Annotated in this window: 216 protein-coding genes and 8 tRNA genes (2 of these 224 running past the window's edge); 114 read left to right on the top strand and 110 right to left on the bottom strand. The window is 65.7% G+C overall.

All coding sequences use genetic code 11. The annotated features are described in order from the left end of the window. Both ndk and BM175_RS04455 read left to right on the top strand, forming a co-directional pair. A protein-coding gene (gene ndk, locus BM175_RS04460) for a nucleoside-diphosphate kinase (protein WP_055884259.1) crosses the window boundary here: on the top strand, positions 1-10 show its final stretch. Its footprint begins 413 nt before the window's first position; the window shows 10 of its 423 coding nt (coding positions 414-423); its start codon lies beyond the left edge, outside the window; its stop codon occupies positions 8-10. Between the two features lie 230 nt (positions 11-240). Further along, entirely contained in the window at positions 241-975 is a 735-nt protein-coding gene (locus BM175_RS04455) for a P-loop NTPase family protein (protein WP_090959829.1), read from the top strand. A gap of 3 nt (positions 976-978) precedes the next feature. Here the strand turns inward: BM175_RS04455 and BM175_RS04450 are convergent, their stop codons facing one another. The 4 genes from BM175_RS04450 to uvrC form a co-directional block, all read right to left on the bottom strand. Further along, positions 979-1,440 carry a molybdenum cofactor biosynthesis protein MoaE gene (locus tag BM175_RS04450; protein ID WP_090959827.1) on the bottom strand — a complete coding sequence of 154 codons (462 nt, stop codon included), beginning with the start codon at positions 1,438-1,440 and terminating at the stop codon, positions 979-981. Between the two features lies 1 nt (position 1,441). Next, entirely contained in the window at positions 1,442-1,693 is a 252-nt protein-coding gene (gene moaD / locus BM175_RS04445) for a molybdopterin converting factor subunit 1 (RefSeq protein WP_090959825.1), read from the bottom strand. A gap of 38 nt (positions 1,694-1,731) precedes the next feature. Continuing rightward, a complete protein-coding gene (gene pgsA, locus BM175_RS04440; protein WP_090959822.1) occupies positions 1,732-2,313 on the bottom strand; it encodes a CDP-diacylglycerol--glycerol-3-phosphate 3-phosphatidyltransferase in 582 nt (193 codons plus the stop codon). Positions 2,314-2,440: 127 nt separating this feature from the next. Next, complete coding sequence (uvrC, locus tag BM175_RS04435; protein ID WP_090959820.1) at positions 2,441-4,498, bottom strand: excinuclease ABC subunit UvrC; 2,058 nt, start codon at positions 4,496-4,498, stop codon at positions 2,441-2,443. A gap of 376 nt (positions 4,499-4,874) precedes the next feature. Here uvrC and BM175_RS04430 point away from each other — a divergent pair, with 376 nt between their 5' ends. Continuing rightward, positions 4,875-5,528, top strand: coding sequence for an outer membrane protein (locus BM175_RS04430; RefSeq protein WP_090959818.1), 654 nt, complete (start codon positions 4,875-4,877; stop codon positions 5,526-5,528). 70 nt (positions 5,529-5,598) lie between these two features. On the opposite strand, the gene BM175_RS04425 is transcribed toward BM175_RS04430, so the two are convergent. From BM175_RS04425 to BM175_RS04415, 3 genes are all read right to left on the bottom strand, one after another. Beyond that, entirely contained in the window at positions 5,599-6,195 is a 597-nt protein-coding gene (locus BM175_RS04425) for a glutathione S-transferase family protein (protein WP_090959816.1), read from the bottom strand. Between the two features lie 17 nt (positions 6,196-6,212). Beyond that, positions 6,213-6,659, bottom strand: a complete 447-nt coding sequence (locus BM175_RS04420; RefSeq protein WP_210283988.1) for a hypothetical protein — start codon at positions 6,657-6,659, stop codon at positions 6,213-6,215. A 75-nt stretch (positions 6,660-6,734) separates the two neighbouring features. Further along, a complete protein-coding gene (locus BM175_RS04415; protein ID WP_090959811.1) occupies positions 6,735-7,577 on the bottom strand; it encodes a 23S rRNA (adenine(2030)-N(6))-methyltransferase RlmJ in 843 nt (280 codons plus the stop codon). A gap of 124 nt (positions 7,578-7,701) precedes the next feature. Here BM175_RS04415 and BM175_RS04410 point away from each other — a divergent pair, with 124 nt between their 5' ends. Both BM175_RS04410 and BM175_RS04405 read left to right on the top strand, forming a co-directional pair. Continuing rightward, entirely contained in the window at positions 7,702-8,814 is a 1,113-nt protein-coding gene (locus BM175_RS04410; RefSeq protein WP_090959809.1) for an alkene reductase, read from the top strand. A 121-nt stretch (positions 8,815-8,935) separates the two neighbouring features. Beyond that, a complete protein-coding gene (locus BM175_RS04405; protein ID WP_090960214.1) occupies positions 8,936-11,041 on the top strand; it encodes a molybdopterin-containing oxidoreductase family protein in 2,106 nt (701 codons plus the stop codon). Positions 11,042-11,095: 54 nt separating this feature from the next. Here the strand turns inward: BM175_RS04405 and purN are convergent, their stop codons facing one another. Genes purN through BM175_RS04390 form a run of 3 tightly spaced genes read right to left on the bottom strand, consistent with a single transcriptional unit; the run spans position 11,096 to position 13,365 of the window. Next, on the bottom strand, positions 11,096-11,785 hold the full coding sequence (purN, locus tag BM175_RS04400) for a phosphoribosylglycinamide formyltransferase (protein ID WP_090959807.1): 690 nt from the start codon (positions 11,783-11,785) through the stop codon (positions 11,096-11,098). Further along, positions 11,782-12,855 (bottom strand): phosphoribosylformylglycinamidine cyclo-ligase, encoded by a 1,074-nt coding sequence (gene purM / locus BM175_RS04395; RefSeq protein WP_090959805.1) that lies wholly within the window; start codon positions 12,853-12,855, stop codon positions 11,782-11,784. The genes purN and purM overlap by 4 nt, the downstream gene beginning before the upstream one ends. Positions 12,856-12,894: 39 nt before the next feature. Continuing rightward, positions 12,895-13,365: a GFA family protein gene (locus tag BM175_RS04390; RefSeq protein ID WP_090959803.1), complete on the bottom strand. Its 471-nt coding sequence runs from the start codon at positions 13,363-13,365 to the stop codon at positions 12,895-12,897. 116 nt (positions 13,366-13,481) lie between these two features. On the opposite strand from BM175_RS04390, the gene BM175_RS04385 reads away from it, so the two are divergent. The 4 genes from BM175_RS04385 to ppx all read left to right on the top strand — a co-directional run bounded on the left by BM175_RS04385 (position 13,482) and on the right by ppx (position 19,277). After that, a complete protein-coding gene (locus BM175_RS04385) occupies positions 13,482-14,654 on the top strand; it encodes an AI-2E family transporter (protein ID WP_090959801.1) in 1,173 nt (390 codons plus the stop codon). 52 nt (positions 14,655-14,706) lie between these two features. Beyond that, entirely contained in the window at positions 14,707-15,342 is a 636-nt protein-coding gene (locus BM175_RS04380; protein ID WP_244545857.1) for an HdaA/DnaA family protein, read from the top strand. A 232-nt stretch (positions 15,343-15,574) separates the two neighbouring features. Then, a complete protein-coding gene (locus BM175_RS04375; protein WP_090960211.1) occupies positions 15,575-17,770 on the top strand; it encodes an RNA degradosome polyphosphate kinase in 2,196 nt (731 codons plus the stop codon). Positions 17,771-17,789: 19 nt separating this feature from the next. Next, complete coding sequence (gene ppx / locus BM175_RS04370) at positions 17,790-19,277, top strand: exopolyphosphatase (RefSeq protein WP_090959798.1); 1,488 nt, start codon at positions 17,790-17,792, stop codon at positions 19,275-19,277. Positions 19,278-19,332: 55 nt separating this feature from the next. Here ppx and rnd read toward each other — a convergent pair whose 3' ends face one another. Then, complete coding sequence (gene rnd / locus BM175_RS04365) at positions 19,333-20,484, bottom strand: ribonuclease D (protein ID WP_090959797.1); 1,152 nt, start codon at positions 20,482-20,484, stop codon at positions 19,333-19,335. Between the two features lie 220 nt (positions 20,485-20,704). On the opposite strand from rnd, the gene aspS reads away from it, so the two are divergent. Then, positions 20,705-22,495, top strand: coding sequence for an aspartate--tRNA ligase (gene aspS / locus BM175_RS04360; RefSeq protein ID WP_090959795.1), 1,791 nt, complete (start codon positions 20,705-20,707; stop codon positions 22,493-22,495). A gap of 47 nt (positions 22,496-22,542) precedes the next feature. Here aspS and BM175_RS04355 read toward each other — a convergent pair whose 3' ends face one another. Together BM175_RS04355 and BM175_RS04350 are read right to left on the bottom strand one after the other, a co-directional pair. Continuing rightward, complete coding sequence (locus tag BM175_RS04355) at positions 22,543-23,058, bottom strand: 2'-5' RNA ligase family protein (RefSeq protein WP_244545855.1); 516 nt, start codon at positions 23,056-23,058, stop codon at positions 22,543-22,545. Positions 23,059-23,074: 16 nt separating this feature from the next. Next, the gene (locus tag BM175_RS04350) at positions 23,075-24,253 is read right to left on the bottom strand and encodes a hypothetical protein (protein WP_090959793.1); all 1,179 of its coding nucleotides are present in this window, start codon (positions 24,251-24,253) and stop codon (positions 23,075-23,077) included. 185 nt (positions 24,254-24,438) lie between these two features. Between BM175_RS04350 and parC the strand changes: the two genes are divergently transcribed. Next, positions 24,439-26,688, top strand: a complete 2,250-nt coding sequence (parC, locus tag BM175_RS04345; RefSeq protein WP_090959791.1) for a DNA topoisomerase IV subunit A — start codon at positions 24,439-24,441, stop codon at positions 26,686-26,688. Positions 26,689-26,738: 50 nt separating this feature from the next. Here the strand turns inward: parC and BM175_RS04340 are convergent, their stop codons facing one another. From BM175_RS04340 to hemB, 3 genes are all read right to left on the bottom strand, one after another. Next, positions 26,739-27,494, bottom strand: coding sequence for an arginyltransferase (locus tag BM175_RS04340; RefSeq protein WP_090959789.1), 756 nt, complete (start codon positions 27,492-27,494; stop codon positions 26,739-26,741). Positions 27,495-27,621: 127 nt separating this feature from the next. Beyond that, positions 27,622-28,089: an RDD family protein gene (locus BM175_RS04335; protein WP_090959787.1), complete on the bottom strand. Its 468-nt coding sequence runs from the start codon at positions 28,087-28,089 to the stop codon at positions 27,622-27,624. 80 nt (positions 28,090-28,169) lie between these two features. Next, positions 28,170-29,192, bottom strand: a complete 1,023-nt coding sequence (hemB, locus tag BM175_RS04330) for a porphobilinogen synthase (RefSeq protein ID WP_090959785.1) — start codon at positions 29,190-29,192, stop codon at positions 28,170-28,172. Between the two features lie 238 nt (positions 29,193-29,430). On the opposite strand from hemB, the gene BM175_RS04325 reads away from it, so the two are divergent. The 9 genes from BM175_RS04325 (at position 29,431) to nusB (ending at position 36,897) form a co-directional block, all read left to right on the top strand. Continuing rightward, positions 29,431-29,859 carry a DUF6163 family protein gene (locus BM175_RS04325; RefSeq protein WP_090959783.1) on the top strand — a complete coding sequence of 143 codons (429 nt, stop codon included), beginning with the start codon at positions 29,431-29,433 and terminating at the stop codon, positions 29,857-29,859. Positions 29,860-30,036: 177 nt separating this feature from the next. Next, a complete protein-coding gene (gene ldtR / locus BM175_RS04320) occupies positions 30,037-30,549 on the top strand; it encodes a transcriptional regulator LdtR (RefSeq protein ID WP_055885014.1) in 513 nt (170 codons plus the stop codon). Between the two features lie 289 nt (positions 30,550-30,838). Next, positions 30,839-32,167 carry a L,D-transpeptidase family protein gene (locus BM175_RS04315; RefSeq protein WP_090959781.1) on the top strand — a complete coding sequence of 443 codons (1,329 nt, stop codon included), beginning with the start codon at positions 30,839-30,841 and terminating at the stop codon, positions 32,165-32,167. 146 nt (positions 32,168-32,313) lie between these two features. Further along, a complete protein-coding gene (gene glyA, locus BM175_RS04310) occupies positions 32,314-33,633 on the top strand; it encodes a serine hydroxymethyltransferase (RefSeq protein ID WP_090959779.1) in 1,320 nt (439 codons plus the stop codon). 9 nt (positions 33,634-33,642) lie between these two features. Continuing rightward, the gene (nrdR, locus tag BM175_RS04305; protein WP_090959777.1) at positions 33,643-34,122 is read left to right on the top strand and encodes a transcriptional regulator NrdR; all 480 of its coding nucleotides are present in this window, start codon (positions 33,643-33,645) and stop codon (positions 34,120-34,122) included. Then, positions 34,115-35,284 carry a bifunctional diaminohydroxyphosphoribosylaminopyrimidine deaminase/5-amino-6-(5-phosphoribosylamino)uracil reductase RibD gene (gene ribD / locus BM175_RS04300; RefSeq protein ID WP_244545854.1) on the top strand — a complete coding sequence of 390 codons (1,170 nt, stop codon included), beginning with the start codon at positions 34,115-34,117 and terminating at the stop codon, positions 35,282-35,284. Before nrdR ends, ribD begins: the two co-directional genes overlap by 8 nt. Continuing rightward, positions 35,230-35,844, top strand: a complete 615-nt coding sequence (locus BM175_RS04295; RefSeq protein WP_090959774.1) for a riboflavin synthase — start codon at positions 35,230-35,232, stop codon at positions 35,842-35,844. The genes ribD and BM175_RS04295 overlap by 55 nt, the downstream gene beginning before the upstream one ends. 104 nt (positions 35,845-35,948) lie before the next feature. Beyond that, a complete protein-coding gene (locus tag BM175_RS04290) occupies positions 35,949-36,395 on the top strand; it encodes a 6,7-dimethyl-8-ribityllumazine synthase (protein ID WP_090959771.1) in 447 nt (148 codons plus the stop codon). A gap of 1 nt (position 36,396) precedes the next feature. Further along, positions 36,397-36,897, top strand: coding sequence for a transcription antitermination factor NusB (nusB, locus tag BM175_RS04285; RefSeq protein WP_090959768.1), 501 nt, complete (start codon positions 36,397-36,399; stop codon positions 36,895-36,897). Positions 36,898-36,968: 71 nt separating this feature from the next. Here nusB and BM175_RS04280 read toward each other — a convergent pair whose 3' ends face one another. After that, the gene (locus tag BM175_RS04280) at positions 36,969-37,442 is read right to left on the bottom strand and encodes an outer membrane protein assembly factor BamE (RefSeq protein WP_175526765.1); all 474 of its coding nucleotides are present in this window, start codon (positions 37,440-37,442) and stop codon (positions 36,969-36,971) included. A 208-nt stretch (positions 37,443-37,650) separates the two neighbouring features. On the opposite strand from BM175_RS04280, the gene BM175_RS04275 reads away from it, so the two are divergent. The 7 genes from BM175_RS04275 to BM175_RS04245 all read left to right on the top strand — a co-directional run bounded on the left by BM175_RS04275 (position 37,651) and on the right by BM175_RS04245 (position 42,017). Further along, positions 37,651-38,199, top strand: coding sequence for a ubiquinol-cytochrome C chaperone family protein (locus BM175_RS04275; RefSeq protein WP_175526751.1), 549 nt, complete (start codon positions 37,651-37,653; stop codon positions 38,197-38,199). Continuing rightward, positions 38,196-38,756, top strand: a complete 561-nt coding sequence (locus BM175_RS04270) for a YceD family protein (RefSeq protein ID WP_090959758.1) — start codon at positions 38,196-38,198, stop codon at positions 38,754-38,756. The genes BM175_RS04275 and BM175_RS04270 overlap by 4 nt, the downstream gene beginning before the upstream one ends. 92 nt (positions 38,757-38,848) lie before the next feature. Next, on the top strand, positions 38,849-39,895 hold the full coding sequence (gene plsX / locus BM175_RS04265) for a phosphate acyltransferase PlsX (protein WP_244545875.1): 1,047 nt from the start codon (positions 38,849-38,851) through the stop codon (positions 39,893-39,895). 2 nt (positions 39,896-39,897) lie between these two features. Beyond that, positions 39,898-40,863, top strand: a complete 966-nt coding sequence (locus tag BM175_RS04260; protein WP_090960202.1) for a beta-ketoacyl-ACP synthase III — start codon at positions 39,898-39,900, stop codon at positions 40,861-40,863. Between the two features lie 106 nt (positions 40,864-40,969). Further along, positions 40,970-41,311, top strand: a complete 342-nt coding sequence (locus tag BM175_RS04255; RefSeq protein ID WP_090959752.1) for an integration host factor subunit alpha — start codon at positions 40,970-40,972, stop codon at positions 41,309-41,311. A 13-nt stretch (positions 41,312-41,324) separates the two neighbouring features. Continuing rightward, positions 41,325-41,879 carry a MerR family transcriptional regulator gene (locus tag BM175_RS04250; protein ID WP_090959749.1) on the top strand — a complete coding sequence of 185 codons (555 nt, stop codon included), beginning with the start codon at positions 41,325-41,327 and terminating at the stop codon, positions 41,877-41,879. A gap of 61 nt (positions 41,880-41,940) precedes the next feature. Next, a tRNA-Pro gene (locus tag BM175_RS04245) sits at positions 41,941-42,017 on the top strand. Positions 42,018-42,057: 40 nt separating this feature from the next. Here BM175_RS04245 and BM175_RS04240 read toward each other — a convergent pair. Beyond that, on the bottom strand, positions 42,058-43,005 hold the full coding sequence (locus tag BM175_RS04240) for a GGDEF domain-containing protein (RefSeq protein WP_244545853.1): 948 nt from the start codon (positions 43,003-43,005) through the stop codon (positions 42,058-42,060). Between the two features lie 372 nt (positions 43,006-43,377). Here BM175_RS04240 and BM175_RS04235 point away from each other — a divergent pair, with 372 nt between their 5' ends. Together BM175_RS04235 and BM175_RS04230 are read left to right on the top strand one after the other, a co-directional pair. Then, entirely contained in the window at positions 43,378-44,916 is a 1,539-nt protein-coding gene (locus BM175_RS04235) for a UxaA family hydrolase (protein ID WP_090960199.1), read from the top strand. Between the two features lie 5 nt (positions 44,917-44,921). Further along, a complete protein-coding gene (locus tag BM175_RS04230) occupies positions 44,922-45,908 on the top strand; it encodes a GntR family transcriptional regulator (protein WP_090959743.1) in 987 nt (328 codons plus the stop codon). Here the strand turns inward: BM175_RS04230 and BM175_RS04225 are convergent. Next, positions 45,893-46,522: a cysteine hydrolase family protein gene (locus tag BM175_RS04225; RefSeq protein ID WP_090959740.1), complete on the bottom strand. Its 630-nt coding sequence runs from the start codon at positions 46,520-46,522 to the stop codon at positions 45,893-45,895. The two genes, BM175_RS04230 and BM175_RS04225, sit on opposite strands and share 16 nt — an antisense overlap. Before the next feature lie 174 nt (positions 46,523-46,696). On the opposite strand from BM175_RS04225, the gene BM175_RS04220 reads away from it, so the two are divergent. Next, complete coding sequence (locus tag BM175_RS04220; RefSeq protein WP_090959737.1) at positions 46,697-48,787, top strand: NAD(+) synthase; 2,091 nt, start codon at positions 46,697-46,699, stop codon at positions 48,785-48,787. A 61-nt stretch (positions 48,788-48,848) separates the two neighbouring features. Here BM175_RS04220 and BM175_RS04215 read toward each other — a convergent pair. Both BM175_RS04215 and BM175_RS04210 read right to left on the bottom strand, forming a co-directional pair. Next, positions 48,849-48,923 (bottom strand) — tRNA-Val (locus BM175_RS04215). A gap of 82 nt (positions 48,924-49,005) precedes the next feature. Then, entirely contained in the window at positions 49,006-49,761 is a 756-nt protein-coding gene (locus BM175_RS04210) for an HAD hydrolase-like protein (RefSeq protein WP_090959733.1), read from the bottom strand. A gap of 224 nt (positions 49,762-49,985) precedes the next feature. Here BM175_RS04210 and rpiA point away from each other — a divergent pair, with 224 nt between their 5' ends. The 5 genes from rpiA (at position 49,986) to BM175_RS04185 (ending at position 54,951) form a co-directional block, all read left to right on the top strand. Beyond that, entirely contained in the window at positions 49,986-50,681 is a 696-nt protein-coding gene (gene rpiA, locus BM175_RS04205; RefSeq protein ID WP_090959730.1) for a ribose-5-phosphate isomerase RpiA, read from the top strand. Positions 50,682-50,775: 94 nt separating this feature from the next. After that, entirely contained in the window at positions 50,776-51,303 is a 528-nt protein-coding gene (locus BM175_RS04200; RefSeq protein WP_055884374.1) for a DUF2059 domain-containing protein, read from the top strand. Between the two features lie 77 nt (positions 51,304-51,380). Continuing rightward, positions 51,381-52,781 (top strand): glutathione-disulfide reductase, encoded by a 1,401-nt coding sequence (gor, locus tag BM175_RS04195; RefSeq protein ID WP_090959728.1) that lies wholly within the window; start codon positions 51,381-51,383, stop codon positions 52,779-52,781. Next, the gene (locus BM175_RS04190; protein ID WP_090959726.1) at positions 52,774-53,427 is read left to right on the top strand and encodes a gamma-glutamylcyclotransferase family protein; all 654 of its coding nucleotides are present in this window, start codon (positions 52,774-52,776) and stop codon (positions 53,425-53,427) included. Before gor ends, BM175_RS04190 begins: the two co-directional genes overlap by 8 nt. A 144-nt stretch (positions 53,428-53,571) precedes the next feature. Then, positions 53,572-54,951, top strand: coding sequence for a class II 3-deoxy-7-phosphoheptulonate synthase (locus BM175_RS04185; RefSeq protein WP_090959723.1), 1,380 nt, complete (start codon positions 53,572-53,574; stop codon positions 54,949-54,951). Positions 54,952-55,033: 82 nt separating this feature from the next. On the opposite strand, the gene BM175_RS04180 is transcribed toward BM175_RS04185, so the two are convergent. Beyond that, positions 55,034-55,702 carry a DedA family protein gene (locus BM175_RS04180; RefSeq protein ID WP_090959721.1) on the bottom strand — a complete coding sequence of 223 codons (669 nt, stop codon included), beginning with the start codon at positions 55,700-55,702 and terminating at the stop codon, positions 55,034-55,036. A 215-nt stretch (positions 55,703-55,917) separates the two neighbouring features. Here BM175_RS04180 and BM175_RS04175 point away from each other — a divergent pair, with 215 nt between their 5' ends. Together BM175_RS04175 and gltX are read left to right on the top strand one after the other, a co-directional pair. Continuing rightward, positions 55,918-56,226 (top strand): hypothetical protein, encoded by a 309-nt coding sequence (locus BM175_RS04175; protein ID WP_090959718.1) that lies wholly within the window; start codon positions 55,918-55,920, stop codon positions 56,224-56,226. 36 nt (positions 56,227-56,262) lie between these two features. Further along, positions 56,263-57,636, top strand: coding sequence for a glutamate--tRNA ligase (gene gltX / locus BM175_RS04170; protein WP_090959715.1), 1,374 nt, complete (start codon positions 56,263-56,265; stop codon positions 57,634-57,636). A 24-nt stretch (positions 57,637-57,660) separates the two neighbouring features. Here gltX and BM175_RS04165 read toward each other — a convergent pair whose 3' ends face one another. After that, positions 57,661-59,979 carry an NADP-dependent malic enzyme gene (locus tag BM175_RS04165; RefSeq protein ID WP_090959712.1) on the bottom strand — a complete coding sequence of 773 codons (2,319 nt, stop codon included), beginning with the start codon at positions 59,977-59,979 and terminating at the stop codon, positions 57,661-57,663. Positions 59,980-60,163: 184 nt separating this feature from the next. Here BM175_RS04165 and BM175_RS04160 point away from each other — a divergent pair, with 184 nt between their 5' ends. After that, the gene (locus tag BM175_RS04160; RefSeq protein WP_090959709.1) at positions 60,164-61,000 is read left to right on the top strand and encodes a UDP-2,3-diacylglucosamine diphosphatase; all 837 of its coding nucleotides are present in this window, start codon (positions 60,164-60,166) and stop codon (positions 60,998-61,000) included. Positions 61,001-61,007: 7 nt separating this feature from the next. Here the strand turns inward: BM175_RS04160 and dgcA are convergent, their stop codons facing one another. Beyond that, on the bottom strand, positions 61,008-61,997 hold the full coding sequence (gene dgcA / locus BM175_RS04155) for an N-acetyl-D-Glu racemase DgcA (RefSeq protein WP_090959706.1): 990 nt from the start codon (positions 61,995-61,997) through the stop codon (positions 61,008-61,010). A gap of 131 nt (positions 61,998-62,128) precedes the next feature. Between dgcA and BM175_RS04150 the strand changes: the two genes are divergently transcribed. From BM175_RS04150 to BM175_RS04140, 3 genes are read left to right on the top strand one after another with little or no spacing between them, the layout of a single operon-like run. Continuing rightward, entirely contained in the window at positions 62,129-63,319 is a 1,191-nt protein-coding gene (locus tag BM175_RS04150) for an ABC transporter permease (protein ID WP_090959704.1), read from the top strand. Then, on the top strand, positions 63,300-64,130 hold the full coding sequence (locus tag BM175_RS04145; RefSeq protein ID WP_090959701.1) for an ABC transporter ATP-binding protein: 831 nt from the start codon (positions 63,300-63,302) through the stop codon (positions 64,128-64,130). Before BM175_RS04150 ends, BM175_RS04145 begins: the two co-directional genes overlap by 20 nt. Then, on the top strand, positions 64,130-65,797 hold the full coding sequence (locus tag BM175_RS04140) for an MlaD family protein (protein WP_090959698.1): 1,668 nt from the start codon (positions 64,130-64,132) through the stop codon (positions 65,795-65,797). Before BM175_RS04145 ends, BM175_RS04140 begins: the two co-directional genes overlap by 1 nt. Before the next feature lie 61 nt (positions 65,798-65,858). Here the strand turns inward: BM175_RS04140 and BM175_RS23020 are convergent, their stop codons facing one another. Beyond that, positions 65,859-66,164: a hypothetical protein gene (locus tag BM175_RS23020; RefSeq protein ID WP_244545882.1), complete on the bottom strand. Its 306-nt coding sequence runs from the start codon at positions 66,162-66,164 to the stop codon at positions 65,859-65,861. On the opposite strand from BM175_RS23020, the gene BM175_RS04135 reads away from it, so the two are divergent. After that, on the top strand, positions 66,088-66,534 hold the full coding sequence (locus BM175_RS04135) for an ABC-type transport auxiliary lipoprotein family protein (protein WP_244545874.1): 447 nt from the start codon (positions 66,088-66,090) through the stop codon (positions 66,532-66,534). The two genes, BM175_RS23020 and BM175_RS04135, sit on opposite strands and share 77 nt — an antisense overlap. A gap of 826 nt (positions 66,535-67,360) precedes the next feature. Here BM175_RS04135 and BM175_RS04130 read toward each other — a convergent pair. Then, on the bottom strand, positions 67,361-74,371 hold the full coding sequence (locus BM175_RS04130; RefSeq protein ID WP_090959693.1) for an apolipoprotein A-IV repeat region-like domain-containing protein: 7,011 nt from the start codon (positions 74,369-74,371) through the stop codon (positions 67,361-67,363). Positions 74,372-74,873: 502 nt separating this feature from the next. On the opposite strand from BM175_RS04130, the gene BM175_RS04125 reads away from it, so the two are divergent. Next, entirely contained in the window at positions 74,874-75,194 is a 321-nt protein-coding gene (locus tag BM175_RS04125) for a 2Fe-2S iron-sulfur cluster-binding protein (RefSeq protein WP_090959690.1), read from the top strand. Between the two features lie 17 nt (positions 75,195-75,211). Here BM175_RS04125 and BM175_RS04120 read toward each other — a convergent pair whose 3' ends face one another. Continuing rightward, a complete protein-coding gene (locus BM175_RS04120; RefSeq protein WP_175526750.1) occupies positions 75,212-75,772 on the bottom strand; it encodes a DUF922 domain-containing protein in 561 nt (186 codons plus the stop codon). A 155-nt stretch (positions 75,773-75,927) separates the two neighbouring features. Here BM175_RS04120 and folP point away from each other — a divergent pair, with 155 nt between their 5' ends. Together folP and folK are read left to right on the top strand one after the other, a co-directional pair. Continuing rightward, positions 75,928-76,788 carry a dihydropteroate synthase gene (gene folP / locus BM175_RS04115; protein WP_090959683.1) on the top strand — a complete coding sequence of 287 codons (861 nt, stop codon included), beginning with the start codon at positions 75,928-75,930 and terminating at the stop codon, positions 76,786-76,788. After that, complete coding sequence (folK, locus tag BM175_RS04110) at positions 76,785-77,288, top strand: 2-amino-4-hydroxy-6-hydroxymethyldihydropteridine diphosphokinase (RefSeq protein ID WP_090959680.1); 504 nt, start codon at positions 76,785-76,787, stop codon at positions 77,286-77,288. Before folP ends, folK begins: the two co-directional genes overlap by 4 nt. Positions 77,289-77,291: 3 nt before the next feature. On the opposite strand, the gene BM175_RS04105 is transcribed toward folK, so the two are convergent. From BM175_RS04105 to BM175_RS04090, 4 genes are all read right to left on the bottom strand, one after another. Then, the gene (locus BM175_RS04105) at positions 77,292-77,825 is read right to left on the bottom strand and encodes a hypothetical protein (RefSeq protein ID WP_090959678.1); all 534 of its coding nucleotides are present in this window, start codon (positions 77,823-77,825) and stop codon (positions 77,292-77,294) included. A gap of 92 nt (positions 77,826-77,917) precedes the next feature. Next, complete coding sequence (locus BM175_RS04100) at positions 77,918-78,961, bottom strand: YcjF family protein (RefSeq protein ID WP_090959675.1); 1,044 nt, start codon at positions 78,959-78,961, stop codon at positions 77,918-77,920. Continuing rightward, positions 78,958-80,415 carry a YcjX family GTP-binding protein gene (locus BM175_RS04095; protein WP_090959672.1) on the bottom strand — a complete coding sequence of 486 codons (1,458 nt, stop codon included), beginning with the start codon at positions 80,413-80,415 and terminating at the stop codon, positions 78,958-78,960. The genes BM175_RS04100 and BM175_RS04095 overlap by 4 nt, the downstream gene beginning before the upstream one ends. Before the next feature lie 80 nt (positions 80,416-80,495). Next, entirely contained in the window at positions 80,496-80,987 is a 492-nt protein-coding gene (locus BM175_RS04090) for a SixA phosphatase family protein (protein WP_175526749.1), read from the bottom strand. Positions 80,988-81,268: 281 nt separating this feature from the next. On the opposite strand from BM175_RS04090, the gene dksA reads away from it, so the two are divergent. Further along, the gene (gene dksA, locus BM175_RS04085; RefSeq protein ID WP_090959666.1) at positions 81,269-81,685 is read left to right on the top strand and encodes an RNA polymerase-binding protein DksA; all 417 of its coding nucleotides are present in this window, start codon (positions 81,269-81,271) and stop codon (positions 81,683-81,685) included. A 74-nt stretch (positions 81,686-81,759) separates the two neighbouring features. Here dksA and BM175_RS04080 read toward each other — a convergent pair whose 3' ends face one another. After that, positions 81,760-83,496, bottom strand: a complete 1,737-nt coding sequence (locus tag BM175_RS04080; protein WP_090959663.1) for a flagellar biosynthetic protein FliO — start codon at positions 83,494-83,496, stop codon at positions 81,760-81,762. A gap of 281 nt (positions 83,497-83,777) precedes the next feature. Here BM175_RS04080 and cckA point away from each other — a divergent pair, with 281 nt between their 5' ends. Continuing rightward, entirely contained in the window at positions 83,778-86,294 is a 2,517-nt protein-coding gene (gene cckA, locus BM175_RS04075; protein WP_090960196.1) for a cell cycle histidine kinase CckA, read from the top strand. Between the two features lie 4 nt (positions 86,295-86,298). On the opposite strand, the gene BM175_RS04070 is transcribed toward cckA, so the two are convergent. Then, on the bottom strand, positions 86,299-87,210 hold the full coding sequence (locus BM175_RS04070; protein WP_090959660.1) for a pseudouridine-5'-phosphate glycosidase: 912 nt from the start codon (positions 87,208-87,210) through the stop codon (positions 86,299-86,301). A gap of 12 nt (positions 87,211-87,222) precedes the next feature. Beyond that, positions 87,223-88,191, bottom strand: coding sequence for a carbohydrate kinase family protein (locus tag BM175_RS04065; RefSeq protein ID WP_090959657.1), 969 nt, complete (start codon positions 88,189-88,191; stop codon positions 87,223-87,225). 148 nt (positions 88,192-88,339) lie between these two features. On the opposite strand from BM175_RS04065, the gene recA reads away from it, so the two are divergent. After that, positions 88,340-89,413 (top strand): recombinase RecA, encoded by a 1,074-nt coding sequence (gene recA / locus BM175_RS04060; protein WP_090959655.1) that lies wholly within the window; start codon positions 88,340-88,342, stop codon positions 89,411-89,413. Positions 89,414-89,469: 56 nt separating this feature from the next. Here the strand turns inward: recA and BM175_RS04055 are convergent, their stop codons facing one another. The 14 genes from BM175_RS04055 to phnG all read right to left on the bottom strand — a co-directional run bounded on the left by BM175_RS04055 (position 89,470) and on the right by phnG (position 100,973). Further along, complete coding sequence (locus tag BM175_RS04055; protein WP_090959652.1) at positions 89,470-90,513, bottom strand: zinc-dependent alcohol dehydrogenase family protein; 1,044 nt, start codon at positions 90,511-90,513, stop codon at positions 89,470-89,472. Between the two features lie 75 nt (positions 90,514-90,588). Next, complete coding sequence (phnN, locus tag BM175_RS04050) at positions 90,589-91,182, bottom strand: phosphonate metabolism protein/1,5-bisphosphokinase (PRPP-forming) PhnN (protein ID WP_244545852.1); 594 nt, start codon at positions 91,180-91,182, stop codon at positions 90,589-90,591. Next, positions 91,175-92,323: an alpha-D-ribose 1-methylphosphonate 5-triphosphate diphosphatase gene (locus BM175_RS04045; RefSeq protein ID WP_090959649.1), complete on the bottom strand. Its 1,149-nt coding sequence runs from the start codon at positions 92,321-92,323 to the stop codon at positions 91,175-91,177. The genes phnN and BM175_RS04045 overlap by 8 nt, the downstream gene beginning before the upstream one ends. Continuing rightward, positions 92,320-92,997 (bottom strand): DUF1045 domain-containing protein, encoded by a 678-nt coding sequence (locus BM175_RS04040; protein WP_090959646.1) that lies wholly within the window; start codon positions 92,995-92,997, stop codon positions 92,320-92,322. Before BM175_RS04040 ends, BM175_RS04045 begins: the two co-directional genes overlap by 4 nt. Further along, entirely contained in the window at positions 92,997-93,809 is an 813-nt protein-coding gene (gene phnE / locus BM175_RS04035) for a phosphonate ABC transporter, permease protein PhnE (protein ID WP_090959644.1), read from the bottom strand. The genes BM175_RS04040 and phnE overlap by 1 nt, the downstream gene beginning before the upstream one ends. Positions 93,810-93,879: 70 nt before the next feature. Beyond that, positions 93,880-94,872: a phosphonate ABC transporter substrate-binding protein gene (phnD, locus tag BM175_RS04030; protein WP_090959641.1), complete on the bottom strand. Its 993-nt coding sequence runs from the start codon at positions 94,870-94,872 to the stop codon at positions 93,880-93,882. 25 nt (positions 94,873-94,897) lie between these two features. Then, positions 94,898-95,746, bottom strand: a complete 849-nt coding sequence (gene phnC / locus BM175_RS04025) for a phosphonate ABC transporter ATP-binding protein (protein ID WP_090959638.1) — start codon at positions 95,744-95,746, stop codon at positions 94,898-94,900. 32 nt (positions 95,747-95,778) lie between these two features. Continuing rightward, positions 95,779-96,441 (bottom strand): LbetaH domain-containing protein, encoded by a 663-nt coding sequence (locus BM175_RS04020; protein ID WP_090959635.1) that lies wholly within the window; start codon positions 96,439-96,441, stop codon positions 95,779-95,781. After that, complete coding sequence (gene phnL, locus BM175_RS04015) at positions 96,441-97,154, bottom strand: phosphonate C-P lyase system protein PhnL (protein ID WP_090959632.1); 714 nt, start codon at positions 97,152-97,154, stop codon at positions 96,441-96,443. The genes BM175_RS04020 and phnL overlap by 1 nt, the downstream gene beginning before the upstream one ends. 2 nt (positions 97,155-97,156) lie before the next feature. Next, positions 97,157-97,936, bottom strand: a complete 780-nt coding sequence (phnK, locus tag BM175_RS04010) for a phosphonate C-P lyase system protein PhnK (protein WP_090959629.1) — start codon at positions 97,934-97,936, stop codon at positions 97,157-97,159. Further along, a complete protein-coding gene (locus BM175_RS04005; protein ID WP_090959626.1) occupies positions 97,933-98,808 on the bottom strand; it encodes an alpha-D-ribose 1-methylphosphonate 5-phosphate C-P-lyase PhnJ in 876 nt (291 codons plus the stop codon). Before BM175_RS04005 ends, phnK begins: the two co-directional genes overlap by 4 nt. Continuing rightward, positions 98,805-99,884: a carbon-phosphorus lyase complex subunit gene (locus BM175_RS04000; RefSeq protein WP_090959623.1), complete on the bottom strand. Its 1,080-nt coding sequence runs from the start codon at positions 99,882-99,884 to the stop codon at positions 98,805-98,807. Before BM175_RS04000 ends, BM175_RS04005 begins: the two co-directional genes overlap by 4 nt. Before the next feature lies 1 nt (position 99,885). Further along, the gene (gene phnH / locus BM175_RS03995; RefSeq protein ID WP_090960192.1) at positions 99,886-100,491 is read right to left on the bottom strand and encodes a phosphonate C-P lyase system protein PhnH; all 606 of its coding nucleotides are present in this window, start codon (positions 100,489-100,491) and stop codon (positions 99,886-99,888) included. 5 nt (positions 100,492-100,496) lie between these two features. Then, positions 100,497-100,973, bottom strand: coding sequence for a phosphonate C-P lyase system protein PhnG (phnG, locus tag BM175_RS03990; RefSeq protein WP_090959620.1), 477 nt, complete (start codon positions 100,971-100,973; stop codon positions 100,497-100,499). 121 nt (positions 100,974-101,094) lie between these two features. Between phnG and phnF the strand changes: the two genes are divergently transcribed. Together phnF and alaS are read left to right on the top strand one after the other, a co-directional pair. After that, positions 101,095-101,814 carry a phosphonate metabolism transcriptional regulator PhnF gene (phnF, locus tag BM175_RS03985; protein WP_090960186.1) on the top strand — a complete coding sequence of 240 codons (720 nt, stop codon included), beginning with the start codon at positions 101,095-101,097 and terminating at the stop codon, positions 101,812-101,814. Between the two features lie 149 nt (positions 101,815-101,963). Next, the gene (alaS, locus tag BM175_RS03980) at positions 101,964-104,618 is read left to right on the top strand and encodes an alanine--tRNA ligase (protein ID WP_090959617.1); all 2,655 of its coding nucleotides are present in this window, start codon (positions 101,964-101,966) and stop codon (positions 104,616-104,618) included. Between the two features lie 64 nt (positions 104,619-104,682). Here the strand turns inward: alaS and BM175_RS03975 are convergent, their stop codons facing one another. Both BM175_RS03975 and BM175_RS03970 read right to left on the bottom strand, forming a co-directional pair. Then, the gene (locus BM175_RS03975) at positions 104,683-105,048 is read right to left on the bottom strand and encodes a hypothetical protein (protein ID WP_090959615.1); all 366 of its coding nucleotides are present in this window, start codon (positions 105,046-105,048) and stop codon (positions 104,683-104,685) included. A gap of 405 nt (positions 105,049-105,453) precedes the next feature. After that, positions 105,454-106,665 (bottom strand): NADP-dependent isocitrate dehydrogenase, encoded by a 1,212-nt coding sequence (locus tag BM175_RS03970; protein WP_090959612.1) that lies wholly within the window; start codon positions 106,663-106,665, stop codon positions 105,454-105,456. Positions 106,666-106,860: 195 nt separating this feature from the next. On the opposite strand from BM175_RS03970, the gene BM175_RS03965 reads away from it, so the two are divergent. Both BM175_RS03965 and murI read left to right on the top strand, forming a co-directional pair. Continuing rightward, the gene (locus tag BM175_RS03965; RefSeq protein WP_090959609.1) at positions 106,861-107,634 is read left to right on the top strand and encodes an RNA methyltransferase; all 774 of its coding nucleotides are present in this window, start codon (positions 106,861-106,863) and stop codon (positions 107,632-107,634) included. Then, positions 107,631-108,413: a glutamate racemase gene (murI, locus tag BM175_RS03960; RefSeq protein ID WP_090959606.1), complete on the top strand. Its 783-nt coding sequence runs from the start codon at positions 107,631-107,633 to the stop codon at positions 108,411-108,413. Before BM175_RS03965 ends, murI begins: the two co-directional genes overlap by 4 nt. A 5-nt stretch (positions 108,414-108,418) precedes the next feature. On the opposite strand, the gene BM175_RS03955 is transcribed toward murI, so the two are convergent. Further along, complete coding sequence (locus tag BM175_RS03955; RefSeq protein WP_090959604.1) at positions 108,419-108,922, bottom strand: hypothetical protein; 504 nt, start codon at positions 108,920-108,922, stop codon at positions 108,419-108,421. 121 nt (positions 108,923-109,043) lie between these two features. Here BM175_RS03955 and BM175_RS03950 point away from each other — a divergent pair, with 121 nt between their 5' ends. The 4 genes from BM175_RS03950 to BM175_RS03935 all read left to right on the top strand — a co-directional run bounded on the left by BM175_RS03950 (position 109,044) and on the right by BM175_RS03935 (position 111,837). Beyond that, the gene (locus tag BM175_RS03950; protein WP_090959601.1) at positions 109,044-109,202 is read left to right on the top strand and encodes a YqaE/Pmp3 family membrane protein; all 159 of its coding nucleotides are present in this window, start codon (positions 109,044-109,046) and stop codon (positions 109,200-109,202) included. A gap of 210 nt (positions 109,203-109,412) precedes the next feature. Further along, complete coding sequence (rpsD, locus tag BM175_RS03945; RefSeq protein ID WP_090959598.1) at positions 109,413-110,030, top strand: 30S ribosomal protein S4; 618 nt, start codon at positions 109,413-109,415, stop codon at positions 110,028-110,030. 101 nt (positions 110,031-110,131) lie between these two features. Next, positions 110,132-111,013, top strand: coding sequence for a tRNA 2-thiocytidine(32) synthetase TtcA (ttcA, locus tag BM175_RS03940; protein ID WP_090959595.1), 882 nt, complete (start codon positions 110,132-110,134; stop codon positions 111,011-111,013). After that, complete coding sequence (locus tag BM175_RS03935; protein ID WP_090959593.1) at positions 111,010-111,837, top strand: inositol monophosphatase family protein; 828 nt, start codon at positions 111,010-111,012, stop codon at positions 111,835-111,837. The genes ttcA and BM175_RS03935 overlap by 4 nt, the downstream gene beginning before the upstream one ends. Positions 111,838-111,853: 16 nt before the next feature. Here the strand turns inward: BM175_RS03935 and BM175_RS03930 are convergent, their stop codons facing one another. The 9 genes from BM175_RS03930 to purC form a co-directional block, all read right to left on the bottom strand. Beyond that, positions 111,854-113,209, bottom strand: a complete 1,356-nt coding sequence (locus BM175_RS03930) for a multidrug effflux MFS transporter (protein WP_281411761.1) — start codon at positions 113,207-113,209, stop codon at positions 111,854-111,856. A 61-nt stretch (positions 113,210-113,270) separates the two neighbouring features. Continuing rightward, positions 113,271-113,615: a Grx4 family monothiol glutaredoxin gene (grxD, locus tag BM175_RS03925; RefSeq protein ID WP_090959587.1), complete on the bottom strand. Its 345-nt coding sequence runs from the start codon at positions 113,613-113,615 to the stop codon at positions 113,271-113,273. Between the two features lie 103 nt (positions 113,616-113,718). Next, on the bottom strand, positions 113,719-113,952 hold the full coding sequence (locus tag BM175_RS03920) for a BolA/IbaG family iron-sulfur metabolism protein (RefSeq protein ID WP_090959585.1): 234 nt from the start codon (positions 113,950-113,952) through the stop codon (positions 113,719-113,721). A gap of 99 nt (positions 113,953-114,051) precedes the next feature. Continuing rightward, entirely contained in the window at positions 114,052-116,268 is a 2,217-nt protein-coding gene (gene purL, locus BM175_RS03915; RefSeq protein ID WP_090959582.1) for a phosphoribosylformylglycinamidine synthase subunit PurL, read from the bottom strand. Between the two features lie 69 nt (positions 116,269-116,337). Further along, positions 116,338-116,742, bottom strand: a complete 405-nt coding sequence (locus BM175_RS03910) for a hypothetical protein (protein ID WP_090959577.1) — start codon at positions 116,740-116,742, stop codon at positions 116,338-116,340. Beyond that, positions 116,735-117,148 carry a hypothetical protein gene (locus BM175_RS03905; RefSeq protein ID WP_244545851.1) on the bottom strand — a complete coding sequence of 138 codons (414 nt, stop codon included), beginning with the start codon at positions 117,146-117,148 and terminating at the stop codon, positions 116,735-116,737. Before BM175_RS03905 ends, BM175_RS03910 begins: the two co-directional genes overlap by 8 nt. Continuing rightward, on the bottom strand, positions 117,145-117,828 hold the full coding sequence (gene purQ / locus BM175_RS03900; RefSeq protein ID WP_090959574.1) for a phosphoribosylformylglycinamidine synthase subunit PurQ: 684 nt from the start codon (positions 117,826-117,828) through the stop codon (positions 117,145-117,147). The genes BM175_RS03905 and purQ overlap by 4 nt, the downstream gene beginning before the upstream one ends. 11 nt (positions 117,829-117,839) lie before the next feature. After that, positions 117,840-118,082, bottom strand: a complete 243-nt coding sequence (purS, locus tag BM175_RS03895; RefSeq protein ID WP_090959571.1) for a phosphoribosylformylglycinamidine synthase subunit PurS — start codon at positions 118,080-118,082, stop codon at positions 117,840-117,842. Positions 118,083-118,149: 67 nt separating this feature from the next. Continuing rightward, positions 118,150-118,914 carry a phosphoribosylaminoimidazolesuccinocarboxamide synthase gene (gene purC / locus BM175_RS03890; RefSeq protein ID WP_055884531.1) on the bottom strand — a complete coding sequence of 255 codons (765 nt, stop codon included), beginning with the start codon at positions 118,912-118,914 and terminating at the stop codon, positions 118,150-118,152. A gap of 211 nt (positions 118,915-119,125) precedes the next feature. Between purC and BM175_RS03885 the strand changes: the two genes are divergently transcribed. Both BM175_RS03885 and BM175_RS03880 read left to right on the top strand, forming a co-directional pair. After that, positions 119,126-119,443, top strand: a complete 318-nt coding sequence (locus BM175_RS03885; RefSeq protein WP_090959568.1) for a DUF1476 domain-containing protein — start codon at positions 119,126-119,128, stop codon at positions 119,441-119,443. After that, positions 119,443-120,204 carry an HpcH/HpaI aldolase family protein gene (locus BM175_RS03880; protein WP_175526748.1) on the top strand — a complete coding sequence of 254 codons (762 nt, stop codon included), beginning with the start codon at positions 119,443-119,445 and terminating at the stop codon, positions 120,202-120,204. The genes BM175_RS03885 and BM175_RS03880 overlap by 1 nt, the downstream gene beginning before the upstream one ends. Before the next feature lie 4 nt (positions 120,205-120,208). Here BM175_RS03880 and BM175_RS03875 read toward each other — a convergent pair whose 3' ends face one another. Beyond that, positions 120,209-120,757: an RBBP9/YdeN family alpha/beta hydrolase gene (locus BM175_RS03875; RefSeq protein WP_090959562.1), complete on the bottom strand. Its 549-nt coding sequence runs from the start codon at positions 120,755-120,757 to the stop codon at positions 120,209-120,211. 44 nt (positions 120,758-120,801) lie between these two features. After that, positions 120,802-122,247, bottom strand: a complete 1,446-nt coding sequence (cls, locus tag BM175_RS03870; protein WP_090959559.1) for a cardiolipin synthase — start codon at positions 122,245-122,247, stop codon at positions 120,802-120,804. Positions 122,248-122,434: 187 nt separating this feature from the next. Between cls and BM175_RS03865 the strand changes: the two genes are divergently transcribed. Beyond that, positions 122,435-123,250: an endonuclease/exonuclease/phosphatase family protein gene (locus tag BM175_RS03865; RefSeq protein WP_090959556.1), complete on the top strand. Its 816-nt coding sequence runs from the start codon at positions 122,435-122,437 to the stop codon at positions 123,248-123,250. Between the two features lie 6 nt (positions 123,251-123,256). Here the strand turns inward: BM175_RS03865 and purB are convergent, their stop codons facing one another. From purB to BM175_RS03850, 3 genes are all read right to left on the bottom strand, one after another. Next, positions 123,257-124,564 (bottom strand): adenylosuccinate lyase, encoded by a 1,308-nt coding sequence (gene purB, locus BM175_RS03860; protein ID WP_090959552.1) that lies wholly within the window; start codon positions 124,562-124,564, stop codon positions 123,257-123,259. Between the two features lie 85 nt (positions 124,565-124,649). Then, the gene (locus BM175_RS03855) at positions 124,650-125,654 is read right to left on the bottom strand and encodes a P1 family peptidase (RefSeq protein ID WP_175526763.1); all 1,005 of its coding nucleotides are present in this window, start codon (positions 125,652-125,654) and stop codon (positions 124,650-124,652) included. A gap of 14 nt (positions 125,655-125,668) precedes the next feature. Beyond that, positions 125,669-126,736, bottom strand: a complete 1,068-nt coding sequence (locus BM175_RS03850) for an ABC transporter substrate-binding protein (protein WP_175526747.1) — start codon at positions 126,734-126,736, stop codon at positions 125,669-125,671. Positions 126,737-126,897: 161 nt separating this feature from the next. Here BM175_RS03850 and BM175_RS03845 point away from each other — a divergent pair, with 161 nt between their 5' ends. Further along, positions 126,898-128,109, top strand: a complete 1,212-nt coding sequence (locus BM175_RS03845) for an ABC transporter substrate-binding protein (protein ID WP_090959543.1) — start codon at positions 126,898-126,900, stop codon at positions 128,107-128,109. 62 nt (positions 128,110-128,171) lie between these two features. On the opposite strand, the gene BM175_RS03840 is transcribed toward BM175_RS03845, so the two are convergent. The 5 genes from BM175_RS03840 to BM175_RS03820 all read right to left on the bottom strand — a co-directional run bounded on the left by BM175_RS03840 (position 128,172) and on the right by BM175_RS03820 (position 132,400). Next, entirely contained in the window at positions 128,172-128,513 is a 342-nt protein-coding gene (locus BM175_RS03840) for a DUF3140 domain-containing protein (RefSeq protein WP_090959541.1), read from the bottom strand. Positions 128,514-128,580: 67 nt separating this feature from the next. Next, positions 128,581-129,861, bottom strand: a complete 1,281-nt coding sequence (locus BM175_RS03835; protein ID WP_090959538.1) for a branched-chain amino acid ABC transporter permease — start codon at positions 129,859-129,861, stop codon at positions 128,581-128,583. Beyond that, positions 129,861-130,853, bottom strand: coding sequence for a branched-chain amino acid ABC transporter permease (locus BM175_RS03830; protein WP_090959535.1), 993 nt, complete (start codon positions 130,851-130,853; stop codon positions 129,861-129,863). The genes BM175_RS03835 and BM175_RS03830 overlap by 1 nt, the downstream gene beginning before the upstream one ends. A 42-nt stretch (positions 130,854-130,895) precedes the next feature. After that, complete coding sequence (locus BM175_RS03825) at positions 130,896-131,600, bottom strand: ABC transporter ATP-binding protein (RefSeq protein WP_090959532.1); 705 nt, start codon at positions 131,598-131,600, stop codon at positions 130,896-130,898. Then, positions 131,597-132,400: an ABC transporter ATP-binding protein gene (locus tag BM175_RS03820; protein WP_090959529.1), complete on the bottom strand. Its 804-nt coding sequence runs from the start codon at positions 132,398-132,400 to the stop codon at positions 131,597-131,599. Before BM175_RS03820 ends, BM175_RS03825 begins: the two co-directional genes overlap by 4 nt. A 222-nt stretch (positions 132,401-132,622) precedes the next feature. Here BM175_RS03820 and BM175_RS03815 point away from each other — a divergent pair, with 222 nt between their 5' ends. The 7 genes from BM175_RS03815 to BM175_RS03785 all read left to right on the top strand — a co-directional run bounded on the left by BM175_RS03815 (position 132,623) and on the right by BM175_RS03785 (position 138,396). Beyond that, positions 132,623-133,138 (top strand): flavin reductase, encoded by a 516-nt coding sequence (locus tag BM175_RS03815; RefSeq protein WP_342029185.1) that lies wholly within the window; start codon positions 132,623-132,625, stop codon positions 133,136-133,138. Between the two features lie 63 nt (positions 133,139-133,201). Then, positions 133,202-134,113 (top strand): AAA family ATPase, encoded by a 912-nt coding sequence (locus BM175_RS03810; RefSeq protein ID WP_090959527.1) that lies wholly within the window; start codon positions 133,202-133,204, stop codon positions 134,111-134,113. A gap of 242 nt (positions 134,114-134,355) precedes the next feature. Then, complete coding sequence (locus BM175_RS03805; protein ID WP_342029184.1) at positions 134,356-135,321, top strand: vWA domain-containing protein; 966 nt, start codon at positions 134,356-134,358, stop codon at positions 135,319-135,321. A gap of 10 nt (positions 135,322-135,331) precedes the next feature. Then, complete coding sequence (locus BM175_RS03800) at positions 135,332-135,652, top strand: XdhC family protein (protein WP_090959521.1); 321 nt, start codon at positions 135,332-135,334, stop codon at positions 135,650-135,652. After that, entirely contained in the window at positions 135,652-136,356 is a 705-nt protein-coding gene (locus BM175_RS03795) for an XdhC family protein (RefSeq protein ID WP_090959518.1), read from the top strand. Before BM175_RS03800 ends, BM175_RS03795 begins: the two co-directional genes overlap by 1 nt. Next, a complete protein-coding gene (locus BM175_RS03790) occupies positions 136,353-137,966 on the top strand; it encodes an NTP transferase domain-containing protein (RefSeq protein ID WP_090959514.1) in 1,614 nt (537 codons plus the stop codon). The genes BM175_RS03795 and BM175_RS03790 overlap by 4 nt, the downstream gene beginning before the upstream one ends. A gap of 145 nt (positions 137,967-138,111) precedes the next feature. Next, entirely contained in the window at positions 138,112-138,396 is a 285-nt protein-coding gene (locus BM175_RS03785) for an usg protein (RefSeq protein WP_090959511.1), read from the top strand. A gap of 4 nt (positions 138,397-138,400) precedes the next feature. On the opposite strand, the gene radC is transcribed toward BM175_RS03785, so the two are convergent. The 3 genes from radC to phaC all read right to left on the bottom strand — a co-directional run bounded on the left by radC (position 138,401) and on the right by phaC (position 141,931). Continuing rightward, entirely contained in the window at positions 138,401-139,162 is a 762-nt protein-coding gene (radC, locus tag BM175_RS03780) for a RadC family protein (RefSeq protein WP_090959509.1), read from the bottom strand. 7 nt (positions 139,163-139,169) lie between these two features. Continuing rightward, positions 139,170-140,021 (bottom strand): type I methionyl aminopeptidase, encoded by an 852-nt coding sequence (map, locus tag BM175_RS03775; protein WP_090959506.1) that lies wholly within the window; start codon positions 140,019-140,021, stop codon positions 139,170-139,172. Between the two features lie 86 nt (positions 140,022-140,107). Then, positions 140,108-141,931 (bottom strand): class I poly(R)-hydroxyalkanoic acid synthase, encoded by a 1,824-nt coding sequence (gene phaC / locus BM175_RS03770; protein WP_090959502.1) that lies wholly within the window; start codon positions 141,929-141,931, stop codon positions 140,108-140,110. A 173-nt stretch (positions 141,932-142,104) separates the two neighbouring features. Between phaC and BM175_RS03765 the strand changes: the two genes are divergently transcribed. The 5 genes from BM175_RS03765 (at position 142,105) to recJ (ending at position 148,087) form a co-directional block, all read left to right on the top strand. Beyond that, complete coding sequence (locus tag BM175_RS03765) at positions 142,105-142,518, top strand: hypothetical protein (RefSeq protein ID WP_090959499.1); 414 nt, start codon at positions 142,105-142,107, stop codon at positions 142,516-142,518. A gap of 125 nt (positions 142,519-142,643) precedes the next feature. After that, positions 142,644-143,858, top strand: coding sequence for an LL-diaminopimelate aminotransferase (locus BM175_RS03760; RefSeq protein ID WP_090959496.1), 1,215 nt, complete (start codon positions 142,644-142,646; stop codon positions 143,856-143,858). Positions 143,859-143,908: 50 nt separating this feature from the next. Beyond that, positions 143,909-145,213 carry a homoserine dehydrogenase gene (locus tag BM175_RS03755; protein ID WP_090959493.1) on the top strand — a complete coding sequence of 435 codons (1,305 nt, stop codon included), beginning with the start codon at positions 143,909-143,911 and terminating at the stop codon, positions 145,211-145,213. A gap of 70 nt (positions 145,214-145,283) precedes the next feature. After that, the gene (gene glpX / locus BM175_RS03750; RefSeq protein WP_090959490.1) at positions 145,284-146,273 is read left to right on the top strand and encodes a class II fructose-bisphosphatase; all 990 of its coding nucleotides are present in this window, start codon (positions 145,284-145,286) and stop codon (positions 146,271-146,273) included. 17 nt (positions 146,274-146,290) lie between these two features. After that, positions 146,291-148,087 (top strand): single-stranded-DNA-specific exonuclease RecJ, encoded by a 1,797-nt coding sequence (gene recJ / locus BM175_RS03745; RefSeq protein WP_090959487.1) that lies wholly within the window; start codon positions 146,291-146,293, stop codon positions 148,085-148,087. A gap of 72 nt (positions 148,088-148,159) precedes the next feature. Here the strand turns inward: recJ and BM175_RS03740 are convergent. The 3 genes from BM175_RS03740 to gloA form a co-directional block, all read right to left on the bottom strand. Further along, positions 148,160-148,234, bottom strand: a tRNA-Glu gene (locus BM175_RS03740). Positions 148,235-148,351: 117 nt separating this feature from the next. Then, a complete protein-coding gene (locus tag BM175_RS03735) occupies positions 148,352-149,434 on the bottom strand; it encodes a YcbK family protein (RefSeq protein WP_139224563.1) in 1,083 nt (360 codons plus the stop codon). 198 nt (positions 149,435-149,632) lie between these two features. After that, positions 149,633-150,073 carry a lactoylglutathione lyase gene (gloA, locus tag BM175_RS03730; RefSeq protein WP_090959482.1) on the bottom strand — a complete coding sequence of 147 codons (441 nt, stop codon included), beginning with the start codon at positions 150,071-150,073 and terminating at the stop codon, positions 149,633-149,635. A gap of 327 nt (positions 150,074-150,400) precedes the next feature. On the opposite strand from gloA, the gene BM175_RS03725 reads away from it, so the two are divergent. The 6 genes from BM175_RS03725 to BM175_RS03700 all read left to right on the top strand — a co-directional run bounded on the left by BM175_RS03725 (position 150,401) and on the right by BM175_RS03700 (position 153,432). Next, positions 150,401-150,976 carry a cold-shock protein gene (locus BM175_RS03725; protein ID WP_090960178.1) on the top strand — a complete coding sequence of 192 codons (576 nt, stop codon included), beginning with the start codon at positions 150,401-150,403 and terminating at the stop codon, positions 150,974-150,976. Continuing rightward, on the top strand, positions 150,976-151,434 hold the full coding sequence (locus BM175_RS03720) for a DUF192 domain-containing protein (RefSeq protein ID WP_090959479.1): 459 nt from the start codon (positions 150,976-150,978) through the stop codon (positions 151,432-151,434). Before BM175_RS03725 ends, BM175_RS03720 begins: the two co-directional genes overlap by 1 nt. A gap of 85 nt (positions 151,435-151,519) precedes the next feature. Beyond that, a tRNA-Pro gene (locus BM175_RS03715) sits at positions 151,520-151,596 on the top strand. A gap of 44 nt (positions 151,597-151,640) precedes the next feature. Then, positions 151,641-151,946, top strand: a complete 306-nt coding sequence (locus BM175_RS03710) for an ETC complex I subunit (RefSeq protein WP_055884617.1) — start codon at positions 151,641-151,643, stop codon at positions 151,944-151,946. Positions 151,947-151,962: 16 nt separating this feature from the next. Beyond that, positions 151,963-152,038: transfer RNA gene (locus tag BM175_RS03705), tRNA-Arg, on the top strand. Positions 152,039-152,385: 347 nt separating this feature from the next. After that, positions 152,386-153,432 carry an ROK family protein gene (locus BM175_RS03700; RefSeq protein ID WP_090959476.1) on the top strand — a complete coding sequence of 349 codons (1,047 nt, stop codon included), beginning with the start codon at positions 152,386-152,388 and terminating at the stop codon, positions 153,430-153,432. 33 nt (positions 153,433-153,465) lie between these two features. Here the strand turns inward: BM175_RS03700 and BM175_RS03695 are convergent, their stop codons facing one another. Both BM175_RS03695 and BM175_RS03690 read right to left on the bottom strand, forming a co-directional pair. Further along, entirely contained in the window at positions 153,466-154,596 is a 1,131-nt protein-coding gene (locus tag BM175_RS03695; protein WP_090959474.1) for an FAD-binding oxidoreductase, read from the bottom strand. Next, positions 154,593-155,849, bottom strand: a complete 1,257-nt coding sequence (locus tag BM175_RS03690) for an aromatic ring-hydroxylating oxygenase subunit alpha (protein ID WP_090959471.1) — start codon at positions 155,847-155,849, stop codon at positions 154,593-154,595. The genes BM175_RS03695 and BM175_RS03690 overlap by 4 nt, the downstream gene beginning before the upstream one ends. Positions 155,850-155,982: 133 nt before the next feature. Here BM175_RS03690 and BM175_RS03685 point away from each other — a divergent pair, with 133 nt between their 5' ends. Then, entirely contained in the window at positions 155,983-156,945 is a 963-nt protein-coding gene (locus tag BM175_RS03685; protein WP_280141071.1) for a GlxA family transcriptional regulator, read from the top strand. 3 nt (positions 156,946-156,948) lie between these two features. On the opposite strand, the gene BM175_RS03680 is transcribed toward BM175_RS03685, so the two are convergent. From BM175_RS03680 to BM175_RS03630, 11 genes are all read right to left on the bottom strand, one after another. Then, entirely contained in the window at positions 156,949-157,455 is a 507-nt protein-coding gene (locus BM175_RS03680) for a prolyl-tRNA synthetase associated domain-containing protein (protein ID WP_175526746.1), read from the bottom strand. 139 nt (positions 157,456-157,594) lie between these two features. Then, complete coding sequence (locus BM175_RS03675) at positions 157,595-158,674, bottom strand: quaternary amine ABC transporter ATP-binding protein (RefSeq protein ID WP_090959466.1); 1,080 nt, start codon at positions 158,672-158,674, stop codon at positions 157,595-157,597. Next, entirely contained in the window at positions 158,667-159,554 is an 888-nt protein-coding gene (locus BM175_RS03670; RefSeq protein ID WP_090959462.1) for an ABC transporter permease, read from the bottom strand. The genes BM175_RS03675 and BM175_RS03670 overlap by 8 nt, the downstream gene beginning before the upstream one ends. Before the next feature lie 86 nt (positions 159,555-159,640). Then, positions 159,641-160,648, bottom strand: a complete 1,008-nt coding sequence (locus BM175_RS03665) for an ABC transporter substrate-binding protein (RefSeq protein ID WP_090959459.1) — start codon at positions 160,646-160,648, stop codon at positions 159,641-159,643. Positions 160,649-161,107: 459 nt separating this feature from the next. Beyond that, positions 161,108-162,292, bottom strand: a complete 1,185-nt coding sequence (fdhA, locus tag BM175_RS03660; RefSeq protein WP_090959455.1) for a formaldehyde dehydrogenase, glutathione-independent — start codon at positions 162,290-162,292, stop codon at positions 161,108-161,110. A gap of 36 nt (positions 162,293-162,328) precedes the next feature. After that, positions 162,329-163,714 carry an L-serine ammonia-lyase gene (locus BM175_RS03655; RefSeq protein ID WP_090959451.1) on the bottom strand — a complete coding sequence of 462 codons (1,386 nt, stop codon included), beginning with the start codon at positions 163,712-163,714 and terminating at the stop codon, positions 162,329-162,331. Between the two features lie 113 nt (positions 163,715-163,827). Next, entirely contained in the window at positions 163,828-164,391 is a 564-nt protein-coding gene (locus BM175_RS03650; protein ID WP_090959449.1) for a sarcosine oxidase subunit gamma, read from the bottom strand. 13 nt (positions 164,392-164,404) lie between these two features. Continuing rightward, positions 164,405-167,398, bottom strand: a complete 2,994-nt coding sequence (locus tag BM175_RS03645) for a sarcosine oxidase subunit alpha (protein WP_090959446.1) — start codon at positions 167,396-167,398, stop codon at positions 164,405-164,407. Then, positions 167,395-167,697: a sarcosine oxidase subunit delta gene (locus BM175_RS03640; protein WP_090959443.1), complete on the bottom strand. Its 303-nt coding sequence runs from the start codon at positions 167,695-167,697 to the stop codon at positions 167,395-167,397. The genes BM175_RS03645 and BM175_RS03640 overlap by 4 nt, the downstream gene beginning before the upstream one ends. Positions 167,698-167,712: 15 nt before the next feature. Next, positions 167,713-168,966 (bottom strand): sarcosine oxidase subunit beta family protein, encoded by a 1,254-nt coding sequence (locus BM175_RS03635; protein ID WP_090959440.1) that lies wholly within the window; start codon positions 168,964-168,966, stop codon positions 167,713-167,715. A 165-nt stretch (positions 168,967-169,131) separates the two neighbouring features. Next, the gene (locus BM175_RS03630; protein WP_090959437.1) at positions 169,132-170,193 is read right to left on the bottom strand and encodes a GlxA family transcriptional regulator; all 1,062 of its coding nucleotides are present in this window, start codon (positions 170,191-170,193) and stop codon (positions 169,132-169,134) included. A 185-nt stretch (positions 170,194-170,378) separates the two neighbouring features. Between BM175_RS03630 and purU the strand changes: the two genes are divergently transcribed. Beyond that, complete coding sequence (gene purU / locus BM175_RS03625) at positions 170,379-171,236, top strand: formyltetrahydrofolate deformylase (RefSeq protein WP_090959434.1); 858 nt, start codon at positions 170,379-170,381, stop codon at positions 171,234-171,236. Positions 171,237-171,299: 63 nt separating this feature from the next. Next, positions 171,300-173,861 carry a GcvT family protein gene (locus tag BM175_RS03620; RefSeq protein WP_090959431.1) on the top strand — a complete coding sequence of 854 codons (2,562 nt, stop codon included), beginning with the start codon at positions 171,300-171,302 and terminating at the stop codon, positions 173,859-173,861. Positions 173,862-174,055: 194 nt separating this feature from the next. Here the strand turns inward: BM175_RS03620 and mnhG are convergent, their stop codons facing one another. The 7 genes from mnhG to mbhE are packed head-to-tail and all read right to left on the bottom strand — an operon-like array spanning position 174,056 to position 179,695. Next, positions 174,056-174,448: a monovalent cation/H(+) antiporter subunit G gene (gene mnhG, locus BM175_RS03615; protein WP_175526745.1), complete on the bottom strand. Its 393-nt coding sequence runs from the start codon at positions 174,446-174,448 to the stop codon at positions 174,056-174,058. Beyond that, entirely contained in the window at positions 174,445-174,735 is a 291-nt protein-coding gene (locus BM175_RS03610) for an MrpF/PhaF family protein (RefSeq protein ID WP_090959429.1), read from the bottom strand. Before BM175_RS03610 ends, mnhG begins: the two co-directional genes overlap by 4 nt. Continuing rightward, positions 174,732-175,073, bottom strand: coding sequence for a Na+/H+ antiporter subunit E (locus tag BM175_RS03605; RefSeq protein WP_090959426.1), 342 nt, complete (start codon positions 175,071-175,073; stop codon positions 174,732-174,734). Before BM175_RS03605 ends, BM175_RS03610 begins: the two co-directional genes overlap by 4 nt. Next, on the bottom strand, positions 175,070-176,596 hold the full coding sequence (locus BM175_RS03600; RefSeq protein ID WP_090959424.1) for a proton-conducting transporter transmembrane domain-containing protein: 1,527 nt from the start codon (positions 176,594-176,596) through the stop codon (positions 175,070-175,072). Before BM175_RS03600 ends, BM175_RS03605 begins: the two co-directional genes overlap by 4 nt. Beyond that, a complete protein-coding gene (locus BM175_RS03595) occupies positions 176,593-176,976 on the bottom strand; it encodes an NADH-quinone oxidoreductase subunit K (protein WP_090959421.1) in 384 nt (127 codons plus the stop codon). The genes BM175_RS03600 and BM175_RS03595 overlap by 4 nt, the downstream gene beginning before the upstream one ends. Further along, positions 176,973-177,383, bottom strand: a complete 411-nt coding sequence (locus tag BM175_RS03590) for an MnhB domain-containing protein (protein ID WP_090959418.1) — start codon at positions 177,381-177,383, stop codon at positions 176,973-176,975. Before BM175_RS03590 ends, BM175_RS03595 begins: the two co-directional genes overlap by 4 nt. Next, positions 177,380-179,695, bottom strand: coding sequence for a hydrogen gas-evolving membrane-bound hydrogenase subunit E (gene mbhE, locus BM175_RS03585; protein WP_210185766.1), 2,316 nt, complete (start codon positions 179,693-179,695; stop codon positions 177,380-177,382). Before mbhE ends, BM175_RS03590 begins: the two co-directional genes overlap by 4 nt. A gap of 660 nt (positions 179,696-180,355) precedes the next feature. Here mbhE and BM175_RS03580 point away from each other — a divergent pair. After that, the gene (locus BM175_RS03580; protein WP_342029183.1) at positions 180,356-180,808 is read left to right on the top strand and encodes a YqaA family protein; all 453 of its coding nucleotides are present in this window, start codon (positions 180,356-180,358) and stop codon (positions 180,806-180,808) included. A 163-nt stretch (positions 180,809-180,971) separates the two neighbouring features. After that, positions 180,972-181,466 carry a phosphatase PAP2 family protein gene (locus tag BM175_RS03575; protein WP_090959415.1) on the top strand — a complete coding sequence of 165 codons (495 nt, stop codon included), beginning with the start codon at positions 180,972-180,974 and terminating at the stop codon, positions 181,464-181,466. A gap of 508 nt (positions 181,467-181,974) precedes the next feature. On the opposite strand, the gene BM175_RS03570 is transcribed toward BM175_RS03575, so the two are convergent. Further along, a tRNA-Val gene (locus BM175_RS03570) sits at positions 181,975-182,050 on the bottom strand. Between the two features lie 280 nt (positions 182,051-182,330). On the opposite strand from BM175_RS03570, the gene BM175_RS03565 reads away from it, so the two are divergent. From BM175_RS03565 to dnaE, 23 genes are all read left to right on the top strand, one after another. Next, a tRNA-Asp gene (locus BM175_RS03565) sits at positions 182,331-182,407 on the top strand. A 48-nt stretch (positions 182,408-182,455) separates the two neighbouring features. Further along, positions 182,456-182,532: transfer RNA gene (locus BM175_RS03560), tRNA-Asp, on the top strand. Positions 182,533-182,829: 297 nt separating this feature from the next. After that, positions 182,830-183,195, top strand: a complete 366-nt coding sequence (locus BM175_RS03555; RefSeq protein ID WP_090959412.1) for an NADH-quinone oxidoreductase subunit A — start codon at positions 182,830-182,832, stop codon at positions 183,193-183,195. Next, positions 183,186-183,743: a NuoB/complex I 20 kDa subunit family protein gene (locus BM175_RS03550; protein WP_425285256.1), complete on the top strand. Its 558-nt coding sequence runs from the start codon at positions 183,186-183,188 to the stop codon at positions 183,741-183,743. The genes BM175_RS03555 and BM175_RS03550 overlap by 10 nt, the downstream gene beginning before the upstream one ends. A 7-nt stretch (positions 183,744-183,750) precedes the next feature. Beyond that, positions 183,751-184,344: an NADH-quinone oxidoreductase subunit C gene (locus BM175_RS03545; protein ID WP_090959406.1), complete on the top strand. Its 594-nt coding sequence runs from the start codon at positions 183,751-183,753 to the stop codon at positions 184,342-184,344. A gap of 177 nt (positions 184,345-184,521) precedes the next feature. Further along, on the top strand, positions 184,522-185,712 hold the full coding sequence (locus BM175_RS03540; protein ID WP_090959403.1) for an NADH-quinone oxidoreductase subunit D: 1,191 nt from the start codon (positions 184,522-184,524) through the stop codon (positions 185,710-185,712). Between the two features lie 166 nt (positions 185,713-185,878). After that, positions 185,879-187,069, top strand: a complete 1,191-nt coding sequence (nuoE, locus tag BM175_RS03535) for an NADH-quinone oxidoreductase subunit NuoE (protein WP_090959401.1) — start codon at positions 185,879-185,881, stop codon at positions 187,067-187,069. Between the two features lie 14 nt (positions 187,070-187,083). Beyond that, positions 187,084-188,391: an NADH-quinone oxidoreductase subunit NuoF gene (nuoF, locus tag BM175_RS03530; protein WP_090959398.1), complete on the top strand. Its 1,308-nt coding sequence runs from the start codon at positions 187,084-187,086 to the stop codon at positions 188,389-188,391. A 189-nt stretch (positions 188,392-188,580) separates the two neighbouring features. After that, positions 188,581-190,656 carry an NADH-quinone oxidoreductase subunit NuoG gene (gene nuoG / locus BM175_RS03525; RefSeq protein ID WP_090959395.1) on the top strand — a complete coding sequence of 692 codons (2,076 nt, stop codon included), beginning with the start codon at positions 188,581-188,583 and terminating at the stop codon, positions 190,654-190,656. 15 nt (positions 190,657-190,671) lie between these two features. Beyond that, the gene (gene nuoH, locus BM175_RS03520) at positions 190,672-191,760 is read left to right on the top strand and encodes an NADH-quinone oxidoreductase subunit NuoH (protein WP_090959392.1); all 1,089 of its coding nucleotides are present in this window, start codon (positions 190,672-190,674) and stop codon (positions 191,758-191,760) included. Between the two features lie 70 nt (positions 191,761-191,830). After that, complete coding sequence (gene nuoI, locus BM175_RS03515) at positions 191,831-192,322, top strand: NADH-quinone oxidoreductase subunit NuoI (RefSeq protein WP_090959390.1); 492 nt, start codon at positions 191,831-191,833, stop codon at positions 192,320-192,322. Between the two features lie 114 nt (positions 192,323-192,436). Then, complete coding sequence (locus BM175_RS03510) at positions 192,437-193,054, top strand: NADH-quinone oxidoreductase subunit J (protein ID WP_090959388.1); 618 nt, start codon at positions 192,437-192,439, stop codon at positions 193,052-193,054. A 22-nt stretch (positions 193,055-193,076) separates the two neighbouring features. Beyond that, positions 193,077-193,385, top strand: a complete 309-nt coding sequence (gene nuoK / locus BM175_RS03505) for an NADH-quinone oxidoreductase subunit NuoK (protein ID WP_055884692.1) — start codon at positions 193,077-193,079, stop codon at positions 193,383-193,385. Between the two features lie 10 nt (positions 193,386-193,395). Then, entirely contained in the window at positions 193,396-195,375 is a 1,980-nt protein-coding gene (gene nuoL, locus BM175_RS03500) for an NADH-quinone oxidoreductase subunit L (protein WP_090959385.1), read from the top strand. Beyond that, entirely contained in the window at positions 195,375-196,886 is a 1,512-nt protein-coding gene (locus tag BM175_RS03495) for an NADH-quinone oxidoreductase subunit M (protein WP_090959382.1), read from the top strand. Before nuoL ends, BM175_RS03495 begins: the two co-directional genes overlap by 1 nt. Positions 196,887-196,906: 20 nt before the next feature. Continuing rightward, positions 196,907-198,352 (top strand): NADH-quinone oxidoreductase subunit NuoN, encoded by a 1,446-nt coding sequence (nuoN, locus tag BM175_RS03490; RefSeq protein ID WP_090959380.1) that lies wholly within the window; start codon positions 196,907-196,909, stop codon positions 198,350-198,352. A gap of 7 nt (positions 198,353-198,359) precedes the next feature. Continuing rightward, entirely contained in the window at positions 198,360-199,130 is a 771-nt protein-coding gene (locus BM175_RS03485; RefSeq protein ID WP_090959378.1) for a biotin--[acetyl-CoA-carboxylase] ligase, read from the top strand. An 89-nt stretch (positions 199,131-199,219) separates the two neighbouring features. Continuing rightward, complete coding sequence (locus tag BM175_RS03480; protein WP_090960166.1) at positions 199,220-200,887, top strand: ribonuclease J; 1,668 nt, start codon at positions 199,220-199,222, stop codon at positions 200,885-200,887. 94 nt (positions 200,888-200,981) lie between these two features. Then, a complete protein-coding gene (locus BM175_RS03475; RefSeq protein WP_090959375.1) occupies positions 200,982-201,248 on the top strand; it encodes a DUF1467 family protein in 267 nt (88 codons plus the stop codon). 399 nt (positions 201,249-201,647) lie between these two features. Continuing rightward, positions 201,648-202,970 (top strand): proline--tRNA ligase, encoded by a 1,323-nt coding sequence (gene proS / locus BM175_RS03470; RefSeq protein WP_090959372.1) that lies wholly within the window; start codon positions 201,648-201,650, stop codon positions 202,968-202,970. A gap of 80 nt (positions 202,971-203,050) precedes the next feature. Then, entirely contained in the window at positions 203,051-204,283 is a 1,233-nt protein-coding gene (locus tag BM175_RS03465) for a lipoprotein-releasing ABC transporter permease subunit (protein WP_090960163.1), read from the top strand. After that, entirely contained in the window at positions 204,280-204,972 is a 693-nt protein-coding gene (locus BM175_RS03460; RefSeq protein WP_090959369.1) for an ABC transporter ATP-binding protein, read from the top strand. Before BM175_RS03465 ends, BM175_RS03460 begins: the two co-directional genes overlap by 4 nt. 712 nt (positions 204,973-205,684) lie before the next feature. Beyond that, positions 205,685-209,284, top strand: coding sequence for a DNA polymerase III subunit alpha (gene dnaE, locus BM175_RS03455; RefSeq protein ID WP_090959365.1), 3,600 nt, complete (start codon positions 205,685-205,687; stop codon positions 209,282-209,284). A gap of 8 nt (positions 209,285-209,292) precedes the next feature. Here the strand turns inward: dnaE and BM175_RS03450 are convergent, their stop codons facing one another. Both BM175_RS03450 and BM175_RS03445 read right to left on the bottom strand, forming a co-directional pair. Continuing rightward, a complete protein-coding gene (locus BM175_RS03450) occupies positions 209,293-209,952 on the bottom strand; it encodes a hypothetical protein (protein ID WP_244545849.1) in 660 nt (219 codons plus the stop codon). Then, positions 209,949-210,236, bottom strand: coding sequence for a DUF3572 domain-containing protein (locus tag BM175_RS03445; RefSeq protein ID WP_090959364.1), 288 nt, complete (start codon positions 210,234-210,236; stop codon positions 209,949-209,951). The genes BM175_RS03450 and BM175_RS03445 overlap by 4 nt, the downstream gene beginning before the upstream one ends. A gap of 140 nt (positions 210,237-210,376) precedes the next feature. Between BM175_RS03445 and BM175_RS03440 the strand changes: the two genes are divergently transcribed. After that, a complete protein-coding gene (locus BM175_RS03440) occupies positions 210,377-210,748 on the top strand; it encodes a response regulator (protein WP_090960157.1) in 372 nt (123 codons plus the stop codon). 390 nt (positions 210,749-211,138) lie between these two features. On the opposite strand, the gene rpmG is transcribed toward BM175_RS03440, so the two are convergent. The 10 genes from rpmG to BM175_RS03390 form a co-directional block, all read right to left on the bottom strand. Then, on the bottom strand, positions 211,139-211,306 hold the full coding sequence (gene rpmG, locus BM175_RS03435) for a 50S ribosomal protein L33 (protein ID WP_090959361.1): 168 nt from the start codon (positions 211,304-211,306) through the stop codon (positions 211,139-211,141). Positions 211,307-211,498: 192 nt separating this feature from the next. Then, entirely contained in the window at positions 211,499-212,686 is a 1,188-nt protein-coding gene (locus tag BM175_RS03430; RefSeq protein WP_090959359.1) for an MFS transporter, read from the bottom strand. Further along, positions 212,683-213,381 carry an NUDIX hydrolase gene (locus BM175_RS03425; RefSeq protein ID WP_090959356.1) on the bottom strand — a complete coding sequence of 233 codons (699 nt, stop codon included), beginning with the start codon at positions 213,379-213,381 and terminating at the stop codon, positions 212,683-212,685. The genes BM175_RS03430 and BM175_RS03425 overlap by 4 nt, the downstream gene beginning before the upstream one ends. Continuing rightward, positions 213,378-213,788 (bottom strand): DUF983 domain-containing protein, encoded by a 411-nt coding sequence (locus tag BM175_RS03420; RefSeq protein WP_090959354.1) that lies wholly within the window; start codon positions 213,786-213,788, stop codon positions 213,378-213,380. The genes BM175_RS03425 and BM175_RS03420 overlap by 4 nt, the downstream gene beginning before the upstream one ends. Then, complete coding sequence (gene rnr / locus BM175_RS03415; protein WP_090959351.1) at positions 213,785-216,058, bottom strand: ribonuclease R; 2,274 nt, start codon at positions 216,056-216,058, stop codon at positions 213,785-213,787. The genes BM175_RS03420 and rnr overlap by 4 nt, the downstream gene beginning before the upstream one ends. Positions 216,059-216,063: 5 nt before the next feature. Next, entirely contained in the window at positions 216,064-218,781 is a 2,718-nt protein-coding gene (gene topA, locus BM175_RS03410) for a type I DNA topoisomerase (protein WP_090959348.1), read from the bottom strand. 124 nt (positions 218,782-218,905) lie between these two features. Then, the gene (gene dprA / locus BM175_RS03405) at positions 218,906-220,039 is read right to left on the bottom strand and encodes a DNA-processing protein DprA (RefSeq protein WP_090959345.1); all 1,134 of its coding nucleotides are present in this window, start codon (positions 220,037-220,039) and stop codon (positions 218,906-218,908) included. Continuing rightward, the gene (gene plsY / locus BM175_RS03400; protein ID WP_090959342.1) at positions 220,036-220,644 is read right to left on the bottom strand and encodes a glycerol-3-phosphate 1-O-acyltransferase PlsY; all 609 of its coding nucleotides are present in this window, start codon (positions 220,642-220,644) and stop codon (positions 220,036-220,038) included. Before plsY ends, dprA begins: the two co-directional genes overlap by 4 nt. Before the next feature lie 4 nt (positions 220,645-220,648). Beyond that, positions 220,649-221,968, bottom strand: a complete 1,320-nt coding sequence (locus BM175_RS03395) for a dihydroorotase (RefSeq protein WP_244545848.1) — start codon at positions 221,966-221,968, stop codon at positions 220,649-220,651. Then, entirely contained in the window at positions 221,965-222,918 is a 954-nt protein-coding gene (locus BM175_RS03390) for an aspartate carbamoyltransferase catalytic subunit (RefSeq protein WP_090959337.1), read from the bottom strand. Before BM175_RS03390 ends, BM175_RS03395 begins: the two co-directional genes overlap by 4 nt. Before the next feature lie 159 nt (positions 222,919-223,077). Between BM175_RS03390 and BM175_RS03385 the strand changes: the two genes are divergently transcribed. Both BM175_RS03385 and BM175_RS03380 read left to right on the top strand, forming a co-directional pair. Beyond that, positions 223,078-223,590, top strand: coding sequence for a hypothetical protein (locus BM175_RS03385; protein ID WP_090959334.1), 513 nt, complete (start codon positions 223,078-223,080; stop codon positions 223,588-223,590). Further along, positions 223,590-223,910, top strand: a complete 321-nt coding sequence (locus BM175_RS03380; RefSeq protein ID WP_090959331.1) for a DUF6105 family protein — start codon at positions 223,590-223,592, stop codon at positions 223,908-223,910. Before BM175_RS03385 ends, BM175_RS03380 begins: the two co-directional genes overlap by 1 nt. On the opposite strand, the gene ruvX is transcribed toward BM175_RS03380, so the two are convergent. Continuing rightward, positions 223,859-224,341 (bottom strand): Holliday junction resolvase RuvX, encoded by a 483-nt coding sequence (gene ruvX / locus BM175_RS03375; RefSeq protein WP_090959328.1) that lies wholly within the window; start codon positions 224,339-224,341, stop codon positions 223,859-223,861. The two genes, BM175_RS03380 and ruvX, sit on opposite strands and share 52 nt — an antisense overlap. Before the next feature lie 68 nt (positions 224,342-224,409). On the opposite strand from ruvX, the gene BM175_RS03370 reads away from it, so the two are divergent. The 5 genes from BM175_RS03370 to gatB all read left to right on the top strand — a co-directional run. Further along, positions 224,410-225,111 carry a metal-dependent hydrolase gene (locus tag BM175_RS03370; RefSeq protein ID WP_090959325.1) on the top strand — a complete coding sequence of 234 codons (702 nt, stop codon included), beginning with the start codon at positions 224,410-224,412 and terminating at the stop codon, positions 225,109-225,111. Positions 225,112-225,199: 88 nt separating this feature from the next. Beyond that, positions 225,200-225,487, top strand: a complete 288-nt coding sequence (gatC, locus tag BM175_RS03365; RefSeq protein WP_090959322.1) for an Asp-tRNA(Asn)/Glu-tRNA(Gln) amidotransferase subunit GatC — start codon at positions 225,200-225,202, stop codon at positions 225,485-225,487. Continuing rightward, positions 225,484-226,011 carry a GNAT family N-acetyltransferase gene (locus tag BM175_RS03360; protein WP_090959320.1) on the top strand — a complete coding sequence of 176 codons (528 nt, stop codon included), beginning with the start codon at positions 225,484-225,486 and terminating at the stop codon, positions 226,009-226,011. The genes gatC and BM175_RS03360 overlap by 4 nt, the downstream gene beginning before the upstream one ends. Continuing rightward, positions 226,008-227,489: an Asp-tRNA(Asn)/Glu-tRNA(Gln) amidotransferase subunit GatA gene (gene gatA, locus BM175_RS03355; RefSeq protein ID WP_090959317.1), complete on the top strand. Its 1,482-nt coding sequence runs from the start codon at positions 226,008-226,010 to the stop codon at positions 227,487-227,489. The genes BM175_RS03360 and gatA overlap by 4 nt, the downstream gene beginning before the upstream one ends. Before the next feature lie 81 nt (positions 227,490-227,570). After that, a protein-coding gene (gene gatB / locus BM175_RS03350) for an Asp-tRNA(Asn)/Glu-tRNA(Gln) amidotransferase subunit GatB (protein ID WP_090959315.1) crosses the window boundary here: on the top strand, positions 227,571-227,634 show its 5' portion. 1,436 nt of this gene lie beyond the right edge of the window; only the first 64 of its 1,500 coding nucleotides appear in the window; the start codon lies at positions 227,571-227,573; the stop codon falls past the right edge of the window.

Raw genomic sequence — 227,634 nt, 5'->3', positions numbered from 1 at the left:
CGTCGGCTGAACTGAAGCGTAGAAGACGTGACACGGGGCGGCGGATCGTAAGGTCCGCCGCCCTTTTTGTTGCCAGCTCGCACCACTGCGGAAAGAGCAAGTCTCTCAGCGAACGGAACGGCTTGCGACCGAATGTGACGTGTCGATGAATGGGAGCTCGCAGGCGCGGATGGACGGTGCGATTCAGGACGCCGGGCATGGCCGGCATCGGCCGCAGCGCCACAGTGGGAGAGACGGCGCATGGCGGTCATCGCCATCGGAAGCGTTCGCAGCGGCGGCACTTCGACGCTTGCCCTGACGCTCGCCGGCGCGATCGCCGACGCTGGCGGATCGGTCCTTCTGATCGACGCCGCGCGAAACCCGGACCTCGTCCGCTGGTCCCACCGCCCGGGGTGCCCCGACCTCATCTCCGTGGCTCGGCCGACCAACGATGAAGGGTTGCGGGAGCTGACGCATCTCGGTCGACGCGAGGGGCGTACCGTCGTCATTGATGCCGGGTTCAAGCGCGATCGCCTTCGGGCCGCCTTCGAAATTGCATGGATGTCGCTCATCCCGGTTCGATTCTCTCCGCTGTCCGTCGCGGCGGCAGTCGAGACGGATCGCCTGATCGATGGGATCAACCGTCGCCGCTCCGGCGGGAGGGCCTTCGTCGCGACGGCCATCACCCGAATTTCGAGCCGCATCGCGCGCACGCTCGAAAAGGAACTCTGTGAAAGCCGCACGGTCCGGCTCCCTGCCGGGCTGTCTCTGCGCGCCGCCTTCGAGGCTCCGTTTCTCGTCGGCGGCACGGTGCACAGCTTGAGCAACAGTGACGCGCCGGGGCTCGACCGTGCCCGCGCGGAGGCTGAAAGCCTCCTTTTCGAACTCGATCTCTACGGTCTGCGGCGCCCGGCCTGTCCGCTCGCGGCGCCTTCGCTCGTGGCGAACATGGACGAGTTGCCCGACGAGCGGACCACCGCCCTCGCTTCGGCCTGACCGCTACAGGCGGTGCCAGCGATCCGCAGCGGCGTCGTCGGTGTCCTTTGCCTCGACCCAGCCTCCGGCCGTGCCGTCGACGAGATGCTCGCGCTTCCAGAATGGAGCCATGGACTTCATGTAGTCCATAAGGAACGAGGCCGCCTCGAAGGCGGCGTGCCGATGCTCCGATGCGCAAGCGACGAAGACGATCTCCTCGCCGGGCGCGATCATCCCGTAACGATGCACGCAGTGGACGCCGAGCAGCGGCCAGCGCCGGGCGGCCTCGTCGGCCATCTCGCGGATCGCCCGCTCCGCCATGCCGGGATAGTGCTCGATCTCGAGCGCCGACAGTCGCCCGCCTTCGTCGCGGCAGTAGCCTGCGAAGGTCACGACCGCACCGGCACGGCCGCCGGGGGAGGCGAGGCGGGCCTCGGCGCCGAAATCGATCCGGTCAGACGTGACGGCGATGCTGACGTCGCTCACGTCAGCCGCCCGTCATCGGCGGGAAGATCGCGATTTCCTTGCAGTTGCCGATGGGCTGGGAGTGGGGCACGTGCTCATGGTCGATTGCCACGCGCACCATCTGAGGTGCCTGCAGCGCGGCGTCGTAGTTGTCGCCGCGACCCTTCAGCCAATGCAGGAGATCCTGCACGGTGACGACACCGGCGGGCAGCACCACCTCTTCCTCACCGACGCCGATCCGCTCGCGGACCCAGGCGAAATAAACGAGCTTCATGACGGGCCTCCCGATCTGCCGGCGGCTCTTCGGCGCCGTTACACGTCGATATGGCGCAGACCGGCGCGGAAGTAATCGTAGCCCGTATAAAGCGTGATGATCGCGGCGATCCACAGAAGAACGATGCCCGCCTGTGTCACATGGGGCACGATTTGATCGCCCGCGGGACCCGCAAGAAGAAAGGATATCGCGACCATCTGGGTCGCGGTCTTCCACTTGGCGAGGCGCGTTACGGGAACCGACACCTTCAGCTCGGCGAGGTATTCGCGCAGGCCCGAAACCAGGATCTCGCGGCACAGGATCACGATCGCGGCCCAGATCGTCCAGCCGGCGATCGTGCCGTCGGCGGCGAGAAGGAGGAGGGCGGCGGCCACAAGCAGCTTGTCGGCGATCGGGTCGAGCATCCGCCCGATCGTGGACGTCTGCTGCCACGCGCGCGCCAGATAGCCGTCGAGCCAGTCCGTCACGCTGGCGGCAACGAAAAGCCCGAGCGCCGACCAGCGTGCGGCGTCCGAGCCATGCAGGCGGCCTTCCACGAAGAAGCACAGCACTACGAGTGGAACGGCGGCGATCCGGGCGTAGGTCAGGATGTTGGGGAGACTGTACGCCTGGGATGCCATGGGTTCGGTCCGTTTGGAGGGACGAGTCGGCCGAGGGTTGCGCGCGTTCGATGAAGGCTGTTCAAACGCGGCATGACGCCCCCGTCAACATCGTGCGGGGAAAAAGGACCGGTCAGGGCCCGATGCGTCACTGGCGCTCGTGAAAATGGTCGTAGATCGTCCGCGCCATCGCGGCCGAAATGCCCTCGACCTTGAGAAGATCGTCGAAGGCGGCGCGCGACACCGCCTTGGCCGTGCCGAAATGGTGGAGGAGCGCCCGCTTGCGCGAGGGGCCGATCCCGCCGATCTCGTCCAGCGGGTTCTTGGTCAGTTCCTTCTTCCGCTTGGCGCGATGTGTGCCGATGGCGAACCGGTGCGCCTCGTCGCGCAGTCGCTGCAGGAAGTAGAGGACCGGGTCGCGCGGTGGCAGCGAGAAGGGCTCACGCCCCTGAACGATGAACCGTTCGCGGCCGGCGTCGCGGTCGACACCCTTGGCGACGCCGATCGTGGTCACCTTGTCGGCGATGCCGAGGTCCGACAGGATGGTTCGCACGGCTGAGATCTGGCCCTTGCCTCCGTCGATCAGGACGAGGTCTGGCCAAGCCGGCATATCGGCCGTATCGACCGGCTCGTCGGGTTCCGCAGCCGGGGCGGGCTGCGGCCCGGCATCCCCATGCTCCTTCAGGAGGCGGGAGAAGCGACGCGTCATCACCTCGCGCATCATCCCGAAGTCGTCACCCGGCGTAATGTCCGCGCCGCGGATGTTGAACTTGCGATACTGGTTCTTCGCGAACCCCTGTGGCCCGGCGACGATCATCGCGCCGACGGCATTGGTCCCCATGATATGGGAGTTGTCGAAGACCTCGATGCGGCGTGGGATCTCGGCGAGCCCGAAGGTTTCCTTCAGCCCCGCCAGCAGGCGTGCCTGGGACGAGGTTTCGGCCAGCCGCCGCCCGAGGGCTTCGCGCGCATTGCTCGTCGCGTGGTCGACGAGGTCCTTCTTCTCGCCGCGCTTCGGCACCGCGATTTCGACGCGCCGCTCCGCCTTGGCGCCTAGCGCGCCGGCCAAGAGCTCGCGGTCCTCCACGTCGACCGGCAGCAGGATCAGCGAAGCGGGCGGCTTGTCGTCGTAGAATTGGGCGAGGAAGGCGCCGAGCACCTCGCCGGGTTCGAGCGACGGATCGGCCTTCGGGAAATAGGCGCGGTTGCCCCAGTTCTGGCCGGTGCGGAAGAAGAAGACCTGAATGCAGGTCAGGCCGCCTTCCTGATGGATGGCGAAGACGTCCGCTTCCTCGACGCCATGAGGGTTGATCCCCTGGTGCGACTGGATGTGCGACAGCGCCGACAGGCGGTCGCGATAGACCGCCGCGCGCTCGAAATCGAGGTCGTTCGACGCCTCCTGCATCGCCTTGGCGATCGACTGCTTCACCTGACCCGAACGCCCGGACAGGAAGCCCTTGGCCTCGTCGACGAGCTCGCGGTAGCCATCCAGCGAGATCTCGCCGGTGCAGGGCCCGGAGCACCGCTTGATCTGGTAGAGAAGGCACGGACGGGTGCGCGTCTCGAAGACGCTGTCGGTACAGGTTCGCAGCAGGAAGGCGCGCTGCAGCGAGGCGACTGTGCGGCCGACGGCGCCGCCGGACGCGAAGGGCCCGAAGAAGCTGCCCTTTCGCGAGCGCGCCCCGCGATGCTTGAAGATCGCCGGCGCCTTGTGATCGTCGGTGACGAGAATGTAGGGAAACGACTTGTCGTCCCGCATCAGGACGTTGAAGCGAGGTCGCAGCCGCTTGATGAGGTTGGCTTCGAGAAGGAGCGCTTCCGTCTCCGTCCGCGTCGTGACGAACTCCATGTGCCGCGTCGCGCGGATCATGCGCATGATGCGGTTGTTATGGCCGGCGAGGCGTGTGTAGCTCGCGACCCGCTTCTTCAGCGACTTCGCCTTGCCGACGTAGAGGACCTCGTTCGCCTCGTCGAACATCCGGTAGACGCCCGGACTGTTCGGCAGACGCTTCTGGAACTCCGAAATCAGTTCGGCGCCGGTCAGCGTTTGGTCGACGTCGCGACCGCCGTCCGCCCATTCGATCGACGCGACCAGCGAGGCGACAGCGCTCGTATCGACGTCGGCCCCCGCCTCGATCGTCTCGTTCGCAAAATCCTCGTCGGTGTCGAAGTCGTCGTCGATCTCGGGTGTCAGTTCGTCAGCCATGTCGTCTTCGCCGGGAAAGCGGGGTTGGATGCCTCGGCCCTGCCGGACGAGCCGGCGACGCCTGCGCCGGAACGGAGCTGCCCGGCGGGCCGCGTCCTGCGCTTTGCTTCCCCTTATATGATTCACCATGTCCGCGCTTTGCAGGGGTAATCCGGCACGAGAAAGGCGGAATCCCCGATAGAGCGCCCCTAGAAAAAGGCGAGTGTCACCGCCGTGCAATTGGCGAGCGCCTCCGATGACGATTACATGATGAGCAACGAAAGCTGGCCTGCCTCCTGAAGCAACGGTTGGCTGGCGTCGGAACGCCGGACCATCGAAGGCGTTGGGGTCGCAAGAGTTTTCTGAAGGGCAGCAGCGCCTTTCGCGGAGTTGGACCATGAAGGTGTTTCGCACCTTGGCCTTGAGTGGATTGATGTTGACGCCGATGGCGAACGCCATCGCGGCCGACGCGGTCGTGGCCGAGCCCGCGCCGCTGATCGCGCCGGAGGCATCGGTCTACACGTGGTCCGGTCCCTATGCCGGCGGCTTCGTCGGCTACAACTTCGCCAACATGGACCAGACGGGCGGCGCCAAGTTCGACGGCGAGGGCGTGGTCGGCGGTGTCTATGCGGGCTACTCGCTGCAGACCGGCAGCCTCGTCTACGGCGCGGAAGCCGATGTCGGTGCGTCGGACTTGTCGGCCGGCGGCTTCAACGTCGCGACGGGCGTCCCGATCTCCGCCGACTCGACCGCCTTCGGCTCGCTGCGCGCTACCATCGGCGTCGCCTACGACCCGATCATGCTGTTTGCGACCGGCGGTGTCGCCGTCGCCAACAAGGAACTGTCGCTCGGCAACGTGTCCGACGACCAGACCCATGTCGGCTACACGGTGGGTGCCGGCGTTCAGGCGAAGGTGACGGACAACGTCACCTCCCGCGTCGAGTACCGGTATTCCGACTTCGAGGCGAAGGACTACGATCTCGGCAACGTCACCGTCTCGTCCGGCTTCGACGAGCACTCGATCCGTGCGGGCCTCGCCCTTAAGTTCTGACTTCGCAAGTCGCGGCAATCAAAAGGGCGGTCGTGCCAGGCACGCCGCCTTTTTGCGTTGTCGTGCCGGTTCAGGCGACGGGCTTGAGCGCCGCGAGATCCGGATGGCTTTCGAAGAAGCGGTCGAGCCATGCGGCGAGGGCCGGGTGGCGGCCATTCAGCTCTTCGGGAAAGCGCAGCTGGACCCAGGCGAGGTCCGATGCGACGGCAAGATGCGCCAGCGTCGGCGTCTCGGGCAGTCCCTCGACCTCGTGCTCAAGCGCATCCAGCGCGCGATGGGCCCTACGCCACTGCTTGTCCATCCAGGGCTCGTACCACATGGGCTCGGGCCGGTAGCGCTTCTCGTAGAGCGCGGCCATCGCCGCCTCGGTCATGCCGTCGGCCAGAGCCTCGACCCGCTTCGTCGCGGCCCAGGCGTCGGGCGCCTGCGGAATGATCGGGTTGCCGGCGAGGCGGTCCAGATACTCGCAAATGACCCGGCTGTCGTAGAGCGTCGATCCGTCGTCGAGGATCAGCGCCGGAATCTTGCCGATTGGATTGGACTGGGTGAGCTCGACACCCTCGTCAGCGGTGTTCGTCGGAACGAGCTCGATGTCGAGGTCGCAGAGATGCGCGGCCATGCGCACCTTGGAGGAATAGGGCGAGGGCTTCGAGTAGAGGAGGCGCATGGCGAGGCTCGGCCCTTTCAGAAACGGCGCAGCGATTCGCAGTTGGCACCGTAGATCTTCCAGGGGTCGAGGCCGAGCACGCAGCCTTCGGCCCGCCAGCTGAGGCCCGCGTAGCCCATGGGATACTCGATGACGTAGTAGACGGTGCGGTGTTCGCCGCTGGAGATCAGCGCGGTTCCCTGGCAGTAGCGCCGCTCGATTTCCCTGTGGCCGCCCCTCGGCTGATAGGCCTTCTCGAAGAGGCCGCTGAACTCGACCACCGCAAGCGAGGCCGGAATCGTGTTGGGCGCGCCATACTCGAACTGGTCTTCCACCTGCGCCATGACGCGGGCGTCATCGCAGGCCGGCACCTTGGCGGTGGTGACGATCATGGCCGGGGCGGTCTCGACATAGTCGGCGGCGACTGCAGGGCCGGCAATGGAGGCCGCGATCAGGGCGGAGACGGCGGCGAGGCAGGGGCGCATGCGTCGGATCCTTGCGATGGCTAGGAATGCTTCGGCCGGCGAAGCATCGTCAGATGCGGTTATATTGCACCCGGATCATTCGGCGACCAGCGCAATGATGCCACAATTGCCGCGATGCGCGACGCCGAGGACGGGGACGAGCGCATGGAGGATGTCGCGGGCCTCCGCCCCGAAGGTGAAGGGCGGATTGACGACGGCAAATCCCGTGCCGACAAGCCGCTCGTCCGCGCTGAAGGGTTCGCGGAAGAAGTCGGCGGTCACGATGTTGCGCATTCCGCTGTCGCGCAGCGCTGCGTGGAAGGCCTCGTACTGTGCCCGTCGCTTGATCGGATACCAGATCGCATAGGTCCCGCCGGGCCACCGCCGCCACGCGTCGCCGACGCGGGCGACGATCCGCTCGAATTCGCCGACCTCCTCGAACGGGGGGTCGATAAGCACAAGCCCGCGCTTCTCCTTCGGCGGCAGGTGGGCGCCGAGCGCCAGCCAGCCGTCGAGCTCGATCGTCTTTACCTGCACGTCGCCGGCGAAGGTCTCGGCGAGGGCCTTCGCATCGACCGGGTGCAGTTCGTAGGCCGAGAGGCGGTCCTGCCGGCGCAGAAGGTGCCGCGCGATCCACGGGCTGCCGGGATAGCTCTGCGGTCCGAGTTCCGCGCCCGCCGCTTCGACGGCTTCGCGGTAGGGAGCAAGCAGCGCGTGGTGCCAGACGTCCGACCGCCGCACGGCCTCGATACCGGCTTCGGCCTCACCGGTTCTCAGCGCCTCGTCGGCGTCGAGGTCGTATCTGCCGCGTCCGGCATGTGTATCCATCACGCGGAAGGGTTTGTCCTTGCGCTTCAGGTACTCGATCAGCCGAGACAGCAGGGCGTGCTTCACGACATCCGCGAAGTTTCCGGCGTGAAAGGCATGCCGATAGTTCAATGTCCGACGCTCCGTGAACGCAGCATTCGCAAAGAGGGGGATGCTGCAGCGCGAACCCGCGCCCATATGGGGCGTTGGTAGCGCGAAACGCGGCGCGCCGCGAACCCAGAATGAGGACAGACCCATGGCCGACAAGAAGTTCTTCCAGCCGTTCGACCTCGGACCGCTTCACCTCACGAACCGGGCCGTCATGGCGCCGCTGACCCGCAGCCGCGCCACGAGCGACGGCGTACCCAAGGACATGCATGTCGAATACTACCGCCAGCGCGCCGGCGCCGGCCTCATCATCACGGAAGCCACCAACATCTCCGAGGAAGGGCGGGGCTACGCCTGGACGCCCGGCATCTTCAACGACCAGCAGGTCACGGCCTGGAAGAAGGTGACGGACGCCGTCCATGCCGAGGGCGGCAAGATCGTGCTGCAACTCTGGCATGTCGGCCGGATCTCGCATCCGGACCTCCAGCCTGGCAACCAGCCCCCGGTCGCCCCCTCGGCCGTGAAGCCGAGCGGCAAGGCCTTCACCGAGGAGGGCTTCAAGGACCACGAGACGCCGCGCGCGCTGGACGAAAGCGAACTGCCGCGCGTAATCGAGGACTACGTCAAGGCGACGCGCAACGCGCGCGCGGCCGGCTTCGACGGCGTCGAGGTCCATTCGGCGAACGGGTACCTTCTCGACCAGTTCCTGCGTGACGGCACCAACACGCGCACCGACCGCTACGGGGGCTCGATCGAGAACCGCATGCGCTTCCCGCTCGAGGTGCTCGACGCGGTGATTGCGGCCTGGGACCATGACCATGTCGGCGTCCGCATCTCGCCGGTGACGGTGATGGGCGGCTCCAGCGAGAGCGACCAGCAGGGCCTGTTCAACGCCTATGTCGAGGAGCTGAACAAGCGCAAGCCGCTCTACCTTCACGTGATCGAGGGCCAGACCGGCGGCGACCGGAACAAGGACAATTTCGACTACGCGGCGCTTCGCCAGCGTTTCGATGGCGTCTACATGGGCAACAACAACTACGACCCGCAGTTCGCGATCGAGCAGATCGAGAAGGGCGAGATCGATCTAGCTTGCTTCGGCAAGCTCTTCATCTCGAACCCCGACCTCGTGACCCGCATCGAGGTCGGCGCACCGCTCAACGAGTGGGACAACGACACGTTCTACGGCGGCGACGAGCACGGCTACACCGACTATCCCGCCCTCTCGCCGGAAGAGCGGGCGCGCTACGCGCAGGCCGCCTGATCAACTGTCGCGAAAGGTCGGGCCGGGTGCCCGGCCTTTTCGGTTTCGATCAACGGGCTGCATCGATCGCATTGCGAAAAAGAATGGTCGAGGGCCCGTCGGCTCGATTATGGTCGCGCCCATGAACCAGCACGTCCAGACCCGTAAGGGCTACACCGCCTGCCCGCACGACTGCCCGTCGACCTGTGCGCTCGAAGTCGAGATCATCGATGAGCGCACGATCGGCCGCGTGCGCGGCGCCGAGGACAACAGCTACACCGCGGGCGTGATCTGCGCCAAGGTCGCCCGCTATGCCGAGCGCGTGCACCATCCCGATCGCCTGCTGAAGCCGCTGCAGCTCGTGGGCGCCAAGGGGGCGGGCGGCTGGCGCGAGATCGGCTGGGACGATGCGCTCGACCTTGTCGCCGAAAAGTTCCTGCAGGCGGAAGCGCGTTACGGTTCCGAGGCGGTCTGGCCCTACTACTATGCGGGAACGATGGGGCTGGTGCAGCGCGACGGTATCAACCGGCTGCGACACGCCAAGCGCTATTCCGGCGAGTTCGACACGATCTGCACCAACACGGCCTGGACCGGCTTCGTCGCCGGAACGGGGAAGCTGGCCGGCGTCGATCCTCGCGAGATGGCGAAGTCCGACTGCGTCGTGATCTGGGGCACCAACGCGGTCGCGACGCAGGTCAACGTCATGACCCACGCGGTGCGCGCGCGAAAAGAGCGCGGCGCGCCGATCGTCGTGATCGACATCTACGACAATCCGACGATGAAGCAGGCGGACATCGCCCTGAAGCTTCGGCCCGGCACGGACGGCGCGCTCGCCTGCGCGCTCATTCACATCGCCTTCCGGGACGGGACGGCGGATCGCGCCTATCTCGATCGCTATGGCGACGATCCCACGGGGCTCGAGGCGCATCTTGCCAGCCGCACGCCGGAATGGGCGAGCAGGATCACGGGGCTGACGGTCGCCGAGATCGAAGGCTTCGCGGCCCTCATCGGGCGCACGCCCCGCACGTTCTTCCGCCTCGGCTACGGCTTCTCGCGCCAGCGCAACGGGGCCGTTGCCATGCACGCCGCGCTGTCGGTGCCGACCGTCTACGGCCACTGGCAGCACGAGGGCGGCGGCGCCTTCCACAACAACGGCGCCCTCTGGCGCTTCGACAAGGCGCTGATCGAGGGGCTCGGCGATCTCGACCATTCGATCCGCCATCTCGACCAGTCTCGGATCGGCGCGGTCCTGACCGGCGATGCCGGGGCCCTCGCGGGCGGCCCGCCGGTGACGGCGATGCTCGTGCAGAACACCAACCCCGCCAATGTCGCGCCCGAGCAGCGAGACGTCGTACGCGGCTTGATGCGCGAGGATCTCTTCGTCGCGGTCCATGAGCAGTTCATGACGGACACGGCGAAGCTCGCCGATCTCGTGCTGCCTGCCGCGACCTCGATGGAATATGACGACATCTACCGGGGCGGCGGGCAGAGCCACATCCTGTTCGGACCCAAGCTCATCGAGCATCCCGACACGGTGCGAACCAATCATTTCGTCATCGAGGAACTGGCCAAGCGGCTTGGCGTGGCCGATAGGCCGGGCTTCGGGATGACCGAGCGCGAGTTGATCGACGATCTCCTGATCCGCAGCGGCTACGACGGCCTCGAGTCGCTCGAGCGCGATCGCTGGCTGGACGTGCAGCCGGACTTCGCGACGGCGCATTACCTCGACGGGTTCGCGGCGCCTGGCGGCAAGTTCCGCTTCCGCGTCGATTGGGCTGGCCTCGTGGCGCCGAACCGGCCGCCGCCGTCGATGGGCCTGCTCGGCCCCGTCGAACGGCTTCCGAGCTTCCCCGACCATGCCGACCTGATCGAGGATATCGACGCGGAGCATCCCTACCGGCTGGCGACCCCGCCCGCACGGCAGTTCCTCAATTCGTCCTTCGCCGAGACGGAAGGATCCCGTAAGCGCGAGGGGCGGCCGGAATTGCGGATGCACCCGGACGATGCCGCGCGTGAAGGTGTAACCGACGGTCAGCGGGTCGAAATCGGCAACAGGCGAGGCGAGATCGTTTTGCCGGTCAAGATCGACACGGGCGCCAAGCCCGGCGTTCTGATCCACGAAGGTCTGTGGCCGAACGGCGCGTTCGAGCGCGGCGAGGGGATCAACGTCCTGACCGGGGCCGACCCGGCGGCGCCGTTCGGCGGCGCGGCCTTCCACGACAACAAGGTCTGGATGCGCCCGGCTTGATGGAGGGGCCGCGGCGACCGCGGCCAATCCAGCTCTCTGTCCGGTGGTCGAGCGTCAGGACTCGCGGCCGTCGGGTGCGACGAGCACCGTCGGTGTTGCCGGGCGCGGCGTCCCGCCGCGCGACTCCGCAATGACCGCACGTCCGCCGTCCTGGCGCACGGTGCCGTCGGCGACGAGGCGAAGCGCGTGCGGATAGAGGCGGTGTTCGGCCCGCAGCAGCCGGTTGGCGAGGTTGTCGGGCGTGTCGCCGCGCTCCACCGTAATCGCGGCCTGCGCGATGATCGGTCCTTCGTCCATGTCGTCGGTCACGAAGTGCACCGTGCATCCGTGGATGCGCATGCCCGCCTCCAGCACGCGCTCGTGCGTGTGCAGCCCCGGAAACAGCGGCAGGAGTGACGGGTGGATGTTGATCATCCGCCCGGCGTAGTGTCCGACGAAGAGCGGCGTCAGCAGCCGCATGTAGCCCGCCAGACAGATGATGTCTGGGCGGTAGGCATCGAGCCGTTCGATCAGTGCCCGTTCGTGGGCCGCTCGATCGAGGAAGAGTCGCTGGTCGACCCCCTCGGCCGGAATGCCGTACCGCGCCGCGGTGGCGAGGCCGCCGGCGTCCGGCTTGTTCGAGAGAACCGCGACGATCTCGGCCGGGTAGGACGGGTCCATGGCCGCGCCGATCAGCGCGCTCATGTTGGAGCCACGTCCCGAGATCAGGACGGCGACCCGCTTGCGGGCGTCTTCCTCGCTCACAGCGCGAGCTGCCCGTTGAAGGTGACCGCCGCCTCGGCCTCGCGCGGAAGGATGCGGCCGAGCGGGACCACCGTCTCGCCCTTGCTCTGGAGGATCGCGGCCACGGCCGCGGCTTCCGCCTCGCTCACCACGACGATCATGCCGACGCCGCAGTTGAAGGTGCGCAGCATCTCGGCCTCGGCGATGCCGCCCTCGCTGGCCAGCCACGAGAAGACGGGAGGCACCGGAACGGCGTGAAGGTCGAGATCGGCGCGCAGATGCTCCGGCAGCACGCGCGGAATGTTCTCCGGGAAGCCGCCGCCCGTGATGTGGGCCAGCGCTTTGATGCCGTCGCCCTCGCGGATCGCGGCGAGCAGCGGCTTCACATAGATACGCGTCGGAGCGATCAGGACTTCGGCGAGGCTGCGGCCCTCGGCTTCGAAGGGAGCCGGGGCGTCGTAACGCGCACCGGCCTTCTCCACCACGCGGCGCACCAGCGAATAACCGTTGGAATGGACGCCTGACGATACGAGCCCGAGGATCACGTCGCCGGACGCGAGTTCGCCGCTCGGCAGGAGGCGCCCGCGCTCGGCGGCACCCACCGCGAAGCCCGCCAGATCATAATCCTTCTCGGCATAGAGGCCCGGCATTTCGGCTGTCTCGCCGCCGATCAGCGCGCAGCCCGCTTGGCGACAGCCCTCGGCGATGCCGGCTACGATCGCCTCGCCCTGCGCCGGGTCGAGCTTCCCGGTCGCGAAATAGTCGAGGAAGAACAGCGGCTCGGCGCCCTGCACCACGAGATCGTTGACGCACATCGCCACGAGGTCGATGCCGATCGTGTCGTGCAGACCGGTGTCGATCGCGATCTTGAGCTTGGTGCCGACGCCGTCGTTGGCGGCCACCAGCACCGGGTCGGTGAAACCGGCTGCCTTCAGATCGAACAATCCGCCGAAGCCGCCGATCTCGCCGTCGGCACCGGGACGTCGGGTCGAGCGCACCAGAGGTTTGATGCGTTGCACCAGTTCGTTGCCCGCGTCGATGTCGACGCCGGCTTCGGCATAGGTCAAACCGGTCTTGGGATCAGCGGTCATGGCAGGGCCCTCTTTGGGTCGCGAGTTCGCATGATCGGACTATGCGGGCAAGACGCCACGACCCTCGATCGTCGAGTTTTGAGCGGCGTAAGACGCGAGAATCGATGGAAAAGCGTCGGGCTGCGGAAACTTCTCGAAACTGAAGGTTGCAGGCATGCGAACCCACGGCAATTTTTCGGCCGTGCAGGTTTCCATGAACGGGTCGAGCAGAAGCGAGGCGCCCAGCATCGGTGAGCGGACGTTGACGAAATCGTCCATGCCCTCGGGGCGGGTGAAGGTCCATGTCAGGCAGTGCGCGCAGAAATGGTGCTTGGAGCCGCCATGCAGTCCGCCGATGGCGGTCTCTCCGGCGGAGACAGCGAAGCTTGCGGCCGGAAACAGGGCCGAGAGAGAGAAGGCGCTCGCCGTCATTTTCTGGCAGCCCGTGCAATGGCAGGCCATCGTAACCAGCGGCTTCCCGTGAACGCGAATTCGCAGCTGGCCACACCGACAAGCCCCATGGGTTTCCATTCCAGCCGTGACCTCCGACTCCCGCTCCGACCCTTGACCGGTTCCGGCGGGCCTGCCTATCTCGATTTCGTTCGCGCGCGCCCGAAATATCCCGCACGTGCGAACGGAGGAATGACATGGTCCGCGATCGTAGCCGACTTCTCAAGCGTCAGGTCCTGTTTTGGAGCCTCGCCGCAGTCGGGGTGGTCCTGTTTCTCTGGCTGTTCCGCGGCATCCTTCTGCCCTTCGTGCTGGGCATGGTGATGGCCTACTTCCTCGATCCCATCGCCGACTGGCTGGTGCGGCGGGGCATGTCGCGGCTGGCCGCCAGCATCGTCATCCTCGTCACGTTCGTGATCCTCATCGCCCTGGTCCTGCTCGTGCTCGTCCCGGTCATCGGTGGCCAGATCGCAGGCTTCGTCGCCCGCCTGCCGCAGTATCTCGGCCGTCTCCAGGAACTGGCCGACGACCTCCGGCAGGGGCCGCTGTCGCGTTTCATCGAGAACGACCAGCAGTCGGTGCAGCAGGATTTCCAGGTGCTGGTCCGTCAGCTATCGGGCTTCGTCACCTCCTTCGTCTCGTCGCTGTGGACATCCAGCCTTGCGGTCGTGAACTTCCTGTCGCTCTTCGTCGTCACGCCGGTCGTGGCCTTCTATCTCCTCCTCGACTGGGATCGGATGATCGACAAGACTGACGCGCTGGTCCCGCGCCAGCACGTTGCGACGGTCCGGCGCCTGGCGCGGGAGATCGATCGGTCTGTTGCGGGCTTCGTCCGCGGTCAGGGCAGCGTCTGCCTTATTCTCGGAACCTACTATGCGGTCGGCCTGACGCTCGTCGGGCTCAACTTCGGCCTTCTCATCGGCTTCTTCGCCGGTGTGATCTCGTTCGTTCCCTATGTCGGCTCGGCCGTAGGTCTCGTGATCGCGCTCGGCGTCGCGCTCGTCCAGTTCTCGCCGGACTGGATCTGGGTGGCGGCAGCCGCGGGCGTTTTCTTCTCCGGCCAGTTCATGGAGGGCAACATCCTTCAGCCGAAGCTCGTCGGTGCGTCCGTCGGGCTGCATCCGGTCTGGCTGATGTTCGCGCTGTTCGCCTTCGGCGCGATCTTCGGCTTCGTCGGCCTCCTGATCGCCGTGCCGGCCGCCGCAGCGGTCGGCGTGCTCGTCCGCTTCGCGCTGCAGAAGTACCTCGAGAGCGAGATGTATTTCGGCCGCGAGCTGGCAGCGACCCCGCAGCCGATCCAGATCGAGGGCGACGGGCTCAACGCCGCCCTGCGCAGCCAGTTCGACCCGCGCGGCGGCAAGGGCGACTGAGCGGATGCGCAGGCCCCAGCAGCTGCCGCTGGACCTTCCGGCGCGCTCCTCCATGGCGCGCGACGATCTAGTGGTCGGGTCGGCCAACGCACTCGCAGTGGAGGCGATCGACCGTTGGCCCGACTGGTCGCACCCAATTGTCATGATCTCGGGACCCCCCGGTTCGGGCAAGACTCATCTCGCCTCGGCTTGGTGCGAGCTGTCCGGCGCCACCGTTTGGCCGGACGATGCATTTGATCCGGCCGCAGCGCGCGGATCCTTCGCTGCTCTGGTCGAGGATATCGATCGCGCGAACTTTGACGAACCGGCGCTGTTTGCGCTCCTGAATGCCGCGCGGCTCGGCGGCGGCACCGTCCTCCTAACCTCGCGCTTGCCGGCAGGCGCGCTCGACATGAAGCTTCCCGATCTCCGCTCGCGTCTCCGGGCCGCAACCGCGGTCGAGCTGCGCGCGCCGGACGAATCCCTGCTCGTAGGGGTGGTCATGAAGGTTGCCGCAGACCGGCAGATCGAACTCGACCCGCGCGTCGTGGAGTTCGCGCTGCCCCGGATGGAGCGCTCGTTCGAGGCGGCGTCCGACTTCGTACGTCGGCTCGATCAGGCGTCGCTCGCCGGCAAGCTTCGGATCGGGCGCACGTTGGCGCAGCGAGTCCTCGAAGAAATGGCATTGGAAACGAATCGAGCGTCATGAAACAGTCGCGCGACCCCGCTAAGCGACCGTGACCCCCGTGCGTTCCGAACCGACAGAGCATCCGATGAGCGAGACCAGCGCGACCGATCAGTCCAAGCCCAGCCGCCCGGCGACCCGTCGCAGGAGCCCGGCGCGCGATGCGGTGCGCGCCAACGGCGGGACGGAGGCGGTGTCTGATGCGGCGACACAGGTTGAGGTCGAAAGCGACGAGCCGGAGCCGGATCAGCCCCTGATGGAAGCCGTCGGTATCCTGCCGGCGCCCGTTCCTCCCGTTCAGGTCTCGACCGTCGAAGAGCTTCCCGCCGATCGCTACGTCAACCGCGAGGTATCCTGGCTCCAGTTCAATCGCCGAGTCCTCGAAGAGTCGCAGAATCTCAACCATCCGCTGCTCGAGCGCGTACGCTTCCTGTCGATCTCGGCCGGAAATCTCGACGAGTTCTTCATGGTGCGCGTCGCCGGGCTCGCGGGGCAGGTGCGCGCCAGCCTGTCGGTTCGCAGCGACGACGGCCTCCTGCCGCAGGAGCAGCTGGACCGCGTTCTTACGGAGGTCGGCCAGCTTCAGGAGGAGCAGCAGGCTTCGCTCGCCGAGCTGGTGAAGGCGCTGCGCGCCGAGAACATCCTGATCGTCGGCGCGGGCGAACTGAAGAAGGACGACCGCGTCTGGCTGGAGCGCCATTTCGACGAGGCGATCTTCCCGGTCCTGACGCCGCTGTCGGTTGATCCGGCGCACCCGTTCCCGTTCATCCCGAACCTCGGGTTCTCGATGGCGCTGTCACTCATTCGCGAGCGCGATTCGCAGACGATGAACGCGCTCCTGCGCCTGCCGACGGCGCTTCAGCGCTTCGTCGAGATGCCGCTGACGGACGCTGGCGTCGCGCGCTTCGTGCCGCTGGAAAGCGTGGTCGCGCTGTTCATCTCGAAGCTCTTCCCGGGATACCGGGTGCGCGGGCAGGGCACGTTCCGCATTATCCGCGACTCGGACATCGAGGTCGAGGAAGAGGCTGAAGACCTCGTCCGCACGTTCGAGAGCGCGCTCAAGCGCCGTCGCCGCGGATCGGTGATCCGGATCGAGTTCGACCACGTAATGCCGGAAGGGCTGCGGAACTTCGTCGCCAGCGAACTCAACGTTTCCGAATCGCGCGTCTCGATCATGGACGGCATGCTGGCGCTCGATGCGGTGTCCCAGATCGTCAAGCTGCCGCGGGACGACCTGAAGTTCTCGCCCTACATCCCGCGCTTTCCCGAACGAATTCGCGAGCACAACGGCGATTGCTTCGCGGCCATCCGCGAGAAGGACATCGTCGTCCACCACCCCTACGAATCGTTCGACGTGGTCGTGCAGTTCCTGCGGCAGGCTGCGTTCGACCCCAACGTCGTCGCGATCAAGCAGACGCTCTACCGGACCTCGAACGACTCACCGATCGTGCGCGCGCTGATCGACGCGGCGGAAGCCGGCAAGTCGGTCACGGCGCTGGTCGAGCTGAAGGCGCGCTTCGACGAGGAAGCGAACATCAAGTGGGCGCGCGATCTCGAGCGCGCGGGCGTTCAGGTTGTCTTCGGCTTCATCGAGAAGAAGACCCACTCCAAGCTCTCGCTGGTCGTGCGCCGCGAGGAGGGGAAGATCGTGTCCTTCTGCCATATCGGCACGGGCAACTATCACCCGATCACGGCCAAGATCTACACGGACCTGTCGTACTTCACGGCCGATCCGGACATCGCCCATGATGTCTCGCTGATCTTCAACTACATCACCGGCTATGCCGAGCCGACGGACCTGCGCAAGATCGCGATTTCGCCGCTCAATTTGCGCAAGCGCATCCTGCAGATGATCGACGAGGAGATCGCGCACGAGAAGGCGGGCCGTCAGGGCCAGATCTGGTTCAAGATGAACTCGCTCGTCGATCCGCAGATCATCGACGCGCTCTACCGTGCCAGCCAGGCGGGCGTTGAGATTGATCTCGTGGTGCGCGGCATCTGCTGCCTGAAGCCGCGCGTGCCCGGCCTATCGGACAATATCCGCGTCAAGTCGATCGTCGGCCGCTTCCTCGAGCATAGCCGCATCTTCTGCTTCGGCGCCGGCCATGGCTTGCCTTCGGAAAAGGCGATCGTCTACATGGGTTCCGCCGACATGATGCCCCGAAATCTGGATCGGCGGGTAGAAACGCTGGTGCCTATCACGACGCCCACCGTCCACAGCCAGGTCCTCTCGCAGATCATGCTGGCCAACATCCTGGACAACCAGCAGAGTTGGTCGGTTCTCTCCGATGGAACCTCGCGGCGGATCGCTCCGTCTGAGGGTGAGCAGCCGTTCAACGCCCAACGCTATTTCATGACCAATCCAAGCCTGTCGGGACGCGGAAAGGCCCTGAAGACGAATGCTCCCAAGCTCATCGCGAGACAACGTGCGGAGCATTCCCGCTACGACTGACGAAGCGGCACATGGGCGGATGCCCGGCCGCGTACCGGTCGCCGTCGTGGACATCGGTTCCAACTCGGTGCGCCTCGTGGTCTATGAGGGCAACAGCCGCGCCCCCACCATGCTCTTCAACGAGAAGGTGCTGAGCGGCCTCGGTCGCGGCCTCGCCGCGACCAACCGCCTCGACGACAAGGCCGTCGCCAGCGCCATCGCGGCGCTGACACGCTTCCGGGCTCTGTGCGACCAATTCCGTGTCGGCGAGATCCATCCGATCGCGACCGCGGCAGCGCGCGAGGCGACCAACGGTCCCGATTTCGTGCGGGCGGCGGAAGCCGCGATCGGCTGCCCGATCACCATTCTTTCGGGCGCCGACGAGGCGAAGTACGCGGCCGAGGGCGTGATCGCCGGGTTTCACGCGCCCAACGGCATCACCGGGGACCTCGGCGGCGGCAGCCTTGAGATCGTCGATGTCGCGGATGGCCGAATTGGAAATGGCGTCACCATGCCGCTCGGTGGCCTGCGGCTGCAGGACATGTCGAGCGGCGATCTCGCCAAGGCGCGTCAGATCGCCGACAGCCACATGATCGCGACGGGCTTCGCCCCGATCGCGGCAGGGCGCCCGTTCTATGCTGTCGGCGGCACGTGGCGAAACCTGATGAAGCTTCACATGGAGCAGACGGGCTATCCGATCCACGTCATGCACGGCTACGCCGTCAAGGCGGCCGATCTTGGCGAGTTCCTGACCGCTGTCGTGAAGAATGACCCGGAAAAGTTGCCGGGTATCGCCGCGATCTCGCGCAACCGTCGCTCGCTGCTGGCCTTCGGGGCCGTCGCGCTGCAGGCGGTCATTCAGACGCTGAAGCCCTCCGAGATCATCATGTCCGCCTATGGCGTGCGCGAGGGCTATCTCCACGAACGGCTGAGCGACGAGGAGAAGGCGAAGGACCCGCTTCTGGAAGCCGCGCACGAGCTGTCGTTCCTGCGTTCGCGCTCGGCACGTCACAACGAGGAGCTGATCGACTGGTCGACTCGCACGTTCACCGCGCTCGGCATCGCCGAGTCGGTGGCTGAGCAGCGGCTGAGGAAAGCGGCCTGTCTCCTGACCGACATCGCCTGGCGCGCGCACCCCGACTATCGCGGGACGCAGGCCTACTCGCTGGTGCTGAACGCCGCGTTCCCGGCGGTCGATCATCCGGGCCGAGCCTATCTCAGCCTTGCGAACTATTACCGCTACGAGGGCGAGTTCGACCCCGTTGACGTTCAGCGGCTGAGCAGCATCGTCGACGCGCGGATGATCCACCTTGCGAGGGTTTTTGCGGGCCTCGTCCGCGTCACCTATCTCCTGACCGCGGCAATGCCGGGTGTTCTGGAGCGTCTGCGGTGGGCTCAAGATCCGCGAGGCGGCTTCACGCTGGTCGTGCCGAAAGATCTCGCTGGCCTGATCGGCGAGCGCCCCGAAGCCCGGCTCCAGGCGTTCGCCCGCATCGTTGAGCGCACCTTGCGGATGGAAGCGCGCTGACGCCGAGGGCGTCAGCAGCAACCACCGGTCGGACCCATTGGCTCGGCCGTAACGGTTAGAGCTTCACCACCTCGACCCGCCGATTGCGGTAGACGAGGGCGGACTGGCCTTCGAGAAGCTCCAGCGCGCGGTTTCCGAACAACTCACGGCGCCAGCCCTCGAGCGCCGGCACATCGGCGTCCGCACCCTTGACGGCCAATTTCTCCAGATCGTCGCCGGAAGCAATCAGACGGCCGGCGACGCCGCGCTCGTCGACGACGATCTTGAGGAGCACGCGAAGGAACTCGACCGCCGAAGCCGTTCCTTCCGGCTGGTTAGGTGGGCGAGGGATGGCCGGAAGTTCGTTCTTCGGGATCGCCAGCGCACGGCCGACGGCGGCGAGAATCTCGCGCCCCGCACTAGACCGCTCGAACCCTTTCGAAACGGTCCGCAAGCGCGAGAGAGCCGTCTCGTCGCGCGGCTGCTGCTGGGCGATCTCGTAGACGGCGTCATCTTTAAGAATACGCGAACGCGGTTGATCGCGCTGGCGTGCTTCCCGCTCACGCCACGCAGCGACCTCTTTCAGAACAGCCAGTTCGATCGGCTTCCTCACGCGAAGCTTCAATCGCTTCCACGCATCGTCCGGGTGAATGTCGTAGGTTGCGGAATCAGTGAGGACCGACATTTCGTCGGCAAGCCACGACTCGCGCCCCTCCACTGCCAGCGCCGCCTTCAGGAAGCGATAGGCGTCGCGGAGGTAGGTCACGTCCGCCAGCGCGTATTCGAGTTGGTCCTTCGACAGAGGGCGACGGCGCCAGTCGGTGAAGCGCGACGTCTTGTCGATCCGCCCCTTCGACGTTCTCGCCACCAACTGGTCGTAAGCGATCGACTCGCCGAAGCCGCACACCATGGCAGCGACCTGCGTATCGAATAGCGGGACGGGAATCAGGCCGCCGAGCTTGTGGATGATTTCGACATCCTGCCGAGCGGCGTGAAAGACCTTGATGACCCTGTCATCGGCCATCAGCGCGAAGAAGGGCGCAAGGTCGATGCCGTCCGCCAGCGGATCGACCAGCACGGCGAGATCGTCCGAGGCCATCTGAATGAGGCAGAGCTCCGGCCAGAAGGTCGTCTCACGGATGAATTCGGTGTCGACCGTGACGAACTCGGCGCGGGACAGGGTGTTGCACGCCTCTTGCAGCGCGGCGGTCGTGGTAATGGGCTCCATCCCTTCTTATAGGCCGACTTGCGCTGGCTGGGCACCGGCTGACCCGGCGAGCGATGCCTTTCCACCATTTTCCTCGCGCGCTGCTGCGCCACGAAGCGCGGATTTCCCAAGATTCTTGACAGGATGGCACCTGCATGCGCTTGTCCCCGCGAATTTCGGGTGGGGGGCGGACGTCCCGTCCCCACCCCTGACCCGCCGGATCAGCCGAGAGAAGACCGCCATGCATCGCTACCGTTCCCATACCTGCGCTCAGCTTCGCCCCGAGCATGTCGGGAACACGGTACGCCTGTCGGGTTGGGCGCATCGCATCCGAGACCACGGCGGCCTGCTCTTCATCGACCTTCGCGATCACTACGGCTTGACGCAGATCGTGGTCGATCCGGAGTCGCCAGCCTTCAAGACGGCCGAGACGGTGCGCGGCGAATGGGTCATCCGCATCGACGGCGAGGTGAAGGCGCGCACGCCTGAGACCGTCAACGCCAAGCTGCCGACGGGCGAGGTCGAGGTCTTTGCGCGTGAGATCGAGGTGCTGGGGCCGGCCAAGGAGCTTCCGCTCCCGGTCTTCGGCGAGCCGGAATACCCGGAGGACGTGCGCCTTCGCTACCGGTTCCTAGACCTTCGCCGCGAGACGCTTCACCGCAACATCATGCGCCGCACGCAGGTTGTCGCCTCGATGCGCCGCCGCATGAACGAGATCGGCTTCAACGAATTCCAGACGCCGATCCTGACGGCCTCGAGCCCGGAGGGCGCGCGCGACTTCCTTGTGCCGTCGCGCCTGCACAACGGCATGTTCTACGCGTTGCCGCAGGCGCCGCAGCAGTACAAGCAACTGCTGATGATGTCGGGCTTCGACCGCTATTTCCAGATCGCGCCGTGCTTCCGCGACGAGGACCCCCGCGCGGACCGCTTCTACGGCGAATTCTATCAGCTCGATCTCGAAATGAGCTTCGTCGAGCAGGAAGACATCTTCCAGACGATGGAGCCGGTGATCCGCGGGATCTTCGAGGAGTTCGCTGACGGCAAGCCCGTCTCGCAGACCTTCCGCCGCATCCCCTACGCCGAGTCGATCCGGCGCTACGGTTCCGACAAGCCCGACCTGCGCAACCCGATCGAGATGCAGGCGGTGACCGAGCATTTCGCAGGCTCGGGCTTCAAGGTCTTCGCGAGGATGATCGCATCGGATCCGGCCGTCGAGGTCTGGGCGATCCCGGCGAAGACCGGCGGCAGCCGCGCTTTCTGCGACCGCATGAACGCCTGGGCGCAGGGCGAGGGGCAGCCCGGCCTCGGCTACATCTTCTGGCGCGAGGAAGACGGCAAACTCGGCGGCGCCGGGCCGCTTGCCAAGAACATCGGCGAGGAGCGCACCGAAGCCGTTCGCACCCAGCTTGGCCTCGAGGCTGGCGACGCCTGCTTCTTCGTCGCCGGACGCCCGGAGAAGTTCTACGCCTTCGCCGGCTCGGCGCGCACGCGCGTCGGCGAGGAATTGAACCTCGTCGACCGTGAGCGGTTCGAGCTCGCCTGGATCATCGACTTCCCGTTCTACGAGTGGGACGAGGACAACAAGAAGGTAGACTTCGCCCACAACCCGTTCTCGATGCCGCAGGGCGGCATGGAGGCGCTGCAGAGGCAGGAGCCGCTGTCGATCAAGGCGTTCCAGTACGACATCGTCTGCAACGGCTTCGAGATCGCGTCCGGCGGCATCCGCAACCAGCTGCCCGAGGTCATGGTCAAGGCCTTCGAAATCGCGGGCTACAGCCAAGCCGATGTCGAGGAGCGTTTTGGCGGTCTCTACCGCGCGTTCCAGTACGGCGCGCCGCCGCATGGCGGCATGGCGGCGGGCGTCGACCGCATCGTCATGCTCCTTTGCGGCGCGAAGAACCTGCGCGAGATCGCGCTGTTCCCGATGAACCAGCAGGCGCACGACCTCCTCATGGGCGCGCCGGCCGAGGCGAGCCCCGCGCAGCTTCGCGAGCTTGGTATTCGTCCGATCCCGCAGCCGCCGAAGGGCTGAGCCGAAAACCGTTGGAGACAACGAGGAGGGCGCTGCGGCGCCCTTTTCTATGGCCGCCGCTCGAAGCCGTATTCGCCCGCAAGCTCCCACGGCCCCCCGCGATAATGCCAGAGGAGGAGTCCCGTGCCCTCCGCCTCGAACGGCGAGAACGCAGCCTTCAGGTCTGCACAGAGCGCCTTGGCCTCTCGCGCCGGAGCCTTGTTCTGGATCGTCACATGCGGCGAGAACCCCGAGGCATCCTGACGCGAAAGGTCGTCCGCCCAGCGCTCGGCGAGCTGCGCGCGCACAACTTTCAGAGCGTCGCAGCGGATCTCGTAGGCCGATCCATAGCCGAGGAAGCGGATACCCTCCGCGACCAGCTGCAGCGGCTGCGTTTCCGCGGCCAGCGCGGCCAGATCGCGATGGATCGTCGGCAGACGCTCGCCGGGAAGCTTGTGGAAGAGTGTGAGATGCGCGGGCAGCATGTTGCGCGCAGGCGGGAAGTACCGCCGGCGCATGGCGTCGAAACGCTCGAAGCTCGCCGCGTCGAACCGCAGCGTCAGGATCAACGGGTCTACGTCCACGCCGATCTGGCCGCCGTCAATTGCCGGAGCGAACCGAAAGGTTGAGGACCTGCGGCAGGGTCTGGGGCGCGCCCATCGCGGCCCCGAGAATCTGCGTCGCCGGCACCGGTGCCGCCGGGGCGATCGAGATGCGCAGCGACTGCGGGTTTTCGAGGAAGTCCTTCACCGCGCCGCTGACCTGCGCCTGGAAATCCGGGTTCTGAATGTAGGCCAGCGCCAGCGGCAACGACCCGACGAGACCCGACACCATCTGCTCGCGCGTCTGGTTGTTCTGTTTGGCGTAGTACTCTAGGAGGCGGTTTGTCAGCGAGTTGTCGGTGAAGGACAGTTCGGCCGACTGGAGATAGAGCTGCGAGATCAGCCCGATCACGGCCATGCCGCTCGCCTCGTTCTGCCCGCCGCTCGACTGCATCTGCTGGCTGAGCTGGCTCAGAGACTGGATGAAGCTCGGCGTGTAACCTGTGATCGTATAGGCAAAATTTAACGTCCCGGCATTATCGACCGCGATCTGCAGCGGGTCGAGGGTCAAGGCGCCGGACTGCGGGTTCCACGAGCCGTTTCCGGTCATGGTCCCCACAAGCTTCTGGTAGCCGAGATCGGCCATCACGGCGGATCCGCCTTCGCCGCCCGTCGCCAGCGTATCGACGGTAAACCGCTGAACGCCGAACGTGCCGCTGTAGGCGGTGCCGTTGCCGCCGCCGGTGCGCAACTCGACGCCATCCACACCAAGCACCTGACGGCCTTCATGCTCAGCCGTCACGTTCGCAACGGCCATGCGATCGAAGAATACCGGCGAGGCGGCGGTCCCGCTGTTCGCCGGAGGGATCTGCATGCCCTCGATCACGATGCCGGATGCACGGGTGCGAGTCGGTCCTTCCGTGCGGTCGATGTCGGCCGGGGCGACGCGCTCGACCCGCCAACCCTCGGGTGTCGAACCGGTGACACCCTGGAACCGGAGATCGCCGAGCGGAAGCGGGCTGTCGCCCGGCGCGCCCCCGTGCAGATTCGCAGCGGTGAGGATGACGTCGTTCCCGTCGCTGGTGGCGCTCGAATAGTCCAGAACCACCTGCTGGCTGGCCATCGCCGCCTTGACGCGTTCCGCGAATGCCTGGGCGTCCGCCGCCAGCGACGACGTCGTGCTCGCGAGGACGAGCGCGAAGCCCGCGAGGATATGGCGGGACGGGAGGACGCGCATGAGAACACCTTTCTGACGGTGACGAGACCGAAGCCGATTCGACCGCACCGACCGAACCCGTAGAGAACGCCGCTAATATGGCTGTTTCCGCTGAGGAGGAAAGGGAGCGGACAGTCGACTGACGGGAATGATCGCGCTTTGTTCTCCTCTTGTTCCATTTGGCAGTTTCGGCTATGGCCGAGGCCATGGGCAAGCCAGTGGACACCCCGCCGAGCAGCGGCGACATTGAACCGATCGACCTCAAGGCAGCGCTCGAGGAGCGCTACCTCGCCTATGCCTTGTCCACGATCATGGGACGTGCGCTGCCGGACGTGCGCGACGGGTTGAAGCCGGTGCATCGACGCATCGTCCACGCGATGCGCGTGCTCAAGCTCGATCCGGGCCAAGGCTATAAGAAGTGCGCCCGCATCGTCGGCGACGTGATGGGCAAGTTTCATCCGCACGGCGACGCCTCGATCTACGACGCGCTGGTGCGGCTCGCGCAGGACTTTTCGATCCGTTATCCGCTGATCGACGGCCAGGGCAACTTCGGCAATGTCGACGGCGATAGCGCGGCGGCCATGCGCTACACCGAAGCGCGGATGACCGATGTCGCCACGCTGATCCTGCGCGGCATCGATGAGAACGCCGTGGACTTCCGTCCGACCTACAACGAAGAGGATCAGGAGCCGGTCGTCCTGCCGGGCGCATTCCCCAACCTTTTGACCAACGGTTCGTCAGGGATCGCCGTCGGCATGGCGACCTCCATTCCGCCCCACAACGCGGCGGAGATCTGCGATGCCGCGCTGAAGCTGATCGAGCAGCCCGATGCCGACGTCGATACGCTCCTGAAGTTCGTGCAGGGCCCCGACTTCCCGACCGGCGGCATCGTGGTCGACGGACGCGAGACGATCCGCGAAGCCTACGCCACAGGGCGTGGTTCCTTCCGCGTTCGCGCGCGTTGGGAGCGGGAGGAGCAGGGTCGCGGCGGCTACGTCGTGGTGGTCACGGAGATTCCCTATCAGGTGCAGAAGTCCCGGCTGATCGAGAAGATCGCGGACCTTCTGACCGCCAAGCGCCTGCCGTTGCTCGCCGACATCCGCGACGAATCGGCGGAGGACGTGCGCATCGTCCTCGAGCCCAAGGCCCGGACGGTGGACCCGGTGCTCCTCATGGAGTCGCTGTTCCGCCTGACCGATCTGGAATCACGCATCCCGCTGAACATGAACGTCCTGTCAGGCGGCAAGGTCCCGAGGGTCCTGTCCCTACGCGAGGTGCTGGTCGAGTGGCTGGCGCATCAGCGCGAAGTGCTGGTCCGGCGTTCGCAGTACCGTCTTGACCAGATCGAGCGGCGGCTGGAGATCCTCGGCGGCTACATCATCGCCTTCCTCAACCTCGACGAGGTGATCCGGATCATCCGCGAGGAGGACGAGCCGAAGGCCGTCCTGATGGCGACGTTCCAGCTGTCGGACGTTCAAGCGGAAGCCATTTTGAACATGCGCCTACGCTCGCTGCGCAAGCTCGAGGAGTTCGAGCTGAAGCGTGAGTTCGATTCGCTCAGCGAAGAGCGCGACGCGAAGCAGGCCTTGCTTGGCTCCACGGAACTGCAGTGGTCGACGGTCGCGGGCGAGGTGCGCGAGGTTCGGGAGGCCTTCTCGAAGAAGACCAAGCTCGGCAAACGCCGCACGACCTTCGCAGACGCCCCGGAACATTCATCCGACGATATCGCCGTCGCCCTGATCGAGAAGGAGCCGGTGACGATCGTCCTGTCGCAGAAGGGCTTTCTTCGAGCCATGCGTGGGCATCTCACCGATCTGTCCGGTCTGACCTTCCGCGAAGGCGACGGGCTGAAGCTCGCGTTCCCTGCTCTCACGACCGACAAGCTGGTGTTCCTGTCGACCAACGGTCGTGCGTTCACGCTCGGCGCCGACAAGCTGCCGGGCGGACGCGGACACGGCGACCCGATCCGGCTTGCGATCGAACTCGAGGACGATCAGGACATCGCGATGGGTTTCGTGCCCGATCCGGCGGCCAAGCGCCTCGTCGCGTCGAGCGACGGCAACGGCTTCATCGTGTCCGAGGGCGAGCTCCTATCGTCCACCCGCAAGGGCAAGCAGATCCTGAATGTCGCGGGCGCGGTGCGCCTCCTGCGGGCTGAACGGATCAATGGCGGCGATGCCGTCGCGGCGGTCGGCGACAACCGCAAGATGCTCGTCTTCCCGCTCGCGCAGGTGCCCGAGATGGTCCGTGGCAAGGGCGTCCGGCTGCAGCGCTTCAAGGACGGCGGGCTGCTCGACATCAAGGTGTTCAAGCTGGCCGAGGGGCTGACCTGGACCGATCCGGCTGGTCGCGTCTTCATGCGGTCGGACGCGGAGCTGATGGAATGGCGCGGCGATCGGGCCCAAGCCGGTCGACTGGTGCCGAAGGGCTTTCCCAAGAGTGGTCGCTTCGGCTGACTGGTCTCGCGGCGGCTGGACTGGCTTGAGCGCCTGGCGCGAGGCGGCGACTACGCTTCGGGCGAGGCGTAGCGCTCCCAGCCCTTCGCCATCAAATGCTCCTGCGGCTGATACCGGATCTTGTACTGCATCTTCCGAGAGCCCTCGACCCAGTAGCCGAGATAGAGATAGGGGAGCCCGAGTTCCTTCGTCCGACGGATATGATCGAGGATCATGAACGTTCCGAGGCTGCGATCGACATCGTCTGGCCGGTAGAACGAATAGACCATCGACATGCCGTCAGCCATCACGTCGCTGAGCGCGACGGCCATCAGGCCCTCGTCCGAACGCCCCGTGATCCGGTAATCCGGCCCCTTGCGACGATACTGGATCAGCCGCGTATCGACCTGGCTGTCCTCGATCATCATCGCGTAGTCCATCGCGCTCATCTCGGCCATGCCGCCGCTCGCATGACGAGCTTCGAGATAGCGACGGAACAGGGCGAACTGCTCGGACGTAGGCTCGGCTGCCGCCATGTGGCCGAAGAGGTCGGCATTCGTCTGAAGGACGCGCCGCATCGACCGCGTCGGCTCGAACTCGTCCACGAGAATCCGCACGGAGACGCAGGCGCGGCAGCGCTCGCAGGCGGGGCGGTAGGCGATATTCTGGCTTCGGCGAAAGCCGCCTTGTGTCAGAAGGTCGAGCAGCGCCGGAGCCCGTGCGCCTGCAAGATGGGTGAAAACCTTGCGCTCGAACTGCCCGTCGAGATAGGGGCAGGGTGAGGGCGCCGTCAGGAAGAATTGCGGGCTCTGGGGATGAGCAGTCATGCGGTCGGCGCCTCGGCTCGCGCGCGGTTCCGATCCGCGCGCGCCACTTCAATGTGATGGTCGCAGTCTCGCTTGGGAAGCTCTCCTGACGACCACGACCAAAAAATCCGCGGAGACCGCTGCCGCGTCAGCGTCGGCGAACGACCACGGTTCCGAGCAGGAGATCCTGGATCAGCTGCTTGCGCGCGGTGAACAGGCCGACGAGCACGATGAAGCCCGAGGTCAGCGCGCCGGCGACCCAAAACAGCACGGAATGGGCGACACCCAGGCCCGGATCGGTCGGTCGCCCGTCGAGGCGCTCCAGCCGAATGCCGAAGAGGCGCATGCCGGGGGTGGCCTGCGACCGACCGCCGAGCGTGAAGGCGACGTAGGGCAGCGCGACCAGCGGGAACAACGCGCCGTAGAGCATCCAGCCGAGACCGAACGTCAGGATCCCGAGGACGCCGATGATCAACGTGACGGGAATGCAGAGAAGCAGGACGATCGTGTAGTCGACGAGGAAGGCCAGGATGCGGCGCGACCGTACGCCCTCGTAAGCGCGCGGCTCGTCGAGCCAGGTCGTCGGAGCGCCATTGAGAACCGTTGCATCGACCATCGCGTCATCGTCTCCTGTCCCGCCGGAACAGCCGGCGCGTCGAGGACATGGTGTCGCGGTCGCGGCTTCGCAATCCCGGTTCAGCCCTTATGGATCGCCTCCGCCACGCGGGGTGCGAAGTAGGTGAGGATGCCGGCGGCGCCGGCGCGCTTGAACGCGCGCAGCGATTCGAACATCGCCTTCTCGCCGTCGATCCAGCCGTTCTGGGCCGCCGCCATGATCGTCGCGTACTCGCCGGACGTCTGGTAGGCGAACGTCGGCATACGGAACTCGTCGACGAGGCGGGCGAGGATGTCGAGATAGGGAAGACCCGGCTTCACCATGATCATGTCCGCGCCTTCGGCGATGTCTTGAGCTGCTTCGCGAAGGGCTTCCAGCGCGTTGCCCATGTCCATCTGGTAGGTGCGCTTGTCGCCGCGCAGGGCGCCGGCCGAGCCGACGGCATCGCGGAAGGGTCCGTAGAACGCGGAGGCGTATTTTGCGGCGTAGGACATGATCATCGTGTCCCCGAAACCGTCCGCGTCGAGCGCTTCGCGGATGCAGGCGACGCGGCCGTCCATCATGTCGGACGGCCCGATGATGTCGCATCCGGCGCGCGCCTGAACCAGCGCCTGGCGGCAGAGAAGGTCCACCGTCTCGTCGTTGACGATCACACCGTCGCGCACGATCCCGTCATGCCCGTGGCTCGTGTAGGGATCGAGCGCGACGTCGCAGAGGATGCCGATCTCCGGCACGGCGTCCTTGATCGCGCGTGTCGCGCGGCAGACGAGATTGCTCTCGTTCAGCGCCTCCGAGCCGGTCTCGTCACGCAGCGACGGATCGGTGAAGGGGAACAGGGCGACGACCGGGATGCCGAGGTCGGCAGCCCGACGCGCCGCCTCGACGCATCCTGCGACGGAGCGGCGCGAGACGCCGGGCATCGAGGCGACGGGATGCGCGTCGCCATCGCCTTCGCGCACGAAGATCGGCCAGATCAGGTCGTCGACGCGCACGTCCGTCTCGCGGACGAGCCGCCGGGTCCAGTCGTTCTGTCGCAGACGCCGCAGGCGCGTGCCGCCGGTGGCCCGGTCGATACGGGTGCTCGTCGCGGTGCGCTCGCCCATGATGCAGTTCCTTCGTCTCGATCTCGGCGCTGGTATGCCCCCGGCGCAAGCCCTTGTTCAACCCCCGTCGATCCTGCCGCGAAACCCTCGCAATTGACGGCGAAGGGCGAGGTGCATAGCCTTTGTCCCTCGCGCGGCATCCTTTGAAGGTCCTCCGCGCGCCTCAGTCAGGACCCTGCATGACCCCTTCGATCCCGGCGTTCGCGCCCTGCCGCACCGGCGACCCGTTGCGGCATCCATGACGCTGGAAATCTTCGAACGGGACCGCGACGAGACGCTCAACCGCACGCTGATCGTCTGGCTGTGCCGCATCGCCGGCCTTGCGATGTTCGGCATGGGCCTCGTCTACTGGATCCGTCTGATCGGCGTCTTCGACGGGCCGCTCTGGCGGTTCGATCTGATGCCGGTCTGGTGGCGCATCGCCTGTCCGTCGCTGGCTGTCCTTTATCCTGTGGCCGGCACCGGGCTGTGGCTCGCGACGTCGTGGGGCGGCGTGATCTGGATTCTCGTCGCCGCCTGCGAGGGCGTGATGCGGCTGGGCTTCCCGCATCTCTTCGGCACCGACCCGCTGCTGCTCGGCGGTCATGCCTTCGGGCTCGCGCTCCTCGCGGCGCTTCGGATCGTCGGCGCGGTGGAGCGTCACCGGCGCCTGCGCGGCGATCGGTGAGGCCGAAACGGTTCCAATTCGGGTCGTGCTGTTCACTTCGCGTTCAGCACGAAAGCGCTTCGAATGTTTAAACTCCGCGTTAAGCCTGCGTTTTAAAACGAATTTTAGACGCAGCCCCTAAGTTGCAGGACAAGACGAGGTCATGAAGAACCTCGGGAAGCAACAGTGGGATCGATCATGAAGAATACGGTCGCCAAGCGCCCTGCAGAGCTTGTGAAGGAAGACAAGCCCGAGCTGAAGATGCTGTACCTCGAGACGTTGCAACTGGTGGAGCGTCTGCACCGCCGCCTGCTGGACGTCATCAAGGATGAGTTCGACCGCGCCGGTCGAACCGATATCAACGCGGTCCAGGCGCTGCTCCTGTTCAACATCGGCGACTCGGTGCTGACGGCCGGCGAGCTTCGCACCCGTGGTTTCTATCTCGGCTCCAACGTCTCCTACAACCTCAAGAAGCTCGTTGAGCTCGGCTTCATCGATCACCAGCGCTCCCGTGTCGATCGCCGCGCCGTCCGCGTCTCCCTGACGAAGTCGGGCATCGAGGTCGCCGAGATCGTCGCCGAACTCTACGACCGGCACATCGGCTCGATCGATAAGGTCGGCGGGCTCGACGAGGGCGAATTCCAGAAGCTCAACAAGTCTCTCCAGCGCCTCGATCGCTTCTGGAACGATTCGATCATGTATCGCCTGTAAGCCCATCCCCATCGGCTGATCGCGCGTCCTCCAGTGCGCGGTCCTCCCAAGCCCTGCGAGCGTCGTTCCGCTCGTGGGGCTTTTTGCAACACAGCATCCAAAAGTCGCGGCGCCTTGCCAACTGAGGTACGCGCGATCCCCCTTTTTGCCGCATTCCAATGGCCTTTCGAGCCTTCACGCGACGGGCGCACGCGTCCACTCGCTTCCGTGATTGCCCGTTACGCTTTGGTTTACCAAGCCGCCCCTATGTTGCGGCGCAAGTGGGCAAGACTTGCCAAGGGGTTCGAGAATGACTGAGGGCGCAGACAACCGTTCGATCCGCATGAGCCGCCGGCGCTTCGTGGCGGGTGCGGCGACCATGCTGGGGGCAGGGGCTTTCGCCGGCTCCGCGCGCGCGCAATCGGCGCTGGAAGGCGTCCTCGCGGCGCCGAACCGCGGCGGCTGGAACGATCAGTTCGACACGCGTCAGGCCAGCGTGCGCAATGTCGCCTCGAACCAGCCGGTCTTCTCGCCGAACACGCTGCAGGCGATGCAGCAGGCTGTCGGCCAGTACCAGCAGATCGCGATGGCCGGCGGCTGGCAGCGCGTGCCGGACAGCGGCAAGCTGGAACTCGGCGTGCAGAACGCGGCCGTTCCCTATCTGCGCGAACGTCTCGTCGCTTCGGGCGATCTCGACCGCTCCGCCGGTGCGTCGCAGGCCTTCGACACCTATGTCGACGCCGCGGTGAAGCGCTTCCAGGCCCGCCACGGCCTGCCGGCCGACGGCGCCGTTGGCGAATACACCTTCAAGGCGCTCAACGTGCCGGCGGACGTGCGTCTGGCGCAGCTCAACACTAACATCCAGCGCCTGTCGGCAATCCAGCTCGATCCGGGTCGCTTCGTGATGGTCAACATCCCCGCGGCCTCGATCGAGGCTGTGGAGAACGGCCGCGTCGTGCAGCGTCACACGGCGGTCGTCGGCAAGATCGACCGTCAGACGCCGATCCTCGACTCGAAGATCACCAACCTCAACCTCAACCCGTACTGGCACGCGCCGGCGTCGATCGTCCGCAAGGACATCATCCCGCTGATGCAGAAGGACCCGACCTATCTGCAGCGCAACGACATCATCATCTACGCGGCGGACGGCAGCGTCGTGCCGCCGGAGACGATCAACTGGCAGACGGACGAGGCGGTCAAATATCTATTCCGCCAGAATCCGGGCCGGATGAACGCGATGTCGTCGGTGAAGATCAACTTCCCGAACCCGTACTCGGTCTACATGCACGACACGCCGCAGCAGAGCGTCTTCTCGCAGCTTATGCGCTTCGAGTCGTCCGGCTGCGTTCGCGTCCAGAACGTGCGCGACCTGATCGTCTGGCTGGCCCGCGACACGCCGGGTTGGGACCGCGCCGCGATCGAGAAGACGATCGCTGCCCGCACGCGTCAGGACGTGAACTTCACGAACCCGGTGCCGCTGCACTTCACCTACCTAACGGCCTGGGCAACCGACCCGACCGTGGTGCAGTTCCGCGACGACATCTACGCTCGCGACGGTGCGGATCAGCTCGTCATGACCGATGCGCGCCCGACGGCCTATGCTCAGGGCGAGCAGGCCTACGCCGACCTGCCGTACTGATCGGCGCGGACTGATTTCGAAAGGGCCCGGCGGCGACGCCGGGCCCTTTCCCGTTTCGTTCCCGTCTGTGGCGCCTCGGGCGGGAACGTGTTAAGGCGCCGCCCAATCGCGGCCCCGAGCGCCGCCGACGCGAGGAGAAACCGGTCATGTCGCATGCTCACGTTCTCGACACGACGACCGCTCATAGTGGCTTCTTCACCGACGGCATCGCCGCCGTCGACGCCGACCTCTTCGGCGCGATGCGCGACGAGCTGCATCGTCAGCAGCACGAGATCGAACTGATCGCCTCCGAGAACATCGTCTCGCGCGCCGTTCTCGAAGCGCAGGGCTCGGTCCTCACCAACAAGTACGCCGAGGGCTATCCCGGCCGCCGCTACTACGGCGGCTGCGAGTTCGTCGACGTCGTCGAGCAACTGGCGATCGACCGCGCCAAGGCGCTCTTCGGTTGCGGTTTCGCGAACGTCCAGCCGAACTCCGGCAGCCAGGCCAACCAGGGCGTTCTTCTCGCCCTGACGAAGCCCGGCGCGACGATCCTCGGCATGAGCCTCGATGCGGGCGGACATCTGACGCACGGTGCCAAGCCCAACCTGTCCGGCCGCTGGTTCAATGCCGTGCAGTACGGCCTCGACCTGTCGACGGGCCTCATCGACTACGACGCGGTGGAGCGTCTGGCGCATGAGCACAAGCCGGAAATCATCGTGGCCGGCGGCTCGGCCTATTCGCGCATCATCGACTTCGCGCGCTTCCGCGCGATCGCCGATGCGGTCGGAGCCTATCTCTGGGTCGACATGGCGCACTTCGCCGGTCTGGTGGCGGGTGGCCAGCACCCGAGCCCGTTCCCGCACGCTCACGTCGCGACCTCGACGACGCACAAGACCCTGCGCGGCCCCCGCGGCGGCCTGATCCTCACCAACGATGAGGACATCGCCAAGAAGATCAACTCGGCGATCTTCCCGGGCCTGCAGGGCGGGCCGCTGATGCACGTCATCGCCGGCAAGGCCGTGGCCTTCGGCGAGGCGCTGCAGCCGGGCTACCGTTCCTACATCAAGGCGGTCGCCGACAACGCCAAGGTTCTGGCCGAGACGCTTCGCGAAGGCGGCCTCGACATCGTCTCGGGGGGCACCGACACGCACCTGATGCTGGTCGACCTGCGCCCGAAGATGCTGACCGGCAAGGCGACCGAGATCGCGCTCGGCCGCGCCGGCATCACCTGCAACAAGAACGGCGTGCCGAACGACCCGGAGAAGCCGGCGATCACCTCGGGCATCCGCGTCGGCACCCCGGCGGCCACGACCCGCGGTTTCGGCACGGAAGAGTTCCGTCAGGTCGGACGTCTGATCGTCGAGGTTCTCGACGGCCTGAAGTCCTCGAACTCCGACGAGGGCAACGCCGCCACCGAAGCGCGCGTGAAGGAGAAGGTGCTGGAACTCACCGGTCGCTTCCCGATCTACGCCAATCTCGGCTGATCCAGCCGCATGCGTTGCCCCTACTGCGGGTCGCCGGACAGCCAGGTGAAGGATTCGCGCCCCGCCGAGGACGGCGGGGCCATCCGTCGGCGCCGGATCTGTCCGGACTGCAGCGGGCGATTCACGACCTTCGAACGCGTGCAGCTTCGCGACCTGATGGTGGTCAAGAAGTCCGGGCGTCGCGTTCCCTTCGAGCGCGACAAGCTCGCCCGATCCATCCACACCGCGCTGCGCAAGCGGCCGGTGGAGGAAGAGAGGGTCGAGCGGATGATCTCTGGGATCGTGCGCCAGCTAGAATCGACGGGTGAATCCGACATTCCCTCCGAGGCCATTGGACGGTTGGTGATGGAAGCCCTGCGCGGTTTCGACGACGTCGCCTTCGTTCGCTTCGCCTCGGTCTATCGCGACTTCCGCGAAGCGCGCGACTTCGAGTCCATCATCAGCGAACTGACCGCAGCGCCTGAAACTCAGACCGAAGACCGTGGCTGATTCGACGGACCGGCAGCATGCCGACGACGAACGCTTCATGGCCGTCGCTCGTCGGCTATCGCTGCGCCATGTCGGCCTGACGGCCGAAAACCCGTCGGTCGGCGCCTTACTCGTTCAGGGATCTGGCGCGACGGCGCGCGTCGTCGGCCGCGGTGTTACCGCCTGGGGTGGGCGACCCCACGCCGAGAGGGTGGCGCTGGCCGATGCGGGGGCCGATGCGCGTGGTTCGACGGCCTACGTGACGCTCGAGCCCTGCGCGCATCACGGGCGCACGAGCCCGTGTGCCGATTCACTCGTCGAGGCCGGCGTCTCCCGCGTCGTGGTGGGCGCGCCCGATCCCGATCCTCGGGTCAACGGGCGCGGCGTCGAGATCCTGCGGGCTGCGGGCATCGAGGTGCGCTGCCTGAGCGGCGAGGGGGTGGTGACTCGTCCGTTCGAGGGGTTTCTCCAGCGCCTCCGCTTCGGGCGTCCGTTCGTGACGCTCAAGATGGCGGTCTCGCGCGACGGGTTCGTCGGACGATTGGGCGGCGAGCGGATCGGCATCAGCGGGCGGATCGCCAATCGACAGGTTCACCTCCTGCGGGCGAACTCCGACGCCATCATGGTTGGCGTCGGCACGGCCGTGGCCGACGATCCACTCCTGACCTGTCGCCTGCCGGGCCTTTCCGGACGATCGCCGATCCGGATCGTCGTCGATCCGCAGCTTCGGCTGCCGCTCGACGCCCAGCTCGTCACGACGGCCCGCTCCGTTCCGACGCTCATCGCCTCGACGCGAAATCCTGACGGTGCGGAAGCGGTGCCCTATCGCCGTGCTGGCTGTCGGCTGCTTCGTCTGTCCGGCTACGATCGGGATGACCTGCGTCGACTCCTCCACGCGATGCCCTCCGCGGGCGTGCAGACACTGATGGTCGAGGGGGGTCCGGTGCTGGCCGCTGCGTTCCTCGAGGCCGAACTCGTGGACCGGATCGTCGTCATCCGCTCGCCGGTCGAGATCAGGTCCAGTGGGGTCGCGGCGCCGGACGGCGTTCTTGCCCCGAACAATTTCCGTCTTGCCCGACGCGAGCGGTTCGGCGACGACGACTGGAGCGAATGGGAAAGGATCGAGCCATGTTCACCGGAATCGTCTCCGACGTTGGACGCGTTGCCAGCGTCCAACCTTTGAGCGCAGGTCGCCGGTTTCGGATCGAGACCGTTTACGATCCGGCGACGATCCTGATCGGCGCCTCCATCGCCTGTTCCGGCGTCTGCCTCACCGTAACCCGCCTGCCGGAGCAGAACGCCAACGCGGCGTGGTTCGAGGTCGAGGCCTGGGAAGAGGCGTTGCGGCTCACGACCGCCGGGCAGTGGGTGGAGGGAAGCCGCATCAATCTGGAACGTGCGCTGAAGCTCGGCGACGAACTCGGCGGGCATCTCGTGTCCGGCCATGTCGACGGGCAGGCGCGCATCGTCTCGCGCAAGGACGAGGGCGAGGCCGTCCGCTTCACGCTCGAGGCGCCGCCGGAACTGTCCCGTTACATCGCCCCGAAGGGGTCTGTCTGCCTCGACGGAACGTCGCTGACGGTCAACGGCGTTTCGAGCCACCAGTTCGACGTTCTCCTCATCCGCCACTCGCTGGAGGTGACGACATGGGGCGAAAAGGGCGAGGGGGACCACGTGAACCTTGAGGTCGATCAGATTGCACGCTATGCGGAGCGTCTGTTCGGGCCCGGACAGGCCGAGTAATTCGGAAGGCCGACCGCGCCCACTCGTTCCCGTTCGTTGGCTTCGCATGACCCGGCGCTCCGCGCGTCGCTGAATCGCGTGCCGTCCCGTTTTGGAAAGCTGTCATGTCCGCTCCGCATCTGCTCATCATCGAGGCCCGGTTCTACGATCACGTCGCGGACCATCAGTTGGCAGGGGCGAAGGCACATCTCGATGCGGCAGGTGCCACCTACGACGTCGTGACCGTTCCCGGCGCGCTGGAAATTCCGGCGGTGGTCGGATTTGCGCTCAGCGGTGCCGACGAGGGCGCGACCGAGTACGACGGGTTCATCGCGCTAGGTTGCGTGATCCGCGGCGAGACCTATCATTTCGACATCGTGGCCAACGAGTCCTGCCGGGCGCTGATGGACCTTTCGGTTCACGAAGGTCTGGCGATCGGCAACGGGATCCTGACGGTCGAGAACGAGGAACAGGCGCTGGAGCGGGCGATGCCGGATCGCAAGAACAAGGGCGGCGACGCAGCCGCCGCCGCGCTGGCCATGATCGCCGTCCGCAAGCGTCTCGGAGCCTGACATGGCCGACGCAGCCCTCCGCAACTTCCGCCCCGCCAACAAGCGCGGCGCAGCCCGCCTTGCAGCCGTTCAGGCTCTCTACCAGATGGACGTCGGCGGCACCGGCCTTCTTGAGACGGTCGCGGAATACGAGGCGTTCCGTCTCGGACAGGAGGTCGACGGCGACACCTATCGCGAAGCCGACGCCGCGTGGTTTCGCGACATCGTCTCCGGCGTCGTCCGCGGACAGACCTTCATCGACCCGCTCATCCACTCGTCGCTGACGACGGACTGGCCGCTGGCTCGCCTCGACACCACGCTGCGCGCCATCCTGCGCGCGGGCACCTACGAGGTCACGGCCCGCAAGGACGTGCCCGTCGCGGTGATCGTCAGCGAGTATGTCGATATCGCAAAGGCATTCTACGACGAGGACGAGTCGCGTCTCGTGAACGCTGTGCTCGATCGGGTCGCCCGCCGTTCGCGCGGCGAGGGGCGCGGCCAGGATCCCAAGGAAGCGGACTGACGACGTCATGGCGTCGGCTTCCACCGCGCATAAAAAAGGCCGGCAATGCCGGCCTTTTTTCGTGAGATCGGTCAGCGCCCGGCTGAGACGCCACCGGAGCGACCCATGCCGCCCATCGTATCGAGGATGTTGCCGGAGCCCGGACCTTCGTCGGAGAGGATCGAGCCGAGGAAGCTGGAGTCGCGGCCACCGGTTGGCGTCGTGCGCGAAATGAAGTCGAAAACCTTGCCGTCCTGGAGGCCGTAGTTGGCAATCTGACGCACGGTGTTGTCGGGTCCGAAATAGACCGCCAGGATACGCTGCTCGACAAGGCGCGGCTTCATGAAAGCCACGGGGCGCACGCGCTTCTGCGAGATGTAGTAGAACACCTCGTTGTCGAACGTCGCGGTGGTCGACGGAGAGCCGAGTGCCAGGAGAACCTGATCGCGGCTTGAGCCGACCGGAACCTGCGCCAGCGCCTGCTCGTCGACGATGTAACCCTGGTTGTAGACTTCCGCCGTCTGGCAGCCAGCCAGAACGATCATGGCGCCGACGCTGGTCGCCATGACCACGCGGCGCAACGGACGATGGATCTCGATCACGCGGATGCTACTCCTCCCGAGGGAATCGGTTTTGCGTTCCGTAGGTGCGGATTGGTCGGAAAGTGAGGCACCGCCGCCGCCCTGAAGGTTGCGACTTGGTAAAGCAACCTGCCAACCGTTGCAATCCAGCCGCATGCGTGCGAACCGGGCATCCGAAACAGGGGAAAACGACGTGGGAATTCTGGCCCGTTTCCGACGGGATCGCCTCAACCGGCAGATCGTCGACCAGCTTTGGGATCAGGTCGTCGCCGCCGCGCGCGATCCGGTCCGTTTCACCGAAGGCGGGCTGCCCGATACGCTGGAAGGCCGTTTCGAGGCCTTGTCGTTGGAGATGATCGCGGTTCTGAATCGATTGTCCGGCCAGCCGGACCTCAAGGCCCTATCCCAGGACCTGGTGGACCGGTTCATGACCGACATCGACCATTCCATGCGCGAGGTCGGCATCAGCTACCTTGCTGTCCCGAAGCGCATGCGCAAGTTCGCCGCTCGCTTCTACACCCGCGTTCGCGACTGCCAGCCGGCGATGGCTGAAGGCGACGAGGAACGCCTCGCCGACGCGCTGGCGCGGACCGTCCTCGCGGAAGCCGTCGGCGGCCGCCCAGATGCGGCCGCAGCTCTGGCGCACCATATGATCCGGCAGCAGGCCCGCTACGTCGCGCTCGCCAACGAACAGATCCTGGCGGGGAGCCTCCTCGAGCCGCCGGAGACGGAGACCCTATGAAGAAGGCCGATCCGAAGGCGCCCTTGAGCCTCGTCGTCCATGTCGCTCGCCTTCCGCAGGCGGGAATGCCGCTGCGCCTCGATACGACTGCCGACGAACGGGCCGGCGTCGCCGAGCGGCTAGGCATTCTGGCCGTGAACGATCTCGCCGCGGACCTTCTCGTCCGCCGCTGGAAGCGCGATGGCGTGATGGTGGAAGGGCGGATCAAGGGATCGCTGGACCAGGCCTGCGTCGTGACGCTCGATCCCGTCCGCGAGATCGTCGACGAGGCGGTCGATCTCATCTTCGTTCCCGAGACCTCGAAGCTCGCCCGCATCGAGCCGGAAGGCGACGGCGAGTTGCATCTCGACCCCGAGGGCGCCGACATTCCCGAAACATTCCGCGGCGACACGATCGATCTCGGGCCCTTCATCGAAGAGCTTGTCGGCCTGTCGCTCGACCCCTATCCAAGAGCGCCCGGCGTCGAATTCTCCGAGCTCGACACGGACCCCGATCCGTCCGGCGGCAAGGTTTCGCCCTTCGCCGCTCTCGGACGCCTGAAGCCGGCGGGCGGCTGACGGCAAGGGCCGCGCCGGTCCGGGCATCGCATCGATCTGAAGGCAGGTACTCTTTGTTGTCGAAAAGCACCATTACGATCGCCCTGGACGCGATGGGCGGCGACCACGGTCCCGCCGTCGTGCTGGCGGGGGCGCAGACGGCGCTGGAGCGTCACCCCGACATGCGCTTCGTGCTGTTCGGGCAGGAAGACGCCGTGCGCCCGGTGCTCGATGGCCTGCCGAAGCTGCGCGAACGGTCGACCTTTCACCATTGCGATGTTTCGATCCGCATGGACGACAAGCCGTCACAGGCGCTTCGGCAGGGGCGCTACAAGTCGTCCATGTGGAAGGCGATCGAGGCGGTGAAGACCGGCGAGGCTGATGTGGCGGTCTCGGCCGGCAACACCGGCGCCCTGATGGCGATGGCGAAGTTCTGCCTTCGCACCATGGCCAACATCGAACGCCCGGCGATCGCCGCCATCTGGCCGACGCTTCGCGGCGAGAGCATCGTTCTCGACGTCGGCGCGACGATTGGGGCCGACTCGCAGCAGCTGATCGACTTCTCGGTGATGGGCGCGGCCATGTCGCGCGCCCTGTTCCAGATCGACCGGCCGACGGTCGGCCTCCTCAACATCGGCGTCGAAGAGGTGAAGGGTCAGGAGGACATTCGCGAAGCGGGTCGCCTGATGAAGGAGACGCCGATCGACGGCCTCGACTATCGCGGCTTCGTCGAAGGCACGGATCTCGGCAAGGGCACCGTCGACGTGGTCGTCACCGAAGGCTTCACCGGGAACATCGCGCTGAAGACCGCCGAGGGCACCGCCCGCCAGATCGGCTCGTATCTCAAAGCAGCGATGACGCGCACGTGGATGGCCAAACTCGGCTATCTCCTCGCCAAGAGCGCCTTCGACCGGCTGCGCGATAAGATGGACCCGCGTAAGGTCAACGGCGGCGTGTTCCTGGGGCTGAACGGCGTGGTGATCAAGAGCCATGGCGGTTCGGACGCCGAAGGCACGGCAGCCGCGATCGACGTCGCCTACGCCATGGCCGCCAACGGTTTGCTCGCGAAGATCGAGAGCGATCTCGGTCGAGTGTATGCGAACGAGGTTTCGGTGCCGCTCGAAGGCGAAGCGGCCGGTTCGGAAGAGGTCGCGCCATGACCATGTTTCGCTCGGTCGTCCGCGGCACCGGCTCGGCGTTGCCCCGCCAAGTCGTGACCAACCAGGACCTCGAGACGCGCGTCGAGACGAGCGACGAGTGGATCCAGCAGCGGACCGGCATCAAGCAGCGCTACATTGCGGGCGAGGGCGAGACTACGGTCTCGCTCGGCGAGGCGGCGGCGCGCAAGGCGCTGGAGGCTGCGGGCCTCGTGCCCGACGACATCGACCTCGTGATCCTGGCCACCGCGACGCCCGACAACACGTTCCCCGCGTCCTCGACGCAGGTGCAGCGCCGCCTCGGCATCACCAAAGGATTCGCGTTCGACGTCCAAGCTGTCTGCAGTGGCTTCGTCTACGCGATGACGACGGCCGACCTCTATCTGAAGGCCGGCATGGCGCGCCGGGCCCTCGTGATCGGAGCGGAAACGTTCAGCCGAATCGTCGACTGGTCGGATCGAACGACATGCGTCCTCTTCGGAGACGGAGCCGGCGCGGTCGTCCTCGAACGGGAAGAGGGTGAGGCAAGCGATCCGGGCGTTCTGATCGCGCGGCTGCGGGCGGATGGATCGCACGGCGACAAGCTGTTCGTGGACGGTGGCCCATCCTCGACCGGTACGATCGGGCATCTTCGGATGGAAGGCCGCGAGGTCTTCAAGCACGCCGTGGGCATGATCACCGACGTCGTCGAGGATTCGCTTCAGGCCCTTTCCCTTTCTGCGGCCGAGATCGACTGGTTCGTGCCGCATCAGGCGAACCGACGCATCATCGAGGCTTCGGCGAAGAAGCTCGGGATTCCGATCGAGAAGGTCGTGATCACGGTCGATCGCCACGGCAACACGTCGGCCGCCTCGATTCCGCTGGCGATCGACGTCGCGGTGCGCGACGGGCGGATTTCGACCGGCGACATCGTGCTTCTCGAGGCGATGGGTGGTGGCTTTACCTGGGGCGCCGTCGTCGTTCGCTGGTAACGGGCGCGCTTGATTCACCCTTTCTTTTCGGTATTTTCCGAGGCCTAGCCGAAGCGCGTCGTCGCTCGGGGCGGGGGTTCCGGTTCGGTTTCAGCAGGGGTTTTGCATGGGAGACAGGACGGTGACGCGGGCCGATCTCGCCGAGGCGGTTTTCCGCAAGATCGGTCTTTCCCGGTCCGAGTCGGCCTATCTGGTCGAGTCGATCCTGGAGGAGATCTGCACGACGATCGCTCGCGGGGAGGCGGTCAAGATTTCGTCGTTCGGCTCATTCCTCGTTCGGGCCAAGAACGAGCGCGTCGGGCGTAATCCGAAGACCGGCGAAGAGGTTCCGATCTCGCCGCGACGTGTGGCTGTGTTCAAGCCGTCGAACGTCATGAAGGACCGCATTCTCGAAGCCCACGAGGCGCGCGGACCGGACGTAGAACCGGCACTGAAGGCTGCGGAATGAAGGCCGTCGGCGGTTGAGCGGCGAGAAGAGCGCGGACGCGTTCCGCACCATAAGCGAAGCGGCGGAGGAGCTCGATCTACCGCCCCATGTCCTGCGCTTCTGGGAGACGCGGTTTCCGCAGATCAAGCCGATGAAGCGGGGCGGCGGACGCCGCTATTATCGACCGGACGATGTCGAGCTTCTGAAGGGCATTCGCTATCTCCTGTACGTTCGCGGCTTCACGATCCGGGGTGTCCAGCGCATCCTGAAGGAAAGCGGGCATCGCGCCGTGATGGCGATCGGTGCCGGCGATCTCTCCGGGCTCGAACGTCTTCAGTCCGGCAAGGGTCAGCGCGTCGAGCCCGAAGCCGCAGCCGAAATCGAAGAGGTCGACGAGCTGCCCGCTGACGAGATCGATCATCCGGTTCCCGAACAGCGGCGCGGACCGTTGTCGAATCTTCTGCGGCGCGACCGTGAAGGGGCAGGCCATGCGGGCGGCAACGCCCTGTCGCGCGACGGCGTCGATCGCCTCAATGGCGTGATTCTCGAGCTTCTGGAACTGAAACGGCTGCTCGATCAGGTTCGTTGACCGGCTGGGACGCGCGTTCGCGCTTGCATCCGCCGTGCGCATTGATTAGGGAAGCTCGTGTCGGAGCGTAGCGCAGCCTGGTAGCGCACCTGAATGGGGTTCAGGGGGTCGGAGGTTCGAATCCTCTCGCTCCGACCACTAACCGGACAACCGATTACCTTCCGAAGCCGCTTCGCTGCTAAGCGACCCGGACCTGATTCCGGCCGTTCGTCTTGGCGACGTAGAGCGCCTTGTCCGCACGATCCACGGCAGCAGGAATGTCCGGGCCGCCGAGGGCGATCGCGACACCGACGCTGACGGATATCTCGATCTGGGCGCCGTTCCAGTCGATCGGTTGTGCACCGATGGATCGCCGCAAGCGCTCGGCGAAAACGGCTGTCTCGGCGCGTCCCGCACCGGGAAGCACCAGTACGAACTCCTCACCGCCGAACCGTGCGATGTGGGCACCGAACGGAAGAAGGAGTTCTGCGCGTCGTGCGAAGGTTCCGAGCACATGGTCACCTGCCGTGTGGCCGTGCCCGTCGTTGACCCGCTTGAAGTGATCGAGGTCCACGACCACGACGCCGGCGGGTCCCGTCACATGCTGCGTCTGCGCCACCAGTCCCGCCCGATTGAGAACTTGCGTCAGCGGATCCCGCAGGGCCTGCCGGGCGAGCGCAAGGTTCGCTCGGTCCGCTTCGAGCGCCAGAATCGCGGTCGTCAGCAGAATCGAGGACACATGGTCGACGACGAAGATCAGAATGACCGGCACGTTGGGCGGCAAAATTGCTGGCGACAACAACGGCAGACAGAGTGCGATGGAGATCGCCAGGAGCGACAGGCCGATGACCTTGCGGATCGGGGAGCGTCCGCGTGACATCGATAGCACGTAGACGGCCATCGCAGCCTCGTGAATGGCATAGGCGATGGTGCTGCCGGTGTTGACGGCCTCCTCGTCGAAGGTGGCAAGGTCAAGCAGCACGTGCGTTGCGACCGGCACGACCGCCATGACCATCATGAAGGTTGTCATCGCGCTGCGCTGATCGAAGAGGCGCAAGCCGACCCAGAACAGCATGCCTGCGGTCGACCACCCGAGCGGTGACCAGACGCTGCCATACCGGCCGAAGTCGACGAAGCCGATCGACATGCTGGCGCAGAGGAGGAAGCTCAGACCGAACAGGAGGTGATGGAGCCGTTCGCGATGCAGGAGCCAGCAGCTGACGAACACGACGCCGCACGTCAGGAAGACGACGGAGTCCGTGAACTGCAGGGTCGGAATCGAAAGGCTCATGAGAGTCGGCCTGTTGCGGTTCGCCGACAGTGGATGCCCGGAATGAAGGGTTCCCTTCGATGCGCTCTCTATTCGCCGGCATCGTGAACCAGTGCCTCCGTACGCCGCGCGCGAGCCAATCGTCTCCAAGGCGATGCGCGGGCAGAGACATCAAACCGATTGACTTCGAGCCTCCGGCCCGAAATGATCATTGCCGACAATATCCATTCCATTGTTCGGAAGCTTGCCATGTCGGACGTGCTCGACGTCTCGCCTACCATCCGTCTCAATGCGGACGACAACGTCGTCGTGGCTCGGCGGACCATCGCAGTGGGCGAGCGCGTGGGCGTCGGAAGCATCGTCGCCCGGGCCGACATTCCGAGCGGGCACAAGGTCGCGGTTCAGGCGGTCGCGCAAGGAGGCCGGGTTCTGAAATACGGGCAGGTGATCGGGTATGCGACGGCGCCGATCCTGCCGGGCGACCATGTGCACCTTCAGAACCTCGGAATGCTGGACAGCGAGGTCCATCACGAGTTCGCCGCCGATGCCCGGCCGACGCCGCTTCTGCCCGAGAGCGAGCGGCGGACCTTCCTGGGATACTCCAGAGCCGACGGTCAGGCAGGGACGCGCAACTACATCGGCATCGTCTCGTCGGTGAACTGCTCGGCCACCGTATCGCGCGCCATCGCCGACCATTTCAACCGCAAGGGCGGCCTCGACGGCTTCCCGAACGTCGATGGCGTCGTGGCGCTGACGCACGGTCAAGGCTGCGCGCTGAACCTCAAGACCGAGGGATACACCTACCTCGCGCGCACCCTCAGCGGCTACGCGCGCAATCCGAACTTCGGCGGCATCCTGATGATCGGTCTCGGCTGCGAGACCAACCAGATTTCCTTCATCACCGAGAAGTACGGGCTGGAGGAGGGGCCGCTGATGCGGACCATGACGATCCAGCAGCTCGGCGGCACGCGGCGCACCGTCGAGGAAGCGAGCACGATCATCAACGAGATGCTCCCGGTCATCAACGCGGTCGAGCGCACCGAGCAGCCCGTCTCCAAGCTGAAGCTGGCGCTCGAATGCGGCGGCTCGGACGGTTATTCCGGCATCTCGGCAAACCCCGCGCTCGGCTACGCGTCCGACCTCCTGGTTCGCCACGGAGGGACGGCGTGCCTTGCCGAAACGCCCGAGATCTATGGCGCCGAGCATCTGCTGACACGCCGCGCGGCGACGCCGGCGGTGGCGCAGAAGCTGATGGACCGCATCGATTGGTGGCGCGACTATACCGCGCGCCACGGGGCCGAACTGAACAACAATCCCTCGCATGGCAACAAGGCGGGCGGCCTGACGACGATCCTCGAAAAGTCGCTCGGCGCCGTGGCGAAGGGCGGTTCGATGCCACTCGAGGCCGTCTATGAATACGCCGAGCCGATCGACCGGACGGGCTTCGTTTTCATGGATACGCCAGGCTACGATCCCGTCGCGGTGACCGGACAGATTGCGGGCGGCTGCAACATGCTCGTCTTCACCACCGGCCGGGGGTCGGTGTCGGGCTGGAAGCCGGTGCCGACCATCAAGGTGGCCACGAACAACGCCATGTACGAGCATATGAGCGACGACATGGACATCAACTGCGGCGGGATCGTCACTGGCGAGGAGACGATCGAGGAGTCCGGCACGCGGATGTTCGAGACCATTCTGGCCGTGGCGTCCGGCAAGCGGACGCAGAGCGAGATCTACGATTACGGCGACAACGAATTCGTCCCCTGGCAGCTCGGCGCGATCACCTGACGCCGGTGGAGCCGGCCGAGTCAGGCGCCCGGCGCCCGACCTACGAGCGGATCGCCGAGATACTGCGTGCAGCACTGGAGGCGGAGCGCGTGCCGCAGGGAACCGTGCTGTCGGAGGTTCCGCTGGCACGGCTGTTTGGCGCGGGTCGCTCCCCCGTGCGTCAGGCGCTCGGGCGCCTCGAGGCGGACGGGCTCGTGAGCCGCTTCGACGGCCGCGGATTCCTCGTCGGGCAGGAAGCACCGAGCCGGGTCGAGGTCACGCCCTCGATGCTTGGTCTATGCGCGGACACGATCGGCCTCGTGCACGCGCGCCCGGCCGACGCTCTCTATTACGGCGTCGAGCGCGAGTTGATCCTGCGCTCGCTTCGCGGCCCCTCGCGCGTCAACGAACTGGCCCTCTCGCGTCATTTGCAGATCGGGCGGTCGGTTGCCCACGACATTCTGCTTCGGGCGCAGGCGGCGGGCATCCTCGAAAAGGGCGATAACTCCCGCTGGGTGATCCGCGAACTCGGCGCCGAGCGGATCGAGCAGTTCTACGAACTGCGGATGCTCCTCGAACCCGCGGCTATCGCACAGGCCGCTGGGCGCATCCCTGACGCGACCCTTGCCGAGATCGAGGAGCGGCATCGCATGGCCGCCGCCGCATGGACCTCGACCGAAGCCGCAACGCTCGATCAACTCGAAACCGATCTGCACGTGACCTGCCTCGGCTACGCCGCCAATCCGGAGATCACGGAGGCACTGCGGCGCAGCCGGACGGTGCTTTTGTCCGGCAAGCACGTCCAGCGCGCCATCGGCCCGACGGCGACCGTCGATCGCTTCGTGGACGAGCATCTCTCGGTGATCGAATGTCTGCGCCGGGGCGAAGGCGCACCAGCGGCCGTCGAGATGAAGCGCCACCTCGTTCTGGCGCGCGACAAGGCGCTCGATCGCCTTCACGCATTCCAGGCGATGCCCGGAGCCGACGTCCGGGCCAGCTATATCGAAGGTTGAATGCCGGTCCATTCGGCGATGGTGGTCTCAGTCAGGACCGTCTCGATCTGCTGGCCGTAGCGCCGACGATAGACCGCCAGCATCGCATCGTGCATCTCGTCCGACGAGGAGCAGAGCGCATCGATGACGACGATCACGCGGTATCCGCGATCGACGCCGCCAAGCACCGTGCCGAGAACGCAGACATCGGTTTCGCCGCCTGAAACGATCAGCGTATCGACGTTCCACGCCTGAAGCCTCCGGTCGAGATCCGGCTCACACCATGGTGAGTAGACGGTCTTGTCGATGATTTCCGCTGGCGGGTGAAACCGCGCGAGCGCGGGGAGAAGGTCGACCATCTCGGCGCCCATCCGCTCGACCGTCATGGATTGCCAGCTTTGGTAATAGCGCCGCCACGTGCCTTCGCCCTGTCCCGGCCTGTCCACCGGAATGAAGCGCGTGAAGATGGTCCGGTCCGGCGCTGCCTCGCAGAGAGCCACGACCCGCGGCAGGACACGCTCCATCCATGGGGTGCGCCACTCCGTGTCCTCCGCGAACATGCGCTGCATGTCGACGCAGAGATGCACGCAGTTCGGCCCGATCGGTCCGTGTCGAAGCTTGAGATCATCGGTCATGGTGCAGTCCTTCTTCTGGGAAGGACGCGCGCCGCAACCCCGCAGTTCCCGGCGAAACAGGGAGGCGGCTAAGGGGAGGCGACCTCTGGAACGCGGCCTGCGAATCGGACTTAACCTCTCTGCCGAGGCCGACACCCACTGGTCGCGCCTGAACATCGGAGCTTGCCCGTGGCCATGTCGCCGACCCAACCCGAAGAGCGAGCGCGGCGCTTCGCGTCGCTGCACACGCACGGCTTCGTGCGCGTCGCGGTCTCGACGCCGCGCGTCCACGTGGCGGACCCGGCCGCCAACGCGGACGCGATCCTGGCGGAGGCTCGGCGTGCGGCAGGCGAGGGCGTCGATCTTCTCGTCTATCCGGAGCTCTCCCTATCGGCCTACGCGATCGACGATCTCCATCTTCAGGACGCCTTGCTCGATCGCGTCGAGGAGGCGCTCGGGCGCATTCGGGACGAGACCGCCGACCTCCCGTCCGTTCTCCTCGTCGGGGCTCCGATCCGACGCAACGGGCGGCTCTACAACTGCGCGGTCGCTCTCTCGCGCGGGCGCATCCTTGGCGTCGTGCCGAAGATTTTCCTGCCGAATTATCGCGAGTACTACGAGAAGCGCTGGTTCGCATCCGGCCATGGGATCGTCGGCGAAGACCTGACGATCGCCGGCGACGTGGTCCCGTTCGGGACGGATCTCCTGTTCCAGGCCGAGGACCTCCGCGACTTCATCTTCCACATCGAGATCTGCGAGGACTACTGGGCTCCGAACCCGCCCTCGATCCGGGGCGCGCTGGCCGGAGCGCTTCTCCTCTGCAACCTCTCGGCGTCACCGATCGTTGTCGGCAAATCGGCGGATCGACACGTCCTGACGTCCGCACACGCGATGCGCTGCATGGCGGCCTACATGTACTCGGCGGCCGGTGCGGGCGAGAGCACCAACGACCTGTCTTGGGACGGGCAGGCGGTCATCTACGAACTCGGCGATCTCCTCGTCGAATCGGAGCGCTTCGCCCGCGAGCCGCAACTGACGGTCGCGGACGTCGATCTGCAGCGCTTGCGGCTCGAGCGCATGCGCACGCCGACGTTCAACGATGCAGCGGCGTTCGAGGGGCATCCCGAGCAGGAATTCCGGCGCATCCGCTTCGAGCACCGGCCGAGCTTTAAAGAGCTTGGCCTCCGTCGCCCGTTGCGGCGCTTTCCCTACGTGCCGAACGCTCAAGATCGGCTGGATGCGGACTGCTACGAAGCCTTCAACATCCAGGTGCACGGGCTGGTGAAACGCTTCGAATCGACGCCCGGCGACCGCATGGTCATCGGTGTATCCGGCGGGCTCGATTCCACCCATGCGCTAATCGTGGCCGCCAAGGCCTGCGACTGGCTCGGGCTTCCGCGCACCGCGATCCTCGGCTTCACGATGCCTGGCTTTGCGACGGGCGACGACACAAAGGCCAACGCCTGGACGCTGATGCGAGCGCTCGGCATCGAAGCCGCCGAGATCGACATCAAGCCGACCGCCCGCCAGATGCTCGGCGACATGGGACATGCCTTTTCGAAGGGGGAGCCTGTCTACGACATCACGTTCGAGAACGTGCAGGCGGGCCTTCGCACCGATTTCCTGTTTCGTCTCGCCAACCAGCGCAGCGGCTTCGTGATTGGGACGGGCGACCTGTCGGAGCTGGCGCTCGGCTGGTGCACCTACGGCGTCGGCGACCAGATGAGCCACTACAACGTCAACGCCGGGGTGCCGAAGACGCTGATCCAGTACCTGATCCGCTGGACGGTCGCGAGCGGCCAGTTCGACGAGGCGACGGGCCGGGTGCTGACGGCGATTCTCTCGACCGAAATCTCGCCGGAACTCGTGCCGGCCGACGCGTCGGGTGCGATCCAGAGCACACAGGCCAAGATCGGCCCCTACGAGCTCAACGACTTCTTCCTGTTCCATACGATGCGCTACGGCCAACCGCCCGCCAAGGTCGCGTTCCTCGCCTGGCATGCCTGGCGCGACGCGTCGGCTGGGCGCTGGCCTGCGAACTTTCCGGACGCCGGGAAGAACGCCTACGACCTCCCGACGATTCGTCGCTGGCTGGAGAAGTTCCTGATCCGATTCTTCCAGACGGCGCAGTTCAAGCGGACGGCGATGCCGAACGGCCCGAAGGTTTCCGCAGGTGGCAGCCTGTCTCCGCGTGGAGACTGGCGCGCACCGTCCGACGCCGTCCCGCATGCCTGGACGGCCGATCTGGCGGCGATCCCGACACAAGAGCCCGACTGGAACTCGTGAACGCGAAAAGGGCCGGTCAAACCCGGCCCATCGTCATCGGCGCGTCATGTTCGTTCGGAAATGGTGGGCGATACTGGGATTGAACCAGTGACCCCTGCAGTGTGAATGCAGTGCTCTCCCGCTGAGCTAATCGCCCGTCGCCCCGGGCGTTGCCGGCTGCGAACGAGACTGCCTATAGTCGCCCGAGCCGGGCTCGTCAATCCGCCAAACGTGGTCGATCAGCGGATCAACCGGTCGACCAGCGCGACGTCGATCTCGTCGAAATGCGAGACGACCGCCGTCGCCTTCTCCCGTGCGATCCGGTCGGCGTCATAGCCGAAGCCGAGGAGAATGGAGGGCAGGCCGAGCCGCTTGGCCGCCTCGATATCCGTATCCGTGTCGCCGATCATGACGGCACAGTCGATCCGGCCGCCGGCCAGCGCGATCGTGCCGGACAGGTGGACCGGATCGGGCTTGCGGGCCATGAACGTGTCGGCGCCGCAGATGGCGGCGAACCGGTCCGCGAGGCGAAGTTCGCGCAGCAGCCGGATGGCCAGCGCCTCGGTCTTGTTGGTGCACACCGCGAGCGTCGCACCGGCGTCGGCCATGCGATCGAGCGTTGCGAGAGCACCCGGAAAGAGCGTCGAGGACACGGCGATATGGTCGCCGTAGTAGGCGAGGAACCGCGCGGTCTGCTCGGTGAGTTCGGCATCGCCCAGCGGCCGGTCGGCCCGCATGTACGCGGCCGTCAACATCGCCTTGGCACCGTGGCCGGCCTGCGGCCTAACGCTATCCAGCGTCGTCGCGGAAAGACCGGCCGAAGCGAGGCAGTGATTCAGTGCACCGGTCAGATCGGGCGCCGTGTCGACCAACGTGCCGTCGAGGTCGAACACGACGGTCGCACCGTCCAGCGCCCGCTCGTGCTTCGCCAGAGTTCTGCGTGCCGGCGGGCCGGTGACCGGGCGGGCGAGGGGAACGGAACGGACAACACTCATCGTTACGGACTTTGGGGACCTTCGGTGATCGGTCAAGCGAGCCAACGCTCCGGAGCGACATCGGACCCGCAGATCGACGGATTTGCTGACGCTCTGAAACATTGGGGTCACAGGTTAAGCCTGTATTCACCAACAAAGAGTTGCATCGCCTCCGCGCCGTTCGGCTTTGACCTCGCGCGGCTATCGGTTAGAGCCGACCGATGCAGACGATCAGGAAGGCAGTCATGGACGCGGCATCGTTGAAGGAGAAGGTCGGGCAGGCGGCTGCGGCCGAGGTCGAGACCGGGATGCGCCTCGGCATCGGCACGGGCTCCACGGCGGAGGCCTTCGTGCGCGCGCTCGCCGTCCGCGTGAAGGAGGGGCTGAGGATCGTCGGAGTGCCGACGTCCGAGCGAACCGCGGCGCTGTGCCGCGACCTTGGCATTCCCCTTGCAACGCTCGAAGAGATCCCCGAACTCGACCTGACGATCGACGGCGCGGACGAGATGGACCCTCAGCTTCGCCTCGTGAAAGGCGGTGGCGGCGCGCTCCTTCGCGAGAAGATCGTTGCGGCCGCCTCGGCCCGGATGCTGGTCATCGCCGACGCTTCGAAGAAGGTGGAGACGCTCGGCGCCTTTCCGCTACCCGTCGAGGTCAACGGCTTCGGCATCGTCGCCTCGCTGATCGCGATCGAAAAGGCCGGGCAGCTTCTCGGACTGACCGGCGACCTATCGCTTCGCAAGGTCGGCGAAAGCCCCTTCGTCACGGACGGGGGACACCTCATCGTGGACGCATCTTTTGGCCGTATTCCCGATCCAGAAGCGCTTTCGGCCGCCCTTCATGCGATTCCGGGCGTGGTTGAGCATGGGCTGTTCCTGGGGCTGGCGAGCGCGGCGATCCTGGCTGGACCGGACGGGATCGAACACGTCGCGCCGCGCTGACGGACCCTCGCGAAAGCCTGGCAGGGCTTGCGGCGCAATTCAGAGTTTGGCACTTGGGCCGCAATAGCCCCATCGAGATCAATGGAGTGGGAACTTGAAGCTTCCTAGCGAAACACTGCGTCGCGGACTGTGCGTGTCCGTCGCGCTGCTCGGCCTGTCCGTGGCTCCGGCCTTCGCGCAGGACGCCAGCCCGTCGCACATCGCGGCTGCGCGTCAGGCTGTGGACGCTCTCGACACCACCGAGCAGTTCGACCAGATCCTCCTGAACGCGGCGACGCAGATCAAGGCGGAGCTGATCGTCAACAATCCGAACCTCCAGTCCGAGATCTCGAACATGGTCGACGACGAGGCGCTGAAGCTCGCCCCTCGTCGCGGCGACCTCGAGAACGAGATCGCGCGCATCTATGCCAAGCTCTTCACCGAGCAGGAGCTGCGCGAGATCGCCGAGTTCTATCAGGGAGAAGCCGGAAAGAAGCTCTTGGCGCAGGGCCCGACGGCCTCGCGCGAGATGATGTCGGCGGCCGACGTCTGGGCGAGCGGCATCGTGCGCGATCTGCGCAACGCCTCGATCAATGGCGCGGCCAAGCTCGCCCCGCCGGCGCAGGCCACCTCGACGCAGTGACGGGTCTCGCCGTAGCTCTATAATCGAATGCAAGGGGCGGCCTCGAGCCGCCCTTTTCCATGGAAACAGGAGCGATCATGGCGTCTAGCGGATACGATTTCGATCTTTTCGTGATCGGTGGAGGATCCGGTGGCGTCCGGGCCGCCCGGAAGACGGCAGCACTCGGCCAAAAGGTCGCGATCGCGGAAGAATATCGCTTCGGTGGCACCTGCGTCATCCGCGGCTGCGTTCCCAAGAAGCTGATGGTTTATGCCTCGCACTTCGCCGAGGACTTCGAGGACGCCAAGGGCTTCGGCTGGACCCTCGGTGAGCCGAGCTTCGACTGGTCCGAACTCATCGCCGCCAAGGACCGGGAGATCGAGCGCCTCGAGGCGATCTACGCCCGCAACGTCGAGAATGCCGGCGCGGAGATCCTGAAGTCTCGGGCCGTTCTCGAAAGCCCGCATGAGATCCGGCTTCTCGCCACCGACAAGGTCGTCACCGCCGAACGCATCGTTCTGGCTGCGGGCGGTCGCGCCAATCCCTTCCCGGGCCTTCCCGGCGCCGAGCACTGCATCACCTCGAACGAGGCGTTTCATTTGAAGCGCCTGCCCGAGAAGATCGTGATCCTCGGAGGTGGCTACATCGCCATCGAGTTCGCTCACATCTTCAATGGCCTCGGGTCCGAAGTGACCTTGGTCTATCGCGGCCAGAGAGTGCTGCAGGGCTTCGACGACGACCTGCGCGACGCGCTACAGGCGTCGATGGTCGCCAAGGGCATCCGCGTCCTGACCGAGGATACGATCGTGCAGGTCGACCAGAAGGCGGACGGCCGCTTTCAGGCCCACCTCAAGGGCGGCGGGCTTTTGGACGCGGACGAGGTGATGCTTGCGGTTGGGCGCATGCCGAACACGATCGATCTTGGCTGCGAAAAGGCCGGTGTCGAGCTCGACGAGAAGGGCGCGGTGAAGGTCGACGACTACTCGAAGACGACGGCCGACAATATCTGGGCGCTGGGCGACATCACCAATCGTGTCCAGCTGACGCCGGTGGCGATCCACGAGGCCATGTGCTTCGTCGACACCGTCTATCGCGATCGACCGACGAAGCCCGATCTCGACGACATTCCGACCGCCGTCTTCTCGCAGCCAGAGATCGGCACGGTCGGTCTGACCGAGGCGGAAGCGGCCAAGGCGTTCGACGAGGTGGAGGTCTACCGCACGACGTTCCGCCCGATGCGAAACACGGTGTCGGGCCGGCAGGACCGGACGCTGATGAAGCTTCTCGTCGACAGCGCGTCGCGCCGGGTCGTCGGGGCGCATCTCTTCGGTCCGGATTCGGCCGAGACGGTGCAGATCCTCGGCGTCTGCGTGAAGGGCCGCCTGACCAAGGATGTCTTCGACCGCACGATGGCGTTGCATCCGAGTGCAGCCGAAGAACTGGTGACTCTCTACGAGCCGAGCTATCGGCTTCGAAGCGGGCAGCGCGTCGATGGGTGAGCTGCCGCTCGGCGGCTCCGTTCATCCCGACGATCCGAACCTTGCTGCGCTCGCCGCGGAGGGGCGGATCGTCGCCTACTTCGGCTATGGCTCGCTGGTGAACCGGGCCACCCTGCGCACGAAATTTCTCGGCATCCGCCGGGCGAGCGTGACGGGCTGGCGACGCTTCTGGATGCCGCGCCGGACGCCCGAAGCGGCGCTTCTGTCCGTTCGTCCCACCGAGGGTTTCGAGACGCAGGGCGTCGTCGTCTACGACCTCGCCGACCATCTGCCCGCCGTGGACGAGCGCGAAGCTGGTTACATCAGGCGCGTCGTGATGCCCTTGCATGTCACGATCGAGGATGCGCCCGCACCCGACGTGCCGCTGTTCATCTACGAGGCATCGCCGGTGGAACCGGACGCGGCGGATGTCGGCGCCTTTATCCTGCAGTCCTATCTCGACGCGGTGTTGCAGGGTTTTCTCTCGCTCTACGGCGAGACCGGCGTCCGCCGGTTCGTCACGGAAACCGAAGGCTTCGCGACCCGGATCGTGGCCGACCGCGCGGCCCCGCGCTATCCGCGATCCGTCGTTCTCTCCGCCGGCGAAGCGGATCTGTTCGATCGTCTCGTGTGCGATCGGGGTGCACGGATCGTCGGCCCCGGTTGAACGGTCAACGTCAACCCTTTGGTGACAAACGGCCGGGTTCGTGTCAGTAAGCCGCCACCGATCGCTCCGGGTGCCTTCGTGCCCGCGAACATTCTGCCCGAACGAGAAACAAGAACCGGGCGCACGATCGGCTGAGGAGATGTCATGGCCAAGGATTGGACCCCGTCGAGCTGGCGCGCAAAGCCCATCGAGCAGGTGCCGGCGTATCCCGACCTCGCGGCGCTCGGGGAAACCGAGAAGCGTCTGGCCTCCTTTCCGCCGCTCGTCTTTGCAGGCGAGGCGCGCAAGCTGAAGAAGGCGCTGGCCGAAGTCGCCGAAGGGCGTTCCTTCCTGCTTCAGGGCGGCGACTGCGCCGAAAGCTTCGCCGAGCACGGCGCGGACAACATCCGCGACTTCTTCCGCGCGTTCCTCCAGATGGCCGTCGTGCTCACCTTCGCGGCGTCCTCGCCTGTGGTGAAGGTCGGCCGGATCGCCGGTCAGTTCGCCAAGCCCCGTTCGTCCGGCAACGAGACGAAGGGCGGCGTGACGCTGCCGTCCTACCGAGGCGACATCATTAACGGCATCGACTTCGACGAGGCCTCGCGCATCCCGTCGCCCGAGCGGCAGGAGATGGCGTACCGGCAGTCCGCCGCGACGCTGAACCTCCTGCGTGCCTTCGCGCAGGGTGGCTACGCCAACCTCGACAACGTCCATCAGTGGATGCTCGGCTTCGTGTCGGGCAGCCCGCAGGCGGAGCGCTATGGCCAACTCGCGGACCGCATCTCCGAGACGATGAACTTCATGCGCGCGATCGGCATCAATTCCGAGAGCCATCCATCGCTGCGCGAGACCGACTTCTTCACCAGTCACGAGGCCCTGCTTCTCGGCTACGAAGAGGCGCTGACGCGCGTCGATTCGACGAGCGGCGAGTGGTACGCGACCTCGGGCCACATGATCTGGATCGGCGATCGCACGCGTCAGCCGGACAACGCGCATGTCGAGTACTGCCGCGGCATCAAGAACCCGATCGGCCTGAAATGCGGCCCGTCGCTGTCGGCGGACGAACTCATCCGCCTCATCGACATCCTGAACCCGCAGAACGAGGCGGGGCGCCTGACGCTGATCACGCGCTTCGGCCACGACAAAGTCACCGACCATCTGCCGCGCCTCATCCGCGCCGTGCAGAAGGAAGGCCGCAAGGTCGTCTGGTCGTGCGATCCGATGCACGGCAACACGATCACGGTGAACGACTACAAGACGCGACCGTTCGATCGCATCCTGTCCGAGGTCGAGGCCTTCTTCGACGTGCACCGTGCCGAGGGAACGCATGCCGGCGGCATCCATATCGAGATGACCGGCAAGGACGTGACTGAGTGCACCGGCGGCGCGCGTCCGGTTCTCGCGGAGGATCTGTCGGATCGCTACCACACGCATTGCGACCCGCGCCTCAACGCCAACCAGGCGCTGGAACTCGCCTTCCTGACCGCCGAGCGGATCAAGAAGGAGCAGGAAGCCTACCGGCCGCCGCAGGCCGTCGGCTTCTGAGACGGGTCGAGACGATTGCGCAATGAAAAGGGCCGGATGTGAAAGCATCCGGCCCTTTTCGATTGGAGGAGTCAGCGGCGTCTCAGTCCTTCGCCTTGCGATCGCCGGAGCCCGAAATGCGGGAGGCGACCGGCTCGAGGGTCTCGCCGGCCCCGTCCTCGCGGCCGCGCGAAAGGATCTTGTCGCGGATCACCGAGCCACCCTGCTGCCAGGCGAAGAAGAGCCCCAGCAGCACGAACAGGACGGCGAGACCGATCATCACCCCGTGCTCCATCTGTTCCAGCCACTGGAAGACCGAAGTGATGGAGTATCCGAAGACATAGCCGATCGTTGTGAACAGGCCGGCCCAGATGCCGGCGCCAATGAAGTTGAGCACGAGGAAGCGCGGGATCGTGATGGACGACAGGCCGAGCGCGATCAGCCCGGGCATCCGAAGCCCGTAGACATAGCGGTTCACGATCACGAAATAGGCCTGATACCGGTCGACGAGGCGCAGGGCCTTGGCGAACTTCGGCTTCTTCTTCCAGCGCACGACCCAGCGGCTGTCGGAAAAGTAGCGCGAGAACAGGAACACCGCGAGATCGCCGCAGAACGACCCGATGAAGGCAAGCGTGGCCATCAGTTCGATTGGATACGACCCGCGATAGGCGAGGAAACCGCCGATGATGGCGAAGACCTCACCTTCGAAGAACGTCCCGGCGAACACGATGCCGGGACCGAACCGGTCGATCAGAGAGAGGATTTCGTACACGCGGTCTCCGCAGGCGTCTTCGTCGTGCGAGGCATCTCCCTCGCGTCCTATGTCGGGCGGAATGCGCGATTTGCAATTGCGAGGCAAGCGTCAGACGCGCATCTCTCCGTTGCGTGAGGCGTTGTGACCTGCGGTCGCGGGCCTGCGTTGGCGGTCTTCGACACTCCCCGTGGTAATCGTGGGGTATGGGCCGGAAAGGACAGGGAACGATCTGCATGGAAACACCGGCCCCCACCGATCTTCTGGCGGCCGCCTTCGCGGTCGGCGTGCTGTTTCTCGTTCGATTCATGCTGGCGCTGCGTCGCATTCGTCTCGAACTCGGCGCCCGGTGGCCGAGCGAACCGCAAGCTTGGCGAGGCGCTACGCGTCCGCTGGCGTTCGGCGAAGCGATGGAGCCGGACCGGCGGCATGCCATGCGGCAGCTCGGCGTCGGGATGGTCTGCCTCGCGCTGGCCGCGATTCTCGCTCTGTGGCTCGGCGGTGCCGCGCTCTTCGGTTGGCCGGTTCCGTTCGCGTCCGCATGATTGCAACGGGAACGCGCGACGTTTATCGCGGAAGGCATGACCGTCTTCGTCCGTTTCGCCCCGTCCCCGACGGGCTATCTCCATATCGGCAACCTGCGTCCGGCCCTCTTCAACTGGCTGTTCGCGCAGCGTCGCGGCGGCCGTTTCCTCCTGCGATACGATGATACCGATCGCGAGCGCTCCAAGACCGAATATGCCGAGGCCATCGCAGAGGACCTGGCATGGATCGGTATTCGCCCCGATGCGGTGGCCCGGCAGTCCGATCGCCTGTCGCACTATGATGCAGCGGCCGATCTCCTGCGTGACAGCGGCGCTCTCTACCCGTGTTACGAGACGGCCGAGGAACTCGAGCGCATGCGCAAGCGGCGCATGGGGCGCGGGTTGCCGCCGGTCTACGGTCGCGAGGCGCTGCGGCTGACGGCCGAGGATCGCTTGAGGCTCGAAGCCGAGGGCCTGCGGCCCCACTGGCGCTTTCGGTTGCCGAACTTCGCCAGCGACCCGCTGAAGCCGGAGCGGACGGACGTCCACTGGGACGACGTCGTTCGCGGCCGCCAGACCGTCGATCTCGCTTCGCTGTCCGATCCGGTGCTGATCCGCGAGGACGGAACCTACCTCTACACGTTCTGCTCGGTGGTCGACGACGGCGAGATGGGGATCACCCATGTCCTGCGGGGTGACGACCATGTCACCAACACGGGCGTTCAGATCGCGATCTTCGAGGCGCTCGGTCATGCCGTGCCCGCCTTCGGGCATTTCAACCTGCTGACCACGATCGACGGCGAGGGGCTCTCAAAGCGCACGGGCGCCCTGTCGCTTCGGTCGCTCCGCGACGACGGACTGGAGCCGATGGCTGTCGCGTCGCTCGCGGTGCTGACCGGCCTGTCTGGCTCGATCGAGGCGATGTCGGACCTGACGGCTCTGGAGGCGCGCCTCGATTTCAATCACGTGTCGGCGTCGAGTTCGAAGTTCGACCCCGCCGAACTCCACCGCCTGAACGCCGAACTCGTCCACGCAATGCCTTATGCGGCAGTTTCGGATCGCTTGCGCGACCTCGGCGTGCCGGATGATCGGGCCGAGGAGTTCTGGATGGCGGTCCGTCGGAATTGCGAGCGCGTGCGAGACGCCGAGGCGTGGCGGGACATCGTGTTCGGTGCCGCGATCGAGAAGCCCCCTCTCAAGGAGGACGATCTGGCGTTCGCGCGCGAAGCCTTCGACCTCCTGCCTGAATGTCCGTGGGATGCCGGAACGTGGAAGCTGTGGACGGAGCGCTTGAAGGCGGCAACCGGCCGCAAGGGCCGCGCCTTGTTCATGCCGCTTCGACTGGCCCTGACCGGGCTGGAACACGGTCCGGAGCTCGCCGATCTCCTACCGTTGATCGGCCCCGAGCGGGCTGCTGGCCGGCGTCCCTGACGGACGCCGGCTGAAGGAGCGTCTTCAGCCCTTCGCTTCCTCGTCGCGCTGCAGCGCCTCGGCCACGGCGATCGCGGCCATATTGACGACGCCGCGCGAGGTGACGGACGGCGTCAGGATATGGGCCGGCTTGGCGGTACCCAGCAGGATCGGCCCGACATGCAGCGCATCGGTCATGGTCTTCACGACGTTCATCGTGATGTTGGCCGCGTCAAGCGTCGGGAACAGCAGGAGGTTGGCGTCCTCGGTCAGCGTCGAGTTCGGCATGACGCGCTGGCGCAGTTCACGCGAGAGCGCCGTATCGCCGTGCATCTCGCCGTCGATCTCGAGATCCGGCATCTGCTCGCGCACGAGAGCGAGAGCGGCGCGTAGCTTGCGGGCGTCGGCCGTGTCGGCCGTACCGAAGTTCGAGTGCGACAGGAGCGCGGCGCGCGGCTTGATGCGGAAGTGCTCGATCATTCGCGCCGAGAGTTGCGCGATCTCGGCAAGGTTTTCGGCCGTCGGGCTGTCCTGCACGTAGGTGTCGGCGAAAAAGGTCGTGGCGTTCTGCGAGATCAGGAGGCTCAGCCCCGATAGACGACCGACGCCCGGCGCCACGCCGATGATCTGCCGGATATCCCGGATCTGGCGCGAGAACCGACCGGCGAGACCGCAGATCAGGATATCGGCGTCGCCGCGCGAGACCGAGACCGCACCGATCACGGTCGTGTTGGTGCGCACCAGCGCGCGCGCCGTGTCCGGATTCACGCCCCGGCGGCCGACCTTCGAGAAGTAGTGGTCGACATAGTCGCGGTAGCGCGGATCGTCCTCTGGGTTCACGACCTCGAAGTCCTGGTGCGGCCGGATGCGCAGTCCGAACCGCTGCAGACGCGTTTCGATGACGCTCGGGCGCCCGATCAAGATGGGCCGGCAGACCTTGTCCTCGAGGAGCACCTGCGCCGCCCGAAGCACGCGCTCGTCCTCTCCGTCGGAGAAGATCACCCGCTTTTCGGAATTGCGGGCGAAGGCGAAGATCGGCTTCATCACGAGGCCGGAGCGATAGACGAAGCGGTTGAGGCGATCGAGATAGGCGTCCCAGTCCGCGATCGGACGCAGCGCGACGCCGGTCGTCTCGGCCGCGCGAGCCACCGCCGGGGCGATCTTCAGGATCAGTCGAGGATCGAAGGGCGAGGGGATCAGGTATTCCGGGCCGAAGACCGGGGTCTCGGAGCCGTAGGCCTTGGCCGCGACTTCCGACACTTCCTCGCGAGCGAGCGCCGCGATCGCGTCGACCGCGGCGATCTTCATCTCCTCGTTGATCGAGGTCGCGCTGCAGTCCAGCGCGCCCCGGAAGATGTAAGGGAAGCAGAGGACGTTGTTCACCTGGTTCGGAAAGTCCGAGCGCCCGGTGCAGATCATCGCATCCTTGCGGACGGCCCGCGCGAGGTCGGGCATGATCTCCGGCGTCGGGTTGGCCAACGCCATGATCAGCGGCTTCTCGGCCATCGATTCGAGAAGCTCGGGCTTGAGGACGCCGCCGGCCGACAGGCCGAGGAAGATATCGGCGCCTGCGATCACGTCGGCGAGCGTGCGCGCCTCGGTGTTCTTCGCATAGACCGCCATCCAGCGGTCCATGCCCTTCTCGCGGCCTTCGTAGACGACGCCTTCCTTGTCGGTGCAGATGATGTTCTCGACCTTCGCGCCGAGCGACACGAGGAGGTTGAGGCAGGCGAGCGCAGCCGCTCCCGCGCCTGAGGTCACGATCCGCACGTCCTCGATGCGCTTGCCCGCCAGGAGCAGCGCATTGCGCACCGCCGCCGAGACGATGATCGCCGTGCCGTGCTGGTCGTCGTGGAAGACGGGGATGCCCATCTTGGCACGAAGCTGTTCCTCGACCTCGAAGCACTCCGGCGCCTTGATGTCCTCGAGGTTGATGCCGCCGAAGGTCGGCTCCAGCGCCGAGACCACGTCAACCATGCGATCGATGCTGGTTGCGTCGATCTCGATGTCGAAGACATCGATGTCGGCGAACTTCTTGAATAGGACGGCCTTGCCCTCCATCACCGGCTTAGAGGCGAGGGGGCCGATATTGCCGAGGCCCAGCACCGCCGAACCGTTGGACACCACGGCCACGAGATTGGACCGGCTGGTGTAGTCGGCGGCCACCGACGGATCGTCCGCGATCGCAAGGCAGGGCGCGGCGACGCCCGGCGAATAGGCGAGCGCGAGATCGCGCTGGTTGCCGAGCGGCTTGGTGGCGTGGACGCCGAGCTTACCGGGCTTGGGATGGCGGTGGTAGAAGAGCGCCTGCTCGTCCAGATCCCGCTTGGCGGAGGTGTTTCTGGTTTCGTCGGCGCTCGACATGCTTGGCTCTCCAGTCGTTCGAATCGCGCCGACGCGCTGAGGCATGTCGGCAACGATGGGCTTCGATCGACTAATGCCAGCCGGGCAGGTGGTAAACAACCTTCGACCCGAAGCCCTGCCGTCACATGGATGCAATGCAAACCGGCGATTTTGCCCGCATTGGCAATCGAAGGGGCCGAAGCCCATGACGCCGACGAGTCAGCCGCGCACGCACCGGCACTTCCGCACCCTCTTCATCTCCGACGTCCATCTCGGGTCCAAGGCGGCGCAGGCCGAGCAGCTCCTCGCCTTTCTTGCGGTCCACGACGCCGAGAAGATCTATCTGGTCGGCGACATCGTCGACGGCTGGCGCCTGAAGCGGGCGTGGCACTGGCCGCAGTCGCACAACGACGTCGTGCAGGCGTTCCTGCGCAAGGCGCGCAAGGGCACGCAGATCGTCTACATCCCCGGCAACCACGACGAGTTTCTGCGCGGCTTTCCCGGCCAGCACTTCGGCGGCATCGAGGTGCGCCTCACCGACGTCCACGAGACGGCGGACGGCCGCAAGCTCCTCGTGATGCACGGTGACGAGTTCGATGTCGTGGTCCGCAACGCGCGGCTCATCGCCTATCTCGGCGACTGGGCCTACGACGCGGCGATCGCCATCAACCTCGTCTTCAACCGGTTTCGCCGCCGCTTCGGCTTCGGCTACTGGTCGTTCTCCTCCTGGGCGAAGCTGAAGGTGAAGAACGCCGTATCCTTCATCGGCGCCTTCGAGACGTTGCTCGCGGCGGAGGCCGATCGCATGGGCTGCGAGGGCGTGGTGTGCGGGCACATCCATCACCCGCAGATCGCGGAGCGTTCGGGCATCCTCTACGTCAACAGCGGCGACTGGGTCGAAAGCTGCTCCGCCATCGCCGAGCGGAACGATGGGACGCTCGAGCTCCTGACCTGGACCGGCACGCAGATGCCGGTCCCCCAGATCGTGGAGAAACCTGTGTTGGAGGATGCCCGCGCGCTGGAGCCAGCCCGCGCCGCCTGACGCGCGGCTAGCCCCAAAGCGCCGCTTGGGGGACGCCGACGGTCGAGCCCTCGTAGCGCAGGCCGTCCGGCCGGTCCTCGGCCAGAAGCAGCGGTCCGTCGAGATCGCAGAGTTCGACCTCCTGCGCCAAGAGAACGGCGGGCGCCATGCCGAGCGACGAGCCGACCATGCAACCGGCCATCACTCCGAATCCGAGCCGCCGCGCCTCGGCCAGGAACCGCATTCCTTCGGTGAGGCCACCGGTCTTGTCGAGCTTGAGATTCACGTAGTCGTAGCGTCCGACGAGCGCGGCGAGGTCGTCGCTACCGTGCACCGACTCGTCGGCACACACCGGCACCGGACGCGGCATCCGCGTGAGGATCTCGTCCTGACCGGCCGGCAAGGGTTGCTCCACGACGAACGCTCCGATCGATGCAGCGACGAGCATATGGTCGCGGATGGTCTCGGGCCGCCAACCTTCGTTCGCGTCGATGATGAGACGCGCCGCCGGCGACGCCGCGCGGACGGCACGCATACGCTCAGCGTCGCTGTCCGGTCCGCCGACCTTGACTTTCAGGACGGTTCGGTTCGCGACGGCAGCGGTGGCCCGGTGCATCTCGTTGGGCGTGTCGAGCGAGATGGTGAAGGCGGTATCGATCGGATGCGGCGTCCCGATGCCGAGGAGCTGCGCTACGCTGGTCCCGGCCGACTTGGCCTCGAAATCCCAGAGCGCGCAATCCACCGCGTTGCGGGCCGCGCCCGCCGGCAGCAGCGACTGAAGCGCCACGCGATCCGCACCCGCCTCCAGCGCTTCGCGCACGCCCTCGATGGCGGCACACACCGTTTCGACGTTCTCGCCATAACGCGCATAGGGGACGCACTCGCCGCGACCGCGAAAGCCGCCGGCCTCGAACGTGCAGGTGACCACCGCGGCTTCGGTTTTCGAGCCGCGCGCGATGGTGAAGCGTCGCGCCAGCGGGAAGCGGTCCACTGTGACCGAAAGACGACGCATCGGCATATTTCCTTCGCAAAACTTAACGGGCATTGCATCGCACACGACGCAAGCTAACTCTGGCGTTAAGACCTTAAGCCGGCCGAGCGGTGTTACGGCCTTTTCCTATACCGCCATCCCACGACCCGAGCGATCGCATGCTGGATACTCCGCACCCCGAAGGGGCTCCGAAGAAGGAAGGTCGCCCCGACGGCGCCTCGCCTTCGCTCGAGGCGGAGAAGGGCAAGGGCGGCGTCGTCCTCCATTTCTCTGGCGACTGGCTGGCTCGTACCATCGGTCATGTTGAAAGCGTCGTCGACGAGACGCGCAAGGCCGACCTCGGCAAGTCCGTAACCTTCGACCTATCGTCGGTCGGGCGCCTCGACACGTCGGGCGCGCTTCTGATGGAGCGTCTGCAGCGGGCCCTCGCCGAGAAGGGTGCCGAGGTGCGCTCCGAGGGGTTGGGCGACGCGGAGACGAAGCTGTTCGGCGCGGTGCGCAAGGCGATGGACACGCCTCGACCGGAGACCAAGACAAAGAAGACCTCGGCCATCGCGGATTTCTTCGCCGCGATCGGCGCCAACGTCTTTGCGGTCGGCCGCGAGACGATGATGGGCCTTAACATCGTCGGCGCGTCGCTCTACGGCGCCGGTCGGCGCATCACCGGCAAGCAGAGCTGGCGGCCCGCGGCCATCGTCAGCCAGATGGACCGCATGGGCGTGCGCGCCGTGCCCATCATCGCCCTGATGAGCTTCCTGATCGGCGCTGTCATCGCGCAGCAGGGCGCCTTCCAGCTTCGCAACTTCGGCGCCGAAATCTTCGTCGTCGATCTCGTCGGCATCCTGCAGCTGCGCGAGATCGGCGTACTTCTGACCGCGATCATGATCGCCGGTCGTTCGGGCAGCGCCATCACCGCCGAGATTGGCTCGATGCGCATGCGCGAAGAGGTCGACGCGTTGCAGGTGATCGGCCTCAACCCGATCGGCGTCCTCGTCTTTCCGCGCCTCGTGGCCCTGACGATCGTCCTGCCGCTCCTCGCCTTCATCGCCGACATCGCCGGCCTCCTCGGCGCCATCGTCGTCACCTGGATCTATTCCGGCATAACGCCCGATGCCTTCATCACGCGCATGCGCAGCGCGATCGACATCGGCACCGTCTTCGCCGGCCTGATCAAGGCGCCGTTCATGGCGATCGTGATCGGCGTCGTCGCCTCGCTCGAAGGGCTCAAGGTCGGCGGCAGCGCCGAAAGCCTCGGCCGCCACGTCACGGCTTCGGTCGTGAAATCCATCTTCCTGGTCATCCTTCTGGATGCCGTATTCGCGATCTTCTATGCCGCCATCGGATACTGACACCACGCCTCGCAACCGGGACGACGACGTCATCATCCGCGCCAAGGATGTGACGGTCCGCTTCGGCTCGAAGACGATTCTGGACGGCCTGTCGCTCGACGTGCGTCGCGGCGAGATCCTCGGCTTCGTCGGTGCTTCGGGCACCGGCAAGTCCGTGCTCCTGCGCACCATTCTCGGCCTCAACGCCAAGCAGTCGGGCACGATCGAGGTGTTCGGCGTCGACTACGAGCGCGCCGACGAAGCCGCGCGGCTGAGCGTCGAGCAGCGCTGGGGCGTCTTGTTTCAGCAGGGCGCCCTGTTCTCGTCGCTGACGGTGCTGGAGAATATCCAGGTTCCGATGCGCGAGTATCTCGACATCTCGCCCAAGCTCATGGACGAGTTGGCACGGCTGAAGATCGATCTCGTCGGTCTGGCCGCCGACGCCGCCGACAAGTACCCGTCCGAGCTCTCCGGCGGCATGATCAAGCGCGCTGCGCTGGCCCGCGCTCTCGCGCTCGACCCCGACATCGTCTTCCTCGACGAGCCGACATCGGGCCTCGATCCGATCGGCGCCGCCGACTTCGACGAGCTCATCATGACGCTTCGCGACACGCTCGGGCTGACGGTCTACATGGTGACGCACGACCTCGACAGCCTGTTCCAGGCCTGCGACCGGATCGCGGTGCTCGGCAAGAAGAAGGTCCTTGTGGAAGGGCCGCTCCAGACCATGCTGGATTTCGAGGACGACTGGGTGAAGTCGTACTTTCACGGCAAGCGGGCGCGATACGTCGTGCCCAAGGACGAGAATCCGTATTTCAGCGGGAACGAGTGATGGAAACCAGAGCCAACTACATCCTCGTCGGTGTGTTCACCGTCGCGGTGCTCCTGGCAAGCTTCGGCTTCGTCTACTGGTCCGCGAACGTGTCTGACCGCGACTCCCGCGTCCCGCTACTCGTGCGCATCGAAGGCTCCGTCTCCGGTCTTAGCCAGGGCAGCCAGGTCCTGTTTAACGGCCTCGCAGTCGGTTCGGTCACCAACCTGCGCATCGATCCGAACAATCCGCGCGTCGTCATCGCGACGACGCAGATCGATCGCACGACGCCGGTCACCACCTCGACCACCGCGACGATCGGCTTCCAGGGCCTCACCGGTATCGGGTTCATCGGACTTACGGGCGGTAACGTCAACGACCGCAACATCATCCAGTCGGCGCTGGAGCAGGGCGCGACGCCGGTCATCACCGCCAACCCGTCGGATGTGACCGACATCCTCGCCACCGCGCGCGACATCGCCGACCGCGCCAACAACATTCTCGGCCAGTTCGAGGACATCGTGCAGGCGATCGGTCCTGCCGTGCGCACGACGGCCGACAACGTCGCGCAGACGTCGACCAACGTCCGCACGTTCACCGACAGCCTCGCCGCCAACGCCGACCAGATCGACGACTTCCTGGCGAGTCTCGCCGACCTTTCGCGCAGCGCCAACAACGTCGCGGTGCAGCTTCCCGACCTCATGAGCCGCGCCAGCAACTTTATCGGCGCGCTCGACGTCGCGGCCGTCAACCAGTCGATCCAGAACGTCGCGGCGATTTCGCAGTCGCTGCGCGATCAGACCGGAAACTTCACGCGGGCGATCGAGTCCGTCTCCTCGGCGGTCGCCGGCTTTGGCTCGGTGGGCGACACGATCACCCAGAATCTTCCGAGCGTTCAGGCATTCCTCCAGCGGCTCGGCCCGATCTCCGAGACCGCGACGAGCGTGGCGACGCGCCTCGACTCGACGCTCGCCGACGTCTCTCAGATCACCGCAGCCGTCAATCCGGATCAGGTGCGCTCGACGATCAACAGCGTCTCCGGCTTCACCGATGCGCTCAACGCCCAGTCCGGCCGCGTCGGTTCGGTCGTCGCTGGCGCCGACACGATGCTGCAGACCCTGAACGGTGCGCTGGAGGGTCTGAACGGTACCCGCGCCCGGATCGACACGCTTCTGTCGGCCGTAAGCGCCTCGACCATCAACCAGGCCGTCAACAACGTTTCGTCCGCGACCAACAACATCGCGGCGGCGGCAGACTCGGTGCGCGGCGTTGCCGACAACATCAATTCGCGCCGCCAGGACATCAACGACATCATCACGAACGTCGAGGACACGAGCGCCGCGCTGAAGGTCGCCTCGAACCAGGTTCAGACGCTCATCAATTCGGTGAACGGCCTCGTGAACAGCCCGGACGGGCAGGGCCTGACCGCGGAGGCGAGGGCAACGCTGCAGAGCGTGCGCGCGACGGCCGAGACGATCCAGCGTTCGGTCGGACCGATCGCGGCGAATCTGCAGAATTTCACCGGGCAGGGACTGCAGGACGCACGCAACCTCATCCGCGAGACGACGCAGGCGGTGTCGCGGATCGAGCGGGCCATCCTCGATCTCGCGAACAATCCGAGCCGCGTCATCTATGGCGGCGACGGATCGGGCGAGGTCCGCCAGTTCGACGGTCGCGTCCGGCGATAGGCGAGCTTCCTCGGCGGGCCGGGTGGCCAGCCGGCAACATACGTCGCGCGAAGCGCTGCCGTCAGGCACTTCGCCACTTTGAAACCCGCGGGAAGCGCGCCAGCTTCGGCTTTCCGTCAGTAAATGCGTCGAGGATCGAAATGGCACGAAACGCTGCGGCAAGATGGTCCGGCCTCATGGTGGCAGCGCTCGCGCTCTCGTCTTGCGCGTCCTTGAAGACCCCGCCCGCCACTTTCGAACTCTCGCCTCCCGGCCCGGCCTCGGTCGGGTCCGCTTCGACGCGGTCGCAAATCCTCCTGCCGGAGCCCACCGCAACCCAGACGTTGGACAGCCAGCGGATCGTCGTGAAGCCGACACCGCAGACCATCGAGAACCTCGCCGACAGTCAGTGGAGCGACCGCCTTCCGCGTCTCGTTCAGCTGCGCCTACTGCAGGCCTTCCAGAACACGGGCCGCATCGGCGCAGCCGGCGTGCCGGGACAGGGCCTCGCGATCGATTATCAGGTCGTCACCGAGCTTCGGCGTTTCGAGATCGCTTTCGAGCCCGGGGCCACGGCCGTCGTCGAGATTTCCGTGAAAGCCTTGAACGACCGAACGGGCGTCGTTCGGGGCACTCGTATCTTCCGCGCCGACGTGCCGGTCGCAAACGGCCAGCCCTCGGGCTACGTGTCCGCGCTGGATCAGGCTTTCGGCTCCGTGGCGGACGAGATCGTGGCATGGATGATCCGGCTCGTCTGAGCACGCTCTCCCAGCGAATTCATCAGCTTTGAACAGCCCGCTTCGGCGGGCTTTTCTTTGGCCTTCGCTCGCGCACACTCTGTCCGCGAAGGCTCATGCTATAGCCGAACCTGCCGACGGCTGTTTTGAAGGTTTGGTAAGAATTCGTCGGCCAGTTTAAACTGCGGACGTTCGCCGAACGCTCGCCTTTGCCTCGCACGTGGATGAAGATCGGGAGGCAGCGCTGACCACTAGCGTCTCGCAAACAAAACCGACCACACTCTGGAATGAGCCTGCGTTGTATCGGCGCTCGTTCGACCGGGTCGGATAGCCCGAGGGTCTGATGACGGATTTTCTCAAGGCATAACGAGGATGCGATGTCGTCGCATCGTGCGCGACGAGTGTGGACCCTGCAGAGCGAAAGCGCTCGTCCGCGCGACGGGAGTGGGAGGAGCAGGGCGGCCAGTCAAGGCATTCGGACATGTTCCTAGTCTTTCGTGTCCGGTCGGCACCGGCGCCAACGTGCGGTGGAATTAGCCTCCTGACCGTAGCGGTGTCATGTTCCATAGAAGGCAGGACTGCGAATGCCTTTCTACGGATATGGACACCGCAATCGTGGTCGAAGTGGCTGCTGATTTCGAACGATTGCTCTCCACGCTCCGCTTGAAGTCTCAGTCCAGACGACCGGAACGGAGAAGCCCCGTCAGCGCTCTCTCGCGTCCTGTGGCACGGACCGCGTGCAGTCGATGACGTCAGGGCGGGTTGCATGGGGCGCTTGGCATCACAAGAAAGGGCGGCACCCTTAGCTGCCGCCCTTTCTCAGTTCGAAGGTTTCTCTAGCATCCGGTCAGTCAAAGCGGCCCGAAGCGTGCGCCAGCATCGTGTAGACCTTGCCCGTATCGGACGTCAGGTAGGACTTGCTGCGTGTGTTGTCCGGGTCGCGTCGCGAGGCGTCCTGAAGCAGCGACTCGAAGTCCGCGATGTAGCGGTCGACCGCATGACGGAAATCCGCGTCGCGCTGGTACTTGCGACGGATTTCGTCGAACGTCTGCTGCCCCTTCATCGTGTAGAGACGACGAGTGAAGACGTTGCGCTCGCCGTTGCGGTAGCGGTCCCACAGTTCGACCGACACGTTGTGATCGATCGCACGGGCGATATCTACCGACAGCGAGTTCAAGGAGTCGACCACGTGCGCCTGGCTGCGCTCGGTGCGCGCCGCTTCTGAGGGAGCGGCCGGAGCCGATGCAGGCTCCACACCCTCGTCCTCATCCTGGGAGGCGCGACGCAGGAGATCGGACACCCAGCCGCCATCACTTTCACCAGCCGCCGGACGGGCTGCAGGCGTGGCGATCGGAGCGGGGACCTGCGCTGGTGCAGCCGGGCGAAGCGGCGAGAACTCGCCCGTCCGTCCCGTCTGGACCGGGTTTGCCGAAGGCTGCTGCGTCAGCATGCGCGAGGCGTCGGCATTGCCACGCACGTCATAGGCCAGGTTGCCGCTGACGGCCGGCGGTGCCACGCGACGCTCGCTCTCGCTGCTCGAGCCGGCCGAGCGAGAACCGCGGTCGTCGGTCGAGGGCTTGCGCACGTCCATCGCACGGCCGGAGGTCGAAACGATGTCACTGAGTTCGCGCAGGGCGCGGATCTGGTCCGACACCGCCCGGCGCATCGCCCGGGTGCTCTCGCGAGTCTCCTCCGGCAGCTCGAAGACGCCGCGGCGGATTTCCGTACGCGCCGTTTCCAGCTCGCGACGCATGTCGCCAGCTGCGCGGCGCATTTCCGATGTCGCACCCGCGAACTTCTCGGACGCCTCCTCGATCACCGAGCGCATCGCCTCGCGGATCTGCTCGGCGGCAGCCTGCGAACGGCGTTCGGTCTCCTCCAGCTGCTGCTCGGCGTCGCCGAGGCTCGACCCAAGTTCGCCATTGACCGTCGCAGCCACGGCGCGGGCGCGCTCCTCGGCCTGCGTGAAGAGACGATCCACGACGCCCTCGAACGCGTTCAGCGTCTCGGAGATGGTGCGCGAGCGGTCGGCCAACGTTCCGGCCAGCAGCGTCAGGCCCTCGTGACGCTCTTCGAGCGTCGACTGAAGGTTGGTCTGCGTCTCGTCGAGCAGACGTGCTGCGTCGGAGAGAAGGCGCCCGTGCTCGGCGAACTTCTCGGTCATACCGCCGATCTGCATAAAGGCGGACGACGTGACACCGTCCATCCGGGCGATCGATTGCTCCAGGCGGTCGGACGAGGACGTGATCTCGTCCTCGACACGCAGCGCCTCGGTCCGGAAGCGATCGCGGGTATCGATGAGCGAGGTCTCCACGCGGCCGATCGAGCCGCTGGCGTCCTCCAGCATCGTGCGAAGCGTCTCGTTGCTGTTGTCGAGCCGATCGAGAAGCTGCGTGACCTCCTGGCCGAGCTGACCCTGAATACCGGACACACGGGTTGCGGCCTCTTCCGAACGCTGGTCGAGCGCGGCAATCAGCTCGGACGACGAACGGCTGAGGCGCTGAACGCGCTCCTCCGTCCGCTGCACGAAATCGGCAACCACGGCCGCATTCTCGGCGCGCAGCCGCTCCGCCACCTGGTCGGATGTGCCTTCCAGGGCGGCAATCGCCGCGGTTCCCGTCTGAGACAGCGCATCGACGATGGGCTGGGTGCGTGTCTCGATCAGGGTGGCAAGCTCGGCGTTGCGATCGGTCAGGATTTGCGACAGGGCGCGGGTGCGCTCCGCCATCCGTTCCGCCACACGATCCGAGCTCTGCGTCAGCTCGCGCTCGGACGACGAGACGCGATCGGCGATCTCCGCGCCGAATCCCGTCGTCACCTCGGCGATCTGATCGCGGGCGCGCTCGGCCTCCAGACGGAGGGCGGTTGCCGCCGCAGACAGGCCGAGCACGACCTGCGAGCCTTCGGCGCTCAGCGCCGTACGCGCCTGCTCGGCCTCGCGAAGGATCTCGCCCGAGACGTTGGCCGTCTCGTCGCGGATGTTGGCGGCAACCGACAGGATGTCGTTACGGATCGTCTCCGACGTGCCGTCGATCTCGGCCCGCAGGTCCATGATCGAACGCGACAGGCTTTCGTTGAGCCCACCGGACGTGTTGGAGAGGAGGGTGGCGAGGCGATCCCACAAGGTCGCCAGTTCTCCGACGAAGCCGTCGGCCCGCTCTCCCAGCATCGTGACGCTGCGACCCGTCTCGTCCCGGATGAGCGTCGAGGCGCCGCGAACGCGTTCGGCGAAGCTTTCGGCATCCGAAAGGAACCGTTGCCGGGCGCTTTCGGCCTGCTCGGTCATCGAGAGGACCACGGCGTCGATTTCGCCCACGACGCGCGCGGCATCGGCGGCGAAACGCTCACGAACGTCGCCGGAGCTCGCCTCGAAGCGGTCGGTCGCACCGGTGAGTTCGGCGACCAGCTGACCCGCCGTCTCGCCGATCCGCTCGCGGACGCGATCGGTCTCGCCGCGCATGGCCTCGACCACCCGCGCGACCTCGCCGGTGATGCGACCCGCATCGTCCAGCAGGTTACGGCGCGACTGCTCGCCGGCTTCCCGCAGATGGGCGCTCGCATCGGTGAACTCGGCGCCGATCGCAGCGGTCTGCTCGGCAACCTCTCGGCGCAGCACGTCCGACTGCTCGCGAACCTGAACGGCCGCTGCAGCAACTTCCTCGCGGATCTGCGCGGCGTCGGTCGCGAACTGCTGGCGCGTCCGATCGCCGATGAGGCGGAGACGGTCCGATGCTTCCGAGATATCGCCGGAGAGGGACTGCGCCTGGTCCTGAACGATCTGGCGCGCCGACTCGGCGTCCTGCCGCAGGCGGTCGGCCATCGCCTCCAGCCCACCTGCGAACTCGTTGGCGACCTCCGAAAGTCGCTCACGCGCCGCCTCGGCTTCGCTGCGCATGGCGAGCGAGGCTCCGCCGATCTGCGTGGTGAAAGCGTCGCCTTCGAGGGCGAGCGCCTCGCGCAGTTCCTCGGCGTCGGCACGCATGCGCCCGGCGACGTCGCTGACCTGACGGCCGAGTTGCTGAGCCTCTGCGGCGAAGCGCTCTTGCGCCTCCTGGCCAATGCGGCGGATCGAGTCGGCGGAAAGCACAATGCCCTCGGCGATCTGCGCGCTCTGGCCGGTCAGCTCCTCGCGAGCCGTCTGGCTGGTCTCCTGAACCGATTGGACGACGGCGCGGATGCGCTCCTCGAACCGGCCGGCCTCGGCGACGAACTCGGCCTGTGCCTCGGCAGAGGACGACCGGAAGGTCGAGCCGAGCTCGCCGATGATGATGGCGATCTTCTGGGTCTCGGTTTCCAGACCGGCGCGGGCACGGTCGGCCTCCTCGCCCATTTTGGCGGACGCGGCGACGATGGACTCTCGCAGGGTGTCGGCGATCATTGCCGTGCGACCCGAGAGTGTGCGTTCGACATTGCCGAGGCCGCGCTCGAGGCTGGCATTGATGGCGTTCGTCCGCTCGTCGACCGCGGCCGCGAGGCTGACGGTGCCTGCGGCGAGTGCGGCGACGATCTCTTCGCGCTTGGTCTCCAGCGCGGTGGTGACGTTGCCCGCGCTCTGCTCAAGAACGCGGCGCACGTCGTCCGCCCGGTCGCCGAGCGTGGCGGCCAGAGATCCCGCAACGTCCTCGATGGCGGACGTGAGGTTGTCGCGACGCTCGTCCATCGCGGTGGCGAGGAAGCCGTCGGATTCCACGAGCGCCTGACGCAGGGCCGTGATGCGGGTCTCCAACGTGGAGAGGATAGCCGCGTTGCCGCTGTCGAGCGTGGCGGCGATACGGGTGGTCCGCTCATCGAGGTCGGAAATCAGCGAGCTCTCCGAGGCGTCGACCATCTGGCGCATGGAGACGACGCGATCGTCGAGGCCATCGAGAATGGCGCCGCGCGCGTTCTCGACCGCTTCGCGGAGCGTCGCGCCACGACCGTCGAGACCCTGAATCAGGAGCGACAGGGCGTTCTCGACAGCCGAGAGCACCGTGCCGGCATTCTGGTCGATATCGCGGGCGAAGCGGTCAGTGCGCTCGTCCAGGCTTTCGGTGAGACCGGCATGCGAGGTGTCGACCGCATCCGAAAGCTCGCGGACCCGGACGGCGAGATCGTTGACGACGCGCTCGACGGACTGCTCGAAGCTCGCCTCGATGCCGGCCGTGCGCGTTTCCAGATTGGCGAGGAATTCCTGCCGGCGGTCGTCGCCCATCATCAACGCCGCTTCCAGGCGCCCGATGACGTCGTCGCCGACCCGCGAGGTATAAAGGTCGAGCGAGGTCGACAGCCGCTCGCCGCTGTCGCGCATGAAGGCCTCGCTGGCGGTGATGCGGTCCGCAAGCCCGGTGGTCAAGGCCTCGTTCCGCTCGTCGAAGTCGGTGACGAAGCGCTCCGTGCGATCGGCAAGCATGCGGTCGAGGGAAGCCAGACGCGTCTCGAATTCGTTCGACAGGAGCTGGGTGCGCTGGTCGAGCGCCACTTCGATCGCCGATCCGCGCTCGGCAAGAAGCGCGTTCATGCGGTCGAGGCGGGTCTGGAAGCGATCGTCCGCCTGCGAGTCGGCCGCGACGAGAGCAGCTTCAAGCCGTCCGGCCCGCTCTTCCACGCCGGAGACCAGGCGGCCTTCGGCGCCGCCGATGATCGCCTCCATACGGGCGACGTTGCTCTCGATGGAGTGCGTGAGGGCGGTCCCGCGCTCTTCGAACTGGGCGATCAGCGCCTGCTGCGCGAAAGCGAGCGACGTGTCGATGTCGGCCGCGCGATCGCTGAGAACGGCCCCGAGCGAGCCGATCTGCGCGTCGAAGGTCGAGCGCAAATGATCGGAATGCTGGTTGAAGCTGGCGTCGATGCCCTGACGAGCGCTGTCTGCGGCAGCGGTAAGATTCTCCCGGCCACTGTCGATCGCCTGACGGATTTCGTCGGCGCGCTCGGCCACGGTCCGCGCGAAGCTACCGGAGGATTCGGAAAGGGTGACGGCGAGGCGGTCTGCCGTGCGGTCGATCGCAAGGGCCTGACCCTCGATCGTCTGCACGAGCTGCGCACCCTTGCCAGAAAGAGCCGCTTCCAGCTGAGCGAGACGTTCGTCGAAGCGGCTGAGAACATTGTCGTTGCGCGAGCCGAGGAGGGTGGTCGCGTTCTGGATCCGGCTGTCGAAGGCCTCGTCGAGACGCGCCAGAAGACGCTCGGTCTCGGTCGTCAGGTTGGCGAGCCGTTGGTCCAGGCTACCGGCCAGCGAAGCGATCAGCGCTTCGTTCTCGCCGATCAGACGCGAGGAACGCTCGTCGAGCGTTTCGGCGAGGCGTCGGTCGAAGGTCTCCGAGCCGGTTGCAAGATTCTCGGTACGCTCCGCCAACTGGCGCAGCACGGTATCGTTCGACTGGCGAAGGCGCTCACCCGCTTCCTCGCCGATCGAGGAGACGCGTTGCACCAGTTCGTCGGATCGCGCCTGCAGTTCCTCGGCCTGCGCTCGCAGCGACCGGGCGAGTTCCTCGCCGGTCTGAGCCAGCCGACGCGTCGTCTCCTCTGCGGTTTCGCCGATCCGCAGGATCACCGTCGTGCTGCTGCCGGTCAGTTCGCTTTCGATCTCGCGGCTGCGCGTATCGAACATCGCCGTCAGCGCCTGGCTGCGTTCCTCATAGGCCTGCGACAGGGCGGCACCGCGCTCGTCGAGGAGCGAATGGAACCGCTGCGTCGCGTCCTCGACCTGGCGGATGATCCGGGTGGAGGCCGTGTCGACGTCGCCGATCAGGCGATCGTGCGAACCGACCACCGACGAGCGAAGGTTCTCGGCATGCGTCAGCATCGCCTCGCGCTCCGACGACAGGTCGGTCACCAGCGAGCGGATCTTCACCTCGTTGTCGGCGTAGGCCCGTTCGAGCGAAGACACTTCGTTGTGGACGATGCCCTCCAGCTCGCCCATGCGCGAAAGCGCGCGCTCGACGCCTTCGCCGAGAGCGGCCACTTCACGACGAATGGCATTGCCGACGCTCGCCACCTTTTCGGAAGCAATGCTTTCAGGTTCCGCCAGCCGAAGAGCGACCTCGGCAAGCGAGCGGCTCATGAGGCGCAGATCCTGCGAACGCCGCACCATCACGGCGAATGCCATGATGAGAAGGGCAGGCAGGACCACGGCAGAAGCCGCCAAGGCCAGCGTGACGGCCTCGGGGGCGGACGACGTGCCGGAATTGATGAAAGCGGCGGCGGCCGCACCAGCCAGGAGAACCCAAGCGGCGGCGACGACGCCGCCGATGACCACCGTGCGGCGCGATGAACGGCGGGTCAGCAGCGCATCGGCGCGCACGGCGGCGGATCGCTGCTCGTCATTGGCGACAGCGGCCTTGAAGTCGCGGGTGCGCGACGCACGAACGGGCTCGGGGGCGACGCTCGGCTCCGGGCGCCGAGCCGCAGGTTCCGCACGAGGAGGGGGAGCATCCTGACGCGCTGTGCTGGCTGTTCCTGCCGCGATCGCGGCCGCCACCGGCGGCACGGCGCTTCCGAGGCGATCGGCCGCCGCAGGCGGGTCGACGCGGTCGAGATCGCCAAGCGACGCGATCAGTTCCTCTTCGGCGATCTGGAAGTCCGGCTCGGGCGGAACCTCCCCGTCGGCCTTCAGCGGATCGGTTTGCGCAACTGGCTCGGCGATCGATTCCTCACGGAGGGCGCTCGTCGCTTCCTCCACGGAGCGATCGAATTCATTGAGGGCGAACTCGATGTTGATCTCGGACGGGGCGAGCGTATCGCTCTCGACATGGCCTTCGGCCGTCCCGCTCACCTGAGGCTGATCGGGATCGGCACCCAGGAAATCCGTGTCCTGAAGCGCCGCCTCCAGCTCGGTGACTGCTTCGTCCGATAGCTGTTCAGCCGTCTTGATCTTCGACATGACCCGCCGCCCCGTACTCGTTTACTCGCGGGGTGGCCGCCGACGCGCCGCCCTGTCGCGCGCCCCGAACCATCCCGCCATCGGAAGGCCGCCACCAGAACACGGATGGCGGGCCTTTTACATTCGACCAAATTAGAGGCGCGGAGGGCGGAAGGAAACCCGCAATTCCGGGCTTTGATACAAGTTTAAACATTTGGTTAACGCCGATTTCGAAATGCAGCTTTCGGCGGTATCGATCCCTTGACTGCGATCCGAGGGCGCTGCGCTTGCCGCGGGCTTGCGTTGACGTCGCGTCCAGCGAGGTTTCCGGCTTCGAATCGTCAGTTGGTCTGCTTTCGTCGCACCAACCCGCGGCGTCCGCTTGTCGCGTTGCGTCGATCGTCGAAGCCGGTCACCATACGTCGGCTTGTGCGGACATGGTTGTTGATAACCGAACGCTTCGACGCCTTGCGGTCGTCCGGGCGACCATTGACGGCCGCCCGCAGTCGTTCTACCCGCGGGCATGACCGCGATCAGCTTCATCACGCCCGACGGAACCCGCTACGATATCGATGCTGCCGACGGGGCGAGCGTCATGCAGGCGGCGATCCGAAACGATGTGCCCGGCATCGATGCCGATTGTGGCGGAGCCTGCGCCTGCGCGACCTGCCATGTCTATGTCGACGAGGCTCGCCTCGTGGAGATTCCGCCAATGGAAGCGATGGAGGAAGACATGCTGGACTTCGCACTCGACGTACGCCCGAACTCGCGCCTGTCCTGCCAGATCCGGGTCAAGCCGGACCTCGACGGACTGACGCTGACGGTTCCTGCACGTCAGGCGTAAGCCGAAGCCCTGCCTTTTCAAGGCGCCGCGCGTTTCGTGGCCGCCGCGAGCTTCGCATTGAGACGGGAGTCCACGACGCGCGTCTCCGCACGATCAAACCCGTTCTGTTCCTTGGCATGGGCCATCTGCATCTGCTGCGAGAGATGCGCGGCCTTCACCTCCAGACGGGCACAACTCGGCTCGGGGGGCAGGGCCAAGAGTTCCCGGTTCATCAGGTCGAGCCAGTTCTTGGCGATCGTGGAGTGTTTCGCCTCGTGTTCCGCGATGTCCCGCTGCAGCACCTTCCACATCGTCCGCGTCCTCGCGTCGGCGCCACGCGGTGCGTTCCAGCGCGGGAGGGTGGTCACGAGATCGAGGCGGAGGTTGGTGCGGGCAATGCGGCAGCCGGTCTTCTGAATGTCGAACTGCAGGTCGCGGGTGAAGGTGACCTTCGTGGCCCCCGCGTGACGCTCGCCGCCGCCCAGAAGCGGACCGTTTGTTCCGAGCGCCCTGTCCAGCTCGGCAAACGTCGCTCCGCGCACCATGAAATACGTGGTGCGCTCGGTGATCTCGGCGGCATGGGCCGAGCCGGTGAACATGCATCCGGCCGCAAGGCTGGAGATCAGAAGTCGCCGCATCGTCGCTGGCCTCGACCCTTGAAACACCTGACCCCTACGCTACGCGGGTTCGAAAGAGATACAAGGGACGATTGCGGAAATATTGCGGTCGTCAGTAACGGGCTTGGGAAATACGGATGAGATCGGGCGAACCCGTGACACTGGAGCGCATCTGGCGAACGGCCCACGGCCGGACGATCCGTCTCGGGCGGCGATCGACCATCATGGGCATCCTCAACGTCACCCCGGACAGCTTTTCCGACGGCGGTCGCTTCGACGGCAGCACCGAGCGGGCGGTCGAGGCCGCGCTCGCAATGATCGCAGAGGGCGCCGACATCATCGACATCGGCGGCGAGTCAACCCGGCCGGGCGCCGCACCCGTCGAGGCGGCGGAAGAGCAGGACCGGGTCCTGCCGGTCATTCGCGCGCTACGGGCTCACAGCGACGTGGCGATCTCCATCGATACCTACCGCGCCGAGACCGCGGCCCTTGCGGTCAAGGCCGGCGCATCGATCGTCAACGACGTCTGGGGCGCGCAACGCGAGCCGGAGATCGCGCAAGTCGCGGCCCGAACCGGGGCAGGCCTATGCCTGATGCACACGGGGCGAGAGCGCGAGAAACTGCCTGACGTCATCGAGGATCAGCGGTCGTTTCTCCGGCGCTCCGTCGGGATCTCGCGCGACGCGGGCGTCAGCGAGGACCAGATCGTCCTCGATCCCGGGTTCGGTTTCGCGAAGGATGCGAGGGAGAACTTCGAACTGATGATGCGGCTGGGCGAACTTGCCCCCCTCGGCTACCCGATCCTCGCCGGCACCTCGCGCAAGCGCTTCGTGCGGAGCGTTCTCGACCGGGACAGCGGGGACGTCGACGTGGCCACGGCCGCGACGAGCGTTCTGATGCGGGAGCGGGGCGTCTCGATCTTCCGGGTCCATGCCGTCGGCCCGACACGAGACGCGCTGGCGCTGGTCGACGCCGCGCTTCGGGAGCGAGGGCAATGATCACCGCCTATCTCGGGCTTGGCGGGAATATCGGGGACCCCGTCCACTCAATGGCGCTGGCGCTGCGTGCCCTCGACCGCGATCTCTGCACGAGCGTGGTCGCCGTATCGTCGGTCTATGAAACTCCGCCTTGGGGGCCGATCGTGCAGCCCACATTCCTGAATGCCTGCGCGAGTGTCGAAACCAGCCTCTCGGCGGATGGCCTGCTGTCGCTCTGCCTGGCTGTAGAAACCGAGCTTCATCGCGATCGCAGCGTGCGCTGGGGTCCGCGGACGGTCGACCTCGATATCCTGGACTTCGGTGGTGTCAGCATGCGGAGCGAGACACTGACGCTGCCGCATCCACGCATGGGTGAGCGAGCCTTCGTACTTGTCCCGCTCGTCGAGATCGCGCCACAGTTAATTCTGGATGGCGTGACGATCGTCGAGCGGCTGAAGACGCTCGATACGACGGGTATCGAACGTCGGCCGACGGAGCCGGACTGGTGGCGGACCGCCTGACGCTCAGTCCGCCAACGCGGCGCGCTTCACGCTCTCGTCGCGCTTCAGCGTCATGCCGATGACGGGAACGAGCTCGCCCGCGACCTGCACCGAGATCGTGATCATCAGCTTGTTCTTGTCCTCGAGCCGGGCGACCATAGCGCCCTTCAACTGCTTGCGGTCGAGACCCACGACGACCTTGTTTCCCGACACGTCGCCCGAAACGATGTCGAGGCCCTTGCCGCCCGAGCCATCGAGGAACGTGCCCTTGTAGGACGAGCCGCCTTTGGTGAAGGTCGCGTTCATCGGCTGAGAGAACATGCCGACGCGGCAGGCCCCGTCGAGCGACATGCCGACGGCCTTTTCGGGCTGGAGACCCGACAGGTCGCACACGAACTTCGTGCCCTTGTACTTGCCGGCGACGATTTCGCCCGGGCCCGACCAGCGCCCGAAAACCGAGTTGAAGAAGGCTTCGTCGACATCGGCCGCGCGCGCCGGCATCGCGCCTGCAAGAGCGATCGAGAGAAGCGACAATCCGGCGATGACGGGACGGAACATGGGGAGCCTTCGGAGCGGCAAGGACATGGGCCTATCTATCGCCGGGAACGGTTAACCGAACCTTTCGCGAGCGACAAGCCGCAGCACTCGGGTCACGGCTTCTCGCCGCCCATAGGCTTGAGTTCATTGAGGAAGTCGCCGATCCTCGGGCGTTGGACGCTGAGGAAGGGAAGGGGTCGGCAGAGGTCCATGGCGGCGATGCCGATCCGGGCGGTCAGAAGGCCGTTGACGAGGCCCTCGCCGAGCTTCGCGGACAGTCGCGCCGCCAGCCCATGGCCTACGACCTGCCCCACGATCCCGTCGCCGACCGCGATCGACCCGGTGACAGCCAGATGCGCCAGAACGTCGCGCACCAGCCGAACGAGCCCGATAGCGCCCGGTCGGGCGCCGTAGAGCGACGATACCGAGCGGATCAGGCGCACAGTTTCGAAGAGGACGAAGGCGAGGTCCATGAAGGCGCGCGGACTGACCGCCGTCACAACGGACACCCGTTTGGACGAAGCGAGCACAAGCGCACGCGCGCGGGCATCCAGCGGCAGGAGGAGTTCGCGTTCGGCGAGCGTGATCAGGTTCCGACCGTCGATGACGTCGTCGCGCGAGGCATGGAGGCGCTCGCGACCTGCGGCCGTCTCCGGTCTCGCCGACACGAGCTTTGTCAGCTTGGCGACGACGGCCTGGGCGTCCTTTGCGGAGTCGGTTTCGAAGGCCCGGCGCCCCTCGCTGCGCTCACGCTCCACGTCGTTGAGCCGCATGATGCCGAGGGCTTCGCGACCGACGACACCGAGCAACCCCACCAGCAGCAGCACGGCAAGACCGAGAGCCGTCCAGCCGAGCCAGTCCGAGCGCTGGAAGAGATCGCGCACGAAGCTATCGATCGCCAGCCCGAAGGCCAGCGATGCAAGCGCACCGAGCGCGCCCATGGCGAGCTTGCCGAACGAGAACGTGCGGCGGCGGCGGGTCGCCGGTTCCGCGTCCAGCCGCGCGGCGGCTTCAGCCTCGAGCGCTTCGTCGGGTTCGATCTGCACGCGGGCGAGGTCGGAAATGCTGCGAGGCGCTCGCGCCGTTGCGATAGGGGGCTGCGGCAGCGGTGGATCGACCGGGAAAGCCGATGGGCGGCGGGACGGTGTGTCGCTCATGCCAGACGGTCTCCCATCAGGAACTGAAGGGCGCGGTCGAGGCGGATCTGCGGCAGGGAGAGCGTCGCCCCTTCGGCGGTGCGCTCCAGCCTCGGCGGACGAAAGCGGACGAAGGTCAGGGGATCGAGCGCACCGATGCCGTCCTCCCGCGCGCGCAGGATGCGCGAGGGGTCCTCCGGCAGATCGCCCGGGAAGACCGCCGTTTCGGTTCGGCCGTCGAAGCGTTGCCCGGCGATCTCTTCGTCTTCGATCGGGGTGCCAACGATGACCGGCAGCGTCTCGCCTTTGTCCGAAACCGTGGCCTCGTGGGTCGCGCGCACCGCAGCCATCGCGGCGACATCGGTCTGGGCGCCCGATAGTTTCGCACGCTCGACTGCCCCGTCCACCAGCCGCCTGACGATGTTTTCGAGGCGCTGGTGGCTGGTGCGGTGCAGGTGGTCGGCCTTGGTTGCGGCCACAAGAATACGATCGATCCGCGGTGTGAGCAGCGATCCGAGCCAGGACGCGCGGCCCGGCCGGAAGCAGGCGAGGATGTCGCTGAGGGCGGTCTCCAGATCCTGAACCGCTTCCGGTCCCGCGTTGATCGCCTGCAGCGCGTCGATCAGGATGATCTGGCGGTCGAGGCGCGCGAAGTGGTCGCGAAAGAATGGTCGGACGACGACGGTCTTGTAGGCCTCGTACCGACGCGCGTGGATCGCCCCGTAGCTGCCCTTCGGATAGACGCGCCCCGGTTCGACCGGCAAAGGCGCGAACGTGAGGGCGGGCGATCCCTCGAGATCGCCCGGCATCAGGAAGCGTCCCGGCGGCAGGGTCGAAAGGGCCGTGCGATCCTGCCGACAGGCCCTCAGGTAGTCAGCGAAGGTCGAACTGAGCCGCTGGCTCGTGGTCTCGTCGGCGACCGCTTCGAGGTCGATCGTTGCCAGCACGTCGAGAAACGGTTGTGCCATCCTCTCCCGCGACGGCAGGCGCGCTCGCTCCAGCGATTCCGCGGAAAAGGTGGCGAAGTCCTTCTCGAGAAGTGGAAGGTCGAGCAGCCATTCGCCGGGATAATCGACGATGTCGATCGACAGCTTTCCCGGTGACAGGAAGCGCATCCAGCCTGAGGCGGACTCGTATTCGACCGTCAGGCGCAGTTGCGAGATCGCTCGTGTCGATTGCGGCCAGACCCGGTCCTCCAGAATAGCGCGCAGGTGCTCTTCGTACTGGAAGCGCGGCACGGCATCGTCCGGTTGCTCCTCGAGATAGGCACGCGAGATGCGCCCGGAGCTCTGGGCTTCGAACACCGGCAGGCGACCGCCATGCAGGAGATTGTGGACCAGAGCCGTAATGAAGACCGTCTTCCCGGCGCGTGAAAGCCCGGCGACGCCAAGCCGCAGCGTGGGATGGAACAGCCCGGCTCCCCGATCCGCGATGTTTTCGAAGACAATACGCGCTTCGTCGGCAATGGAGGGCATGGTCAACCGATCGGGTTCGGGATCTGCGAACAGGAGACGCTGATATAGTCGGCGCTCGCCACCCTCGACAGGTCGGATCGCTAAGGCTTGAGCAACACGCGCAGACGTCCGCGCTGGCTGGTCCCGGCGTTCAGATCGATCGTGAGCCAGTTCGAGGTGCCGACACCGGACCGAAGCAGTCGCTGCGAAGTCTCGTCGCCCTCGCAAAGGTGAAGCGCGAGATCCTCGATCGTCGGATTGTGCCCCACGAGCAGCAGTTCGCCGGGTCCCGCGAACGCGTCGATCTCGCCGACATATGCAGCGCGGCCGAGCGCATAGAGCTCGTCGCTGAAGCGGACCGGCACGTCCTGCGGCAGCGCCCTTCGAAAAAGGTCCAGCGTCTGCCGCGCACGCACCGCTGTGGAACAGACCACCATTCCAACACGCGATCCGATCGCATGCGCCTCTTCCGCCATGCGTACGGCATCGGCGCGACCCCGGTCGTCGAGAACGCGCTGGTGGTCCCGTTGTCCGGGGACCGCCCATGAGGAGTGAGCGTGGCGCAGAATGTGGACCGTGCGTTCAGACGTCATGTTCCCTCGATAGGACAAGCCGGAGCGAAGGTCGAGAATCGCTAGGTGGCACATGAGACCGTCTGCAACCGCTGCGCGTAGCTCCATCACGGAAGCCCGCTTGGCGCCGGGCTGGTCCGGGGCTGATGCCGAGCACGGCGATCGACTTGTCGCGTCACAAATTCGCTGCGATTTTCGCAGTTTAGCCTTCGAGGAAGCAAAGGCTGCAGGGCGTGTTGGCAACTTGTCCGGTTCTCGAACGGTCGCTATAAGCCCGCGCAAGGTGCAGATGGAGGATCCGCATGAGTGAAACCCTTCCGTTGGGAACCGGCTTGCCGGAAGACGGGCCCTTCATGAACGACCGCCAGAAGGAGTACTTCCGCAAGAAGCTTCTGGGCTGGAAGGCGGATATCCTTCGCGAGTCGCGCGAGACGCTGGAAGCCTTGGCGAGCGAGAACGCGAACCTCGCGGACGCTGCAGACCGCGCTTCGTCGGAAACCGACCGAGCGATCGAATTGCGCGCCCGCGATCGCCAGCGCAAGCTGATCGCTAAGATCGACGCCGCGATCGAGCGCATCGACGACGGAACCTACGGCTACTGCGAAGAGACCGGCGAGCCGATCAGCCTTCGTCGCCTGGACGCCCGCCCGATCGCCACATTGTCGCTGGAGGCGCAGGAACGGCACGAGCGGCGCGAGAAGGTCTATCGCGACGAGTAAGTGCGACGCGCTTACGATCCTGATCCCCCAAAAAAGGGCCGCTTCTGCGGCCCTTTTTCGCGCTTGCCTTTGGCTTATCGGCGTTCCGAGACGTCGATCGTGAAGTCGTGGAGCAGGCGCTCCATCTCCTCTTCCAACGTCAGCGGCCGTTCCGCGCGCTCGTCAGCCGAAGACGGCATCTCGTCGTCTGCCGACGAAGGAGTGACTGCAATGGGAGCCGCCGCAACCGGGGCTGCCGCATAGACGGGCGGCGCAGCGGGCTGCGGCGGCGTCGGCGTCCGCTGAGGCTGCACCGGGGGGGACGACGGTTCGGCAGCCTGCGGCGTTCGCCGATCCTGGATCGTGGACGCGAAGCTTCGAACCGACAGCGGTGCGGGCGTGGCTGTCTCGGGCTCTGCCGTCGGCCCGGCAAACCCGACCTCCGCGTCCGCATTGGCGTCGGCACGAGGCGCGACCGGCGCGGAAGGCCAACGCACCGGGATGCGCTCCGGCAGCGGCGGTACCGGAGCTTCATTACGGGTCTCGATGGCATCGTTGCGCGACGTCTCGCCGTCCCGATTGCCAGCCGTTTGATGAGGCCCCGAACTCGCCGGGGTCGTGGACCAGAACGACCGCGCCGGAGCGACTTCGGGTTCGTTGCGAACCGGTGGTACGACCGGCGTTGCGCGCGACGGCTGGGGCAGGGTGGGCGTCGCCATCGATCGGGGGGGCGTCGCGGGAGGCTGCAGTGCGGCTTGCGGCTGCGGCGGCAAGACCGGCGGACGCGGGGCGCTCGCGCCGGAAGGAGAAGCAGGCGCAGTCGTCGAAGGGGCGATCGGCGGGACGATCGCGGCAGGCTGGACCGGCGGTCGCGGCATGGGAGCCGGCGGGATCGGCGATTGACGCGGCGGCTCGTAGGTCGGGCTGGCCGGGATCGGACGTTCCACCAACGGTTGCGCGGGCTCGGCCCTGCGCTCCAGCGGCTCGACGAATGTCGTGATCGGGACGCTCGGTGATGGCGGAGCGGTGAACGGCGGCTGGGACGGCATATCGGTTGCGCGACGCGTAGGCGTCGTCGGCTCGAGCGGTAGATCGTGCTTGGGGGGGCGCGTGGCGGGAAGCTGCTCGTTGGCGCGTACCGGCGGCGCGACCGGCGGCACGATCGCTTGGGGAGGCGGAGCGACCGGAGCGGCGGGCTTTGCCGGAGCCATTGCCGGCTCAACGAGCGGTTCCGATTCGGGCAATGCCACTGGTGTGGGCGTCGGCTCAGCAGCGCGCGGTTCCATCGGGCGCTGCCGCTCGGAAGCGGGGACCGGATTGCGAACAGCGGGCTGCACACGCTGCTCGGGCGGAGCCGTTACGGGCGTTTCCGCAACGGGCGCTAGAGCGGGATGCTCTCCGGGATCCTGTCCGTCGTTCGGAGTGGGCTGAACCGTCGGCCGCGGGGAGCGCCGATGCGGCAACGGCGGCTGCGGAGGAGCAACGCGCTGCTCGGGCTCGGCGAAACCGGGCTCCTGGCGGACGCGTCGCTGCTGGCCGCGGACGATCCCCGGCTCGACCACGAGATCGTTCTGCCCGCCGATCAGGATGAGATGCTCGACGTCGTCACGCCGCACCAGCACGAGCTTGCGCTTGGGATCCACCGGCGCCATGTCGAGAACAGCCAGCCGTGGTGCGCGCGAGCGCCCTCCAATGCCGCCGCTGCCTGCAAACACGCGCTTTGCCAGCCCGATCAGCACGAGCGCCAGGAGCACCACCAGCGCGGCCGCCAGAATCACCGTCATGATCGGGGCCAGGCTTTCGCCAACGATGCTCGCGAGCCACTCACGCATTTACCATATCCTCCTAGGCCTTCGTATGCGATGAAACCCCATGGTTACACCGGACGACGCCTTGCCTGCCATGTAGAGTTCCGCCGGCCGGGCTCCAGCGCCGGGTCAGCTTCGGAACATAGTGCCGTGCCATCATGTCGAGAGATTGCGACTGGCGCAAATTCGACAGATTCTCGTGCCCGTGCCGTCCCGCATTAATCTGTTCGGCTTTGCCTCGGAAGGGTCGATCGATCGCATATGGAACATCTGCTGTGGACCAGACGCCCGCTTCCGCCACGCATATGAGCGATAAGCCGCTGATCGACGGACGGACCGATCCGAGCGGTGTCCGCCGTCTTCTGTTCCTCGCAGGCTTCGTGTTCGTCTTCGCAGCCACACTGGCGCTGCTCGGCCACTCCTATGGCGCGCTCGCGCTCCTCGTGATGTTCGGCATCCTCGCCATGTGCGGTATTGCCGCCGTGTTCGGCCTTGCACTTGGCTTCCTGCACGTCGGGCCCCGCGTCGCCGATGCCGACATCGCGCGCGATGCCCTGAACTCGCTGCCGGTCGGCATGCTCGTCACCGATCGCAAGGGCCGCATCGTCTATGCCAACAGCGCCTATGGCGAGGCGACCGGTGCCGCGGGCGCTTCGTCCGTGCGTAGCTTGGAGCGTCTGCTCTCGCGCGAGGCGGAGGCTTCGGAGGCGATCTACCGGCTGGCAAACCTCGCGCGCGAGAACAAGTCCGGGCAGGAGGAATTTCGGCTGACCCGACGCCTCGGCAGCGCCGGGCCGTCGTCGCCGCACTGGTATCGCGCTTCGGTCGGCCCGTTCGGCGACGCGGCGGCCGGTTTGCAGCTGTGGCAGATCGCCGACATCACGCCGGAGCGCGAAGAGCAGGAGTCGTTCTTCAAGAACCTGCAGCACGCGATCGACTACCTCGATCACGCGCCGGCGGGTTTCTTCGCAGCCGACGAGCAGGGCCGGATCGCCTACATCAATGCAACGCTCGCCGACTGGCTGTCGCTGGACCTCGCAACCTTCAAACCCTATTCGCGCTCGATCCAGGATTATCTCGGCGAGGGTGCGGCCGGCTTCCTCCGGCGGGCGGGCGACCAGCGGACGCCCGGAAGCGTCGAAAGCTTCGATCTCGACCTCGTGACGTCCGCCGGCCAGCGACTGCCGGTCCGCCTCCTGCGCAATGCGACCCGGACCGCCGACGGCGCGCCGGGTCTCACCCGCACGCTCGTCCTCGACCGCGCCCCGCGGGGCGACGACGAGAACGCGCTGCGCGCTGCCGAAATCCGCTTCACCCGTTTCTTCAACTCGTCGCCCATGGCGATTGCGGCGATGGATGCGAACGGGCGCGTCACCCGCGCGAACGCCGCGTTCGCCAACCTTTTCGGCGACGAGGCCGCCATGGCGCGCGGCGCCGTCTCGGAATGCCTGCGTGAGGAGAACCGCGAAGCGCTGCGCCAGGCCGTGTCGGCGGCGATGCGCGGGCAGGCGGGCATTCCGTCGCTAGACGTCGACCTTATGAGCGAGCCGACCCGCTCGGCCCGCCTCTATCTCAGCGCCAATGCCGACGTCAGCGACGGGTCGGGCGAGGTGGCGATCCTCTACGGCGTCGACATCACGCAGCAGCGCACGCTGGAGGACCAGTTCGCCAAGTCGCAGCGGATGCAGGCGATCGGCAATCTCGCCGGCGGCATCGCGCACGACTTCAACAACGTCCTGACCATCATCACCGCGTCGGTCGATTTCCTGCTTCTCAACCACAGGACCGGCGATCCCTCGTTCCAGGACCTCCTGCTGATCAAGCAGAGCGCCAACCGCGCCGCCTCGCTGGTTCGCCAGCTCCTGGCCTACTCCCGTCGCCAGACCATGCGTCCCAAGATGCTGAATCTGACAGACGTGATCGCCGACATGCACCTTCTCCTGAAGCGCATTTCCGGTGATCTGGTGAAGCTGGAGCGGCAGCACGCGCGCGATCTCTGGCCTGTCATGGCGGATATCGGCCAGTTCGAGCAGGTCGTCACCAACCTCGTGCAGAACGCGCGCGACGCCATGTCGACGAACGGTCGCGTCATCATCTCGACGCGCAACGTTCCGGCCGAAGAGGCTGCGCAGTTCGGCTACAGCGAACTCGGCGAGGGCGACTACGTGCTGATGGAAGTGTCGGACACCGGATCGGGCATGCCCGCCGACGTCGCCGAGCGCATCTTCGAGCCGTTCTTCACGACGAAGGAGATCGGAAAGGGGACGGGCCTCGGCCTGTCGATGGTCTACGGCATCGTCAAGCAGTCCGGCGGATCGATCTTCGTCGAGACGAAGCCCGGCGAAGGTACGACCTTCCGCATCTTCCTGCCGCGGCACATTCCGGCTGAGGTCCCTGCCGCCAAGGGTGAGTTGCCGTCTCCTGCGGCCTCCAACGCCAAGCAGGACCTGTCCGGCACCGCCTCGATCCTCCTGGTCGAGGACGAGGACAATGTGCGCGCCGGCAATGTTCGTGCCCTCAAGATGCGCGGCTACGAGGTTCACGAAGCGTCGAGCGGTCTCGAGGCGCTCGACGTGATGGAGGAGATCGGCGGAAAGGTCGACCTTGTGGTGTCCGACGTCGTCATGCCGGAAATGGATGGCCCGACCCTTCTGCGCGAGATGCGCAAGCAGCGGCCGGACCTGAAGTTCATCTTCGTCTCGGGTTATGCCGAGGACGCATTCGCCAAAAACCTGCCCGAAGGGGAGAAGTTCGGCTTCCTGCCGAAACCCTTCTCTCTCCGTGAGTTGGCCGTGGCGGTGAAGGAAGCGCTGGAAGAATAGGCGGTCAGGCGCAGGCGCTCGCGACGGCGATCCGGGCTGCCAGCCGCGCGTTCGAGCGGACGAGTTCGATGTTGGCCTCCAGCGAGCGACCGCCGCTGAGTTCGAAGATCCGTTGAAGAAGGAACGGCGTCACCGCCTTGCCGCGAACGCCTGCCGCCTCCGCATCCCGCAGGGCCTTCTCAATCCAATCGCCCACCGTCTCGCGGTCGATCTCCAGTTCGGGTGACAGCGGATTGGCGATGAGCATTCCGCCGTCGAGGCCGATCGCCTCGCGGGCGGATTGGAAGGCGGCGATCTCCTCGGGCGTATCGAGGCGAAGCGGGGCGGGAATGCCGGAGCCGCGAGACCAGAAGGACGGGAGTTCGTCGACCCCGAACCCGACGACGGGAACGCCTTTGGTTTCCAGCACTTCGAACGTCTTGTGAAGGTCGAGTATTGCCTTCGCGCCGGCGCAGATGACGATGACTTGCGTTCGAGCCAGTTCGTCGAGATCGGCCGAGATGTCCAAGCTCGTCTCGGCGCCGCGATGAACGCCGCCGATCCCGCCGGTAGCGAAGGTACGGATTCCGGCCAGCGCAGCCGCGATCATCGTCGCCGCCACGGTGGTCGATCCCGTGCGCCCGGTCGCCATGGCAAAGGCGAGATCCGCACGCGACAGCTTCATGGCGCCGGCGGTCTGCGCGAGCCTCATGAGTTCATCGTCCGACAGCCCGATCCGCAGGACACCATCGAGGACGACGATGGTCGCAGGCTCGGCGCCCTCGTCGCGGATCAACGCCTCGACGCCGCGTGCCATCTCGACATTCTGCGGCCACGGCATGCCGTGGGTGATGATGGTCGACTCCAGTGCGACCACGGGCCGCCCCGCATCGAGAGCCGCCTGGACAGCCGGGGAACATTGAAAGGTTTGGGCCACAGGGAGCCTCCGTCAGATCTGCAGGAATTGGGGTGGGGGAAGCGATGCCGCGATTGCCGCGGCAGCCTCTGCCGAACTGCCATCGAGGCCGGTGCTGATCCGCAGCGATGCCGCCGCAAGACCGAGGCGTACGGCATCTAGGAATGGACGATCATCGAGCCAGGCGCCGAATGCCACGCCGGCCAACGTGTCACCTGCACCGACCACATCGGTTACAGCCGCGACCATCGGGGGTGCCTGCCGCAACGCGACGTCCGCGTCGACGACCAGGACCGACCTGGGGCCGTCGGTCACGATAGCCCGCTCAAGCCCTCCGTTCCGGATCGACCGGACGAGGTCGGCATCACCGACGTCCGAGTGCAATGACAAGAGCGTCGCGATCTCCACGCGCGAGGCGAAGAGGACGGAGAGCTTCGGAAGGATTGTCGGCAGGCGCGTTATCTTGGCCGGGGAGACGGCGATCGCGCCGAGTCTTCGAGGCCGAAGCGAAGCGAGCTGCTCTAGCGCCGCAGGCGGGAGATTGGCGTCGACAAGAACGCCATCCGCTTCGGCGATTCGATCGAGGAGATGCCGACGTGACAGAACGCGCGGTGTGAGACGATCGTAGATCTCCATATCTGCAACGCCGCCGACCAGATCGCCACCGGCATCGACAAGGGCTGTGTAGGTGGCGGAGCGGCGGTCGAGCCACGCGATGCGGCCGTCGACGACATCGAAGCGATCGAGCTCCGCACCGACCCGTTCCGCCACATCGTCGCCGCCGCAAGCGCTGACGAGGGTCGCCGCACTCCCGAATAGCTTCAGCGCGAGAGCCGCATTGAACGCAGCGCCGCCAAGACGCTCGACGACGCGGCCAGGATTCGAGAACCCCAGCCGGAACGGGGTGCTGGAAACCGCGATGCGATCGAGGTGAGCTGCTCCCAACAGGAGGACCGAAGGCGGTTTGCGGTGGCCCGTATCTGTCAACGCTTCGTCAACCATTGGACGCGTTTGCGAAACAGCGAATCACTGGCGATTTGCGAGAACAAATCGGGATCATCGCTTGCGAAACGAGAACAAAAAGAGTACATGGAGAACCACGGTAACGACGTTGCACCCCACCATCGCTCATGGAATAAGGTCCTGCCCCATGGCCCAGAATTCACTCCGTCTCGTTGAGGATACATCGGTGGACAAAACAAAGGCGCTCGACGCAGCCCTGTCGCAGATCGAGCGGGCCTTCGGCAAGGGCTCGATCATGCGGCTCGGTGCCACCGAGAAGCTCGACATCGAGACGATCTCGACCGGCTCGCTGGGACTCGACATCGCGCTCGGCGTCGGCGGTCTTCCGAAGGGTCGTATCGTCGAGATCTACGGCCCCGAGTCGTCGGGCAAGACGACGCTGGCGCTCCACACGGTCGCCGAGGCCCAGAAGGGCGGCGGCGTCTGCGCCTTTGTCGACGCGGAACACGCGCTCGATCCGGTCTATGCCCGCAAGCTCGGCGTCGATCTCGACAGCCTCCTGATCTCGCAGCCGGACACGGGCGAGCAGGCGCTGGAGATCGTCGACACGCTGGTCCGCTCCGGTGCGATCGACGTGCTCGTGGTCGATTCGGTCGCCGCGCTGACCCCGCGCGCCGAGATCGAGGGCGAGATGGGCGACTCGTTGCCCGGCATGCAGGCTCGCCTGATGAGCCAAGCGCTGCGCAAGCTGACGGGCTCGATCTCGCGCTCGAAGTGCATGGTCATCTTCATTAACCAGATCCGCATGAAGATCGGCGTGATGTTCGGCTCGCCGGAGACGACGACGGGCGGCAACGCCTTGAAGTTCTACGCTTCGGTGCGCCTCGACATCCGCCGCATCGGTTCGATCAAGGAGCGCGAAGAGGTCACGGGCAACCAGACCCGCGTCAAGGTGGTTAAGAACAAGCTCGCACCGCCGTTCAAGCAGGTCGAGTTCGACATCATGTACGGCGAGGGCGTGTCGAAGGTCGGCGAGCTGGTCGACCTCGGCGTGAAGTCCGGGATCGTCGAGAAGTCGGGCGCCTGGTTCTCCTACAACTCGCAGCGCCTCGGTCAGGGCCGCGAGAACTCCAAGCAGTTCCTGCGCGACAATCCGGCGGTGGCCACCGAGATCGAGAGCGCGATCCGTCAGAACGCGGGACTGATCGCCGAGCAGCTGCTGCAGAACGGCGGTCCGGATCCGAACGACGACGCCGAGTGATCGGGACGAGAGAGGGCGCCGCAAGGCGCCCTTTTCGTTTCCGCTTCAGGAACGGTTCAGATCTTCGGATCGATCATGGCGATGCCGTCCGGAGCGCTCCGTCCCATCGCGACGAGGGCGGGAACCGCCGCTTCCAGCGACAGCGTTTCGCCGATCAGCCGATCGGGACGCAGGGAGCCCGCGAGGATCATCTCCAGCATCGCGTCGTACCGCCATGACTGCATGCCGTGGCTGCCGTAGATTTCCAGCTCGTGGGCGATGACCTGCGCCATGGGGATTGACGCCTTCGCGTTGTCCGCAAGCATCAGGCCGACCTGCACGTGACGGCCCCGGCGACGGAGATTGGCGATGGAGTTGAAGCAGGTCTCGGGATGCCCCAGCGCGTCTAGCGAGACATGCGCGCCGCCCCCGGTGATGTCGCGGACGGCCTCGACGACGGCGGGAACTTCGCGAGAGTTGACGGTTGCAGTCGCGCCCATCTTCCGCGCCAGTTCGAGCTTGTGGTCGGCAACGTCGATCGCCACGACGCGCGCGCCGAGCGCCGAGGCGATCATGACGGCCGACAGTCCCACACCGCCTGCGCCATGCACCGCAACCCACTCGCCGCCGCGCACACGCCCCTGATCGACTACGGCGCGAAAGGAGGTGGCGAAGCGGCAGCCGAGGCTGGCGGCCGTCCGGAAGTCCATGCTCTCCGGCAGGCGCACCAGATTGTTGTCCGCCCGCTCGATCGCCACGAACTCGGCAAACGAACCCCAATGCGTGAAGCCGGGCTGGAACTGCGCCTCGCAGACTTGCTGGTGCCCGGCATAGCATTCCCGGCAGTGCCCGCATGCCGCGATGAAGGGGACGGTGACGCGCTCGCCCGGCCTGAAACCTCGCACGTCCCGCCCGACGGCGGCGACGACGCCAGCGAACTCGTGTCCGGGCACGTGCGGCAGGCGAATGTCGGCATCGTGCCCCATCCAGCCATGCCAGTCGCTGCGGCAGAGACCCGTGGCCATGACCTCGATCACCACGCCGTCCGGGGCCGGGGTCGGATCGGGAACCTGCCGGATGTCCGGTTCGGTCCCGAACGTCTCGAAGATCATGGCTTTCATGGTGCGGCGCTCCGTCTGGCGGGAGCATCCTCCACCGCAACGGCGTCGCAACGTCAAGACGACTGCCGCGGGCCGTCAGTCGGGATGCCGGATGGATGCCACGAGGCCGCGCAGATGGTCCCGCAAGATCTTTGCGTTCGGGCCCGGCGGCCCGCTGTTGTCGATCCTTAGCGCGCTTTCGCAGCGGGCCGGAATGTCGAGGCCGACTTGGCGGGCGAGCCGTCGTTCGATCTCGTCGGCGCTCTCCCGGCCGCGCGCGGCGATGCGTTCGACGAGGACGGCGCGAGGGGCGGTGATCTCGACCACTGCGATCCGCCCGAAGCGAGCGACGGCATCCGCGAGGGACCGACGGGAGAGGTTCGCCACCACGATCCGACCGGACCGGACGCGGTCCTCGATCGCAAGTGGCAGTCCGTAGGCGAGGCCATGGGCCCGCCAGGTCAGACAGAAGCCGCCGGCAGCCTCGACGTTTGCAAACGCGTCCGCGTCGAGGCTCTCATGATCCTCGGTCTCGCCGTCCTGTGGCCGGGTGATCGTGCGCCGTGCCAGTTCGATGCGGGGCTCGTCGGTCAGACCCTCGAACGCAAGACGGATCAACGTGTCCTTGCCGGCACCGCTCGGGCCGACCACGGCCACAAGGAGCCCTTGCGGCCTTCGATCGTCACGCAACGCGCCGTCCCTCGCGCCAGACGCTCCGCACCACAGGCGGCTTGGCGGCACCCGTTTGCGCGCGCACGCGCACGAGATCGGCGCGCAGGCCGACGGCGATCTCGCCACGGTCGTCGAGGCTGGCCACGCGCGCAGGTGTCCGCGTGACCATCGCAGTCGCCGCGGGCAGCCCGATCGATCCCGCCAGCACGAAGGTCGCCTGGATGAGGCTGAACGGCACGTAGTCAGACGACAGGACGTCGAGGACTCCAATCTCGACGAGGTCCTTCGCCGACACGTTGCCTGAATGCGAGCCGCCACGCACGACGTTGGGCGCCCCCATCAAGACCGACAGCCCCGAATCGCGCGACAGGCGTGCCGCCTCAAGTGTTGTCGGGAACTCGGCCAGCGCGATGCCCAGCTCGCGGCTTTCCTCGACATGCGCAGCCGTGGCGTCGTCGTGGCTGGCGAGCGTGATGCCGGCGTCGCGGCAGAGCCCCGCGATTTGGCGCCGGTTGCCCGGCGAGTTCGCTTCCGACTCTGCCACGCGCCGTGCACAGAACGCGTCGAACACGGCATCCGTCATCCGCATCTTGCCCTGATAGTAGGTGCGATAGGTCTGGATATCGACGAATTGGCGCTGGCCGGGCGCGTGGTCCATCAGTGAGGCGAGGCGCACGCGCTCGTTACCGATCATGGTCTCGAAGGCCGGCACGACGTCGGGCGCAGAGACCTCGCATCGCAGATGGATGAAGTGCTCGGCGCGCAGCCGGTCGTCGTGCGTCGCCTCGAGGATCGCGTCGGCCATCGCCGACATGTCGGTGGAGCCGAGCGCGGCATCCTCGTCCATGCCGACTCGAAGGGCGTCGAACACGGTGGTGATGCCGGAGGCCGAAACCTGCGCGTCATGCGCCTGCAGCGCGGCGTCGATGTTCCAGCGCACCTTCGGGCGGGGGAGGTAGTGGCCTTCCAGATGGTCGGTGTGAAGCTCGACGAGGCCGGGCAGAAGGTAGTCGCCCTCCATGTCCGTCCCAACATTAGACGTGCCGGCCGAGATGTCGGCAATCCGTCCGTCGCGAACGAGGATGCTGCCCTCGATCACCTCGTCGGCCAGGACGATTCGGGCGTTGTGGAAGACCTCTTCGGTCGCTGGACTGCTCATGTCGGGCTCGTTGCGGTGTCGGAAGACAGGGAGTGGAGGGCGTGGACGCGGAACGGCTCGCCGGGGCGCGGTTCGACGAACAGCGCAAGCCCGTCGACCGCCAACGGCCGCCCGACCGGGGGCGCGAAGCGTTCCTGAAGTCGTGCCTCGACCGCTGCCGCATCCTCATCTGCGACGGGGCCGGTCAGGGTCATGTGGAAACGGAATTCGTCGAAGACATAAGGGTAGCCCCAGCGATCGAGGTGCTGGCGCTGCCGTACGGTGAGCCGGTCCGGCGCGCGGCGAGCCAGTTCGGCCGCGTCGAGCGGCGCTCGAAAGCGCTCGAATTCTCGCACGGTCTCGTCGGCCAACGCGTGAAGGGCTGGCTCGCGCGCGCCGGGTACCAGCGCGAAAAAGCGTCCGATGCGTCGAAGCTCCAGTTGCGCGATCTCGGCCCGGCGGTGCCGACGGCAGAAGTCGGCGAGCGCCTCGTCGAGCTCATCCAGCGTCCGACCCTCGGCGAGCCGAAACGGCGGCTTCATCGTGGCGTGGAACCCGTAACGGGCGGGCTCTGCGACGAGCGGCGCGGGCTCGGGAGCGGGGCCGTCCGAGAAGGCATCGCGGCCGAGCCATGCGGCGGCAAGGCGGGTCAGAGGCGCGTCGCGCGGCGGCGTGAAGTAGATGGCTGCGCGCATCAGATGACGCGCTTTCGAAGGCTCTGCGAGATGATGTCCATGACCGTGACCGTTGCGACCACGATGATGAGGATGGCCGACGCCTGCGGATAATAGAAGCCGCGGATCGCCTCGAACAGCACCTGTCCGATCCCGCCGGCCCCGATTACGCCGAGCACGGTGGCCGCGCGCACGTTGGACTCGAGACGGTAGAGCGAGAACGAGATCCACAGCGGAAGAACCTGCGGGATAACGCCGTAGACGATCTCCTGCAGACGCGAGGCGCCGGTGGTGCGGATCGCCTCGACGGGCCGTGGATCGATCGCCTCGACGGCTTCCGAGAAGAGCTTGGCGAGAATGCCGGTCGTATGGATGAAGAGCGCCATGACGCCGGCGAACGGCCCGAGGCCGACGGCCACGACGAAGAGCACCGCGAAGACGACTTCGTGGATCGCACGGAAGAGGTCCATCAGACGCCGCGCGGGCTGATGCACCCACCACGGCGAGACGTTGGCGGCCGAAAGGATGCCGAAGGGGATCGACAGGAGGACGGACAGGAACGTTCCCCAGACCGCGATCTGCACCGTCACGATCATTTCCGAGAGGTAGTAGCGCCAGTCCGCGAAGTTCGGCGACAGAAAGCCCTTCGCGTATTCGGCCATGTTGGCGGAATCGGTGAAGAGGTAGGTCCAGCGCCCCATGTCGGCCGGGCCCCAACTCCAGACGAGAAGGAGCGCCAATCCCAGCCAGACGGCAAGGCTGCCGAGCGAGCGCTTCGGCGCGCCATCAGTTGCCGTGGCGGCCGCGGCCTCTACAGTGGGAGCGTTCGTCATCTCGGTGTCTCCTCGACGGACGGTTCACCGCCGCGCATCCGGCGCGGCGGTGGACGTTTCAAATCCGGCTTCAGCCCTGCGGCGCCGCGGCGAGCTTCGCCTCGTAGCCGGCCTTCTTGTCCTCCAGCTCCTTCAGCTTGGCAGCCTTGGCACCGGCGGAGAGCGAGGCGTCGCTGCGGGTCGCGGCCATCGCCTTCGACACTTCCATCACGCGGACCGGCAGGAGCTGGTCGTCGCTCGAGGCGCGGAACGGCGACCAGGTCAGACCGGCGAGCGTCTTCAGCTCTTCGGCCTTATCGCCCTTGGTGCGGTCGGTGCCGTAGTTCAGCACGAACGTGCGAAGCTTTTCCTTGGTCTCGGCGGAGAGGTCCTTCGACCAGACGAGCGGGTCGGACGAGATCAGCGGCGACTTCCAGATGATCTTGACCTTCTGGAAGGCGGCCGGCTGGTTCTTCTCGATCAGCGCGAGGTTCTCGGTGTTGTTGGTCGCGGCGTCGAGCTGGCCGTTGGCCACGCCCATCGCGTTGGTCTCGTGATTGGCGTTGGTCACCGTCTTGAAGCAGGACTTCGGGTCGATGTTCCGGGCGCCGAACACGAAGGTCATCGGCACGAGGTAGCCCGAGGTCGAGTTCGGATCGCCGAGGCCGAAGTTCAGCGTCTTGTCGCACTTGAGGAGGTCGTCGACGCTGTTCAGCGGGGAATCCTTCGGCGCAAGGATCAAGCCGTAGTAGCCGGGCTCGCCGCTGACCGGCACGGACTGGGCGAAGACTTCGCCCTTGGCGCGGTCTACCGCTTCCATCGCCGACTTGTTGCCGAACCAGCCCATCTGGACCTTGCCGAAGCGCATGCCCTCGATCACGCCGGCATAGTCGGTGGCGAAGAAGGGTTCGATCTCGAGACCGGTTTCCTTCTTCATGTCGTCGAGGAACGGCTGCCACTTCGTGCGCAGGTTCTGCTGCGACTCGGTCGAGATGATGCCGAAGTTGATGGTCTCGGCGATGGCCGAGCCAGCGAAAGTCGAGGCGAGCGCGAGCGCCGCCAGACCCTTGAGGATCGCGTTCATTGTCGTCTCCGATGGTTGGATGGGTTCAGGCGGCCTCGAAGGCTCCGAGCCGCTTGGTAACCGCCGGCTCGGGCCGGTGGTCGGGATGCGCTGCCGGGGCTTCCGGCAGGACGAATTCTTCCGAAGCTGCGCCGTAGAGCTCGGACAGGAAGGCGTTGGTCAGCGCCGAGGACGGACCGTCGAAAACGATCTGGCCGTCCCGCATGGCGATCGTGCGCGGGAAATAGCGGCGCGCGTACTCGACCTGATGAAGCGACACGAGGACCGTGATGCCGTCGGTGCGGTTAATGTCGGACAGGATGTCCATCACCCGGCGGGCCGATGCCGGATCGAGCGAAGCGATCGGCTCGTCGGCGATCAGGATGCGCGACTTCTGGACCAGTGTCCGGGCGATCGCCGCACGCTGCTGCTGGCCGCCGGAAAGCGTCGAGGCGCGCTGGCGCCAGACCTTCTCGATGCCGACGCGGGCGAGGGCGCTTCTGGCTTCCGACTTCTCGCTCGCGCTGAAGACGCCGAACGTGCCGCGCCAGCGCGGGATGCGCCCGAGCTTGCCGACGAGAACGTTGGTGAGGACCGACAGGCGCGAGACGAGGTTGAACTGCTGGAAGAGGATCGACACGTCGCGACGCATCGTGCGCGCGCCCGGCAGTCGGCGCCCACCCGCCTGTGTCGGCACGTTGAAGATCGAGACCCGGCTGTCCCCGCCGTCACCGAACTCCAGCCCGGCGATATGGCGGATCAGCGTCGACTTCCCGGACCCGGAGGCGCCGATCAGACAGACCATTTCCCCCGAACCGATGGAGAGGTCGATGCCCGAGAGGGCTTGCGTCGTTCCGAAGCGTTTCGACAGGCGAGACACGGAGATCGCGGTCATGGCGGTCGTCCTTCCGGTTTTCGCGGACAGTGTCAGGAAGCGATGCGGTTCGCGTGACGGGCCGATGAAGGTTCCGTGACGCCTTCGTAGCGGTCGAGAAAGGCACTCGCGTCGAGGGTGCGGAAGTCTTCGAGCGCCGCATGCAGCGTGTCGTGCGGCCAGTCCCACCAGCCGAGCGCGTCCATCCGCTCGCCGACGCCGGGACCGAACCGGTCTCGGATCGGACGGGACGGCACGCCGCCGACGATCGTGTACGGCGCGACGTCACGCGTCACTACGGCGCCGGAGCCCACCACTGCGCCGTTGCCGATCGTGATGCCCGGCAGCACGGTCACGCCATGGCCGATCCAGACGTCGTGACCGATATTCACGGTGTTCTCGCGCCGGGCCTCGAAGAAGTCCGCCTCGTCCTCGGCGCCTTCGAAATAGTCGCCGGCGCGGTAGGTGAAGTGGTGCAGCGTGGCGCGCCAGACCGGGTGGTTCGTCGCATTGATGCGCACCGAGGCCGCGATGTTGACGAACTTGCCGATGCGGGCGGCGAAGATCCGGCAGTCCTGCATGACGTAGGAATAGTCGCCGAGGACCGTCTCGGTCAGGACGGACCGCGCCTCGACCTCGGTGTATCGGCCGAAGGAGGTGGTCTCGGTCTCGGCCGTCGGATGGATATACGGCGTCCGCTCGCTGAGCTTGGGCATCACGCGGCCTTCCGGGCTGAAAAAGCTGAGACGTCGAGGATGCGGGTGGCGACGGCCGCGCGCACGGGCTCGTCGTGGAAGATGCCGAGGATGGCGACACCGTCGGCGAGCTTTTCGCGGATCATCGCCACCACGACATCACGGTTGGCGGCGTCGAGCGACGCGGTCGGTTCGTCGAGAAGCAGGATCGGGTGATCGGTCAGGAAACCGCGGGCGATATTCACGCGCTGCTTCTCGCCGCCGGAGAAGGTCGCGGGCGGCAGGTCGAAGAGTGCGTCGGGCAGATTTAATCGGCGCAGCATGGCGGCCGCACGCTGGCTCGCGGCCTCGCGCGGCACGCCGAGCCGAACCAAGGGGTCTGCCACGACCTCAAGAGCGGACGCGCGAGGCACCGCGCGCAGGAACTGGCTGACATAGCCGATCGAGCGCTCGCGAAGGCGCAGCACGGTACGCGGGTCCCCGGCGCCGAGATCTCGCATCTGCCCATCGACCGCGTCGCGGACGAGGATCGATCCGCGATCCACCGCGTAGTTGCCGTAGATCATGCGCAGGATCGAGCTCTTGCCGACGCCCGACGGACCGCCCAGCACGACGCATTCGCCGGGATGGAGCTCGAACCGGACGTTCTCGACGACGGGCAGCGTCAGCCCGCCGAGCAGGTGCATGGTGAAGGACTTGGCGACGCCCTCGACGGACAGGAGCGGAGCGGTCACGGTCAGGACTCCGGGATCGAGGCGACGAGAAGCTGGGTATACGGGTGGTGCGGATCGTCCAGCACCCGGTCGGTCAGGCCTTCCTCGACGACGCGGCCTTCCTTCATCACAATCATCCGCTGCGACAGGAGCCGCGCCACGGCGAGGTCGTGAGTCACGATGATGACGGACAGGCCAAGGTCGGCGACGAGGCCGCGCAAGAGATCGAGCACGCGCGCCTGAACCGACACGTCCAGCCCGCCAGTCGGCTCGTCCATGAAGACTAGGCGCGGGTGCGTGACGAGGTTGCGGGCGATCTGAAGACGCTGGCGCATGCCCCCGGAAAACTCGGTCGGCCGATCGTCGATGCGGCTTCCGGCGATCTCGACGCGTCCGAGCCAATCCTGCGCCGTCTCGCGCAACGTCCCATAGTGACGCTGGCCGACCGCCATCAATCGCTCGCCGACATTCGCCCCGGCGGAGACACGCATGCGCAGCCCGTCAGCGGGGTTCTGGTGTACGAAGCCCCAGTCGGTCCGCATCAGGAGCCGCCGTTCGGCTTCGGTGAGGGTCGCGAGGTTGCGGGTCACACCGTCCCGCATGGCATAGGAGACGCTGCCGGCGGTCGGCTCGAGGCGCGCGGAGATGCACGACAGGAGAGTGGTCTTGCCGGAGCCGGACTCGCCGACGATGGCGAGCACTTCGCCGGGCCAGAGATCGAACGAGACGCCGATGCAGCCGACGCGCGATCCGTAGCGCTTTTCAAGGTCGCGGACCTGGAGGAGAGGTGTTTCCATGGTCATTCCGCGGCCTCCCCGAGCGCGAGACCGGTTTCGCCGGCTTCGCGCTGCGTCTCGCAGTGATCGGTGTCAGAGCAGACGAACATGCGTCCGCCCCGGTCGTCGGTGAGGACCTCATCGAGATAGACGCCGGTCGAGCCGCACAGGGCGCACGGCGTGCGGAAACTCTGGACGCGGAACGGATGGTCCTCGAAGTCGAGGCTGACGACCTCGGTGTAGGGAGGCAGCGCGTAGATGCGCTTCTCGCGGCCCGCCCCGAAGAGCTGGAGTGCCGGCGAGCGGTTCATCTTCGGATTGTCGAACTTCGGGATCGGCGAGGGGTCCATGACGTAGCGACCCTCGATCTTCACCGGATAGGCGTAGGTGGTCGCAATATGGCCGTGCCGCGCGATGTCCTCGTAGAGCTTGACGTGCATCAGCCCGTATTCCTCGAGCGCGTGCATCGTCCGTGTTTCGGTCTCGCGCGGTTCGAGGAAGCGCAGGGGCTCGGGGATCGGCACCTGATAGACGAGGATCTGTCCGGCCCGGAGCGGCACCTCGGGGATGCGGTGGCGGGTCTGGATGATCGTGGCTTGCGCCGTCTTCGTCGTCGTGGCGACGCGCGCGACGGACTGGAAGAATGCCCGGATCGACACCGCGTTGGTCGTATCGTCGGCGCCCTGGTCGATGACCTTCAGAACGTCGTCCGGACCGATCACCGCTGCGGTGACCTGCACGCCGCCCGTCCCCCAGCCGTAGGGCATCGGCATCTCGCGACTGGCGAAAGGAACCTGATAGCCGGGGATCGCGATCCCCTTGAGGAGCGCGCGCCGGATCATGCGCTTGGTCGCCTCGTCGAGATAGGCGAAGTTGATTTCGGGAAGCTCGGTGCTCATTCGGCTGCCTCCTGACGGGCGTCGCGCTCGGCGTTGAGCTGACGCACGAGGTCGAGTTCGGCCTGGAAATCGACGTAGTGGGGCAGCTTGAGGTGCTCGACGAAGCCGGTCGCGGCGACGTTGTCGCAGTGCTCGAGCACGAACTCCTCGTCCTGCGCCGGGCTGCGCCGCTCCTCGCCGTACTCGTCCGCGCGCAGCGCGCGGTCGACGAGGCTCATCGCCATCGCCTTTCGCTCCGACTGCCCGAACACGAGGCCGTAGCCGCGCGAGAAGCGGGCAGGCTCGTCGGGACCACCGGTGAACTGTGCCACCATCTGACATTCCGTGACGCGAACGCGCCCGATGGTGATGGCGAAGCCGAGTTCGGGGAGCTCGACCTCGACTTCCACCAGCCCGATTCGGATTTCGCCGACGAAGGGATGGGTGCGCCCGTAGCCGCGCTGCGTCGAATACCCGAGCGCCAGGAGGAAACCCTCGTCGCCGCGCGCCAGCGCCTGCAGCCGCAGGTCGCGTCCGGCCGGAAAATCGAGCGGATCGCGCGTGATGTCGCCGGGCTCGCCGCCGGGTTCGCCATCGTCCTCCATCAGGCCTTCCGCGCCGAGGAGATCGGTCACGCGGGGCGCGACGGCGGTCGGTGCGGCGCGGCGCTCCGGCTCCGCGACGTCTTCGTCGCGCGCCATCGCCGGGTCGAGCAGACGGTGGGTGTAGTCGAAGGTCGGACCGAGAAGCTGGCCGCCGGGAAGGTCCTTGTAGGTCGCCGAAATGCGTCGCTCCAGCCGCATCGCGCCGGTGTCGAGCGGCTCGGCGGCGCGGAAGCGGGAAAGAGTTGTCCGGAACGCCCGCAGGAGGAAGATCGCCTCGATGAGGTCGCCCCGGGATTGGCGGATGGCTAGCGCCGCGAGGTCGGGATCGTAGAGCGAGCCTTCCGCCATTACGCGGTCGACACCGAGCGCAAGCTGCGACGCGATCTGCTCGATCGTCAGGGCCGGCACGCTCCGGTCTCCGCGGCGACGGTCGGCGAGCAGCCGGTGCGCCTTCTGGATGGCGGCTTCACCGCCTTTGACGGCTACGTACATCTCAAGCCTCCTCGACGCAGGTCGTGCGCGGGAGCACGAGGCAGTGCGCGCCGGCAGCCAGAACGAGGTCGTGCCCCCGGGGGAACAGTGCGCGATTGGCCGCGCGGGCGGCGATAAAGCCGGCGGGCAGGCCGAGTGGGGCGATGCGGCGCGTCGTCTCGATGCCGGGGCCGGACAAAGTCAGTGACGCTCCGCCTTCTAGCGCCTCGACCGGCAGGATCAGGGTCGCGGAGCGGTCGGGATAGACGTCGGTGCCGAGCGGATAGCGCTCCCACCGCTTGGGATCCGACATTGGCGACAGAACCGCGAACGCGGCATCGGCCGGATCGGCCAGCACGGCCGCGCCGGTCTGGAAGGCGATCCACGCCAAAGTTTCGGCAGCGTCGTCGGTTTCGAGGAAGACGGGCGCGTCCGCGTCGGCGAGCGTCGCCAGAAGCGTCGCGATCGCGGGCGACAGGGGGCTCGGCGCGGAAACGAAGCCGCCGAGGTCGATCGTCGTGCCGGGCTCCGCGAAGGCGCCCATGATCCGTCGGAACGCAGCCTGCGATCCGAGGACCGGATCGTTGAAGCCGCCGGAGACGGCGGTTGTGGAAAGCGCAGCGGACATGACGATCAATCCTCGCCTCGGGCGACGGTGAAGAAATCGACGCGGGTGGCTTCCGTCTCCTCGGCGCGGCGCTCCAGCGCCTCGGCATCGGCGGCGAGCGCCGGTGTCACGATCTCGGTCTCGATCCGGTCGCGCCAGGCATCGGTCTGCCAGAGGGCGTCGAGGTGAGCGGCAATGCGGGCAGTCTCGGTATCACGCCCGAGGATCATCGCGTGCCCAACCTCGCCGGTCGCGAGCCGCACCGTGGCGCGGCAGACGCTGGCCTCTCCGAGATTGAATGCCGCACCACCGCCGCCGGCGCGTCCGCGCAGCATGACGAGGCCGACCTCCGGCCCGCGAACAGGCAGGGCCGGCGGCACCTCCTTCGCGAAACCAGCAAAGCGATCCTTCAGGAAGCTTCGCGGTGCGAGCGCCAGCGCGTTTATGGCGCGCTTGCGGGCATCCTCAGTTCGCATGTGCGAGGGGGTGGCGGTTTGAGGCATCAAGTACGACCCGCTTCCAGTTGTCTATTTGTCTAGACTACCGATCTGAACGGGGAAGGTATAGCGCCTCGATGGTGACACCTCTATGACGGCGGCGCGCGGTCAAACGGAGCCCGACGGAATGAACGATGCGGACGAGGGGGTGACGCGCTGGCGACGCGTGGCGGACCGCATTCGCGCCAGCATCGCCGACGGTTCGGTCTCCAATCAACTTCCACCCGAAACGGAACTTGCCGAGCGGTATGCGGTCAACCGGCACACTGTTCGTCGGGCCATCCAGTCGCTGGCGGCCGAAGGGCTTCTTCGGTCGGAGCGGGGGCGCGGCACCTTCGTCAACGCATCTGCTCCGCGTCTTGCCTACCCGGTCGGCCTGCGAACGCGCTTCTCCGAGAACGTCACGGCGCAGGGTCAGCGGCCTGCCGGACGTCTGATCCGATCCGAAACGGTGCGCGCGGATCAGGCGCTGGCCGCCTTGCTGAACTGCCCGCTCGGCGCGGCGCTGGCCCGGCTCGACACGCTGTCCGTCGCCAGCGGCCTGCCGCTCTCGGTCTCGACCGGGTATTTCCCGGCGGATCGCTTTCCCAACATCGTGCGCGACTATGCCGAGACCGGATCGATCACCGAGGCTCTCAGGCGGCACGGATTGCCGGACTACCGTCGGCTTGAGACCCGAATCACGGCCGAGCGCGTGCATCCGGTGGATGCCGAGCATCTTGACCTGCCCCCCGACAGCATCGTCCTCGTCTCCAGCGCCGTCGACGTCGATGCCGAGGATCGCCCGGTGCAGGCGATGCGCTCGCGCTTTCCTGCCGACCGGATGGAACTCGTGTTCCGTCTCTGATCGTCAGCAGATTGCCGGAACTCGGCGTCGCTTGCGCGTTGCCCGTAGGCCGTCGCGCGCGAGCATGGACAGGGTTTCGGCCCCTCGCTAAAAGGCTGGCGCTGCGGCGTTCCTGCGCCGCGATCCTATCCAAGCCTTGAAGGTTTTCCATGAGCGGCGTGAACGAGATCCGGTCGACGTTCCTCCAGTACTTCGCGAAGAACGGGCACGAACCGGTCGCGTCCTCGCCGCTGGTCCCTCGCAACGATCCGACCCTGATGTTCACGAACGCCGGCATGGTGCAGTTCAAGAACGTCTTCACGGGTCTCGAGAAGCGCCCGTACACGCGCGCCACGACCGCCCAGAAGGTCGTGCGGGCTGGCGGCAAGCACAACGATCTCGACAATGTCGGCTACACCGCCCGGCACCACACCTTCTTCGAGATGCTCGGCAACTTCTCCTTCGGCGACTATTTCAAGGAGGAGGCGATCAGCCTCGCCTGGAATCTCGTCACCAAGGAGTTCGCGCTCGACAAGTCGCGCCTCCTCGTCACCGTCTATTCCGAGGACGACGAGGCGGCGAAGCTGTGGAAGTCGATCGCCGGCTTCTCCGATGATCGCATCATCCGCATTCCGACCTCCGACAACTTCTGGACCATGGGCGAGACCGGGCCCTGCGGCCCCTGCTCGGAAATCTTCTACGACCAGGGCGAGAGCGTCTGGGGCGGACCGCCGGGCTCGGCGGAGGAGGACGGCGACCGCTTCCTCGAGTTCTGGAACCTCGTCTTCATGCAGTTCGAGCAGGTCTCGCCGGGCGAGCGCCTGAACCTGCCGAGGCCGTCGATCGACACCGGCATGGGCCTCGAGCGCATGGCCGCGATCCTCCAGGGCGTCACCTCGAACTACGAGACCGACCTCTTCCGTCGACTGATCGCAGCGGTCGAGGAAGCCATCGGGTCGCGCGCCGAAGGCGATGCGCTCGCCTCGCATCGCGTCATTGCCGACCATCTGCGCGCCACGGCCTTCCTGATCGCCGACGGCGTGTTGCCGTCGAACGAGGGTCGCGGCTATGTCCTGCGTCGCATCATGCGCCGCGCCATGCGCCACGCGAAGCTGCTCGGCGCGCGCGAGCCGGTGATCTACAAGGTCCTGCCGACATTGGTGGCCGAGATGGGCCGCGCCTATCCGGAACTCACCCGCGCCGAGGCCCTCATCTCCGAGACGCTGAAGCTCGAGGAGAAGCGTTTCCTCGTCACCCTCGACCGCGGCCTGTCGCTGCTGAACGACGCGTCGGGCTCGCTGGGCCAGGGCGACATGCTCGACGGCGAGACGGCCTTCAAGCTCTACGACACCTATGGCTTCCCGCTCGACCTGACGCAGGACGCGCTGCGCGCTCGCGGCGTCGGCGTCGATCTCGACGCCTTCAACTCCGCCATGCAGCGCCAGAAGGCCGAGGCGCGGGCCAGCTGGGCCGGCTCCGGCGAAGCCGCGGCGGAAACGATCTGGTTCTCGATCCGCGAGCGCGAGGGCGCCACCGAGTTCCTTGGCTACGACACCGAGACCGCCGAAGCCCAGGTCCGCGCGATCGTGCAAGGCGGCAAGGAAGTCGAGAGCGCTGCGGCAGGCGAGGAGGTTGCGGTCGTCCTCAATCAGACGCCGTTCTACGCCGAGTCCGGCGGTCAGGTCGGCGACACCGGCTTTATGAAGGGCGAGGGCGTTCGCTTCGCGGTGACCGACACCCAGAAGGTGGCCGACGGCCTCTTCATCCATCGCGGCAAGGTCGTCGAGGGCACGCTGAAGGTCGGTGCACCGCTGGGGCTCGTCGTCGATCACGAGCGCCGCACCCGTATCCGCGCCAATCATTCGGCGACTCATCTGCTGCACGAAGGCCTGCGCGAAGTGCTCGGCACGCACGTCGCACAGAAGGGCTCGATGGTCTCGCCCGACCGCCTTCGATTCGACTTCTCGCATCCCAAGCCCGTCGAAGCGGACGAACTCGCTCGTATCGAGGCGCTCGCCAACGACGTGATCCGTGAGAACACGCCGGTCGAGACACGGCTGATGGCGGTCGACGACGCGATCGCGCTGGGCGCGATGGCGCTGTTCGGCGAGAAGTACGGCGACGAGGTCCGCGTCGTGTCCATGGGTGGGGCCAAGGACGGCAGCACGAAGGCGGCCTACTCGATCGAGCTCTGCGGCGGCACCCATGCACGGGCGACGGGCGACATCGGCCTCGTCCATGTCGTCTCCGAGAGCGCGGTGGGCGCCGGCGTGCGCCGCGTCGAAGCGCTGACTGGCGCGGCGGCGCGAGATTACTTCCTGGAGCAGGATGCGCGCGTCCGCCGGATCGCCGCCTCGCTGAAGGTTGGCCCAGCCGAGATCGCAGATCGCATCGACTTGCTGGTCGAGGAGCGTCGGCGCCTGGAGCGCGAACTGACCGAGGCGAAGAAGAAGCTGGCGCTGGCCGGCGACGGTTCGTCGTCGTCGTCCGCCCCGAAGGACATCGGCGGCATCTCGTTCATTGGACGCGTGCTGGACGGTATCGCCGCAAAGGACCTGAAGGGGATGGTGGACGATGCGAAGGCCGCCCTCGGCTCCGGCGTCGTCGCCTTCGTGAGCGTCACGGACGGCAAGGCGAGCGTCGTCGTCGGTGTCACGGCCGATCTCACCGAGCGCGTCAGCGCAGTCGATCTGGTCCGTGCCGCTTCGGAGGCGATGGGAGGCAAGGGCGGCGGCGGCCGTCCTGACATGGCGCAGGCCGGAGGTCCGGATGCGGACAAGGCCGACGAGGCGATCGCGGCCATTGAAGCCAGGCTTGCAGCCTGACCGGCGACCCGCCGGCCAACATCTCGAACAAAAAGGGCGCCTCTCGGCGCCCTTTTCATTTTCGTCAGCCGTTGTAGCTCGGGAACGAAGCGATCTCGGCGGCCGAGGTCGTCAGCGTCAGACGGTTGCCGTCCGGTGAGAAGCGGTCGATCGGGATTACCTTGGAGCCGGTGAAGCCGGTGGTCGTGCCCTTGAAGTCGACCACAAGGGCAACAGGGGTGTTGGCATCCGTGCCCAGAACCGCCTCGACTTCGCCAAGCTCGACGCCGTCACCGCTCTTCAGCACCTTGGCGCCTTCGACAGCGTCGACCGACTTGTTCCAAGGCGTGAGCATGACGTTCTCGTTCACCTCGACGGCGGCCTGCTGGGCCTGAACGGCGGCGCCGGAGAGAAGGAGAACGCTGGTGGCGGCGAGAATCATGCGATGCATTTGATGCACTCCTTGATGATGGATGCACGCCTAACGACAGCATTTCGAATGCGGTTCCGCGATTTTATCGCGTTCGATGGGAGCGGAGTTTGCTTCTTCGAGTTTTTGTCACAGTTTGGTCACGACGTCGGCGCGGGCGCGTGAAAGCGATGTCCTCATCCTCAGGGAGGTTGGGAAGGTCCACCGTCAATCATCTGCCAGACCGCCCGATTTTTGCCGGAGGTTCGCCCCGTTTTCTAAGGTCGATTTTTTCGCTAAGCGGGGCAGTCTGATGGTCTTCTGGATTGCCGACAGAAACCGATCTTCAAGAGATTCGTCTAAGCGAGGCCGTAGACCGCTCGCTGGCGCATGAAAAAAGCCAGCGCGTTAGACGCGCCGGCTCCATTCAGAAAGTCATTCGGCCGCTCAGGCCATCGCCTTGCGCAGGTTCTCGTCGATCTTGTCGAGAAAGCCGGTGGTCGAGAGCCAAGGCTGATCCGGACCGATGAGGAGAGCGAGATCCTTGGTCATGTGGCCGGCCTCGACCGTGTCGATGCAGACCTTCTCCAGCGTGTCGGCGAAGCGCTTCAACTCGGCGTTGTCGTCGAGCTTGGCGCGATGCGCGAGGCCGCGCGTCCAGGCGAAGATCGAAGCGATCGAATTGGTCGACGTCTCCTGACCCTTCTGGTGCTGGCGGTAGTGGCGCGTCACCGTGCCGTGCGCGGCTTCCGCCTCGACCGTCTTGCCGTCCGGCGTCATCAGCACCGAGGTCATCAGGCCGAGCGAGCCGAAGCCCTGCGCCACGATGTCGGACTGGACGTCTCCGTCGTAGTTCTTGCACGCCCAGACGTAGCCGCCCGACCACTTCAGCGCGGAGGCGACCATGTCGTCGATGAGGCGGTGCTCGTAGGTCAGCTTGCGGCTTTCGAACTCAGCCTTGAACTCGGCGTCGAAGACCTCCTGGAAGATGTCCTTGAAGCGGCCGTCATAGGCCTTGAGGATCGTGTTCTTGGTCGAAAGGTACACGGGGTAGCCGCGCAGCAGGCCGTAGTTGAACGAGGCGCGGGCGAACTCGCGGATGGAATCGTCGAGGTTGTACATTGCCATCGCGACGCCGGCAGAGGGTGCCTGATAGACCTCGTGCTCGATCGTCTGGCCGTCCTCGCCGACGAACTTGATCGACAGCGTGCCCTTGCCGGGGAACTTGAAGTCGGTCGCGCGGTACTGGTCGCCGAAGGCGTGGCGGCCGACGATGATCGGCTGCGTCCAGCCCGGCACGAGGCGCGGCACGTTCTTCATGATGATCGGCTCGCGGAAGATCACGCCGCCAAGGATGTTGCGGATCGTGCCGTTGGGCGACTTCCACATCTTCTTCAGCTTGAACTCCTCGACGCGCTGCTCGTCGGGGGTGATCGTGGCGCACTTCACGCCGACGCCGTGCTTCTTGATCGCGTTGGCGGAGTCAATCGTCACCTGGTCGCCGGTCGCATCGCGGTTCTCGACCGACAGGTCGTAGTACTCGAGGTCGATGTCGAGGTAGGGGTGGATCAGCTTGTCCTTGATGTACTGCCAGATGATCCGGGTCATCTCGTCGCCGTCGAGCTCCACGACCGGATTCTGGACCTTGATCTTCGCCATCGCTGTCTTCCCCTTACGACGCGCCCGGCCGGAGGGGACGGGCGCTTTCGAACGATGGGGGCTGGTGCGCCCCCGGCACGGTGCTCGGGCCTATAGCATCGCCCCCCTGCCGCGCAAAGCCGCGCCGGCCTTTGCGCCGCCCGCTTCGTTCGGATAATCGTGCCGGCCAACACGGATCAGCGAGGACGGGCGCACTTGGCCGGCACCAACAGAAGCGACGAGAACCGGACCGGCGGACCGGCGATCATCCTCGTCGAACCCCAGCTCGGCGAGAACATCGGCATGGTGGCGCGCGCGATGGCCAATTTCGGCCTGGACGATCTGCGCCTCGTCAACCCGCGCGACGGTTGGCCGAACGAGAAAGCGAGGGCGAGCGCCTCGCGCGCCGACCACGTGATTGACGCGGTGCAGCTGTTCGATACCGTCGAGGCCGCCGCGGCCGACCTCGCCTACCTCCTCGCCACCACCGCCCGTCCGCGCTACTCGATCAAGCCGGTTCGCGGGCCGGAGGAGGCCGGCGGCGAACTGCGCGCGCGGATCACGGCCGGGCAGGGCGCGGGTATCCTCTTCGGGCGCGAGCGCTTCGGTCTCTCCAACGAGGAGGTCGATCTTGCCGACGAGATCGTGACCTTCCCGGTCAACCCGGCCTTCGCCTCGCTGAACATCGCGCAGGCTGTACTTCTGATGAGCTACGAGTGGATGAAGTCCGGTCTCGGCGAGGGTGCCGCGCCGCGCTTTCAGGCGCCCAATGTCGTGCCCGCCGCCAAGGAAGACCTCTACCGCCTCTTCGACCATCTGGAGGGCGCGCTCGACACGACAAACTTCTTCTTCCCGCCGGAGAAGCGGGAATCGATGGTCCACAATCTGCGGATCATGCTGACGCGGGCCGGGTTCTCGGATGCCGAGGTGCGGATGCTGCGCGGCGTGCTGCGCGCTTTCGAATACCGAATCGAGAAGGATCAGCCGTGAACGACAAGCCGGTCCTTCTCTTCGATTCCGGGATCGGCGGGCTGACGGTGCTGCGCGAGGCGCGCGTCCTGATGCCCGAGCGTCGCTTCATCTACGTCGCCGACGACGCGGCCTTTCCCTACGGCGACTGGGAAGAGGAGGCCCTGCGGTCCCGTATCGTCGGCCTGTTCGGCGATCTTCTCGCCGAGCACGACCCGGCGCTTTGCATGATCCCCTGCAACACGGCCTCGACGCTGGTGCTGGGCGACCTTCGGGCGGCCTTCCCGCACATGCAGTTCGTCGGCACCGTGCCGGCGATCAAGCCGGCGGCCGAACGCACGCAGTCCGGGCTCGTCTCGGTCCTGGCGACGCCCGGTACCGTGGAGCGCCAGTACACGCGCGATCTCATCACGCAATGGGCCACGAAGTGCGAGGTCAATCTCGTCGGCAGCGTACGGCTTGCCGCGCTGGCGGAAACCTACATGCGGCACGGCTTCGTCGAGGAGGAGGCTGTCGCGGCCGAGATCGCGCCGTGCTTCGTGGAGCGCGCTGGTCGGCGCACCGACATCGTGGTGCTCGCCTGCACGCATTATCCGTTCCTCGCCAACCGCATGCGCAAGACGGCGCCATGGCCGGTGGACTGGCTCGATCCGGCCGAGGCGATCGCACGTCGTGCCCTGTCGCTTCTTCCCGCACCGTCGGGCAACGTTCCGACCGGTCCCGACCGGGCCTTCTTTACCCAAGGCCTGCCGGACGCGGCGACGCGCTCGCTGATCCGGGGCTTCGGGCTCGCGGCCTGAGCGTATCAGCCGCGGCGAAGCGTGATGTCGGAGGTCCGGCGGGGTGTCCCGTCGACATCGTCGGTGACCACCAGCGAGAACGTGCCGCCGCCGGTGTTTCGGATGGTCATCGTCGCGGTCCGGTCGCCGTGAACGGTCACCGGATAGGTCAGGGTGAACGTTAGCGTGTCGCCTTGCAGGCGACCGTTGGTCAGGCGGGAGATGCCCTTCGTCGATCCCGTGTAGGATCCGGCGAAGCGTCCGCTGGCCGGATCGAAGCGGATGTCGGCGCCGATCTCGCGACGCACGATAACGGCGGCCCGGCAGGTCCCAGCGATCCGCAGCCGGTTTTCCGAGACCTGTGATCCCTCCACCCGGCAGGTGACGCGACGCGGCGAGGTATCTTGCTCCCGCTGGACGCTTCCGGTTCCTCGGAACGATCCGTCGAACCGTTCGAGAAAACCCGGATCGGCGGCAGCAGCGGTCGGAAAGGCCAACGTAGCGATGGCGAGGAGGTGAGCGATCCGCATCGAGTATCTCCGTCTAGCGCGCGTGAATGTGATCTTCGTATCGAACGCGGGAGGCTCGCGAACGGAACGGTTGCAGCGCATCATCGTTCGTTAGGCGGACGCGAAACCAACGGACCGATCCATGGACCTCATCAAGATCATCTTCGCCATCCTGCTACCGCCGCTCGGCGTCTTCATGGAGGTCGGCCTCGGCAAGCACTTCTGGATCAACATCATCCTGACCCTTCTCGGCTACATTCCGGGTATCGTGCACGCGATCTGGGTGATCGCCCGCAGGTGACCGTCACGGCTTGACTTATCTTCGCCCGGCCAATAGGGACTGCGCATCGGCGGATCGAAAGGTCCGCCGGTTTCATTTTTACGTGTCCCGTGGACTCACCGTGCGCTTCGTTCGGTAGTCCTGTCGGTCCCGCCCTAAAAGGCAGGACAAAGGAGGGCGCGTTTCCTGGCGTTGCGGATGGTCCGTGCGCCTCATCCTTTGGGAAATGCGATGTCAAAGCGCGAGTCTTCCAAGTACAAAATCGATCGCCGCATGGGCGAGAACATCTGGGGACGTCCGAAGTCCCCGGTGAACCGCCGCCAGTACGGCCCGGGCCAGCACGGCCAGCGCCGCAAGGGCAAGATGTCCGACTTCGGCACGCAGCTCCGTGCGAAGCAGAAGCTCAAGGGCTACTACGGCGACATCTCCGAGAAGCAGTTCCGCAAGACCTACGAGGAAGCCGCCCGTCGTCGTGGCGACACCTCGGAGAATCTGGTCGGCCTGCTCGAGTCGCGCCTCGACGCGATCGTCTACCGCGCGAAGTTCGTGCCGACGATCTGGGCCGCCCGCCAGTTCGTCAACCACGGCCACGTCAACGTCAACGGCGTGCGCACCAACATCGGTTCGTACCGCTGCAAGGCCGGCGACGTGATCGAGGTTCGCCAGAAGTCGAAGCAGCTGACCGTCCTTATCGAGGCGACCCAGCTCGCCGAGCGCGACGTGCCGGACTACATCGAGGCGGATCACTCCAAGATGGTCGCGACCTTCCAGCGCGTTCCGGGCCTCGGCGATGTGCCGTACCCGGTCGTGATGGAGCCGAACCTGGTCGTCGAGTTCTACTCGCGCTGATCGGTTCGTCGAAAGCTATCGAATGCGAAGGCCGCCTCCGGGCGGCCTTTTGTTTTGGGGCCGCCCTTGTTAATCGAGGCTCGAAGCGAGGACATGGCCCGATGCTGGACGACGTTCCGAACCAGCCCAACAACGAGACGGCTGACGAAGCCGACACCGGTGGTGCGCATCCGCTGTTTCGGAATACGCCCGACGCGGTCTCCTTCAAGAAGCTGCGCAAGCGCCTGCTGCGCGACATGCGCGAGACGATCGAGGCCCATGCCATGGCGCGGCCCGGCGCACGCTGGCTGGTCGCGATCTCTGGCGGCAAGGACTCCTATTCGCTCCTCGCCCTGCTGCTCGACCTGAAATGGCGGGGCCTCCTGCCGGTCGAGCTTCTCGCCTGCAACCTCGACCAGGGCCAGCCGAATTTTCCGAAGCACGTCCTGCCGGACTGGCTCACCGCAAACGGCATCGCTCATCGCATCGAGTATCGCGACACCTACTCGATCGTGAAGGAAAAGGTGCCGACGGGCGGGACCTACTGTTCGCTCTGCTCGCGCCTGCGCAGGGGCAACCTATATCGCATCGCGCGGGAGGAAGGCTGCGAGGCGCTGGTGCTCGGGCATCATCGCGACGATAGTCTCGAGACCTTCTTCCTCAACATGTTCCATGGCGGCAAGCTCTCCGCCATGCCGGCCAAACTTCTGAACGACGAGGGAGACCTCCTCGTCCTGCGCCCCCTGATCCGCTCGGCCGAAGACGACCTCGCCCGCTTCGCGAGCGCCATGCGCTTTCCCATCATTCCCTGCGACCTCTGCGGCAGCCAGGACGGGCTGCAGCGCAACGCTATGAAGGCGTTCCTGTCGGACATGGAAGCGCGCTTTCCCGGCCGCCGCGAGACGATCGGCCGGGCGCTCGCCAACGTGCGTCCGAGCCATCTCCTCGACTCCACGCTCTTCGACTTCGCCAACCTCCAGCCCCGAACGGACGAGACACCGTGACCTTCGACATCGACACGCTCGCCACCATCCTGCGCGACGCCGCCAAGGCGGAAGTCATGCCGCGCTTCCGGCGCCTGGACGAGGGGGACATCCGCGAGAAGACGTCCGCGATCGACCTCGTGACAGAAGCCGACGAGAGCGCCGAGCGCTTCATCAAGGCGGCCTGTAGCGGCGCCTTTCCCGACGCGCTGTTCGTGGGGGAGGAGAGCGTCGCGGCCGATCCGGCGCTCCTGCGGAAGATCGGCGACGCGGACTTGTCCATCATCGTCGACCCGATCGACGGCACGGCCAATTTCGCGATGGGCGTGCCGCTGTTCGGCGTCATGGCTGCGGTCGTCTCGAAGGGCCAGACGATCGGCGGTATCATCTACGATCCGCTCGGCGACGACTTCATGATCGCCGAGCGCGGTGCCGGATCGTTCCTCGTTCGCCCGAACGGTGAGCGCCAGCGCCTGCAGGTCGCAGCACCCGCTCCGGTCGAGGAACTGTTCGGCGTGGCCTCATCGAGCTTCCTGCCGCGAGAAGAGCGCCGCCAGCTCCTGCAGCGCATGGCCGAGATCCGGGTCTTCGCGAACTACCGCACGGCCGCCCACGAGTACCGCCTCGCGGCGTCCGGCCACGTCCACTTCCAGTTCTATCTGAAGCTCATGCCGTGGGATCACCTCGCCGGGTCGCTGCTGATCGAGGAAGCCGGCGGCTACGTGCGCAAACTCGACGGCTCGCCCTACCTGCCGACCGACGTCGACGGTGGCCTTCTGACCGCCCCGGACGCGGCGACCTGGAAGGCGGTGCGCGAGCTCGTCGGCCCCGAGATCACCGCCTGAACCGTTTGGCGGCGGCCTACTCGGCCGCCGCCGGCTCCACGACCCGCGGGCCGCCATCACGCGGGCTCGGCCGCTCGTTGAAGAGCTTTCCGTTCTCCGCGATCAGCGCGCAGCCGAAGGCTCCGAGCGACAGGACGACGTAGCCGATCAAAAGCGGGATCAGCGTTCCGTCGTACATATAGCCGACGATCCCGCCGAGCACGCCGCCGCCGAAGGTCTGCATGAAACCGAGTACGGACGAGGCCGTGCCGGCCACGTGGCCGAGAGGATCCATCGCCAGCGCGTTGAAGTTCGTGCCGATGAAGCCGAACATGCAGAGCGAGAGGATCGTCATCGGCAGATAGACGGAGAAGGGCGGCACGCCGCCGTTCAGAAGCGCGATCACGAGGTGCAGGACGTTCAGCGCCAGGAACACGCACATCGCGCCGTGTGACAGATGCCGCATGCCGAACCGCTCGACGAGGCGCGAGTTCCAGAACGACGCGAAGGCCATGAAGATTGCGCCGGCCGAGAAGTAGAGCGTGAACTCGGGACCCATGCCGTAGATCGAGACGTAGATCTGTTCCGCCTGGTTGATGAAGGCGAAGAGGACGCCGAAGGTCAGCGCGGTGGAGAGCGTGTAGGCGAAGGCCGTGCGGTTGGTTACGACGACCCGGAACGCCTGCCCGACGCGCGCGATTGTCAACGGCAAGCGGTCCTCGGGATGCTGCGTCTCGGGCAGGCGGAAGTAGGTCCAGAGCGTCACGAACGCGCCGAACGCCGCGACCGCGATGAAGATCTCATGCCAGTCCCCCACAAAGAGGACGAGCTGGCCGAGGTTCGGCGCGATCACCGGGATCGCCATGAAAATCATCATCACGAGAGACATGACGCTTGCCATGCGCGCGCCGCCGAAGCAGTCGCGCACCACCGACACCGCGATGACGCGCGTTGCGGCCGCGCCGATGCCCTGGATCGCACGCAGCGCCAGCAGCATCGCGAAACTCGTCGAGAAGATCGCGGTGACCGACGCGAGGACGTAGACGCACAGCCCGAAGAGCAGGACCGGCCGTCGCCCGAAGCGATCCGACAGCGTGCCGTAGAAGATCTGCGAGATGCCGAAGCCCATCACATAGGATGTGATGACGAACTGCGCGTGGTTCGGGTTCGCGAGTTCCAGCGTCTGCGTGATGTTGGTGAGCGCCGGAATGAAGATGTCGATGGCCGCCGCGTTCAGCGCCATGATGCAGGCGATCAGGGTCACGAGTTCCCAATAGGGGATCCCGCGCACGGTCTTAGGCGCGCTCGACATGAGGTCCGGTCTTTCGTTGGTCGCGTTCGTTCTAAGCCGACCGGTACAAAAAGCAAGGTCGACTGACGAACGCTGCGGCAGGTCCGCAAACGAAAAAGGCCCGCTCGGGTGAGCGGGCCCTGTCACAGTCAGAAGTTGGCGGTCACGACGCCGTTGCCGGGGCGTTCAGGGCAATGCCTTTGTCGCCCATGAAATCCTGCAATTCGCCCGCCTGGAACATCTCGCGGAGAATGTCGCAGCCGCCGACGAACTCGCCCTTTACGTAGACCTGCGGAATGGTCGGCCAGCCGCCGTATTCCTTGATACCGTTGCGAAGCTCGTCGGAGCTCAGGACATTGACGCCCTTGTAGGGCACGCCGAGGTAGTTGAGGATCTGGACGACCTGACCGGAAAAGCCGCACTGCGGGAAGTCCGGCGTGCCCTTCATGAAGACGATCACGTCGTTCGTCTTCACCTCGTTGTCGATCCAGTCGATGATGCCGGCCATGGCCAAATCCCGTGATGTCGAGCCCGCCGATGGACGGGCAATGGTGCGTTCCCGATCACATACGATGTCCAGGTCGCGCTTTAAAGGTCACCTGCGACGGTCGCTACTTCGGAGGGCTCGTCTGCAGCGCAAGAGCATGGAGGACGCCGCCCATGTTTCCCTGCAGCGCCCTGTAGACCATCTGGTGCTGCTGGACGCGCGACTTGCCGCGAAACGATTCCGCCACGACCTCGGCAGCGTAATGGTCACCGTCGCCCGCAAGGTCGCGGATCGTGACCGTCGCGTCCGGAATGGCGTCCTTGATCATCGCCTCGATGTCGTGCGCGTTCATGGGCATGCGGTAATCTCCTGCCGGCGACGACGATCGGAAGGCGTTGTCGCAACGCCGAGGATAGGGCGAAGGCCGGGTCTGATCAATCGAACCCGGCCGCTCGTGTCAGGCCGCAGCAGCTTCCACGGGGAGGGTGCCCGACATGAAGTTGGGGAACCAGCTCTCGTGCGCCACCGTGAGGTCGGAGACCGCGACCGACAGGACGCCGTCTACCTCGAGCGACGTGCCTCCGATGGTTCCGAGGCGACGATGGGGCAGGGAACCCAACTCGGCTGCAACAGCCTCCGCCGCTTCAGCCGGTACGGCGACGACGTAGCGCGCCTGATCCTCGCCGAAGAGCAGCGCATGACGCGCGCCCTCGCCGACGGAGACCTTGACGCCGATGTTCGACGCGATGGCCATTTCGGCGAGCGCAACCGCAAGGCCGCCGTCGGAGAGATCGTGGCAGGCGCTGACACGTCCCGAGCGGATGAGGGCGCGGACCGCATCGCCGTGACGCCGCTCTGCCTCGAGATCGACTACCGGCGCGCCACCCTCCTCGCGACCTGCGATCTCGCGCAGGAAGATGGAGGAGCCGAGATGCGTCCCATCCTGTCCGACGAGGAAGAGGACGTCGCCATCCTTCCAGCCGCCGATGGTCGCGGTCTTGGTGCGGTCGTCGATCAGGCCGACGCCGCCGATCGTGGGCGTTGGCAAAATCGCCTGGCCCAGCGTCTCGTTGTAGAGCGAGACGTTGCCCGACACGATCGGGAAGCCGAGCGCTTCGCAAGCCGCGCCGATGCCCTGGATCGCCTTCACGAGCTGGCCCATGATCTCAGGCTTCTCGGGATTGCCGAAGTTGAGATTGTCGGTCGCCGCCAAGGGCTCGGCGCCGACGGCCGTGAGGTTGCGCCAGCACTCGGCAACGGCCTGCGCGCCGCCCTGGTAGGGATCGGCCTCGCAATAGCGCGGCGTCACGTCGGACGAGAAGGCAAGCGCCTTCGTCGGGTGACCGTCGACCCGCACGACGCCGGCATCACCGCCGGGACGCTGCATCGAATTGCCCTGAATCAGCGTGTCGTACTGCTCGAAGACCCAGCGGCGCGAAGCGATGTCGGGCGAACCCATGATCTGGAGAAGCGCGGCACCATAGTCCTTCGGCTCGGACACATCGGATGCCGAGACCGGCGCGGCCGGCTTCGGCTCGACCCATGGGCGGTCGTATTCCGGGGCCTCGTCCCCGAGTTCCTTGATCGGGAGGTTGGCAACCTCCTTGCCGTCGAACAGGATGCGGAAGCGCAGGTCGTCGGTGGTCTTGCCGACGACCGCGAAGTCTAGGCCCCATTTCACGAAGATGGCCTCGGCCTCCTCGTGCTTCTCCGGACGCAGCACCATGAGCATGCGCTCCTGGCTTTCCGACAGCATCATCTCGTAAGGCGTCATGCGCGCCTCGCGCACCGGCACCTTGTTGAGGTCGAGTTCGATGCCGAGGTCGCCCTTGGCACCCATCTCGACGGCGGAGCAGGTCAGGCCCGCCGCGCCCATGTCCTGGATCGCGATGACGGCGCCGGTCTGCATGAGTTCGAGGCAGGCTTCCAGCAAGCATTTCTCGGTGAACGGGTCGCCCACCTGAACGGTCGGGCGCTTTTCCTCGATCGTGTCGTCGAACTCCGCCGAGGCCATCGTCGCGCCGCCAACGCCGTCACGACCGGTCTTCGCGCCCAGATAGACCACCGGCAGACCGACGCCCTCGGCCTTGGACAGGAAGATCGCGTTGGACTTCGCGAGGCCCGCAGCGAACGCATTGACGAGGCAGTTGCCGTTGTAGCGCGGGTGGAAGTTCACCTCGCCACCGACCGTCGGCACGCCGAAGGAATTGCCGTAGCCGCCGACGCCCGCGACGACGCCCGATACGAGGTGTCGCGTCTTCGGGTGGTCCGGCGCGCCGAAGCGAAGCGCGTTCATCGCGGCGATCGGCCGGGCGCCCATGGTGAAGACGTCGCGCAGAATGCCCCCGACGCCCGTCGCTGCGCCCTGATACGGCTCGATGTAGGAGGGGTGGTTGTGGCTCTCCATCTTGAAGACAACGCAGTCGCCGTCGCCGATATCGACGACGCCGGCGTTCTCGCCCGGTCCCTGAATGACCCGCTCGCCCTTCGTCGGCAGCGTGCGCAGCCAGCGCTTCGACGACTTGTAGGAGCAGTGCTCGTTCCACATCGCCGAGAAGATGCCGAGCTCGGTGATCGTCGGCTCCCGCCCGATCAGGTCGAGAGTCCGCTGGTACTCGTCCGGCTTGAGGCCGTGGCCGGCGATGAGCTCCGGGGTGATCTGGATGTCGGCCATGGAGACTCCGAAACCGTCTTCAGGAATGGCGAATAGCCTTCGCCGCCTATCGGGCGGGAAAGCTGCGTGTCATCTGGCCGGTACCCAATCCGACCGGTTGCGGCAAGGGCCGACATCGGCACTGGCGCGCAGGATCGTCGCGTCGTCCTCGACCTGGCTGACCGCGCCTTCGATCCGGCGCTGCAGGATCAGCAGCGTGTGGTCGAGGCGACCGTCCCGCATCGGCGCGCGCAGGCAGATGGCGTAGCCGGACGCCGCAACGCCTGTCACGAAGCCGCGTGTCCGCTCGAACGGCTGGCGGCGGTAGATGGCCGACCCTGTTTCGCGGATGTAGCGAATTTCCGCAGCGTTCGGGGCGGGACCTGAAGTCTCGGCGAAGGGCGCTGCATCGGTGCGACAACCGCCGAGAACGGTCGACGCCAGGACGAGCAGGCCGAAGCCCACGGTCCGGAAGGCGGCCAGCGGTTCAGGCATTGCAGGCGGTCGAGCCTGCACGCCAGCGGGCGAGGTCGCCTTCCAGTCGTGTGCGCAGCGAAGTATCGAGAAGCGGCCCGTAGGTCTCGACCTCGGTCGATCCCGCCGCGCCTTCGACCACAAGCAGCGGACGGGCCTCGAGACGGCCGCGCGGCACGAGAAGGAAGCGCGGACGTCCGGAGAAGGACGAGAGCTCCGGGGCGATGCTGTAGCTCGCGAAGGCCGGGTCTTTCGACTTGAACCAGCAGCGGTTGGCGGTCAGCGTCAGCCGCTCCATCCGATCGAGGCCGGTATCCGCACGTCGCGGCGCCGGCTTCTCGGGCGCCGGAGCGCGGGACGCACACCCCGCCGCGATCAAAAGCGCAGTTAGAGCGAGGCTCAGAGTCGAGACGCGCGCGACGTTCAAGCCGCGAGGCCCCGTCCGAGAAGCCCAAGCGCCCCTTCGAACAACGGTCGCCCATCGCTGCCCCCGTGCTCGGGCTCGATCAGGTTTTCCGGGTGGGGCATCATGCCGAGGACGTTGCCACGATCGTTGACGATACCGGCGATGTCGTTGATGGCGCCGTTCGGGTTGGTGCCTTCCGCATAGCGGAACACGACCTGACCTTCGCCCTCGACGCGATCGAGCGTCGAAGCATCGGCGAAGTAGTTGCCGTCGTGATGGGCGACCGGGCAGCGGATGACCTGATCTTGTGCATAGCCAGCGGTGAAGCGCGTGCCAGCGTTCGTTACCTTGAGCTTCACCTCGCGGCACACGAACTTCAAGGTCGTGTTGCGCATCAGCGCGCCCGGAAGCAGCCCTGCCTCGCAGAGGATCTGAAACCCGTTGCAAACGCCGAGTACGGGCACGCCCGCCGACGCCTTCTCGGCCACCGCCCTCATCACCGGCGAGCGCGCGGCGATGGCGCCGCAGCGCAGATAATCGCCATACGAGAACCCGCCGGGAACGACGATCAGATCGACGTCGGGAATGACGGTCTCGGTCTGCCAGACGGTGACGGGCGCCTGACCGGAGATCTTCGTCAGCGCCGCGATCATGTCGCGATCGCGGTTAAGACCCGGCAGGAGGACGACAGCGGACTTCATGGACTGATCCCTCAGGCGAGCTCGATCGCGTAGTTCTCGATCACCGTGTTGGCGAGGAGCTTCTCGCACATGGCCTTGAGATCCGCCTCCGCCTTCGTGCGGTCCGCGCTGTCGACCTGGACGTCGAAGACCTTGCCCTGGCGGACGCCGGACACGCCGTCGAAGCCGAGCGTGCCGAGAGCCCCCTCGATCGCCTTGCCCTGGGGATCCAGGACGCCGTTCTTGAGGGTGACGACGATGCGCGCCTTGATCACGTTGTCTGCCTGCCTTGCGAATGAACCAATCGGAGAGCCGGAGCCGGCTGCGACACGGGACGCCGTGCTACTTGACCAACACCGGCCCGGAAGGGCGGGGCGGCTCGTTCTCGTTCATGATGCCGAGACGGCGCGCAACTTCCTGGTAGGCCTCGACGAGGCCGCCCATGTCGCGGCGGAAGCGGTCCTTGTCGAGCTTGTCCTGGGTCTGGACGTCCCAGAGGCGGCACGAGTCGGGCGAAATCTCGTCGGCCACGATAATGCGCATCATGTCGCCCTCGAACAGGCGGCCGGTCTCGATCTTGAAATCCACAAGCTGGATGCCGACGCCGAGGAAGAGGCCGGACAGGAAGTCGTTGACGCGGATGGCGAGCGCCATGATGTCATCGATTTCCTGCGGCGTCGCCCAGCCGAAGGCCGTGATATGCTCTTCCGACACCATCGGGTCGTCGAGCTGGTCCGCCTTGTAGTAGAACTCGATGATCGAACGGGGCAGCACGGTGCCCTCCTCGATGCCGAGGCGCTTGGCGAGCGAACCCGCCGCCACGTTGCGCACCACGACCTCGAGCGGAATGATCTCGACTTCCTTGATCAGCTGCTCACGCATGTTAAGCCGGCGGATGAAGTGCGTCGGGATGCCGATCCGGTTCAGATGGCTAAAAATGTATTCGGAAATGCGATTGTTGAGGACGCCCTTGCCGTCGACGACCTCGTGCTTCTTCTTGTTGAAGGCGGTCGCATCGTCCTTGAAGAACTGAACCAGCGTGCCAGGTTCCGGGCCTTCATAGAGAATCTTGCCCTTGCCTTCGTAGATACGGCGGCGACGTGTCATGGATGATGCCTGATCGCGTAAGGGGCGAGTCGAACGGCGACCCGCGAAAACCATATGTCTCCCGCGGGTGAATAGACCAAACGCCCCGCCTAAACAATCGCAAACCAGACATGCGTCCCTTGCGGGACGCGCCGGAGCTTCGCTGGACAAGCCCGAGCAGGCCGCTAGCATTCCCGCAGACACGCTACGCAGCCAGCGAAAGGATACGGGAATGTCGCTGAACGACCGGGGTCACGATCACGAGGGCCGCTACGCGCACGACGAGGAGCGCAAGTTCCGGATCGAAGCGCGCGCCACGAAGCTTTTGGGTCTCTGGGCCGCCGGCAAGCTCGGAAAGACCGGCACTGACGGTGAAGCCTACGCGGCGCAACTCGTCAATCTCGACCTCGGCGCCGCGGGACCGCAGGACGTGTTCGCCAGGATCCGGGCCGACTTCGACGCCGCCGGGGTCCAGCAGTCCGACCACCAGATCGAGCGCCATCGCACCGAATGCCTGGAAGAGGCCGAAAAGCAGGTCGCGGCATCCTGATGCCGATCGGAAGCCTGAAGACGCTCCTCGACAGGCCGGAGCCCGCTTTGTGCGGCTGGTCCAGCCTTGCCAATCCGGTCGTTCACGAAATCCTTCTGCGCAGTTTCGATGCCCTGATCCTCGACGGCCAGCACGGGCTTCAGGATATGGCGGATTTGCGCGAGGGATGCACACGTGCCGCCCTTCTCGGGAAGCCCTCGATCGTGCGCGTCGCGCCCGGCGACCTCGCGCTTGCCGGGCGAATGGCCGATCTCGGCGCATCGGCCGTCATCCTGCCGATGGTCGATAGCGCTTCGGAAGCCGAAGCCTTCGCGAAGGCCCTCCGCTACATGCCCGGCGGCACGCGATCATTCGGGCCGACGCGAGCGGCGGACCTCTTCGGACTGACGCCGCGCGACTACTTCGCTGCAGCCGACGAGGCGGTCCTGTCGTTTGCGATGATCGAGACGGCCGGGGCGATAGCCGACCTCGATGCGATCCTCGCCGTTCCGGAACTCGGAGGCGTCTTCCTTGGACCTTCGGATCTCTCGATCGCGATCGGCAACGGCGCGCTCGATCCGAAGGGTACGGCGACCGATGCAGCGGTGGCCGACGTGACCCGGCGGGCACGCGCCGCCGGCAAGGCAGTGGCGATCTATGCGCTGGATGCCGACGACGCCCGGCGCTACGCCGGGATGGGATGCCAGCTCATCGGCATTTCCTCCGATGTTGCCATCCTCAAGGCAGGATGCGAGCGGCTGAACACGGAGTTCCGTCGCTGATGCTTCACCTCGGCTGGGGCGCCGGCAGGCGGGCGAGGAACTTGCCGAAGGTCAGAAGACCTTCCGGCCAGGGACCGTGCCCGCTGGCCTCGTCCAGCCGCCCCGACTCGCCCGCATCCACGAAGAGGGAACCCCAAGCCGCTGCCACATCCTCGACCGCGTCAAAGCTATGATCGGGTTCGCCCCGGCTTGCGACGACAACGGAAGGGAACGGCAGCGGATCGCGCGAATAGGCGGAGAAGCCGTGCGCGCCGTCGCCGAGGTCGAGCGGCGCCACGAAGAATGCGCCGGCAACCGGCTTCGACAGGTGCGGCACCGCTTCGACGGCCGCGGCGACCCCCAGACCGTGAGCCACAAGGATCAAGGGGCGTGTAGCCTCATCCACGGCCTTCATGACATCGGCGGTCCATCGCACGGCGTCAGCCTGTTCGGCGGCGGGCGGAGCAACACGGCGCGCCGTGGAAAGCTTCGATTCCCAGCGGGACTGCCAGTGCTGCTCTGTGGCACCGTTGAGACCGGGGATGATCAGGATATCGACGTCGGAAACTCGCATCGCCCGCAGATGCGAAGGGGGCGCCGGCTTGTCAAGCAGCGCAACTAGAGCAGCGGACTGATCAGGCGGGTGACGTTCTCGCCGAGCTGGACGAAGAACCCTCGCTTGTTCCATTCCTCCAGATGAAGCTTGCGGCTCTTCGTTCGGTAGTCGTCCTCGATCGCGCGCAGATCGCGTACCGTATCCTCGCTGTAGGTGATCAGCGTCACCTCCGAATTCAGCTCGAAGGATCGGCGGTCCATGTTGGCCGAGCCGATGATCGCGATGTCGTCGTCGATCGACAGATGCTTGGCGTGCAGGAAACGCTCGCGGTAGAGCATCACCTCGACGCCGGCTTCCAGCAACTCGTCGTAGTAGGACTGCTGGGCGTGATCGATCAGGAAGCTGTTGGTCGTCGACGTCACGAAGAGCGTAACCCGCACGCCCTTGGCGACCGCCGTGCGCATCGCCAGCAACAACGGCTCGTTGGGAATGAAGTACGGTGTCGCCAGGACCACGCGCTGGTGTGCGCTGTAGATCAGATCTGTGAAGAGGATGTCGACGCCGGCTTCCGGGTAGTCCGGCCCCGACGGAAGAACCTGCGCGGTCGCCGTCCGCTCCGCCGAAGGCGGCTGGAGCGCTGGCATCAGCTCGGGCGAGCCGATGTCCTCGGCCGTTTCGAGGTACCAGTCACCGATGAAGATCGCCTGCAATTCCAAGACGACCGGGCCTTCCACGCGTGCCATCAGTTCGCGGTAGAAGGTCTTCGGCTCGTACTCGATGCGGTGCATGTTCTGCGAGCCGACCCACCCCACCTTGCCGTCCACCACGACGATCTTGCGATGGTTGCGCAGGTCCATGCGCGTCGCCTGATTCCAGAACCGAAGCGGCAGGATCAAACGTAGCTCGACGCCGGTGTTCTTCAGCCGTTTTGCGATCGCCTTGCGATCGCGCGACGAACCGACCGCGTCGATCAGGAGGCGACATTTCACGCCACGCTTGGCGGCCCGCTGCAGCGCGCTCAGCACCTTGTTGCCGGCCTGATCGTTCTGCAGGATGTAGACCATCACATGCGCATGGTGCCGCGCGGCATCGATATCGGCGGCGATGCGGTCGACCACGCGATTGTAGTCTGCATCCAGCACGATCCGGTTGTCGGCAAGACAAGGGAAGCGACCGATCCGGTGAACAAGGTGCGCCGTCATCCGGTGCTGCGGTCGCAGCGTGCGCATTCCGCCCGTGCCCTCCAGCGTCATGTGGGCGATCGCGCGGCGGATGATGTCGGGCACGTTCTTCAGACGGTCCTGACGCCACTTCGGATGGCGGGCATTGCCGACCGCAAGATACACAACCAGCGCCGCCCACGGCAGGAAGAAGAAAAGGAGAAGCCAAGCCTGCGCCGCCACCGGGCTGCGGCGGAACGGGATGTAGATCACGGCACCGATCAGGATGGCCCAACTCATGAAGGTGAGGGCCATCGGCAAGACTGTGCCGTCGACGAATTCGATCATACGTGTCTCGACCTCGATCGTCGTGCCGTCGGCTGCGCCTTGCGCGGGTTCCTACCCGGCGATATGGGCGAAGCCGGGCACCGGGCGAGACGCCCGGGAAACATTCGTTTGCCGGAACGCCTCGATCCCTCCGACGTTGGAAGGCGAGGCCGCTGGCGAGGGGTGTTCCGTACGGAACGGTGAGGGCATGTTGCGGATCGTCTACGCCAACCTCGGTTACAGCCGCGACATCGACGGCTCCCTGAAGCACCATGTCCGCCGGGCGCATCACCACGTCTTCACGACCCGAAGCGTGCAACTGCGAAGCCTCGGGCTCGTTCGCGAGCGGCTTCGAGAACTGAAGCCGGACCTTTCCTGCTTCGCCGAGGTCGACAAGGGCTCGCTCAACAACGGCTTTTTCGACCAGGTCGGCGCCTTGGCCGAGGCGCATCACACGACCGTGCGGATCGACAACAAGTATGGCGCCGGGCGGCACTTCCGACGCCTGTCGGTCTCGCGCGGCAAGTCGAACGCGTTCCTCGCGTCGCGACCGCTGACCTACACGGCGCGCTATCTGTCGTCAGGCAAGAAGCGGCTGGTCTACGACATCGAGATTTCGGGCATTCGGATCCTGATGGCGCATCTTTCGCTGCGCTATCATGTCCGATGTCTGCAGATGGCCGAACTCTCGCGCTGGGTAAAGGAGCGCGAGGTCCCAACCGTGGTGATCGGCGACTTCAACCTCTTTCGCGGCGTGGACGAGTTGCGACCGCTCCTCGCCGATGGACGGCTGGTGCACGCCAACGCACATTCGGGCCCAACCTTTCGGCTCGGGCCCTATCGCGCTGCGCTCGACATCTGCCTCCTGACGAAGGATCTCGAGGACCGCTGCAAGATCGCGATCCTCGACCAGCCATATTCGGACCACCAGATGATCCAGCTGGATATCGAAGGCGCAGACGAGGAGGGCACAGGACCGCTGAACACACCCGTCCTCGTCGCCGCCGACGCCGAAGCCGCCTGAGCGCGATCAGGCCTTGCCGAACACGCGGCGGAAGATCGTGTCGACGTGCTTGGTGTGGTAGCCGATGTCGAACTTCTCGCGGATCTCTGCTTCCGACAAAGCGGCCGTGACCTCGGCGTCGCCGAGGAGCTCGGTCAGGAAGTCGGCGCCGTGCTCCCACACCTTCATCGCGTTGCGCTGGACGAGACGATAGGCGTCCTCGCGGCTGACGCCGGCCTGCGTGAGAGCGAGCAGCACGCGCTGCGAATGGACGAGACCCTTGAACTGGTTGAGGTTGCGGTCCATCCGCTCGGGATAAACCAGCAGCTTGTCGATCACGCCGGTGAGGCGTGCCAACGCGAAGTCGAGCGTCACCGTGGCGTCCGGGCCGATGTAGCGCTCGACGGAGGAATGCGAGATGTCGCGCTCGTGCCAGAGAGCGACGTTCTCCATCGCCGGCATGGCAAAGGAGCGGACCATCCGGGCGAGGCCCGTCAGGTTCTCGGTGAGGACCGGGTTGCGCTTGTGCGGCATCGCCGACGAGCCCTTCTGCCCCGGCGAGAAATATTCTTCGGCTTCCAGCACCTCGGTCCGCTGAAGGTGGCGGATTTCCGTGGCGAGCCTCTCGATGGAGGAGGCGATGACGCCGAGCGTCGCGAAGTACATGGCGTGGCGATCGCGCGGAATGACCTGCGTCGACACCGGCTCCGGCTTCAGCCCAAGCGCCTTCGCCACATGCTCCTCGACGCGCGGATCGATGTTGGCGAAGGTGCCGACCGCACCTGAGATCGCACAGGTCGCCACCTCTTCGCGCGCCGCGCGGAGGCGGTCACGGCAGCGGTCGAACTCGGCATAGGCGAGGGCGAGCTTGACACCGAACGTCGTCGGTTCGGCATGGATGCCGTGGCTGCGGCCAATGGTGACCGTGTCCTTGTGCTCGAAGGCGCGACGCTTCAGAGCTTCAAGCAGCGCGTCCATGTCCGCGAGGAGAATGTCCGTCGCCCGCACGAGCTGAACGTTGAAGCACGTGTCCAGCACGTCCGACGAGGTCATGCCCTGATGGATGAAGCGGGAATCGGGGCCGACGAACTCGGCAAGATGCGTCAGGAAGGCGATGACGTCGTGCTTGGTGACGCGCTCGATCTCGTCGATCTTGTCGACGTCGAACTGCGCCGCGCCGCCCTTCTCCCAGATCGTCTTCGCCGCCTCCTTCGGGATCACGCCGATCTCGGCCAGCGCATCGCAGGCATGGGCCTCGATCTCGAACCAGATCCGGAACTTGGTCTCCTGCGACCAGACGGAGACCATCTCGGGGCGGGAATAGCGGGGGATCATCGGCGGGCCTTTCTGGCGGACGGCAAACGGGGGCTCGGCCGCGCTGTAACAGACGCGCCGCCGCGCCTCAATCGAACCCCGCGTCTCAGGCCGGCAAGTCGTACCAGCAGCGCTTGAGGTCGCCGGGTGCGGAACGGGCGGCATGGACCCCGCGGGCGACCGCGCGCGCGATCGCGCTGGTTGCGGCGGCCGCGAGTTCCACGCGTTCGGCGCCTTCCGGCCGCCAGCCGCTGCCGCCCGTCGCAGCAGCGAACACCAGGTCGCCATCGAAGTCGGTGTGGGCCGGCCAGAGCGAGCGCGCGAAGCCATCATGCGCGGCGACCGCGAGGCGGCGAGCCGCCCCCTTGTCGAGAACCGCGTCGGTGGCCACCACCGCGATCGTGGTGGCGCCACCCGGTCGAGGGTCGAGCTTCGTGACCGGCGCCCCCAAGAGGACTGGAAGAGGGACGGGCAGCCCGATGCCGCCGAACTCGCCATCGATCTCGAACGGCGCGGCATGGAAGTGCCGGCCGGAGCCGACCAGCGGCGAGCCGAGCGCGTTCACCGCCACGAGTGCCGCGACCGTCGCGCCCGACCGAAGCCTGACGGAGGCCGATCCGAGGCCCCCCTTGACCACCGCCGTCGTTGCGCCGGTTCCCGCGCCGACGCTTCCCAGTTCGAACCGTTCGCTCGCAGCAGACGCCGCCTCGAAGCCCAGTTCGCGGTACGGCGAGTGAAGGCCCCAGTCTTTTGCACCACCATTGGCGAGATCGAACAGGATCGCCGCCGGGACGATGGGGACGCGGTGGCCGGCGGCCAGGAAACCTCGACCGACGGAGCGCAGGTAGGCCTGTACGCCGGACGCGGCATCGAGACCGAAGGCGGAGCCGCCGGACAGGACGAGAGCGTCGATACCGGGAACGAGCTTGTCGGGCGCGAGCAGATCTGTCTCGCGTGTGCCGGGCGCCCCGCCGAGAATCTCCACGGCCGCGACGCACGGCGCATCGAAAAGGATCGCCGTCGAGCCGCTCTTCAGCTTTTCATCCTGTGCGTTTCCGACGCGCACCCCTGCGATATCGGTCAGGAGGTTGCGCGGACCCGTCTGCCAGATGGCGGCCATTCAGCTCAACCCTCAGCTTCCGGCACGAAGCGTTGCCCGTCCCAGCGATAGGCGCGGAAGGGCGCCACATCGGCTGCGCCTTCGCCATCGAAGCGCACGAGACCGGCGGTGGTGATGAACGTCTCGTAGCTCAGGAGGTCGACCACGCTGCGACTTTCGGCTCGAGCCCGCGTCGCAGCCTGGATGGCGATCTCGGCGCCGATTCGCGCGATCCGCGCATAGCCCTCGTCTTCCGGGGGCGTTTCGGACGGCACCCAGTCGACATCGAAGCCGCTGGCGAGCGCCACGACACCGGCGGGTAGCGCCACGGCGCCTTCGGCATCGATCAGGGATTCGCCCCCTGCCGCCTCGAGCGTCGACCCGATCTCCGCCGAGTCACGCAAGATCACTGCCGTATCGCTGCGTGCCCCGAGAAACAGGACACGGGTCACCCCGCTTTGCTGAAGACGACGGGCGACGGGGAACTGTTTTTCCTCCGCTGGTCGGTAGCTTTCCGTTACGGCTGCACGCAGGCCATCGGCCTCCAGCGCCTGACGCACCTTGTCGGCGAGATCGCGCGATTGCGGTGAACCGTCTTCGACGATTCCGAACGCCGTGTCGGACCATCTTTCGCGCACGAACCCGGCGAGCGCCCGCGCCTCCGCACCTGCTGCCGGCGCAAGTCGCCAGACGAGGGCACCGTCCTGCTGCCGTTGTCGCTGGATGCGCGCCGCCCGCACACCGACGTCGAGAGCCGGGATCGCCGCCGCGGTCAGTTTCGGCAGGGCCGCCTCGAGTGCGACGGTGCAGAGGAAGCCGACCGCTGCCGCGGCCCGTGCAGCGATCAACGCATCCGCCGCTTCGCGGCCGCCATCTGCCGAGCAGAACGTGTCGACCGATACGGTCGTTGCTCCGTTTTCCTCCGCGGCGCGCTTGGCACCCGCTTCGATCTGGCGGCCCAGAATCTCGCTCGGGCCGCTGAGGGGGGCCGCGATGCCGATCACGAGCGTGTCACCGGATTGCGCCCGAACCGACGCTATCGGCACGGTTGCGAGGAGAGCGGCAAGGGTAAGGGCGCGGACGGCATGTGGCATGCCTTCTTCTAGCGCCTTCCGGGACCGGGAGCGAGGTGGCTTCGCTTGACCCTTCGCGCACGCGCCGCTTAAGTCGCCGCGGGCCGCCGAAACCGGCGCGCAACGGGAGATCGGACCCGGCATCGAGGCCGATGGTCCCAAACTGTTTCGGGAGTTCAAGCATGATCGGCGGACGCAAAGCCATTCTGGGCCTGACGGCTTCTCTTCTCGCGCTCGGCGTTTCCGCCGCGTGGGCGCAGGATGCCGGGATCAAGGTCGGCCTAATCGGCGGCATCACCGGCCCGATCGAGAGCCTCATGCCGCCGATCGCCAATGCAGCGAAGCTCGCGGTCGCGCAGGTCAACGAAGCCAGCGGCATCGGCAAGAGCGGCGCGAAGGTCGAAATGGTGATCGGCGACGACGGCTGCGTCGATGCCGCGCGCGCGTCGGACGCCGCCGACCGTCAGGTAAATTCCGAGAAGGTGGCGGGCATCGTCGGCGCCATGTGCTCCGGCGCGACGATCGCCGCCGCCAACGCCGCGGCGATCCCAGGCGGCGTCGTGATGGTGTCTCCCGCCTCGACCTCGCCGGCGGTGACCGATCTCAACGACAACGACCTCGTGTTCCGCACCGCGCCGTCCGACGCTTACCAGGGCGAAGTGCTGGCGCGCGTCGTCAAGAAGAACGGCATCGACAACGTCGCGATCACCTACGTCAACAACGACTACGGAACCGGTTTCGCGCAGGCCTTCCAGAAGGCCTTCGAGGCGGACGGCGGCACGGTGACGGTCTCGCAGGCACACGAGGACGGCAAGGCCGACTACCGTGCCGAGATCGGCTCGCTCGCGTCGTCGGGCGCCGATGCGCTGGTGGTGCTCGCCTATGTCGACGGCTCGGGCGGGCGCATCGTGGCGCAGGCGCGCGAAACGGGCGACTTCTCGACCTTCGTCGGCGGCGACGGCATGGTCGGCGGCAACCTGACCAACGTCACCGGAGGTGACGAGAAGCTGATCCTGACGCGTCCGGGCGGCACGGCGGCGCTGGGCGCCGAGCAGTTCGCGACCGCGGCCAAGGCTGCAAACATTGATCCCGCCGCGACCTACACTTCGACGTCCTACGACGCTGCCTTCGCGCTGCTCTTGGCGCTGGAAAAGACGGGCGGCTCGCGCGAGGGCCTGAGCCAAGCGCTGCGCGACGTGGCTTCGGCGCCTGGCGAGGTGATCCTGCCGGGCGAGTGGACGAAGGCGAAGCAGTTGATCGAGGCCGGCACCGACATCAACTACGAGGGTGCGTCAGGCGCACTCGAGTTCGACGCCAAGGGCGACGTTCCCGGCTCATACGACGAGGTCACCGTCAAGGACGGCAAGATCGTGGTCGTCGGGCCCGCGATGTAAGCCGAGCGAGCGCACTCGAAACGACGAAGCCCCAGAGTTCGCGCTCCGGGGCTTTTTTCGTGTCAGTGCTTCTTCATGGGGTCGTGTCCCCAATTCATCAGCGAGTACCGCCAGGGGGTGTCCTCGATCTCGCCCTTCGGCTTCTGCTTCATGTGCCGCTTGATGTAGCCGACGACCTTCTGCATGTGCTCGTACTCGGCGTCGGTGAGATCTGACTTCTTCATGCCCTTGATCTCGATGATCTCGCGGCCGGACTTGTGTCCAACGGACTCCCCCTTGCCGCCGGATTTGGCTCCGACGTCCTTGGACTCGTCCGTCTCCAGCCACGTTTCGAGCTGCTTCGGCGTCATGTTCACGAGGTCCTTGAACTCTGCATAGACCTCGGCTCGCTTGTCGTCGTCCATTGGTGCGCTCCCGCTGTGGTTGCGCGCCCAACGACTCCTTCCTGTGGACGGTTCCTGCGAAAACCGTTCAGTCGGTCAGACGCCGTTCCGGCAGCACGCCGCGGGGCGCGAAGCGCAGGACCAGCGTGATCGTAAGGCCGATCACGAACACGCGCATCTGCAACGCACGCGAATCGAGGTCTGCGGGGGCGACCCATCCGAAGAGGCTTTGGCCCCAGTCGCGCGCCAGCGAGAAGAGCGTCAGCGCAGCCGGTTCTGACATCGTCCACACGATGTAGACAAAAACTGCACCGAAGATCGCACCGCGATTGTTTCCGGCGCCTCCCAGGATCACCATCACCCAGATCAGGAACGTGTGGTTCAGGTCGACGAAGCCCGAAGGATCGAAGATCGAGGTGAAATGGACGAGGATCGCTCCACCAAGGCCCATCAGCATGGCGCCGAGGACGAAGATCTCGAGCCGGCGCCCGTCCACGTTCTTGCCCATCGAGGCCGCGGCCGCCTCGTTGTCGCGGATGGCACGCATCATGCGGCCCCACGGCGCTCGGTAAGCGCGCTCCATCAGGAGGTAGACAACGAGGAGGATCACGGCGGTGACGGCGAGATACAGGCTCCGGCCCCAGAGGAAGCCGACCTCCGCCGGCGTGGATACCGGCCACGGCAGCGGCGAGACGGTGAGGGTGCCGCGCGTCAGCCAATCGGCGTTCCGCAGGAAGGTCTTGATGATCTGCGCGATTCCGAGCGTGGCGATGGCGAGATAGTCGGCTCGCAGTCCGAGGCAGATCTTGCCGATGACATAGGCGATCGCGCCTGCCACGACGCCAGCCGCGACCCAACCGACGCCGACCGGCAGACCGAAGCCGCCGATGAAGCCTGCCTCGGCCTCGATAGCGGTGGTCGCCGGATCGAACTTCGCGGTGACCAGCATGAAGGCGATCGCACTGGAGATCACGGTGAGGGCGGTGACGAGTCCCTGCGGCAGACCTAGCCGGCGTGTCTGCGATATGAGCCCCACGACGACAACTGCGCCGACCAGCCACACGAGAGCTTCACCCAGCATCGGCGCTCCGCGCGACGCCCAGAACGCTTCGTTGACCGGGAAGGTCATCAGCACGGAGGCGAAAGCACCAGCCACGATGAAGCCCATGATGCCGACGTTGAAGAGGCCGGCGTAACCCCATTGAATGTTCAGCCCAATCGCGATGATCGCATAGGCCGCGGCTTCGACAAGCATGCGGGTCGCATAGGCCGAACCCTGAAGCCAGAAGACGAGCGCGACCAGCGCACAGAGCGCCAGGATCAGGACGAGTTCGCGGTTGCGGTTCGAGGAGACGGATCCGCCGCGCATCAGAACACCCGCCCCTTGAAGATACCAGTCGGCCGGTAGATCAACACAACGATCAGGATGAAGAACGGCACCACGAGACGATATTCGGTCGGCACGAAGGCGAGGTTTGCGGGAATTTCGAGCCCTGCGGGCAGCAGTCCCTGGAAGGGGCGTAGCAGCACCGACAGATTGAACACGGACAGCGTCTCAGCGAAGCCGATGAGATAGCCTCCGGCGATGGCACCGTAGGGTTGGCCGATGCCGCCGACGATCGTCGCGGCGAAAATCGGCAGCAGGATGTTGTAGGCGAGGTCCGGCTTCAGCTGCACGTCCATCGCGAGCATCGTACCGGCGATGGCGGCCAGGGAACCGCCGATGACCCACGTCGCCTTGACCACTGTATCCAGCGGAATGCCGGTCACGCGGGCGAGGTCCGGATTGTCAGATACGGCGCGCATCGCCTTGCCCAACCGCGAACGCGTGAGGAAGACGTGCAGAGCCACGACGGACACGACGGTCAGGACGATCAGCGCCAGCTGCGGCTCGGTGATGACGATCGGTCGACCACCCGTCGGAATGCGGAAAATCTGCTTGGGTGCATCCAGATACATATCGCGCGAGCCCGTGCCGGCGAAGAGGCGGATCAACCCTTGCAGCATCAGCGTCACGCCGATCGACGCCATCACCATCACGACGGGCCGTGCGCCGCGCTCGCGCAACGGCTTGTAGAACGCCTTGTCGAGCCCGATCGCAAAGACCGACGTCAGCAGCATCACGACCGGCAGGAGTAAAAGTACCAACGGGACGGGCAACGATATGCCGAAGGCGGCACACAGGCTGGCCAGCATAAAGGCGAAAAAGGCAGCCGCCGTCATCATGTCGCCGTGGGCGAAATGGGCGAAGCGCAGGATGCCGAAGATCAGCGTCACGCCGACGGCGCCGAGGGCGTAGATGGAGCCGATGATCAGCCCGCCCATCAGGCCACGGTTGATGAAGAAAACTAGCTCGTCCAACGGATTGTCTCGAAGAGTTCGATCAAGGGGCGAGGCGTCGGCTCAGCCGCCCAGGAAGGATTTTGCGACATCCGGATCGGCCAGAAGAGCCGCGCCGGTGTCGGTGAAGCGGTTGCGCCCGCCAGCCAGCACGAACCCCTTGTGGGCGATCCCGAGTGCCTGCTTGGCGTTCTGCTCGACCATCGCGACGGTGACGCCTGAGGCATTGACCACGAGGATGCGGTCGAAGATTTCGCTCATGTAGCGGGGCGAGAGGCCAGCCGTCGGCTCGTCCAGAAGGATCAGCTTCGGGTCGATCATCAGAGCGCGTCCCACCGCCACCATCTGGCGCTGGCCGCCCGAGAGTTCGCCCGCCGGCTGCCGGCGTTTGTCCTTGAGCGGTGGAAAAATGTCGTAGACGCGATCGAGCAACCCCGACACGTCGTCGCGCCGGACATAGGCCCCCATTTCGAGGTTCTCGTGGACGCTCAGCGTCTTGAAGACGTTGTGCTCCTGCGGCACGAACGCCATGCGCAGGGCGCTGAGGCTGTCGGTCGGGCGATTGGTGATCTCCTGCCCATCGAACATGACCCGGCCTGACGAGACGCGCAGCAGTCCAAAGATCGCCTTCAGCGTCGTCGACTTGCCGGCCCCGTTCGGTCCGACGATGACGCCGATCTCGCCGGCTTCGAGCTCGAGGTTCACCCCGTTCAGGATCATCGCCTCGCCGTAGCCGGCGACGACGTTCTCGACCTTCAGGAGGCTCATGCGCTCGCTCCCACGCCCGTGGTCGCATGGCCGGTGGGGGAGCCTCCGAAATAGGCCTCGACCACGGCTTCGTCCGCCTGGATCTCGGCCAACGTTCCGGTCCGCATGACTTCGCCCGCGGCCATGACGATCACCGGGTCGCAAAGACGGCCGATCAGGTCCATATCGTGCTCGATCACGAAGAAGGTGTAGCCGCGTTCGCGGTTGAGGCGCTCGATGTTGGCCGCGATGTCATTGAGAAGCGTGCGGTTTACCCCCGCCGCGATCTCGTCGAGAAGTACGATCTTGGCATCCACCATCATCGTGCGGGCAAGCTCGACGAGCTTCTTCTGGCCGCCGGAAAGGTTGCCTGCAAGCTCGTGCGCGACATGGCCGATCTTGAGGAAGTCGATCACGTCTTGCGCCCGTTCGCGCACCTGCACCTCGAACTCGCGGACCGTCCGGCCTCGGAACCAGGCTTCCAGAAGGTTCTCGCCGGGCTGGCCGCCGGGCACCATCATCAGGTTCTCGATGACGCTCAGATGCGAGAACTCGTGGGCGATCTGGAACGTGCGCAGGAGCCCGCGGTCGAAGAGCTGATGCGGTTTCAGGCCCTGGATCTCGCGCCCTTCGAACAGGATCTGTCCGGACGAGGGCGCCAGATTGCCGGCGACCATGTTGAACAGCGTCGACTTTCCCGCGCCGTTCGGCCCGATCAGTCCGGTGATGCCGCCCTGTTCCACCGTCAGCGAACAGCGGTTCACTGCGGTGAAGCCGCCGAACCGGCGCGTTACGTCCCTGACCTCGAGGATCGGCGCCATGTCGGCTTCCTATCGCATTGAAACATTTCCCGAAGCGGCGCACGAACGCGGCGCCGCGGGAGCGGGCACGTCCTGAAGGCTTGCAGCTGCGATGTCAAACGCGTTGACGTTCGCGTCGCTCACGAACTCGAAAACTTTCAGGGCCTATGGTGCGCACCGTCGGCCTGCGCCCCATGTTGAGAGGGCGTCTCGCAAACGACGTGACAGCCCGAAGGACGAATCTTGCTTCTGACCAACGCCGAAATCGACCGGACGGCTTTCCGCGAGGCGATGAGCCATTTCGCCGCCGCGGTAAGCCTCGTGACGACGGACGGTCCGGCCGGACGGCGCGGCGTGACGGTCACCTCGGTCTGCTCGGTTTCCGACGATCCCGCAACGCTTCTTGTCTGCCTCAACCGATCCAGCGCGGCCAACGCCCGGTTCGCCGAGAACGGTGTCTTCGCGGTCAATGTCCTTGCCGATCGCAGCGAGACGGTGGCGCGCGCCTTTGCAGGCGAGGGCAAGCTCGACCTCGATAAGCGGTTCGCGTCGGGGCGCTGGACGACCATCGAGACCGGTGCGCCGATTCTCGAGGATTCGATCGTATCCTTCGACTGCCGCATCCTCGAAAGCCGGACGGTCGCGACCCATCAGGTGACGATCGGTCAGGTCGTCGGGCTGTCGGTCCCGAGAGCGGGGCACAGCTTGCTGTACCGTGCGCGGCGATATCATGCGCTGCAGCACCTCGACCCGGAATGACATGGTTGTGACGCGGGGCGTTCGGCCTATCTTGTTGAGACCCACGCCAGCGGACATCATGCGTTGACCCAAGTCCCCCGCAGCATCGACGAGACGGAGACCCTCCTTTCCGAAGGGGGCTACGTCGCCGACCGCTCGCTCGCCACCGTCCTGTTCCTGGCACTGCGCATGCGGCGTCCGCTCTTTCTCGAAGGGGAAGCCGGGGTCGGCAAGACGGAGATCGCCAAGGTCCTGGCGGATCGGCTGGGACGTCCCCTGATCCGGCTCCAGTGTTACGAAGGTCTCGACGTCTCCACCGCGCTCTACGAGTGGAATCATGCCGCGCAGATGATCGAGATCCGCCTGCGCGAGGCAAGTGGCGACACGGCGCGCGATGCGATGCGCTCCGACATCTTCTCCGAACGGTTCCTGATCCGTCGCCCGGTGCTGCAGGCTTTGGAAGGCGACCCCGGACGCGCGCCGGTTCTCCTCATCGACGAACTCGACCGGGCCGACGAGGCGTTCGAGGCGTTCCTCCTGGAAGTCCTGTCGGACTTTCAGGTGACGATCCCGGAACTCGGCACGATCCGCGCCACACAGATTCCGATCGTCATCGTGACGACCAATCGTACCCGCGAGATCCACGACGCCCTCAAGCGCCGCTGCCTCTATCACTGGCTCGACTACCCCGACGCCGCGCGCGAGCTCGAGATCGTGCGCCGCAAGGTGCCGACGGCGCGCGCCGACTTGAGCGCCGAACTCGTCGCCTTCGTTCAGCGCCTGAGGGGTGAGGACCTGTTCAAGGCGCCCGGCGTTGCCGAAACGCTCGATTGGGCGACGGCCCTGACCGAACTCGATGCCGTCGCGCTCGACCCCGAACTGATCACCGATACGTTGGGCGTCCTGCTGAAGTACCAGGACGACATCGCGCGGATCGGCCAAAGCGAGGCGGACGAGATGCTGAGGGCCATTCGCAGGGAGCACGCTTCCGCATGATCGCGGGAGGGCACCTCGCCGAAAACGTCACGCACTTTTCACGCGCGCTGCGACGGGCGGGACTGCGTGTCGGTCCGGCCGATACGCTTGCCGCGATCGAGGCCATCCGCGCCGGGGGTATCGGATCGCGCGACGATTTCTACTGGACGCTGCACGCCGTCCTCGTAGCTCGCCGCGAAGACACGCCGGTCTTCGACGAGGCGTTCCGACTGTTCTGGCGTTCACGACAACTGGTCGAGCGCATGCTGGCGATGTTCTCGGCAAAGACACCTGCGAAGGCGGAGCCGCCCCCGGCGAAGGCCGGTGCCCGGCGGGTATCCGACGCGCTGGAAGGCCGCGCCGATGCCCGCCGCGTTGAGGAACGTCCGACGCTCGATGTCGATGCGCGGCTCACGGTCTCGGCGGATGAGGTTTTTCGGGCCAAGGACTTCGCTCAGATGAGTGCGGCGGAGCTCGCGGAGGCGAAGGCGGCGATCCGCCGCCTAGTCTCGCCCGACGACCGAGTCGTCTCGCGCCTCTTTCGCTCGGACGGCCACGGGCGACGTTTCGATGCACGGCGCACGCTGCGGGCCTCGATCCGCTCCGGTGGCGATCTCATTCTGCCGCGGTTCGATCGCCCGCGTACCGTGCTGCCCCCGCTGGTGGTGATCGCCGACATTTCGGGTTCCATGAGCCAGTACAGCCGCGTGATGCTGCATTTCATGCATGCGATGTCGGCGGAGCGTCGGGTTCGAGCCTTTCTGTTCGGCACGCGGCTGACCCCCATCACGCGACAACTCGCCCGCAAGGATCCCGATGAGGCCGTTGCCGCGTGCAGCAATCTGGTGCGGGACTGGTCGGGAGGGACGCGCATCGGCGCGGCGCTCGAAGAGTTCAATCGACGCTGGTCGCGCCGCGTCCTGTCCGGTGGCGCGATCGTTCTGTTGGTGACGGACGGTCTCGAGCGGGACGACATGCAGCGGCTTGCCCGTGAGGTGGATCGCCTTCATCGCTCGTGCAGGCGGTTGATCTGGCTCAATCCCTTGCTGCGGTTCGATGGATTCTCGGCCCGCGCTCGCGGCGTTCGTGCCTTGCTGCCGCATGTCGACGAGTTCCGGTCCGCCCATTCGCTGGATTCCCTCGCCGATCTTTGCGTTGCGCTCTCTCGCACGCGGGCGGGTCGCGATATGGAGCCGCGCACCTGGCTGAAAGCCGGCGAGGCCGCTTGAGGAACGCGAAATGAGCGACGCAACGGATATCCTGGCTACCGCCGAACGCTGGGCCTCCGAGGGGAGACGTGCGGCTTTGGCGACCGTGGTCGAGACGTGGGGCTCGGCGCCGCGACCGGTCGGCAGCCACCTCGTCATCGACGAGGACGGCGGGTTCGAGGGCTCCGTGTCGGGCGGTTGCGTCGAAGGTGCGGTGATCTCCGAGGCTCTGGACGTGATCGCCAGCGGAGAGCCGAAGATGCTCGAGTTTGGTGTCGCCGACGAGACCGCCTGGCGCGTCGGCCTGTCCTGCGGCGGCCGTATTCGTGTCTATGTCGAGCGCGTGGGCTAATGCGAGCGGATCTTCTCCGGGCGTTGAACGCCGAGCGACGGGCACGCCGCGGATGTCTCGTCCTGACCGATCTGGCCACCGGTTCCCAGCGACTGGTGCGTGAGGGTGATGCAGAGACGCAAGGCGAGGCTGTGCAGCGAGCGCTCCGCGCTGGACGCTCAGGCATTCTCGAGGGAACGAAGACGTTTCTGAATGTCTATCTGCCGCCGCCACGGATCGTGGTTGTCGGCGCGGTCCACATCAGCCAGGCGCTGGCTCCGATGGCGTCGATCGCCGGTTTCGACATTTCGATCATAGACCCGCGCACGGCCTTTGCGACACCGGAGCGGTTTCCCGGCGTCCCGTTGCATGCGAAATGGCCGGAAGATGCGCTGAAGGAACGGCCACTCGATGCCTATACAGCGCTTGTCGCGGTCACGCACGATCCGAAGATCGATGACCATCCGCTGATCGAGGCTCTTGAAGTCGGCTGCTTCTATGTCGGGGCATTGGGCAGTCGAAAGACCCATGTGCGTCGGATCGAGCGACTTTTGTCGGCCGGCGTGCCGCAGCATCGGATCGGCCGGATCGAGGCGCCGGTCGGCGTCGATATCGGCGCATCGACGCCAGCAGAAATTGCTGTCGCGGTTCTGGCATCGGTGATTGCGGCTTTCCGCGGTCGTAAGATGCACGCGGAACGTTGGGGCGAGGCGGGAGGCGCATGAAGTTCGGCCCTGTGCCGACGGCCGAGGCTCGAGGTGGCCTCTTGGCGCACGCCCTGACCGTCGACGGACGCCGGCTCGCAAAGGGTCACGCGCTTTCCGGCGACGACCTGCGGCAACTTCAGGACCAAGGCGTCAGCGAGGTCGTCGTCGCCCGGCTGGACCCGGACGATGTGACGGAAGACGATGCCGCTGCCAGGATCGCCCTCGCGCTGGCTGCCGACGGCATATCCGTCGCGCCGCCTGGGACCGGTCGAGCCAATCTTCACGCGGAGGCATCGGGAGTCTTCCTGCCGGACCGATCGCTGATCGATGCCGTCAACCGCATCCATCCAGGCATCACCGTGGCGACCCTTGCGGAGTATACATCGGTCGAAGCTCATCGCATGCTCGCGACGGTCAAGATCATACCGCTCGCGGTACCGGGAGCCGCCGTCGCGGAGGCGGAACGGGTTCTGTCCGGCGGGACGGCGCTTCGATTGAAGCGGTACAGAGCTCGCGGCGTCGGGCTCGTCCAGACCGAACTGCCGACGATCAAGGCCACCACGCTCGACAAGACCCGGCGTATCCTAGAGGGACGGCTCTCTCCGTCGGGTTCGATATTGCTTCGCGAAGTCCGATGCCCGCATGACGCCGGCGAACTCGCGCGCCGATTGAGCGACGCGACGGCAGACGAGGAACTGACGATCGTCTTCGGCGCATCCGCCGTGATCGACGAGGCCGATGTGGTGCCGGACGCGATCCGGCGGGCCGGGGGTGAGGTCCGACATCTCGGTATGCCGGTAGACCCCGGCAACCTTCTGCTTCTCGGCCAGATCGGACCGCGTATCGTGTTGGGTGCACCCGGCTGCGCACGAAGCCCCATCGAGAACGGTTTCGATTGGGTTCTCACTCGTCTCATGGCGGATCTTCAGGTGGGGCGCGAGGAGATCGTCGGCCTTGGCGTCGGGGGGCTACTGATGGAAATCGCGACGAGACCGCAAGCCCGTGAAGACGTCGTCTCGGTCCGAGCGTCGACGCCGCGAGTCCATGCGCTCGTGCTGGCCGCCGGGCGCTCCAGCCGAATGGGCGGGCCCAACAAGCTCCTGGCGCGGTTCGGAGGCGAGCCGCTGGTCCGGCGGACTGTCGAGACCGCGCTCGCCAGCCGTGCATGCGCTGTCACGGTGGTGACGGGCCACATGGCCGACGAGATCGGCGCGGCCCTCGAAGGTACGAGCGCCAGAATAGTGCACAACGAGGACTTTGCCGCCGGACTGTCCACGTCATTGCGGCGTGGTTTCGCGGTAGCGAGCCAGGACTCAGACGGTGTCCTGGTGCTCCTGGCTGATCAGCCGCTGCTGACGAGCGCCGATCTCGATCGGATGATCGAGGCGTTTCGCCCCGCGGGGATCGGCTCCATCGTTCTCGCGACCGACGACGGCCGCAGGGCCAATCCCGTGATCCTTTCATCGATCTTCGCGAATGCCATCTCGACCATCGAAGGCGATGTCGGCGCACGCGCCATAGTTCAGTCGAGCGGCGAGCTCGTTCGCGAGGTCGAACTCGGACGAGCGGCGTCGCTGGACGTCGATACGCCGGATGTGATGCGAGAGGCGGGCGGGGTCTGGGATTAGCGGAAGGCTGCACGGATTCGTTGCACCACCGGAACACGATGGCTTTTGCGGCAGAAGAGCTGACCCGGTTAGGACTTCGTTAAACATGCGGGCGCAGCCTTGAGACCGAGGGCCGCTTCCTCGGCCCGATGCAGAAGGAGCCGACATGCCTGCCGCACGTACGCCCGATCCGCAGTTCCTGAAGATGCTGTCCGGCTACGGCCTGACGTTCGCGGAAATCCTCTACCGCATGCCGGATCACCCGGCCTTCCTCCAGACCTTCTCCTGGCAGTTCGACGACATCGCGCCGGACTATCCGCGCCTCCGACGCTTCCTCGACCATTGGGAGCGCGACGTGGAGGCGAAGATCCACTCTGTCCGCGTGATGCACCAGGGCCTGATCCAGCCGCTCGAAATCAAGCTCGTGTGCGAGGTCGGCTACCTCAACTGACGCGTCAGATGAGACTTTCGGCGCGGAAGCTGAAATGGCCGTTTCGGCCGATGATGACGTGATCGTGTATCTTGATGCCGAGTGCTTCGGCGACGTCGACCAGCGTCTTCGTCATGTCGATATCGGCGCGCGACGGACTGGGATCGCCGGACGGGTGGTTGTGAACGAGCACCAGCGCGCTCGCCGACAGGGCGAGGGCTCGTCCCATCACTTCGCGCGGGTAGACCGGCGTGTGGTTCACCGTGCCGACCTGCTGCACCTCGTCGGCGATGAGAGCGTTCTTCCGATCGAGGAACAGGATGCGGAACTGCTCGCGGGTCTCGTGCGCCATCACGGCGTGGCAGTAGTCCAAGACCGCCGACCAAGACGACAGCATCTCGCGCCCACGGATCGAAGCGCGAAATGCCCTTTGATTGACCGCGGTCACGATCCGGAGATCGAGTGCCGTGGCAGCGCCGATCCCGTCGATCTCCGTGAGCAGATCTGCGGGCGCGTTCAATACGTCGGAGAGCGTCCCGAAGCGCTTCAGAAGAGCCTTCGCGATCGGCTTGGTGTCGCGGCGGGGGATGAAGCGGAACAGCAGGAGTTCGAGAAGTTCGTAGTCGGCCAGCGCGTCGGGCCCGGCCGACGTAAAGCGCTCGCGCAACCGGTCGCGATGCCCGTCGTGATCCTTCGCAGCCGCGCGCGGCTTCGGGAGGGGCACTTCGACAGCAGCGGTCCAGTCGGGCTGCGGCGCTTCCTTCAGGCCGTCGTCCCCCTGCGCCATGATCCGTTCAGGCCTCGGCTTCGGCCCAAGCCGAAGCGGGAGAGCCCGGCATGTCGTGCCCGTTGAGAGACCTCGTGAAGACTTCGCATCCGGTCTCGGTCACCCCCACGGTATGCTCGTATTGCGCCGAGAGCGAGCGGTCGCGCGTGACCGCAGTCCAGCCGTCGGCAAGTACCTTCACATGCGGGCGTCCGAGATTGATCATCGGCTCGATGGTGAAGATCATGCCGGGTCGCATCTCGACGCCTTCGCCGCGACGCCCGTAGTGCAGGATATTCGGCGCGTCGTGGAAGAGGCGGCCGATCCCGTGACCGCAGAAATCCCTCACAACCGAGCAGCGCTCGCCCTCGGCGTAGGCCTGGATCGCGGCGCCGATGTCGCCGACGTGGTTGCCGGGCTTCACCGCCTCGATCCCGATCAGGAGCGAGCGATAGGTGATTTCGCACAGCCGCTCGGCGGCGCGCTTGATCTGACCGACGGGATACATGCGCGACGTGTCGCCGTAGTAGCCGTCGAGAATCAGCGTCACGTCGATGTTGACGATGTCACCTTCGCGCAGCGGCTTGTCGTTGGGAATGCCGTGGCAGACGACGTGGTTTATCGAGGTGCAGACGTTCTTGGTGTAGCCGCGATAATTGAGCTGCGCCGGCAGCGCACCGTGATCGCGAGTGAACTCGAAGACGAACCGGTCGATCTCGTTGGTCGTGATCCCCGGCTTCACGATCTCGGCCAGCTGATCCAGCACCTCTGACGAGAGCCGGCTGACGCGGCGCATCCCCTCGAAGGCCTCCGCGTCGTAGAGCCGGATGGAGCCGGTGTTGCGGAGAGGATTGGCTTCGGCTTCGAGGTAGACTGTCATGATTGCAGCGATGCGTGCCCGCGACGGGAGAGAAAGAGCTTGTGCGTGATGTCGCACCGATGGCGCATCGCTTCAAGTCCGGCGGGTCACTGGCGGACGTATCGCCCCGGCGCGTCCTCGATCACCGGCAAGCCGTTGGCGCCGGGTTCGCGGGCCGGCACCCGTTCGTTCGATTGCGCCTCAAGCCACGCCTGCCAATGCGGCCACCACGACCCCTTCGTCTCTCGGGCCTGACGCCACCAGTCGTCGAAGGACAGGTCGCGCGACGGCGAGGGTCCGACCCAGAACTGATATTTGTTCTTGGCAGGCGGATTGACGACGCCCGCGATATGGCCCGAGCCGGACACGACATAGGTGACCGGTGCACCGAGAGCCTGGCTGCCCTCGTAGACGCTGAGCGCCGGCGCGATGTGGTCTTCTTTGGTGGCGAGGTTGTAAACGGGCAGGGTGATCGACGACAGGTCGAGCCTGACCCCGCCGATCTCCATCATGCCGCGCGACAGCCGATTCTCCAGATAGCAGTTGCGCAGGTAAAAGAGGTGGTTGGCCTTCGCCATGCGTGTGGCGTCGGCGTTCCAGAACAGGAGATCGAAGGGCAGGGGTTCCTTGCCCTTCAGGTAGTTGTTGACGAAGTACGGCCAGATCAGGTCGCCGGATCGGAGAAGGTTGAAGGCCGTCGCCATCTGGGAGCCGTCGAGATAGCCCTTCTCCATCGTGCGCTCGATCTCGGCGAGCTGGCCTTCGTCGACGAAGACTTTCAGATCGCCCGAGTGCTTGAAGTCGATCTGGGTCGTCAGGAACGTGACCGAGGCGATCCGGTCGTCTCCGCGGGCCTTCAAGTAGGGAAGCGAGGCGGCCAGCAGCGTCCCGCCGACGCAGTAGCCGACCATGTTGACCTCGCGCTCGCCGGTCGCCTGCTCGACCGTGTCGAGCCCGAAGGCGATGCCTTCGTCGATGTAGTCCTTCCAGCTCCGGTCGGCGTGCGCTTCGGTCGGGTTAACCCAGGAGATGACGAAGACCGTGTGCCCCTGCTCGACCATCCAGCGGATGAACGATTTCTCCGGGTTGAGATCGAGGATGTAGAACCGGTTGATCCAGGGCGGCGAGATCAGAATCGGTCGCCGGAAAACGGCTTCCGTCTGCGGCGCGTACTGAAGGATCTGGCAGACCTCATTCTCGGCAACGACCTTGCCGGGCGTCATCGCGAGGTTCTCGCCGACCGCGAATTTCGTCGGATCGGACTGGCGTAGCTTGAGCTGGCCTTTCCCCGTCATCATGTCCTCGGCGAACATGCGCATGCCGCGCACGAGATTCTCGCCGTTCTGCTCGACCGTCTCGCGGTAGAGCTCGGGGTTGGTGAGAACGAAATTGGAGGGCGAAATCGCGTTGGCGATCTGCCTCACATAGAATGCAGCCTTCTGGCGCGTGTGCGGGTCAAGCCCATCGGACCGTTCGACCAGCATGTTCGCCCAGTCCGACGTGATGACATAGGCTTCCTTAAGGAAGCCGAAGAAGAGGTTTCGGCTCCAGTCCTCGTGGGTGAATCGCTTGTCCGGCCGACCCGCCAGCGCTTCAGCCGGCGGTGCGCCGGAAGCCTTGCGGATCGAATCCGCCCACAGCACCATGAAACGCATCATCAGTGCGCTCTGCGCCTCCAGCGAGCGCGCAGGGTCGGTCAGCCAATACTCGCCGACGCGCGACAGCGTCGCGACCATGTCGGAGTAGCTGAGCGGTCCATCCTTGATCTCGCCGCGCTCGCGCGGCTCGACCCAAGCCGACGCGGCCTTGCCGACCTGCTCCAGCATTCTTGCCATGTTGCGCGCGAACGCTTCGGGATCCCGCACCGCGTAATCCGAGAAGGAGGGCATCTCCCCGGCGGGGCCGCCGCTCGTGGATGTCGATTCCGCCATGGCCGGTCCTCCTTGATCCTCCCTTAAAGCATTATGTCGCCGCCACGACAGCGGCGTGAAGCGTCTTGCGCCGGACTTTCGTCGCCGCGCCGCAACATCGGGATGCGCGGCAACGCGCCATTCCCAAGCCGGAATCCTTCGGTTAAGAAGGTCGCGTTCGGGGGAAGGCCTTCATGATCTTGGGTGTGCGAGCGGTGCGATCGACGGTGACGAGCCTCCTGCTCGTGCTGAGCCTGTCCGCCTGCCAGTCGTTCCTACCGCGCGATGAGGCCCCGGTGACCCTTCCGCCGCTCGCGGCGGCGCCCGGCGTGTCATCGTCCGGCCAGAAGCTCGACGAGAACGGCTATCCGATCATCGGCCGCATGCCGCGCGCGGCAAAGCCGCAGGCGACGGACGAAGCGGTGCAGCGGACCGAGCAGCGCTACGCCAACGCGGGCGCGCGAGCGCCGGGCAATTCCGAGGCCTCCTACCGTCGCGACGTGTCGGAACTCGAAGCGATCGCTGCCAGTCAACGGGCGGAAGCGGACAGGGTGCTGGCGACGAGCGCGGCGCCGGCGGACGCGGCAGCCAGCAGCCGGGCGCAGTAGAGCGCCGCCGACCGCCAGACGCGGTCGATGCGCCCGGCACCAGCGGACGCTCAGCGAATGAGCCCGTTCGGCTGCCGGTTCATGCCGCCAGCCCATTTCATGCGTCCAGCCGAAGGCCCGCATCCATGAGCGAAGAATACCACAAGATCCGCCGCCTCCCGCCCTACGTCTTCGAGGAGGTCAACAAGAAGAAGGCGGCCGCGCGCGCCCGAGGCGTCGACATCATCGACCTCGGCATGGGCAATCCCGACCTGCCGACGCCGAAGTTCGTCGTCGACAAGCTGTGCGAGGCGATCCGCGACCCGCGCACGCACCGCTATTCCGCCTCGAAGGGCATCGCGGGCCTTCGCCGCGCGCAGGCCGCCTATTACGAGCGGCGTTTCGGGGTGAAGCTGAACCCGGACACTCAGGTCGTCGCGACGCTGGGCTCGAAGGAAGGCTTCGCCAACATGGCGCAGGCGATCACGGCGCCGGGCGACGTCGTTCTCTGCCCGAACCCGACCTATCCGATCCACGCCTTCGGCTTCCTGATGACGGGCGGCGCGATCCGCTCGATCCCAGCCAAGCCCGACGAGGACTTTCTGCGGGCGATCGATCGCGCCGTGCGGCACTCGATCCCCAAGCCGATCGCGATCATCCTCAACTACCCGTCGAACCCGACGGCCTACGAGGCGGACCTCGACTTCTACGCCGAGGTCGTGAAGTTCGCGAAGGAAAACGAGATCGTCATCCTGTCGGATCTCGCCTATTCCGAAATCTTCTTCGACGGTGCGCCACCGCCCTCCGTGCTGCAGGTTCCGGGCGCGATGGACGTGACGGTCGAGTTCACCTCGATGTCGAAGACGTTCTCCATGCCGGGATGGCGTGTCGGCTTCGCGGTCGGCAACGAGCGGCTGATCTCGGCTTTGGCGCGCGTAAAGTCTTATCTCGACTACGGCGCCTTCACGCCGATTCAGGTGGCGGCGACCGCGGCACTCAACGCGGGCGACGCCGCGATCGAAGAGGTGCGTTCCGTCTATCGCCATCGCCGCGACGTGCTCGTCGAATCGTTCGGGCGCGCGCATTTCGAGGTGCCACCTCCGTCCTCGACCATGTTCGCCTGGGCGCCGATACCGGAGCGCTTCCGCTACATGGGCTCGCTGGAGTTCTCGAAGCTCCTGATCGAGAAGGCCGATGTCGCGGTCGCGCCGGGTATCGGCTTCGGCGAATACGGCGACGACTACGTGCGCATCGCTCTCGTTGAGAACGAGCATCGCATCCGTCAGGCGGCGCGCAACATTCGCCGCTTCCTTGCGTCGGGCAACGATCCCGTTCAAAAGGCGGCATCTGCGGACGCTTGAGGTCGATCGGCCCAGCGTCACACTCCGACGATCAAGGTTCAAGGATAGCCATGGATAGCCCGCTGCGGATCGGCTTGGCCGGATTGGGAACGGTGGGCGCTTCGCTCGCTCGCCTTCTGTCGACCCGGGCGCAGACCTATGCGCTGCGGGCGGGGCGGCCGATCAAGATTGTCGCCGTGTCGGCCCGCGATCGCTCGCGCGACCGCGGGGTCGACTTGTCCGCGATGGCCTGGTTCGACGATCCGGTAGAGCTGGCTTCGAAGGCCGAGATCGATCTCTTCGTCGAACTGGTCGGCGGATCGGAAGGGGCGGCGCTCGCCAGCGTCAAGGCGGCGCTGAACCGGGGTATCCCGGTCGTCACGGCCAACAAGGCGCTGCTTGCGCACCACGGTGTCGAACTCGCCAAGCTCGGCCAGAAGAAGAACGCGACGATCTTCTTCGAGGCGGCGGCGGCGGGGGGCATCCCGATCATCAAGACGATGCGCGAGGCGCTGCGCGGCAACGCCGTTCACCGCGTCTACGGCATCCTCAACGGCACCTGCAACTACATGCTGACTCGCATGGAGAAGGAGGGCATCGCCTTCGACGACTGCCTCGCCGACGCGCAGCGGCTCGGCTATGCGGAAGCCGATCCCACCTTCGACATCGGCGGCTTCGATGCCGCGCACAAGCTCGCGCTTCTGACCTCGCTGGCCTTCGGCTGCGAGATCGACCTCGACTCGATCTTCATCGAGGGCATCTCGTCGGTGACGAATGCCGATATCGAGGCCGCGGCGGAGCTCGGCTATCGCATCAAGCTCCTGGCGGTCGCGCAGCGCACCGACAGCGGGATCGAGCAGCGCGTCCATCCGACGATGATCCCGGCGCATTCGGCGCTGGCGCAGGTCGACGGCGTGACCAACGCGGTTGCCGTTGATACCGACCTTCTCGGTTCGATCCTGCTCGTCGGCCCGGGCGCCGGCGGCAACGCGACGGCGTCTGCTGTCCTGTCCGACGTCCTCGATATGGCGAAGGGCGTTCGCTTGCCGACCTTCGCGGTCGATGCCAAACAACTCGCGCCCTACAAGCGCGCCCGCATGCGCGCCCACGAGGGCGGCTATTACATCCGTCTCAGCGTGCTCGATCGCGTCGGAGCCTTCGCTTCGATCGCGCGGCGGATGGCCGAGAACGACATCTCGCTGGAGTCGATCGTCCAGCGCAAACGGGACGGCCAGGACGCGATCGATACGGCGCCGGTGATCCTCATCACCCACGAGACCACCGAGGCGGCTGTGAAGAAGGCGCTGGACGCGGTGTCAAAGGACGGGCACCTCAAGGAAGCGCCTCGGATGATCCGGATCGAGGCGCTCGACTAACCCGAGCAAGGATGGCCTTCGGTGCTGCGTATGCGCGGCGACCGTCGGTAGAGGATGGCGACAGAGCACGATGGCCAGCGACGTTTCGAAGCTCTCCGATCCGCTAGACCGGGTCCTGTCGGTCGAGATCGCCCGCGTCACCGAGCGGGCGGCCGTCGCGGCAGCGATGCTTCGCGGTCGAGGTGACGAGCGAGCGGCGGACCAGGCGGCCGTGGATGCGATGCGCCGCGAACTGCAGGCGATGGCCATCGATGGTACGGTGGTGGTCGGCGAGGGCGAGCGCGACGACGCGCCCATGCTCTACGTGGGCGAACGCCTCGGGCTGGGAGGACCGGAAGTGGATCTCGCGCTCGATCCGCTGGAGGGTACGACGATCTGCGCCAAGAGCCTGCCGAACGCGCTGACGGTGATCGCGGTCGCGGCGCGCGGCTCGCTGCTGGTGGTGCCGGACGTCTACATGGAAAAGATCGCGATCGGACCGGGTTACGCCGAAGGGATCGTTGGTCTCGACCGGACCCCGCGCCAGAATATCGAGGCGCTTGCCCGCGCAAAGGGCGTTCCCGTGGATCGCATCACCGCCTGCATCCTCGATCGTCCGCGCCATGCCAAACTGATCGAGGATATCCGCGCCACCGGCGCCGCGATCCGTCTGATCGGCGACGGCGACGTGGCAGGAGTGATCCACACGACGGACCCGGAGAGCACCGGCATCGACATCTACATGGGCATCGGCGGCGCGCCGGAGGGCGTCCTGGCGGCGGCGGCGATCCGGTGTACGGGAGGCCAGATCCAGGGCCGCTTGCAACTGAACACGGGCGAGAAACGCAATCGTGCGGACAAGCTCGGCCTGACCGACCCCGAGCGCATCTACAAGCTGTCGGACATGGTGCGCGGCGAGGTGATCTTCGCGGCCTCGGGTGTCACCGACGGTAACCTTCTCGATGGTGTGCGATTCTACGCTAGTCGGACGGTGACGCATTCGCTCGTCATGGATTCGCGCAACGGCACGTTGCGTGACATGCGTACCCGCCATCTCACGTCGACCGCTTCCGATAGCTGACGCATCGTCGACCCTGAATGCCTGACTTGAAACGGACCTTCCTCGGCGTCGAACGTTCCGTCGGCGCTCGCCGCTGGATCCACGCACTCGATCCCCGCGCGGAAGCGGCGTCCGCACGCATGGCACAGCTCTCGGGAATGCCGGATCTCGTGGCTCGTATCCTGGCAGCGCGAGGCGTCGCACCCGAAGCGGCTGCGGAATTCCTAACGCCCACGATCCGCGACCTGATGCCCGATCCCTCGACAGTCACCGCGATGGATACGGCGGCCGCACGCATTGCCGATGCGGTCGAGCGGAGGGAGAACGTTGCGGTTTTCGGAGACTACGATGTGGACGGCGCCGCGTCCGCCGCGCTGGTGCAGCGCTACTTCGCGCATTTCGGCCTGCGCTGCGACATCCGCATTCCCGACCGCATCACGGAAGGCTACGGCCCGAACGCCAAGGCCCTGCGGGATCTGGCCGATGCGGGCGCGACCTTGATCATTACCGTCGACTGCGGATCGACGAACCTCGACGCCCTGTCGGCCGCCGCCGGCGACGGGACCGACGTCGTAGTGCTCGACCACCATCAGGTTGGTGTGGATCTTCCGCCGGCGGTGGCTATCGTCAATCCGAACCGTCAGGACGACTTGTCGGGACAGGGGCATCTTTGCGCCGCCGGCGTGGTCTTCCTCACGCTTGTGGCAGTGTCACGCGAACTCCGTCGACGCGGCAAATCGACCACGCAGTTACCTGACCTTCTCGGTGATCTCGACCTCGTAGCCCTCGCGACCGTCTGCGATGTGGTGCCGCTTATCGGCTTCAATCGGGCTCTGGTCGTTCGCGGTCTGGAAGTTCTGCGTGCTCGGCGCAACCCGGGTCTTCGCGCTCTCGCCGAGGTTGCCCGCCTACAGGGGCCGGTCGAGGCATTTCATCTCGGGTTCCTGCTCGGGCCCCGCATCAACGCCGGCGGCCGGATCGGCGACGCCGCGTTGGGAAGCCGCTTGCTGACCTTGCGCGACGAGGTCGAAGCGCGAGACATCGCGGCGGAACTCGAACTCCTGAATGCCGAACGGCAGGCGATGGAGCGTGAGATGCTCGCCGAGGCCGAACAGGAAATCCATGCCGAGATCGGGACAGGAGATGGACCTCCGATCCTCGTCGTTGGTCGACCGACATGGCACCCCGGCATCGTCGGACTGATCGCCGCGCGCCTCAAGGAAAGGTTCGGACGCCCGGCCTTTGCCATCTCCTTCGACGCCAACGGTCGCGGAACCGGCTCGGGACGCTCCATCGCAGGGTTCGATATCGGACGCTTCGTGCGCGATGCGGTCGAAGACGGCACGTTGGTCCGCGGCGGCGGACACGCGATGGCCGCCGGGTTGACCATCGAGCGGTCGAGGCTCGCGGACTTTCGCCTGCGCGCGGAAACCTACGCCCGCACGACCGTCGACGCCTTGCGCGCCGAGGATACGCTGGCTGTCGACGGCGCCTTGGCCGCTCGCGGCTTGACGCTGGACATGGTCCGCACGATCGAGCGGGCAGGGCCCTTCGGCTCGGGTCACGCGGCGCCGATCCTTGCGATGCCACGTCATCGACTGGTGTCGTCCGCTGCCGTCGGCTCCGGGGGCCACATCCGCGCCACGCTCCGGGGTGCGGACGGCGCGACGACGTCGGCTATCGCATTTCGCGCGGCAGGAACGCCGCTCGGCGACGCGCTGATGGGTCGTCGAGGCGAGGATGTCCACGTCGCCGGGAATGTCTCCATCGACCGCTACCAGGGCAGCGAGAAGGTCACCTTCCGCATCATCGATCTGGCGCTTCCCGCGATCTGATGATGCCCGCAGCAACGACCCGTGGGCAGCGAATGACCGCCGTTACGACTGCATAGCGAGTACGGAAGGGAGTGGTACGCCCGAGGGGAATCGAACCCCTCTCTCCACCGTGAAAGGGTGGCGTCCTAACCGATAGACGACGGGCGCGGACGAGTGGGTCTATACGGCGAGTCGCTTGGTGGTGCAACCCGAAATGTGACCCTTGGCGACGCTTTCGCCGCGGCGCACGCTGCGCCGCCAGAGGGTGCGCTACGCGCGCCGGGTTCAGGTCGATTGACGACGGCGGCAGGGCCAGTTCCAGTCGCGCATCTTGCCGACATCGATGTGGATAGCCGCCGTGTGGCAGTAGGTTCCGACACCGCCTCGACCCGGAAGGGCGCGGACGAACTGGGCGACGTCCTGTCCGTTGACGCCCGGCACATGCAGATCCGCCGCCTTGCACGCCATGTGCATCGAAGCCTTCGCGCCATTGACGCGGCGATTGTGCTGCGGCGAACGGAAGCCGGAGGTGATCACGACCTTCTGCTTGAACCGGCGCTCGATCTGGCTGATCAGCGACATCAGGTTCGAATCAAAGCAGTTGGTGACCACATCCTCGCGCTGGATGAGGAGGCCGCTGGGTGCGAGTCGCGCGATGCCGGAGAGCGAGGCCAGCTGATAGCTGCTGCCGATGTCGTCCATCAGTTCCGAATCGACCGATGCGCGCTGTCCGATCTCGAACAGAGACTTCGGATCGACACCCGGCAGCGAGTTGGCGCCGATATCGGTTTCGGCGTCGTTGCGCTGATGGACGATCACACGGCCGGGTTTGCCAGCCTCGGCGTTTCGCAACGGTGTCTTCGCCTGCGACTGGTTGTAGAGCGAAGCGTAGAGGGACCGGTCGGCCTCGGCCGATTTCTTCGGCGCGGCAAAGGCCGCGATGGCAGGGCCTGTCGTTCGAGTCAGAAGGCGCCCAGGCTGGATGCCTCCGGCTGTATCACTGTTTCCCGCAACCGCAGCGACGACGGCTTCGGTCTTTTCGGACGCGCCCGCCTCGGCGACGCGCGCCGTCAGAGTCGGATCGAGGGGGGCCGGCGATGCCGCCGGCGTGCTGTCATTCGCCTCGGCGACCTTGGCGGGCTCCTTGCCCTTCCCTCCGGGCTCTCCCTCCTTTGCCGCTTGGGCGATGGCATCCTCGACCGACTTCGGCTCGGGCGCTTGAGAGAAGCCGAAGGCGCTGCTTTCGTCCACCGCCGACACGCATCCGCCCAAGAGAGGCGACAGCGACAAGATGGTTGCTGCAAGGAGTGCCTTGCGCGGCAGCAGGCCGCGTGCGGAGAAAAATCGTTCGGTCAACCGGTCGTCCACCCTCTCGGTGTCAGCTCGTAGGGCCGTTCACCCAAGCCATGACCGAAGCCCGGGATCGGGTCTTCGGAAGACTGCCGCCTCGATCGCGTTCGCTTCCCCAAAGCGCGGGCCCGATACCGGGGCCCACCGCGAAGTATGACTATTTCGTTAGCACTGTGTCGTTTCCGAGGCTAGCCCGGCCTCAGTTCACAGTGAATGCTACCAGGTTCCGGTGTTCGGCATGCTGGACCAGGGCTCCGCCGCAGGTTTCGCTTCGCCACGCTGCAGCAGTTCGAAGGAGATGTTGTCGGGGGACTTTACGAAGGCCATGCGACCGTCCCGCGGCGGGCGATTGATGGTCACGCCCTGGTCCATCAGCCGCTGACAGGTCTCGTAGATGTCGTCGACTTCGTAGGCCAGATGCCCGAAATTGCGGCCGCCGGTGTAGTCCTCAGGATCCCAGTTGTGGGTCAACTCGAGAAGGGGAGCAGCGTTCGAGCGACCCGCGCTCTCGTCGTCGCGCGCAGCGAGGAAGATGAGCGTGAAGCGTCCGGCCTGGCTTTCGGTCCGGCGAACTTCGACCATCCCCATCTTGTTGCAGTAGAAATCCAGGGATTTGTCGAGGTCGGCGATGCGGACCATCGTATGGAGATATCGCATGGGATCCTGCTCAGAACGTCGTTCCGTTGCGACTTAGGGGCACGAAGCGATCCGCCAATGTGCGACCCATTGGAACAGCCACTACGTCTGCGACTTTTTGCGAAGCTTGCGGCACGGGGTCCGGGCGATGTTTTTTGCGCGGAACGGGAAAAACGGGGCGCTTGAGGATTCCCAAACTCACTATTCAAACTATTCTGAAAACTCAGGTGATCGTTTGACGAATGGTGACGGATCGCGAATGCTGACGCGTCCTGCACGAATGTTGGAACGGTCGGCGTCAGGCCGTCTTCGCGGCGGGCGTAAGTGACGAACGAGGCGGAACGTTCGATGACAGTGCGTGCACCCAGCGCGATGGATCATGAAGCTGACGGTTCGACGCGGCCGCTCGATCTCGAAACCGTCACCGGCAGGATCAAGTGGTTCGATGTCGCCAAAGGGTTCGGCTTCGTGGTTCCGGACGGAGGCGGCGACGATGTGCTTCTGCATGTCACCTGTCTGCGCCGCGACGGCTTCTCCACCGCCCTCGAGGGCGCGACGGTCGTGTGCGAGATCCAGCGTGGCGAGCGCGGCCTTCAGGCTTTCCGTGTGCTCAGCATGGATACCTCCACTGCCGTCGCACCGGCCCAGACGGCGGCAGCCCGTACCCATGTGCAGGTGGTACCCACGAGCGATCTGGAACGGGCCTCTGTCAAGTGGTTCAACCGCAGCAAGGGCTACGGCTTCATTTCGCGCGGGGAGGACACCGAAGATATTTTTGTCCATATGGAGACGCTGCGTCGCTACGGCATGGCGGAACTCCGGCCGGGGCAGGAGGTGCTCGTGCGATACGGCAACGGCGACAAGGGTCTCATGGCGGCGGAAATCCACCCCTTGACCGGGCCCGTCCGGCCGGGAGCCCACTGATGTCGACGTTCTTCGCAAGGGCAGCACAGGTTGGCGGAGCGGCCGCTGCGATGGTCCTGATGCTCGCATCCGCCGCGTTTGCCGATACGGCAACCTTGATAACCGAAACGGGAGCACACGCGATCGAGGTCGAGGTCGCCGACACGCCATCGGAGCGCGAGATCGGCCTGATGAATCGCGAGTCCCTTGCGGAGGGCACCGGCATGCTGTTCGATTTTCGCGAAAGCCGTCCCGTCAGCATGTGGATGAAGAACACGCTCATCCCGCTCGACATGCTGTTCGTCGACAAGGACGGGACGATCGTGCGAATCGCGCGCAACGCGAAGCCGCATTCGCTGGAAACGATCCCGTCTGGGAAGACCGTACGCTTCGTTGTCGAAATCAACGGCGGCGCAGCAGCGACGTATGGCGCGAAGGCGGGCGATAAACTCGAGCATTCCTTGATCAAGGGACGCTAAATTGGCGGTTCGGGCCGCGAACGCCGCATTGCGTGCCCGGAGCGGTTCGTCTAGAAGCCCTGTGTTTCGGATTGTTCCGGATCGTCGGAGCGTAGCGCAGTCTGGTAGCGCATCTGGTTTGGGACCAGAGGGTCGCAGGTTCGAATCCTGCCGCTCCGACCATATCTGGAACACCGCAGGACAACGTATTCGGAGACGGCGAGAACATGGTGGCCCGCATCTATCGTCCGGCCCGCACGGCCATGCAGTCGGGCAAGGGAAGAACCCGCGAGTGGCTCTTCCTCTACGAGCCGGAAGACCCGAAGACCGTCGAGCCGCTGATGGGCTATACGTCCTCGCGCGACATGCGCTCGCAGGTGCGCCTCTCGTTCGAGACCAAGGAACTCGCGATCGAGTATGCCGAGCGCAACGGGATCCCGTATCGCGTCGAGGAACAGCATATCGCCGGACGCCCGAAGGTCTCCTATTCCGACAACTTCCGATACGATCGCGCACAGCCCTGGACGCATTGACCGGTCCGGCGCGTTCGGCCCCGTAGCTCAGAGGATAGAGCACCGGCCTTCTAAGCCGATGGTCGCAGGTTCGAATCCTGCCGGGGTCGCCAGCGTCCATTGGTGCCGAGTCCACTAGAGACTTCTGTCCATCCGAGTTCGAGGAGTCGCCGGCAGTGACCTGCGGGCGCGGGATCATGTGCTCTCGACGGACTAGTCTCTGATGCCCACCAGATTGGCGATCGACCTTGCTTAGATCAACGCCGTGAGCTCTCCAGGAGAGGTCTGACTCCCTGCTGCCCCTGGTTCGCAGATCAGCTGACGGGCTCGCGGTAGGACACGTCGCCGAAGCCCTCCATCATCCAGCGTGCGCCGCTGCAGCTCACCTCGCGGAAAGTTTTTGGAACTGTCGGGCTCGGACCGGTTTTGGCTTCGGACGAAACAGTTCGGAATGCCATGAATGAACGTGATCCCGGATAGTCCGGCAATTCGCCACGGCGGCGAGACGCTGCCGCTCGTCGAGGTCAGGGGACACAGTCTTCCGTTGCAAGCCGGCAATGCCTTCCTCGGCGACTTGGCCAGCGGTTCGCGGTTCCGTGAGCTTCTGCGGGAAGAAAGGCACAGGATCGAAGTTCGCGGAGCGCCTCCATTCGGGCACGATCGAACTCACGAGATCGGGGGCGACGAACTCGATGCCGCGCTATTGGAGCGGGCGACAACGCCCGAGGGGCGAATCATCGATCAGGCGATCCAAACCTTCTCCCGACATCTGGCCGATGTTCTGGTCCGGTTTCTCGACACGGCCGACTGGGAGGGAACACAACGGATCGCCTGCGGCGGCGGTTTGATGGAAGGCTTGGTCGGGGCTGAAATCGTCGAGCGGACGACACGGCTTCTGCAAGAAGGCGGAAAGCCCGTTCCGCTCAGCCGACTGCATCATGCCCCCGACGAGGCCGGAATGATCGGCTGGGCCTACGCGGCCCCTTCGTCCGTCATCCAGGAGGCCCCAGGCTTCGTTGCTGTCGACATCGGTGGAACCAACATCCGCTGGAGCACCGTTCGCCACAATGGCGCGCCGGCGTCGTCAGCCGAGCCGGAAGTCGTTCACCACCAGAAGTGGGGCCACGCCGAGGAGGGTGTCGATCGCGAGGCTCTTCTGGACCGACTGGTCGACGGCATCGCCGAGATGTCGCGCCGGGCCGAGCAGGACGGGCTGCATCTTTCAGCGCTCATCGGTATCTCTTGCCCAGGCGTGATGCGCTCCGACGGCAAATTCTCGGACGGCTGCCAGAACCTGCCGGGCGCGTGGTGCGATCCGTCCTTCTCGCTACCGCAGGAAATCGATGACCGCCTGAAACAGAAGGACATACGCGAAAAAATCGTGGCGCTTCACAACGACGCGGTGATTCAGGCGCTGAGCGAATGGCCCCGGATGAAGGATGTCGAGCGCTGGGCTGCCGTCACGATGGGGACCGGGCTCGGCAACTGCAGCTTCGTCAATCGGTAAGGAGAGACGGGCCCTCGAAAGGGCTCGACTGCCTCAGCGTTCGATCACCAAATCGCTGTTCGGCTTGGAGCAACACAAGAGCACCATGCCCGCATCGATCTCGCGTTGTCGGATGCCGCCCTGATGCGTCATCGCGACCGTCCCCGAGACCTTTTTCGATTTGCACGTGCCGCACATCCCCTTCGAGCAGGATGACGGCAGCCGCATGCCCGCTCGCTTGGCCGCCTCGAGCACGGTCATGGTCTCCGGGACCTCGACGCTGCGCCGCGTCTTCGTGAACTCGACCGTATAGGTCCGGACCGTGGGCCCGGCTTCCGTTTCCAGTTGTAGCTCGGCCTCGGTCGCGACTGCCTTCTCCGACGCCGTCAGCGTCTCGAAGTTGAAGCTCTCGTCGTGGTAGCGCGCCATCTCGTAGCCGGCTTCGGCCAGGATCGCCTTTACGGCCGCCAGGTACGGGGCCGGACCGCAGACAAAGACCTCGCGCTCGCGGAAATCAGGCACGACGACATCGAGAATGCCGCGCGTGAGGAAGCCTCTCAGCCCGCTCGACGGAGCGAGCGGGGACACGTTCTGGACGATCGGAACGAAGCGGAAGGCGTCGTCGACGCGCGCCATTCCCTCCAGTTCCTCGCGAAAGATGATGTCGGCGGGCGATCGCGCGTTGTGGATGAAGACGATGTCTTCTCGCTGCCCGAGATCGTGGAATGTTCGCGCCATCGACATCAACGGCGTGATGCCGCTGCCGCCGGAGAGGAAAAGGTACTTGGAGGCGGGCAGATCGGCGCAGGTGAAGTCACCCATCGGGCCGACAGCACGAATGCGCATACCGGGCTTGAAGCTGTCGTGCAGCCAATTCGAGACCGGCCCGCCCGGAACCCGCTTGACCGTGAAGCTGATGCGGTCGGGACGCGTCGGAGCCGAAGAGATCGTGTAGCAGCGATAGATGGTTTCGCCATCGATCTCGAAGGCGTAGGTCATGAACTGACCCGGCTTGAAACGGAAGCGGCCTGGCGCCGCCGGCTTCAGGACGAACGTCTTGACGTCATGGGTCTCATCGCGCACCGCCTGGCAGACGAGAGTATCGTCCGCCTCGCTGTCCCACAGCCCGTCGGCGAGCTCGATCGAGGCCGAACCCGAATTGCCTCCACCCGCGGCCTCGCTCATTTCGTGATGTAGTCCGTCATGCGGGCGACGTACCAACGGATGAATTTCTCCACGAGCATTTCGGTATTGGGCGAATAGGGGCCGGGCTCGTAGGCAGGGCTGAGCGCGCCCTGCTGGCACATCTCGACAAGAGCTGCATCCTGCGCGTTGGTCGCGGTCCAGACCTCGATCAGCCGATCGATCTCGTAGTCCACGCCCTCGACCGCGTCCTCGTTGACCAGCCATTTCGTGCGGACCAGCGTGCGTCCTTCATCGAGCGGCAGGACCGAGAAGGTGACGATGTGGTCGCCGAGGAAATGATGCCAGGAATTCGGTTGCGTCCAGAAGGACAGGCCGCCAAGTTTGGCGGTGCTGAAGCGCCCAAGCGGGACGCTGCACGCCGCCCGCGTGTCCATCGTGTGGCTCTCGCCATCGCCGTCGAGCGGCAGTCGCTCGGTGCGGAAGCCGCTGACGCGGGTGTCGAGTTCCTCGATCTCGCGCGAGGGGAGGCCCATCTTCTCCCACTCGTCATGGCTTGTCGCCCGCAGCGCGTCGTAGCGCTGAGCATTCTCCAAATCGATCGGGTCCATTTCCTCCGGAGAGAAGCCGAAGCCGTAGGCGAAAAGCGGGACCGTCAACTCGGGATGATTGGCCTCGCAGTGGTAGCACTCGCGATTGTTCTCGAGCGTCAGCTTCCAGTTGCCCATTTCGATCAGATCGCTCTGGTAGGCGATCTTGGTGCCGCGCACGTTGTGAGGTGCGATGTAGGGCGCCATGCGGGCGGCGAGCTGGTCGAAGTCCTCAGGCGGGTTGTCCGCGAGGCAGACGAAGAGCAGCCCCTCCAGCGAGCGGAGATTGACCGGCTTCAATCCCTTGCAGGATGGATCGAAGTCCGACCCCATGTGCGGCGCATGCACGAGATGACCGTCGAGACCGTAGGTCCAGGAGTGATAGCGGCAGACGAGGTTGCCCACCGTCGTCTTCTCTTCGTCCACGAGACGGGCGCCGCGGTGCCGGCAAACATTGAAGAAGGCGCGAACCTCATTGTCGTCGTCGCGAACGATGAGGATCGACGCCTTGCCGATTTCGACCGTCGCGACGTCGCCGGGCTCGGACACGTCGGGCTCGACGCCGACATAGATCCAGTGGCGGTAGAAGATCGCTTCCATATCCGCCGCGAACACCTCCGGCGAGGTGTAGAAGGGCGCGTCGAGGCTGTGTCCGAGGCGGCGCCCCAGGACCAAAGACTCCAGCGTATCCAACTTGTTGAGCATGACCGACCGCGACTCCCCGCAGCAAGGCTAGCAGCCTCTTCAGCTTGGAAGAATTCTCGCTTTCGCATCGTCCGTCTTGAACGACGACGACAGCTAATTTAGCTTTTGCGACATCGCGCTCGCTTGGTGCACCGTGACGGTCGGTTCGGATTCCCAACTCTTCGGTTTCATGCTGACCGAGAGCTTCTCGATGATCGCGTTCACCGCGGCCGTCGAGCCGCTCAGACTCGCCAACCGGGCTGCCGATCGTCGTCTCTACGATTGGAAGCTCTTTGCTTCTGACGGCCTTGCGGCCGAAGCTTCGAACGGCGTGCGGGTTGCCGTCGACGGATCCTTTCGCGATGCCCTGGGGCTGGATGCCGTGGTCGTCTGCGCCGGCGTAAACGTTCACCTTCACGACCATCACGACCTGATACCGACGTTGCGCAAGCTCGCGAAATCCGGGGTCAAGGCCGGCGCGGTCTGCACGGGTGCCTACGTGCTCGCGAAGGCGCGGCTGCTCGACGGCTATCGCTGCACGATCCACTGGGAGAACCGCCCGGGTTTGCGGGCGGACTTTCCTGATCTCGACGTCGGGGACGACTTGTTCGAGATCGATAGAGATCGCTTCACCTGCGCCGGGGGCGTGGCGGCGGCCGATATGATGCTGTCACTCATTCGCCGCGACTTTGGCGATGCGCTTGCACGGGCGGTCGCCGATCAGATGATCCACAAGCGCATCCGCGACGCCGACGAACCCCAGCGCCCCGATCTGGGAACGCGGTCCCTCAACCCCCATCCGAAGGTCCAGCGCGTTCTGACGCTCATGGAGGCATCGATCGAACGTCCGACGAGCATCGATGAGCTCGCTCGGAGCGTCGCGTTGTCGTCACGTCAGCTCGAACGGTTGTTTCTGGAACACGTGGCGGTGTCGCCGACGCGCCACTACGTCAACATTCGGCTCGAGCATGCTCGGAAACTTCTGCGGCAAACGCGGATGAGCATTCTCGACGTGGCGATGGCGAGCGGCTTCAATTCTGCGTCGTACTTTTCGCAAAGCTATCTCGAGCGGTTCGGCCACTCTCCTCGAGCGGAGCGCAAGGTCACGCCGGCGTAACGCTCAGCCGCTGGCCAGGGCGTCGAAATCGATCATCTCGGGTTTGTGACCGGTCGCCTCGACCACGCGAAGCAGATCACCACTGGCGAGTGACATCGTGGCCGTATTGACGAGGGGATGGACGGTGATGCGCCGATGCGCCAGCATGTCTTTCGCCAGCACGAGTTGCACCGCTCCGGACTTGTCGTTCACGAGGGCGAGGGGACTGACCGAACCCTGAACGACGCCAAGCGACTCCATCAAGGTGTCGGCGCTGGCGAAGGAGAATTTCTTCGCGCCGAGGTGAGCTGCTAGAGCTTTCAGGTCAAGCCGACGATCCGTCGGAACGCAGACCAGCCAAAGGCCCCCCTTCGCGCCTTTCAGAAGCAGATTCTTCGTGTGGACGCCGTCCAGCGAGTTCCAGAAGGGCAGGGCCTCTTCCACCGTGTGGACGGGCGGATGCTCGATCTCGACGGGCTGGATGCCAAGGCGATTGAAGATGGCTGCGAGTTCTGCACGTGCGTCGGACATGGACACCATTCGATTGCCTGGGCGCTCGTTCCGCGCGCCGAGATCGGAATTCGACGTCCGGCTCTAGCAGCACGCGCCGTCGACTGCACGCGTGGTCACATCCTCGGCGAGCGAAGACGTCGGTCGACCGCACGGAGGGTCAGGGACCGACCATCGCAGCGACGACTTTTGGAAGCGACAGGCAGCCCAATGCCTCTCCCCACGGATCCCGCACGACGATCATCGATTTGCCGGAGGCCAGGAGGCTCGAAACCGCCGTTTCCAAGAGCGTGCTGCACGGCAGTTCAATGCCGTCGACGTCCGGAGGGATCGCCTGCCGTTCCACGACGGCGGACAGCTGCACGACCTTGCCGCGGTTCACATGCCGGACGAAATCCATGATGTATTCGTCGGCGGGTGAGAGGACGATTTCCTGGCCCGTACCCTGCTGGACGACCTCCCCATCCCGCAGAATTGCGATCCGGTCGCCAAGGCGCAGCGCCTCGTCCAGGTCATGCGTGATGAAGACGATGGTCTTGCGAATCTCCTTCTGGAGCTCGAGCAGGATCGACTGCATGTCGACGCGGATCAACGGATCGAGGGCGGAGAAGGCCTCGTCCATCAGCAGGATCGGCGCATCGTTGACGAGGGCGCGAGCAAGGCCCACGCGCTGCTGCATGCCGCCGGACAGCTGGTGAGGATAGTGGTTCTCGAAGCCGGACAGGCCGACCCGGCCGAGCCAGTGCATCGCCGCGTCGACCTGTCGCGCACGGGGGACACCCTGTAGCTGCAGCCCGTAGACGGCGTTGTCGAGCACGGTCCGGTGCGGCAGCAGACCGAACTGCTGAAACACCATCGCCGTCTTATGGCGCCGGAACTCGCGCAGCTCCTTCGGCGACATCTTGCAGACGTCGACCCCCGCGACGAGCACCTCGCCGACGCTCGGGTCGATCAGGCGGTTGATGTGGCGGATCAGGGTCGACTTGCCGGAGCCCGAGAGGCCCATGATCACCTGGATCGCTCCGGCCGGCATGGAGATGTTGATGTCGTTGAGACCAAGGACGTGCTTGTGCACATCCATGATCTCCTGCTTCGTCACGCCCTGCTTCAACAGCGGGACGATCTTCTCAGGCGTCTTGCCGAAGACCTTGGAGAGGCCGCGGATTTCGATCGCGTGATCCTGCGTCTGTTCGCGGCGGGCAGGAGCCGCGCGCTGGAGGGGCGTCGCGGTATCAAGCATGCCCGAGCTCCTTGTGGCGCTGCAAACGCTGGCCGAATGCCTGGCTGATGCGGTCGAAGATGATCGCAATGCCGACGATCGCCAGACCGTTGAAGATGCCCATCGTGAAGTACTGGTTGTTGATGGCGCGCAGCACGGGCTGTCCGAGTCCCTGCACACCGATCATCGAAGCGATGACGACCATCGCGAGCGCCATCATGATGGTTTGGTTGATGCCCGTCATGATGGTTGGCATCGCCAACGGCAGCTGGACGTTGACGAGCTTTTGCCAGGACGACGACCCGAAGGCGTCCGAAGCTTCCAGCACTTCCTTGTTGACCAGCCGGATGCCGAGATCGGTCAGGCGAATGATCGGAGGAATGGCGTAGATCACCACGGCGATCAGCCCCGGCACGCGTCCAATGCCCATCAGCATCACCACCGGGATGAGATAGACGAAGCTCGGCAGGGTCTGCATCACGTCGAGGATAGGACTGATCACACTGCGGACGCGGCGCGAGCGCGCCATGGCGATGCCGACCGGAATGCCAACGACCAGCGAGATCAGCGTGCAGACGATGATCATCGAGATCGTCCGCATCGTGTCTTCCCACATGTCGAAATAGCCGATCAGCAGCAGCGTCACGACCGAGCCGATCACGATGGGCCAACGGCGGCTTGCCGCCCAGGCGAGGGCGGCGACGGCCAGGATGATCACCGGCCAGGGCGTGTTCAGCATGATCCATTCCATCCAGACCAGGAGGATCCGGAGCGGCTCGAACAGCGCCTGGATGGGATCGCCCCAGGCCCGGGTGAACGTGCGAAAGCTATCGTCGATGGTCGAGCGAAGCATTCGCAGATGGTTGTCGTCCATGTGCGGAAAGGTCCACAACCAGTCCATCGCGTCCCCCGTCGTCTGTTCGTCTCATCATCGGCCGAGCACCCGCGCCATTCGCGCGGGTGCCAACCGGAGGTCTGGATCAAGCGTCAGAGAGCCGCCTCGATCTTGGAAGCCGCTTCCGGCGTGACCCACTTCGTCCAGACGTCCTTCTTGGTCTCGAGGAAGTGCTTCGCGCCATCGTCGCCGTTGGCCTGGTTGTCCGTCATCCATGCCAGCAGCTCGTTGACCGTCGCGTTCGACCACGACCGCTTGCCGAGATACGTCATCACCGGCTCGCCCGCGCGCTCGGCAAACTTGGCGGTCACTACCGTATCGACGTTGTCGGCCACCCATTCATTGAGCTTCGGATCGGGGCAGTCGGCGTTGGAGTTGCAGCGCTTCCATTCCGCGGCATCGTGCGGGGCATCGAAGCCGAGGCGAACCATCGGATAGCGTCCCAGGATCGCAGTCGGGGCCCAGTAATAGCCGAGCCAGCCCTGCTTGTTCTCGTTGGCGCGGGCGATCGATCCGTCGAGACCGGCGGACGAGCCGGTGTCGACCAGCGTGAAGCCCTTGTTGGCGGCATCGTAAGCCTTGAAGAACTGCGCGGTGACGACCGTGCCGCCCCATCCCTGCGGTCCGTTGAAGACGGCACCCTTGCTGGAGTCCTCCGGGTTCGGGAAGAGTTCCGGGTGCTTCAGCGCATCGCCGATGGTCTTGATGTCGGGATGGGCGTCCGCGACGTATTTCGGGATGAACCACCCTTGCTGCGCGCCGTCGGACAGGGCGTGACCGGTGGCGACGAGCTTCTTCTCGGCCAGACCGCGGTTGATGACCTCGGGCACAAGATCGACCCAGCCTTCCGGGGCGATATCCGGCTGACCTCGCTCGGCCATCGACGTCAGGGTCGGCACGGTATCCCCCGAAATGATCGAGACTTCGCAGCCGTAGCCATTTTCCAGGATGATTTTGTCGAGGCTGGCGAGCACTTCGGCGCTCTGCCAGTTCATCGCAGCCACGGTGACCTCGCTGCAGTCACCCGCGGCGTGAGCGGCGAGGGTGCCCACCGAACTGAACGCCAGCGCAAGAACGGTCGATGCCAAGAGATGCTTCATCAGTCGATACTCCTGCGGCGCGAGAACGGGGCCTACCCGGCGGCGCCATGTGCCGGGATATGCTGGGGTCCTGATCCGATCGCGGCTCGGGCTCGATCCCGCGAACGAAGGAGACGGATGAGGGCGGGAGACCTGAATCCACCTCGATGCTCGGTGCGACTTCGGCCGCTTCGACCATGAGACTATCGGCGCACGGGGCAACCAATAGGACTATTGCGACGCTTGAATAGATTTATTGCGACGAACTGAGCACCAGCACCGCATCAATCGACGCTGGCTATTTTGTAATCAGGCAAGCGACTTTCCTCGATCCCCGTGGAGGAGAAGGAGTTGGGCCCCGGCGGCCCGGACCAGTTTCGATCGAACGGATCATTCCGTCTGCGGCAGCGTGACGCAAGTGGCCCGAAGGAACAAGGCGAGACGAAGCGGCGTCGAGCCGTCCGCCCCGCCGAGACCCGCTCAGGCGGCCAGTTCACCGTGCGGATCAAGGACGAATTTCACGGCCGCGCCCTGATCGAACGTCTCGTAGCCTTCAGCGGCTTGGTGGAGCGGAATGATCTTGGCGTTGACGATGTCGGCAATCGGCAGGCGATCGTGGAGGATCGCTTGCATCAGCTGGCGATTGTACTTCAGCACCGGGGTCTGGCCGGTGTGGAACGACTGCGCCTTCGCCCAGCCGAGACCGAAGCGAAGCGACAGGCTGCCTTGCTTGGCCGCGCTGTCGACGGCGCCCGGATCTTCGGTGACGTAGAGACCCGGGATGCCGATCGAGCCGGCGGCGCGGGTGATCTCCATCATCTGGTTGAGAACGATCGCCGGCTGCTCGCCGCCAGAGTGCCCGCGTGCCTCAAAGCCGACCGCGTCGATCGCGCTGTCGACCTCGTTGGTGCCCACGACCTCCGCGACCATCTCGCCGAGCTTGTCGTGCTTCGAGAGATCGATCGGCTCGAAGCCCATCCTGGCGGCATGAGCGAGCCGATCCTTGTTGAAGTCGCCGATCATCACGACGGCCGCGCCGAGAATCCGGGCCGAAGCCGCGGCTGCGAGACCGACGGGCCCGGCACCGGCGACGTAAACCGTCGATCCGACGCCGACGCCTGCCTTGACCGCGCCGTGAAAGCCCGTCGGCAGGATGTCGGACAGCATCGTGAGGTCGCGGATCTTCGACATCGCCCGGTCGCGGTCCGGGAACTTCAGGAGGTTGAAGTCGGCATAGGGGACCGTGACGTAGCGCGCCTGGCCGCCGATCCAGCCACCCATATCGACATAGCCGTAGGCGCCGCCGGCCCGCGAGGGATTGACCGTCAGGCAGACGCCCGTGTCCTGCGACTTGCAGCAGCGGCACCGTCCGCACGCGACGTTGAACGGCACGGAGACGATGTCGCCAATCTCCAGCATCTCGACGTCGATGCCCTTCTCGATGACCTGGCCGGTGATCTCGTGACCGAGCACCAGCCCCGGCTCGGCGGTCGTGCGCCCGCGAACCATGTGCTGGTCGGACCCGCAGATGTTGGTCGAGACGACCTTCAGGATGACACCGTGCTCGATGCGGCGGCCGTCGGGCGCCGCGAGCTTGGCGTCGTCGATGTTGCGGACCTCGACCTTGCCAGGCTCCAGATAAACCACGCCTCGATTGCTACTCATGTTCGTCTCCTCCCAGAGTTCACCTGCCCAGAGCGTTCAGCACTCCGGCAGGTTGACGGCCAGTCCTCCCAGACTGGTTTCCTTGAATTTCAGGTTCATGTCCTCGCCCGTCTGCCGCATCGCCTCGATGCAGTTGTCGAGCGGCATGAAGTGCGAACCGTCGCCGCGAAGGGCCAGCGAAGCGGCGGCGACCGCTTTGGTCGCCCCGATGCCGTTGCGCTCGATGCAGGGCACCTGCACAAGACCCGCGACGGGGTCGCAGGTCATGCCGAGATGGTGTTCGAGCGCGATCTCCGCCGCGTTCTCGACCTGCTCCGGCGTTCCGCCTAGAACCGCGCAAAGGCCCGCAGCCGCCATCGCGGCGGCAGAGCCGACCTCGCCCTGGCAACCGGCCTCCGCGCCCGAAATCGACGCATTGTGCTTGATCAGACCCCCGATGGCGGCAGCGGTCAACAGGAAGTCGGGAACCCGCGAGCGACAGCCTCCGTGGCAGTTGTCGAGATAATAACGCAGGACCGCCGGCACGACGCCGGCCGCGCCGTTGGTGGGAGAGGTCACGACGCGCCCGCCGGCCGCGTTCTCCTCGTTGACGGCCATCGCATAGACGCTCAGCCAGTCCGAGGCCCCGTGCGGCTGGCTGAAATTGCGCAGCTTTTCGGCGAGCAGTTGCTCGTGGATCCGGCGGGCTCGTCGACGCACGCGCAGCCCGCCCGGCAGTTCTCCGTCGATCGACAATCCACGGTCGATGCAGTCGCTCATGACGGCCCAGATGCGGTTCACATCGGCATCGACATCCGCATGGGGGCGCAGCTGCGCCTCGTTTTCACGCTTCATCTCCGCGATCGTCAGGCCGCTTTCGCGCGCCATCCTCAGCATGCCGGCGGCATTGCGGAAGGGAAATGGCCAGGCGACACTCCCATACGGATCGATCGCTTTCGGCCGATCGCGCTCCGCCGCCGTCATGACGAAGCCGCCGCCGATCGAATAGTAGGTCTCCGAGAAGAGTTCGCGCCCGTCACGGTCGTGAACCGCGAAGATCAGACCATTGGCATGGCCAGGGAGCGGCTGCCCGAAATCGAAGACGATGTCGCGAGCCGGGTCGAAGGCGAGCGGCGGCAGGCCGGCATGTCGCAGGACGCACTCTTCAGCGAGCGCGGCGAGCTCGCCTTCGGCCCGTGTCATGTCGATGTCCGCGGGCACCCACCCGAGAAGACCGAACGCCACGGCCCGATCGGTCGCATGGCCCTTGCCGGTGAAGGCCAGCGAGCCGTGCAGGCTGACCTTGAGCGATGCGGCGGCTTGCGCCGACGGAGAGTGGCGCAGGAGGTCGAGGAAGGCGCCGGCCGCCGTCATCGGCCCCATCGTATGAGACGAGGACGGTCCGATCCCGATCTTGAAGACGTCGAAAACACTGAGGAACACGAAGGCCGCTCACGCTTCGGAGGAAAGCCGATCGGCGCGCCCTCCCGGCGCGCCGGCCGTCGTCGGTGTCGGCAACCGGTCGGAGCGCTGCCGCGCACCGGCCTCCGGCGGTGTCAGAGCCCGAGTTCGAACTCGCGGCAGATGCCGGCGAGAAGATGCCAGACGTGATCGGCGAATGAGTGCCAGACCTCGATCCGGAAGCGGTCCTCGGCCTCGCGAAAGAGGATGATCTGCACGCGGTCGATGATCGTCCGGCGCGCGCTGCCGACGGGCATCAGGGCGACCTCGGCCGCGATACACGACTGAAGAGCCGCGGCGGCCTCCGGTCCCTCGATGGCGATCCCGACCTCGCGATGACCGACATCGACGAGGCTGTGGATCGTCGTCGCGTAGAGATCGGCAAACGCCGTTTCGATCGCGTCTTGGTCCGCGAGCGGCGCGATCAGGAACCATTCGTCCGGACCGATGCAGGCGGCCAGACGGCCCGACGACGTGGCTGTGGCCTCACCGATGGCCGCGGGAAGGTCGGAGCCCCAGGCCGCAGCGGCCGCAGCGAGATCGGACGGTGCGATCCGCAGGTTGAAACGTGAGCAATTGTCGAGTGCGCGGATCGCGACGGAGGTGCGACGGGCGACGGAGAGTTCGCGGCCGACAAGAGGGTGACGTTCCTGAAACATCGTGGCGTCCTACTCAGGCGCTCAGGCGCGAGTTGTCGGGATCGAAGAAGACCGTGCCGGTCACCGTCGCACGAAGCGTCTCGTTCGGCATCGGGATGTGGACGGTCTCACCCATGCGTCCCTGGCCGCCTTCGACCACCGCGAGTGCGATGGACCGGCCGAGCGCGACGCTCCAGTAGGAGGACGTCACGTGTCCGACCATCTTCATCGGCACAGGCTGGTTCGGGTCGAGGACGATCTGCGCCCCTTCCTCGAGGACCGTCTTCGGGTCCTCGGTCAGGAGGCCGACGAGTTGCTTGCGATCGGCCTTCAGCATGTCGGGCCGGCTCAGCGAGCGTTTGCCGACGAAGTCGGGTTTTGCCTTCCCGATGGCCCAGCCGAGGCCCGCGTCGTCCGGCGTCAACGTGCCGTCCGTGTCCTGCCCGACGATGATGTAGCCCTTCTCGGCGCGCAGCACGTGCATCGCCTCGGTGCCATAGGGTGTGATGCCATAGGGCTTGCCGGCCTCGATCAGCTTTTCCCAGATCGCGCGGCCGAAGCGTGCGGGCACGTTGACCTCGTAGCCGCGCTCTCCGGTGAAGCTCATGCGGAAGAGGCGCGTCGGTACCCCGGCGATCTTGCCTTCGGCGATCGACATGTGCGGGAAGGCGTCATCCGACAGGTCGATGCCCTCGATCAACGGTTCCAGGAGCTTGCGGGCGTTCGGGCCGTTCAGCGCGATCACCGACCACTGCTCGGTGGTGGAGGTCAGCCAGACCCGGAGCTCGGGGAACTCCGTCTGGAGATAGTCCTCCATCATGTTGAGCACGCGAGCGGCACCGCCCGTCGTCGTCGTCACGTGGAAGCGGTCCTTTGACAGGGGACCGATCACGCCGTCGTCGCGGATGAAGCCGTCCTCGCCGAGCAGCACGCCATAGCGCGTGCGGCCGGGCTCGAGCTTCGTCCAGGGGTTGGTGTACATCCGGTTCAGGAATTCGGCCGCGTCGGGACCCACGATCTCGATCTTGCCGAGCGTCGAAGCGTCGAAGATACCTACGGACTCGCGCGTCGCCTTGCATTCGCGGGCGACAGCGGTGTGCATGTCCTCGCCGGTCTTCGGGAAGTACCAGGCGCGCCGCCACAGCGATACCGGCTCGAACACCGCGCCGTGCTCCTCCGCCCAGGCGTCGATCGCGGTCTTGCGCGTCACGTCGAACAGGCGGCCACGGTTGTAGCCGCAGAAAGCGCCGAAGGTCGTCGGCGTGTAGGGAGGCCGGAAGGTCGTGAGACCGACGGCCGGGGCAGGGCGCTGCACGGCGTCGGACGCGATGGCGAGACCGTTGATGTTGGACGTCTTGCCCTGGTCGGTCGCCATGCCGTTGGTGGTGTAGCGCTTGATGTGCTCGATGGAGCGGAAGCCCTCGCGCACGGCCAGGCGGATGTCCTTGGCGGTCACGTCGTTCTGGAAGTCGACGAAGGCCTTCGCCTTCGAAGGGTTGAGGTCGGTCGGCAGTTCACGGCTGGTGACGCCCGTCAGGCGGCGCTCGCCTCCGACCTCGTAGGTGCTCGAGCGGGTGGGGAACCCTGCGTCGAAGGCCGCCGCCGCACCGGCATTGGCGCCGCCCGCCAGAGCGTTGGCCAGGCCGAAATCGCCGTTTCCGGCACCGACGCAGCGGCACTCTTCCTTCTGGGTGGCGGGAAGGAAGGTCTGACCGTCCTCGCGCCATTCCAGTTTGCCCTGCGTGTGGGAGAAGAGGTGAAGGCTCGGCGTCCAGCCGCCGCTCATCAGCAGCGCGTCGCAGGACAGGGTGCGGGCCTGGGCCGCGCCGCCGTTGACCGGCGTGACGCGGACCGACTCGACGCGCAGGCGTCCCTTGGTTCCGGTCACGGTCCAGCCCTGCAGGACTTCGATTCCGGCCGCTTCCGCTTCCGCCTTCAGTTCGGCGTCGACGATGGACCGGATGTCAACGATCGCCGACACCTTCACGCCGGCCCTTGCGAGGTCGAGCGCGGCAAGCCATGCGCTGTCGTGGCTGGTGACGACGACGACCTCGTTGCCGACCTTCACGCCGTAGCGGTTGAGGTAGCTGCGCGCGGAGCCCGCGAGCATGACGCCGGGCCTGTCGTTGCCGTGGAAGACGAGCGGGCGCTCGATCGACCCCTGAGCGAGGACGACCTGCTTGGCGCGCACCTTCCACATGCGCTCGCGCGGGGCGCCGTCGGGAGCGGACGGAAGGTGGTCGGTCAAACGTTGGCAAAGGCCGACGAAGTTCTGGTGGTAGTAGCCGAAGGCCGTGGTCCGCGGCAGGAGCGTGACGTTCGGCATCGCCGAAAGCTCGCCGACCGCCTTCTCGAGGAAGGTCCAGCCCGTCCCGCCATCGATCGACGCGTCGGTTTCGGACAGGAGAGACCCGCCGAACTCGGCCTGCTCGTCGACCAGCATCACCTTCGCACCCGAGCGCCCGGCTTCGAGCGCGGCCGCGAGACCCGCCGGACCGGAGCCGACAACCAGCACGTCGCAATGCACGAAGCGGCTGGAGTAGCGGTCGGGATCGGGCTCGGTCGGAGACTTGCCGAGGCCTGCGGCGCCGCGGATCACCGGTTCGTAGACCTTGTTCCAGAAGGACTTCGGCCACATGAAGGTCTTGTAGTAGAAGCCCGCCGAGAACAGCATGTACAGGGCGTCGTTCACCGCTCCGACGTCGCGCTTCAGCGACGGCCAGTGGTTCTGGCTCGACGTCTTCAGCCCGTTCGAAATTTCGAGCACGGTCGCGCGCGTGTTCGGCTCGAAGCGGCCCGGCCCGCGGGCGACGCCGAGCAGCGCGTTCGGCTCTTCCGAGCCGGCCGAGAGGATGCCGCGCGGGCGATGGTACTTGAACGAGCGGCCGACGAGGTGGACGCCGTTGGCGAGCAGGGCCGAGGCGACCGTATCGCCCTCGAATCCGTTGAACGTCTGCCCGTTGAAGGAGAAGCTGACGCGCCGGTTGCGGTTCACCCGGCCGCGATTGGCAACGCGGAAATCGCTCATGCCCGGATCTCCTCGGCTTCGGCGTCTTCGGGACGCGGCTTGCCGGCCTCGTAGGTCGTCAGGAACTTGTCGGTGACGGTGTCGCGGATGGCGTTGAAGAAGCGTCCGCAGCCATGGATGTGGCGCCAGCGCTCGTGGTGCTTACCGCGCGGGTTGTCGCGGATGTAAAGAAAGTCGCGCCATTCGTCGTCGGAGAGGACGGACGGGTTCTCGGGGCGCGCGATATGCGCCTGGCCGCCATAGGCGAACTCGACCTCGGGCCGCTCGCAGCGGCAGTAGGGGCAACGGATGAGAAGCATGGTCCGGACCCCCTCTTAGTGCGCGACCGCGGCCGCGGCCGCCTCGTCGATCAGCCGGCCCGTGCCGAAGCGCTCCAGCGTGAATGGCGCGTTGATCCGATGCGGTTCGCCGCGCGCGATCGTGTGGGCGAAGACGTTGGCCGAACCCGGCGTCGCCTTGAAGCCGCCGGTGCCCCAGCCGCAGTTCACGAAGAGGCCCGGAACCGGAGTCTTGCCGATGATCGGCGAGCGATCCGGCGTGACGTCGACGATGCCGCCCCATTTGCGCAGCATCCGCATGCGCGTGAAGATCGGGAAGATCTCGCAGATCGCGGCGACCGTGTGCTCGATCAGCGGCAGGCCGCCGCGCTGGCTGTAGGAGACGTACTGATCGGTGCCTGAGCCGATGACGAGTTCGCCCTTGTCGGACTGCGAGATGTAGGCGTGCACCGTGTTAGACATGACGACGCAGGGGAAGATCGGCTTAACCGGCTCCGACACCAGCGCCTGGAGCGGATAGCTCTCGAGCGGGAGTCGGACGCCAGCCGACTCCATGACGACCGACGTGTTGCCGGCGGCGGAGACGCCCACCCGCTTCGCCTTGATGAAGCCCCGCGCGGTCTCGACGCCGGACACGTGACCGGCGGCATCGCGGCGGATCGCCGTCACCGGGCAGTTCTGGATGATGTCGACGCCCATCGCCGCCGCGCCGCGCGCGTAGCCCCAGGCGACCGCGTCGTGCCGCGCCACACCGCCGCGACGCTGAAGCGCCGCGCCCATCACGGGGTAGCGCGCGTTCGGTGAGATATCGAGCGGCGGGCAGAATTCTTTGGCTTCTTCCGCCGTCAGCCATTCGTTGTCGATGCCGTTCAGGCGGTTCGAATGGACGTGCCGCTTGAAGCTCTGAACGTCGTGCACGTTGTGCGCGAGCATCATCACGCCCCGCTGCGAGAACATGACGTTGTAGTTCAGCTCCTGGGTGAGGTTTTCCCAGAGCTTCATCGAATGCTCATAGAGCATCGCGCTCTCGTCATAGAGATAGTTCGAGCGGATGATGGTCGTGTTGCGGCCGGTGTTGCCGCCGCCGAGCCAGCCCTTCTCGATCACCGCGACATTGGTGATGCCGTGCTCCTTGGCGAGGTAGTAAGCCGCGCCGAGCCCGTGGCCGCCGGCACCGACGATGATGGCGTCGTACTCGGCCTTCGGCTCGGCATCAGGCCATTGCGGCTTCCAGTTCTTGTGGCCGGACAGCGCATTCGCCACGAGCGAAGGGAAGGAGAAGCGGGTCATCGCGAACCTCAAACGACCATTGCCGGGGTATCATTGCGACAATGCCCTGCCGGAGACAGGACATTTGCGTCAATCGGGTCGCACTTTAAGAACCAGCAATGCGCCCCAGTCGAGGCGGCCGGGAACGGAAGGCGGGGAACGCGACGGCGCTGTCGATCGACGGAATCAGGCGGCCTGCGCTTCACCGATCGAAGCGGACTGCTGCGCGTGACGACGGACCTCCTGCGGCGTCATGTCGAAGCGCTGGCGGAACATGCGGCTGAGATGCGAGGAATCGCAGAAGCCGCATTCGACCGCGATCGAAGCCACGAGCTTGTCGGTCGTCTCGATAAGATGGCGCGCAAAGGTCAGCCGGATCTGCAGGAAGGCCGCCTGCGGGGAGGCCCCGAGCGCCGAGCGGAAGTGCCGCTCCAGCTGGCGCTTGCTGTGCCCCATCCGCTTGGCGAGTTCGGCGACCGACAGAGGCGTGTCGATGTTCTGCTGCATCAGGAGCAGCGCACGCATCACCATTGGATCGCGCGTCGAGATATCCATCGACACGCCGGGCTGGGGTTTCTCCGGCCGCAGGGCATCATCGATGATCATGATGTGGAGGCTCTTGCTCGCCTGCGCCCGGCCGACGTGGCGTTCCACGAGATAGGCCGCCAGATGCGCCGAACTGGCACCGCCCGAGCAGGTCAGGCGCTCGCCGTCGTCGATAAAGATCTGGTCGGAGACGGGATCCAGCCCGTCGAACTGTTCGAGGAAGTCGGCGTGATGGAACCAGCTGACGCAGCAGCGGTAGCCTTTCATCAGCCCCGCCTTGTGCAGGAGGAAGCCGCCGGTGCACAACCCGATCAAGGGAACGCCCGCGGCGGCGGCCTGCGTGAGATAGGAGACGTAGGCGGACCCCAGCCCCGTCAGGTCGTCCATGACGCCGCCGACGACCACCAGATAGTCGAATTTCGTCGGATCCCCGAGGCGCTCGTTCGGCTGCACCGACACGCCGCTGCTCGACGGAATCGCGCTCATCGTGTCCGACAGGACGTTCCAGTTGCACATGATGGGGCGACTGCGGTCGCCCTCGTCCGCCGCAAGGCGGAGGACGTCGACGAAGTTGGCGAAGGCGCAGAGCGTGAAGCGTTTGGCGAGGATGAAACCGACGGACAGGCGCGCCGTCGACTTTCGCGGCTTGTAGACCGCAGAAGCCGGCGAACTTGTGCGGATTTCGCCCACCTTAGCGTCCATCAGCTCTACCTCGCCGCGCGCTCTCGCCCCGGCTGTCGTACTGCTAATCCGGCTTTGACGCAAACATCCTGTCCGGGCCGCATCTGCTGTCGCAATGCTACCCCTCACGAGCCGGACCCGCCCTTCAGGCATGCCGCCGGGACAGCGCTCGAGGCATTTGTTCCCCTCCAGTCGAGTAGTCCGTGATGGCCGAGAACAAGTTCATCCTCAAGCTCAGCTGTCTCGACCAGCCGGGGATCACGGCGGCGCTGGCCACCGCGCTCGCCTCGCGCGGCGCGAACATCGTCGAAGCCAACCAGTTCTGTGATCGCCAGACGAACCAGCTGTTCGTGCGCATCGCGGTGGCGGCGCCCGAAGCCACCACGCAGTCGGTGCTCGATCTGGCGCTGAAGCCGTCGGTCGACCGCTTCGACATGCGCATCAAGGTCGAGGACCTGTCGCGGCGGCCGAAGATCATCATCATGGTCTCGAAGTTCGACCACGCGCTCCTGCACCTCCTCTACCAGATCAAGGTCGGCTGGCTGAACGCCGAGGTGGCGGCGATCGTGTCCAACCACGAGGACTCACGCCGCACCGCCGAGCAGGAGGGCATTCCCTTCCACTATTGGCCGGTCAACAAGGAGAACAAGGCCGAACGGGAGGTGCAGCTGATCGAGCTCGTTCAGACGACCGGCGCCGAACTCGTCGTTCTCGCCCGCTACATGCAGGTGCTCTCCAACGATCTGTCGAACCGGCTGTTCGGCATGGTGATCAACATCCACCATTCCTTCCTGCCGAGCTTCAAGGGCGCCAAACCCTATCATCAGGCGCATGAGCGCGGGGTAAAGCTGATCGGTGCGACGGCGCACTACGTGACGGCCGATCTCGACGAGGGGCCGATCATCGAGCAGGAAACCGAGCGCGTCACGCATGCGATGACGGGCGACGACTTCGTAGCCGCCGGACGCGACATCGAGTCTCGCGTACTCGCGCGGGGCGTGAAGTATCACCTCGAAGGCCGCGTCATGCTCAATCATCATCGCACGGTCGTTTTCACGCCGTGAATCTCTCGCAGAACGCCATCGGCGCGCCGCGCCTCCGCTCAGCGAACTGAAGGACAGAAGGACATGGCTGCTTTCCCCGAAAAGGCGCGGGTCGTCATCATCGGACTGGGCGGGATCGTCGGCGCCTCGATTGCGCATCACCTCGTCGAGCGCGGCTGGGACGATATCGTCGGCATCGACAAGTCGGGCATCCCGACCGACATCGGCTCAACCGCCCACGCGTCCGACTTCTGCTACACGACCAGCCATGACTTCCTGAGCTGCTGGACGACGCTCTACTCGATCGATTTCTTCGAGAAGATGGGGCATTACGCTCGTGTCGGCGGTCTCGAGGTCGCGCGCGTCGGCGACGACGAGCGCATGGACGAGATCCGGCGAAAGGTCGCCTCGGCCAAGGCCTTCGGCACGCGTGCGCGCCTCATCGAGCCGGCCGAGATCAAGGCGAAGATGCCGCTGATCGAGGAAAGCGTCGTGCAGGGTGGGCTCTGGGACCCCGACGCCGGCCTCGTAATTCCGCGCTCGCAGACGGTCGCCGGCAAGCTCGTCGACCAAGCGGTCGACGCGGGCAAGCTGCAGGCCTTCGCCAATACGTCGGCCCAGTCCCTCGTGATCGAGGACGGTCGCATCAAGGGCGTCGTCACCAGCCGCGGCACGATCATGGCCGACCGCGTCGTCGTCTGCGCGGGCCTGTGGGGCCGCCTGATCGCCGAGATGGCGGGCGAGGACCTGCCGGTGATGCCGGTCGACCACCCTCTGACGTTCTTCGGTCCCTACGAGGAGTTCGCGGGCAGCGGCAAGGAGATCGGCTATCCGCTGCTCCGCGATCAGGGCAACTCGGCCTACCTGCGCGACACCGGCGATCCGAAGACCGCCGAGGGCGGCCAGATCGAATGGGGTTACTACGAGGAGAACGACGTTCGTCTTGTGCACCCGCGCGAGCTCCTCGAAAAGCATCAGGCCCGGCTTTCGCCCTCGCAGCGTGACCTCGACATGGAGCAGGTCATCGAGCCACTCGAGCGCGCGATGGAACTGACGCCGATCCTCGGCGAGCTCGGCTATAATGAAGGCCACTCCTTCAACGGCCTTCTCCAGACGACCACCGACGGCGGCCCGTCCATGGGCGAGAGCCAGAAGGTGCGGGGCCTCTGGTACTGCGTCGGCATCTGGGTCAAGGACGGCCCGGGCATGGGCAAGCTCATCGCCGACTGGATGACGGACGGGCGCACCGCAATCGATCACAACCGGATCGACTTCGCACGCTTCGCCAGCTTCCAGCTCGACGAGAAGTTCATCGAGGAGCGCTGCACCGAGACGGCGCGCAAGATCTACAATCCGCCCGTGCATCCGCGCGAGCCCTTCGCGGGCGGCCGCGGCATTCGACGCTCACCCTTCCACGAGCGCGAGAAGGAACTAGGCGGCTACTTCATGGAGCTCGGCGGCTGGGAGCGTGCCCATGGCTACGCCGCGAACGAGCACCTTCTGGAGAAGCACGGCAACCGCATTCCGGTTCGCGAGAACGAGTGGGACAACCGCCATTTCTGGCGCGTCTCGAACGCCGAGCATCTCGAGATGAGCGAGAGCTGCGGCATCATCAACCTGTCGCACTTCTCGATCACGGACATCGAGGGTCTGGACCACGTCGAGCTGATGGAGTGGCTGTGCGCCGCCAAGATCGGGGGCGACGCCAATATCGGGAAGGGCATCTACACCCACTTCCTCGACGACGAGGGCATGGTACGGGCCGACTTCACGGTCATCCGCATGGCTGACCGCATCCGCATGATCAACGGCGCCGACGCTGGGCCGCGCGACTTCCAGTACATGCGGCGCACCGCCGCCGACCGCGGCCTCGACGTGACGATCACGGACGTCTCCGAAAAGTACATCACGATCGGCATCTGGGGTCCGAACGCCCGCGAGAACCTCGGCAAGCTGCTGGAGGACCCGTCCGTCCTGTCGCCCGAGAACTTCCCGTTCGCCGCGATCAAGCCGATCACCATCGCCGGCAAGTCCGTCACGGCGTTCCGCATCTCGTATGTTGGCGAACAGGGCTGGGAACTGCACATGGCTTACGAGGACGGGCTGGCCGTCTGGGACGCTCTTCGGTCCACCGGCGCGATCGCGGTCGGGGTCGAGACCTATGCGAACACGCGTCGCATGGAGAAGAGCCTGCGCCTGCAGAACGCGGACCTCCTCACCGAGTACAATCTTCTCGAAGCCGACCTTGCCCGCCCGAAGGTCAAGGAAGCCGACTTCCGCGGCAAGGCCAAGCACATCGAGTATCGGGCCCGCGCCAACCAGCCGGCGATGCTCTGCACGCTGGTGATGACCGACAACAACGACTCGAAGGGCATCGCGCGTTACCCCGTCGGTACCATGCCGGTTCTCGATCCGAAGACGGGCGAGACGCTGGTCGACGAACTCGGTCGCCGCTCCTTCACGACGTCGGTCGCGTACGGACCGACGATCGGAAAGAACATTGCACTCGCCTACCTGCCGTGGAGCCATTGCGAGATCGGACGCAAGCTCGACGTCGAGTACTTCGGCGACACGTTCCCGGTCGAGGTCGCTGCGGTCGGTTACAAGCCCCTGTACGATCCGGAGAACGTCAAGCCGCGCAGCTGACGCGTCTTCCGCCTCTGGTTCACGTAACCGTCTGTCGCCGCGGAGCCCAACCGGCTCTGCGGCGAACCTTCGTCCGTGATCCGACACCGGTTCGCTGAAAGCTGAACTTCGTCGCTACCTCCCAGAGATCTGCGGCAGACGAACAAGCTGAATGGCTTTCTGCCAGCCGCGTGAGTCCATCAACGCTGCGTCGTCTATTGCGCCTCGACCTGTGCTGCCGTCTCTCCGATGCGGGCTTCGAGCGCCCCCGGATGACGATCGAGCACGCCCTCCAGCGCATCGCCGCCTCTCAGCCCGCCGATGTCGGCGCCCGAGACATAGGCGGCCCGACCGAGGAGGTGGCCGGCAACCGGGATGGTCAGGAGCAGGAACAGGACGACCGCGAGCCCCGTCAGCGTTACGTCCAACCGTTGGAGCTGGAGAACGACGCCGAGGACGATGAATCCCGCGCCCAGCGTTCCCGCTTTCGTGGCCGCGTGCATCCGTTGCAGCGGATCGGAGAAACGGATCAGCCCGACGGCGGCGGCGAACAGGAAGACGACGCCGACGAGCTTCGACATGAAGGAGGCGAGCGACAGGACGATCATCGGCGGCTTCCCTTGCGCTCGAGAAAAGCGGCAAGGGCGCAGGTCGCGACGAAGGAGATCAGCGCGATCCCGAAGGCGACGTCGAGGAACTCCCGCCGCCCCGTCGTGCCCGCCGTCAAGGCGGCGATCGCGACCGCGATGCCCGTCAGCATGTCGATCGCGATGAAGCGGTCGGCATAGCCGGGCCCGCGCACCATGCGCCAGAAGGTCAGCGCCAGCGGCACCATCAGGACGACGACCAAGGATGCGCTCAGCCAGTCGAGGGCGTTCGAGAGGGTTTCGATCATCCCTCGATCCTCCGGATGCGGTCCTCGAACGTCGAGCGGATGTCGGCGACGATCGCCTCCGGATCGTCGGCATCGAGGCTGTGAATGAACAGGGTGCGCCGGTCGTCGCTGATGTGCAGCGAGCAGGTGCCGGGCGTCAGCGTGACCATGTTGGCGAGCACCGCGATGCCGAATTCGGTGCGAAGGCGGATCGGCATGGCGATGATGGCCGAGGCCGTGCGTGGCTCGCGGGCGAAGGCTGCCTGGGCCACCGCGACCGACGATTTGAGAAGCTCTCGTTGGAAGACGGCTGCTAGGACCACACAATCCCAGGCGCGGGTGACGAGCGATGATCTCATGGGGTCGCTCCCGGGCGCGCCGCCATGCCCGGCCCGAGCACGGCGTCGATGTAGCCGGCGGGGTCGGCAAGCCCGGCTGCCGCCTCGTTGACATAGAGGACAAAGGGCTGGGCCACGAGACCGATCACGACCGTGACGGCGGACAGGAGAGCGATTGCAACCAGCATCGGACGCGGAACTGGCCGTGCCGCCTCGCGGGGTAGGACGGGGCTCTTCCAGAAGGCTTCCATCCAGATCTTCGTCATCGAGTAGAGGGTCAGGATGCCGACGAAGAGCGAGACGCCGACCAGCCACCAGGCCTGGTCCTTCACCGCCGCGTCGATCACCATGAACTTCGCCCAGAAGCCCGACAGTGGCGGGATGCCGCCGAGCGACAGGGCGGGAACGAGAAAGAGCATGGCAAGCAGCGGCGAGCGCTTCAGGAGCCCGCCGGAGCGCCGAAGGTCGAAGGTGCCGGACGCGCGGTGGATCGCGCCCGCGATCAGGAAGAGGTTCGCCTTCACCACGATGTGGTGGACGATGTAGAAGACGCCGCCCGCGAGCCCGGCGGGCGTAGCGAGCGCCAGGCCGAGCAGCATGTAGCCGATCTGGCTGACGATGTGGAACGACAGGATGCGCCGGACATCCCACTGCACGGCCGCACCGAAGACGCCGAACAGCATCGTGCCGGCCGCCATGACCGCGAGAATGTCCCGCAGGCCCGAGCCATCGACCGCGAAGATCAGCGTGAAGACGCGATAGCAGGCGTAGACGCCGACCTTGGTGAGAAGGCCGGCGAAGATCGCCGCGATCGTGATCGAGGCCGTGTGGTAGGAGGCCGGCAACCAGAAGAACAGCGGGAAGTAGCCCGCCTTGATGCCGAACCCCGCCAGGAACAGGAGCGCCGAGACGGTGAGCGTCGCGGAAGGCGGCAGCGTTGGCAGGACGCGGCCGAGATCGGCCATATTGAGCGTACCAGCGGCCCCGTAGAGGAGCGCGACCGCCAGGAGGAAGAGCAGCGTCGAGAAGAGGTTGAGAACGGCGTATTTCAGCGTGCCGTCGAGTTGCGCCCGCGTGCGGCGGATGGAGAGAAGGCCCATCGCGGTGATGAGCATGATCTCGAACCAGACGTAGAGATTGAAGATGTCGCCCGTCAGGAAGGCGCCGTTCACCCCGGCCAGCATGCCGTGGAAGAGGACGTGGAAGCCCGCCTCTTCCTCGCGCCGCCGGATGTCGGCGAGCCCGAAGATCATGGTGGCGAGCGCCATGAGGCCGGTGATCGCGGCCATCGCCGCGCCCAGTCGATCTGCCGCGAACGTGACGCCGAAGGGCGCTGCCCAGTTGCCGAACTGGATGGCCTGGATGCCGTCCATGACGGTGCGCGACAGAAGCGCGAGCGAGACCGCGAAGAGGAGGATCGTGCCGATCCAGGAGACGACGCGCTGCGCCTCGATCCGCCCCCAAAGCGCAGCGCACACGGCGGCCGTCGCCAGCGGCACGGCGACGGGCCAGAGAACGGCGTTGCTCGCGAGCACGCCGATCATGGCCGATCCTCCGTCGGAACGAAGGGGCTTCCGAGGCGCTCGGCGTCGTCGAGGGCGCGGTTGTCGAGCGTTCCGGTGGAGCGATGCAGTCGGAGGGCGAGAGCGGCGACGAAGGCGACCAGGGCGAAGCCGATGACGATCGCCGTAAGGATCAGCGCCTGCGGCAGCGGGTTGGCGGCCTCGACCGCCAGCGCCGTCTCGCCGCCGGGAATGACCGGCGGCACGGTCGACACGATCCGTCCGGCGTAGAGGATCACAAGGTTGACGGCGGCCGACAGGACAGCCACGCCGAAGAGGATGCGCACGGCATGGCGCGACAGCATGAGATAGACGCCGCAGGCCGAGATGACCGCGATCGCAAGGGCATAGACAAGGCTCATGAATGGGCATCCTCCTCGTAGAAGCGGAGCACGAGGGCAAGGATGCCGCCCACGACCACGAGATAGACCCCGATATCGAACAGGAGGGCCGTCCCGGTATGGAAGCTGCCGATATGCAGCCACCAGTGCGTGAGGAACGCCCCCTCCAGAAGGAGGCCCGGCAGACCGGACAGGAGCGCAAGGACGAGCCCGGCTCCCATGGCGGCGACCGGATGGATGCGCAGCGCGGCACGCGCCGCCTCGACGCCTTCGGCGAGCACCAGGATGGCGAAGCCGGACGCACCGATCAGCCCGCCGACGAACCCGCCGCCCGGCTCGTTGTGGCCGCGATAGAGGATGTAGAGCGACACAGCGATCATCAGCCAGAAGAAGATCCGCGCGAAGGCGGAGAGGACGAGGGAGTTCATCGGGCGCCTCCAGTCTTTCCGGTGCGGCGCAGTAGGCCCCAAGCGCCGAGGGCGGCAAAGCAAACCACAGCAATCTCGCCGAGTGTGTCGATCGCGCGGAAGTCCACGAGGATGACGTTCACGACGTTGCGGCCCCAGGCCTCCGGGTAACTCGCTGCAGCAAAGAAGGCCGACAGGCGAGGGTCGAACGGCACGGCCGTCATCGCGATGAGGGCGACGAAGACGACGATGCCGAAGCCTCCCGCCAATGCCAGGTCCAAGCGGCGCTCCGCCGTCGTCCGCGTCGAGGCCGGCCGCAGCGGAATGCGCAGGAGAAGGGCGGTCAGGATCACCACCACGAGAACCTCGACCGAGAACTGCGTGAGCGCGAGATCGGGCGCGCCGTTGAGCAGGAACACGAGCGCGGAGCCGAAGCCGACGATGCCGACGCTGACCAGGGCTGTGAGAAGCGAGCGGGTTCGCGTGGCGGCCACGGCCCCGATCATCATGAAGGCGAGCACGGCGACGGGCGCGATCCGCAGGTCCGAGAGGTCGATGTCGACGGCAAGGCCCGGAGTGTCGAAGACGAGCCCCAGCGTTAGGATCGTCAGCGTCGCCGCAACGACCGTCGCCGTGTAGGCACGCTGGTCGCCGTTCTGCAGGATGCGCGTGGACCGCTCGGCGAGATTGAGGATGCCGTTGAAGACGCTGTAGTAGCCGCGGTCTCCGAGCAGCGCGACGAGCGGTGGCCATTCGCCGAGGCGCCAGTGGACGCGGGGCCAGAGGGCGTAGAGGACGGCACCAAGCGCGACCACGGCGGCGCTGAGCGCCAGCATCGGCGTGAAGCCGTGCCAGAGAGAGAAGGACGCCTCGATCGGTCGGCCGGCCAAAGCGCTCGCGGCCGGGACGACAAGCGAATTTGCCACGAGACCGGGCGCGAGGCCGAACAGAAGGCCGAGCGCCGAGAGAACGAGCGGCCCGACCACGAGCCCCGGCGTGTCGGCGTGGTGCACCTCGCTCGGGACCCCGCGCCGCTTCCAGAACGGATCGATGGCCGACAGGAGAGCGACCATGACGAAGGCCGCGTTGCCGACGACGGCCAAGGCGAGGGCAAGCGTGCCGGCGGCATCGGCCAGTTGCGCCTCGAAGACCAGTTCCTTGGCGATGAAGCCGACCATCGGCGGCAGGCCGGCCATGGAGAGGGCAGCGGCCGCGGCGGCGAGAGCCGTCATTGGCAGCTTGCGCCCCAGTCCGGCCATCTGCGTGATCTGCGTCCGGCCCGTGGCATGGATCACGTTGCCGGCGCAGAAGAACAGGGCGGCCTTATAAAGCGCGTGCGCCAGGATGAAGCCGACCGTCGCCACGGCCGCCGTCTCGCCGCCAAGACCGATCAGAAGGACCAGAAGCCCCAGCGACCCGACGGTGGACTGCGCGAGGACGCCCTTGAAGCCCGACTGCATCATCGCCCGCAGTCCGCCGACGAGAAGCGTCGCCGTGCCGAAGACGACGAGGGTCATGCCGAAGGCGGGCATGCCGGCGAAGGCCTGATCGAAGCGGGCGAGGAGATAGACGCCGAGCTTCACCATGGTCGCCGAATGGAGATAGGCCGAGGCGGGCGTCGGGGCCTGCATCGCATTGGGCAGCCAGAAGTGGAAGGGGACCTGCGCGGACTTGGTGAACGTGCCGAGGCACAGGAGCACGAGGATCGCGGGCGCGAGCGGCGAGGCCGTCAGTTCGTCACCCCGGGCGACGACCTCGGACAGGCTGAAGGTGCCGAGCGCGGAACCGATCAGGAGGATCGCGCCGAACAGGCAGAGGCCACCGCCGGCTGTCACGATCAGCGACTGCAGCGCCGCCTTCCGAGCGGCGGACTGATGGGAATCGAAGCCGATGAGCAGGAACGAGACGAGGCTCGTCAGCTCCCAGAAGACATAGAGGCCGATGAGATTGTCCGACAGGACCGTGCCCAGCATCGCCGCCATGAACAGAAGAATCAGCGCCAGGAAGCGCGCCCCCTTGTCCCGTGGCTTATCGGCGAAATAGGCGCCGGCATAGATCGTCACCAGTGCGCCGATGCCGGTGATCAGCAGGCAGAACAGGAGCGAGAAGCCGTCGAGCCGGAAACCCAGCGCGACGCCAAGCGCCGGCACCCACTCGACGCGCTCGGTGAGGAACGCCTCGCCTTCGAGCCTCAATCCCAATCCGAGAAAGACGCAGAACAGGGCGGCGGGAACAGTCGCCAGGGCCCATCCGGGATGGCGCAGATGCGGGGCCGTGACCCGCGCGACCAAGGCGGAAGCGATGGCGACGGCGATGCAGGCGATCAGCGGCATGCGGTATCGACCTCGATTCCGGCGAACCGGAGCGCCGCCCCGTCTGCAGAGGTGAAATGCGGTCGGCGCGCCCTCGCAGCGGATCGGCGTTTGAATCCCGCCGTCCTGCCGCCTCCCGCCGTCATACCGGTCATTCGGGAGGGCAGCTCGATGCCTTGGACATTTCGGACCACGCCACGCGCTGTGCGCCGTCGCCCATTTGGCCCTCCACGCGCTGCCACCGATACGACGCGGCGAGCGGCACTGGTCCACGCGAGGAAGGGTGGGATGGCAGCGAAGAAGCGTTCACTCATGGGCGTCCACAGGTTCTCATCGCTGGCGGCCCGACCAACGTGAGTACACCTGCGCCTCCGGTACGGACGCGCACCCGGACGGGGTATGGGGCTGCAGGGGCAGGGGGGGCAAGAGGAAGATGGTCAAGAAACTGCAAGTTCGGTGCCTGGTTGCAAACCATGGTCGAAATCGCAGGCGTCGGGTCACCTTGTGCGGTTCTCGTGATAAGGCAGACTGAGAAATTTCAGAAGGGGGCCCGATGCTCCGAATCCTCTATGACTCGACCTTGCGTCTGTCCGCCAAGCCGCGAGCCACATACGCCCTCAGCCTAGTTTCTTTTGCGGAAAGCTCATTCTTTCCCGTTCCGCGGATGCGCTCTTATTTCCCATGATCGTCGCCGAGCGTCGCCGAGCTTGGCGGCTCGCCTTCATCTGCACCACGATGTCGGTTCTCGACGCGATCCTTGGCTACCTCATCGGGGCGCTCCTGTTCGACGAGGTCGCCAAGCCGCTTCTTGCGATCTACGGTTATGGTGACCGCTTCGCCGAGTTCGCCATGACCTACAACGAATGGGGTGCCTGGATCGTCCTCATAGCGGGCCTCACTCCGTTTCCTCTCATGATGGTCGCGATCGCGAGCGGCGCGACCGGGCTCGATCCCGCGGTGTTCGTCTCGTCGAGCATCGTGGCGAGTGGCATCCGCTTCTATGCAGTGGCCGGCTTGCTCTATCGCTTCGGACCATCCGTTCGAGCTTTCATCGAGAGGCGACTGGGTATCATCTTCAAGGCGGAAATCGTCGCCCTCCTCGGTGGCTTCGCTTTCGTTCGTCTCGGCGTCTAGGCCGGATTTTCATCTACCCTCCCGACACTTCGACAGACCCAGCCGACACGGAGGACGTTCACCGATGAACGCGCTCGATCAGACCCTTTTTTCCGCCATTAACGCCGGATCGCCCACATGGGGCGCAACGGCCTGGTTCGCCTAGTTCGCCGCCCGTTACGTCGTGTTGGTCATTCCCTGCCACCTCGCGCTTCTTTGGATCACGGGGACGCACGACGTCCGCCGGCAGGCGATCCTCGCTATCGCTCTTCTCCTTGCTGCCCTTGCCAGCTTCGCGATCGGGATGATCGTTCCGACGCAGCGCCCCTTCCTCATCCCTCTCGGCAACCAACTCATCGAACACCGCGGCAGCCCTTCCTTCCCCAGCAATCATGGGCTCGCCATGTTCACATATGCCGCGGTGATGTTAGCCCTGCGGCACTGGTGCCATGCGCTCTGCATCGGCTGCGCGGGGCTGATCGTGGCTTGGTCCCACGTCTATCTCGGCATCCATTTTCCGCTGGACATGTTCGGTGCGATGGTGATTGCGGCCGGAGCGGCATGCCTCGCCATCCTGATCGACCGGCGGCTCGGCAGAAATCTCACCTCAGCCGGGGAGAGGCTATTCGAGCAAGCCGTCGCGCGACCCGCCGCCTGGATGATCAGGGGCCGGGGCTGACCGGACGGCATCTTGCTTTTCCGAGTTGGCTTGATGGCCAAAAGCAACCGCGAGCGGATGCTTTCTTGGTCCGTCGAATTCCTTTGACGACCCACGAACAGCCGCTCGTCGGTTGGTTTCGCTGTGTGATGCGCCGCATCGTCCGAATGTTTCCGTGACGGATCGCTCCGGACGGACTTACACCTTAATAACGGACAATGCAGACTGGGTCCGGATCGGAAGGGTCTTCGGCTGCCGAAGGACGGCCGCAAATCATGGCTGACGGGCGATCCTTCAGGCTTTCGATCGGTCGATCTTTCTACGGTCGACCCGCAACCTTCGAACCACCACCGAAATTCCCACTGCGGAATCTTCTCGATCCCTCGATCTCGATTCACAAGCAGCCGATCGTCCTTGACCTTCACGGCCGGCGCAACGTCGGTGAACAGGGACGGAAGCCTAGTTTGATCAGAATAGGGACTGGAGCGGCCGGAAGGTGCAACCCCCACGTGGCGCTGGGTGCAGTCCTTGGTGGGCGATGACAGGCTCGAACTGCCGACATCCTCGGTGTAAGCGAGGCGCTCTACCAACTGAGCTAATCGCCCTCCGGGGCCACCGATTACGCGTTTGGCCGACCATCGGTCAAGAGGCCACGGGCACGCCTCCCCGCTGATAGCACTGAGTGACGAGATTCGCGGGCACGCCCCGGAAGTCCGGGCCCTCGAGCGCGCATCCTCCGAGCCGATTCTTCAGCACAGGCGCTTCGAACGCACTGATCGGAATGGGTTTTCAAATCACGTGCGAAAGCGCGTTGACAGACGGAAGGGGAGCCCGTAAACGACCGCTCATGCCGCTGACGGACACGCCAGCGACACAATACGATGCGCGGGTGTAGCTCAGTTGGTTAGAGTGCCGGCCTGTCACGCCGGAGGTCGCGGGTTCGAGCCCCGTCACTCGCGCCATTGTATTTCGACTTTTTACGTTGCCTCTGACTAGAGGCAACGACATGCGCGGGTGTAGCTCAGTCGGTTAGAGTGCCGGCCTGTCACGCCGGAGGTCGCGGGTTCGAGCCCCGTCACTCGCGCCATCTCTCTTCCTATATGTTCTATGATCGAACTCGTCTTCAGCCCACGCTGCTGCGCTGTTCCGGCTTCGTTTGCCTGTCTGCGAAGATTGCTTCAAGCACGCCCAATGGGCGGGGATGCTGCTTGCGTCCACATTAGGAAGGGTCTAATCCTCGCCGCAATGCGAAGGGCGTGAGCCGTGGCCGTTGGACGCATTGAATACGTCCTCCGATCGCTCATGTCCCCGTCAGGTTTTCAAAGCCGCACTGCCGCGGCCGGTGTGCGGACTTGGCGCACCCGGCTCAGAGGAAGACCCGCTTGTGAACGAGCTTCTTGGATCCTACCTACCGATCGTCATCTTCGTCGGCGTCGCGCTCCTGATCGGTATCGCGCTTCTCGTGTCACCGTTTCTGCTCGCCTTCAAGGCGCCGGACGACGAGAAGCTGTCGGCTTACGAGTGCGGCTTCGACGCCTTCGACGATTCGCGCATGAAGTTCGACGTCCGATTCTATCTGGTGTCGATCCTTTTCATCATCTTCGATCTCGAAGTCGCATTCCTGTTCCCCTGGGCTGCCTCCTTCGGCGATCTCGGGTGGGCGGGCTTCTGGTCGATGATGGTCTTCCTCGGCGTTCTAACCGTCGGGTTTGTCTATGAATGGAAGAAAGGTGCCCTCGAATGGGATTGAACCCCGGTACCGCCCCGTTTGCCGCGCGGTCCGACCTGCAGGTACCTCCTGCGGCCGATCCGTTCGTCACCGAGGTCAACAACGAACTGGCCGATAAGGGCTTCATCGTCACCTCGACCGAGGATCTCATCCAGTGGGCGCGCACGGGCTCGCTCATGTGGATGACGTTCGGCCTCGCATGCTGCGCGGTCGAGATGATGCAGATGTCGATGCCGCGTTACGACGGCGAGCGCTTCGGCTTCGCCCCGCGTGCGTCACCTCGCCAGTCCGACGTGATGATCGTCGCCGGCACCCTCACCAACAAGATGGCACCGGCGCTCCGCAAGGTCTACGACCAGATGCCGGAGCCGCGTTACGTGATCTCGATGGGGTCCTGCGCTAACGGTGGCGGCTACTACCACTATTCCTATTCGGTGGTGCGCGGCTGCGATCGCGTAGTGCCGGTCGACATCTATGTGCCGGGCTGCCCGCCGACGGCCGAGGCGCTTCTCTACGGCGTCCTTCTTCTGCAGAAGAAGATCCGTCGTCTCGGAACGATCGAGCGTTGAGGGACGCATGAACGAGCTTTCGGAATATCTGGTCCCGCTGTTCGGCGAGAAGCTTGTCGCGTCGGACTTCCGACTGGATGAACTGACGTTGACGGTCGCTCCGGAGCACCTCGTCGAGGTCGTCACGCATTTGCGCGACGATCCGCAGTGCCAGTTCAAGTCCTTCGTCGATCTGTGCGGCGTGGACTACCCGGCGCGCGTCGATCGGTTCGAGGTGGTGATCCATCTCCTTTCGCCGCACCTCAACCAGCGCATCCGCGTGAAGGTGCTGACCGGTGAGGACGATCCAGTTCCCTCGATCACCAGCGTATTTCCCGGTGCCGACTGGTTCGAGCGCGAAGCCTATGACCTCTACGGCATCCTGTTCACCGGGCATCCGGATCTTCGCCGCATCCTGACAGACTACGGGTTCGAGGGGCATCCGCTGCGGAAGGACTTCCCGCTGACCGGGTTCGTCGAGGTGCACTACGACGAGCAGCTGAAGCAGGTCGTCTACGAGCCGGTGGAGCTGCGCCAGGAGTTCCGGCAGTTCGACTTCCTGTCGCCGTGGGAGGGCACGGATTACGTGCTGCCCGGCGACGAGAAGGCGAAGGCGAACTGAGAGGATGACGGGCGAGGGCGCTTTGCCGTCCGGCGGCCTCGGTTGCCGAGGTCCGTCGATCAGCAGTCCCAGGTCCGTCGACGACAAGTCGTCGCAATATTCCTTCGCGAACGAAGCCCGTAGGATCGCGGGCGCGCAGACCGTCGCGCAGTTCGCAAACGAGCAGGGTGCCTGACCGTGGCCGAGATCGACGTCCGGAACTTCAACATCAATTTCGGCCCCCAGCATCCGGCGGCGCACGGCGTGCTCCGCCTCGTGCTCGAGCTCGACGGTGAGAACGTCGAGCGCGTCGATCCCCATATCGGCCTGCTGCATCGCGGCACTGAGAAGCTGATCGAGCAGAAGACCTACCTTCAGGCGATGCCCTACTTCGACCGGCTCGACTACGTCGCGCCGATGAATCAGGAGCATGCCTTCTGCCTTGCGGTCGAGCGTCTTGCCGGGGTCGAGGTCCCGATCAAGGGTCAGTTGATCCGCGTTCTCTATTGCGAGATCGGGCGCATTCTCTCGCACCTTCTCAACGTGACGACCCAGGCCATGGACGTCGGCGCGCTGACCCCGCCGCTCTGGGGCTTCGAGGAACGCGAGAAGCTGATGGTCTTCTACGAGCGCGCGTCCGGCGCTCGCCTCCACGCCGCGTACTTCAGGCCCGGCGGCGTACACCAGGATCTGGCGCCGCAGCTCGTCGACGATATCGGCATCTGGTGCGACGAGTTCCTGCCACGCCTTGCCGACATTGACGAACTCCTGACCGAGAACCGAATCTTCAAGCAGCGCAACGTCGATATCGGCGTCGTCAGCCTGGAGGATGCCTGGGCTTGGGGCTTCTCGGGCGTCATGGTCCGTGGTTCGGGCGCCGCGTGGGACTTGCGCAAGTCGCAGCCTTACGAGTGCTACGACCAGATGGATTTCGACATTCCGATCGGCAAGAACGGCGACTGCTACGATCGCTACCTCATCCGCATGGAGGAGATGCGTCAGTCGGTCGCGATCATGAAGCAGTGCGTTGAGCGTCTCGCCGGCGGCGACCGGGCCGGCCCCTTCGCCTCGACCGAGGGCAAGGTCGTGCCGCCCAAGCGCGGCGAGATGCGCCGCTCGATGGAAGCGCTGATTCACCACTTCAAGCTCTACACCGAAGGCTTCCATGTGCCCGAGGGCGAGGTCTACGCGGCCGTCGAAGCGCCGAAGGGCGAGTTCGGGGTCTACCTGGTGGCGGACGGGACCAACAAGCCGTACCGCTGCAAGATCCGCGCGCCTGGCTTCGCCCATCTGCAGGCCATGGATTTCTTGTGCCGCAATCACATGCTGGCCGACGTCTCCGCGATTCTCGGATCGTGCGACATCGTGTTCGGCGAGGTCGACCGCTAGACCGGTAACGACCAGCTGGAATTGTCCCGATCGCCTCGCTGGTGGGCGATCGAAAATCGATACGACACGGCGTCCGGCACGGGTTCGGGCGCTGGTCTTTCATGCTTAATGTGTTAGAACGCGCCGCAACACGGGTGTGTTGGAACCGTTCTGAAGTCGAGGTCCGATGTCCGTCAGACGTCTTGCGGAAGATGCCGTTCAGCCTCAATGTTTTGCCTTTTCGGCGCAGAACGCCGAATGGGCCGAGGCGACGATCCGCAAATATCCCGAAGGCCGTCAGCAGTCTGCCGTCATCCCGCTCCTGATGCGTGCACAGGAGCAGGACGGCTGGGTGACGAAAGCCGCCATCGAGCACGTCGCGCAGCGACTTCGCATGCCGATGATCCGCGTGCTCGAGGTCGCGACCTTCTACACGCAGTTCCAGCTCGCCCCTGTCGGCACGCGCGCCCACATCCAGGTGTGCGGGACGACGCCGTGCATGCTGCGAGGGTCGGACGATCTGAAGCGCGTCTGCCGTGAGAAGATCCATCCGCAGCCGTTTCACCTGAACGAGAGCGGCACTCTGTCGTGGGAAGAGGTCGAGTGCCTCGGTGCCTGCGTGAACGCCCCGATGGTGATGGTGTTCAAGGACACCTATGAGGACCTGACGGCCGATCGGCTGGCGGAGATCATCGACGCGTTCGACCGCGGCGAGGGCGCTGCGATCAAGAAAGGCCCTCAGATTGACCGACATCTCTCGGTCCCGGTTGGCGGCCTGACGACTCTGAACACCTTCAATGACGACGACGACGGTGGCACCGACGAGGCCCGCACGGCGCCGCGGACCGGCGGCACGTCCGCGCCGAGCGATGGCGGAGCCGGCTCGGCACCCTCGCAGGCCGGTCGTGTTGATACGCACGCACCGGAAACGGATCCCACCATCAAGGGTCCGGACGGGGTCGCCAAGACACATCCGGCGGCCGAGGAAGCGACCAGCGTTGACCTGACGAACCATTCCGCCACGTCCGGACGGACAGGCGGCACGCAGCAGGGGCCGACCGGCGCCGAGCAGACCAATGCTGCTGCAGAGCAGAAGAAGGCCGAAACCATGTCGGGCGAGGCCCGCACGGATGGGCCGCTTACGACAAAGGGCGTCAGCGCTCAGAGCGCCGTCGTTCTGGAAGAAAAGTTCGTCGACGATAGCGATCGGGGCTCTGCCGCAACCGGCAAGGAAGATCTGTCGGGCAAGGACCATACCGCGACCGGCACGCTCGAAGGCAAGCGCACCGACACGGATGACGTTCTTCCTGGTCCGGACGTCGGCAAGGGCGAACCGGCCAAGGGTCGTCGCGGCACGAAGCCGAAGGCCTCGGAATAGGCGGAGATCGGAACATGCTTCAGGACAAGGACCGGATCTTTACCAACATCTACGGCCTTCGGGACAAAAGCCTGAAGGGCGCGATGAAGCGCGGCCATTTCGATGGTACGGCCGACATCATCGGCAAGGGTCGCGACTGGATCATCAACGAAATGAAAGCGTCGGGCCTGCGCGGTCGCGGCGGGGCCGGCTTTCCGACGGGTCTCAAGTGGTCGTTCATGCCGAAGGAAGTCGGCGAGCGGCCGCATTACCTCGTGGTGAACGCCGACGAGTCCGAGCCCGGGACCTGCAAGGACCGGGAGATCATGCGCAACGACCCGTTCACGCTGGTCGAAGGCTGCGTGATCGCCGGTTTCGCGATGGGCGCGCACACGGCTTACATCTACGTCCGCGGCGAATACGTCCGCGAGCGGGAAGCGCTGCAGCTCGCCATCGACGAATGCTACGAGGCGGGGCTACTCGGACGCGACAACGAGTGCGGCTGGGACATGGATATCTTCGTCCATCACGGCGCCGGCGCATACATCTGCGGTGAAGAGACCGCGCTGCTCGAAAGCCTCGAAGGCAAGAAGGGCCAGCCGCGCCTGAAGCCGCCGTTCCCGGCGAACATGGGCCTCTACGGTTGCCCGACGACGGTGAACAACGTCGAGTCGATCGCCGTCGCGCCGACCATCCTGCGCCGCGGCGGTGGCTGGTTCGCCGGCATCGGCCGTCCGAACAACACGGGCACGAAGCTTTTCTCGATCTCGGGCCACGTGAACCGGCCGTGTACGGTCGAAGAATCGATGGGCATTCCGTTCCGGGAGCTCATCGACCGTCACTGCGGCGGCGTGCGCGGCGGCTACGAAAATCTCCTGGCCGTCATTCCGGGCGGCTCGTCCTGCCCGCTAGTGCCGGGTGAGCAGATCCTCGACGCGCCGATGGACTTCGACGGCATGCGCGAGGTGAAGTCCTCGTTCGGCACAGCCGCCGTGATCGTCATGGACAAGTCGACCGACATCGTCCGGGCGATCGCTCGCCTTGCATACTTCTACAAGCACGAGAGCTGCGGTCAGTGCACGCCTTGCCGCGAAGGCACGGGCTGGATGTGGCGCGTCATGGAACGCATGGTGGTCGGCAACGCGCAGAAGCGCGAGATCGACATGCTTCTCGACGTGACGAAGCAGGTCGAAGGCCACACGATCTGCGCGCTCGGCGACGCCGCCGCATGGCCGATCCAGGGTCTGGTTCGCCACTTCCGTCCGGAGATCGAGCGTCGCATCGACGAGTTCTCGCGCAATGCCGATATGGGTCGCAAGCCGATCCTGCAAGCGGCGGAATAGGGTCTTGGTGGTCGGTCAGCTCCGGTCTGGATCGGAGTTCGGCCGGCAAGGTGGCGGACGACTGGATAGCTTCCGATTGGAAGCCGGCCGGACGGTCCGCCGTGGTAATGGATATCTGGCCAGTGACAATGGTCGCCACGCGTTCGGCGGCCGTCGCACTTTGAAAGCCAAGTTCGATCGGGTCTGAAAATGGCAAAGATCAAAGTCGACGGAAACGAGATCGAGGTTCCCGACCACTACACGCTGCTGCAGGCGGCGGAGGAGGCGGGTGCCGAGATTCCGCGCTTCTGCTTCCATGAGCGCCTGTCGGTCGCCGGTAACTGCCGCATGTGCCTCATCGAGGTGAAGGGTGGCCCGCCGAAGCCAGCCGCATCGTGCGCCATGGGCGTGCGCGACCTCCGTCCGGGCCCGAACGGCGAAGCGCCGGAAATCTTCACCAACACGCCGATGGTGAAGAAGGCCCGCGAGGGCGTCATGGAATTCCTCCTGATCAACCACCCGCTGGATTGCCCGATCTGCGATCAGGGCGGCGAGTGCGATCTTCAGGACCAGGCGATGGCCTTCGGCGTCGACTCGTCGCGCTATCAGGAGAACAAGCGCGCGGTCGAGGACAAATACATCGGCCCCCTTGTGAAGACGATCATGACGCGGTGCATTCACTGCACGCGGTGCGTTCGCTTCACGACCGAGGTGGCGGGCATCTCCGAGCTCGGGCTCGTCGGTCGCGGCGAGGACGCCGAGATCACGACCTATCTCGAGCAGGCGATGACCTCCGAGCTTCAGGGCAACGTGATCGACCTGTGCCCGGTCGGCGCTTTGACCTCGCGTCCCTATGCGTTCCAGGCCCGTCCGTGGGAACTGACCAAGACGGAGTCGGTCGACGTGATGGACGCGGTCGGTTCGGCGATCCGTGTCGACACGCGCGGCCGCGAAGTGATGCGCATCCTTCCGCGCATCAACGACCTCGTCAACGAAGAGTGGATCTCCGACAAGACCCGCTTCGTCTGGGACGGCCTGCGCACCCAGCGCCTGGACCGCCCGTATGTTCGCCGCGACGGTCGTCTCCAGCCGGTTTCCTGGCCCGAAGCCTTCGAGGCCATTCGACTGAAGGTGTCTGGTGTCTCGTCCGACCGGATCGGCGCGATCGCAGGCGATCTCTCGGCCGTTGAGGACATGTGGGCGCTGAAGCGCCTGATGGGTCAGCTCGGATCCGCCAACATCGACTGCCGTCAGGACGGGGCAAAGCTCGACCCGACCGACGGACGCGCCTCGTACGTCTTCAACACGACGATCACCGGCATCGAGCAGGCCGACGCGCTGCTGATCATCGGCTCCAATCCGCGCTTCGAAGCGCCGGTGCTGAACGCGCGCATCCGCAAGCGCTGGCGCCGCGGCGACTTCCCGGTCGGTTTCATCGGCGAGAAGTCGGACCTGCGCTATGCCGTCACCTACCTCGGTGCGGGACCGCAGACGCTGTCCGACATCGAGACCGCGAACGGCGAGTTCTTCGACGCCCTTAAGAATGCGGCCCGCCCGATGATCATCGTGGGGCAGGGCGCGATCAGCGGCGAGAACGGCGCCGACGTTCTTGCCAGCATCGCAGCGCTTGCGCGTGAGATCGGCGCGGTGTCCGACGAGTGGAACGGCTTCAACGTCCTCCACACGGCGGCAAGCCGGGTCGGCGGCCTCGATATCGGCTTCGTGCCGGGCGAGGGCGGCAAGGCGGTGGCCGAGATGGTATCGGACGGCGTCGACGTCCTCTTCAATCTCGGAGCCGACGAGATCGACATCGGGCCCAGCGCCTTCGTCGTCTACGTGGGAACGCACGGCGACAAGGGTGCGCATCGCGCCGATGTCATTCTGCCGGGTGCGGCCTACACGGAAAAGTCCGGGACTTGGGTCAACACCGAAGGCCGGGTGCAGACGGGCTCGCGCGCCGGCTTCCCGCCAGGTGACGCGCGCGAGGAGTGGGCGATCTTCCGCGCCCTGTCCGCCGTGCTGGGCAAGGCCCTGCCATTCGACTCACTCGGTGCGCTGCGCCGCGACCTTGCGGGCGCTCATCCGATCTTCGTCGGTTCCGAGTTGCAGGCTGCCGATCCCAACGCGATCACGCATCTTGCCGACCGTGCGGGCACACCGTCGGGGGCGGGGTTCAAGTCCGGCATCAGCGACTTCTATCTGACCAATCCCATCGCCCGGGCCTCGAAGGTCATGGCGGAGTGCTCGCGCCTCGCGCATGCCGAGCATCTCGAAGCGGCCGAGTAAGGACGGTACGAACCCATGGAGCTGTTCTCCGCCTATATCTGGCCAGCCCTCGTCATTATCGGTCAGAGCCTTCTCTTCCTGGTGGTCCTGCTGGTCCTGATCGCCTACATCCTTCTGGCCGATCGCAAGATCTGGGCAGCCGTGCAGATGCGTCGCGGCCCCAACGTCGTCGGCCCCTTCGGCCTCTTTCAGTCCTTCGCCGACCTTCTGAAGTTCGTTCTGAAGGAGCCGGTCATTCCGGCCTCGTCCGACAAGGTCGTCTTCCTCCTCGCGCCGCTGGTCGCGGTGACGCTGGCCCTGGCGACCTTTGCGGTTGTGCCCGTCTCCGACGGCTGGGTGATCGCCGACATCAACATCGGCATCCTCTACATCTTCGCAATCTCGTCGCTCGAGGTTTACGGCGTCATCATGGGCGGCTGGGCGTCGAACTCGAAATACGCCTTCCTTGGCGCACTTCGCTCAGCGGCCCAGATGGTGTCCTACGAGGTCTCGATCGGCTTCGTGATTGTCACCGTCCTTTTGTGTGCCGGCTCGCTGAACCTGACCCAGATCGTTCTTTCGCAGAACACCGGTGTCGGCACGATGGTCGGCCTGCCGGCCAGCTTTCTCGACTGGCACTGGCTGTCGCTCTTCCCGATGTTCGTCATCTTCTTCATTTCGGCACTCGCCGAGACGAACCGGCCGCCGTTCGATCTGCCGGAAGCGGAGTCCGAACTCGTCGCGGGCTTCATGGTCGAGTACGGCTCGACGCCGTACATGATGTTCATGCTCGGCGAGTATGCAGCCATCACCCTGATGTGCTCGCTGATGACCATCCTGTTTCTGGGCGGCTGGCTTCCGCCGTTCGGCTTCGCACCGTTCACCTGGGTTCCCGGCGTCATCTGGTTCCTTGCGAAAGTAGCGCTTTGCTTCTTCATGTTCGCGATGGTGAAGGCCTTCGTGCCGCGCTACCGTTACGACCAGCTCATGCGCCTCGGCTGGAAGGTGTTCCTTCCGCTGTCGCTGGCGATGGTCGTGCTGGTCGCCCTGGTGCTTCAGCTGACCGGCTGGGGCGACGGTCAGAGCGCGGACGCTGCTCGCCAGGCGGCGGCCCTGTCCTGGTAAGCCATAAAGACACAACGAGGGCGGTGATCGTGCCGCCCGAAGCCTCCTTTACCGGAGATCGGATCGTTCGATGAGTGCCCTGGCCCAGTCCGTCAAATCCCTGTTCCTGGTCGAGTTCCTAAAGGCGTTCCGCTTGTCGATGCGGTACTTTTTTGCCCCCAAGGCGACCGTGAACTACCCGTTCGAGAAGGGACCGGTGAGCCCGCGCTTTCGGGGGGAGCATGCGCTTCGCCGCTACCCCAACGGCGAAGAGCGCTGCATCGCATGCAAGCTCTGCGAGGCGATCTGTCCTGCGCAGGCCATCACGATCGAAGCCGGGCCGCGGCGCAACGACGGAACGCGCCGCACGGTGCGCTACGATATCGACATGGTGAAGTGCATCTACTGCGGCTTCTGCCAGGAAGCCTGCCCGGTCGATGCGATCGTCGAGGGGCCGAACTTCGAGTTCTCCACCGAGACGCGTGAAGAACTGTACTACGACAAGGAAAAGCTGCTGGCGAACGGCGACCGTTGGGAGCGTGAAATCGCTCGCAACATTGCGCTCGACGCTCCGTACCGCTAATCCGCACCCCGTGGCGCCCTGTCGCGCCACGCTCCGAACCGAATCTGCCGGCGGCGAACGAGGTCATCGTTCGTCCGCCCTTTGATGCTACCGTGATTTCAGGGGGAGCCCGACATGTTGGGGCTGCAAGCCTTCTTCTTCTACGTCTTCGCCATCGTCTCCGTCGGCTCGGCGATGATGGTGGTCCTCTCCCGGAACCCCGTCCACTCGGTCCTCTTCCTGATCCTGACATTCGTGGCGTCCGCGGGCCTGTTTTTGCTGACCGGGGCGGAGTTCCTCGCACTGATCCTGATCGTGGTCTATGTCGGTGCGGTGGCGATCCTGTTCCTCTTCGTCGTTATGATGCTGGATCTGGATTTCGGTCGCATCAAGCAGGGCGCCCTTCAGTATGCCCCGATCGGCGCCGTGATCGGTCTGGTTCTTCTCGCGCAGCTGATAATCGCGGTCACCGGCAGCTACTATTCCCCGCAGCTCAGCGCGCAGACGGTGATGCCGACCCCGCCGCTGGAGCAGCTCTCCAACATCCAGGCGCTCGGGCACGTTCTCTACACGCGCTACGTCTTCTTCTTTCAGATGGCCGGCCTCGTGCTGTTCGTCGCGATGATCGGCGCCATCGTGCTGACGCTGCGCCACAAGCCGGGCCTCAAGCGCCAGTCGATCCCCGTTCAGGTCGCCCGCAACCCGGCCACCGCCATCGAGATCCGCAAGGTCGAGAGTGGCAAGGGCATCTGAGGCAGATAGGGATACACGAACCATGGCTGTCGGCCTCGGACACTACCTCACGGTCGCCGCGATCCTCTTCGTTACGGGGGTCTTCGGCATCTTCATGAACCGCAAGAACATCATCACGATCCTCATGTCGGTCGAGTTGATCCTCCTGTCGGTCAATCTCAACCTCGTGGCGTTCTCCGCCTTCCTGAACGATCTGGCCGGACAGGTCTTCGCCCTGTTCATCCTCACGGTCGCCGCGGCGGAAGCGGCGATCGGCCTGGCGATCCTGGTCGTCTTCTTCCGAAATCGCGGCTCGATCGCCGTCGATGACGTCAACACGATGAAGGGCTGAGCGCGCGGCGATGTATACCCTGATCGTCCTTCTGCCGCTCGTCGGCTTCATCGTCGCCGGCCTGTTTGGCAACCGCATCGGCGCCAAGGCCTCGGAATACGTCACGAGCGGTCTCCTGATCGCGGCGGCGCTCCTGTCCTGGATCGGCTTCCTGTCGTTCGGCGGCGAGACGCAGCACGTGCAGGTCCTTCAGTGGATGAAGGCCGGCACGCTCGATATCTCCTGGCAGCTGCGGATCGACCGCCTGACGCTTGTCATGCTGGTCGTCGTCAACACGGTGTCGGCGCTCGTGCATGTGTACTCGATCGGGTACATGCACCACGACGACTCGCGCCCGCGCTTCTTCGCCTACCTGTCGCTCTTCACCTTCGCGATGCTCACGCTGGTGACCGCCGACAACCTCGTTCAGATGTTCTTCGGCTGGGAAGGCGTCGGCCTCGCGTCCTATCTTCTGATCGGCTTCTGGTATCAGAAGCCCTCGGCCAACGCCGCGGCGATGAAGGCCTTCGTCGTCAACCGCGTCGGCGACTTCGGCTTTCTCCTCGGTATCTTCGGCCTGTTCATGGTGTTCGGATCCGCCAACCTCGACACGATCTTCGCCGGCGCCGGCCAGATGGTCGGGACGATCTATCCCGAAGGCGGGGGGGCGGCCGCCAACGCTGCCGCTCCGATCCTGAACTTTGCCGGTTACTCGCTGCCCGCCGCCGGCGCGATGACCGCCATCTGCCTCCTGCTCTTCATGGGCGCGATGGGCAAATCCGCGCAGATCGGCCTGCACACCTGGCTGCCGGACGCGATGGAAGGCCCGACCCCGGTGTCGGCGCTGATCCACGCGGCGACGATGGTCACCGCCGGCGTCTTCATGCTCGCCCGGCTGTCCCCGGTATTCGAACTCAGCCACTCCGCGCTGACCTTCGTCACGTTCATCGGCGCGACAACGGCGTTCTTCGCGGCCACGATCGGCCTCGTGCAGAACGACATCAAGCGCGTGATCGCCTATTCGACCTGTTCCCAGCTCGGCTACATGTTCGTCGCCCTCGGCGTCGGAGCCTACGGGGCCGCGATCTTCCACCTGTTCACCCACGCCTTCTTCAAGGCGCTCCTGTTCCTCGGCGCCGGCTCGGTGATCCATGCGGTCGACGGCGAGCAGGACATGCGTCACATGGGCGGCCTGCGGAAGCACATCCCGATCACCTACTGGACGATGATGATCGGCACGCTGGCGCTGACCGGCTTCCCGTTCACCGCCGGCTACTATTCAAAGGACGCGATCATCGAGAGCGCGTTCGCGGGCGAAAACGCCTTCGCCATGTACGGCTACATGATGACGGTCATCGCGGCGGCGCTCACGAGCTTCTATTCCTGGCGCCTCGTCTTCCTGACCTTCCACGGGAAGCCTCGCGCGAGCCACGAGGTCATGCACCATGTGCACGAGTCGCCGCTTGTGATGACGACGCCGTTGTTCATCCTGTCGGCCGGAGCGCTGCTCGCCGGTATCGTCTTCTACCCGTTCTTCCTGGGCGGCAGCTACGAGACCTTCTGGCATACGGCGCTTTTCGCGGGCCCGGAGAACCACATCCTGCACGAGGCCCACGAGGTCCCGGCGCTGGTCGTCTGGTCGCCAACCATCGCGATGGTTCTTGGCTTCGTGGTCGCCTACATCTTCTACATCCGGCAGCCGCAGCGCCCCGCGCAGGTGGCGGCGCGCAACCCCAGCCTCTACAAATTCCTCCTCAACAAGTGGTACTTCGACGAACTCTACGACGTCCTGTTCGTACGCTCGGCCAAGTGGCTCGGCCGCTTCCTGTGGAAGAAGGGTGACGTCGCAGTCATCGATCGCCTCGGCCCGGACGGCATCTCGGCCCGCGCTCTCGACGTGACCGGCTGGGTCGTCCGCCTGCAGACCGGCTATCTCTACCACTATGCCTTCGTCATGCTGATCGGCGTCGCGGCGCTCGTCACCTTCATGATGTTCGGGGGAATGCGCTGATGTCCGGCTGGCCGATCCTATCGACCATCACCTTCGCGCCGCTGGTCGGCGTGCTGATCATCCTGTTCACGCGGGACGACTCCGAGCTGGCGCGCCGCAACATCCGCAATGTCGCGCTGCTCGTCTCGGTCTTCACTTTCCTGCTTTCGCTGTTCATCTGGATCGGCTTCGACAAGTCCGTCGCCGGTTTCCAGTTCGTCGAGGAAGCTGAGTGGCTGACCGGGGGCATCGCCTACCGGATGGGCGTCGACGGCATCTCCATGCTGTTCGTCATCCTGACGACCTTCCTGATGCCGATCTGCATCCTTGCCAGCCGTGACGCGATCACGGTTCGGGTGAAGGAGTACATGATCGCGTTTCTCGTACTCGAGACGCTGGTCGTCGGCGTCTTTTGCGCGCTCGATATCGTGCTGTTCTACCTCTTCTTCGAGGGCTCCCTCATCCCGATGTTCCTGATCATCGGCGTCTGGGGCGGTAAGCGGCGCGTCTACGCGTCCTACAAGTTCTTCCTCTACACGTTCCTCGGTTCGGTCCTCATGCTCGTCGCGATCATGGCGATGTACTGGACCGCCGGCACGACCTCGATTCCGGAGCTCCTCGCCTACCAGTTCCCGGCGTCGATGCAGACGTGGCTCTGGATCGCCTTCTTCGCCTCGTTCGCGGTAAAGATGCCGATGTGGCCGGTCCACACCTGGCTACCCGACGCGCACGTCGAGGCACCGACGGCCGGCTCCGTGATCCTCGCAGGCATCCTTCTGAAGCTTGGCGGCTACGGCTTCCTGCGCTTCTCGCTTCCGATGTTCCCGCTGGCGTCGGCCGACTTCGCCCCGTTCGTCTTCGTGCTGTCCGTCGTCGCCATCATCTACACCTCGCTGGTTGCGCTGATGCAGGAGGACATCAAGAAGCTGATCGCCTACTCGTCCGTCGCGCACATGGGCTTCGTCACCATGGGCATTTTCGCGGCCAATGAGCAGGGCGTTCAGGGCGCGATCTTCCAGATGCTCAGCCACGGGCTGATCTCGGGTGCGCTGTTCCTGTGTGTCGGCGTCGTCTACGACCGCATGCACACCCGCGATATCGCTGCTTATGGCGGTCTCGTGAACCGCATGCCGGCCTACGCCGCCATGATGCTTCTTTTCACGATGGGCAATGTCGGCCTGCCGGGCACGTCGGGCTTCGTCGGCGAGTTCATGACGCTGATGGGCGTGTTCCGCGTGAACTCTTGGGTCGCGATCTTCGCGGCGACGGGCGTCATCCTGTCGGCGGCCTATGCGCTTTGGCTCTTCCGCCGCGTCATTCTCGGGGCGCTCGACAAGGACAACCTCAAGTCGATCCTCGACCTGACGCCACGCGAGAAGGCGCTGCTCTATCCGCTAGCTGTGCTGACGGTCTTCTTCGGCGTCTATCCGATGCCGGTCTTCAACGTGACGACGGCATCCGTAGATCAGCTCCTGTCGAGCTACACGGCCGCTATCGAGGCCGCGTCCAGCGTCGCCTCGATCCAGAACTAAAGAACGGGCAGGGCGAACCGATGTTTTCGCAATTCGTGGCGCAAAGCCTCCCCATCGTCGGCCCCGAGCTGATCCTCAGCGTCGGTGCGATGGGCCTGTTGATGGTCGGGACGTTCCTCGGCGAGAAGAGCGCCAGGCTGGTGACGTCACTGACGGTTGGAACGTTGCTCTTCGCACTGGTTTGGCTGCTGTTCGCCACGCCAACCGGCCTAGCGTTCGGCGGTTCGATCATCCTCGACCCGTTCGCTCGCTTCATGAAGGCGCTGGTGCTGATCGGTGCGGCGGCTGCGGTGCTGATGTCGACCGGCTACGCGGAGCGCGAGCGCTTCGCCAATTTCGAGCTTCCGGTTCTCATCGTGCTCTGCACGACGGGCATGCTGGTCATGGTCTCCGCAGGCGACCTGATCGCGCTTTACATGGGTCTCGAGCTCCAGTCGCTCGCGATCTACGTGATCGCCGCGATCCACCGCGACCACGTCAAGTCGACCGAGGCGGGCCTGAAATACTTCGTCCTTGGCGCGCTCTCGTCGGGCATGCTCCTCTACGGCGCGTCGCTCGTCTACGGCTTCACGGGCCAAATCGAGTTCCGTGCGATCGCCGAGGCCGTCGCGCAGGACGGCGCCCGATCGCTCGGCCTGATCGTCGGTCTCGTCTTCGTGCTGGCTGGCCTTGCCTTCAAGATTTCGGCCGTGCCGTTCCACATGTGGACGCCCGACGTTTACGAGGGCGCGCCGACGCCGGTGACGGCGCTGCTGGCTGGTGCGCCGAAGGTTGCGGCGGTAGCGCTTCTCACCCGATTCACGGTCCAGAGCTTCGGACCGATGACGCCGGACTGGCAGCAGGTCGTCGTGTTCCTGTCGATCGCGTCGATGCTGTTTGGCTCCTTCGCCGCGATCGGTCAGCGCAACATCAAGCGCCTGATGGCCTACTCGTCGATCGGCCACATGGGCTACGTGCTTGTCGGTCTTGCGGCCGGCACCGAGGCTGGCGTCCAGGGCGTCCTGATCTACATGGCGACCTACGTCACCATGACGCTCGGAACCTTCGCCCTGATTCTCGCGATGCGTCGCCGCGACGGCATGGTGGAGGATGTCTACGAGCTCGCCGGCCTGTCGCGCACGAACCCGATGATGGCGCTGGCAATGACGGTGCTGATGCTGTCGCTGGCAGGCCTGCCTCCGCTGCTCGGCTTCTGGGGCAAGTACTACGTCTTCATCGCCGCGGTCGGCGCGGGGCTTGTGCCGCTGGCGGTGATCGGCGTGATCGCATCGACGATCGGCCTGTTCTACTATCTGCGGATAGTGAAGGTGATGTGGTTCGACGAGCCGCTCGCCGGTTTCGAGCCGATGAGCATGGAGCTGAAGCTCGTGGCGGGCGCCGCAACGATCTTCATCTTCCCCGCCTACATCGTTCTCGCGGGTCCGCTGTTCGCGGCCGCCGCGGCAGCGGCCCATACCTTCTTCTGACGGGCGAATGGCCGGCCGACCTCATCGCACGCGGCGTCATCTCGCGCTCGACGAAGTCGGCTCGACCAACGCCGTCGCGCTCGAGGCCGCTCGAGCAGGCGATCCCGGTCCTCTCTGGATCACGGCGGCCCGCCAGTCGGCAGGTCGTGGACGTCGCGGACGGTCCTGGCTCTCCGAGCGCGGCAATCTGTTCGCCACGCTCCTGATCGTCGATCCGTCGAGCGACCAGCATGTCATCGATCTTCCGCTGGTGGTGGCCCTAGGCGTCCGCAACGGTCTGGCTCGGCTCCCTGGGATCGATCCCGCGCTGGTGGGCATCAAATGGCCAAACGACATCCTGCTCAGCGGCGCGAAGGCGGTCGGTATTCTACTGGAGAGCGAGCGCAGCACCGGTGAGCGTCGAGCGGTCGCCATTGGTTGCGGCGTCAACGTTGCGACGGGGGCAGGCGATACGCCCTATTCCGTGACCAGTCTCCGAGACGCCGGATATCGAGGCGATCTGCCGACGGTTTTCGAGCATGTCGCCGCAGGCGTCGAGGCGGCACTGGAATTTTGGGACGCGGGTCGCCAGTTTCACGAGGTGAGGGCGCAGTGGCTCCGTCACTCGGTGGGCCGCGGCGAGATGTGCCGTGTCAACCTTCCCGATGGATCGTCGGTGGAAGGCATTTTCGTGGATCTTGACGAGGGCGGCCGCCTCGTTCTCGGACTGCCGAACGGCGAGCGCCGACACTTTTCGGCGGGGGATCTCTTCTTCCTCCGCCAGACCGCAGGCGTTTGAGCACAGCTCACGCCAAAACCGATTCCGGGCGACCCCCGGCTGATGAATGACGGAAAGGCTGCATGCTGAGGCATGCCAAGAACGAAAGAATGACGACATTGAACGAACTGGTTTTCGTGCCGCTCGGCGGCATCGGCGAAATTGGAATGAACTTCGGCCTCTACGGCTACGGCCCTCCCGGCCAGCGCGAATGGATCGCGATCGACTGCGGCGTCTCGTTTGCCGGGCCTGAGTTCCCCGGAATCGACCTCGTAATGCCGGACCTGTCCTTCATCGAGGCACGGCTGGATCGCCTGAAGGCGATCATCATCACCCACGCTCACGAAGATCACTACGGTGCCGTGCTTACCCTTTGGCCCCGGCTGAAGGCCCCGGTCTACGCGACTCCCTTCACTGCGGCTCTGCTTCAGGCAAAGCGGGAAGGCGAGCCCGGCGCGCCCAAGGTGCCGCTCGAGATCTTCCGGGCTGGGGACCGTTTCGATATCGGGCCGTTCTCGATCGAGGCCATCAACGTGACGCATTCGATCCCGGAGCCGGTGGCGCTCGCGATCCGGACACCCGCCGGCACGGTTCTTCATACCGGCGACTGGAAGATTGACGCGACGCCGGCCCTCGGTGACCCGACCGATGAGACGCGCCTTCGCCAGATCGGCGACGAGGGCGTGCTCGCGCTCGTCTGCGATTCGACCAATGCGATGCGCGAGGGTGTTTCGCCCAGCGAGCAGGATGTGACGCAGTCGCTGTCGCAGATCATCCGCGAGGCGAAGGGTCGCGTGGCGATCACGACCTTCTCGTCGAATGTCGGCCGTGTGCGTTCGATCGCGAAGGCGGCGGCCGAGGCCGACCGGCAGGTTCTTCTGCTGGGGCGCTCGATGAAGCGCGTCGCCGATGTGGCGGAAGAACTCGGCTACCTCGAAGGCATTGCGCCGTTCGTGAGCGAGCAGGATTTCGGCTACCTCCCGAGCGACAAGGCCGTGATCGTCCTCACGGGAAGCCAGGGTGAGCCGCGCGCCGCACTCGCCAAGCTGGCGCGCGACGAGCACCCGACCGTGGCGCTGTCGAAGGGCGATACGGTGATCTTCTCCTCGCGCTCCATTCCGGGCAACGAGAAGGCCATCCTCGACATCAAGAACGCGCTCATCGAGCGCGGCGTGAAGGTGATCGAGGATCACGACCAGCTCGTGCACGTCTCCGGCCATCCGCGTCGCAGCGAGCTTCGTCAGATGTACGAATGGGTTCGCCCGAAGATCGCCGTGCCGGCGCATGGCGAGGCCGCGCACCTGATGGCCCATGCGGGCCTCGCACGCGAACTCGGCGTGCCGGAAGTCGTGACGATCCGCAACGGCAAGCTCCTCCGGTTGGCGCCAGGTGCGGCGACCGTGATCGACGAGGTGCCGTTCGGACGCATCTACAAGGACGGTCACCTCGTGGGGACCGCGGAGCAGATGGGCATCGGCGAGCGCCGGCGCCTCTCGTTTGCGGGACACGTCTCGGTGCTGGTCGAGCTCGACGAGAAGCTTGAACTCGACATCGACCCCGAAGTCGTCGCGATGGGCTTGCCGGAGAAGGACGAGGAAGGCGAAGAGTTCGTCGACGTCCTGATGGAAGTTGCCGCCGGTGCCGTCGAGAGCATTCCACGCGGGCGTCGCAAGGATCTCGAACTCGTGCGCGAGGCGGTTCGCCGCGCCGTGCGCGGCGAGGCCTACGATGTTTGGGGCAAGAAGCCGGCGGTGACGGTTTTCGTGACCCGCGGCTGACGTCGCGCCTCGCTCACGCCGCATCCCTGCGTAAGGTGAGGTCCGGGAAGGCGCCCGGACCTTCGGACGGCCTGACAGAGCCTGGAGAAGCATCATGGGGATCCTGACCTCGGTCGCCATCTACTTCGTGATCTGGTGGACCGTGCTTTTCATCGTCCTTCCGATCCGCATGCGCTCGCAGGCGGACGAAGGCGAAGTGGTGCTCGGCACCACGCACAGCGCCCCCGCGCGGTTCAGCGTGGCGCGGGTCGCATTCCACAATACTCTGCTAGCGACTGCGGTGTTCGCGCTGTTCTATCTCGTGACGGAAGTTTTGGGCATCGGACCAGGATCGTTCCCGCACATCGTCCCAGGAACCTGAGCCGAACGGCGCCCAAAAAAAATGCGAAGCTTTCGCTTCGCATTTTAAGGTGCCTGGTCCGGGTTCCGCTCCGGTGTCGAGACCGGGGCGGCGCTTCTCGCGCGCCGGAAACCACGTCCTCCCATGACTGAACCAAGCGATCTGCGCCCGTCGGGGCGTTCCTCTTGACGGTGCGTATCTATCGACGAATCCCGAGCCTTGTCGACTCAAATTCCGACTTTTGTGACAGTTTTTCGTCACGCTGCCTGCGTTTTCGGCAAATTCCTATCTGCGCCGACCTTGCATCAATCCTGCGCTGCGGCTTGCCAGTTCCGCGCCTCGCTTCCCAAGCTTTCGGCGAGTGGTTAAGAGCTTGCTGACGACACGTCGTAAGTCCGAACGCGAACCGCACGAGTTTCCATGCGCCTGTCCCGCTACTTCCTGCCGATCCTGAAGGAAACCCCGAAGGAAGCCGAGATCGTGTCGCACCGGCTGATGCTGCGAGCGGGCATGATCCGCCAGCAGGCAGCGGGGCTCTACTCGTTCCTGCCGCTCGGCAAGCGGGTGCTCGACAAGGTGACGAAGATCATCCGCGAGGAGCAGGACCGCTCGGGTGCGATCGAGCTTCTGATGCCGACCATCCAGTCGGCCGACCTCTGGCGAGAGAGCGGACGTTACGACGACTACGGCAAGGAGATGCTGCGCATCCAGGACCGGCACGAGCGCGACCTCCTGTTTGGCCCGACCAACGAGGAGATGGTCACCGATATCTTCCGGTCCTACGTGCGCTCCTACAAGGACCTGCCGCTGAACCTCTACCACATCCAGTGGAAGTTCCGCGACGAGGTGCGCCCGCGCTTCGGCGTGATGCGCTCCAGAGAGTTCCTGATGAAGGACGCCTATTCCTTCGACATCGACTACGAGTCGTCCAAGACCGCCTACGACCGCATGTTCGTGGCCTATCTTCGCACCTTCGCGCGCATGGGCCTGAAGGCGATCCCGATGCGTGCCGACACGGGCCCGATCGGCGGCGAACTCTCCCACGAGTTCATCATTCTCGCGTCGACCGGCGAGAGCGAGGTGTTCTGTCATCGGGACTACCTCGACATGGCGGTGCCGGGCGAGGGGATCGACTTCAACGATGCGGCGTCGCTGGCTTCGATCGTCCAGACCTGGACGATGCCCTATGCCGCGACCGAGGAGATGCACGATGAGAGCGCGTGGAACGCCGTCGCCGAGGGCGATCGCCTCGCCGCGCGCGGCATCGAGGTCGGACACATCTTCCATTTCGGCACCAAGTATTCCGAGCCGATGGGCGCTACCGTCACGGGTCCGGACGGCAAGGAAGTACCCGTGCAGATGGGTTCCTACGGTATCGGTCCAAGCCGCCTGATCGCGGCGATCATCGAGGCGAGCCACGACGAGAACGGCATCATCTGGCCGAAGGGCGTTGCGCCGTTCGACGTCGGCCTCGTCAACATGAAGCCGGGCGACGCCGACTGCGACGCGGTCGGCGACCGTCTTTACGCCGAACTTCAGGCGGCCGGGCACGACGTCCTCTACGACGACGAGGACACGCGCGCCGGAGCGAAGTTCGCGACGATGGATCTGATCGGCCTGCCCGTGCAGGTGATCGTCGGTCCGCGCGGGGCGAAGGCAGGCGAGGTCGAGATCAAGCATCGTGCGAGCGGCGAGCGGGAGACGCTACCGGTCGGCGACATCTTGGCGCGTCTGTCCGCGTGACGTCGGCCGAGACCCTGGAAGACGCCGTCCACGGCGGGCAGGCGGCCGGCAAGACCCGCCCTTTCTCCCGTTTTGAGTGGATGATCGCCGGGCGCTATCTGCGCTCGCGCCGCCGCGATGCGGGTGTGTCGGTGATCGCCGGCTTCTCCTTCATCGGCATCATGCTGGGCGTTGCGGCGCTCATCATCGTCATGTCGGTGATGAACGGCTTCCGAGGCGAACTGCTCACGCGCATCCTCGGCGTCAACGGCCACGTCATCATGCAGCCGATCGATAGTCCGTTGACGGATTTCGACGAAGTCGCCAAACGCATATCTGCGGTGCCCGGCGTCGCCTACACGATGCCGCTCGTCCAGGGGCAGGTCCTCGCAACGGGCTCGGGCTCCGGCACGGCGTCGACGGGCGCGCTCGTAAAGGGCGTCCGTGGCGCCGACCTCCAGAAGCTGACACCCGTCGCCGGCAATATCCAGCTGGGCTCAATCGACCACTTCGACACCAGCCAAGGCGTGGCGATCGGCTCGCGACTGGCCCAGTCCCTCGGCCTTGGACTCGGAGATTCGATCACGTTGGTCTCGCCGGAGGGAGACGTCACGCCGCTCGGCGTCACGCCGCGCGTGAAGGCCTATCCGGTGGTCGCGGTCTTCGAGATCGGCCTGTCGGAGTACGACGCGTCCTACATCTACATGCCGCTGAGCGAGGCCCAGCTTTTCTTCAATTCCGAGGACAAGGCGCAGTCGATCGAGATCTTCCTGAACGATCCGGATCAGGTCGTGTCCCGGCAGGGGCCGATCGAACAGGCTGCGGAGCGTCCGAACTACACCGTGACATGGCAGCGCATGAATGAGAGCTTCTTCTCGGCGCTCGAGGTCGAGCGGAACGTCATGTTCATCATCCTGACGCTGATCGTTCTGGTCGCCGCTCTGAACATCATCTCCGGTCTCTTCATGCTCGTGAAGGACAAGGGCCGCGACATTGCCATCATGCGGACCATGGGCGCGACGCGCGGCTCAATCATGCGCGTCTTCCTGATTACCGGCGCGTCGATTGGCGTCGCCGGTACGCTCGCGGGCTTTGTCCTCGGGACGCTGTTCTGCCTGAACATCGAGAACCTCCGGCAGTTCTTCTCCTGGGTCTCCGGCACCACGTTGTTCAATCCGGAGTTCTATTTTCTGTCCCGCCTGCCGGCCGAGATCGACGTGAGCGAGGTCGTCACGGTGGTCGCCATGGCCATCGGACTGTCCTTCCTCGCGACGATCTTCCCGTCCTGGCAGGCATCGAAACTCGATCCCGTCGAGGCCCTGCGCTACGAATGAGCACAAATTCCTCAATTCGCCTGGCGCAGGTCGAGCGACACTACGTCCAGGGCGAGTCGCGCCTGACGATCCTCGACCACGCCGATATGGAAATCCGTGCAGGCGAAATGGTCGCGCTGGTCGCACCATCAGGTGCCGGCAAGTCGACGCTTCTTCACATCGCCGGTCTGCTCGAGAAGCCTGACGGGGGCGACGTCTTCGTCAACGGCACGTCCTGCAAAGGTCTCGACGATGCCGGGCGGACCGACATGCGCCGGTCATCGATCGGTTTCGTCTACCAGTTTCACCATCTCCTGCCGGAGTTCTCGGCGCTGGAGAACGTGATGCTGCCGCAGATGATCCGCGGTCTGCCGCGCAAGGTCGCAGCCGACCGAGCCCGAATGCTCCTCGAATACATGCGCCTCGGCCAACGGGTGACCCACCGTCCGGCGGAGTTGTCCGGCGGCGAACAGCAGCGCGTCGCCATCGCGCGCGCCGTCGCCAACAACCCTTACGTCCTGCTCGCCGACGAGCCGACCGGCAACCTCGACCCGTTGACGTCGAACTACGTCTTCGACGCCATGACGGCCCTCGTACGTCAGTCCGGCGTCGCAGCGTTGATCGCCACGCACAATCACGACCTGGCCAAGCGAATGGATCGGGCGATCACTCTTCGTGACGGCAAGATCATAGACCACGTGCTGGTCTAGGCAGCGATCTGGTTAGCTCGTCCGGGCTGGATGGTTCGAAGCGGCCAGTGGGCGACCGCGAACCCATGGGGACGCGCACGGTTACCGGAAGACCTATCCGTCAATACCTCGGGACGCGAGAAGGTCTCTATGGCTCTGCCGGTCTCCGAATGTCCGTGTGCTCATCGTTGAGTGACGAGGTCAAAGCGCGACGCTTCAGCGTCGTTCTCGCCCATCGATAGAACCGGCTTTCCCGCCGCGACTCGAGCGCCGCGGACGCATTGCTCTGTTCGTTTGGCCTGGGACGACCGTTGACCGGGTGATGGCTGTCCCCGAGGGAGCATTTTCGTTTCCCAACTCATCGCCTGTCTACCGGCGTGGCGGACGACCTGCCCGATCGCTGTCCGAGTTCCCAGCAACCCTCTCGAAATGGCAGTAGCACGACCGAATCAAGGATTGATTCACTATCCGCGTTGCGGCCTCTTGATCTTCACCCAAAGATGGAACAAAAAAGGAACATAGGAACGAAAGGGGAACGACATGCTGATCCTGAAGGAACTCGCTTCGCTGACCGCTCTCTGCCTCTTCTTTGCGAGCTTCGCTCTCATCGTCCATATCCTCTGACGAACACCGAAGCCGCGCCGACTGCTGGCGGTCGCGGCAGCTGCATCTTATCTGGGGATGGGCTCTCGGGGGCGGGCGCATCCTGAAATAGCAGGCTGGACTCTGCCCCATGGATTGGAACACTGAGGAAGCTTCTGACGCCGCAAGCGGCCCTGAGTCGTTCTACGACGATCTCGGTTATCTGCGGCCGGTCGGCGAGTCATTCGATGACGACGCGCCGACGATCGAGGAGATCGCCGTGTCCGACCCTGTCGAGCCGATTGCGCCGCCACGCTTCATTCATCTGCGGGTGCACAGCGCGTTCTCCCTTCTGGAAGGCGCGCTGCGGATCGACCAGATCGTCAAGTTCGCCAAGGGTGATGGCGCGCCGGCGATCGGCATTGCCGACACCAACAACCTCTTCGGGGCGCTCGAGTTTTCGGAGAAGGCGGCGAAGTCCGGCGTGCAGCCGATCATCGGTTGCCAGCTCGAGGTCGATTTTGGTGACGCCGAGATCAATCCGCGTGACCGCTCCGGCTTCGGTCCTGCGGCCCCGGTCGCCTTCATCGCCGCGACCGAGCAGGGTTACGAGAATCTTGTCGAGATCGTTTCCCTGTCCTACCTCGCGCACGACGGTAACGTTCGACCGCACGTCCCGGTCGCTTGGCTGGAAGGTCGCACAGAGGGGCTGATCGTCCTCACCGGCGGTCCGCTGGGACCGATCGGCACGGCGATCGCGGCCGGGCAGGGTGGTCTGGCACGCGCCCGTCTGGAGAGGCTTGCTGCCCTCTACGGCGACCGGCTCTATGTCGAGCTTCAGCGCCACGGTGGGCGCGAGCGGCGGACCGAACCGGAGACGGTGGCTCTCGCCTATGACTTCGGCCTGCCACTGGTGGCCACCAACGAGCCGTTCTTCTTCTGCGACGAGGACTTCGACGCCCACGATGCGCTGATCGCGGTGGCGTCGAACAGGCTCGTCAGCCACGAGGACCGTCGTCGGCTGACGAACGATCACTGTTTGAAAAGCCAGGACAAGATGGCGGAGCTCTTCGCCGATCTGCCGGAGGCTTTGGAAAACACGATCGAGATCGCGCGCCGTTGCTCCTATCGCGTGCGCACGCGCAAGCCGATCCTGCCGCGCTTTGCCGGTGCGGATGCCGACGCTGCGGAGGCGGAACGGGCGGAGGCCGCCGAGTTGCGCCGGCAGGCAGAGGCCGGTCTGGAAGCGCGGCTTGCCTTTCACGGGCCGGCTCCGGGACAGACCGTCGAAATTTACCGCGAGCGGCTCGAGTTCGAACTGTCCGTCATCGAGCGGATGAAGTTCCCGGGCTACTTCCTGATCGTGTCGGACTTCATCAAGTGGGCGAAGGCCAATGGCATTCCCGTCGGCCCGGGCCGCGGCTCCGGCGCCGGCTCGCTGGTCGCCTATTCGCTGACGATCACCGATCTCGACCCTCTGCGCTTCGCGCTCCTGTTCGAGCGCTTCCTGAACCCCGACCGCGTGTCGATGCCTGACTTCGACATCGACTTCTGCCAGGACCGGCGCGAAGAGGTGATCCGTTACGTCCAGGAAAAGTACGGCCGCCAGCAGGTCGCTCAGATCATCACGTTCGGTTCGATGCAGGCCCGCGCCGTGCTGCGCGATGTCGGCCGCGTGCTCGAGATGAGCTACGGCCACGTCGACAAGCTCTGCAAGCTCGTCCCGCAGAACCCGGCCAACCCGGTGACGCTGGCGCAGGCGCTGGAGGACGAACCGCGGCTTCAGGAGGCGCGCAAGGCGGAAGAGGTCGTCGACCGCCTGCTGACGATCTCGTTGAAGCTGGAGGGGCTCTATCGTCACGCCTCGACCCACGCGGCCGGCATCGTGATCGGTGATCGGCCGTTGTCGAAGCTCGTGCCGATGTATCGCGATCCCCGATCGGACATGCCCGTCACCCAGTTCAACATGAAGTGGGTCGAGCAAGCCGGCCTCGTGAAATTCGACTTCCTCGGCTTAAAGACACTGACGACCCTCAAGACCGCCGTAGATCTGATCGCCCGCCGCGGGGTTCAGATCGACCTCGGCGCCCTGCCGCTCGACGACGCGCCGACCTACCAGCTCCTGACGCGCGGCGAGACCGTGGGCGTGTTCCAGGTGGAATCGATCGGCATGCGCAAGGCGCTGATCGGCATGCGACCGGACTGCTTCGAGGACATCATCGCCCTCGTCGCGCTGTACCGTCCGGGGCCGATGGAGAACATTCCGGTCTACAACGCGCGCAAGCACGGCGAGGAAGAGGTCGAGATCATCCATGAGATGATCGAGCCCATCCTGCGCGAGACCCAAGGGGTGATCGTCTACCAGGAACAGGTGATGCAGATCGCCCAGGTCCTCTCGGGCTACACGCTCGGCGAAGCCGACCTCCTGCGCCGCGCCATGGGCAAGAAGATTCGCGCCGAGATGGACGTCCAGCGCGTTCGCTTCGTGGAAGGCTGCGAGAAGGGCGGCATCAAGAAGGCGCAGGCGAACACGATCTTCGACCTCCTGGCCAAGTTTGCGGACTATGGCTTCAACAAGAGCCACGCAGCAGCCTACGCGCTGGTTTCCTACCAGACGGCCTATCTCAAGGCGAATCATCCGGTCGAGTTCCTCGCCGGGTCGATGACGCTGGATATGGGCAACACCGACAAGCTCAACGATTTCCGCCTCGATGCCAAGCGGCTCGGCATCGAGGTCGTACCGCCATCCGTCCAGACCTCGTTCAAGCCGTTCGAGGTGGAGGACGGCAAGATCATCTACGCGCTGGCGGCGATCAAGGGCGTCGGCGAGCAGGCGGTCGAGCACATCGTCGAGCGGCGGCAGGAGGGCGGCCGGTTCGAGAGCCTCGAAGACTTCTGCGCCCGGATCGATCCGAAGATCGTCAACAAGCGCACGCTGGAACACCTGATCTGCGCCGGCGCGCTCGACTGCTTCGGTCATGATCGGGCGAAGCTGTGCGGCAACCTCGACCGTCTGGCAGGCTATGCGGCCATGGCCCAGTCGGGACGCACGTCGGGCCAGCACGACATGTTCGGCGGTGCCAATGCCGGACCGGAACCGCTGCGCCTCACAGACGTGCAGGGCTGGACCAGTGCCGAGCGACTGCTGAAGGAATTCCAGGCGATCGGCTTCTATCTGTCGGCGCATCCGCTGGACGAGTACAAGGCTGCCCTCAAGCGCCTGAAGGTCCAGTCCTATGCCGAGGTCGTCGCGGGGGTGCGGCGTGGCCAGACGGCCGGACGCCTCGCTGGAACCGTCACCTCGCGTCAGGAGCGCAAGACGAAGTCGGGCGGCAAGATCGGCATCGTCCAGCTCTCCGATGCTTCAGGCCAGTACGAGGTCGTCCTGTTCACCGAGACGCTGATCAACTTCCGCGACATGCTGGAGCCGGGCGCGTCGGTGATCGTCACTGTGTCGGCCGAAGATCGACCAGAAGGAATTTCGCTTCGGGCCTCCGGGGTTCAGTCGCTGGAAGGCGAGGCGGAGAAGATGCAGAAGGCACTGCGCGTCTTCCTGCGGGACGCCAAGCCGTTGCAGTCGGTGCGCAGTCAGCTTCGGCCGGGAGGCGACAGCGAAGTCTCGCTGATCCTCCTGCGCAACGACGGCGAGCGCGAGGTCGAGATCGACCTGCCGGGTCGCTTTCGCGTCTCGCCGCAGATCGCCAGTGCGATCAAGGCGGCACCGGGTGTCGTCGACGTCGAACTCGTCTGATCGGAGGCTCAGGCCCCTGTCGCGATCTGCTGGAGTGCGGCTTCCGCCTCGACCCAGTTCCCGACGCGGACCGTACCGGTCGGCATCGCGGGAAGGTGGGGCCGGAAGTCCGGGTTCGCCATCAGGTGAACGAGGTGGACGTCTGGCGCGCTCCGCCGCACCCCCTCGAGATTGGGTGGCAGGTCGTCGACGAATGCGACCGGCCCGCGCCAGCGCTGCTTGAGTTCGGCCACAACGCCGCCCTTGGAACGTTCGGTCGCGATCATCGGCCAGTGAAGGCCAGCTGCATCGAGGAGATCGCGGCGCTGATCGTAGAAGGTCGGGGTCATGGCCGTGAGGAACACGATGTCGGCCACGGCGGACAAACGTGAAAGCGCCGCCGCGACGCCCTCGACGGGTTTCTGACGCTCGCCCTGCTCGACATAAAGCCGCTCCGTCACACCGTCGAGTTCGTGGCCGGTGAGGGCGGCGCCTGTCGAGATCGAACGAACGTTGCCAGTCAGCTTGAAACTGTCGAAGTGAAGTTTGGCGCTGTACTCTGCCAAGAGTTCGCAGAACGGCGCTATGAAATGCAGCACCACTTCGTCGATGTCGAGAACGAAGAGGGCTTCGTGTCGCTTCGACAATTCGGCGATCTGCGGGCCCCGCGTCGCATGCGTCACCGTCACGAAAAGGACTCGGCGTAGGTGTCTCCGAGCGAGCGCCGGGCGGCCGCTACGTCCTGCGGACGTATGCCGGCGTGGGCGGCGAAGTCGTTCAGCGTCGCCTCGTCCGCAATGACGAAGTCAAGGACGCCCGCCAGGAACGTGGGCTCGGTGGCAGCCTCGCGCAGGTTCTCGAGTTCCAGTCCCGTCAGCCGCAGGAAGCGATTGAAGAGGACTGTATCGGATGCGACGAAGGACAAGGCCTCGATCGCCAATGTCGACGCATCATCTTCGCTTGCGCGTTGCATGTCTCAGCCTTTCTTAACCACGATGATGCCTCGCACGATCGGCGAGTGCATATCTACCTTTGTTAAATCAAATTGCGGGTACTTTCGCGAACCGACACAGGAAACGGATGCTGCCCGATTCCGCCACGAAGGTTGCGTCAATGACCAAGACCGTCATGATCGTCGAGGACAACGAGCTCAATATGAAGCTCTTCCGCGACCTCATCGAGGCCCATGGCTACCGCACCGTTCAGACGCGCAGCGGCCTGACGGCGATGGATCTCGCGCGCGAGAGCCAGCCGGACCTGATTCTCATGGATATCCAGCTGCCGGAAATCTCCGGGCTGGAGGTGACGAAGCTGCTGAAGGCCGATCCGGATCTCAAGCGCATTCCCGTCATCGCGGTGACGGCCTTTGCGATGAAGGGCGACGAGGAGCGGATCCGTCAGGGCGGATGCGAGGCCTATATCTCGAAGCCGATCGCGGTCACCAAGTTCATCGAGACGATCAAGTCGTTCCTCGGCGACGCGTGAGTCACCGTGGGTGACGGTCCATCAAGTCGCGCTCGACCGCCGCAAGGTTAACCATTCGTGAAATCTTCGTGGACGGGATCAGTCCACCGGATTGATTCTCGGGCGATTCTCGGCAACTCTCGGAGCGTGGGAAAAAGGGCGCAGGCAAGCCGCTCCCTTCGAGTTTCCCCATGGAATGCTCAGGTCCGCCGCATCTCCTGGGTCCCGTGGGGCGGTCGGCCGGCATCTGGTCTCAAGCGGTTTCCTCGTACCGTGATCGGATTGCCGGCCGGCCACTTTCCTGTCTATCCGACAACCGATCCTTCGTACGTTGCTGCGTCACGCATGCCGTAAACGCAAAACGCCGCCCCGAAGGGCGGCGCTGCAGATCGTCGTTCGGCCGGAAGCGGCTTACTTGATCTTCGTCTCGCGGAACTCGACGTGCTTGCGCACGACCGGATCGTACTTCGTCTTGGTGAGCTTGTCGGTCATCGTACGGCTGTTCTTCTTGGTCACGTAGAAGAAGCCGGTGTCCGCCGTGCTCAGCAGCTTGATCTTGATGGTGGTTGCCTTGGCCATGGTCTTCGGTCCGTCCGTCTATCAATTGTGGTTTCCTGCGCCGAGCGATGCGACGGGTGAGCGTCGCAAGAGGCATGCAGGACAGGGTTCGAGAAGATTCGAGTACCGGACCGGGCTTCGGGCTCGATGCTCGACGGGGCGAACGAGCCGCCTCGACTATCGCGGCGGACACTACGCATGGCGGCGCTCAAGTCAAGAGGGACGCCGCAGCGTCCGGACCCCGATCGCCAGGATATAAGCCGCGAAGAAGACGGCGAGGGCATAGGCAAAGCCGCTCGGACCGAACAGATCCATCGAAGTCCCAAGCGTCTGGGGACCGACGAGCATGCCGAGCGAATAGCAGAAGATGAAGGCCGCGTTGGCGGCCGCAAGATCGGCACCGGCGAGACGCGACCCGAGATGCGCGAGACCGACGGTGTAGAGACCGGCGACCACACCGCCCCACAGGAAAAGGACGATCGCCAGGAGCACCCAGTTCGCATGAAGCAGAGGCATGATCAGTGAGCCTGTGAGGCCGATGGCGGCGAACGCAAGAAGGAGATGCCTACGATCCCTGACCCGATCGCTGAGAAGTCCGAGCGGAATCTGCAGAGCGACGCTGCCGAGGCCGATCGCGGACAGCAGCCGCGCGGCACCGCCTTCGCTGAACCCGATCGACAGCCCGTAGAGCGGAAACAGGGCAAGCCCGCCCGACTCGACCGCGCCGAAGACGAACACGGCACAGGTGGCACTCGGCACGGCCCAGAGATAGCGATGGAACGGCGCCGTCGGCGACTCGTCCAGGACGGGTGTGCTGCGCGAAGCGAAGAGAAGCGGGACGGCAGCCGAGAGGATCATCGCCGCACCGATCCCGAAGGGCAGAAAGCCCTGGCTGCCGACGAGCGAGAAGACGAAGGGCCCGAGTGCGAAGCCGAGCGCGAGTACGGTCGCGTAGATGCCGAGAATCAATCCGCGGCGCGATGGCGGCGAAACGGCGCTAATCCAGAACTCGGACAGGATGAACATGACGGTGACCGCGAAATGGAAGACGAGACGCAGCGGAAACCATGTCCAGAACGGCTCGAAGACATAGAAGCCGATCGCCGACATCGCCGCCGCCGCGATGGCGAGGAACAGCGTGCCGCGGATGCCGAACCAAGCGGTGAGGTAGGGTGAGGCGGGAGCCGCCAGAAGCGAGGCGAGACCGGCGACCGCGGTGTTCAGGCCGATCAGGGTGGAGGAGATGCCGCGGGCTTCGAGGACGACGCTGAGAAGCGGGAGCCCGAGCCCGAGCGCGAGGCCGACAGCGCCAATCGAGGCGATCGCCGCAACCACGCCCGACCAGGCGACGCGATCGCTCGTCGGGGCAGGACTGTCGGACACCTGTGCGCCTGCGGTCATAGGTACTCGACGGTGTGCTCGCCCCGACGCCGCCGGAAGAAGGGGATCGGAGCCCATGGATCGTCCTGCGTGCCAGCTTCGAGCCGCCGAAAGGCGGCGTCCAGAACCCGTGCCGTTATCTCGGCGACGCGGAAGTTCTTAAGCTGTTCCGGTCCCACCCATATGACGGTGTCGAATTCGTCGGTGGGTGGCCGGGCAGGTAATCGTCGGTCGAGGAGACGGTCCGCTGACACGAGGAAGAAGCGCGCGTCGAACCGACGAGGAAGGCCGGGCGGCGTAATCGCCCGCGCCAGCGGCATCAGGGCGCGAGGCGTCGGAACGGCACCGGCCGCCGCGAAGGGCTCCCAGCCGGCCGGCATGGCGAGGGGCCGGCCCAACTCTGCAACGAGAAGGCCGGTCTCCTCCTGCGTCTCGCGGATCGCGGCGAGCGCGAGGGCCGCGGCGTGACATGTTATGCGCGGTTTCGGGCTTCCAGCCATCAATCGGGTGGCGACAGCCGCGTCGACCGCAAGATGCCGCGCCAGAGCCATGTCAGACGCTTCCAGTCGGCCACCGGGGAACACGAGATGGCCCGGCATGAAGAGATGACTGGCCGCCCGGACCCCCATCAGGAAGCGGATTTCGCCCTTTACGCTATCGTAGACGAGAAGCGAGGCCGCGTCCTTCGGCCGAACCCGCCTCGCAGGGTCGCTCAATGGTCGGCTTCGGCTGGAGCGCCGCCGAACCCGTGCATGCGGATCGCCCATTGCAACCCGATGGTCGCGCCCTTCAACGGCTGCAGCAGGACTAGCGACAGAACGAGCGTCACGGGGATCCAGATGGCCAAATGGGCGGCGAGCGACAGATCTGCCCAGGTCTCCGCCCCCATGAAGAGGGCGACGACGATGTGACCGACGATGAAGACGGTCAGATACGGGGGGAGATCGTCTGCGCGGTGATGCGAATATTCCTCGCCGCACCGGTCGCAGCGATCGACGCTCTTCAGGAACCCGCGGAAGAGCTTGCCCTTGCCGCAGTGCGGGCAGCGCATGCGAAACCCGCGCGCCATCGAAAGGAGAATACCGCGGGGCTCAAGCTCGACGGGATCACCGGATGCGCTCATCGTTTCCCTCTCACCTTGCCAGCGACGTTCTTGACCCGGAACGGACGATCCGGCCTGCGAGCCCGGGGGCGCGCCTTGTGGAACGAGGCGGTCGTGCCCGGCAGTTCGCGGGCTTCGGTCAGCATCTCGAAGCGCATCGCACCCGACAGCGGCGCGGCCTCGACGAGCTTCACCTCGACCGTATCGCCTAGCCTGTAGCCAAGCCGCGTCCGCTCGCCCACCAGCGTGTGAGCGGCCTCGTCATAGTGGAAGTAGTCGCGTCCGAGCGTCGAGATGGGCACGAACCCGTCGGCGCCATAGCTCGGCAATTGCACGAAGAGGCCGGCGCGCGTGACACCGGTGATGCGGCCCTCGAACTCCTCGCCGAGACGCCCGGCAAGATGCTGGGCGATGAGCCGGTCGACCGTGTCGCGCTCGGCCGCCATGGCCCGGCGCTCCGCCTGGCTGATCTCCTCGGCGGTCTCTTCGAGCTCGGCCTCTTCCACCTGCGTGATACCGCCCGCACCCAGCCCCAAAGCCTTCACCAGCGCGCGATGGACGACGAGATCGGCGTATCGGCGGATCGGCGACGTGAAGTGCGCATAGCGCATGAGGTTGAGGCCGAAATGGCCGATATTCTCGGGCGAGTAGTTCGCCTGGCTTTGCGAACGAAGGACAACCTCGTTGACGAGGCTCTCGTGCTCAGTGCCGCGCACGGCCTTGAGGATCCCGTTGAAATGCGCCGGCCGAAGGTTGCCGCTCTTGGCAAGCGGCAGATCCAGCGTGCGCAGGAAATCGCGCAAGGACTCCATCTTGGCGAGCGAAGGCGCGTCGTGGGCACGATAGATCAGCGCCTGCTTGTGCCGCTCGAGCGTTTCGGCCGCGGCGACGTTGGCTTGGATCATCATCTCCTCGATGAGGCGATGCGCATCGAGCCGGTCGGGCACCACGACGCGATCGACTTTGCCCTCACCGTTGAGCAGGATCTTGCGCTCGGGAAGATCGAGGTCGAGCGGCTGGCGGTCGCTGCGCGCACTCACCAATGCCCGGTAAGCGGCCCATAGCGGGCGGAGGACATTCTCGAGAATCTCGGCCGCTACCCCGTTGTCGCGCCCATCGATCGCCGCCTGCGCCTCTTCGTAAGCGAGCTTTGCGTGCGAGCGCATCATGATACGGAAGAACGTGTGTGAACGCTTCTGTCCCTGCGCATCGAACACCATCCGCACGGCGAGCGCAGGGCGGTCGACGCCCTCGCGCAGCGAGCACAGATCGTTGGAAATGCGCTCCGGCAGCATCGGGACGACCCGGTCGGGGAAGTAGACCGAATTGCCGCGTAACCGCGCCTCGGCGTCGAGCTTGGTGCCGGGCCGCACGTACCAGGAGACATCCGCAATCGCGACAGTGACGACATGTCCCCCCGGATTGGCAGGATCCTCGTCGGACCTCGCGTGCACGGCGTCGTCGTGGTCCTTCGCATCGCGCGGGTCGATGGTCACAAGGGGGAGATCGCGCCAGTCCTCGCGGTCTTCTATCGTGGCTGGTCCTGCGCGCTCGGCCTCCGCCATGACGGCCTGCGGAAAGACGTGCGGAATGGAATGGGCGTGCAGCGCGATCGTCGAGATCGCGCGCTCCGTCGCCATCGATCCGATCACGTCGGCAATCGAGCCTGTCGGCAGTCCGCGACGCTGGTGCTCGGCCGGTTCCACCTCGACGAGATCGCCGTCCTCGGCATCGCGGGTCGCGCCCGGCGGAATCATGTATTCCAGCTGCCGGCGCTCGACCGGCTCGACCCGGCCTCCGCCGCCCGGCGTCTTCCGGAAGACGCCGATGGCGCGAGCGGTGCGGCGCTCAAGCTTGCGGATGACCTTGGCGCTCGGTCCCGCGTCGCCCTCGTAGGTAAGTTCGGCCAGCACCCGGTCGCCGATGCCGACGGCCGGACCGGACGACTCCCCACGCAGCGCAAAGCGGGGACGGGGGCCGCGCTCGTCCTCGTCCCAGCCTATGGGGTCGCCGAGGAGGCCGCCGTCCGCATCTCGGCTGCGGATCTCCAGGACCCCGACCGTCGGCAACTCGCCCGGACGACGGTAGCTCTTGCGCCCGCCCTCCAGCAGTCCCTCCGACTGAAGGTCTGCGAGGATGTCCTTCAGGACGTAACGGTCGTCTCCCTTGACCCCGAACGCATTGGCCAGATCGCGCTTGGTGGCGCGACCCGGGTTTTCCGCGAGGAAGCGGAGGACCGCCTCTCGGCTCAGCGAGCGCGTTTCTCCATGGGGCTTCGCTCGCTTTGCCATCTCGTTCAGTCCGCCTTCGCCTTGGCCTTGGCGGCCGGCTTTTTCGCTGCGGCGGGCTTCTTCGCCTCGCCGGTCTTGGCCGCCGCCGTTCGGCGCGCGGCGGGCTTCTTCGCACCGTCCTCGCCGTCCGGCTTGGCGGCTTTCGTCGCCTTCTTGGCGGGTGCCTTCTTGACCTTGGTGCCGGTCTTCTCGGCGCGCTCGTTCAGGATCTGGATCGCCTCCTCCAGCGTCACGCTCGCGGGGTCCTTGCCGCGCGGCAGCGTGGCATTGACCTTGCCGGCGTTCACGTAGGGACCGAAGCGCCCCTCGCGCACGGTGATCGGCCCGCCGATCGTCGGATGCTCGCCGAGCGTCGCGAGCGCTGCCGGCGTCGACCGCCCGCGCGGCCCGCGCTCCTTTTTCTCGGCGATCACCGTCACCGCGCGGTTCAACCCGACGGTGAGGACGTCCTCGATCGATTCGAGGTTGGCATAGGCACCGTCATGCTGGAGGAACGGTCCGTATCGCCCGAGACCGGCCAGGATCGGCTTGCCGGTTTCCGGGTGCAGACCCACCTCGCGCGGAAGCGACAGCAACTGAAGCGCCTTCTCGAAGTCGATGTCCGCGACCTGCCAGCCCTTGGGCAGGGACGAACGCTTGGCCTCCTTGCCGTCGCCACGCTGGACATACGGTCCGAAGCGGCCCGAGCGGAGGGTGACCGGCTCGCCGGTCTCCGGGTCGCTTCCCAGGTTCTTCGGCTCGTTGAGCCCGCCGTCACCTTCGACGCCCTCGGCCTGAAGGTTGGAGCCGAGCTGACGCGTGAAGCCGCATTCGGGATAGTTCGAGCAGCCGACGAAAGCCCCGAACTTGCCGAGCTTCAGGCTGAGCCGGCCTTCGCCGCAGCGCGGGCAGGCGCGAGGGTCCGTGCCGTCGCCCTTGTCCGGGAAGACGAGCGGCGCCAGTTCTTCGTTCAGCGCGTCCAGGACATCGGTGACGCGCAGCTCCTTCGTGCCGTCGACCTGCGCCGAGAAGTCACGCCAGAAGTCGCGCAGGACGTCCTTCCACGAGAGTTCGCCCGCCGAAATGCCGTCGAGCTTGCCCTCGAGATCGGCCGTGAAGTCGTACTCGACGTAGCGCTCGAAGAAGTTGTGCAGGAAGGCCGTCACCAACCGGCCCTTCGAGTCGGGGAACAGCTTGCGCTTGTCCTGGACGATGTACTCGCGGTCCTGCAGCGTCTGAAGCGTCGCGGCATAGGTCGACGGGCGACCGATGCCGAGCTCTTCCATCCGCTTGATGAGCGAGGCTTCGGAGTAGCGCGGCGGAGGCTCGGTGAAATGCTGCGTCGGGTCGACCGACAGGCGCTTCAACGTGTCGTTCGCCGCGATCTCGGGCAGGCGCGCGCTCTCGTCCTCCTCTTCGGGCGTCTCGGTCGGCGCCTTGGAGTCGTCGCGGTGGTCCTGATAGGCCCCGATGAAGCCGTCGAAACGGATCACCGAGCCGGTCGCGCGCAGCATCGCCCTGCGCCCCGCACCCGTCGCCTCGATCTCGGCGGTGGTCCGCTCGATTTCGGCCGACGCCATCTGGCTGGCGATCGCCCGCTTCCAGATCAGGTCGTAGAGACGCGCCTGATCGCGGTCGAGGAACTTCTCCATGTCCTTCGGATGGCGATCGAAACTCGTCGGGCGAATGGCCTCGTGGGCTTCCTGCGCGTTCTTCGCCTTGGTCGAATAGAGGCGCGGCTTCTCCGGAACGTAGCGGCCGCCGAAGGTCTTGCCGATCGCACTGCGCGCATCGTCGATCGCTTCGGGCGCCATCTGGACGCCGTCGGTTCGCATGTAGGTGATGAGACCGACCGTCTCGCCCCCGATGTCCATGCCCTCGTAGAGACGCTGGGCGATCTGCATCGTGCGCGACGCACCGAAACCGAGCTTTGCGGACGCCGCCTGCTGGAGGCTCGACGTCGTGAACGGCGGAGAGGGGTTGCGACGGGTGGGCTTGGCCTCGACCGAGACGGCCTTGAACGACGCTCCGTTCAGCATGTCGCGAATCTCGAAGGCCCGCGCCTCGTTGCCGATCGACAGGCGCTGCAGCTTCTCGCCGTCGAATGCGGTGAGCCGCGCGACGAAATCCTCGCCCCGCGGCGTCGAGAGACGCGCCGCGATCTGCCAGTACTCGTCGGTCTTGAAGCGCTCGATCTCCGCTTCCCGGTCGCAAACGAGGCGCAGCGCGACCGACTGGACCCGGCCCGCCGAGCGCGCGCCCGGCAGCTTGCGCCAGAGGACGGGGGAGAGCGTGAAGCCGACGAGATAGTCGAGGGCGCGGCGGGCGAGATAGGCGTCCACCAGCGGCACGTCGATCTCGCGCGGGTTCGCCATTGCGTCCAGCACCGCCTTCTTGGTGATGGCGTTGAAGACGACGCGGCTGACCGGCTTGTCCTTGATGACCTTCTTCTGCTGAAGAACCTCCAGCACGTGCCAGGAAATGGCCTCGCCTTCGCGATCCGGGTCGGTCGCGAGGATCAGCCCATCGGCCCCTTTTACGGCCTGCGCGATCTCGGTCAGACGCTTCTGCGAGGGCTTGTCGACCTCCCAGTCCATGGCGAAGTCGTCGTCCGGACGCACGGAACCGTCCTTGGGCGGCAGGTCGCGCACATGGCCGAAAGAGGCGAGCACCTTGTAGTTGCTGCCGAGGTATTTGTTGATCGTCTTCGCTTTGGCCGGCGACTCGACGATAACGACTTCCATGAGCGGACGGTCCTGGGGAACGGGGCGGGCGCGAACGGGGACCGCCGAAAACTTCAAGCTTCGCTCACATGGACAGGCCGGACGCGTGGGTCAACCCCGCCCTGGTCCCCGAACCCCTCGCGGGTCAGGGCAGGAGACTGAGGCGTCCGCCACTGTGGCGTTCGAGCCGCCCGGCGAGATCCAATTCGAGGAGCACGACCTGCGCCGCGCTCCAATCGACCTCGGCATGTACGATGAGATCGTCCAGCGAGACGGGCGTCGTGCTGAGCGCGCGCACGAGACGCGATCGTTCGTCGTCGCCCGGCTCCTCGAACGGATCGGACGGCGGAGGCTCGGCAAACATGCCAGGACGCGCGTTGGAGCGACCATCGAGCGGCGCGAGCGCGTCGAGAATGTCGGCCGGCTCCGTCACCAGCATCGCGCCGTCCTTGATCAGCGCGTTGCAGCCCGCCGATTTCGCATCCAGCGGCGAGCCCGGCACAGCGAACAGGAGGCGGCCGAGCTCGCCGGCGAGCCGGGCGCTGATCAGCGTTCCCGAGCGCATCGCGGCCTCGACAACGAGGACGCCGAGCGACAGGGCCACGACCACCCGGTTGCGACGAGGAAAGTCGACGGCGCGCGGCTCCCAGCCGAAAGGCATCTCCGTGACGAGGCAACCGCCGCCGTCGGCGATGCGGCGCATGAGCGGTCGATTCTCGGGCGGATACGGGCGGTCGAGACCGCCGGCGAAGACCCCGATCGTGCCGGTGCCGAGGCTCGCCTCGTGCGCCGCCGTGTCGATGCCGCGGGCAAGACCTGACACCACGCAATAGCCCTCGCGACCGAGACCGTCCGCGAAGAGCCGAGCGAGTTTGCCGCCCGCGGCCGTCGCCGAGCGGGCGCCGACGATGGCGACCGCCGGCCGCTCGAACTGCGCGGTCTCGCCCATCACGGCCAGAACCGGCGGCGCGGCATCGGTGCGCAGGAGCATGGCGGGATAGTCGGCTTCTCCCCGGATTACGAAGCGGGCGCCCATGCGCTGCGCTGCGGCGAGTTCCGTCTCGACCGAGGCGAGGGGAGCGATTGCGACCTGTCGCCGGGCGCCGCCCCGCGCGGCGAGGTCGGGCAGCTCGGCCAGCGCGGCGGAAGGTGTTCCGAACCGGGCGACCAGCTTCGTGTAGGTAACGGGACCGACGTTCTCGCTGCGGATCAGCCGCAGCGCCGCAAGGCGCTCGGCGTCAAGCAGGAGCGGCGAAGCGGCCGCCGGCGACGACGTCACCCCTTGGACCCGATCTTGCTTTCCGTGCCGGCCAGGAGCCGGCGAATGTTGGACGCGTGCTTGATGTAGACGAGGACCGTCAGAATGGCCGTGAGGCCGGCGGCCATCGTGTTGCCGAGGGTGAGGTAGACGACCGGCACGACCAGCGTGGCGAGGAGCGCCGCCAGTGACGAGAACTTCCAGATCTTCGCGGCCCCGAGCCAGACCGCGGCGAACACCAGAACCCCGATCGGCGCGAAGCCGAGGAGCACGCCGATATATGTCGCGACCCCTTTGCCACCGCGAAAGCCGAGCCAGACAGGGAAGAGGTGCCCGATGAAGGCGCCGAAGCCCGCGAACGCAGCCGCCGGCGCACCCCAGCGCCAGAAGATCAGAACCGGCACGGTCGCCTTGAGAAGGTCGCCGAGAAGCGTCAGCGCCGCGACCTTCTTGTTGCCGGTCCGCAGGACGTTGGTCGCGCCGATGTTGCCGGAGCCGATCGACCGAAGGTCGCCGAGTCCGAACAGCTTCGTCAGGATCAGCCCGAACGCGATGGTGCCGAAGAGATAGCCGACGACGAGGGCGGCCACGAGGATCGTCGGGTCAACGCCCACGGCCAGGTTCATCGGCTCAGTGTCCCTGATTCTGGATGGAGAAGACTTCGCGCCCGGCGACGAAGGTCTTCACGACCTCGCCCTGGAACCGCGCGTTCTCGAAGGCGGTGTTCTTGGATCGCGAGCGGATGCGGCTCTTGTCGAAGACGTAAGGGCCGTCGAGGTCGACCAGCGCGAAGTCCGCCGGGCGCCCGGGTTGCAGCGTGCCGCGGTCGATCTTGAGGAGCCGGGCCGGCGCCACGGTCAGTGCTTCCACGATACGGGCGAGGTCCACCCGGCCTGAGTGATGGAGGCGCAGCGAGGCCGGCAGCAAGGTTTCGAGACCGATCGCACCGGCTTCGGCCTCGGCGAAAGGACGTCGCTTGCCGTCGGCATCCTGCGGATCGTGCGCGGAGCAGATCACGTCGATCGTGCCGTCGGCGAGCGCGTCGATCATCGCCTGACGATCGTCCTCGTGGCGGAGCGGCGGCGAAAGCCGGAAAAAGGTTCGGTACTCGCCGATGTCGTTCTCGTTGAGCGACAGGTGGTTGACCGACACGCCAGCGGTAGCATCGACGCCGCGACGCTTGGCAGCGCGCATCGCCTCGGCGGACAATTCGGTCGAGATCTGCGCCGCATGGTAGCGAACGCCCGTCAACGCCGCGAGACGCAGGTCGCGCTCCAGCGGGATGAGCTCGGCCTCCCTCGGAATGCCGGGCAGGCCCAGCCACGAGGCGAGCAGTCCCTCGTTCATCACGCCGGACCCGACGAGATCGGCGTCCTGCGTGTCATGCGCGAACAGGGCATCGAAATCGCGCATGTAGGTCATGATGCGTCGGATGAGGCCGCTGTCGCGCAGCGTCCGTCGCCCGTCGGTGAAGGCCCGGACGCCGGCCTGAGCGAGAAGCCCGATCTCGGTCATCTCCTTGCCCTTCAGCCCCTTGGTGAGGGCTGCGGCCGGGAAGACGTTGACCGAGGCCGTCTCGCGCGCCGTTCGCATCACGAACTGAACCAACGCGACGTCGTCGATCACCGGATCGGTGTCGGGCATGGTGACGATCGAGGTCACGCCGCCCGCCGCGGCCGCGCGGCTCACCGAGCGGATCGTCTCGCGATGCTCGCTGCCGGGTTCGCCCATGTGGACGCGGATGTCGACGAGGCCGGGGATCAGGAGAAGGCCGGACGCGTCGATCACCTCGGCGTCGTCGGGCGCGTTCTCGTTGGCCGAGGCGGCGCCGACGGCGGAGATCACACCGTTTTCGACGAGAAGGTCTCCGCGTTCGTCCAACCCCTGCGACGGGTCGAGGATGCGGGCGTTGCGAACGATGAGGGGGCGGGCGCTGTCGAGGCCGGTCACGATGCGGTCTCCTCGTTGCCCATCATCCATTCCATCACCGCCATGCGGACGGCGACGCCCATCTCGACCTGCTCTTCGATGACGCTCTGGGGGCCGTCCGCGACTTCCGAGGCGATCTCGACGCCGCGGTTCATCGGGCCGGGATGCATGACGAGGGCATCCGGCTTGGCCCGCGACAGGCGCTGCCCGTCGAGGCCGAAGAGGCGAAAATACTCGCGCACCGAGGGCACGAAGGAACCTTCCATCCGCTCACGCTGGAGGCGCAGCATCATCACGACGTCAGCGTCCTCGAGCCCTCGGTCCATGTCGTGGAAGACGCGGACGCCCATCTGCTCGATGCCATTGGGCAGCAAGGTCGAGGGACCGACGACGCGCACGTCGGCGCCGAGCGCGTTGAGGAGGAGGATGTTGGAGCGGGCGACGCGGCTGTGGAGCACATCGCCGCAGATCGCGACCGACAGGCGCGCGACGCGGCCTTTGCGGCGGCGGATCGTCAGGGCGTCGAGGAGCGCCTGTGTCGGATGCTCGTGCGCGCCGTCGCCCGCGTTCACGACCGAGCAGCCGACCTTCTGCGACAGAAGGGCGACCGCGCCCGCAGCATGATGACGCACGACGAGGATGTCGGGGCGCATGGCGTTCAGCGTCATCGCCGTGTCGATCAGGGTCTCGCCCTTCTTCACCGACGAATTGGCGACCGACATGTTCATAACGTCGGCGCCCAGGCGCTTGCCAGCAAGTTCGAAGGACGCCTGCGTTCGGGTCGAAGCCTCGAAGAAGAGGTTGATCTGCGTTCGGCCCTTCAGCGCAGCCTTCTTCTTGTCGCGCCCGAGGCTGACCGCGATCTCGCGCTCGGCGAGGTCCATCAGCATGTGGATGTCGGGAAGCGACAGGCCCGCGATGCCGAGGAGATGGCGTCGGGGAGCGGCGGAGGGGGGTGTCAGCGCTGTCATGGCGAGCACCGCCTATAGGAGAAACGGGGAGGGGCCACAAGCGCGCCGTCCGCCGATGCGCCTCCGCAATTAACCATGCCGAAGAGTTCGCGTTGCGGGGTGGGAGCGAAGCGCGGATGTTGGCGTTAAGTTTTCGTTAACTCTTCGGAGGGCTGGCCCGTGAAGCGCATACCCACGACCTTCGCTCTTTCCACCTGGGCCGGCTTTCTCGCCGTCACCGGCGCCAACGAAATTCTACATCTGAACGGTCATGCCGCCCTCGGCGGCTTCGCGCTCGAACCGTCGGTCGGAACCGGTCCCGTCGGCTGGGGCGTCGCGCTTCTCTGCATTGGTACAGCGGCGCTTCTGGCCGTCGGCCTCATCCGGTTGCACGGGCGCGACGATGCCGAGATCGGGCAGGGCGAACTCCTGTCGTTTGCCGGGATCGGCGTCTGCTCGGCCATGGTGATCGCGGCCACCCTCTTCGGTCAGCCGTTCGCGGCGGTCTTCGACCGCCTCGACCTCGCCTTCTGGTCCCTCGGCCTCAGCTTGGTGGCGCTCGCGTTCGACGCCTGCATCTTTGCGCCGGACGACGAAGACGAGATGGACGAGATGGCCTTCCGCCGGACGGTCGCCGCGATCAGCGCCTCGATCCCGCGCCAGACCGACGTGCGCCGCGATGGAGACGCGTGATGCGCTGGCTGCTGTCTCTCTGGTTCCTGCCGATCGGCTTCCTTGTGCTTTGGCTCGTGCTCGCCTCCAACGACTGGAGCCTCGGCCTGCATTTCTTCTCGCGCGACATGTACGACACCGTGTTCGGCGTCTACGCGAAGGTGCTGGGCGTGGCGCCCGAAACGTTGCCGCCGCTGGTGGTGAGGGCACTGATCCTCGACAGCCTGATCGTGCTGGCGCTCTACGCATTGCGTCGTCGCAAGGCGATCGTCGGTTTCCTTCGCGACCGCTATTCGTCGCGCAGCTCGGTCAGCCTCGACAGCCTATCCAAGGCGCCCTGAAGAATGAAGGACGCGGCGGCCGAGTCGATCCGCTCGGCACGCTGACGCCGCGATACGTCCATCTCCAGAAGGCTGCGCTCGGCCGCAACGGTCGACAGGCGCTCGTCCCAGAAGACGAACGGACGCGGGTCGATCCGCTGGAAATTGCGCACGAAGGCCCGCGTCGACTGCGACCGCGGGCCTTCGCTGCCGTCCATGTTGAGCGGCAGCCCGATGACCACGAGCCGCGCATCGACCGAGGCGAGAAATGCAGACAGGGTGGTGGCATCCGCCTGAAACTTCGCGCGGCGGATGACGGGACGCGGATTGGCCAGCCCCCATCCGAGATCGGACACCGCGACGCCGATCGTCTTCGTCCCGAGGTCCAGCCCGACGGCCGTGCCTCCTGCCGCCCTCATGTCGACCACATCAGCGATATCAGCGATCAGCATCCTGCCTCCTTGATACGGGGCTTCCGGCGCTAGGTTTCCCGCGACCGCATCATCGGAGATCCCCTAGCATGAAGATGACCTACTTCGGCCATTCGGCATTTCGCATCGACACGGGACGCGCGGTCATCCTGATCGACCCGTTCCTGACGGGGAACCCGCACTTCAAGGGCGACGTCGCAAAGGCCACCGAAGGCGCCACCCATATCCTGCTGTCGCACGGTCATGGCGACCACGTCGGCGATACGGTCGAGATAGCCAGGCGTACGGGCGCCCGCGTCCTCGGAACCTATGAACTGGTCAACTGGCTGGCGTCCAAGGGTGTCGAGACCATCGAGCCAGCCAATACCGGCGGCACCGTCAAGTTCGACGGCTTCTCCGTCACCCTCACGCAGGCCTTCCATTCCTCCGCGAGCGTCGAGGAAGGCGGCAAGATCACCTATCTCGGCATGCCGAACGGCATCGTCATTCACTTCGACGACGGCAGCAGCGTGTATCACATGGGCGACACCGACATCTTCGGCGACATGGCGCTGATCGAGGAGTTGCACCAGCCCAAGATCGGTCTCGTGCCGATCGGCGACCGGCTGACGATGGGCGGGGCGGTGGCTGCGCTTGCCTGCCGCCGGTACTTCAACTTCAAGACCATCATCCCGCTGCACTACGGTACGATGCCGATTCTCGACGCCGATCCGCAGCGCTTCATGGACGCGATGGAAGACGAGTCCTCCCGCGTGCTCCTACCCGAAGTCGGTCAGCCCTTCGATATCTGACGAGCCTCTTTCGCGGACAGGCGGCGGCGTTGCCTCCGGTCAACCCCGCCGTTATAGCACCGTCTCGACCACCAGTTCGGGAATCCGCATGTCCGTCGATACCGCCACCGTTCGTCGTGTCGCCCGTCTCGCCCGCATTGCGGTGTCGGAAGACGACGTCGCGACCATGCAGGGCGAATTGAACGCCATCCTCGGCTTCGTCGAGCAACTCGGCGAAGTCGACGTGTCCGGCGTCGAACCGATGACCTCGGTCACGCCGATGGAGATGAAGAAGCGCGACGACGCCGTGACCGACGGCCACAAGGCCGAGGACATCGTCGCCAATGCGCCGGCCACGCAGGAGCACTTCTTCATGGTGCCCAAGGTCGTGGAATGAGCGGCGGCCGCGTCGAAATCCGCGCCGAGACCCCGCTGCAGGACGACCTGCGCGTGCTGATCGCCGAACTGAACGACGCGATCGACAGCCAGGAGCCGGAGACGCCGGACGAATTCAAGTTTTGGATGAGCGCCGAGGAGATGGCGCGCCCCGACACGACGACGTTCCTGGTCCGCATCGACGGCATGGCCGTCGGATGCGGAGCCCTCAAGCGCCACGACGCGTCGCTCGGCGAGGTCAAGAGGATGTACCTTCGACCGGCGGTGCGCGGGCAAGGATTGGCCGCCCGTCTCCTCGATCGGATCGAGGCCGAAGCCCGAAGCCTCGGGCTCGAGACGCTGGCTCTCGAGACCGGCCTCGGTTTCAAGGCGGCCCGCCGCTCCTACGAGCGGGCCGGTTTCGAGCTGAGCGGACCCTTCGCCGACTATCCCGACAGCGGCTACGCCGCATTCTATCGGAAGACCCTCGCGGTTCGCGAAGCCGATCCGGCCGCGTCCCGACCATTCGACGTTGCGAGACCATGACCGATCTGACCGAACTCACCATCGCCGAAGCACGCGACGCCTTGAAGGCCAAGACCTTCCGGGCAAGCGAGCTGACGGACGCCTATCTCGGCGCGATCGAAGCGGCGAACGGCGCGTTGAACGCCTATGTCGCCGTAACGGCAGACAAGGCGCGCGAGATGGCGGCCGCGTCCGATGCTCGACTGGCGCAGGGCGAGGGCGGGGCGCTCGAAGGCATTCCCCTCGGCGTCAAGGATCTCTTCGCCGTCGAGGGCGTGCGCACGCAGGCCGCGTCTCACATCCTCGACGGCTTCAAGCCGCGTTACGAATCGACCATCACCGCCAACCTTTGGGCCGACGGCGCTGTGATGCTCGGCAAGCTCAACATGGACGAGTTCGCGATGGGCTCGTCGAACGAATCGAGCCATGACGGTCCGGTCGTGAACCCATGGCGCCGCACCGGTTCGGACGTCGCTCTCGTGCCAGGCGGCTCGTCCGGCGGCTCGTCGGCGGCGGTTGCCGCGCGCCTCTGTGCCGGTGCGACGGCCACCGATACCGGCGGCTCGATCCGTCAGCCGGCGGCTTTCACGGGAACCGTGGGCATCAAGCCGACCTATGGTCGTTGCTCACGCTGGGGCATCGTTGCCTACGCCTCGTCGCTCGACCAGGCGGGTCCGATCGCGCGCGACGTCCGCGATGCAGCGATTCTCCTGACGTCGATGGCTTCAAGCGACCCGAAGGACACGACGTCCGTGGATCGCCCGGTGCCCGATTACGAGGCCGCCGTCGGTCGGTCGGTGAAGGGACTGCGCATCGGCATCCCGCGAGAGTATCGCGTCGAGGCCATGCCGGCCGAGATTGAGGCGCTATGGCAGAAGGGCATTGCGACGCTGCGCGAAGCCGGGGCTGAGATCGTCGACGTGTCGCTGCCGCACACGAAGTACGCCCTACCGGCCTACTATATCGTGGCGCCCGCCGAAGCCTCGTCGAACCTCGCGCGCTATGATGGCGTGCGCTACGGCCTTCGCGTGCCCGGCAAGGACATTGCCGAGATGTACGAGAACACCCGTGCCGCCGGCTTCGGTCGCGAGGTGAAGCGCCGCATCATGGTCGGCACCTACGTGCTTTCGGCCGGCTACTACGACGCCTTCTATCTTCAGGCGCAGAAGGTCAGGACCCTGATCAAGCGCGACTTCGAGACCGTCTTCGCGGACGGCGTCGATGCCCTCCTGACGCCGACGACCCCCTCCGCCGCATTCGCCATCGGCGATGCGAAGCTCGCGGCTGACCCCGTGGCGATGTACCTGCAGGACGTCTTCACCATCACCGTCAACCTCGCCGGTCTTCCGGGCATTGCGGTGCCGGCCGGCTTGTCCGGTGAGGGCACGCCGCTCGGTCTCCAGTTGATCGGTCGTCCGTTCGACGAAGAGACGCTCTTCGCCACGGCCTCCGTGATCGAGAAGAGCGCCGGCCGCTTCGCTCCGAAGCGCTGGTGGTAGGACGCTTCGGCGCGCTCCGTCGCGCCGACGTGATCGAATGACTGCAGCCCGGCTGCGCCCCGAGATGAACGAGTTCGCCCGATGCCCCTCGTCGATACACGCACCCCCGATCCGAAGAAGCTGATTCCCGGCGCGACCGGGGACT

Origin of the sequence: Aureimonas phyllosphaerae, from assembly GCF_900113065.1 — a bacterium.
GTDB classification, from domain to species: Bacteria; Pseudomonadota; Alphaproteobacteria; order Rhizobiales; family Rhizobiaceae; genus Aureimonas; species Aureimonas phyllosphaerae.
This window is presented reverse-complemented; position numbering and strand designations above follow the sequence as displayed.

Coding starts and splice junctions, on each gene's coding strand:
- BM175_RS03760 (WP_090959496.1), top strand. CDS start 142,644: ATGAGCGAAGAATACCACAAGATCCGCCGCCTCCCGCCCTACGTCTTC.
- glpX (WP_090959490.1), top strand. CDS start 145,284: ATGGCCAGCGACGTTTCGAAGCTCTCCGATCCGCTAGACCGGGTCCTG.
- BM175_RS04065 (WP_090959657.1), bottom strand. CDS start 88,191: ATGGTTGACGAAGCGTTGACAGATACGGGCCACCGCAAACCGCCTTCG.
- dksA (WP_090959666.1), top strand. CDS start 81,269: ATGAGTGAAACCCTTCCGTTGGGAACCGGCTTGCCGGAAGACGGGCCC.
- fdhA (WP_090959455.1), bottom strand. CDS start 162,292: ATGAGTAGCAATCGAGGCGTGGTTTATCTGGAGCCTGGCAAGGTCGAG.
- phaC (WP_090959502.1), bottom strand. CDS start 141,931: ATGGCGGAATCGACATCCACGAGCGGCGGCCCCGCCGGGGAGATGCCC.
- nuoH (WP_090959392.1), top strand. CDS start 190,672: ATGGAGCTGTTCTCCGCCTATATCTGGCCAGCCCTCGTCATTATCGGT.
- BM175_RS03800 (WP_090959521.1), top strand. CDS start 135,332: ATGAGCGACGCAACGGATATCCTGGCTACCGCCGAACGCTGGGCCTCC.
- BM175_RS03475 (WP_090959375.1), top strand. CDS start 200,982: ATGGGGATCCTGACCTCGGTCGCCATCTACTTCGTGATCTGGTGGACC.
- nrdR (WP_090959777.1), top strand. CDS start 33,643: ATGCGTTGCCCCTACTGCGGGTCGCCGGACAGCCAGGTGAAGGATTCG.
- BM175_RS03675 (WP_090959466.1), bottom strand. CDS start 158,674: ATGCTTGATACCGCGACGCCCCTCCAGCGCGCGGCTCCTGCCCGCCGC.
- ruvX (WP_090959328.1), bottom strand. CDS start 224,341: ATGCTGATCGCTGATATCGCTGATGTGGTCGACATGAGGGCGGCAGGA.
- topA (WP_090959348.1), bottom strand. CDS start 218,781: ATGGAAGTCGTTATCGTCGAGTCGCCGGCCAAAGCGAAGACGATCAAC.
- proS (WP_090959372.1), top strand. CDS start 201,648: ATGCGCCTGTCCCGCTACTTCCTGCCGATCCTGAAGGAAACCCCGAAG.
- BM175_RS04255 (WP_090959752.1), top strand. CDS start 40,970: ATGGGAGACAGGACGGTGACGCGGGCCGATCTCGCCGAGGCGGTTTTC.
- BM175_RS04270 (WP_090959758.1), top strand. CDS start 38,196: ATGAAGAAGGCCGATCCGAAGGCGCCCTTGAGCCTCGTCGTCCATGTC.
- BM175_RS04335 (WP_090959787.1), bottom strand. CDS start 28,089: ATGGTCGATGCAACGGTTCTCAATGGCGCTCCGACGACCTGGCTCGAC.
- ppx (WP_090959798.1), top strand. CDS start 17,790: ATGCCCGGCCGCGTACCGGTCGCCGTCGTGGACATCGGTTCCAACTCG.
- BM175_RS04240 (WP_244545853.1), bottom strand. CDS start 43,005: ATGTCGATCGGCTTCGTCGACTTCGGCCGGTATGGCAGCGTCTGGTCA.
- purB (WP_090959552.1), bottom strand. CDS start 124,564: ATGATCCCCCGCTATTCCCGCCCCGAGATGGTCTCCGTCTGGTCGCAG.
- BM175_RS04420 (WP_210283988.1), bottom strand. CDS start 6,659: ATGCGCCCCTGCCTCGCCGCCGTCTCCGCCCTGATCGCGGCCTCCATT.
- BM175_RS04225 (WP_090959740.1), bottom strand. CDS start 46,522: ATGACCGATGATCTCAAGCTTCGACACGGACCGATCGGGCCGAACTGC.
- gatC (WP_090959322.1), top strand. CDS start 225,200: ATGTCCGTCGATACCGCCACCGTTCGTCGTGTCGCCCGTCTCGCCCGC.
- BM175_RS03840 (WP_090959541.1), bottom strand. CDS start 128,513: ATGGACGACGACAAGCGAGCCGAGGTCTATGCAGAGTTCAAGGACCTC.
- BM175_RS03665 (WP_090959459.1), bottom strand. CDS start 160,648: ATGAAGCATCTCTTGGCATCGACCGTTCTTGCGCTGGCGTTCAGTTCG.
- BM175_RS04315 (WP_090959781.1), top strand. CDS start 30,839: ATGACTGAGGGCGCAGACAACCGTTCGATCCGCATGAGCCGCCGGCGC.
- phnD (WP_090959641.1), bottom strand. CDS start 94,872: ATGAACGCGATCCTCAAGGGTCTGGCGGCGCTCGCGCTCGCCTCGACT.
- moaD (WP_090959825.1), bottom strand. CDS start 1,693: ATGAAGCTCGTTTATTTCGCCTGGGTCCGCGAGCGGATCGGCGTCGGT.
- BM175_RS03970 (WP_090959612.1), bottom strand. CDS start 106,665: ATGGCGAAGATCAAGGTCCAGAATCCGGTCGTGGAGCTCGACGGCGAC.
- BM175_RS04325 (WP_090959783.1), top strand. CDS start 29,431: ATGACGCTGGAAATCTTCGAACGGGACCGCGACGAGACGCTCAACCGC.
- dnaE (WP_090959365.1), top strand. CDS start 205,685: ATGGATTGGAACACTGAGGAAGCTTCTGACGCCGCAAGCGGCCCTGAG.
- purC (WP_055884531.1), bottom strand. CDS start 118,914: ATGACACGTCGCCGCCGTATCTACGAAGGCAAGGGCAAGATTCTCTAT.
- BM175_RS03600 (WP_090959424.1), bottom strand. CDS start 176,596: ATGATCGGCGTGCTCGCGAGCAACGCCGTTCTCTGGCCCGTCGCCGTG.
- BM175_RS03755 (WP_090959493.1), top strand. CDS start 143,909: ATGGATAGCCCGCTGCGGATCGGCTTGGCCGGATTGGGAACGGTGGGC.
- BM175_RS03885 (WP_090959568.1), top strand. CDS start 119,126: ATGTCGCTGAACGACCGGGGTCACGATCACGAGGGCCGCTACGCGCAC.
- BM175_RS03955 (WP_090959604.1), bottom strand. CDS start 108,922: ATGCGGATCGCTCACCTCCTCGCCATCGCTACGTTGGCCTTTCCGACC.
- BM175_RS03380 (WP_090959331.1), top strand. CDS start 223,590: ATGCGCTGGCTGCTGTCTCTCTGGTTCCTGCCGATCGGCTTCCTTGTG.
- rpiA (WP_090959730.1), top strand. CDS start 49,986: ATGGACGCGGCATCGTTGAAGGAGAAGGTCGGGCAGGCGGCTGCGGCC.
- phnK (WP_090959629.1), bottom strand. CDS start 97,936: ATGACCATGGAAACACCTCTCCTCCAGGTCCGCGACCTTGAAAAGCGC.
- nuoE (WP_090959401.1), top strand. CDS start 185,879: ATGTCCGTCAGACGTCTTGCGGAAGATGCCGTTCAGCCTCAATGTTTT.
- phnC (WP_090959638.1), bottom strand. CDS start 95,746: ATGACCGCGATCTCCGTGTCTCGCCTGTCGAAACGCTTCGGAACGACG.
- BM175_RS04220 (WP_090959737.1), top strand. CDS start 46,697: ATGTCGCCGACCCAACCCGAAGAGCGAGCGCGGCGCTTCGCGTCGCTG.
- BM175_RS04390 (WP_090959803.1), bottom strand. CDS start 13,365: ATGGAAACCCATGGGGCTTGTCGGTGTGGCCAGCTGCGAATTCGCGTT.
- BM175_RS04095 (WP_090959672.1), bottom strand. CDS start 80,415: ATGCCCTCCATTGCCGACGAAGCGCGTATTGTCTTCGAAAACATCGCG.
- BM175_RS03605 (WP_090959426.1), bottom strand. CDS start 175,073: ATGAGATCATCGCTCGTCACCCGCGCCTGGGATTGTGTGGTCCTAGCA.
- map (WP_090959506.1), bottom strand. CDS start 140,021: ATGACAGTCTACCTCGAAGCCGAAGCCAATCCTCTCCGCAACACCGGC.
- phnE (WP_090959644.1), bottom strand. CDS start 93,809: ATGACGAACGCTCCCACTGTAGAGGCCGCGGCCGCCACGGCAACTGAT.
- BM175_RS03805 (WP_342029184.1), top strand. CDS start 134,356: ATGCTGGCGATGTTCTCGGCAAAGACACCTGCGAAGGCGGAGCCGCCC.
- ldtR (WP_055885014.1), top strand. CDS start 30,037: ATGAAGAATACGGTCGCCAAGCGCCCTGCAGAGCTTGTGAAGGAAGAC.
- BM175_RS03865 (WP_090959556.1), top strand. CDS start 122,435: ATGTTGCGGATCGTCTACGCCAACCTCGGTTACAGCCGCGACATCGAC.
- pgsA (WP_090959822.1), bottom strand. CDS start 2,313: ATGGCATCCCAGGCGTACAGTCTCCCCAACATCCTGACCTACGCCCGG.
- BM175_RS04350 (WP_090959793.1), bottom strand. CDS start 24,253: ATGCGCGTCCTCCCGTCCCGCCATATCCTCGCGGGCTTCGCGCTCGTC.
- BM175_RS04040 (WP_090959646.1), bottom strand. CDS start 92,997: ATGCGCGCAGCCATCTACTTCACGCCGCCGCGCGACGCGCCTCTGACC.
- nuoK (WP_055884692.1), top strand. CDS start 193,077: ATGGCTGTCGGCCTCGGACACTACCTCACGGTCGCCGCGATCCTCTTC.
- BM175_RS03635 (WP_090959440.1), bottom strand. CDS start 168,966: ATGACCCGCTTCTCCTTCCCTTCGCTCGTGGCGAATGCGCTGTCCGGC.
- BM175_RS03495 (WP_090959382.1), top strand. CDS start 195,375: ATGTCCGGCTGGCCGATCCTATCGACCATCACCTTCGCGCCGCTGGTC.
- recJ (WP_090959487.1), top strand. CDS start 146,291: ATGCCTGACTTGAAACGGACCTTCCTCGGCGTCGAACGTTCCGTCGGC.
- BM175_RS04295 (WP_090959774.1), top strand. CDS start 35,230: ATGTTCACCGGAATCGTCTCCGACGTTGGACGCGTTGCCAGCGTCCAA.
- BM175_RS03790 (WP_090959514.1), top strand. CDS start 136,353: ATGAAGTTCGGCCCTGTGCCGACGGCCGAGGCTCGAGGTGGCCTCTTG.
- BM175_RS03640 (WP_090959443.1), bottom strand. CDS start 167,697: ATGCTTCTCATCCGTTGCCCCTACTGCCGCTGCGAGCGGCCCGAGGTC.
- BM175_RS03795 (WP_090959518.1), top strand. CDS start 135,652: ATGCGAGCGGATCTTCTCCGGGCGTTGAACGCCGAGCGACGGGCACGC.
- BM175_RS04410 (WP_090959809.1), top strand. CDS start 7,702: ATGGCCGACAAGAAGTTCTTCCAGCCGTTCGACCTCGGACCGCTTCAC.
- BM175_RS03785 (WP_090959511.1), top strand. CDS start 138,112: ATGCCTGCCGCACGTACGCCCGATCCGCAGTTCCTGAAGATGCTGTCC.
- BM175_RS03440 (WP_090960157.1), top strand. CDS start 210,377: ATGACCAAGACCGTCATGATCGTCGAGGACAACGAGCTCAATATGAAG.
- BM175_RS03360 (WP_090959320.1), top strand. CDS start 225,484: ATGAGCGGCGGCCGCGTCGAAATCCGCGCCGAGACCCCGCTGCAGGAC.
- phnH (WP_090960192.1), bottom strand. CDS start 100,491: ATGTCCGCTGCGCTTTCCACAACCGCCGTCTCCGGCGGCTTCAACGAT.
- BM175_RS03820 (WP_090959529.1), bottom strand. CDS start 132,400: ATGGCGCCGATCCTCGAGGTCAGGGACGTAACGCGCCGGTTCGGCGGC.
- BM175_RS03835 (WP_090959538.1), bottom strand. CDS start 129,861: ATGCGCGGCGGATCCGTCTCCTCGAACCGCAACCGCGAACTCGTCCTG.
- rnr (WP_090959351.1), bottom strand. CDS start 216,058: ATGGCAAAGCGAGCGAAGCCCCATGGAGAAACGCGCTCGCTGAGCCGA.
- BM175_RS04385 (WP_090959801.1), top strand. CDS start 13,482: ATGGTCCGCGATCGTAGCCGACTTCTCAAGCGTCAGGTCCTGTTTTGG.
- plsX (WP_244545875.1), top strand. CDS start 38,849: ATGGGCGGCGACCACGGTCCCGCCGTCGTGCTGGCGGGGGCGCAGACG.
- BM175_RS04150 (WP_090959704.1), top strand. CDS start 62,129: ATGCTGGATACTCCGCACCCCGAAGGGGCTCCGAAGAAGGAAGGTCGC.
- nusB (WP_090959768.1), top strand. CDS start 36,397: ATGGCCGACGCAGCCCTCCGCAACTTCCGCCCCGCCAACAAGCGCGGC.
- nuoG (WP_090959395.1), top strand. CDS start 188,581: ATGGCAAAGATCAAAGTCGACGGAAACGAGATCGAGGTTCCCGACCAC.
- BM175_RS03460 (WP_090959369.1), top strand. CDS start 204,280: ATGAGCACAAATTCCTCAATTCGCCTGGCGCAGGTCGAGCGACACTAC.
- nuoI (WP_090959390.1), top strand. CDS start 191,831: ATGAGTGCCCTGGCCCAGTCCGTCAAATCCCTGTTCCTGGTCGAGTTC.
- BM175_RS03390 (WP_090959337.1), bottom strand. CDS start 222,918: ATGACAGCGCTGACACCCCCCTCCGCCGCTCCCCGACGCCATCTCCTC.
- BM175_RS04165 (WP_090959712.1), bottom strand. CDS start 59,979: ATGTCGAGCGCCGACGAAACCAGAAACACCTCCGCCAAGCGGGATCTG.
- BM175_RS04120 (WP_175526750.1), bottom strand. CDS start 75,772: ATGTTCACCGGCTCGGCCCATGCCGCCGAGATCACCGAGCGCACCACG.
- BM175_RS04080 (WP_090959663.1), bottom strand. CDS start 83,496: ATGCGTGAGTGGCTCGCGAGCATCGTTGGCGAAAGCCTGGCCCCGATC.
- nuoF (WP_090959398.1), top strand. CDS start 187,084: ATGCTTCAGGACAAGGACCGGATCTTTACCAACATCTACGGCCTTCGG.
- BM175_RS04130 (WP_090959693.1), bottom strand. CDS start 74,371: ATGTCGAAGATCAAGACGGCTGAACAGCTATCGGACGAAGCAGTCACC.
- BM175_RS03910 (WP_090959577.1), bottom strand. CDS start 116,742: ATGCCTGAACCGCTGGCCGCCTTCCGGACCGTGGGCTTCGGCCTGCTC.
- ttcA (WP_090959595.1), top strand. CDS start 110,132: ATGCTGGACGACGTTCCGAACCAGCCCAACAACGAGACGGCTGACGAA.
- cckA (WP_090960196.1), top strand. CDS start 83,778: ATGAGCGATAAGCCGCTGATCGACGGACGGACCGATCCGAGCGGTGTC.
- BM175_RS03975 (WP_090959615.1), bottom strand. CDS start 105,048: ATGCATCGCATGATTCTCGCCGCCACCAGCGTTCTCCTTCTCTCCGGC.
- purQ (WP_090959574.1), bottom strand. CDS start 117,828: ATGAAGTCCGCTGTCGTCCTCCTGCCGGGTCTTAACCGCGATCGCGAC.
- dgcA (WP_090959706.1), bottom strand. CDS start 61,997: ATGCCGATGCGTCGTCTTTCGGTCACAGTGGACCGCTTCCCGCTGGCG.
- BM175_RS04185 (WP_090959723.1), top strand. CDS start 53,572: ATGGCCAAGGATTGGACCCCGTCGAGCTGGCGCGCAAAGCCCATCGAG.
- uvrC (WP_090959820.1), bottom strand. CDS start 4,498: ATGGCTGACGAACTGACACCCGAGATCGACGACGACTTCGACACCGAC.
- purM (WP_090959805.1), bottom strand. CDS start 12,855: ATGACCGCTGATCCCAAGACCGGTTTGACCTATGCCGAAGCCGGCGTC.
- BM175_RS03880 (WP_175526748.1), top strand. CDS start 119,443: ATGCCGATCGGAAGCCTGAAGACGCTCCTCGACAGGCCGGAGCCCGCT.
- phnG (WP_090959620.1), bottom strand. CDS start 100,973: ATGCCTCAAACCGCCACCCCCTCGCACATGCGAACTGAGGATGCCCGC.
- BM175_RS03620 (WP_090959431.1), top strand. CDS start 171,300: ATGGCTGCTTTCCCCGAAAAGGCGCGGGTCGTCATCATCGGACTGGGC.
- BM175_RS04405 (WP_090960214.1), top strand. CDS start 8,936: ATGAACCAGCACGTCCAGACCCGTAAGGGCTACACCGCCTGCCCGCAC.
- BM175_RS03725 (WP_090960178.1), top strand. CDS start 150,401: ATGACAGTGCGTGCACCCAGCGCGATGGATCATGAAGCTGACGGTTCG.
- BM175_RS03875 (WP_090959562.1), bottom strand. CDS start 120,757: ATGCGAGTTTCCGACGTCGATATCCTGATCATCCCCGGTCTCAACGGT.
- BM175_RS03445 (WP_090959364.1), bottom strand. CDS start 210,236: ATGCAACGCGCAAGCGAAGATGATGCGTCGACATTGGCGATCGAGGCC.
- BM175_RS03610 (WP_090959429.1), bottom strand. CDS start 174,735: ATGATCGAAACCCTCTCGAACGCCCTCGACTGGCTGAGCGCATCCTTG.
- BM175_RS04375 (WP_090960211.1), top strand. CDS start 15,575: ATGGAAGCCGTCGGTATCCTGCCGGCGCCCGTTCCTCCCGTTCAGGTC.
- BM175_RS04045 (WP_090959649.1), bottom strand. CDS start 92,323: ATGAGCAGTCCAGCGACCGAAGAGGTCTTCCACAACGCCCGAATCGTC.
- BM175_RS04455 (WP_090959829.1), top strand. CDS start 241: ATGGCGGTCATCGCCATCGGAAGCGTTCGCAGCGGCGGCACTTCGACG.
- nuoN (WP_090959380.1), top strand. CDS start 196,907: ATGTTTTCGCAATTCGTGGCGCAAAGCCTCCCCATCGTCGGCCCCGAG.
- gatA (WP_090959317.1), top strand. CDS start 226,008: ATGACCGATCTGACCGAACTCACCATCGCCGAAGCACGCGACGCCTTG.
- phnF (WP_090960186.1), top strand. CDS start 101,095: ATGAACGATGCGGACGAGGGGGTGACGCGCTGGCGACGCGTGGCGGAC.
- BM175_RS04190 (WP_090959726.1), top strand. CDS start 52,774: ATGGGTGAGCTGCCGCTCGGCGGCTCCGTTCATCCCGACGATCCGAAC.
- BM175_RS03650 (WP_090959449.1), bottom strand. CDS start 164,391: ATGTTTCAGGAACGTCACCCTCTTGTCGGCCGCGAACTCTCCGTCGCC.
- BM175_RS23020 (WP_244545882.1), bottom strand. CDS start 66,164: ATGGTCTGCGGTGTCGGCTTCACGACGATCCGCTGGCTGTCCAACGTC.
- BM175_RS04145 (WP_090959701.1), top strand. CDS start 63,300: ATGCCGCCATCGGATACTGACACCACGCCTCGCAACCGGGACGACGAC.
- BM175_RS04210 (WP_090959733.1), bottom strand. CDS start 49,761: ATGAGTGTTGTCCGTTCCGTTCCCCTCGCCCGCCCGGTCACCGGCCCG.
- nuoL (WP_090959385.1), top strand. CDS start 193,396: ATGTATACCCTGATCGTCCTTCTGCCGCTCGTCGGCTTCATCGTCGCC.
- grxD (WP_090959587.1), bottom strand. CDS start 113,615: ATGGCCGGCATCATCGACTGGATCGACAACGAGGTGAAGACGAACGAC.
- BM175_RS03420 (WP_090959354.1), bottom strand. CDS start 213,788: ATGAGCGCATCCGGTGATCCCGTCGAGCTTGAGCCCCGCGGTATTCTC.
- BM175_RS04380 (WP_244545857.1), top strand. CDS start 14,707: ATGGCGCGCGACGATCTAGTGGTCGGGTCGGCCAACGCACTCGCAGTG.
- BM175_RS03550 (WP_425285256.1), top strand. CDS start 183,186: ATGGGATTGAACCCCGGTACCGCCCCGTTTGCCGCGCGGTCCGACCTG.
- mbhE (WP_210185766.1), bottom strand. CDS start 179,695: ATGCCGCTGATCGCCTGCATCGCCGTCGCCATCGCTTCCGCCTTGGTC.
- purL (WP_090959582.1), bottom strand. CDS start 116,268: ATGGCCGACATCCAGATCACCCCGGAGCTCATCGCCGGCCACGGCCTC.
- BM175_RS04430 (WP_090959818.1), top strand. CDS start 4,875: ATGAAGGTGTTTCGCACCTTGGCCTTGAGTGGATTGATGTTGACGCCG.
- BM175_RS03595 (WP_090959421.1), bottom strand. CDS start 176,976: ATGAGCCTTGTCTATGCCCTTGCGATCGCGGTCATCTCGGCCTGCGGC.
- gltX (WP_090959715.1), top strand. CDS start 56,263: ATGACCGTCTTCGTCCGTTTCGCCCCGTCCCCGACGGGCTATCTCCAT.
- BM175_RS03950 (WP_090959601.1), top strand. CDS start 109,044: ATGGACCTCATCAAGATCATCTTCGCCATCCTGCTACCGCCGCTCGGC.
- gloA (WP_090959482.1), bottom strand. CDS start 150,073: ATGCGATATCTCCATACGATGGTCCGCATCGCCGACCTCGACAAATCC.
- rpsD (WP_090959598.1), top strand. CDS start 109,413: ATGTCAAAGCGCGAGTCTTCCAAGTACAAAATCGATCGCCGCATGGGC.
- BM175_RS03645 (WP_090959446.1), bottom strand. CDS start 167,398: ATGAGCGATTTCCGCGTTGCCAATCGCGGCCGGGTGAACCGCAACCGG.
- BM175_RS03370 (WP_090959325.1), top strand. CDS start 224,410: ATGAAGATGACCTACTTCGGCCATTCGGCATTTCGCATCGACACGGGA.
- rnd (WP_090959797.1), bottom strand. CDS start 20,484: ATGGAGCCCATTACCACGACCGCCGCGCTGCAAGAGGCGTGCAACACC.
- BM175_RS04100 (WP_090959675.1), bottom strand. CDS start 78,961: ATGAGCGACACACCGTCCCGCCGCCCATCGGCTTTCCCGGTCGATCCA.
- BM175_RS04005 (WP_090959626.1), bottom strand. CDS start 98,808: ATGAGCACCGAGCTTCCCGAAATCAACTTCGCCTATCTCGACGAGGCG.
- BM175_RS04290 (WP_090959771.1), top strand. CDS start 35,949: ATGTCCGCTCCGCATCTGCTCATCATCGAGGCCCGGTTCTACGATCAC.
- BM175_RS04000 (WP_090959623.1), bottom strand. CDS start 99,884: ATGTACGTAGCCGTCAAAGGCGGTGAAGCCGCCATCCAGAAGGCGCAC.
- gor (WP_090959728.1), top strand. CDS start 51,381: ATGGCGTCTAGCGGATACGATTTCGATCTTTTCGTGATCGGTGGAGGA.
- purU (WP_090959434.1), top strand. CDS start 170,379: ATGGCCGAGAACAAGTTCATCCTCAAGCTCAGCTGTCTCGACCAGCCG.
- aspS (WP_090959795.1), top strand. CDS start 20,705: ATGCATCGCTACCGTTCCCATACCTGCGCTCAGCTTCGCCCCGAGCAT.
- folP (WP_090959683.1), top strand. CDS start 75,928: ATGAGATCGGGCGAACCCGTGACACTGGAGCGCATCTGGCGAACGGCC.
- BM175_RS03510 (WP_090959388.1), top strand. CDS start 192,437: ATGTTGGGGCTGCAAGCCTTCTTCTTCTACGTCTTCGCCATCGTCTCC.
- glyA (WP_090959779.1), top strand. CDS start 32,314: ATGTCGCATGCTCACGTTCTCGACACGACGACCGCTCATAGTGGCTTC.
- BM175_RS03590 (WP_090959418.1), bottom strand. CDS start 177,383: ATGAACTCCCTCGTCCTCTCCGCCTTCGCGCGGATCTTCTTCTGGCTG.
- BM175_RS04175 (WP_090959718.1), top strand. CDS start 55,918: ATGGAAACACCGGCCCCCACCGATCTTCTGGCGGCCGCCTTCGCGGTC.
- BM175_RS03765 (WP_090959499.1), top strand. CDS start 142,105: ATGATCTTGGGTGTGCGAGCGGTGCGATCGACGGTGACGAGCCTCCTG.
- BM175_RS04090 (WP_175526749.1), bottom strand. CDS start 80,987: ATGACGTCTGAACGCACGGTCCACATTCTGCGCCACGCTCACTCCTCA.
- BM175_RS03845 (WP_090959543.1), top strand. CDS start 126,898: ATGATCGGCGGACGCAAAGCCATTCTGGGCCTGACGGCTTCTCTTCTC.
- BM175_RS03690 (WP_090959471.1), bottom strand. CDS start 155,849: ATGCTCAACAAGTTGGATACGCTGGAGTCTTTGGTCCTGGGGCGCCGC.
- BM175_RS03630 (WP_090959437.1), bottom strand. CDS start 170,193: ATGGACGCTAAGGTGGGCGAAATCCGCACAAGTTCGCCGGCTTCTGCG.
- radC (WP_090959509.1), bottom strand. CDS start 139,162: ATGGCGCAGGGGGACGACGGCCTGAAGGAAGCGCCGCAGCCCGACTGG.
- BM175_RS03670 (WP_090959462.1), bottom strand. CDS start 159,554: ATGGACTGGTTGTGGACCTTTCCGCACATGGACGACAACCATCTGCGA.
- BM175_RS04340 (WP_090959789.1), bottom strand. CDS start 27,494: ATGACTGCTCATCCCCAGAGCCCGCAATTCTTCCTGACGGCGCCCTCA.
- recA (WP_090959655.1), top strand. CDS start 88,340: ATGGCCCAGAATTCACTCCGTCTCGTTGAGGATACATCGGTGGACAAA.
- parC (WP_090959791.1), top strand. CDS start 24,439: ATGGGCAAGCCAGTGGACACCCCGCCGAGCAGCGGCGACATTGAACCG.
- BM175_RS03850 (WP_175526747.1), bottom strand. CDS start 126,736: ATGCCACATGCCGTCCGCGCCCTTACCCTTGCCGCTCTCCTCGCAACC.
- BM175_RS03545 (WP_090959406.1), top strand. CDS start 183,751: ATGAACGAGCTTTCGGAATATCTGGTCCCGCTGTTCGGCGAGAAGCTT.
- BM175_RS03920 (WP_090959585.1), bottom strand. CDS start 113,952: ATGCCCATGAACGCGCACGACATCGAGGCGATGATCAAGGACGCCATT.
- BM175_RS03465 (WP_090960163.1), top strand. CDS start 203,051: ATGATCGCCGGGCGCTATCTGCGCTCGCGCCGCCGCGATGCGGGTGTG.
- folK (WP_090959680.1), top strand. CDS start 76,785: ATGATCACCGCCTATCTCGGGCTTGGCGGGAATATCGGGGACCCCGTC.
- BM175_RS04160 (WP_090959709.1), top strand. CDS start 60,164: ATGACGCCGACGAGTCAGCCGCGCACGCACCGGCACTTCCGCACCCTC.
- BM175_RS04280 (WP_175526765.1), bottom strand. CDS start 37,442: ATGGCGACCAGCGTCGGCGCCATGATCGTTCTGGCTGGCTGCCAGACG.
- BM175_RS03695 (WP_090959474.1), bottom strand. CDS start 154,596: ATGAGCGAGGCCGCGGGTGGAGGCAATTCGGGTTCGGCCTCGATCGAG.
- BM175_RS04020 (WP_090959635.1), bottom strand. CDS start 96,441: ATGCCCAAGCTCAGCGAGCGGACGCCGTATATCCATCCGACGGCCGAG.
- mnhG (WP_175526745.1), bottom strand. CDS start 174,448: ATGATCGTCCTGTCGCTCGCCTCCTTCATGTCGAAGCTCGTCGGCGTC.
- BM175_RS03710 (WP_055884617.1), top strand. CDS start 151,641: ATGGTGGCCCGCATCTATCGTCCGGCCCGCACGGCCATGCAGTCGGGC.
- BM175_RS03825 (WP_090959532.1), bottom strand. CDS start 131,600: ATGAGCCTCCTGAAGGTCGAGAACGTCGTCGCCGGCTACGGCGAGGCG.
- BM175_RS04140 (WP_090959698.1), top strand. CDS start 64,130: ATGGAAACCAGAGCCAACTACATCCTCGTCGGTGTGTTCACCGTCGCG.
- BM175_RS03580 (WP_342029183.1), top strand. CDS start 180,356: ATGATCGTCGCCGAGCGTCGCCGAGCTTGGCGGCTCGCCTTCATCTGC.
- BM175_RS04260 (WP_090960202.1), top strand. CDS start 39,898: ATGTTTCGCTCGGTCGTCCGCGGCACCGGCTCGGCGTTGCCCCGCCAA.
- BM175_RS03680 (WP_175526746.1), bottom strand. CDS start 157,455: ATGTCCGACGCACGTGCAGAACTCGCAGCCATCTTCAATCGCCTTGGC.
- rpmG (WP_090959361.1), bottom strand. CDS start 211,306: ATGGCCAAGGCAACCACCATCAAGATCAAGCTGCTGAGCACGGCGGAC.
- BM175_RS04055 (WP_090959652.1), bottom strand. CDS start 90,513: ATGAAAGCCATGATCTTCGAGACGTTCGGGACCGAACCGGACATCCGG.
- BM175_RS03480 (WP_090960166.1), top strand. CDS start 199,220: ATGACGACATTGAACGAACTGGTTTTCGTGCCGCTCGGCGGCATCGGC.
- plsY (WP_090959342.1), bottom strand. CDS start 220,644: ATGAACCTGGCCGTGGGCGTTGACCCGACGATCCTCGTGGCCGCCCTC.
- BM175_RS03485 (WP_090959378.1), top strand. CDS start 198,360: ATGGCCGGCCGACCTCATCGCACGCGGCGTCATCTCGCGCTCGACGAA.
- BM175_RS04105 (WP_090959678.1), bottom strand. CDS start 77,825: ATGTTCCGTCCCGTCATCGCCGGATTGTCGCTTCTCTCGATCGCTCTT.
- BM175_RS03700 (WP_090959476.1), top strand. CDS start 152,386: ATGAACGTGATCCCGGATAGTCCGGCAATTCGCCACGGCGGCGAGACG.
- BM175_RS04125 (WP_090959690.1), top strand. CDS start 74,874: ATGACCGCGATCAGCTTCATCACGCCCGACGGAACCCGCTACGATATC.
- BM175_RS03720 (WP_090959479.1), top strand. CDS start 150,976: ATGTCGACGTTCTTCGCAAGGGCAGCACAGGTTGGCGGAGCGGCCGCT.
- cls (WP_090959559.1), bottom strand. CDS start 122,247: ATGATCGAATTCGTCGACGGCACAGTCTTGCCGATGGCCCTCACCTTC.
- alaS (WP_090959617.1), top strand. CDS start 101,964: ATGAGCGGCGTGAACGAGATCCGGTCGACGTTCCTCCAGTACTTCGCG.
- BM175_RS04235 (WP_090960199.1), top strand. CDS start 43,378: ATGTCGGACGTGCTCGACGTCTCGCCTACCATCCGTCTCAATGCGGAC.
- BM175_RS03430 (WP_090959359.1), bottom strand. CDS start 212,686: ATGACCGCAGGCGCACAGGTGTCCGACAGTCCTGCCCCGACGAGCGAT.
- hemB (WP_090959785.1), bottom strand. CDS start 29,192: ATGGGCGAGCGCACCGCGACGAGCACCCGTATCGACCGGGCCACCGGC.
- BM175_RS04425 (WP_090959816.1), bottom strand. CDS start 6,195: ATGCGCCTCCTCTACTCGAAGCCCTCGCCCTATTCCTCCAAGGTGCGC.